This window comes from Salana multivorans, from assembly GCF_003751805.1.
GTDB classification, from domain to species: Bacteria; Actinomycetota; Actinomycetes; order Actinomycetales; family Beutenbergiaceae; genus Salana; species Salana multivorans.
This window is the reverse complement of sequence record NZ_RKHQ01000001.1, coordinates 800,915-1,030,930: the sequence shown is the minus strand read 5'-3', so window position 1 is coordinate 1,030,930 and position 230,016 is coordinate 800,915. Positions and strand designations below refer to the sequence as shown.

195 protein-coding genes, 5 tRNA genes and 1 other RNA gene (2 of these 201 only partly in view) are annotated in these 230,016 nt (G+C 73.2%); 115 read left to right on the top strand and 86 right to left on the bottom strand.

Translation table 11 applies throughout. The features are described from left to right. A protein-coding gene (locus EDD28_RS04685; protein ID WP_123738552.1) for an MFS transporter crosses the window boundary here: on the top strand, window positions 1–1,079 show its 3' portion. Its footprint begins 394 nt before the window's first position; the window shows 1,079 of its 1,473 coding nt (coding positions 395–1,473); its start codon lies beyond the left edge, outside the window; the stop codon is at window positions 1,077–1,079. Then, entirely contained in the window at window positions 1,076–2,623 is a 1,548-nt protein-coding gene (locus EDD28_RS04680; RefSeq protein WP_123738551.1) for a M20/M25/M40 family metallo-hydrolase, read from the top strand. The genes EDD28_RS04685 and EDD28_RS04680 overlap by 4 nt, the downstream gene beginning before the upstream one ends. A 34-nt stretch (window positions 2,624–2,657) precedes the next feature. On the opposite strand, the gene EDD28_RS04675 is transcribed toward EDD28_RS04680, so the two are convergent. The 5 genes from EDD28_RS04675 to EDD28_RS04655 all read right to left on the bottom strand — a co-directional run bounded on the left by EDD28_RS04675 (window position 2,658) and on the right by EDD28_RS04655 (window position 7,324). Continuing rightward, on the bottom strand, window positions 2,658–3,281 hold the full coding sequence (locus tag EDD28_RS04675; RefSeq protein ID WP_148059548.1) for a hypothetical protein: 624 nt from the start codon (window positions 3,279–3,281) through the stop codon (window positions 2,658–2,660). After that, entirely contained in the window at window positions 3,278–5,074 is a 1,797-nt protein-coding gene (locus EDD28_RS04670) for an alpha/beta hydrolase (protein ID WP_123738549.1), read from the bottom strand. Before EDD28_RS04670 ends, EDD28_RS04675 begins: the two co-directional genes overlap by 4 nt. After that, window positions 5,071–5,370 (bottom strand): hypothetical protein, encoded by a 300-nt coding sequence (locus EDD28_RS04665; RefSeq protein ID WP_123738548.1) that lies wholly within the window; start codon window positions 5,368–5,370, stop codon window positions 5,071–5,073. The genes EDD28_RS04670 and EDD28_RS04665 overlap by 4 nt, the downstream gene beginning before the upstream one ends. Continuing rightward, window positions 5,363–5,872 (bottom strand): hypothetical protein, encoded by a 510-nt coding sequence (locus EDD28_RS04660; RefSeq protein WP_123738547.1) that lies wholly within the window; start codon window positions 5,870–5,872, stop codon window positions 5,363–5,365. Before EDD28_RS04660 ends, EDD28_RS04665 begins: the two co-directional genes overlap by 8 nt. 114 nt (window positions 5,873–5,986) lie before the next feature. Then, on the bottom strand, window positions 5,987–7,324 hold the full coding sequence (locus EDD28_RS04655) for an MFS transporter (protein ID WP_123738546.1): 1,338 nt from the start codon (window positions 7,322–7,324) through the stop codon (window positions 5,987–5,989). Window positions 7,325–7,532: 208 nt separating this feature from the next. Here EDD28_RS04655 and EDD28_RS04650 point away from each other — a divergent pair, with 208 nt between their 5' ends. After that, window positions 7,533–9,104, top strand: coding sequence for a DUF7059 domain-containing protein (locus tag EDD28_RS04650; RefSeq protein WP_123738545.1), 1,572 nt, complete (start codon window positions 7,533–7,535; stop codon window positions 9,102–9,104). 203 nt (window positions 9,105–9,307) lie between these two features. On the opposite strand, the gene gcvP is transcribed toward EDD28_RS04650, so the two are convergent. Together gcvP and gcvT are read right to left on the bottom strand one after the other, a co-directional pair. Further along, window positions 9,308–12,253: an aminomethyl-transferring glycine dehydrogenase gene (gene gcvP, locus EDD28_RS04645; protein WP_123738544.1), complete on the bottom strand. Its 2,946-nt coding sequence runs from the start codon at window positions 12,251–12,253 to the stop codon at window positions 9,308–9,310. A 3-nt stretch (window positions 12,254–12,256) separates the two neighbouring features. Beyond that, the gene (gene gcvT / locus EDD28_RS04640) at window positions 12,257–13,471 is read right to left on the bottom strand and encodes a glycine cleavage system aminomethyltransferase GcvT (RefSeq protein WP_123738543.1); all 1,215 of its coding nucleotides are present in this window, start codon (window positions 13,469–13,471) and stop codon (window positions 12,257–12,259) included. A 255-nt stretch (window positions 13,472–13,726) separates the two neighbouring features. Here gcvT and EDD28_RS04635 point away from each other — a divergent pair, with 255 nt between their 5' ends. Further along, window positions 13,727–13,933, top strand: a complete 207-nt coding sequence (locus tag EDD28_RS04635; protein ID WP_123738542.1) for a hypothetical protein — start codon at window positions 13,727–13,729, stop codon at window positions 13,931–13,933. Between the two features lie 63 nt (window positions 13,934–13,996). Here the strand turns inward: EDD28_RS04635 and EDD28_RS04630 are convergent, their stop codons facing one another. Beyond that, entirely contained in the window at window positions 13,997–14,986 is a 990-nt protein-coding gene (locus EDD28_RS04630) for a LacI family DNA-binding transcriptional regulator (RefSeq protein WP_245967915.1), read from the bottom strand. 154 nt (window positions 14,987–15,140) lie between these two features. On the opposite strand from EDD28_RS04630, the gene EDD28_RS04625 reads away from it, so the two are divergent. The 4 genes from EDD28_RS04625 to EDD28_RS04610 all read left to right on the top strand — a co-directional run bounded on the left by EDD28_RS04625 (window position 15,141) and on the right by EDD28_RS04610 (window position 19,769). After that, window positions 15,141–16,436 (top strand): ABC transporter substrate-binding protein, encoded by a 1,296-nt coding sequence (locus tag EDD28_RS04625; protein ID WP_123739931.1) that lies wholly within the window; start codon window positions 15,141–15,143, stop codon window positions 16,434–16,436. A 110-nt stretch (window positions 16,437–16,546) separates the two neighbouring features. Beyond that, a complete protein-coding gene (locus tag EDD28_RS04620; RefSeq protein WP_123738540.1) occupies window positions 16,547–17,485 on the top strand; it encodes a carbohydrate ABC transporter permease in 939 nt (312 codons plus the stop codon). Continuing rightward, on the top strand, window positions 17,485–18,333 hold the full coding sequence (locus tag EDD28_RS04615) for a carbohydrate ABC transporter permease (protein WP_123738539.1): 849 nt from the start codon (window positions 17,485–17,487) through the stop codon (window positions 18,331–18,333). Before EDD28_RS04620 ends, EDD28_RS04615 begins: the two co-directional genes overlap by 1 nt. A 50-nt stretch (window positions 18,334–18,383) precedes the next feature. After that, window positions 18,384–19,769: a GH32 C-terminal domain-containing protein gene (locus EDD28_RS04610; protein ID WP_123739930.1), complete on the top strand. Its 1,386-nt coding sequence runs from the start codon at window positions 18,384–18,386 to the stop codon at window positions 19,767–19,769. Between the two features lie 18 nt (window positions 19,770–19,787). Here EDD28_RS04610 and EDD28_RS04605 read toward each other — a convergent pair whose 3' ends face one another. Further along, window positions 19,788–20,459 (bottom strand): TetR/AcrR family transcriptional regulator, encoded by a 672-nt coding sequence (locus EDD28_RS04605; protein ID WP_123738538.1) that lies wholly within the window; start codon window positions 20,457–20,459, stop codon window positions 19,788–19,790. Between the two features lie 92 nt (window positions 20,460–20,551). Between EDD28_RS04605 and EDD28_RS04600 the strand changes: the two genes are divergently transcribed. The 3 genes from EDD28_RS04600 (at window position 20,552) to EDD28_RS04590 (ending at window position 24,287) form a co-directional block, all read left to right on the top strand. Next, entirely contained in the window at window positions 20,552–22,195 is a 1,644-nt protein-coding gene (locus EDD28_RS04600; RefSeq protein ID WP_123738537.1) for an FAD-binding protein, read from the top strand. Window positions 22,196–22,248: 53 nt separating this feature from the next. After that, window positions 22,249–23,244: an SDR family NAD(P)-dependent oxidoreductase gene (locus EDD28_RS04595; RefSeq protein WP_123738536.1), complete on the top strand. Its 996-nt coding sequence runs from the start codon at window positions 22,249–22,251 to the stop codon at window positions 23,242–23,244. Between the two features lie 191 nt (window positions 23,245–23,435). Beyond that, complete coding sequence (locus tag EDD28_RS04590; RefSeq protein ID WP_123738535.1) at window positions 23,436–24,287, top strand: hypothetical protein; 852 nt, start codon at window positions 23,436–23,438, stop codon at window positions 24,285–24,287. 548 nt (window positions 24,288–24,835) lie between these two features. Here the strand turns inward: EDD28_RS04590 and EDD28_RS04580 are convergent. The 6 genes from EDD28_RS04580 to EDD28_RS04555 form a co-directional block, all read right to left on the bottom strand. Then, window positions 24,836–27,739, bottom strand: coding sequence for a rhamnogalacturonan lyase (locus EDD28_RS04580; RefSeq protein ID WP_211339113.1), 2,904 nt, complete (start codon window positions 27,737–27,739; stop codon window positions 24,836–24,838). Window positions 27,740–28,158: 419 nt separating this feature from the next. Then, complete coding sequence (locus tag EDD28_RS04575; protein ID WP_123738533.1) at window positions 28,159–32,169, bottom strand: SdrD B-like domain-containing protein; 4,011 nt, start codon at window positions 32,167–32,169, stop codon at window positions 28,159–28,161. A gap of 390 nt (window positions 32,170–32,559) precedes the next feature. Next, window positions 32,560–35,148: a helix-turn-helix transcriptional regulator gene (locus tag EDD28_RS04570; RefSeq protein ID WP_148059547.1), complete on the bottom strand. Its 2,589-nt coding sequence runs from the start codon at window positions 35,146–35,148 to the stop codon at window positions 32,560–32,562. A 290-nt stretch (window positions 35,149–35,438) separates the two neighbouring features. Continuing rightward, on the bottom strand, window positions 35,439–35,924 hold the full coding sequence (locus EDD28_RS04565; RefSeq protein ID WP_123738531.1) for a DUF4395 domain-containing protein: 486 nt from the start codon (window positions 35,922–35,924) through the stop codon (window positions 35,439–35,441). Window positions 35,925–35,964: 40 nt separating this feature from the next. After that, complete coding sequence (locus tag EDD28_RS04560) at window positions 35,965–36,393, bottom strand: thioredoxin family protein (protein WP_123738530.1); 429 nt, start codon at window positions 36,391–36,393, stop codon at window positions 35,965–35,967. 84 nt (window positions 36,394–36,477) lie between these two features. Then, entirely contained in the window at window positions 36,478–37,572 is a 1,095-nt protein-coding gene (locus EDD28_RS04555; RefSeq protein WP_123738529.1) for a uroporphyrinogen decarboxylase family protein, read from the bottom strand. 419 nt (window positions 37,573–37,991) lie between these two features. Between EDD28_RS04555 and EDD28_RS04550 the strand changes: the two genes are divergently transcribed. The 4 genes from EDD28_RS04550 (at window position 37,992) to EDD28_RS04535 (ending at window position 41,226) form a co-directional block, all read left to right on the top strand. Then, window positions 37,992–38,642 (top strand): hypothetical protein, encoded by a 651-nt coding sequence (locus EDD28_RS04550; protein ID WP_148059546.1) that lies wholly within the window; start codon window positions 37,992–37,994, stop codon window positions 38,640–38,642. 80 nt (window positions 38,643–38,722) lie between these two features. Further along, entirely contained in the window at window positions 38,723–39,319 is a 597-nt protein-coding gene (locus tag EDD28_RS04545) for a copper resistance CopC family protein (protein WP_123738527.1), read from the top strand. A 26-nt stretch (window positions 39,320–39,345) separates the two neighbouring features. Then, entirely contained in the window at window positions 39,346–39,954 is a 609-nt protein-coding gene (locus EDD28_RS04540; RefSeq protein WP_123738526.1) for a copper chaperone PCu(A)C, read from the top strand. 9 nt (window positions 39,955–39,963) lie between these two features. Then, the gene (locus tag EDD28_RS04535) at window positions 39,964–41,226 is read left to right on the top strand and encodes a Dyp-type peroxidase (protein WP_123738525.1); all 1,263 of its coding nucleotides are present in this window, start codon (window positions 39,964–39,966) and stop codon (window positions 41,224–41,226) included. 292 nt (window positions 41,227–41,518) lie between these two features. On the opposite strand, the gene EDD28_RS04530 is transcribed toward EDD28_RS04535, so the two are convergent. Continuing rightward, window positions 41,519–42,472 carry a sugar-binding transcriptional regulator gene (locus tag EDD28_RS04530; protein WP_170169356.1) on the bottom strand — a complete coding sequence of 318 codons (954 nt, stop codon included), beginning with the start codon at window positions 42,470–42,472 and terminating at the stop codon, window positions 41,519–41,521. 215 nt (window positions 42,473–42,687) lie between these two features. Here EDD28_RS04530 and EDD28_RS04525 point away from each other — a divergent pair, with 215 nt between their 5' ends. From EDD28_RS04525 to EDD28_RS04490, 8 genes are all read left to right on the top strand, one after another. After that, the gene (locus EDD28_RS04525) at window positions 42,688–44,037 is read left to right on the top strand and encodes an ABC transporter substrate-binding protein (protein WP_123738523.1); all 1,350 of its coding nucleotides are present in this window, start codon (window positions 42,688–42,690) and stop codon (window positions 44,035–44,037) included. A 70-nt stretch (window positions 44,038–44,107) separates the two neighbouring features. After that, window positions 44,108–45,001, top strand: a complete 894-nt coding sequence (locus EDD28_RS04520; protein WP_123738522.1) for a carbohydrate ABC transporter permease — start codon at window positions 44,108–44,110, stop codon at window positions 44,999–45,001. A gap of 14 nt (window positions 45,002–45,015) precedes the next feature. Continuing rightward, entirely contained in the window at window positions 45,016–45,831 is an 816-nt protein-coding gene (locus EDD28_RS04515; RefSeq protein WP_123738521.1) for a carbohydrate ABC transporter permease, read from the top strand. A gap of 52 nt (window positions 45,832–45,883) precedes the next feature. Further along, window positions 45,884–46,399, top strand: a complete 516-nt coding sequence (locus EDD28_RS04510; protein WP_123738520.1) for a VOC family protein — start codon at window positions 45,884–45,886, stop codon at window positions 46,397–46,399. 64 nt (window positions 46,400–46,463) lie between these two features. Further along, on the top strand, window positions 46,464–48,074 hold the full coding sequence (locus EDD28_RS04505) for an FGGY-family carbohydrate kinase (protein WP_123738519.1): 1,611 nt from the start codon (window positions 46,464–46,466) through the stop codon (window positions 48,072–48,074). Beyond that, the gene (gene hxlA, locus EDD28_RS04500) at window positions 48,071–48,703 is read left to right on the top strand and encodes a 3-hexulose-6-phosphate synthase (RefSeq protein ID WP_123738518.1); all 633 of its coding nucleotides are present in this window, start codon (window positions 48,071–48,073) and stop codon (window positions 48,701–48,703) included. Before EDD28_RS04505 ends, hxlA begins: the two co-directional genes overlap by 4 nt. Beyond that, entirely contained in the window at window positions 48,696–49,652 is a 957-nt protein-coding gene (locus tag EDD28_RS04495) for an L-ribulose-5-phosphate 3-epimerase (protein ID WP_245967914.1), read from the top strand. The genes hxlA and EDD28_RS04495 overlap by 8 nt, the downstream gene beginning before the upstream one ends. 19 nt (window positions 49,653–49,671) lie before the next feature. Next, window positions 49,672–50,349, top strand: a complete 678-nt coding sequence (locus EDD28_RS04490; protein ID WP_123738517.1) for an L-ribulose-5-phosphate 4-epimerase — start codon at window positions 49,672–49,674, stop codon at window positions 50,347–50,349. Here EDD28_RS04490 and EDD28_RS04485 read toward each other — a convergent pair. Then, complete coding sequence (locus EDD28_RS04485) at window positions 50,346–51,449, bottom strand: LacI family DNA-binding transcriptional regulator (protein WP_170169355.1); 1,104 nt, start codon at window positions 51,447–51,449, stop codon at window positions 50,346–50,348. The two genes, EDD28_RS04490 and EDD28_RS04485, sit on opposite strands and share 4 nt — an antisense overlap. 172 nt (window positions 51,450–51,621) lie before the next feature. Here EDD28_RS04485 and EDD28_RS04480 point away from each other — a divergent pair, with 172 nt between their 5' ends. From EDD28_RS04480 to EDD28_RS04450, 7 genes are all read left to right on the top strand, one after another. Next, window positions 51,622–52,911: an ABC transporter substrate-binding protein gene (locus tag EDD28_RS04480; protein ID WP_123738515.1), complete on the top strand. Its 1,290-nt coding sequence runs from the start codon at window positions 51,622–51,624 to the stop codon at window positions 52,909–52,911. Beyond that, complete coding sequence (locus tag EDD28_RS04475; RefSeq protein ID WP_211339112.1) at window positions 52,908–53,846, top strand: carbohydrate ABC transporter permease; 939 nt, start codon at window positions 52,908–52,910, stop codon at window positions 53,844–53,846. Before EDD28_RS04480 ends, EDD28_RS04475 begins: the two co-directional genes overlap by 4 nt. Further along, window positions 53,843–54,682 (top strand): carbohydrate ABC transporter permease, encoded by an 840-nt coding sequence (locus EDD28_RS04470; RefSeq protein WP_123738514.1) that lies wholly within the window; start codon window positions 53,843–53,845, stop codon window positions 54,680–54,682. The genes EDD28_RS04475 and EDD28_RS04470 overlap by 4 nt, the downstream gene beginning before the upstream one ends. 4 nt (window positions 54,683–54,686) lie before the next feature. After that, window positions 54,687–56,771, top strand: coding sequence for a beta-galactosidase (locus tag EDD28_RS04465; RefSeq protein WP_123738513.1), 2,085 nt, complete (start codon window positions 54,687–54,689; stop codon window positions 56,769–56,771). Further along, window positions 56,768–57,979: a glycoside hydrolase 5 family protein gene (locus tag EDD28_RS04460; protein ID WP_170169354.1), complete on the top strand. Its 1,212-nt coding sequence runs from the start codon at window positions 56,768–56,770 to the stop codon at window positions 57,977–57,979. The genes EDD28_RS04465 and EDD28_RS04460 overlap by 4 nt, the downstream gene beginning before the upstream one ends. Further along, window positions 57,979–58,902, top strand: coding sequence for an alpha/beta hydrolase (locus EDD28_RS04455; protein WP_170169353.1), 924 nt, complete (start codon window positions 57,979–57,981; stop codon window positions 58,900–58,902). The genes EDD28_RS04460 and EDD28_RS04455 overlap by 1 nt, the downstream gene beginning before the upstream one ends. A gap of 459 nt (window positions 58,903–59,361) precedes the next feature. Continuing rightward, a complete protein-coding gene (locus tag EDD28_RS04450) occupies window positions 59,362–61,536 on the top strand; it encodes a glycoside hydrolase family 16 protein (protein ID WP_148059544.1) in 2,175 nt (724 codons plus the stop codon). Window positions 61,537–61,664: 128 nt separating this feature from the next. Here EDD28_RS04450 and EDD28_RS04445 read toward each other — a convergent pair whose 3' ends face one another. The 6 genes from EDD28_RS04445 to EDD28_RS17860 form a co-directional block, all read right to left on the bottom strand. After that, a complete protein-coding gene (locus tag EDD28_RS04445; protein ID WP_123738510.1) occupies window positions 61,665–62,525 on the bottom strand; it encodes a hypothetical protein in 861 nt (286 codons plus the stop codon). Further along, window positions 62,518–63,285 carry a hypothetical protein gene (locus tag EDD28_RS04440; RefSeq protein ID WP_148059543.1) on the bottom strand — a complete coding sequence of 256 codons (768 nt, stop codon included), beginning with the start codon at window positions 63,283–63,285 and terminating at the stop codon, window positions 62,518–62,520. Before EDD28_RS04440 ends, EDD28_RS04445 begins: the two co-directional genes overlap by 8 nt. A gap of 50 nt (window positions 63,286–63,335) precedes the next feature. Then, window positions 63,336–64,271 (bottom strand): ABC transporter ATP-binding protein, encoded by a 936-nt coding sequence (locus tag EDD28_RS04435; protein ID WP_123738508.1) that lies wholly within the window; start codon window positions 64,269–64,271, stop codon window positions 63,336–63,338. Between the two features lie 141 nt (window positions 64,272–64,412). After that, complete coding sequence (locus EDD28_RS04430; protein WP_123738507.1) at window positions 64,413–65,090, bottom strand: response regulator; 678 nt, start codon at window positions 65,088–65,090, stop codon at window positions 64,413–64,415. Then, the gene (locus EDD28_RS04425; protein WP_211339111.1) at window positions 65,087–66,316 is read right to left on the bottom strand and encodes a sensor histidine kinase; all 1,230 of its coding nucleotides are present in this window, start codon (window positions 66,314–66,316) and stop codon (window positions 65,087–65,089) included. The genes EDD28_RS04430 and EDD28_RS04425 overlap by 4 nt, the downstream gene beginning before the upstream one ends. Before the next feature lie 447 nt (window positions 66,317–66,763). Then, window positions 66,764–68,623: a helix-turn-helix transcriptional regulator gene (locus EDD28_RS17860; RefSeq protein WP_170169352.1), complete on the bottom strand. Its 1,860-nt coding sequence runs from the start codon at window positions 68,621–68,623 to the stop codon at window positions 66,764–66,766. 416 nt (window positions 68,624–69,039) lie between these two features. Here EDD28_RS17860 and EDD28_RS04415 point away from each other — a divergent pair, with 416 nt between their 5' ends. Next, window positions 69,040–72,609 (top strand): DUF7507 domain-containing protein, encoded by a 3,570-nt coding sequence (locus EDD28_RS04415; RefSeq protein ID WP_123738504.1) that lies wholly within the window; start codon window positions 69,040–69,042, stop codon window positions 72,607–72,609. Window positions 72,610–72,963: 354 nt separating this feature from the next. On the opposite strand, the gene EDD28_RS17265 is transcribed toward EDD28_RS04415, so the two are convergent. The 4 genes from EDD28_RS17265 to EDD28_RS04395 all read right to left on the bottom strand — a co-directional run bounded on the left by EDD28_RS17265 (window position 72,964) and on the right by EDD28_RS04395 (window position 75,306). Further along, window positions 72,964–73,179, bottom strand: a complete 216-nt coding sequence (locus EDD28_RS17265; protein ID WP_123738503.1) for a three-helix bundle dimerization domain-containing protein — start codon at window positions 73,177–73,179, stop codon at window positions 72,964–72,966. 209 nt (window positions 73,180–73,388) lie between these two features. After that, window positions 73,389–74,369: a M56 family metallopeptidase gene (locus EDD28_RS04405; RefSeq protein WP_123738502.1), complete on the bottom strand. Its 981-nt coding sequence runs from the start codon at window positions 74,367–74,369 to the stop codon at window positions 73,389–73,391. Further along, window positions 74,366–74,755: a BlaI/MecI/CopY family transcriptional regulator gene (locus EDD28_RS04400; RefSeq protein WP_245967913.1), complete on the bottom strand. Its 390-nt coding sequence runs from the start codon at window positions 74,753–74,755 to the stop codon at window positions 74,366–74,368. Before EDD28_RS04400 ends, EDD28_RS04405 begins: the two co-directional genes overlap by 4 nt. Continuing rightward, window positions 74,752–75,306, bottom strand: coding sequence for a hypothetical protein (locus tag EDD28_RS04395; RefSeq protein WP_245967912.1), 555 nt, complete (start codon window positions 75,304–75,306; stop codon window positions 74,752–74,754). The genes EDD28_RS04400 and EDD28_RS04395 overlap by 4 nt, the downstream gene beginning before the upstream one ends. Before the next feature lie 179 nt (window positions 75,307–75,485). Here EDD28_RS04395 and EDD28_RS04390 point away from each other — a divergent pair, with 179 nt between their 5' ends. The 3 genes from EDD28_RS04390 to EDD28_RS04380 are packed head-to-tail and all read left to right on the top strand — an operon-like array spanning window position 75,486 to window position 78,267. Next, window positions 75,486–76,169, top strand: coding sequence for a DsbA family protein (locus EDD28_RS04390; protein WP_245967911.1), 684 nt, complete (start codon window positions 75,486–75,488; stop codon window positions 76,167–76,169). 5 nt (window positions 76,170–76,174) lie between these two features. Beyond that, on the top strand, window positions 76,175–77,065 hold the full coding sequence (locus tag EDD28_RS04385) for a cytochrome c biogenesis CcdA family protein (protein ID WP_123738501.1): 891 nt from the start codon (window positions 76,175–76,177) through the stop codon (window positions 77,063–77,065). Further along, the gene (locus tag EDD28_RS04380) at window positions 77,062–78,267 is read left to right on the top strand and encodes a hypothetical protein (protein ID WP_148059542.1); all 1,206 of its coding nucleotides are present in this window, start codon (window positions 77,062–77,064) and stop codon (window positions 78,265–78,267) included. Before EDD28_RS04385 ends, EDD28_RS04380 begins: the two co-directional genes overlap by 4 nt. 71 nt (window positions 78,268–78,338) lie before the next feature. Here EDD28_RS04380 and EDD28_RS04375 read toward each other — a convergent pair whose 3' ends face one another. Continuing rightward, window positions 78,339–78,620, bottom strand: coding sequence for a hypothetical protein (locus tag EDD28_RS04375; protein WP_123738499.1), 282 nt, complete (start codon window positions 78,618–78,620; stop codon window positions 78,339–78,341). Between the two features lie 289 nt (window positions 78,621–78,909). Here EDD28_RS04375 and EDD28_RS04370 point away from each other — a divergent pair, with 289 nt between their 5' ends. From EDD28_RS04370 to EDD28_RS04360, 3 genes are all read left to right on the top strand, one after another. Then, a complete protein-coding gene (locus tag EDD28_RS04370) occupies window positions 78,910–79,944 on the top strand; it encodes an alcohol dehydrogenase catalytic domain-containing protein (RefSeq protein ID WP_123738498.1) in 1,035 nt (344 codons plus the stop codon). Between the two features lie 100 nt (window positions 79,945–80,044). Next, entirely contained in the window at window positions 80,045–81,301 is a 1,257-nt protein-coding gene (locus EDD28_RS04365) for an MFS transporter (RefSeq protein ID WP_245967909.1), read from the top strand. Next, complete coding sequence (locus tag EDD28_RS04360) at window positions 81,298–82,380, top strand: flavin monoamine oxidase family protein (protein WP_211339110.1); 1,083 nt, start codon at window positions 81,298–81,300, stop codon at window positions 82,378–82,380. Before EDD28_RS04365 ends, EDD28_RS04360 begins: the two co-directional genes overlap by 4 nt. An 83-nt stretch (window positions 82,381–82,463) precedes the next feature. Here the strand turns inward: EDD28_RS04360 and EDD28_RS04355 are convergent, their stop codons facing one another. The 4 genes from EDD28_RS04355 to EDD28_RS04345 form a co-directional block, all read right to left on the bottom strand. Continuing rightward, window positions 82,464–84,107: a disulfide bond formation protein B gene (locus tag EDD28_RS04355; RefSeq protein WP_123738497.1), complete on the bottom strand. Its 1,644-nt coding sequence runs from the start codon at window positions 84,105–84,107 to the stop codon at window positions 82,464–82,466. Window positions 84,108–84,123: 16 nt separating this feature from the next. After that, window positions 84,124–84,291, bottom strand: a complete 168-nt coding sequence (locus tag EDD28_RS17260) for a hypothetical protein (protein ID WP_170169351.1) — start codon at window positions 84,289–84,291, stop codon at window positions 84,124–84,126. A 172-nt stretch (window positions 84,292–84,463) separates the two neighbouring features. Continuing rightward, entirely contained in the window at window positions 84,464–85,429 is a 966-nt protein-coding gene (locus tag EDD28_RS04350) for a LysR family transcriptional regulator (protein WP_123739921.1), read from the bottom strand. Between the two features lie 352 nt (window positions 85,430–85,781). Continuing rightward, a tRNA-Arg gene (locus EDD28_RS04345) sits at window positions 85,782–85,854 on the bottom strand. 405 nt (window positions 85,855–86,259) lie between these two features. Between EDD28_RS04345 and EDD28_RS04340 the strand changes: the two genes are divergently transcribed. Then, window positions 86,260–86,496 carry a helix-turn-helix domain-containing protein gene (locus EDD28_RS04340; RefSeq protein ID WP_123738496.1) on the top strand — a complete coding sequence of 79 codons (237 nt, stop codon included), beginning with the start codon at window positions 86,260–86,262 and terminating at the stop codon, window positions 86,494–86,496. 126 nt (window positions 86,497–86,622) lie between these two features. After that, window positions 86,623–88,809 (top strand): S9 family peptidase, encoded by a 2,187-nt coding sequence (locus EDD28_RS04335; RefSeq protein WP_123738495.1) that lies wholly within the window; start codon window positions 86,623–86,625, stop codon window positions 88,807–88,809. A 135-nt stretch (window positions 88,810–88,944) separates the two neighbouring features. On the opposite strand, the gene EDD28_RS04330 is transcribed toward EDD28_RS04335, so the two are convergent. Then, window positions 88,945–89,373, bottom strand: coding sequence for a hypothetical protein (locus EDD28_RS04330; RefSeq protein WP_148059541.1), 429 nt, complete (start codon window positions 89,371–89,373; stop codon window positions 88,945–88,947). A 589-nt stretch (window positions 89,374–89,962) separates the two neighbouring features. On the opposite strand from EDD28_RS04330, the gene EDD28_RS04325 reads away from it, so the two are divergent. Further along, complete coding sequence (locus EDD28_RS04325; protein WP_170169350.1) at window positions 89,963–91,033, top strand: lysylphosphatidylglycerol synthase transmembrane domain-containing protein; 1,071 nt, start codon at window positions 89,963–89,965, stop codon at window positions 91,031–91,033. On the opposite strand, the gene EDD28_RS04320 is transcribed toward EDD28_RS04325, so the two are convergent. The 3 genes from EDD28_RS04320 to EDD28_RS04310 form a co-directional block, all read right to left on the bottom strand. Further along, window positions 91,000–91,272 (bottom strand): DUF3349 domain-containing protein, encoded by a 273-nt coding sequence (locus tag EDD28_RS04320; protein WP_123738492.1) that lies wholly within the window; start codon window positions 91,270–91,272, stop codon window positions 91,000–91,002. The two genes, EDD28_RS04325 and EDD28_RS04320, sit on opposite strands and share 34 nt — an antisense overlap. Before the next feature lie 138 nt (window positions 91,273–91,410). After that, the gene (locus EDD28_RS04315; protein WP_245967908.1) at window positions 91,411–91,695 is read right to left on the bottom strand and encodes a hypothetical protein; all 285 of its coding nucleotides are present in this window, start codon (window positions 91,693–91,695) and stop codon (window positions 91,411–91,413) included. Window positions 91,696–91,721: 26 nt separating this feature from the next. Continuing rightward, window positions 91,722–93,071 carry an inorganic phosphate transporter gene (locus EDD28_RS04310; RefSeq protein ID WP_123738490.1) on the bottom strand — a complete coding sequence of 450 codons (1,350 nt, stop codon included), beginning with the start codon at window positions 93,069–93,071 and terminating at the stop codon, window positions 91,722–91,724. 327 nt (window positions 93,072–93,398) lie between these two features. On the opposite strand from EDD28_RS04310, the gene EDD28_RS04305 reads away from it, so the two are divergent. The 4 genes from EDD28_RS04305 to EDD28_RS04290 all read left to right on the top strand — a co-directional run bounded on the left by EDD28_RS04305 (window position 93,399) and on the right by EDD28_RS04290 (window position 97,665). Further along, entirely contained in the window at window positions 93,399–95,546 is a 2,148-nt protein-coding gene (locus EDD28_RS04305) for an elongation factor G (RefSeq protein ID WP_245967907.1), read from the top strand. A gap of 166 nt (window positions 95,547–95,712) precedes the next feature. Further along, a complete protein-coding gene (locus EDD28_RS04300; protein WP_148059540.1) occupies window positions 95,713–96,333 on the top strand; it encodes a hypothetical protein in 621 nt (206 codons plus the stop codon). Further along, window positions 96,333–97,019, top strand: a complete 687-nt coding sequence (locus EDD28_RS04295) for a hypothetical protein (RefSeq protein WP_123738488.1) — start codon at window positions 96,333–96,335, stop codon at window positions 97,017–97,019. The genes EDD28_RS04300 and EDD28_RS04295 overlap by 1 nt, the downstream gene beginning before the upstream one ends. Continuing rightward, on the top strand, window positions 97,012–97,665 hold the full coding sequence (locus EDD28_RS04290) for a hypothetical protein (RefSeq protein ID WP_123738487.1): 654 nt from the start codon (window positions 97,012–97,014) through the stop codon (window positions 97,663–97,665). The genes EDD28_RS04295 and EDD28_RS04290 overlap by 8 nt, the downstream gene beginning before the upstream one ends. Here EDD28_RS04290 and EDD28_RS04285 read toward each other — a convergent pair. Together EDD28_RS04285 and EDD28_RS04280 are read right to left on the bottom strand one after the other, a co-directional pair. Continuing rightward, window positions 97,638–99,077 (bottom strand): hypothetical protein, encoded by a 1,440-nt coding sequence (locus EDD28_RS04285; protein WP_123738486.1) that lies wholly within the window; start codon window positions 99,075–99,077, stop codon window positions 97,638–97,640. The genes EDD28_RS04290 and EDD28_RS04285 overlap by 28 nt on opposite strands. Continuing rightward, the gene (locus tag EDD28_RS04280) at window positions 99,067–100,110 is read right to left on the bottom strand and encodes an alpha/beta hydrolase (RefSeq protein WP_123738485.1); all 1,044 of its coding nucleotides are present in this window, start codon (window positions 100,108–100,110) and stop codon (window positions 99,067–99,069) included. Before EDD28_RS04280 ends, EDD28_RS04285 begins: the two co-directional genes overlap by 11 nt. 143 nt (window positions 100,111–100,253) lie before the next feature. On the opposite strand from EDD28_RS04280, the gene EDD28_RS04275 reads away from it, so the two are divergent. Together EDD28_RS04275 and EDD28_RS04270 are read left to right on the top strand one after the other, a co-directional pair. Next, window positions 100,254–104,222: a Pls/PosA family non-ribosomal peptide synthetase gene (locus EDD28_RS04275; protein WP_123738484.1), complete on the top strand. Its 3,969-nt coding sequence runs from the start codon at window positions 100,254–100,256 to the stop codon at window positions 104,220–104,222. Window positions 104,223–104,260: 38 nt separating this feature from the next. Further along, window positions 104,261–105,586 carry a M1 family metallopeptidase gene (locus EDD28_RS04270; RefSeq protein ID WP_123738483.1) on the top strand — a complete coding sequence of 442 codons (1,326 nt, stop codon included), beginning with the start codon at window positions 104,261–104,263 and terminating at the stop codon, window positions 105,584–105,586. Window positions 105,587–105,650: 64 nt separating this feature from the next. Here EDD28_RS04270 and EDD28_RS04265 read toward each other — a convergent pair whose 3' ends face one another. Beyond that, entirely contained in the window at window positions 105,651–106,226 is a 576-nt protein-coding gene (locus EDD28_RS04265; protein WP_123738482.1) for a 4'-phosphopantetheinyl transferase family protein, read from the bottom strand. A gap of 202 nt (window positions 106,227–106,428) precedes the next feature. Here EDD28_RS04265 and EDD28_RS04260 point away from each other — a divergent pair, with 202 nt between their 5' ends. The 4 genes from EDD28_RS04260 (at window position 106,429) to EDD28_RS04245 (ending at window position 109,843) form a co-directional block, all read left to right on the top strand. Then, entirely contained in the window at window positions 106,429–106,716 is a 288-nt protein-coding gene (locus tag EDD28_RS04260) for a DUF1540 domain-containing protein (protein ID WP_123738481.1), read from the top strand. Between the two features lie 347 nt (window positions 106,717–107,063). Further along, the gene (locus tag EDD28_RS04255) at window positions 107,064–107,597 is read left to right on the top strand and encodes a hypothetical protein (protein ID WP_123738480.1); all 534 of its coding nucleotides are present in this window, start codon (window positions 107,064–107,066) and stop codon (window positions 107,595–107,597) included. Window positions 107,598–107,646: 49 nt separating this feature from the next. After that, entirely contained in the window at window positions 107,647–108,660 is a 1,014-nt protein-coding gene (locus EDD28_RS04250; RefSeq protein ID WP_123738479.1) for a Gfo/Idh/MocA family protein, read from the top strand. Window positions 108,661–108,697: 37 nt separating this feature from the next. Further along, window positions 108,698–109,843 (top strand): ATP-dependent DNA ligase, encoded by a 1,146-nt coding sequence (locus tag EDD28_RS04245; RefSeq protein WP_123738478.1) that lies wholly within the window; start codon window positions 108,698–108,700, stop codon window positions 109,841–109,843. Window positions 109,844–110,085: 242 nt separating this feature from the next. On the opposite strand, the gene EDD28_RS04240 is transcribed toward EDD28_RS04245, so the two are convergent. The 4 genes from EDD28_RS04240 to ddaH all read right to left on the bottom strand — a co-directional run bounded on the left by EDD28_RS04240 (window position 110,086) and on the right by ddaH (window position 116,749). Continuing rightward, window positions 110,086–111,858, bottom strand: coding sequence for an ABC transporter ATP-binding protein (locus tag EDD28_RS04240; RefSeq protein WP_123738477.1), 1,773 nt, complete (start codon window positions 111,856–111,858; stop codon window positions 110,086–110,088). Continuing rightward, entirely contained in the window at window positions 111,855–114,584 is a 2,730-nt protein-coding gene (locus EDD28_RS04235; RefSeq protein ID WP_245967906.1) for an ABC transporter ATP-binding protein/permease, read from the bottom strand. Before EDD28_RS04235 ends, EDD28_RS04240 begins: the two co-directional genes overlap by 4 nt. A 105-nt stretch (window positions 114,585–114,689) precedes the next feature. Beyond that, complete coding sequence (gene rocD / locus EDD28_RS04230) at window positions 114,690–115,931, bottom strand: ornithine--oxo-acid transaminase (RefSeq protein ID WP_123739918.1); 1,242 nt, start codon at window positions 115,929–115,931, stop codon at window positions 114,690–114,692. 32 nt (window positions 115,932–115,963) lie between these two features. Continuing rightward, window positions 115,964–116,749 (bottom strand): dimethylargininase, encoded by a 786-nt coding sequence (gene ddaH / locus EDD28_RS04225; RefSeq protein WP_123738476.1) that lies wholly within the window; start codon window positions 116,747–116,749, stop codon window positions 115,964–115,966. A gap of 180 nt (window positions 116,750–116,929) precedes the next feature. Between ddaH and EDD28_RS04220 the strand changes: the two genes are divergently transcribed. After that, a complete protein-coding gene (locus EDD28_RS04220) occupies window positions 116,930–117,361 on the top strand; it encodes an AsnC family transcriptional regulator (RefSeq protein WP_211339109.1) in 432 nt (143 codons plus the stop codon). Between the two features lie 101 nt (window positions 117,362–117,462). On the opposite strand, the gene EDD28_RS04215 is transcribed toward EDD28_RS04220, so the two are convergent. The 5 genes from EDD28_RS04215 to EDD28_RS04195 form a co-directional block, all read right to left on the bottom strand. Then, window positions 117,463–117,852 (bottom strand): DUF4342 domain-containing protein, encoded by a 390-nt coding sequence (locus EDD28_RS04215; protein ID WP_123738475.1) that lies wholly within the window; start codon window positions 117,850–117,852, stop codon window positions 117,463–117,465. Between the two features lie 238 nt (window positions 117,853–118,090). Continuing rightward, window positions 118,091–119,176, bottom strand: a complete 1,086-nt coding sequence (locus EDD28_RS04210; protein WP_123738474.1) for a DNA polymerase domain-containing protein — start codon at window positions 119,174–119,176, stop codon at window positions 118,091–118,093. Between the two features lie 3 nt (window positions 119,177–119,179). Next, window positions 119,180–119,875, bottom strand: a complete 696-nt coding sequence (locus EDD28_RS04205) for an SIMPL domain-containing protein (RefSeq protein WP_170169349.1) — start codon at window positions 119,873–119,875, stop codon at window positions 119,180–119,182. A gap of 987 nt (window positions 119,876–120,862) precedes the next feature. Continuing rightward, complete coding sequence (gene lpdA, locus EDD28_RS04200; RefSeq protein ID WP_123738472.1) at window positions 120,863–122,263, bottom strand: dihydrolipoyl dehydrogenase; 1,401 nt, start codon at window positions 122,261–122,263, stop codon at window positions 120,863–120,865. A 113-nt stretch (window positions 122,264–122,376) separates the two neighbouring features. Next, a complete protein-coding gene (locus tag EDD28_RS04195; protein WP_148059539.1) occupies window positions 122,377–122,784 on the bottom strand; it encodes a hypothetical protein in 408 nt (135 codons plus the stop codon). 182 nt (window positions 122,785–122,966) lie between these two features. Here EDD28_RS04195 and EDD28_RS04190 point away from each other — a divergent pair, with 182 nt between their 5' ends. Next, window positions 122,967–123,476 carry a rhodanese-like domain-containing protein gene (locus EDD28_RS04190; protein ID WP_123738470.1) on the top strand — a complete coding sequence of 170 codons (510 nt, stop codon included), beginning with the start codon at window positions 122,967–122,969 and terminating at the stop codon, window positions 123,474–123,476. Further along, complete coding sequence (locus tag EDD28_RS04185; protein WP_123738469.1) at window positions 123,473–124,699, top strand: O-succinylhomoserine sulfhydrylase; 1,227 nt, start codon at window positions 123,473–123,475, stop codon at window positions 124,697–124,699. The genes EDD28_RS04190 and EDD28_RS04185 overlap by 4 nt, the downstream gene beginning before the upstream one ends. Before the next feature lie 76 nt (window positions 124,700–124,775). Here the strand turns inward: EDD28_RS04185 and EDD28_RS04180 are convergent, their stop codons facing one another. Together EDD28_RS04180 and EDD28_RS04175 are read right to left on the bottom strand one after the other, a co-directional pair. Then, the gene (locus EDD28_RS04180) at window positions 124,776–126,866 is read right to left on the bottom strand and encodes a beta-galactosidase (RefSeq protein WP_123738468.1); all 2,091 of its coding nucleotides are present in this window, start codon (window positions 126,864–126,866) and stop codon (window positions 124,776–124,778) included. 68 nt (window positions 126,867–126,934) lie between these two features. Then, window positions 126,935–127,339, bottom strand: coding sequence for a YccF domain-containing protein (locus EDD28_RS04175; protein ID WP_123738467.1), 405 nt, complete (start codon window positions 127,337–127,339; stop codon window positions 126,935–126,937). 57 nt (window positions 127,340–127,396) lie between these two features. Between EDD28_RS04175 and EDD28_RS04170 the strand changes: the two genes are divergently transcribed. Then, window positions 127,397–127,753 (top strand): hypothetical protein, encoded by a 357-nt coding sequence (locus tag EDD28_RS04170; RefSeq protein WP_211339108.1) that lies wholly within the window; start codon window positions 127,397–127,399, stop codon window positions 127,751–127,753. Window positions 127,754–127,902: 149 nt separating this feature from the next. On the opposite strand, the gene upp is transcribed toward EDD28_RS04170, so the two are convergent. Next, complete coding sequence (gene upp, locus EDD28_RS04165) at window positions 127,903–128,538, bottom strand: uracil phosphoribosyltransferase (RefSeq protein WP_123738466.1); 636 nt, start codon at window positions 128,536–128,538, stop codon at window positions 127,903–127,905. 105 nt (window positions 128,539–128,643) lie between these two features. On the opposite strand from upp, the gene tadA reads away from it, so the two are divergent. Further along, complete coding sequence (tadA, locus tag EDD28_RS04160) at window positions 128,644–129,078, top strand: tRNA adenosine(34) deaminase TadA (RefSeq protein ID WP_123739916.1); 435 nt, start codon at window positions 128,644–128,646, stop codon at window positions 129,076–129,078. Window positions 129,079–129,098: 20 nt separating this feature from the next. Here tadA and EDD28_RS04155 read toward each other — a convergent pair whose 3' ends face one another. Genes EDD28_RS04155 through EDD28_RS04145 form a run of 3 tightly spaced genes read right to left on the bottom strand, consistent with a single transcriptional unit; the run spans window position 129,099 to window position 130,911 of the window. Next, the gene (locus EDD28_RS04155; RefSeq protein ID WP_170169348.1) at window positions 129,099–129,485 is read right to left on the bottom strand and encodes a FluC/FEX family fluoride channel; all 387 of its coding nucleotides are present in this window, start codon (window positions 129,483–129,485) and stop codon (window positions 129,099–129,101) included. Beyond that, entirely contained in the window at window positions 129,482–129,919 is a 438-nt protein-coding gene (locus tag EDD28_RS04150; protein WP_123738464.1) for a fluoride efflux transporter FluC, read from the bottom strand. Before EDD28_RS04150 ends, EDD28_RS04155 begins: the two co-directional genes overlap by 4 nt. Continuing rightward, window positions 129,916–130,911, bottom strand: coding sequence for a Sir2 family NAD-dependent protein deacetylase (locus EDD28_RS04145; protein WP_123738463.1), 996 nt, complete (start codon window positions 130,909–130,911; stop codon window positions 129,916–129,918). Before EDD28_RS04145 ends, EDD28_RS04150 begins: the two co-directional genes overlap by 4 nt. Window positions 130,912–131,018: 107 nt before the next feature. On the opposite strand from EDD28_RS04145, the gene EDD28_RS04140 reads away from it, so the two are divergent. After that, window positions 131,019–131,105 (top strand) — tRNA-Ser (locus EDD28_RS04140). Window positions 131,106–131,188: 83 nt separating this feature from the next. Here EDD28_RS04140 and EDD28_RS04135 read toward each other — a convergent pair. The 3 genes from EDD28_RS04135 to EDD28_RS04125 all read right to left on the bottom strand — a co-directional run bounded on the left by EDD28_RS04135 (window position 131,189) and on the right by EDD28_RS04125 (window position 132,840). Further along, entirely contained in the window at window positions 131,189–131,701 is a 513-nt protein-coding gene (locus tag EDD28_RS04135) for a DUF4190 domain-containing protein (RefSeq protein WP_211339107.1), read from the bottom strand. A 143-nt stretch (window positions 131,702–131,844) separates the two neighbouring features. Then, window positions 131,845–132,480, bottom strand: a complete 636-nt coding sequence (locus EDD28_RS04130; protein ID WP_170169347.1) for a LytR C-terminal domain-containing protein — start codon at window positions 132,478–132,480, stop codon at window positions 131,845–131,847. A gap of 63 nt (window positions 132,481–132,543) precedes the next feature. Next, window positions 132,544–132,840 carry a type II toxin-antitoxin system VapB family antitoxin gene (locus EDD28_RS04125; RefSeq protein ID WP_123738461.1) on the bottom strand — a complete coding sequence of 99 codons (297 nt, stop codon included), beginning with the start codon at window positions 132,838–132,840 and terminating at the stop codon, window positions 132,544–132,546. A gap of 170 nt (window positions 132,841–133,010) precedes the next feature. On the opposite strand from EDD28_RS04125, the gene EDD28_RS04120 reads away from it, so the two are divergent. The 4 genes from EDD28_RS04120 to EDD28_RS04105 are packed head-to-tail and all read left to right on the top strand — an operon-like array spanning window position 133,011 to window position 136,708. Then, the gene (locus EDD28_RS04120) at window positions 133,011–133,970 is read left to right on the top strand and encodes a metal ABC transporter substrate-binding protein (protein ID WP_425469976.1); all 960 of its coding nucleotides are present in this window, start codon (window positions 133,011–133,013) and stop codon (window positions 133,968–133,970) included. Next, window positions 133,967–134,755, top strand: a complete 789-nt coding sequence (locus EDD28_RS04115) for a metal ABC transporter ATP-binding protein (RefSeq protein WP_123738459.1) — start codon at window positions 133,967–133,969, stop codon at window positions 134,753–134,755. The genes EDD28_RS04120 and EDD28_RS04115 overlap by 4 nt, the downstream gene beginning before the upstream one ends. After that, window positions 134,752–135,624 (top strand): metal ABC transporter permease, encoded by an 873-nt coding sequence (locus tag EDD28_RS04110; RefSeq protein WP_123738458.1) that lies wholly within the window; start codon window positions 134,752–134,754, stop codon window positions 135,622–135,624. The genes EDD28_RS04115 and EDD28_RS04110 overlap by 4 nt, the downstream gene beginning before the upstream one ends. A gap of 58 nt (window positions 135,625–135,682) precedes the next feature. Further along, a complete protein-coding gene (locus EDD28_RS04105; RefSeq protein WP_123738457.1) occupies window positions 135,683–136,708 on the top strand; it encodes an HNH endonuclease in 1,026 nt (341 codons plus the stop codon). 305 nt (window positions 136,709–137,013) lie between these two features. Here the strand turns inward: EDD28_RS04105 and EDD28_RS04100 are convergent, their stop codons facing one another. The 5 genes from EDD28_RS04100 to EDD28_RS04080 form a co-directional block, all read right to left on the bottom strand. Then, window positions 137,014–137,577 (bottom strand): macro domain-containing protein, encoded by a 564-nt coding sequence (locus tag EDD28_RS04100; protein ID WP_123739914.1) that lies wholly within the window; start codon window positions 137,575–137,577, stop codon window positions 137,014–137,016. 5 nt (window positions 137,578–137,582) lie between these two features. After that, on the bottom strand, window positions 137,583–137,987 hold the full coding sequence (locus tag EDD28_RS04095) for a hypothetical protein (protein ID WP_123738456.1): 405 nt from the start codon (window positions 137,985–137,987) through the stop codon (window positions 137,583–137,585). A 28-nt stretch (window positions 137,988–138,015) separates the two neighbouring features. Next, the gene (locus EDD28_RS04090; protein ID WP_123738455.1) at window positions 138,016–138,360 is read right to left on the bottom strand and encodes a HepT-like ribonuclease domain-containing protein; all 345 of its coding nucleotides are present in this window, start codon (window positions 138,358–138,360) and stop codon (window positions 138,016–138,018) included. Beyond that, window positions 138,350–138,679, bottom strand: coding sequence for a nucleotidyltransferase family protein (locus EDD28_RS04085; protein ID WP_123738454.1), 330 nt, complete (start codon window positions 138,677–138,679; stop codon window positions 138,350–138,352). The genes EDD28_RS04090 and EDD28_RS04085 overlap by 11 nt, the downstream gene beginning before the upstream one ends. Window positions 138,680–138,737: 58 nt before the next feature. Then, a tRNA-Ser gene (locus EDD28_RS04080) sits at window positions 138,738–138,822 on the bottom strand. A gap of 106 nt (window positions 138,823–138,928) precedes the next feature. Between EDD28_RS04080 and ffs the strand changes: the two genes are divergently transcribed. The 3 genes from ffs (at window position 138,929) to recR (ending at window position 142,732) form a co-directional block, all read left to right on the top strand. After that, an RNA gene (gene ffs, locus EDD28_RS04075) (signal recognition particle sRNA small type) lies at window positions 138,929–139,025 on the top strand. Between the two features lie 84 nt (window positions 139,026–139,109). Then, window positions 139,110–142,127, top strand: coding sequence for a DNA polymerase III subunit gamma and tau (locus tag EDD28_RS18045; protein WP_123738453.1), 3,018 nt, complete (start codon window positions 139,110–139,112; stop codon window positions 142,125–142,127). Continuing rightward, entirely contained in the window at window positions 142,124–142,732 is a 609-nt protein-coding gene (recR, locus tag EDD28_RS04065) for a recombination mediator RecR (RefSeq protein WP_123738452.1), read from the top strand. Before EDD28_RS18045 ends, recR begins: the two co-directional genes overlap by 4 nt. A gap of 173 nt (window positions 142,733–142,905) precedes the next feature. Here the strand turns inward: recR and EDD28_RS04060 are convergent, their stop codons facing one another. Together EDD28_RS04060 and EDD28_RS04055 are read right to left on the bottom strand one after the other, a co-directional pair. Beyond that, window positions 142,906–144,084 (bottom strand): ABC transporter permease, encoded by a 1,179-nt coding sequence (locus EDD28_RS04060; protein WP_123738451.1) that lies wholly within the window; start codon window positions 144,082–144,084, stop codon window positions 142,906–142,908. Next, window positions 144,081–145,013, bottom strand: coding sequence for an ABC transporter ATP-binding protein (locus EDD28_RS04055; protein WP_123738450.1), 933 nt, complete (start codon window positions 145,011–145,013; stop codon window positions 144,081–144,083). The genes EDD28_RS04060 and EDD28_RS04055 overlap by 4 nt, the downstream gene beginning before the upstream one ends. Window positions 145,014–145,079: 66 nt before the next feature. Between EDD28_RS04055 and tatA the strand changes: the two genes are divergently transcribed. The 6 genes from tatA to EDD28_RS04025 all read left to right on the top strand — a co-directional run bounded on the left by tatA (window position 145,080) and on the right by EDD28_RS04025 (window position 150,665). Continuing rightward, window positions 145,080–145,400 (top strand): twin-arginine translocase TatA/TatE family subunit, encoded by a 321-nt coding sequence (gene tatA / locus EDD28_RS04050; RefSeq protein WP_123738449.1) that lies wholly within the window; start codon window positions 145,080–145,082, stop codon window positions 145,398–145,400. 189 nt (window positions 145,401–145,589) lie between these two features. Continuing rightward, window positions 145,590–146,324 (top strand): twin-arginine translocase subunit TatC, encoded by a 735-nt coding sequence (gene tatC / locus EDD28_RS04045; RefSeq protein WP_123739913.1) that lies wholly within the window; start codon window positions 145,590–145,592, stop codon window positions 146,322–146,324. Then, entirely contained in the window at window positions 146,311–147,093 is a 783-nt protein-coding gene (locus EDD28_RS04040) for a sulfite exporter TauE/SafE family protein (RefSeq protein ID WP_123738448.1), read from the top strand. The genes tatC and EDD28_RS04040 overlap by 14 nt, the downstream gene beginning before the upstream one ends. Beyond that, window positions 147,090–148,148 (top strand): Gfo/Idh/MocA family protein, encoded by a 1,059-nt coding sequence (locus tag EDD28_RS04035; protein ID WP_123738447.1) that lies wholly within the window; start codon window positions 147,090–147,092, stop codon window positions 148,146–148,148. The genes EDD28_RS04040 and EDD28_RS04035 overlap by 4 nt, the downstream gene beginning before the upstream one ends. A gap of 154 nt (window positions 148,149–148,302) precedes the next feature. Beyond that, on the top strand, window positions 148,303–149,580 hold the full coding sequence (locus EDD28_RS04030; RefSeq protein ID WP_123738446.1) for an aspartate kinase: 1,278 nt from the start codon (window positions 148,303–148,305) through the stop codon (window positions 149,578–149,580). Further along, the gene (locus tag EDD28_RS04025) at window positions 149,577–150,665 is read left to right on the top strand and encodes an aspartate-semialdehyde dehydrogenase (protein ID WP_123738445.1); all 1,089 of its coding nucleotides are present in this window, start codon (window positions 149,577–149,579) and stop codon (window positions 150,663–150,665) included. The genes EDD28_RS04030 and EDD28_RS04025 overlap by 4 nt, the downstream gene beginning before the upstream one ends. Window positions 150,666–150,692: 27 nt before the next feature. Here EDD28_RS04025 and EDD28_RS04020 read toward each other — a convergent pair whose 3' ends face one another. After that, a complete protein-coding gene (locus EDD28_RS04020) occupies window positions 150,693–152,390 on the bottom strand; it encodes an amylo-alpha-1,6-glucosidase (protein ID WP_123738444.1) in 1,698 nt (565 codons plus the stop codon). Then, entirely contained in the window at window positions 152,387–154,138 is a 1,752-nt protein-coding gene (locus EDD28_RS04015; RefSeq protein WP_123738443.1) for a glucosidase family protein, read from the bottom strand. Before EDD28_RS04015 ends, EDD28_RS04020 begins: the two co-directional genes overlap by 4 nt. A 134-nt stretch (window positions 154,139–154,272) precedes the next feature. Here EDD28_RS04015 and EDD28_RS04010 point away from each other — a divergent pair, with 134 nt between their 5' ends. Beyond that, a complete protein-coding gene (locus EDD28_RS04010) occupies window positions 154,273–155,385 on the top strand; it encodes a LacI family DNA-binding transcriptional regulator (RefSeq protein ID WP_123738442.1) in 1,113 nt (370 codons plus the stop codon). Between the two features lie 77 nt (window positions 155,386–155,462). Here EDD28_RS04010 and EDD28_RS04005 read toward each other — a convergent pair whose 3' ends face one another. Next, the gene (locus EDD28_RS04005) at window positions 155,463–156,737 is read right to left on the bottom strand and encodes a MalY/PatB family protein (RefSeq protein WP_245967905.1); all 1,275 of its coding nucleotides are present in this window, start codon (window positions 156,735–156,737) and stop codon (window positions 155,463–155,465) included. 81 nt (window positions 156,738–156,818) lie between these two features. Between EDD28_RS04005 and EDD28_RS04000 the strand changes: the two genes are divergently transcribed. Beyond that, a complete protein-coding gene (locus tag EDD28_RS04000; RefSeq protein WP_123738441.1) occupies window positions 156,819–157,772 on the top strand; it encodes an acetamidase/formamidase family protein in 954 nt (317 codons plus the stop codon). Between the two features lie 58 nt (window positions 157,773–157,830). Here EDD28_RS04000 and EDD28_RS03995 read toward each other — a convergent pair whose 3' ends face one another. After that, window positions 157,831–159,159 carry an MFS transporter gene (locus EDD28_RS03995; protein WP_123739911.1) on the bottom strand — a complete coding sequence of 443 codons (1,329 nt, stop codon included), beginning with the start codon at window positions 159,157–159,159 and terminating at the stop codon, window positions 157,831–157,833. Window positions 159,160–159,360: 201 nt separating this feature from the next. After that, the gene (locus tag EDD28_RS17255) at window positions 159,361–159,537 is read right to left on the bottom strand and encodes a hypothetical protein (protein WP_170169346.1); all 177 of its coding nucleotides are present in this window, start codon (window positions 159,535–159,537) and stop codon (window positions 159,361–159,363) included. 129 nt (window positions 159,538–159,666) lie between these two features. Here EDD28_RS17255 and EDD28_RS03990 point away from each other — a divergent pair, with 129 nt between their 5' ends. From EDD28_RS03990 to EDD28_RS03895, 20 genes are all read left to right on the top strand, one after another. Beyond that, window positions 159,667–160,425: an SDR family oxidoreductase gene (locus EDD28_RS03990; protein ID WP_123738440.1), complete on the top strand. Its 759-nt coding sequence runs from the start codon at window positions 159,667–159,669 to the stop codon at window positions 160,423–160,425. Then, window positions 160,422–162,056, top strand: coding sequence for a sugar ABC transporter ATP-binding protein (locus tag EDD28_RS03985; protein ID WP_123738439.1), 1,635 nt, complete (start codon window positions 160,422–160,424; stop codon window positions 162,054–162,056). The genes EDD28_RS03990 and EDD28_RS03985 overlap by 4 nt, the downstream gene beginning before the upstream one ends. 3 nt (window positions 162,057–162,059) lie before the next feature. Beyond that, complete coding sequence (locus EDD28_RS03980) at window positions 162,060–163,028, top strand: ABC transporter permease (protein ID WP_123738438.1); 969 nt, start codon at window positions 162,060–162,062, stop codon at window positions 163,026–163,028. A 64-nt stretch (window positions 163,029–163,092) separates the two neighbouring features. Further along, a complete protein-coding gene (locus tag EDD28_RS03975) occupies window positions 163,093–164,097 on the top strand; it encodes a substrate-binding domain-containing protein (RefSeq protein WP_170169345.1) in 1,005 nt (334 codons plus the stop codon). A gap of 91 nt (window positions 164,098–164,188) precedes the next feature. Beyond that, the gene (locus EDD28_RS03970) at window positions 164,189–164,890 is read left to right on the top strand and encodes a cyclase family protein (RefSeq protein ID WP_123738436.1); all 702 of its coding nucleotides are present in this window, start codon (window positions 164,189–164,191) and stop codon (window positions 164,888–164,890) included. Window positions 164,891–164,926: 36 nt separating this feature from the next. After that, window positions 164,927–165,964 carry a LacI family DNA-binding transcriptional regulator gene (locus tag EDD28_RS03965; protein ID WP_123738435.1) on the top strand — a complete coding sequence of 346 codons (1,038 nt, stop codon included), beginning with the start codon at window positions 164,927–164,929 and terminating at the stop codon, window positions 165,962–165,964. A 183-nt stretch (window positions 165,965–166,147) separates the two neighbouring features. Beyond that, window positions 166,148–167,068: an NAD(P)-dependent oxidoreductase gene (locus EDD28_RS03960; RefSeq protein WP_123738434.1), complete on the top strand. Its 921-nt coding sequence runs from the start codon at window positions 166,148–166,150 to the stop codon at window positions 167,066–167,068. After that, window positions 167,068–168,441: an amidase gene (locus tag EDD28_RS03955; RefSeq protein WP_123738433.1), complete on the top strand. Its 1,374-nt coding sequence runs from the start codon at window positions 167,068–167,070 to the stop codon at window positions 168,439–168,441. Before EDD28_RS03960 ends, EDD28_RS03955 begins: the two co-directional genes overlap by 1 nt. Continuing rightward, complete coding sequence (locus EDD28_RS03950) at window positions 168,438–169,406, top strand: NAD-dependent epimerase/dehydratase family protein (RefSeq protein WP_123738432.1); 969 nt, start codon at window positions 168,438–168,440, stop codon at window positions 169,404–169,406. The genes EDD28_RS03955 and EDD28_RS03950 overlap by 4 nt, the downstream gene beginning before the upstream one ends. A gap of 101 nt (window positions 169,407–169,507) precedes the next feature. Further along, window positions 169,508–170,356, top strand: a complete 849-nt coding sequence (locus EDD28_RS03945; RefSeq protein ID WP_123738431.1) for a formate/nitrite transporter family protein — start codon at window positions 169,508–169,510, stop codon at window positions 170,354–170,356. Window positions 170,357–170,456: 100 nt separating this feature from the next. After that, window positions 170,457–171,356, top strand: coding sequence for a hypothetical protein (locus tag EDD28_RS03940; protein WP_123738430.1), 900 nt, complete (start codon window positions 170,457–170,459; stop codon window positions 171,354–171,356). A 107-nt stretch (window positions 171,357–171,463) separates the two neighbouring features. Next, window positions 171,464–172,309 (top strand): hypothetical protein, encoded by an 846-nt coding sequence (locus EDD28_RS03935; protein WP_123738429.1) that lies wholly within the window; start codon window positions 171,464–171,466, stop codon window positions 172,307–172,309. A gap of 133 nt (window positions 172,310–172,442) precedes the next feature. Continuing rightward, window positions 172,443–172,727 (top strand): WXG100 family type VII secretion target, encoded by a 285-nt coding sequence (locus EDD28_RS03930; protein WP_123738428.1) that lies wholly within the window; start codon window positions 172,443–172,445, stop codon window positions 172,725–172,727. Between the two features lie 178 nt (window positions 172,728–172,905). Beyond that, on the top strand, window positions 172,906–174,048 hold the full coding sequence (locus EDD28_RS03925) for a hypothetical protein (RefSeq protein ID WP_148059538.1): 1,143 nt from the start codon (window positions 172,906–172,908) through the stop codon (window positions 174,046–174,048). 111 nt (window positions 174,049–174,159) lie between these two features. Then, window positions 174,160–174,429 (top strand): hypothetical protein, encoded by a 270-nt coding sequence (locus EDD28_RS03920; protein WP_123738426.1) that lies wholly within the window; start codon window positions 174,160–174,162, stop codon window positions 174,427–174,429. A gap of 302 nt (window positions 174,430–174,731) precedes the next feature. After that, window positions 174,732–179,147, top strand: coding sequence for a type VII secretion EssC family protein (locus EDD28_RS03915; protein ID WP_123738425.1), 4,416 nt, complete (start codon window positions 174,732–174,734; stop codon window positions 179,145–179,147). Further along, the gene (locus EDD28_RS03910) at window positions 179,144–182,551 is read left to right on the top strand and encodes a fibronectin type III domain-containing protein (protein WP_123738424.1); all 3,408 of its coding nucleotides are present in this window, start codon (window positions 179,144–179,146) and stop codon (window positions 182,549–182,551) included. The genes EDD28_RS03915 and EDD28_RS03910 overlap by 4 nt, the downstream gene beginning before the upstream one ends. Further along, window positions 182,548–183,519, top strand: a complete 972-nt coding sequence (locus EDD28_RS03905) for an AAA family ATPase (RefSeq protein ID WP_123738423.1) — start codon at window positions 182,548–182,550, stop codon at window positions 183,517–183,519. The genes EDD28_RS03910 and EDD28_RS03905 overlap by 4 nt, the downstream gene beginning before the upstream one ends. A gap of 86 nt (window positions 183,520–183,605) precedes the next feature. Then, window positions 183,606–184,760, top strand: a complete 1,155-nt coding sequence (locus EDD28_RS03900; protein WP_170169344.1) for a DUF58 domain-containing protein — start codon at window positions 183,606–183,608, stop codon at window positions 184,758–184,760. Beyond that, window positions 184,736–187,111: a transglutaminase-like domain-containing protein gene (locus EDD28_RS03895; RefSeq protein ID WP_123738421.1), complete on the top strand. Its 2,376-nt coding sequence runs from the start codon at window positions 184,736–184,738 to the stop codon at window positions 187,109–187,111. The genes EDD28_RS03900 and EDD28_RS03895 overlap by 25 nt, the downstream gene beginning before the upstream one ends. 69 nt (window positions 187,112–187,180) lie before the next feature. Here EDD28_RS03895 and EDD28_RS18040 read toward each other — a convergent pair whose 3' ends face one another. After that, on the bottom strand, window positions 187,181–188,983 hold the full coding sequence (locus EDD28_RS18040) for a serine/threonine-protein kinase (RefSeq protein ID WP_170169343.1): 1,803 nt from the start codon (window positions 188,981–188,983) through the stop codon (window positions 187,181–187,183). 158 nt (window positions 188,984–189,141) lie between these two features. Next, window positions 189,142–189,215 (bottom strand) — tRNA-Pro (locus EDD28_RS03885). Between the two features lie 292 nt (window positions 189,216–189,507). Here EDD28_RS03885 and EDD28_RS03880 point away from each other — a divergent pair. After that, the gene (locus EDD28_RS03880) at window positions 189,508–189,957 is read left to right on the top strand and encodes a methylglyoxal synthase (RefSeq protein WP_123738419.1); all 450 of its coding nucleotides are present in this window, start codon (window positions 189,508–189,510) and stop codon (window positions 189,955–189,957) included. Window positions 189,958–190,043: 86 nt separating this feature from the next. On the opposite strand, the gene EDD28_RS03875 is transcribed toward EDD28_RS03880, so the two are convergent. Continuing rightward, window positions 190,044–190,931, bottom strand: coding sequence for a metallophosphoesterase (locus EDD28_RS03875; protein ID WP_425469963.1), 888 nt, complete (start codon window positions 190,929–190,931; stop codon window positions 190,044–190,046). A 104-nt stretch (window positions 190,932–191,035) separates the two neighbouring features. After that, window positions 191,036–193,582 carry a transglycosylase domain-containing protein gene (locus EDD28_RS03870; RefSeq protein WP_170169342.1) on the bottom strand — a complete coding sequence of 849 codons (2,547 nt, stop codon included), beginning with the start codon at window positions 193,580–193,582 and terminating at the stop codon, window positions 191,036–191,038. 163 nt (window positions 193,583–193,745) lie between these two features. On the opposite strand from EDD28_RS03870, the gene EDD28_RS03865 reads away from it, so the two are divergent. From EDD28_RS03865 to EDD28_RS03855, 3 genes are read left to right on the top strand one after another with little or no spacing between them, the layout of a single operon-like run. Then, on the top strand, window positions 193,746–194,159 hold the full coding sequence (locus tag EDD28_RS03865; protein ID WP_123738417.1) for a WhiB family transcriptional regulator: 414 nt from the start codon (window positions 193,746–193,748) through the stop codon (window positions 194,157–194,159). A gap of 9 nt (window positions 194,160–194,168) precedes the next feature. Next, window positions 194,169–194,327: a Sp36 family protein gene (sp36, locus tag EDD28_RS03860; protein WP_123738416.1), complete on the top strand. Its 159-nt coding sequence runs from the start codon at window positions 194,169–194,171 to the stop codon at window positions 194,325–194,327. Then, on the top strand, window positions 194,327–194,785 hold the full coding sequence (locus tag EDD28_RS03855) for a RidA family protein (protein WP_123738415.1): 459 nt from the start codon (window positions 194,327–194,329) through the stop codon (window positions 194,783–194,785). The genes sp36 and EDD28_RS03855 overlap by 1 nt, the downstream gene beginning before the upstream one ends. 124 nt (window positions 194,786–194,909) lie before the next feature. Here the strand turns inward: EDD28_RS03855 and EDD28_RS03850 are convergent, their stop codons facing one another. Further along, window positions 194,910–195,587 carry a Crp/Fnr family transcriptional regulator gene (locus EDD28_RS03850; protein ID WP_245967903.1) on the bottom strand — a complete coding sequence of 226 codons (678 nt, stop codon included), beginning with the start codon at window positions 195,585–195,587 and terminating at the stop codon, window positions 194,910–194,912. Between the two features lie 84 nt (window positions 195,588–195,671). Between EDD28_RS03850 and nth the strand changes: the two genes are divergently transcribed. Then, window positions 195,672–196,331 carry an endonuclease III gene (gene nth / locus EDD28_RS03845; protein ID WP_123738414.1) on the top strand — a complete coding sequence of 220 codons (660 nt, stop codon included), beginning with the start codon at window positions 195,672–195,674 and terminating at the stop codon, window positions 196,329–196,331. A 45-nt stretch (window positions 196,332–196,376) separates the two neighbouring features. On the opposite strand, the gene EDD28_RS03840 is transcribed toward nth, so the two are convergent. Both EDD28_RS03840 and EDD28_RS03835 read right to left on the bottom strand, forming a co-directional pair. After that, on the bottom strand, window positions 196,377–197,288 hold the full coding sequence (locus EDD28_RS03840; protein WP_123738413.1) for an alpha/beta fold hydrolase: 912 nt from the start codon (window positions 197,286–197,288) through the stop codon (window positions 196,377–196,379). Window positions 197,289–197,298: 10 nt separating this feature from the next. Further along, complete coding sequence (locus EDD28_RS03835; RefSeq protein ID WP_123738412.1) at window positions 197,299–198,450, bottom strand: alpha/beta hydrolase; 1,152 nt, start codon at window positions 198,448–198,450, stop codon at window positions 197,299–197,301. Window positions 198,451–198,609: 159 nt separating this feature from the next. On the opposite strand from EDD28_RS03835, the gene EDD28_RS03830 reads away from it, so the two are divergent. Both EDD28_RS03830 and EDD28_RS03825 read left to right on the top strand, forming a co-directional pair. Further along, window positions 198,610–200,340, top strand: coding sequence for a bifunctional lysylphosphatidylglycerol flippase/synthetase MprF (locus EDD28_RS03830; RefSeq protein ID WP_148059537.1), 1,731 nt, complete (start codon window positions 198,610–198,612; stop codon window positions 200,338–200,340). A 7-nt stretch (window positions 200,341–200,347) separates the two neighbouring features. Beyond that, window positions 200,348–201,148 (top strand): hypothetical protein, encoded by an 801-nt coding sequence (locus EDD28_RS03825; protein WP_123738410.1) that lies wholly within the window; start codon window positions 200,348–200,350, stop codon window positions 201,146–201,148. A 196-nt stretch (window positions 201,149–201,344) separates the two neighbouring features. Here the strand turns inward: EDD28_RS03825 and acs are convergent, their stop codons facing one another. The 3 genes from acs to EDD28_RS03810 all read right to left on the bottom strand — a co-directional run bounded on the left by acs (window position 201,345) and on the right by EDD28_RS03810 (window position 205,678). After that, on the bottom strand, window positions 201,345–203,327 hold the full coding sequence (gene acs / locus EDD28_RS03820; protein WP_123738409.1) for an acetate--CoA ligase: 1,983 nt from the start codon (window positions 203,325–203,327) through the stop codon (window positions 201,345–201,347). 113 nt (window positions 203,328–203,440) lie between these two features. After that, window positions 203,441–204,493 carry a hypothetical protein gene (locus EDD28_RS03815; protein WP_123738408.1) on the bottom strand — a complete coding sequence of 351 codons (1,053 nt, stop codon included), beginning with the start codon at window positions 204,491–204,493 and terminating at the stop codon, window positions 203,441–203,443. Between the two features lie 165 nt (window positions 204,494–204,658). Next, window positions 204,659–205,678: a hypothetical protein gene (locus EDD28_RS03810; RefSeq protein ID WP_123738407.1), complete on the bottom strand. Its 1,020-nt coding sequence runs from the start codon at window positions 205,676–205,678 to the stop codon at window positions 204,659–204,661. 283 nt (window positions 205,679–205,961) lie between these two features. Here EDD28_RS03810 and EDD28_RS03805 point away from each other — a divergent pair, with 283 nt between their 5' ends. The 8 genes from EDD28_RS03805 to EDD28_RS03770 all read left to right on the top strand — a co-directional run bounded on the left by EDD28_RS03805 (window position 205,962) and on the right by EDD28_RS03770 (window position 212,815). Beyond that, complete coding sequence (locus EDD28_RS03805; RefSeq protein ID WP_123738406.1) at window positions 205,962–206,933, top strand: CpaE-like family protein; 972 nt, start codon at window positions 205,962–205,964, stop codon at window positions 206,931–206,933. 137 nt (window positions 206,934–207,070) lie between these two features. Next, window positions 207,071–208,273 carry a TadA family conjugal transfer-associated ATPase gene (locus tag EDD28_RS03800; protein WP_245967902.1) on the top strand — a complete coding sequence of 401 codons (1,203 nt, stop codon included), beginning with the start codon at window positions 207,071–207,073 and terminating at the stop codon, window positions 208,271–208,273. Window positions 208,274–208,464: 191 nt separating this feature from the next. Beyond that, the gene (locus tag EDD28_RS03795; RefSeq protein WP_123738405.1) at window positions 208,465–209,136 is read left to right on the top strand and encodes a hypothetical protein; all 672 of its coding nucleotides are present in this window, start codon (window positions 208,465–208,467) and stop codon (window positions 209,134–209,136) included. A gap of 133 nt (window positions 209,137–209,269) precedes the next feature. Then, window positions 209,270–209,698, top strand: a complete 429-nt coding sequence (locus EDD28_RS03790; RefSeq protein WP_170169341.1) for a type II secretion system F family protein — start codon at window positions 209,270–209,272, stop codon at window positions 209,696–209,698. A gap of 259 nt (window positions 209,699–209,957) precedes the next feature. Further along, on the top strand, window positions 209,958–210,173 hold the full coding sequence (locus EDD28_RS03785) for a DUF4244 domain-containing protein (protein WP_245967901.1): 216 nt from the start codon (window positions 209,958–209,960) through the stop codon (window positions 210,171–210,173). A gap of 290 nt (window positions 210,174–210,463) precedes the next feature. Then, window positions 210,464–210,766, top strand: coding sequence for a TadE family type IV pilus minor pilin (locus EDD28_RS03780; protein WP_211339105.1), 303 nt, complete (start codon window positions 210,464–210,466; stop codon window positions 210,764–210,766). Continuing rightward, window positions 210,661–211,341 carry an Rv3654c family TadE-like protein gene (locus EDD28_RS18195; protein ID WP_123738402.1) on the top strand — a complete coding sequence of 227 codons (681 nt, stop codon included), beginning with the start codon at window positions 210,661–210,663 and terminating at the stop codon, window positions 211,339–211,341. The genes EDD28_RS03780 and EDD28_RS18195 overlap by 106 nt, the downstream gene beginning before the upstream one ends. An 805-nt stretch (window positions 211,342–212,146) precedes the next feature. Then, a complete protein-coding gene (locus EDD28_RS03770) occupies window positions 212,147–212,815 on the top strand; it encodes an SDR family oxidoreductase (protein ID WP_123738401.1) in 669 nt (222 codons plus the stop codon). A gap of 44 nt (window positions 212,816–212,859) precedes the next feature. Here the strand turns inward: EDD28_RS03770 and EDD28_RS03765 are convergent, their stop codons facing one another. The 4 genes from EDD28_RS03765 to EDD28_RS03750 all read right to left on the bottom strand — a co-directional run bounded on the left by EDD28_RS03765 (window position 212,860) and on the right by EDD28_RS03750 (window position 215,905). Beyond that, complete coding sequence (locus EDD28_RS03765) at window positions 212,860–213,420, bottom strand: GNAT family N-acetyltransferase (protein ID WP_123738400.1); 561 nt, start codon at window positions 213,418–213,420, stop codon at window positions 212,860–212,862. A 316-nt stretch (window positions 213,421–213,736) separates the two neighbouring features. After that, the gene (locus EDD28_RS03760) at window positions 213,737–214,528 is read right to left on the bottom strand and encodes a hypothetical protein (protein WP_123738399.1); all 792 of its coding nucleotides are present in this window, start codon (window positions 214,526–214,528) and stop codon (window positions 213,737–213,739) included. Window positions 214,529–214,847: 319 nt separating this feature from the next. Then, window positions 214,848–214,923, bottom strand: a tRNA-Thr gene (locus tag EDD28_RS03755). Window positions 214,924–215,104: 181 nt separating this feature from the next. Then, entirely contained in the window at window positions 215,105–215,905 is an 801-nt protein-coding gene (locus EDD28_RS03750; RefSeq protein WP_123738398.1) for a glutamine amidotransferase, read from the bottom strand. Window positions 215,906–216,055: 150 nt separating this feature from the next. Between EDD28_RS03750 and EDD28_RS03745 the strand changes: the two genes are divergently transcribed. From EDD28_RS03745 to EDD28_RS03715, 7 genes are all read left to right on the top strand, one after another. Next, complete coding sequence (locus tag EDD28_RS03745) at window positions 216,056–216,562, top strand: RNA polymerase sigma factor (protein WP_123738397.1); 507 nt, start codon at window positions 216,056–216,058, stop codon at window positions 216,560–216,562. A gap of 141 nt (window positions 216,563–216,703) precedes the next feature. Continuing rightward, a complete protein-coding gene (locus EDD28_RS03740) occupies window positions 216,704–218,266 on the top strand; it encodes a hypothetical protein (protein ID WP_123738396.1) in 1,563 nt (520 codons plus the stop codon). A 149-nt stretch (window positions 218,267–218,415) separates the two neighbouring features. Continuing rightward, on the top strand, window positions 218,416–219,021 hold the full coding sequence (locus EDD28_RS03735) for a hypothetical protein (protein WP_123738395.1): 606 nt from the start codon (window positions 218,416–218,418) through the stop codon (window positions 219,019–219,021). 109 nt (window positions 219,022–219,130) lie between these two features. After that, the gene (locus EDD28_RS03730; protein ID WP_123738394.1) at window positions 219,131–222,049 is read left to right on the top strand and encodes an FAD-binding and (Fe-S)-binding domain-containing protein; all 2,919 of its coding nucleotides are present in this window, start codon (window positions 219,131–219,133) and stop codon (window positions 222,047–222,049) included. 42 nt (window positions 222,050–222,091) lie between these two features. Continuing rightward, window positions 222,092–223,060 carry a hypothetical protein gene (locus tag EDD28_RS03725; protein WP_123738393.1) on the top strand — a complete coding sequence of 323 codons (969 nt, stop codon included), beginning with the start codon at window positions 222,092–222,094 and terminating at the stop codon, window positions 223,058–223,060. Between the two features lie 62 nt (window positions 223,061–223,122). Further along, the gene (locus EDD28_RS03720; RefSeq protein ID WP_123738392.1) at window positions 223,123–223,533 is read left to right on the top strand and encodes a hypothetical protein; all 411 of its coding nucleotides are present in this window, start codon (window positions 223,123–223,125) and stop codon (window positions 223,531–223,533) included. A 70-nt stretch (window positions 223,534–223,603) separates the two neighbouring features. Then, the gene (locus tag EDD28_RS03715; RefSeq protein ID WP_245967900.1) at window positions 223,604–224,737 is read left to right on the top strand and encodes an alpha/beta hydrolase; all 1,134 of its coding nucleotides are present in this window, start codon (window positions 223,604–223,606) and stop codon (window positions 224,735–224,737) included. Window positions 224,738–224,774: 37 nt separating this feature from the next. Here the strand turns inward: EDD28_RS03715 and EDD28_RS03710 are convergent, their stop codons facing one another. Next, window positions 224,775–225,716 carry a PfkB family carbohydrate kinase gene (locus tag EDD28_RS03710; RefSeq protein ID WP_211339104.1) on the bottom strand — a complete coding sequence of 314 codons (942 nt, stop codon included), beginning with the start codon at window positions 225,714–225,716 and terminating at the stop codon, window positions 224,775–224,777. 93 nt (window positions 225,717–225,809) lie between these two features. Here EDD28_RS03710 and EDD28_RS03705 point away from each other — a divergent pair, with 93 nt between their 5' ends. Continuing rightward, on the top strand, window positions 225,810–226,241 hold the full coding sequence (locus EDD28_RS03705) for a DUF3995 domain-containing protein (protein WP_123738390.1): 432 nt from the start codon (window positions 225,810–225,812) through the stop codon (window positions 226,239–226,241). A 139-nt stretch (window positions 226,242–226,380) separates the two neighbouring features. Next, window positions 226,381–228,342 (top strand): alpha-amylase family protein, encoded by a 1,962-nt coding sequence (locus EDD28_RS03700; RefSeq protein WP_123738389.1) that lies wholly within the window; start codon window positions 226,381–226,383, stop codon window positions 228,340–228,342. 48 nt (window positions 228,343–228,390) lie between these two features. Here EDD28_RS03700 and EDD28_RS03695 read toward each other — a convergent pair whose 3' ends face one another. Continuing rightward, a complete protein-coding gene (locus EDD28_RS03695; protein WP_123738388.1) occupies window positions 228,391–229,173 on the bottom strand; it encodes a maleylpyruvate isomerase family mycothiol-dependent enzyme in 783 nt (260 codons plus the stop codon). An 81-nt stretch (window positions 229,174–229,254) separates the two neighbouring features. Beyond that, a protein-coding gene (gene metX / locus EDD28_RS03690) for a homoserine O-acetyltransferase MetX (protein ID WP_425469961.1) crosses the window boundary here: on the bottom strand, window positions 229,255–230,016 show its 3' portion. 477 nt of this gene lie beyond the right edge of the window; only the last 762 of its 1,239 coding nucleotides appear in the window; the start codon falls outside the window, past its right edge; the stop codon is at window positions 229,255–229,257.

The window sequence follows — 230,016 nt, the reverse complement described above, 5'->3', positions numbered from 1 at the left end:
TCTTCTCCCGCGCCCGGCGCCTGCCGGACACCGCGGCGCTCACCCGCCGCGCGTCCGGGGTGATCGTCGTCGCGCTCCAGAGCGGGGCCATCGCGGGGGCGCTCCTGGCGGGTCAGCTCGGTCACCTGGTGCCCAACCTCACGGTCGTGCTGGCCGTCCCGGCGCTCGTCGTCACCATCGCGCTCGTCGTCGTGTGGCGCCTCGTCCCGGACAACCCGGAGCGCGCCGGCGGGCGTCTCGACACCCGCGGCGCCGTCCTGCTCTCGCTCGCGCTCCTCGCGGTGACCGGCGGCCTCGGCATGGTCCGGCTCAACGGCATCACGGCGTGGGTGGTGCTCCTCGTGCTCGTCGGCGTCGCGATCGGCTGGGTGTTCGTCCGGGTCGAGCTGAGGACCGAGAACCCGCTCGTCGACATGCGCCTCGTGGCACGGCCCGCGCTGTGGCCGGTCTTCCTCACGGCCGGCCTGTTCGGGGTCAGCGTGCTCGGCGCCCAGGGGCCGCTGTCGACCTTCATGCGGACCGATCCCGACGTGTACGGCTACGGCCTCGGTCTCACGTCGGCCGCGTCGTCGTACATCATCGGGGGCTACGTGCTGTCGGTCCTCGTCGGGGCCGGCGTCTTCGCCCGGGTCTCGGCCCTCCTCACGCCGCGTCTCGTGCTGGTCGGCGCGGCCGCGCTCGTGGCGGTCGGCTACCTCGCGCTCGTCCCGTTCCACCACGGCGTCGCCCAGGTGCTCGGCGGCATGGTGGTCGCCGGCCTCGGCTCCGGGGCGCTCGTCGCCGCCCTCCCGGCGGCCGCGGCGGCGGCAACGCCGCCGACGCAGACCGCGATGGCGACCGGCTTCACCAACACGGCCAAGACCGTCGGCGGGTCGTTCGCCAGCTCGGCGTTCGCCCTCGCCCTCGCCTCCGGGGTCGTCATCGCCGCCGACGGGGGTCCCGCGACGGCCGGCTCCCTGTCCGGCTACCTCATCACGTGGCTGATCTGCGGCGGGACGGCGCTCGTCGCCGTCGTCGCGCTGCTGTTCGTGCCGCGGGTCGCGTTCACCTCCGTCCCGGTCGAGGCGGCCGCCGGATGAGTCGCGTCGGCCGGGGTGTGGACGGGGGCGCGGGCGCGCCGCCCGCGGACGGAGTGCGCCCCGCGGCCGAGCTGGCCGAGCTGCTCGCCGCGATGGTGCGCGAGGAGACGGTGGCGCCCGAGGTCGGGACCGACGGCGACGTGGTCGACGACGCGGCGGCGGACGCGGCCGACGCGCCCTTCCGGCGGCTGCACGCCCTCCTGCGCCGGCACTACCCCGCGGTCTTTGCGACGGCCGACGTCGACGCCGTGGGACGGAACGGGCTGCTCCTGCGGCTGCCGGGCGATCCCGGCCGGGCCGAGGACGAGAACGGTGCCGAGAACGCGGCCCGGGCGGCGGCCGGCGGCGTGACGGTGCTCGGTCCCTGCGTGCTCATGGCCCACCAGGACGTCGTCCCGGCGCCCGGAGCGGACGAGGACTGGGCCGGGGCCGGCTGGACCCACCCGCCGTTCGCCGGCGTCGTCGCCCCGGGGCCCGACGGCGAGCTCACGGTCCACGGGCGCGGCACGCTCGACGACAAGGGCGCGCTCCTCGTCCTCCTCGAGGTGGTCGAGTCGCTGCTCGTCTCGGGCTGGCGTCCGGTGAACGACCTCCACCTGCTCCTCGGCGCCGACGAGGAGCGCACCGGGACCTGCGCGCAGGCCGCGGCGCACCTGCTGCGCGAGCGCGGCGTCAGCCCCGCGTTCGTCCTGGACGAGGGCGGCGCCGTCGCGGTCGACGCGTTCCCCGGGGTCCGCGAGCCGCTGGCCGTCGTCGGCGTCGCGGAGAAGGGGCTCACGACGCTGGAGGTGAGCGTCGAGGCCGACCCGCGCCGCGCTGGCCACGCGTCGACCCCGCCGAGGCGCAGCGCGACCGCCGCGCTCGGCCGCGCGGTCGCGGCGCTCGAGCGCCACCCGCACCCCGCCGTGGTCGACGACGTCACCGTCTCGCTCCTGGAGTCGCTCGCGCCGCACCTGAGCGGCCCGCTCGCCGCGGTCGCGGGTCGCGCGGGATCGCTGCGCGGGGTGCTCGCCCGCCTCCTGCCCCGCCTCGGTGGCGAGATGGCGGCGCTCGTGCGCACCACGACCACCGCGACGCAGCTCGTCGGCTCCGCCGCGCCCAACGTCATCGCGGCCCGGGCCGTCGCCGTCGTCAACATGCGGGTGGCGACCAGCTCGACCGTCGCGCGGGCGACCGCCCACGTCGACCGCGTGGTCCAGTTGGCCGTCCACGGACGGCGCCGCCGCGCCGGGGACGGGCTCACGGCGCGCGTGCGCGTCGTGGCGGCGAGCGAGCCGAGCCCACCGGCGCCGATGGACGCGGGCTGGGACCGGATCGTCCGGGCGGTCGAGAGCTCCTACCCCGACGCGGTCGCCGTCCCCTACACGATGCTGGCCGCGAGCGACTCCCGGTTCCTCGTCCCGATCTCCGAGCGCGTCTACCGGTTCGCCCCGCTGCGGATGACGGCGCGCCAGCGCGCCGGGATCCACGGGGTCGACGAGAACGTCGGCGCCGAGGCGCTGGTCCGCGGCGTGCGGTTCTACCGCGCGCTGCTCGCCCCCTGACGCTCGGGCGTCCTCCGGCGGTCCGGCGCGGCGCTCAGTCGACGAGGCCGGGCTCGCGGTCCCGGTCGCGGAACTCCTCGTCGTACGCCGCGAGGTCGTCCTTCGTCACCCGGATCTCCTCCGCGCCGAGGTAGCCCAGCTCGAGGCGGTGCGGCACCTCGACGCTCTCGCCGCTCGTGCTCACGGCGTCGGTCGCCGCGAAGTACCGCAGGGTCAGCGTGTGGGTGCCGTCGGCGGAGATCCGCTGCGCGAGCGCCGGGTAGAGGTCGGAGTGCTGCTGGCCGGCGTCGGGCGCCGGTGAGGCGGAGGGCTGGTAGCCGAGACCGGCGAGGATCGCGTCGAGCTCGTCGTCCGTGGGCGCCGGCCGCTCCTGCGGCAGCGCGATCTGCACCTCGAGCTCGTACCGCGCGAGGATCGGGTTCCAGCCCGCCGTGCTGGTCCGCATCGTGCCGACGGCCGACGACGCGGTGCCGCCGATCGCCGACTCGATCCTGGGCAGCTCCGCCTCGGCGGCCCCGATGATCGCCGCGCGCTGGGTCGCGAGCTCGCCCGCTCCCGCCGTCCCGGTCGGGCCGCCGTCGCCTCCGCCGCCGCTCGTGCACGCGGTCGCGGTGAGCAGCGCGGCGACGAGCACCGCGGTCAGTCGGGCGCGCCTCACCTGTCCGGCCCCCGGTTCGGGTCGATCGGCGTCGGCGTCCGGCCCCACTCGGGATCCTGCGGACCCGCGTACCAGGGGTCGTGGACGTAGCCGGCGCGAAGCACCTCGTCGTCGTCGTCCACGATGATCTGCCCGAGGTTGAACAGCGACTCCGACCCCGGGGTCCAGTACCGCGAGTGGTCGGCCGCACCCGTGGCCAGCCCGCTGATGAGGATGTCGCCCTGCGACGGCTGGTCCTCGAGGTCGCCGAGGTTCCGGTCGGGGTGCTCGGCCTGGAACCGGATCGCCCCGAACGTGTCCTCGCCGACGTCGCGGCCCTGGCTCAGCCCGCCCGCGTTGATCCAGCCGTTGTTCGCCGTCATGACGACCGGGTCGCGGCTGGCGTTGCCGGCCCACACCGTCGCGGAGCCGAGGTCGGAGGCCGACCCGGCGCTCCCGGCGCCGGGGCTGCCGATGTAGACGAGGTCGTCGACCATGTCGCCGAGCCCGTGGTCGGTCGCGGCGTAGGACATGGTGACCGAGCCGTAGCTGTGACCGATGACGGTCATGTGCGGCTGGTCGTCGCCCCGCGTCGCCTGGAGCCCGGAGACGTACTGCGCGAGCCGCTCGCCCCCGGCCTCGGCGTTCCCGCTGCCGTAGGTGTGGACGTCGCCCGGCCCGGACGGGTGGTCGTACCCGATCCACATGAGGACGGCGGTGGTCGAGCCCGGGTCGGACAGGCGGGCCGAGTCGTAGAGGTTGCCGGCGGCCTCGGTGTAGGTGCCGGCGCTCGTGCCGTCGGTCCCGATGCCGGGGACCAGCGTCGAGACGTTGTCGGCCGTGTCCGGGTTGCCGACCGCGATGGCGATGGTGCCGTCGCCGCCGAAGGCCGTCGGGTCGTACAGGTGGAGCAGCCCGCCCGGCTTCTCGTTCGTGATCGGGTCGGTCCAGGCGTCGGCGTCCTCGAGCGCCGCCTGCGCGGCGCGGGCGTTGTCCAGCCGCCGCTGCTGGTCCGGGTGCAGGTAGGTGCCCTCGGCCTCGAGCCCCTCGAGGGCCTCCAGGTCGTTGTCGAGCAGGATCCGGTTGGCCTGGTCGCGCACGTCGGCCGGCAGCCCGTCGGCCGAGCCGATGAGCTCCGGGTTGGCGGCGATCACGGCGAGCCGCTCGTCCTCGCTGAGCCCGTCCCACCAGGCGGCGACCTGCTCCGGCGTCGCCCCCGACCCGGGTGCGCCGGGCCTGGTCATCGCGGCATCGGCCGGGTCGCCGCCGCTCGTCTCCTGCCGGGCGAGCTCCAGCGTCGCGTAGCGGGCAAGGGCGTCGAGCATGTCGGTGTCGTTCGCCTCGACGTCCCGCTGCCAGGCCGCGATGTCGCTCGCGACGGCGGCCTCCGTCCGGGCGAGGGTCTCGGCTCGGGCGCGGAGCTCGGGCACGTCGTCCTCCGTGCCGGCCGCGATGTCGGCGAGCAGGGTCGAGCGGCGGGAGGCGTAGTCCTGGGCGTCCGTCTCGAGGAGGTTGCGCACGGCCTCCAGGCGCAGCAGCTCGTCCCCGTAGCCCTGCGCCGCGCGGGCGACCGCGCGCAGTGTGAGCGACATGGTGCCGGCGTCGGTGGCGACGCTGCGCACGTGCCGGGCGTAGCCGTCGGACGCGTCGCCGGACCAGCCGTCGATGGTCGACGTCGTGGTGGCCGTGGTGTCGAGGTCGTCCAGCGTGGTCGAGGCGCGCAGCAGCTCGTCGGCGAAGGTCTCGACGGACGCGGCGTCCCCCGGCAGCTCGGGGATCTCCGGCAGGGCGGGTGGGACCTCGATGGTGCTCACGGCGTCTCCACCAGCCAGCGCTGGAACGTCCCCTGGGCCATGACGTCCACCATGATGTAGGCCCGCCGGCCGGCGTCCAGGTTCTCCGCCACGGTCTGCGCGCGCTCGGCGGCGCCGGTCACGTGTTCCGACCAGGTCGTGAGGAAGGTGCGTGCAGCTGACGCGACGTCCGGGCTGAAGCCGCTCGTCGCGACGCCGGAGAGGTTGCCGCTCGCCTCGGTGAGGCGCTGCTCGGTCTCGCCCCACTGGACCGAGACGTCCTCGAGCGTGCGGGGGTCGACGGTGACGTCACCCACGGCCGGCCTCCGTCCGCAGCGACGTGCGCAGCTCCGGTGCCACGCGCACCGCCGGCCCAGTCACGACGACGCCGAGCGCCTTGGGGGAAACGGTGAGGCGCAGGGTCTCCTCGCCGCGGCCGGCGTCGATCCAGACGAGCGCGTCGCTCGGGTTGAGCCGCGCGGTCCAGCCGAGGTCGGCGACGCGCCGGGCGAGCTCCGCGCCGTCGCCGACGCCCCATCGGCCGGGGGCGAGGTAGGCCTTGGCGGTCGGGCGGAGCGTGTCGGGGCCGGTCGGGGCCCAGCGCAGCGTCGGCTCGGCGCCCCAGCAGGACAGCGCGTCGGTCGCCTGGTAGACGTCGGCGACGACCGCATCCGCGATCCGGTGCGCCGTGGCCTCGTCGACCGCGGCGACCGGCTCGCCCGTCGGCTCGGTGGCGTCGGACTCGCCGGCGGGCGCGGCCGACTCGGGCAGGAGGACGAGGGTCACCTCGGGGTGCAGCTCGCGGAAGCGACGCCACATCGGGTCGCCTGGCTCTGGATGAGGCGGTTCCAACGGGTCCGGCGTCGGATGTTCCATGGATCGCACCCTACTCGGTCGGCCTGGACGGAGCCGGAGGCGTCGGGTGGGCGGTCGCTAGGAGGTGACCGCCCGCGCGTCCCCGCCCCTGGCCGCGTGGGCCGGCACGCGCAGCGGCAGGAACGCGATGAGGCCGATGGCGAGCACGACGACGATCCCGAGGATGCCCCAGAGCTGCGCGCCGCCGATGCGGATCGCGACGGTGAAGGCGAACGGCGAGAGGAACGCCACCGCGCGCCCCGTCGTCGCGTAGAGCCCGAAGTTCTCGTTCTCCAGCCCGAGCGGGGTGAGGCGGGCGAGCAGCGCGCGCGACGCCGACTGGACCGGACCGACGCAGGCCGAGATCACCATGGCGCAGACCCAGAACGCCGCCGTGCCGTCGAGCAGGAGGATGCCGACGCCGGCCGCGATGATGACGCCGAGCCCGCCGACGATGAGCACGCGGGAGCCGGCCCGGTCGTCGAACCGGCCGAACAGCCAGGTGGAGACACCGGCCACGAGGTTCGCCGCGATGCCGAGGTAGATGACCTCCTCCTGGGAGAACCCGAACGAGCCTGCCGCGATCACCCCGGCGAAGGCGAAGACGCCAGCGAGGCCGTCGCGGAAGACGGCGGACGCGAGGAAGAAGTGGAGCAGGTAGCGCTGCTCGCGCCACATCGTCGCGATGCGGCGGACGATGTCCCGGTAGGCGCCGAGGAAGGAGAACCGCGGGGCGTCCCGGTCGGCGGGCGGGGTGTCCGGTCCGATCAGCAGGAGCGGGAGGCAGAAGACGGCCGTCCAGATCCCGGAGAACAGCGCGACGTACCGGATGGTCTCCGGCTCCTTGCCGAGCACGAAGAGGAAGAGGCTGGCGACGAGGGCGACGAGACCGCCGAGGTAGCCGAGCCCCCAGCCCATGCCGGAGATGCGGCCGAACGTGGACGGCGTCGCGATCTGCAGCAGCATCCCGTTGTAGAAGACGCCGGCGATCTCCGACACCACGCTCGCGAAGGCGAGCATCCACACGGCGTAGCCGAGCCAGCCCGGGTCGGGCATGACGACGACCATCGCCGCCATGCTCGCGGCGAGGGCGATCGTGGAGATGCCGAGGAGCTGGCGGCGTCGCCCGATCCGGTCCGCGAAGGTGCCCATGACGGGGCAGAGCAGCGCGATCGCCACGCCGGCCCAGGCCTGCGCGTTGCCGAGCGCCGCGGAGCCGACCGTCTCGTTCTCGGCCACCGCCGAGGTGATGTAGACGGAGAACACGAAGGTGAGCACCACCGTGTTGAACGTCTGCTGCCCCCAGTCCCACAGGCCCCAGGCCGCGACGACGCGGCGGGGCGCGGGTCTGCCGGCCAGACCGGGCTCCCGCTCGGGGGGGACAGGGGCCGGAACGAGGACGCCGTCGTGATCCACACGCCGACCCTAGCGTGGCCACCGGTTCCTGGCCCGGGTGCCGCGACCGGCCGCCCCGACCGGGTGTCCGCTCCCCGCGGGTCGGCGCCGCGCCCCGTGGCCCGCGATCGGTGCGTCAGCGCTGTGACCTGCGTCGATGCCGTGGCCCGAGCCGTGGGCGGCGCCCCGATCCGCGGAGGGCGGACGGCCTCCGGCCTAGGCTGACCCGGTGACCGAGCGTGTCCCCGACCTCGATGCCCTGCGGGAGCTGCGCGTCGACCTGCGTTCCGACCTGGCGCCCGTGACGGTCGACGCCGTCCGCGCGCTGCTCGGACCGGTCGCGTCGCGCGCCCTCGACCGCGAGCAGACCGTCCCGGCGCGCCGCGCGCTGGAGCGTCCGTCCGGCGCCGGGATCGCCACGTTCGTCCGGCTGTTCCAGCTCGGCGAGACCGTGACCGCTGACGACGTCGACGCCGCCTTCCCGCGGGTCGGGTCGGCCGGGCTGGCGCGGCTCGGGCTGGTCCGGGTGGGCGACGGCGCGCGGGGCGGCGGCGTGCAGGCCGTGGTCGAGCTGTCGCCGTACAGCGCCGAGGACGCGCGGGGGCAGCTCGACTGGTGGATCGCGTCCGACCTGTCTGAGGTGGCGCGCGGCGGCGCGGTGCTGCCGGCGGGTCACGTGCTCGGCATCGGCGGCGCCTCCCGCACGCTGGCGCAGCTCACGACCCGGCGACCGGTGGACCGGGTGCTCGATCTCGGGACCGGGTGCGGCATCCAGGCGCTGCACGCCGCGCGGCACGCGCGGATCGTCGTGGCGACCGACGTGGACGAGCGGGCGCTGGCCCTCACCCGGTTCAACGCGCTGCTCAACCTCGGTCCAGACGACGGGCAGGTCAGCACCCGGCTCGGGTCGATGCTCGAGCCGGTCGCGGGGGAGACGTTCGACCTCGTCGTGAGCAACCCGCCGTTCGTCATCACGCCGCGGGTGCCCGACGTGGTCGAGTACACCTACCGCGACGGCGGCGCGGCCGGTGACGACCTGGTCCGCGACCTCGTGCGCTCGCTCGGCACGGTGCTGGCGCCGGGCGGGGTGGCCCAGCTCCTCGCGAACTGGGAGCACCGGGCGGGCGAGCCGTGGCCGGACCGGGTCGGGGCCTGGGTGTCCGGCCTCGGGCTGGACGCGTGGGTGGTCGAGCGCGAGGTGCAGGACCCGGCGGAGTACGCGGAGCTGTGGCTGCGCGACGGGGGCCAGACGCCCGAGCGCGACCGGGACGGGTACGAGATCGCCTACCGGGCGTGGCTGGACGACCTCGCCTCGCGCGCCGTCGAGGGCGTCGGGTTCGGGTTCGTCACGCTGCGGCGGCGCGCCGCCGACGGCACCGACGCGGCGCAGCCGTGGCTCCGGCTCGAGGAGGTGACGGGGACCGTGGCGCAGCCGCTCGGTGCGACCGTCGCTGACGTCCTCGACGCGGTGCAGCGGTGGGCGGACGCCGACGCGGCCGAGCTGCTCGCGCAGCGGTGGGTCGTGGCCGGCGACGTCACGGAGGAGCGGTTCCACTCCCCGGGCGAGCCCTCGCCGTCGGTCATCCTGCTGCGCGCCGGCGGCGGGTTCGGCCGGACGGTCCGCTGCGACACGGGGCTGGCGGCCTTCGTCGGCGCGTGCGACGGGGACCTCGCGGGATCGCAGATCGTCGCGGCGCTCGCCGCCCTGCTCGACGTCGACGCCGTGGCGCTCGCGGCCGAGCTCGTCCCGCAGGTCCGCGGTCTCGCGATCGACGGCCTGCTCCGGCCGTGCGCCGACTGACGTAGCGCGAGCGCCGACCCGTCAGGGCCGGTGCTCGGGCAGGAGGTGGCCGTCGCCTCGTCCGTCGCGAGGGAGCTGACCGCCGGGGTCGCTCCGTCCACGTGTCCGCCCTGTCCGCCGTGTCCACCGCCGAGCCGGGTCGTCGCCGCCACCCGGTCCCGACGTGGCCACGGAGCGCGCGACGGCCGCCGGGCGTCGAGGCGTCAGGCGAACGCCTCCGGCGGCGGGCAGCTGCAGACCAGGTTCCGGTCGCCGAACGCCTGGTCGATCCGGCGCACCGGCGGCCAGTACTTGCGACTCGTCCCGCGCAGCGACGCCACCGGGTAGGCGGCGGTCTCGCGCGAGTAGGGGTGCGCCCACTCGGTCGCCACGACGCTGGCCGCGGTGTGCGGGGCGCCGACGAGCGGGTTGTCCTCGCGCGGCCACTCGCCCGCGCCGACCCGCGCGGCCTCGTCGTGGATCGCGAGCATCGCCTCGACGAAGCGGTCCAGCTCGGCCAGGTCCTCCGACTCGGTCGGCTCGACCATGAGGGTGCCCGGAACGGGGAACGACATCGTCGGGGCGTGGAAGCCGTAGTCGACGAGCCGCTTGGCGACGTCGTCGACGCTCACCCCGGTCGCGGCCTTGAGCTGCCGCAGGTCGAGGATGCACTCGTGCGCGACCAGCCCGCCGCTGCCCGTGTAGAGCACCGGGTACGCCTCGCGCAGCCGCGCCGCGACGTAGTTCGCCGCGAGGACGGCCGCCGCCGTCGCGTCCCGCAGCCCGTCCGCCCCCATGAGCCGCAGGTAGGCCCACGTGATCGGCAGGATCGACGCCGACCCGTACGGGGCCGCCGCGACCGGGTTGGCCAGCGGGTCGCGGTCGCGCGGCCCGAACCCCGGCAGGAACGGGGCCAGGTGCGCCTTCGCCGCGACCGGGCCGACGCCGGGACCGCCGCCGCCGTGCGGGATGCAGAACGTCTTGTGCAGGTTGAGGTGCGAGACGTCGCCGCCGATCTCGCCGAACCGGCCCCACTCGACCAGCGCGTTGAGGTTCGCGCCGTCGATGTAGACCTGGCCGCCGGCGTCGTGCACCGCGTCGGCGATCTCCCGCACCGACGCCTCGTAGACGCCGTGCGTCGACGGGTAGGTGATCATGAGCGCCGCGAGCGCGTCGGCGTGCTCGGCGACCTTCGCCCGGAGGTCGCCGACGTCGACGTTGCCCGCCTCGTCGCAGGCCACGACGACGACCCGCATGCCCGCGAGCACCGCCGACGCGGCGTTGGTGCCGTGCGCCGAGGACGGGATGAGGCACACGATGCGGCCGTGCTCGCCCCGGGAGCGGTGGTACTCCCGGATGGCGAGCAGCCCGGCCAGCTCTCCCTGCGAGCCCGCGTTCGGCTGGAGCGACACCGCGTCGTACCCGGTGAGCGCGGCGAGCCACCGCTCGAGGTCGGCGACGATCGAGAGCGTCCCCGCCGCGTCCTCACGCGGCGCGAACGGGTGCAGCCGGCTGATCTCAGGCCAGGTCACGGCCGCCATCTCGGTCGCGGCGTTGAGCTTCATCGTGCAGGAGCCGAGCGGGATCATCCCGCGGTCCAGCGCGTAGTCCGCGTCCGCGAGCCGCTTGAGGTAGCGCATCATCGCGGTCTCGGAGCGGTGGGCGTGGAACGTCGGGTGGGTGAGGTAGTCGCTCTCGCGGGCCAGCGACGCCGGCAGGTCCGCCGGGTGGCCGTCGGCCGCCCGGCCGTGGTCCGTCCAGCCGAACCCCTCCGCCTCCTCGCCGGCGGCGTGCGCCGCGAGCACGGCGGCGAGGTGGAACGGCACGTCCGGACCGGTCGTCTCGTCGAACGCGACCTGCAGCGCGTCGTCGCCGGCCACCCAGGCCGTGAACCCGTGGGCGCGCAGCGCCGCCCACGCTCCGGGCGCGTCGATCCCCGTCACGCGCACCGTGTCGAAGAGCGCGTCGTGCGCGATCGCCATCCCCCGCTCGCGCGCCAGTCCCGCGAACGTCGCCGCCCTGGCGTGCACCCGCAGCGCGATCGCGCGCAGTCCCTCGGGCCCGTGGTAGACCGCGTACATCGCGGCCATGACCGCGAGCAGCACCTGCGCGGTGCAGATGTTCGACGTCGCCTTCTCCCGCCGGATGTGCTGCTCCCGGGTCTGCAGGGCGAGCCGGTAGGCGGGCGCGCCGTCCGCGTCCCTCGACACCCCGACGAGGCGCCCCGGGAGCTGACGCTCGAGGCCCGCGCGCACCGCGAGGTACCCGGCGTGCGGGCCGCCGAAGCCCATCGGCACGCCGAACCGCTGCGTCGTGCCGACCGCGACGTCGGCGCCCAGCTCGCCGGGCGGGCGCAGGATCGTCGTCGCGAGGAGGTCGGCGGCGACCACGGCGATCCCGCCCGTGGACCGAGCGGCCGCCAGGACGGGCGACGGGTCCCACACGCGGCCAGAGGCGCCCGGGTACTGGACGAGCACACCGAAGAACCCCTCGCCGTCGGCCGTCGGCGGCAGCGTCACCGGCGCGCCGTCCGCGGCGGCGAGGCCGGCCAGGTCGGCGTAGACGAGCTCGATCCCCACCGCCTCGGCGCGGTGGTCGAGCAGCCGTCGGGTCTGCGGGAGCACGTCGTCGTCGACCAGGAACGTCCGGGACTTCGACCGCGCGGCGCGGCGCGCGAGCAGCATCGCCTCGACCGCCGCGGTCGACTCGTCGAGCATCGAGGAGTTCGCGATGTCGAGCCCCGTGAGGTCCTCGACCATGGTCTGGAAGACGAGCAGCGCCTCGAGCCGGCCCTGGCTGATCTCCGGCTGGTACGGCGTGTAGGCCGTGTACCACGAGGGGTTCTCGAGCACCGTGCGCTGGATGACGCTCGGCGTGTGGGTGCCGTAGTAGCCGAGCCCGACGAGCGGGGTGGTGAGCCGGTTGCGGGCCGCGAGCGCGCGCAGCTCGGCCAGCACCTCGGCCTCGCTCGCGGGCTCGGCGAGGCCGGGCTCCCGGAGCCCCTCGTCCTCCTCGCCGGGCGAGAGCACCGATGCCGGAACCGCCGCGCGCACGAGGTCGGCGAGCGTGTCGTGGCCGACGACGTCGAGCATCGCGCGCTGCTGCCCGGCGGAGGTCCCGACGTGCCGCTCGACGAAGGCGTGCTCGTGGGCGGGACGCTGGTGCGACATGACTCAGGACTCCTTGGCGCGGCGGTAGAACGGCAGGTCGACGACGACGGCGGGCAGTGAGCTCCCGCGGACGTCGACCGCCAGTCTCGTCCCGACCTCCGACATCGACGGCGGCACGTAGGCCATCGCGATCGGGTGGCCGAGCGTGGGGGACAGGACGCCGGACGTGACCGTGCCGACCGGCGCGCCGGCGTCGTCCAGCACGGGGTAGCCGGCCCGGGCCGCCCGGCGGCCCTCGAGCGCCAGACCGATGAGCACCGGCGCGGGGTGCGCGTCGTCCTCCGCCTCGGCGAGGAGGTAGGCGTCCCGGCCGACGAAGTCCGGCTTCGAGGTCGCGACGACCCGGCCGAGACCGGTCTGGAACGGGTAGGTGGACGTCGTCAACTCATGGCCGTAGAGCGGCATCCCCGCCTCGAGGCGCAGCGTGTCGCGCGCCGCGAGGCCCGCCCGGACCAGGCCGCGCGGCTCGCCGGCCCGGAGCAGTGCGTCCCACAGCTCGCCGGCGGAGGCGGGGTCGACCGCGAGCTCGAACCCGTCCTCGCCCGTGTACCCGGTCCGCGAGATGACGACGTCACCCCCCGCGAACCACCCGGGAACGGTCCGGTAGTAGCGCAGGTCACCGAGGCCGACCCCGGCGGCCGGGTCGAGCCTGAGGGTGCCGTCGTCGACGAGGTCCGCCAGGATCGCGGCCGCGGCCGGTCCCTGGACGGCGAGCAGCGCGCGCCCCGTCTCGGTCACCTCGACGTCGTAGCGGTCGGCCGGGTCCTCGCACCGGACGAGCTGCTCGGTGAGCGCGCGCACGACGGCCGTCCGGTTGGCCGCGTTCGCGACGACGAGGAAGCGGGTCGGGGTCGGCGCGGTGTCGTCGGGTGCGAGCGTCCCCTCGCCGGGCAGGTTCGTGTTCGTGACGATGAGGTCGTCGACGATGCCGGCGCCCGGCGTCAGCATCATCGTGTAGCGCGACTGCAGCGGTGCCAGCGTGCCGAGCCGGCCCGCGAGGGCGTGGTCGAGGAAGGCGGCTGCGTCGGGCCCGCTCACGACGATCTGCCCCATGTGGGAGATGTCGAACAGTCCGGCGGCGGTGCGCACCGCGTGGTGCTCGGCGACGTCGGAGGTGTACTTCACCGGCATCGACCAGCCGGCGAACGGGACCATCGTGGCCCCGGCGGCGACGTGGCGGTCGTGCAGCGGCGTGCGAGCGAGGTCGGGGACGGTCATGCGGATCCTCTCGGGACTCCTCCGTGCGGCTGGTGCGGCAGCGCGCGGGCCTCCCCGCGTCGTCCCCGCCGTCCTCCGGACCCGGTCGACGGCGCGGCGCGCGGCCTCCCCAGGGTAGCGCCGGGCGGCCCGGCTCCGGGCCGGGGGGGGAGACAAACGGTGAGGTCGCCGGGTACGTTCGTGATGGAGGCGAGGTCTCCGCGGGGGCAGGTGACGACCCCGCCTCGTGCCAGCGTTGCCACGAGAGGAGATGTCATGTCGTACGACCGCAGCATGCCGCCCGCCGTCCCGATCGAGGTCGAGGAAGCGGCCGGGGTTCTCGGCGAGGAGAAGGTCGACGGGGCCGAGGAGCTCACCGAGGCCGAGCGGGAGGCCGAGATCCAGCGCGGCTCGGCCGCCGTCGCGGCCATCTCCGACCCCGAGAACGCCGACGCCATCGAGCGCCTCAAGGGCGGCTCCTGAGCTGAGTCGATCGGTCGGCCGACCGGGTGACCGCCCGGGCCCTCGGCCGACCGATCGCTCGCGCTAGGACCGCACGCGCAGCTGCGTCGGCACCCGGACCTCGCGCGGCGGCCCGTCGTCGCCCTGGATCCGGTCGAGCAGGATCTCGGTGGCGAGCAGCCCGATCCGCTCGGGGTCCTGCGCCACGACGTCGAGCGGTCGGCGGAACAGGTCCTGCAGCTCGATCTCGTCGAACGCCACGTGCGCGAGGTCGAGCGCCTGGAAGGTCGGGCTGCGCAGCGTCGCGATCGTGTGGAGGCTGTTGCCGGTGACGAGCGCCGTCGGCGGCGCGGCGAGGTCCATGAGCTCGCGCAGCACGGCCTCCGACACCTCCCGGCCCGGGTCCGCCGTCGCGACGAGCCGTGGATCGAACACGATCCCGGCGGCGTCCAGCGCGTCGCGGTAGCCGAGCAGGCGCTCCTGCCCGGCGAAGATCGCCTCGCGGTCGCCGAGGTAGGCGATCCGGCGGTGACCGCGGGAGACCAGGTACTCCGTCCCCGCGCGCGTGCCCCCGCGGTTGTCGGACGCCACCAGGTCGGCGACGATCCCGCCGGGGCGACGGTCGACGAAGACGACCGGCAGCCCCGACTCGAACTCGGGCGTGAGGAAGGAGTGGTCCTGCGGGACCGGCAGCACCAGCAGGCCGTCGACCCGTCGGGAGATGAGCTCCCGCACCATCGACCGCTCGCGCTCGGGGTCGTGCGCCGAGGTCGTGGTGAACAGGAGCACCGACCGCTCCGCGAGCGCGTGCTCGACCGCCTGGACGAGCGCGCCCTGGAACGGCTCGGCGATGTCCTCGACGATGAGCCCGATCGTGCGGCTCTGACCGTGGCGCAGGCTCGCGGCCGAGGCGTTGCGCTGGAACCGGAGCTGGCGGATGGCGCGCTCCACGGCGTCGCGAGTCTCCTCCGAGACGTACGGCTCGCCGTTGACCACCCGCGAGACGGTCTTGACCCCGACGCCGGCGAGACGGGCGACGTCCTTCATCGTTGCGCGACCGCTCGGTGACGCCACGTCCGACCCCCTGGTCCGTGGTGCCCCGGCCGGTCGCCTCGTTCTGACAACGTGGTCGAGCGGGCGGTGCACCGGCTAGCTCATTCCTTGACAACCTAGCAGAGCGGCTGTCATAGTCTGACCTGACATCGTTGTCAGACAAGGAGAGTTAATGATGCGTATCGCACGAAGGCATGCGGGGATCGTCCTGGCGGGGGCCGTCGCCCTGACGCTCGCGGCATGCGGCTCGGGCTCGACGGGTGGCGGCGGCGGCACCGCCGGCTCCGACGGCGGCTCGACCGACGGCGCGGGCGGCTCGGCGGGCGGGGGTGAGAAGGTCACGCTGCGCTGGGCGATGTCGGCCGACTCCCAGGCCGAGGTCGACGTGTGGAACCACCTCGCCGACATGGTGACCGAGGCGTACCCCGAGATCGAGGTGACGTTCGAGTCGACGCCCTACCGCGAGTACTACAACAAGCTCACCGCGCAGGCGGCGAGCAACGACCTCGCCTGCATCGCGGGCCTCCAGGCGCAGCGGGTGTCCGACGTCGGCTCGCTCTTCGTCGACCTCGCGCCCTACTTCGAGCAGACCGGGTTCGACATCGCCGACTACTCGGAGTCGATCGTCGAGGGGCTCACCTCCGACGGCGCGCAGCTCGCGGTGCCGTACGACTTCGGGCCGTTCGTCGTCTACGTCAACAAGGACCTGTTCGATGCGGCCGGCCTCGAGCAGCCGCAGCCGGGCTGGACCTTCGAGGAGTTCATCGCCGCGGCCGAGGCGCTCACGAAGGACGGCACCTACGGCTGGGCGGTCAACGGGTCGCCGGACGCGTGGCTCGGCTGGGCGCTCAGCGTCGGCGGGGTCTACATGGCGGACGGCGAGCCGACGCTCACCGATCCGGGGGTCGTCGACGGCTTCGGCCGCGAGGTCTCGCTGGTCACCGAGTACGGCGTCGCCCAGGCGCCCGACGCCAGCGGACAGGCCGGCGGCGCGAGCGACCTGTGGCGCAACGGCCGGGCCGCGATGTACATCGACGGTCCGTGGCAGCTCATCAACGCGCGCACGACCGTCGACTTCGAGGTGGGTCTCACGACGCTGCCGTCGGTCGACGGGACGTCGATCACGACGATGTCGGGGACGGGCTTCGGCATCACGTCGTCGTGCAAGAACCCCGACGAGGCGTGGAAGGCCATCTCGGTCATCATCGGTCCGGAGGCGCAGCAGTACATCGCCGACGCCGGCCGCGGGTTCCCGGCCTACACGGCGGCCCAGGAGTCCTGGTACGAGACGGCCGGCGTCGACGGCGCCCGCGAGGCCATCGAGACGGCGCTCGAGACGGTCGACCCCTACCCGACGCCCGCCGGGTGGCAGCAGGTCTCGGCGCTCCTCGTGCAGTACTCGACCGAGGCGTTCAGCGGCGCGAGGACGCCGGCGCAGGTGCTCGAGCTCGTCCAGCAGCAGGCCGGCTGACCGGCACGTCGCCCGCGCGACCGACGTGAGGTGGGACCGCTCGAACCGGTCCCACCTCACGTCCCCCATCTCACCCGTCCCGTCCCCCACGTCCACGAGAGGCGCACCTGATGTCTGCCCCCACCGTTGACCCGGTCGAGCGGCCGCCGACGGCCCTGCGGCGCGACACGCGGCCCGCGATGCGCCGAGAGCGCCGGGCCGCCCTCGGCTTCCTCGCCCCGAACCTCCTCGGCTTCACCGTCTTCACGATCGTTCCGATCGGCGCCTCGCTCGTGCTCGCGTTCTACGAGTGGCCCCTCCTCGGGGAGCGGGTCTTCGTCGGGCTCGACAACGTCGTCCGGATGCTCACGACGGACCCGGTGTTCTGGCAGATCGTCGGGAACACCTTCTACTTCGTCGTCGGCTACGTCGCGCTCAACCTCCTCGTCTCGTTCTCCCTCGCGCTGTGGCTCCAGTCGCGGGTGCGGTTCAAGGGGTTCTACCGGTTCGTGTTCTTCCTGCCCGTGGTGAGCCCGATGGTCGCGAACGCGATGGTCTGGCGCATGCTCTACCAGCGCGACGACGGCCTGATCGCCCAGCTCTTCCAGGCGCTCACGGGAACCTCGGGACCCAACTGGCTCGGCGACGCGCGCTGGGCCATGCCCGCCGTCATCCTCATGTCGCTGTGGGCCGGGTTCGGCTACAACATGATCATCCTCGTCGCCGGGCTGCAGGCCATCCCGGCGACGATGACGGAGGCCGCCCAGATCGACGGCGCCGGCTGGTGGAGCCGGCTGGCGCACGTGACGCTCCCGCTCGTCACCCCGAGCCTGTTCTTCGCGACGGTGATGACCGTCATCTCCTCGCTCCAGGTGTTCGCGCAGCCGTTCATCCTCACCGGCGGCGGCCCCGGCATCGCCACCTCGACGCTCGTCTTCTACCTCTACCAGTGGGGCTTCCAGTCCTACGAGATGGGCTACGCCTCGGCCATCGCCTGGTTCCTCTTCATGCTCATCATGACGATCACGTTCATCCAGTTCCGCGGGCAGAAGAAGTGGGTGCACTACTGATGACGACGACCACCGCCGCCCGTGCCCGCTCCCGCCTCGTCCAGGTCGTCTCCCAGGTCCTGCTGACACTGGCCGCCGCCCTCGTCCTGCTGCCGTTCGTCTGGATGGTCGCCTCGGCGCTCAAGCCGGCGAGCGAGGTGTTCGCGTCGCCGCCCTCGCTCGTCGGGTCGTCGCTCCGGTGGGAGAACTTCACGAACGCGTGGACCTACCTCCCGTTCGGGCGGTTCATGGTCAACGGGATCGTCGTCTCCGCGATCGGCACCGTCATGGTGGTCGCCTCGTCCGCGATGGCCGCGTACGCGTTCTCGCGCATCCGGTGGCGGGGCCGCGACGGGGTGTTCCTGCTCTACCTCGGGACGCTCATGATCCCGCAGGAGGTGCTCGTCGTCCCGATGTTCATCCTCATGCGCAACCTCGGCTGGACCAACTCCTACCTCGGGCTCATCGTGCCCTGGGCCTTCACGGCCTTCGGCACCTTCCTGCTCCGCCAGTTCTTCCTCACCGTCCCCGAGGAGCTGGAGGACGCGGCCCGCATCGACGGGGCGAGCCGGTGGCGCATGTTCGTCCGGATCGTGCTGCCCATGGCGACGCCGGCGATGGGGACGCTCGCCGTGTTCACCTTCATCGGCTACTGGAACAGCTTCCTGTGGCCCCTGCTCATCGTGAGCGACGTGCGGATGGCCACCGTCCCGCTCGGGCTCAACATGTTCCTCGGCCAGACCGGGAACCAGTGGAACCTCCTCATGGCGGCGGCCACCATCTCGATCGTCCCGAGCGCCCTCATCGTGCTCGGGCTCCAGCGCTACCTCGTCTCCGGCATCGCCCTGAGCGGCATGGGCGGGCGCTGAGCGCCGCCGCGCCCGCCTCCTGACCTCCACCCAACCGAAAGGACATGTCCGTGCACCGGATCTTCTACCAGCCCGCCGAACGATGGTTCGGGGACTGCATGCCGTTCTTCCACGACGGCGTCTACTACCTGTTCCACCAGCGCGACACCCGCCGGCCCGGGCCGTTCGGGGAGCCCTTCGGCTGGGCGCTCGTCACGACGACGGACTTCGTGACCTACGAGGACCACGGCGAGGTGCTGCCCGGCGGCGGCGACGACGCGCAGGACCAGTTCATCTTCGCCGGCTCGGTCTTCCGGGCCGGGGACGAGTTCTTCGCGTTCTACACGGGGTACAACCGGGACTACCGGGCGCAGGGCCGACCCTCGCAGGTGCTCCAGGTGGCCCGCAGCACGGACCTGATCCACTGGGAGAAGACCGACCGGCTCCACGTGGCCCCGCAGCCCGGGTACGACCCGGACGACTGGCGCGACCCCGTCGTGCTGTGGGACGAGGAGAAGCAGCACTACCTGATGATCCTCGGCGGGCGCCGCGAGGGACCGAAGACGCGGACGACGGGCAGCACCGTCGCGTTCACCTCGACCGACCTCGTCGAGTGGACCTTCGACGGCGACTTCTGGGCTCCCGGCCGGTTCACCATGCAGGAGATGCCGGACCTGTTCCGCGCCGGTGGACGCTGGTACCACCTCATCACCGAGTACAGCAGCGAGTCCAAGACGGTCTACCGGGTCTCGGACTCCCTCGAGGGCCCGTGGACGGCGCCGTTCGACGACGCCTTCGACGGCCGCGCCTACTACGCGGCGCGCAGCGCGGGGGAGGGCGACCAGCAGTTCCTCTTCGGCTGGGTCGCGACGAAGGAGGACGAGGACGACGCGCGCGGCTGGGAGTGGGGCGGAACGCTCGTCGTGCACGAGGTGGTCCTGCGCCCGGACGGGTCGCTCGGCGTCAAGGCGCCCGACGGCGTGGCCGCCGCCTTCGGCGAGGTCGCCGGGCGGCTGCCGCAGCCCGTGACGCTGTCCTCGGCCGGTGACGTCGTGCGGCTCCCGCTCGGGAGCGTCGACGCCGAGACCTACCGCGTCCTCGTGCGGCTGCGCCTGGCCGGCGACGCGACGTTCGGGCTGCGGTTCGCGGAGGACGAGGAGTCCGGCGTCTCCTACCGCTACGGCGTCTCGACCGCGCGACGCTCGCTCGTCTTCGACCGCCACCCGAGCTACCCGTGGCCGCGGTACGACAACCGCGGCATCGCGCGTCCGGTCGTCCTGGAGCCGGGCGAGCACGTCCTCGACCTGCAGGTCGACGGCTCGATCGCGGTGCTCTACCTCGACGACGTCGCGCTCTCGACGCGGGTCTACGACCGGGTCGGGTCCGAGATCGCGCTCGACGTCGAGGTCGGGACGGTCGAGGTGCTCTCCGTCGAGGTGCAGGAGCACGCCGGCTGAGGTGGTGGGAGGCTCCGGCTACGGGGCCATCCCGAGCAGGCGCGCCGCGGCGAGGTCCGCGCGCGCCTGCTCGGGCGTCGGTGCCGTCGTCACGATCCCGAACGCCATCCGCCAGGCGAGCAGCACGTCGTCGGTCGTGAGGTCGGCGTCCAGCTCGCCGGCCGCCCTGGATCGGGCCAGCGCGACCCCGACGAGGTCGGCGAGCCGCCGCGCCCCGTCGTGCGGGACGTCGTGCGGGACGGCGTGCGAGCCGTCGCGCGACCGGTCGTGCGGGACCGCCGCGTGCCGCGTCTGGAGCACCAGCTCGACGAAGGCGGACGCCGTCACCGTGTGCTCCAGCAGCTCGCGCCACAGCGCGGCGAACACCCCCGGCCCCGCGCTCGCCGCGGTCTCCTCCAGCGCCACGAGGTTGTCCTCGAACACGGCGTCCGCCAGGTCCGTCCGCCCGCGGAAGTGCCGGTACAGCACGCCCTGGCCGACACCGGCCTCGCGCGCGATCGCGCTGAGCGGCACGAGGAACCCCTCGCTGGCGAACAGGCGCTGGGCGGCCGCGAGGATCGCCGCGCGGTTCGCCGCGGCCGCCGCGGGTCCACGGTTCGCGGTGGGGCCGTCCGACGGACGGCCGCGGGACGTGGGCTCGCCCGAGGCCGGGACCTTCGGCCCTGACCGGGGCGCGGCGTCGCGAGGCATGCTGGAAGCCTAGAACCGGACAGGGTTGTCCGGTTTGGTTCTAGGGTGACCATTCCGGCAGGTGATCCCTGCGGCGCGGGAGGAGACCCGGCATGTCCGAACGGCAGGAGTACGACGTCGTCGTCATCGGCAGCGGCGGTGCCGCCTTCGCGACGGCCATGGGTGCCGTCGACGAGGGCCTGTCCGTCCTCATGGTCGAGTCGACGGACCGGTGGGGTGGCAGCACCGCCATGTCCGGCGGCGGGATGTGGCTGCCCGACAACCCGCTCATGCGCCGCGACGGCGTCGGCGACTCCCGCGAGGAGGCCCTCGCCTACCTGGAGGCGACCGTCGGCGACGTCGGGCGAGCGGCGAGCCGCGAGCGCAGGGAGGCGTTCGTCGACGGCGTCGAGGACTTCGTCACGACGGCCGAGCGGTTCGGCGTGCGGTTCGCGCGCGCGACCGACTACCCGGACTACTACCCCGAGCTCCCCGGCGGGAAGATCGGCCGCGCCATCGAGGTCGCCCCGCTCGACTCGAAGATCCTCGGTGAGTGGTGGGAGACCCTGCGCGGCGCCCTGCCGCTGCCGGCGATGACGAACGACGTGTGGCTGCTCGGCCGCGCGTGGTCCACCCCGAGCGGCATGGTCCGCGGCGCGCGGGTGGTCGGCCGGATCCTCGGTGGCGTCGTCACCGGCAAGCGCCTCGTCGGCATCGGCAACGCGTGGGCGACGGCGTTCTGCAAGGCGGTCGTCGTCGACCGCGGGGTCGAGCTGTGGCTCGGGTCGCCGCTGACGTCGCTCGTGACCGACGACGACGGCCGCGTCACCGGCGTCCGCGTGACGCGCGACGGGGTGGAGGTCGAGGTGGCGGCGCGCCGCGGCGTCATGCTCGCGGGCGGCGGCTTCGAGGCGAACCGCGAGTGGCGTCGGCGGTACCAGGGCGTCGACGGGGAGCCGTCCGGCAACCCCGGCAACCTCGGGCACCCGATCGAGGCGGCGCGGGAGGTCGGCGCCGCGCTCGAGCTGATGGACGACGCGTGGTGGGGCGCCTCGCTCGCGCCGCCGCCGGGCGGCCACCCCGCGTTCATCGTCGGCGAGCGGTCCATGCCGTACTCGCTCATGGTCGACGCGCGGGGCCGGCGGTTCGCCAACGAGTCCGAGTCCTACGTCGACCTCGGCCACCACATGCTCGAGCTCGACGGCGGCGCCGGCCCCTACTGGCTCCTCACCGACGCCCGGTTCAGCCGGCGGTACCTGCGCACGTTCGCCATGGACCCGCGGGCGATGAAGGCGATGCGCGCGGCCGGGATCGTCGTCGAGGCGCGGACGCTCACCGAGCTGGCCCGTCGGATCGACGTCGACGCGACGACGCTGCGGGAGAGCGTCGAGCGGTTCAACGGCTTCGCGCGCTCCGGCGTCGACGGCGACCTCGGCCGCGGCAACTCCGCGTACGACCGGTACTACGGCGACCCGACCGTGCACCCCAACCCCAACCTCGGCCCGGTGGAGCGCGGGCCGTTCACCGCCTACCGCGTCGTGCTCGGCGACCTCGGGACGAAGGGCGGCGTCGTCACCGACGCGGACGCCCGCGCCCTGCGCGAGGACGGCGGGGTCATCGATGGTCTCTACGCCGCCGGCAACACGTCGGCCTCGGTCATGGGTCGCACGTACCCGGGGCCGGGCTCGACCATCGCGCCGGCTGCGGTGTTCGGGCTCCGGGGCGCGCGACACATGGCGCGCGCCGCCCGGCCGTAGCGGTCAGTGTCAACCAGCCGACATCGACGTCGGCGTCACGAGAGGAGAGGGCGATGGCGCTCACGGCCGGCAGCACGATCAAGGAGTGGCTCGACGACCCGACGGGTGGTGAGCTCCTGCGCGGGCTCCTCGCCGCCGGGGGCGCCGACGCGGAGAGCCTCGCCCCGGTGCACGGGCTCCCGCTGCAGCAGCTCGTCGTCATGAGCCAGGGGAGGATGCCGCAGGAGGCGGTCGACGATCTCGTCCGCCGGGCGAACGGCGGCGTGATCCCCGAGGACGAGGAGCCGACCGGCTGGGTCGAGGTCATCACCCCGGGCCGGTTCGCGGGGCGGACGGTGGTCGTCACGGGCGCCGCGAGCGGCATCGGCCGGGCGACCACGTCGCGGCTCGTGCGTGAGGGCGCCCGCGTCGTCGCCGTCGACATCTCGGCCGAGCGGCTCGACGCGCTGGTCGCCGACCTCGGCGAGGCGATCGTGCCCGTCGCGGCCGACGTCACGAGCGACGACGGCATCGCCGCGATCGTCGCCGCCGCCGGCGAGCGGGTGCACGGGCTCGGCAACGTCGCCGGCATCATGGACGACTTCGCGCCGGTGGCCGAGGTGAGCGACGCGATGTGGGAGCGGGTCATGGCCGTCAACGTGACCGGGCCGTTCCGGCTCATGCGCGCGCTCATCCCCGGGATGGTGGCGGCCGGCGGCGGGACCGTCGTCAACGTGACGTCGGAGGCGGGGCTGCGCGGCGCGGCGGCCGGGACCGCGTACACGACGTCCAAGCACGCGCTCGTCGGGCTCACCCGCAGCGCCGCGACGATGTACGGGCCGGCGGGGCTGCGGGTCAACGCCGTGGCGCCCGGCGGGGTAGCGACGGGCATGGCGATCCCCGGGACGAACGAGGCCGGGATGGCGCGGCTGCGGCCGTTCCACGGGACCGCGCCGGCTCCGGCGCTGCCCGAGGCGCTGGCCGCGTCGATCTGCTTCCTCCTGAGCGAGGACTCCGTCAACGTCAACGGCGCGATCCTGCCGTCGGACGGCGGGTGGTCGGCCGCCTGATCGGCTGGGCGGACCTTGGTCCCAGAGAAAACCGGTTGCTCGCCTCGTAACGTTCTCCCGTATACGAGCCACAGGGAGGCCGCACGATGAAGTCCCGACCATGTACTGCATTACTTCTCGCGACGGCGTTGGTCGGCGTAGCGGTCGCGCCCGCGGCTGCGGATTCCGAGCAGCGCGATAGCGTGGACCGCGTGGTAGAGATCACCCAGGACGCCTTGCCTGTCGACTCGACGGAGGCAGTCGCGATGGGGTCGGAGGATCTCTCGACCATGGCATCCTCCGTCGCGATCATCGCGCCTTCGTCCTCGGGCGGGAGCATTCAGCTGAACCACAGCAGGGCGAGCGAGAGTGCGATACAGGTATCTCTGCCAGCGGAGGCGCAGGTGAAGGACGCAGTGGTGTCGGAGAGTGGTTCGGTGGTCTATCTCGCTGACTCACCCACCAGTCCTGATGTCGTGGTAGAGCCTCTGGCCGACGGTGCGGTTCGTGTTCAAACAGTCATCGGCTCGCCCGGGGCCGTGCACCGTTTCACGTACGAGTTCGGCGGTGACGTCAAGGCTGTTGACGGGGAGCGAGGCATCGCACTCGTACGAACCAGCGGAGGAGTCGACGAGGTGGTCGGTGAGGTTGCCGCTCCCTGGGCCGTGGCCGCCGACGGGCAGACGGTCGAGACCTTCTACGTCGTGGATGGCGGCAACCTTGTTCAGGTCGTCGTCCCGTCGCCGGACACGGTCTATCCGGTCGTGGCGGATCCGACGGTCTCGCTTGGCTGGGGCGTCTATGTGACGTTCACCAAGTCGGAGTCGAAGACGATCGCGAACTCCTGGTTCGCCGATAAGGCCAAGTATTCGTCGATCATCTGTGCGGCCATTCCGCACGCAGTGGCCGCCGCGGCCTGTGCTGTCATCTCGTACGACAGTGCTGTCAGCGTGCACAACGCCTTCAAGCAGGCCCGCGACAAGAAGCAGTGCACCGAGCTGCGGTACATCCCGCTCCCGCCGAGCAACCTGCAGCTGGTTGGATGGAAGCCGGTGTCATGCTGAAGCGTGTGGTCCGGAGTGCCCTGACCGGCGCAGTTGCTGCCGCGGTGATCCTCGGGGTCTGGGCGCTCTTGTCGAGAGGGATCGACGGCAGCCGGATTGCGTTCGCGCTCACGTTCGGCGTAGTGACCGCAATCGTGACCTACCTCCGGGACCGGTCCAGAGCCTCGTCCGCCGGGGGGCGCTCCGTCTCGCGATGAGACGACGCTCCTGGCCGGCGCCGGCGGCGCGCCTTTCGAGGCCCTCCGGGGGCTGAGTCGCTGCTCTCTCGTGCCGCAGCGATCTCCTCGGCGAACCAGGAGCAGAGGGCCAGCCGTGTGATAGCCATCCGGTCAGGGACGCCCAGGAGACGCCGTTGGTCGGTCGCCGCGGAGGCTCCGGGAGTCGGTCGACGCTGCGGCCTACGTCGGGGCGGACCTCTCGGCGCTGGTCTCTGGCCGGGTGGCGGTGCCCGGCCCCGCAACGCGGGAGCCCCTCCCCGGCGAACCGGGGAGGGGCTCCTGCGCCGCTCGATGCGGGTCCCGCGTCGAGCGACGCGGGACCGCGGCGGGTCAGCCCGCCGTGCGCCGGCGCCAGGCGAGGCCGGCGGCGCCGGCTCCGAGGAGCGCGAGTGCCGCGAGCGCCGTCCGCAGGACGTCGGCACCCGTGTCGGAGAGCGACCCGTCGGAGGTGGACGACGACGAGGGCGAGGGTGCGGGCGTCGTCACCGTCTCGCTCGGGCCGGGCGAGACCGGCTCGCTCGGCGTGGGCGTCGGCGTGGGCGAGGCGGTCTCGGCCGGTGCGACGGCGAGGACGATGCTCGCTCGCGCGGAGTCCGCGGCCGCGACGCCGACCGGCGCCGCCGCCCACCCGGAGACGGTGATCTCGATGCTGCCGGCGGCGACGTCCTCGTCCGTGACGACACGGCTCAGCACGGTGCAGGTGGCGGCATCCCCCGGGTCGATCTCGGTGGCGTCGCAGGCCGGGACCGCGTCGTCATCGATGACGTCGACGACGGGGTCGGTGAGCGGGACGGAGCCGACGTTGCGGACGGTGGCGAGGATCTCCACCGTCTCGCCCCGGCGGACGACCTCGGGCTCGCCCACCGCGGAGAGCTCGACCTCGAGGGCGGCCTGGTCCGTGGAGCTGGGCACCGGCACCTGGGTGAAGTCCGTGTCGGAGGCCAGGTAGAAGCCCGGGTAGGCGGGCTGGTTGTACGTCGTCTGCTGACGCGCCGTCTCCACGCGGTACTGCGGGTCGTGCATGAGCGTGTACATGGTGCGCTCCGTCGGCTCGGTCGAGGTGAAGATCCGCAGCGCGGTCGAGTCGAGCGTGCGGACCAGGACCTCCTCGCGCCAGTCGCCGATCACGTCGGCGACCAGGCCGGGGTTGCCCTTGGTCCCGTTGTTCGTCGCGGTGCCCGAGAGGGTCCGGAGCGTGCCGCGGGTCCAGTCGTCGATCGTCGGGGTCACGGGGTTGCCGGACGAGTCGATCGCCCCGTTGACGATCTGGGTCGTGCCGTCGCCGGACCAGCGGACCGACATGTTGGTCCCCGGCGAGGTGGCGGCGAGCCGGGTGCCGTCGACGCCGAGGATCCCGCTGGCGTCCGACCCGGCGGGCATCGACGCCCACATCTCCATCCCGCGGACGCCCGGCAGGACGTCACCGATCATGCCGCGACCGGTGTCCCGGCCGGAGTACTCGCCGTGGATGACCTCGCCGGTCGCGGCGTCGCGCAGCGCGTAGCCGTAGGGCGCCCACGTGCCGCCCTCGTGCACGGTGAAGATCTCCAGCCCGGGACGGTCGGGGTCGATGTCGGTCACGTGCATCGCGTCCCCGTGCCCGAGCCGGGTGAGGGTGCCCGGGTCCGCGCTCTCCTCGGGCATGACGTCGAACGAGGAGTAGAGGAGCGACCCGTCGTCGTCGAGCGTCGCGGAGCCGTAGACCACCTCGTGGCGGCCGTCGCCGTCGACGTCGGCGAACGAGAGCGAGTGGAAGCCCTGGGTGGTGATCGTCCCGTAGACCGGGTCGGTCCCGTCGCGGCCGTGCGGGCCGTCGTTGAACGGGTTGGTCAGCGGGGCGTGCCCGGAGTCGACGTACCAGCGCTCGACGAGCTGCTCCCCGTCCCAGTCGTAGGCAACGAGCGTCGTCCTGGTGTAGTAGCCGCGGGCGAAGACGGCTGAGGGGTGCTCGCCGTCGAGGTAGGCGGCCCCGGCCAGGAAGCGGTCGACGCGGTTGCCCGGCTCGATCCTCGCCATGGCGTAGTCGCCCCACAGCAGGCCGTCGTCGCCGCGCTCCGGCTTGTAGTGGATCGTCTGGAGCTCGCGGCCGTCGCCCGAGACGACGGTGAGGTACTCCGGGCCGTCGACGATGAAGCCCTCGAACGCTCGCAGCGCGTTGCGGGAGCTGCGGGCCGGCGCGTAGACGTCCATGAAGTGGTCGACGAGCTCGCGGGCGTCGGCGTCCGACAGCGGGTAGGAGTGGGTCGGCTCGATCCCGAAGGCCTCCTCGAGCGTCGCGGGCCACTGTCCCGAGACGACCTCGTCGCGCTCGGACCAGCCGCGGAACACCGTCACGAGGTGCTCGTAGTAGTCCCCGGCGGAGAGCCGGTAGTCGTCGTCGTGGGAGTAGCCGGCGGCGACGTCCTGCGCCGGCATCGTGATCGTCGAGGACGACACGACCGCTCCGGTCTCGTCGTACCGGGTGATGGAGGTTCCCGGTGCCGTCTTGACCATGAGCTCGGCGGTTCCGTCCCCGTCGAAGTCCATGACCGGGAACTGCGTGTAGTGCGCCCCCGAGCGGATGTTGACGCCGAGGTCGATCCGCCAGAGCTGCCGCCCCTCGAGCGTGTAGGCGTCCAGGTACGTGCTGCCGGTGTAGCCGACCTGGGACACGTCCTTGGAGTTGGACGGGTCCCACTTGACGACGTACTCGTAGCTGCCGTCCCCGTCGAGGTCGGCGACGCTGACGTCGTTGGCGCTGTAGGTGTACGCCTCTCCCGCCGGTGTCACGCCGCCGGCCGGCTTGTTGAGCGGGATGTCGAGGTGGTCCTGCGCCCACGGCACGACCGTGCTCGCGCCGACCTCGCGTCCGTCCACCACCGTCCGCACCACGTAGGTGGACTCGGGCGTGCCGCCGGGGTCGGCGGCGTTGGTCGCGGTCGTCCGCGCGATCTCGACGCCGTCGCGCTCGACGACGAAGAGCGGCCCGGTCAGCGACGTCGTCGAGGCCTCCGTGACCTCGTCCGCCAGCAGGCGCCAGGTGAGGGTCACCCCCTCGGCTCCCGCCACGGCGACGACGCCGCGGTCGAGTCGCTCGAGCTGGATCGGGGTCTGGGAGCCGTCGTCGGTGGTCGGGGCCGCGGTCGCCGGGGCGGCGAACCCCGGGGCTGCGAGAGCTGCCACGGCCAGCGCCGCGCTCGCGGCGAGCACCCCGCCCCCCGCTGCTGCTCGGCGTCGGACTGGTCGATGCGTCATTGCGTCATGTCTCCTTCTGCGGTGTCGTCAGGAGGACGGGAGGCGTCCCCGGCAGAGAGCTCCGATCGGGCGACTCGACGTCACCCATGACGCGCCACGCCCCCGCAGTGGAACGATTCAATCAACCGGGTGGGTGGGCTGTCAAACGATTCAATCGCGCGAGGTCGACGTCCGCCGGGCGAGATGTGGCCGCCCGGGGGTGGGGTCGGGCGTCACGACGTCCTCCCGGTGCGACCCCGCCGCGGCCGCTCGCAGAGACGGAGAACCGGTGGGGGCCGGGACTCGTGACGGCAGGAGTCCCGGCCCCCACCGGCAGAGGGGCCCGACCCGCCGGGAGGCATCCCGGCGGGTCGGACCGTGCGTCGACGACTGGCGTCGACGCACACCGGCCCGGTGGGGGACGTGGCCGGTGGACCGGGTCAGGTCGTGCGGAACCGGCGCACGACGAGACCAGCGCCGAGCAGCAGCGCGAGCGCAGCGACCACGATCGCCCCGAGCACCGGGGCGCCCGTGCTGGACAGGTCGTCGCCCTGTCCCGGTGTGCCCGACGCGCTCGGCGTCGGCTCACCGCTGGGCGTCGGCTCGCCGCTGGGCGTCGGCTCACCGCTCGGGTTCGGCGTCGGAGCTGGGTCCAGAAGGATCACCCCGGCGTCCCACGTCGGGTCGATCCCGCGCGAGGCCCTGACCTCACGGTCGTAGTCGGTGGTGAGCGACGTGTTCGTGTCGTCCAGCACGATCTCGCGCGTCAGGCCGGAGATCGGGTCGGCGTCCGAGTTCCGGCCGTGACCGTCCGCGTCCGGCGAGGTGAAGCCGTAGAGCTTCGCCTGCTGGTCCGTGAGGACGAACTCGACCTGGTAGACGCCGGCCGACAGCTCGTCGAACAGGTACCGGCCGGCGGCATCGGTCGCGGTGCTCGTGACCCTGGTCCGCGTGCCGTCCTGCGAGACCGCGAACAGGGTGACCGTCACGCCGGCCAGGGGCTGCTCGGAGGGGCCCTGGAGGCCGTCGCGGTCCGCGTCGATCCACACGTAGTCGCCGATCGCGTAGGTCGCGGGCGGCACGGGCCGCAGGACGAACCCGAAGTCGAGGGTGTCGTCGCGCTCGCCGTCGTTCGTCAGGCCGTCGGACGACGCCTCCCAGGTGGAGGAGTCCCGGCCCCGCTCGCCATCCGTCTCGACGGTGGGGACGTAGGGCTCCAGCGCCGTCACGGTCGAGGGATGGTCCCGCACGATCCGGACGGTGTAGGACTGTCCCTCCTCCAGCACGGGGAGGTCGTCGAAGGTGTAGCCACCGTCGCCGTCCGTGGTGGTCGGCTCGACCGGCGAGCCGTCGACGTGCCGCACCGGCTCGCCGTCCGGCCCGACGAGCTCGAGGACGACGCCGGGGATCCCGGGCTCGCCGGGAGTCTGGAGGCCGTCGCCGTCCTCGTCGAACCAGACCAGGTCGCCGACGGAGACGCTCGGGTCCGGCTGCGGGCTCTCGCCCTTGCGGTTGACGATCTCGAGCGCTGCGACACCACCGCCGTCGACGACCGTGATGTCGAACGTGTCGATCTCACCCTTGACGTAGCCGGCCGGGGCCCTGACCTCCACCACCTGGTAGGTGCCCGGCTCCGTCACGGTCGGCACGCGGCCGTCCTGGGTGAGAAGCCGGCCCTCGACGACGTGGAGGTCGGCATGGAGGACCTCCGTTCCCGACCGGACCTCGAAGACACCGCCCGAGAGCGACGCCTGCGGGTCGTCCGCATCGACCTTCGACACGGCCAGCGGGTAGTCGTTGCCCGGGATGATCGTCGCGTGCGAGCCGCCGATGACGTTGTCGACGGCGACGTTCTCGTCGAACTCGGTCAGCGTCACCTGGAAGAACAGCTCGACCGGCTGCCCGTTGCTGAACGTGCCCGCGGGGATCGTGACCGTTCCGTCGTCGTAGGTAGCGGTGAAGCCGGCGGCACCCGGGATGCGGTACGAGTCGCCCGCGACGACCTCGCCGGAGCCGAGCGTCGACGGGTCGACGAAGCCGTCGAAGGAGACCTCGTCCGGAAGGACGTCGACCACGTCGAAGAACATCGAGCTGAAGGTGCCGTGCGGGATGAGCTCGACCCGGTAGACGAACCTGTCGTTCACCAGCGTCGTCGTGCCGTCCTCGTCCGTGGCGACCTCGACGCGGAGGTTGGCGTCGAACGCCTCGCGCGCATCGGCGTCGGCGGGGGCGACGGTCTTGCGGACCTCCATCTCGTCGCCGAACGTGCTCGCGCTGGCGACCGTCTCGCTCGTGTAGACGACCTCCCGGTCCTCGCCGGCGTAGATCGCCGAGTTGACGACGTCGAAGCTCTTCTTCCCTGCCACCGGCTTGGTCGGGATGTCGACCGTGAAGACGAAGCGCTGCGTCAGCTCGCCGGTCGGCGCCGGGTTCCACTCGTCCCGGTCCTTCGGGAAGGAACCGGCGATCGGGGTGAAGACGAGGTCGTCGCCCTCCAGGGTCACCTCGATGCCGTCCCCGTCGATCGGATAGGTCCAGGCGTAGGTCCCCTCGATGGAGTCCTTGATCGCGGCGAGCGTCTCCTCGGTCACGTCGAAGACCGAGTGGTCGATGGTGTCGACGATCCGCGACTTGAGCGCGTCACCGACGCCGTCGCCGACCTCGAACGTGAAGGGAACCAGGAGCACCTCGCCGGGCTTGGCGACGATCGTGCCCTCGCCCGTCGACTTGTCGAACTTCGTCCGGTCGTCGATGCCCTCGCTCGGGTCCTTGAGCGTCACCAGCGTGTGCCCGGTCGAGGGCCGAGGCGTCGTGACGGCGCCGTTCGTCTGGACGAAGCGGAGCGTCGCGGTGTTGGTGGGGCCGTTCCACCTCGTGGCCTCGGTCGGCGCGAGCTGTGAGGCGGGGGTGGTCGGCACGCCCTCGACCGAGACGATCTCGGCTGCGGCCTGGACGAGGAGGTTCTGGGTGACGTCCCGTCCGACGTTCACGAGGAGCCGGTTGCCGACGACGGCGTAGCTGCCGACGTACTGGTCGTCGGCGAACTCCTCGGCCGTGACGTCGTCCGCGACCTCGACCCGGGTGAGCTCGATGGTGCGCGCGGGCTCGGCCGCCTCGTCGGCGAGCGAGATGAAGCCGTCCGACTCGGGGAGCCAACGCGTCGTGGCGGGCAGGACGTCGTCGATGACGACGTTCTGCGCGAGCCCGTACTTCGGGTGGTCGACGTAGTCGCCGAAGGTCGTGAGGTTCGCGCGGATCCGGTAGGTCACCGGCACCGGCTCGGCGAGCGTGACGCCGTCGTCGGCCAGCACGATCTCCTGGGGGTTCCCGACGCCGGTCGAGCTCTTGCTGGCGGCGCCCCCGACGTTCGGGCGCGGTTCGGCGGCGATGCTGCCGCTGAACGTGACGTCGGCCCGGGCCGTCGTGCCGTCGATGACGGCGCCGTTGGTGAGCCGGTACGTGTAGTCGACCTTGTTGCCGGTCTCGGCCGCCTGCGCGGCGGCCTCACGGTGCTTCTCGAGGATCGCGGACGCGATGGTGTCGAGAGCTGTCTGGTCGGCGATCCTCGCCTTGTAGGCGAAGGTGTACTCGGAGTTCGCCTCGGCGTCGAACGAGTAGGCGAAGGAGGAGCCGGAGAGCTCCGCCAGTGCGCCGAGATCGCTCGTCGTCGCGTTCAGCCCCGCGGCGTCGCGCACCGTCTTGCTCCCGGTCAGGTCGCCGGTGAGGACCATGCCATCGGGGAGGGCGTCGGTGACGTCGACGGTGCGCGCCTCGGAGCTGTTGACCGTCAGGGTGTAGCCGAACGTCCGGGTCAGGACGTCCGAGGGGAAGACCACCGCGCCGTCGACGACCGACACGCCCAGCCACGCGCCGCCCGACTTGCCCTCGTGCTTCGTGACGTTCTTCGGCTGGTCGCCCTCGGTGATCACGATGACCGTCATCGGGACGGAGTTCGGCCCGGCGACCCAGGTGATCTCGCGCTCCTGGGAGCTCACGACGTTCTCGAACGCGAACTTGAGCTGCAACCCGCCCTGGTTGGTGTCGGCGGGGAAGGGGTCGTTGAAGGTGATGACGACGTTGCCCGCCTCGTCGAGGTCGAGGCTCGCGACGGCCGTGTTGCCCGGCGGCACGACCAGTGAGGCGGGATCGACGACCACGCCGTCCGGCACCTCGACGACGGCGACCGCGCCGTCGTCCATCGACCCGTAGCCGACCTCCAGGACGTACGGCCTGCCCGCCTCGAACACGGGCTTGCCGTCGTGGCTCGACCCCGCGGTCGGAGGCTTCACCGTCACCTGGCCCCCCGCGGCGGCTGCCGGCATCGCGAGGCCGGCGATGGTCGCCAGGCTCAGCAGTGCGGCGAGGACGCCCGCGACGCCGCGCCGGAGGAGCCCGGCCGTCCCGCGCGCGCGTCCGGCGCGCTCCCTCGTACGGATGCGTTCGTATGACACTCTGTCTCCCCTCATCGGCGCACCCCCCTGGCGCGCCCCCGTGCCGTTCGCGGGCACGACCGGAGGGCTACGAAGCCCCCCGACGCCGCGCAACGGTCCGCCAGCGACGCTAGGCCGAGCTTCGGCGCGTCCGACCGGGCGGCGCGGAAACCTACCCGGCCACCCCACCCGGGGTGGATCGGTGGTGGCGCCGTCTCCTCGGTCGCCCGGACCGTGCCTCCACGACGACGGGATGAGATCGTTCACATCGATCTGGGACGGCTCGGCATGTCGGCGAGGCCGCGCAGGCGCGCGGGAGCGTCGCGCGCGGGTCACGAGGACGGGGAGGAACCGTGACGAGCATCACGTCACGGACGGAGACGGGGGGTGACGAGCAGAGACGGGCGGACGCTACAGACCGAACCGCAGCGCCGCCGCGAGCACGTCGCTCCGGTTCCTCGCTCCGAGCTTGCGATAGAGGTTCGTGCGGTGGAACTTCACCGTGTTGACGCTCACGAAGAGCTCCCGCGCGATGTCGGCGTTGCTGCGGTCGTCGCGAATCAGTGCGAGCAGCTCGTGCTCACGCTCCGAGAGCTCGAGGCTCGGCCACCGGTCCGGCGAGACGCCGACGTAGGCGCGCGAGAGCTTCAGCCGCGCCACCTCGCTCGGGGGCATGACCTCCGCCGCCAGCCGGATCACCTCCTCGCGCTCGGCCGGCGTGCCGGCCGCGAGGGCAAGGGGAGCGACGCCGCTGGGCTCGAGCCCCAGCGTCCGCAGCGCCACGCGGGCCAGACCGTCCTCCCCCGACTTGACCGCGCGGAGAGCCTCGAGCAGGAGCGCGGCGTCCCGGACGCGGACGTTCCCGCGACCGACCCAGTCCAGCCGCGCGACGCTGATGCTCTCGCCGCGCAGCGTCGCGACCAGCGACACGAGGAACTGACCGAACGGGCTCTCGGTGTCGTCCGACAGCAGCCGCGCCGAGCGCACGGCCGCCTCCAGGTCGGGCGAGATCTCCCGGCCGGCGACGTAGTCCAGGAGCACCCGGACGAGAGTGGCGATCGGGCGCACGCGCCTTCCGGGGCTCTCGTGCCGCCGACGCCACTCCTCTCCCAGGTACCGCCCCTCCAGGTGCTCCAGCTCGGCGCGCTCGCCCCGCATGAGCAGCACGAGCACGTGGACGAGCAGCAGCACCGGCCACCGCACGGGGTCGCTCACCTGGGAGAGCGCGCCGGCGGAGAGACGGCGAGCCTGGTCGAGGTCTCCGGCGTCCAGCGCCTCGAGCACCCGTGAGGTCGCGCGCACGACGATGTCGAACGAGCGCCGGCTCGTGGGAAGGACGAGATCGATCGGATCGGAACCCGACGGCCGGTACGGCGAGCCGTCGAGCCAGGCCAGCAGCGCGCGCGCCTTCGCCAGCTCCGCCTGGCGGCCGCCCGACGGGTCGCAGTCGCCGCGCCCGTCGGCCGCCAGGATCGCGCGCGCCAGCCGGTGCGCGGCATGGGCCTCGGTGTACCGGTCTAGCTGGATGAGCACCTGGAGCGCGATGAGCGCGGCGGAGACGACCTCGGCGTCGGGATGGGCGAGGAGGTGCTCACCGATGTCGTCCGCGATCTCCAGCCACCGGGTGAGCAGCTCGTCGGCCAGGTCGAGCGCGCCCGAGCTGCTGGCCTGATGGGCGAGCGGCGCCAGTCGTGCCAGCCGCGCCCGGGGCTCCAGCGAGGAGATCTCCCGGCGCCAGCGCAGCAGCACCGGCGGAACGAGCGCGTCGTCGCGGGAGGAGAGCGGAACGCCCCGGCGCCCCATGACCAGCTCCAGCAGGCGCAGGGTCGGCGAGGAGGCGAGCTGGTCGCGCCGCAGCAGTCGCAGCGCGGGCGCGAGATCGAGGTCGTCGCATGTCAGCAGCTCCCACAGCCGCTGCACGGCGAGGGTCTCCGCCTCCTCGCCGCGGCGCAGCTCCAGCAGGGCGAGGAGGGCGAGGGGCCAGTCATGGGTGGCGCGCGCAACCTCGAGCATGCGCTCGAGGCGGGCCTCGACCTGGCGTCCGGTCAGCGTGTCGCGCGCCTGCTCGTCCAGCAGCCGCCGCAGCCCGCCGTGCCAGGTGAAGAGGTCGCTGCCGCAGTCCCAGCGGGCCTCGCGCGTGATGAAGGAGCTCCGCTCCATGCGCTCCAGGACCTGATCGACCTGGGGCGTCCCGACGATCTCGCGGGCCTGACGGACGGTGAACCGGGGGAGGGCGCACAGCCGCGCGACCGCGCGCTCGAACGAGGAACCGGCAGCCGGGCGACGCCGCGCGATGCGCCACGAGCGCCACATCGGCACGAGGTCGGCGGGCTCGACGTCGCCGGCGGCCACCCGCTCCGGCATCTCGCGGACCGCCGCGACGACCAGCTGGCCGAACCCGGCGGACGCCTGCCACAGCCGCGCCGCCGCCTCGTCCGACGTCCCGGGGATCGCCGTCCGCACGTACTCGCGCGTCTCCTCCGCGGTGAGCCGGACGTCCTCGTCGCGCAGCAGCGACACGGGGATGCCGCGGCGACGGGCCGCCGCCATGTGCTCGGTGCCGTCGACCGTCGCGAGGACGAGTCTGAGCGATGGATGCTCCCGACGCACCCGGTCGAAGATCTCGACGACGAGTCCCGGCCGGATCTCGGTGAGCTCGTCGAAGGCGACGACCCGCAGCCAGGGGAGGAGGTGCAGCATGCCGGTGAGGACGTCGACCAGCTCCGTCACGTCGGCGGGGGCCGCCGGCTCCCGCAGCGCGGAGGGGAAGGGGAGGCCGTCACGCTCCGCGGCCCGCTGGATCGCCCAGACGGTGTGGGCGAGGAGCTCGGCCGGTGTGCGGACGGCCTGGACGCCCGTGGCGAACACCCGTCCCTGGCCCTGCCGCGCCCACTGGGTCAGCAGCGTTCGCTTGCCGGCTCCCGGGACGGCCTCGACGACGACGAGGCCGAACGGAGCGTCGATGCGCTCCACCAGGTCGGCACGACGGACAGGCGTCACGACGTCACCTACTCGACGGACGGGGATCACCACACCCTACTCTCGGCGGACCGACCTCACCGGGAACGCGACCACCCGGATGAGCGCGGCAGCCTGCTGCCACGCAGGCGCCTGCGCCGTTCCCCCGTCAATCAAGATCCCTCGCGGACTAGCGAACCACAGCCGGTCGGTGGCGACCCGTCCCGCCCGCCACACCTACCCGGTCCACCTACCCCCGTGTCCCCCACCGGGCCGACGCGGGACACCCGGGACGCGGTCCGTCGGGCTCCGGCGCCCGTCGCGGTCGGCGCTCAGCCGGCCGGCCGGGTCCTGCCCCGGAGCCTGACGAGGACCGTGTAGAGCTCGCAGCCGAGGCAGAGGCCGAACGCGGCGTTGAGGAACGCGGCGACGAAGGCGAGCGCTGCGGCGACGAGCACCGCGTAGGGGACACCCACCACCCCGAGCAGCAGGCCGGCGGCGGTGATGACGAGACCCACGAGCTGCGCGAACGTCGGGGGGCGAGGATCCTCCAGCTCGCGCGGCGGGGAGAGCCTCGGCGCGACGAGCGACCGGTAGACCGCGCTCTGCCAGGTGCGGCCGACGCCGCCGGCCGCACCCAGGGCGAATCCGGCGACGACCACGGCCAGCACGATCAGCGCGACCGGCCTGCGATCCGTCGCGAGTCCCTGGACGACGAGGACGACCGCGAGCAGCACCGCCGTGAGCGCGGCACCGACGCGTGGTCCGCGCGGGTCGAGGCCCGCGACGGGGCGGGTCTCCTGGGATGACTGGGACACGGGTTCCTCCTGGGTGGGTGACGTGCGGGGCGGGGGACGGTCAGCCGGGGGCGGCGCTGGACAGCGCCTCGCGCGCCTGCTGTCGCGTCGGGACACCGTCGATCCGGGCGACGAGCGAGCCGTCCGGCGCGAAGACGAACGAGGTCGGCGTCCTCCAGACGTGGAGCCGGGCGACGATCGCGAGGTTCTCCTCGACGTCGAGCTCGACGTGCTGACCGGCTGCGGCGACGCTCTCCCAGACGCGCGCCGTCGCTCGGCAGGGAGCGCACACCGCCGCGGACAGCTGCACGACGACCGGGTCGGCGCCGAGCTCGTGCCCTGGGACGAGCTCGCCCAGCCCCGGCGCGTCCGCCCCGGTGCCGACCGCGCGTCGGCGTCCGTCGCGACGCCGGAGCAGCAGCCCGACGACGGTCGCGAGCGCGAGGAGCGATGCGAGCGTCGCGACTCCCAGCACGGTCTCGGTGTCCACGTCGTGACGGTAGGTCCGCCGACCCCCACGGCGCCGGGGTCCGGCCCGCGTCTCACGGGTTGGACCACGGCGGCGGGACGTCGTTTACCCGGCGGTGCCGCTCAGGGCGGCGACCGCCTCGTAGACCCCGGCGGGCACCGTGGGCGGGACGGAGCACGACGGCGCGAGCAGGAAGGGCGCCGGGCTCGTCAGCGCGTCGCGCACCTGGGCGGTCACGACGTCGAGATCCCCCCGTCCGGCAGCCTCGTGCGAGTACCCGCCGACGATCGCGGCACGCAGGAAGATCTCACCGGGGTGGGGGTTGCCGTCGGCCGTGGCGTCCCAGTGGATCGCGTCGACGCCGGCGCGGTCGAACCGTGCCGGGTCGGCGTGGGCGCCGCACGTGTGCAGCACGCGCCACCCGCTGACGGAGCCGAGCACGGCGTCGTCGTACGGCGTCGAGAGCTCGGCGAACAGCTCGGGTGTCGTGATCGCGGGGTTCGCGGTGCCCGTGACGGCGTAGAAGACGCCGTCGGCGCCCGCGAGCGTGGTCGCGGCGAGGTAGTCGACGAGCGTGTCAGCGATCGCTTGCAGCGCGGCGTGCACGGCCTCGGAGTCGTCGGCGACCCATTGCGCAAGAAGGTCGACCGGCAGCCGTGTCGCGGTGCCGTCCGAGACTCCCGGCTCGTCGGTGGGCAGGGCAGTGGCGTACGACGGCACGCCGGCGAGCGCCAGCAGCACCGAGAGCGGCGAGAAGACGGTCGGCAGCAGCGGGTGGGCCGGGAGGCGTTCGCGCAGGAGCTCGATGAGCCGCACGTGCTCGGTGAGCGAGTGCGCCGTCGTCGTGGCCCGGACGAGGTGGAGGTCGGCGACCGAGTGCAGGAGCACGCGGGAGGCCCGCGGGAGGACGCCGTCGTAGTCGGAGAGGTCGTAGACGTTGCCGAACGCCTCGGGCAGGTAGGTGGCGCGCGGGTTGACCTTGACCCAGTCCCAGCCGTACCGGGTGACCTCGGCGGCGATGGCGTCGGCGAGCGCCACCACGTCGGACTCGGCGGGGATGTGGTGCTGCCAGGCGGTCACCGGGATGCGGTCGGGTGTGCGACCGGCGAGCACGTCGCCGAAGCGCGTGCGGCGGGCGGACGCGGCGTCGGCGCGGGGGGTCGTCGCGGTCGTCGTGCTGACGTGAGTCGTGCTGGACATGGGGGCTCCGTTCGTCGGGAACTCCAGCGGACCGCCTTGGGCGGCCGGGCGGGGCGCGTGCCGTGGATCAACCGCGGAGTGAGACGGATTCGTGGGACCTTGGTCCCGGAGCCTCCGCGCTGACGAGGAGACGCAAGCCTGCGTGGACTGCCTGGGCCCGCAGGCGCAGAACACTGCGTGGGTGAGGATCTCGGCCATGCCGCGGTCGCCTCTCGCCCGCTCGACGTTGGGTCCCTGCATGAGGTTGTCGTACACGTCGGAGGTCATGAGTGCCGTGGTGTGAGGGCGCTCCCGTCGGAGGGGTAGGGAGGCGCCGCGGACGAGCCCCTTCTCGCGATCTCCGGCTGAGGTGCGAGCTTCCGCCCTCGTCGGTGAACGTCCCCGGGTGTCCAGATACGGCGCTCTGACGGTGTGTCAGGATGTCGGTTGTGGATGGCCGGGTGCGGGTGCTGCGCGGGGTGGGTGCCGCGACCGCGTCGACCGCGTTGGCGCTCGGTTTCCACCTGGCTGGAGGTGGAGCGGCTCCCGGCCCGCTCGGGCTGCTCGTGCCGTTGATCCTGTCCTGCGTCGGTGCCAGCGCGATGATGTCGCGCAGTCCCCGGTTGCTGACGACGATGGCGGCGGCCTGTCTGGCGCAGGTCGTGTTCCACGTCTCCTTCTCTCTCGGTGCGGTGGCTACGGGATCGGCCGCCGTGATCTCGGCCATCCCGGGCGGACATCACCACGGCGGCGCCGAGGGTGCCGCGGAGATCGCGGCGGTGGTCGACCGCGCCTCGCACGGTGGTGGAGTCGAGCACTCGATGCTGCACGGTGACGTGCGGATGTGGTCGATGCACCTGGTGGCCGCGATCGTCACGGCCCTCGTGCTGCATCGCGGTGAGGTGCTCGTGCGGTGGCTGGTGGCGTTCGGCCGGGCCGCCGTCGCCGCGGTCTTGCCCGCCACGCCGTTGCTCGTCGAACCAGGCGAGGGCCCGCGTGTGGTCGTGTGCGCGCCGGTCGATGTCCTCCGACTGCTGCTCCTGACCCGGGTGGTCCCGGGCCGCGCACCCCCGCTGGGGCTGGCTGCCTGACCGATCATCCGTGCCGGGACACCGGTGCGGCTCTCTTCCACCCCTGCGGGCGTTCTCGCCCGCGCTCCGAGGATGCCCTGATGCCCACGCGTCGCTGGGTGGCGGCCGGGATGCTCGCGCTTGCGCTCGTGCTGGTCGCCCCCGTTGCCCATGGCCATGACGAGCTCGTCTCCTCCGTTCCTCTGGCAGGAGAGGTGCTCGACGAACCGCCGACCCAGGTGGTGCTGACGATGTCCGCCGAGCCGCTGGAGATCGGCACCACGGTCATGGTGACCGATCTCGACGGCGTCGATCACGCGACCGGGTTGTCCCTCTCGGGCAACGATGCCGTCGTCGACCTCGCGGATCTCACCGAGGGGTTCTACGACGTCCGGTGGCGTGTCGTGTCCTCCGACGGTCACCCGATCTCCGGCCTGATCCCGTTCACGGTCGGGGACGTCGGTCCCCGTCCGGGTGCCGACGGCTCTCCGCCGGCCTCGGCGGCGCAACCCTCGACGGACTCGGCCCCGTCGGCGCCACCGGCGCCGTCGCCCGGGGCCGAGGACCGTGTCGCCGGGCAGGGCGTCGGGCGCGTGCTGGGGATCGCGGCCGCGGGAGCGGTCGGAGCGCTGGTGCTGTGGTGGATGGTCGGTCGGCTCGCGTCGCTGCGCCGCGATCGGCGCTCTCACCCGAACTGAACCTTCTTGACACTGGAGAACCACCCATGACGACCTTCACGCTGAACCGCGTGGCCGCGGTGCTCGGCACCGGACTCCTCGCGCTGACCCTCGCGGCCTGCGCGTCCGGCTCGGACACCGGCACCGCCCAGGCGGCGACGTCGACGGCCTCGCCGGTCGACACCGACACCACCGGCGGGGAGTCCGCCGAGTCCACCCAGCTCGCTGGCCTCACCCTGGTGGACGGCTGGGTCAAGGCGGCCGACTCGGGGATGAGCGCCGCCTTCGGTGTTCTGGAGAACCCCACCGACTCCGACCTCGCGGTGGTCGGCGTCTCCTCCCCGGTCTCCTCGCAGATGCAGCTGCACGAGACCGTCGTGGTGGACGGTGCCATGAAGATGCAACAGGTCGACTCGTTCACCGTGCCGGCCGGGGGCACGTTCGTTCTCGAGCCCGGCGGCAACCACCTCATGTTCATGGACCTGACGACTCCGGTCGCTCCCGGTGACGACGTCGACCTGACCCTCGATCTGGCCGATGGGTCCACCTACTCGGTGACCGTCCAGGCACGTGAGTTCGCGGGCGCCGACGAGGAGTACGTCGGCGGAGAGATGGACGGCATGGACATGCACGAAGACGACCACGCCGAGCACTGACGGCTCCCGATGACACGCGCACCCAGGAGTTCCGCACGGAACGGCTCGGGTGACGCGGCAGGACCCAGTCGGCGACAGCTCCTCATCGGAGGAGCCGTCGCCGGCTGGGGCGCCGCGCTCGCCCTCGGTCTCGACAACGCCGCCCGCCCCCCGTCGTCTTCGGACACCTCGTCGGCCCCGCCCGCGCAGGACATCACCGGTCTGCGCGGTAGCGCCGTCGTGCCCTGCCACGGCGAGCACCAGGCCGGGGTGACGGTCGCACCACAGGCCCGTTCGACCTTCACCTCCCTCGACCTGCGCGACGAGGTCGATGCGGACGCGCTCCGGCGCCTGCTGCGCATCCTCAGCTCGGACATCGAACGGCTCACCTCGGGTCGGGCCGCCCTGGCCGACATGGAGCCGGAGCTCGCGCTGACGCCGTCGAGACTCACCGTCACGCTCGGGTTCGGGCCGCGGCTGGTGCAGCGCGCCGGTGCCCCCGTGCCGGGGTGGCTGGCGCCGCTCCCGGCCTTCGGCGTCGACCGGCTGCTGCCGCAGTGGTCCGACGGCGACCTCCTGCTGGAGGTCGCCTCGGACGATCCCGTCACGGTGACCCACGCGACCCGGATGCTCCTGAAGAACGCACGGGCGTTCGCCACCATCCGGTGGCAGCAGCACGGCTTCCGCCACGCCTACGGTGCCCGCCCCGACGGGGCGACGATGCGCAACCTGTTCGGCCAGGTCGACGGCACCGTGAACCCCGCGCCGTCGACGGCCGACTTCGACGACCTTGTCTGGATCCGTGAGGGCTGGTTGACCGGCGGGACGAGCCTGGTGATCCGGCGGATCGCGATGGACCTCGAGCGCTGGGACCTGCTCGGTCGGGACGGGCGGGAGCAGGCCGTCGGTCGCCGGCTCGCCGACGGTGCGCCCCTGACCGGGGACGGCGAGCACGACGAACCGGACTTCGCCGCGCGCGATGGCATCGGCTTCCCGGTGATCCCGATGGAGGCGCACATCCGCCGTGCCCGATCGGCCGATACCGGCCAGCGCTTCTACCGCCGCGCGTACAACTACGACGATCCCCCCGGCCCCGGCGAGACATCCCGCTCGGGACTGATCTTCACGGCCTTCCAGGCAGACCCGCTGGCCCAGTTCGCCCCGGTCCAGCGACGCCTTGACGAGCTCGACCTGCTCAACGAGTGGACCACGCCGATCGGATCAGCCGTCTTCGCCATCCCTCCCGGGTTCACCGCCGACGGCTTTGTCGGCCAGACCCTCCTAGGGCGCTGAACCGGATCGTGGGACTCGGAGACCTCGCTGGAGACGGGCAGCCTCGTCCGTGGAGGGCGGGGAACGACGACCAGAGAGCAGACGAGAGCGGAGCAACCGGAGTCAGCGCGCACGCCAGCCCACGAGCTCAGGGATGCGTCCGACGGGAGCTCGGCGTGGCGACGAGTCGATTCGGTGCGGCGACCCTGCGCCCACGTGCACTGGTCTCGAGTCCGGTCGCCGCGAGGCGCGGCCCGAACGGACTCTGAGGTGGTGCGTGGCCGGAGACGCGAGCGGCGGTCCGCGCTGGGGCCTAGGTGAGGAGGTGGCGTGCGGCTGCCTGGTCGGTGACGAGGGCGTTGATGTAGCCGCCCTTGAGGGCGGCGCGGATCGAGCACGCCTTTGAGGCGCCCCCGGCTACGGCGATGACCGTGGGGACCTGGGCAAGTTCCTCTGCGGAGATGCTCATGATCTGGTCGGAGAGAGAGGTCTGGATCTCCTGGCCCTCGGCGTCGAGGAAGACGCCGCCGATCTCCGACTGCAGACCGGCGGCGGTGAGGATCTCGCGTGTCGCGGGGGAGACGACCGTGTGGAGCTGGGAGTTCGGGGGATTCCAGCTGCCGATGGCCACGATCGCGACGGAGACCTCGCGGAAGAGAGCGAAGGTCTCGGCGATCCCGTCGGACTCGCGGAGGCTGGCGGCGGTGGCGGCGTTGGGGCTGAGCAGGGGCGCATACAGCGGGTATGCATCGCCGCCCGTGAGGGTGGAGAACCGGCGCACCAGCTCCATCGAGTTGCTGTTGGGGTGTCCCGTGATCCCCGAGAGCTGGACGACCTTGCACCGCGGAAGGGTCCCGGACATGTCGGCGACCGCCTCGACGGCCCTACCCCAGCCGACGCCGAGGACGTCGCCGTCAGCCAGCAGGCTCTGCAGGAGTGTGGCGCCCGCTCGGCCGAGCGCACTGCGCTGTTGCGCCTCGGTGAGGTGTCCGCCGCTCACCACGACGGCGTGGCGAAGCCCGTACCGCGCCCTGAGGTGGGCGGCCGCGTCGTTCTTCACTTCGGTCGGGCGGTGCAGCGTGATCCTGACCGCCCCTCGCCGCTCGGCCTCCTCCAGTAGTCGTGCGACTCGGAAGCGTGAGATCCCGAGCTCGTCAGCGATTGCCACCATGCTGTTTTGAGCGAAGTAGTAGCGCTGGGCGACGGCCAGAAGGGTGTCGTCGTGGGAGCGGGCAGGTGCCGCATCCCGTCGAGGAGGGGTGCTCATATGTGAAGCATAGACTTGCCGTAGTCGATGGGCCACTGCTTCACTCGTGAACGAGGCGCGGTAGTAGTTGACGGATGCTCGCGAATCCCAGAACCGCAGCCTGCTCATAAGAGCGTACCGCATGGACGCATGAGCGCACTGTCCACGAATCGACACATGATCACTGCACGCGCTCACTTGAGCGTGTGCAGGTCCAGATGCAAAGGAGCAGAGGAATGAACCGACGTCACACCTGGGTCGCAGCAGGGGCCGTGGTGGCGGCTGCGAGCCTGGTCGCCGGCTGCGCCGGGACGGCTCGGCCGGCCGCGACCGACGCCACCGGATCCCAGGCCGGCGGGTCCGGCGGCGCGACCACGGTCACCTTCAGGAGCTGGGCACCGATCGACCCCGCCCTCGGCGGAATGATCGACGCCTTCGAGGCGGGCCACGAGGGCGTCACCGTGGACGCGACGACCATGGGAGGGCCCGACTACTGGGTCGATCTGGCGGCGCGGGTGACCTCCAGCACGATGTCCGACGTCGTGGGGCTCATGCCCGGGGCCCAGACGCAGCAGTACCGCGACCACCTCCTCCCGCTGAACGACTGTGCCGTCAGGGTCTGGGGTGAGGACTGGGAGGACAAGTTCCACCCGATCGCACTCGATCAGGCGCGACTCGGCAACCCCGAGGGCGACGACAACTACTACGGGCTCCCGGTGCTCTCCCAGATCATGAACATCTGGGCCAACTCGGAGATCATGGAGCAGGAGGGTGCGACCATCCCGGCAACGTGGGCCGAGCTCGAGGCAGTCACGCCGACCTATGCGGGCAAGGGCTTCACGCCGTTCCTCCTCGGCGCCAAGGAGTACTGGCTCAACACCTCGATCTACCTCGAGCTGGCGAACAACATCTCTCCCGGAACCGTCTACCAGGCCGAGGACGGCGAGGTGCCGTGGACCGACCCGGCGCTGGTCCAGGCCTTCGAGTACTGGCAGAAGCTCTTCACCGACGGGATCGCTCAGCCCGGCGCCAACGCGCTGGCGCCCTACCCCGACGCCGTCGGCATGTTCGAGGCCGGAGACGCGCTCTTCCTCCCGCTCGGATCACAGTGGATCCAGCAGTCCGACCCGACGGCCGACCAGGACACCATCGCGCCCCTGTCGCGAGGGATGGAGGGATACGAGCCGTTCCTCTTCCCCACCATTCCCGGAGGCGCTGACGAGCCCCAGTTCGTCGGAGGCGCCGAGTTCCTGTTCGGCATCGCGAAGAGCTCGACGAACCAGGAGCAGGCGTGCGACCTGATCACTGACTGGATCGCGGGTGATGGTGGCCAGGTGCTGATCAACACGCTCTTCGACCTCCCCGCCGTCAAGGGCATGGAGCCCGAGGCGTTCACGTCGGACAAGCAGCGCGACATCTACCGCCTGATGGCAGACGAGTGGCTGCCCGAGGTCAAGTACTCCCGGTACTTCAAGGAGCCCAAGATCGAGACCGCTGTCGCGGATGCCCTCGCCGCCGTCGCCGCCGGATCGATGACGCCCGCGGAAGCGGCCGAGTCCGTCCAGAAGGTCTACGACACGCTGTGACACCGGCCCGCCGGACGGGCGGACGAAACACCCCCGTCCGGCGGTTGTCGACACCAGTGAGGAGCTCTCCATGACACGTGTCACCCTGCGTGACCGACTAGCCTCGTTCGCCTTCGTCCTCCCGGCGCTGATCCTCTTCGCCGTCTTCGTCGCGTACCCCATCTTCTACAACCTCCAGGCCAGCACCCTCCAGTGGAACGGCGCCTCCGACGGAACGTTCGTCGGGTTGGGCAACTATGGCGAGCTGCTGCGAGACCCGGTCTTCCGAAAGACGCTCGTCAACTCAGCGCTGTGGATCCCGCTGACGATCGTCCCGCAGGCCCTCATCGGACTGGCCTTCGCCCTCATGCTCGACCAGCCGCTGCGCTTCCGCAACGTGTACCGAGCACTGCTGTTCATCCCTGCGGTTCTCTCGCCCGTGGTCGTCGGCATCGTGTGGTCGCAGATCCTTGACCCGAACCACGGCACCTTCGCCACCGTCGCGCGGGCGCTCGGCTTCGACTCTCTCCAGCTGAACTTCCTAGGTGATCCGGACACCGCCCTGTTCGCTGTCATGGCGGTCAACATCTGGATGTTCACGGGCATGTCGATGCTCTTCTACCTCGCCGGCCTCCAGCTAATTGATCACTCCTTGTTCGAAGCGGCCAAGATCGATGGCGCCTCCTTCTTGCAGCGCACCACTCGCATCACCTTCCCGTTGCTCAGGACGACACACCTGACTCTTCTGCTGCTTGGGATCATCGGATCGCTCAAGACGTTCGAGCTGATCTACGTCATGACCAGCGGCGGGCCGTTCCATGCGACCGAGATGCTGCCGACCTACGCGTTCAAGCAGGGGTTCCAGGTCCACGAGGTCGGTTATGCCTCAGCCATCTCCGTCGCACTCCTCGTGATCGCGGTCGGTGCGGCACTTCTCATGACCAGAGTGTTCGGGGCCGGCTTCCTGACAGGAGAAAAGAAGTGAGAGCACGACGACGCATGTCAGCCCGCGTCAATCTTCTCCACCTGGCGCTCGTGCCGATCACGATCGTGTGGATGATTCCGCTGGTTCTCGTCCTTGGGCTCGCCCTCAAGCCGACGAACGATCCATCCACCTTCTTCTTCGGCATCCTTCCGGTGAACCCGTCGCTGTCGAACTTTGAGCTCGTGTTCGAGCAGAACCCCATCTTTCGATACCTCCTGAACAGCGCGCTCATCGCCGTCCCCTCGGTCCTCCTCGTCGTGTTCCTCGGCGCTATGGCGGCTTACGCGCTGGCGCTGCTCGACGTCCCGCTCAAGGCCTTGATCTTCGGGGTCCTGACGCTCGCGCTCGTCCTGCCCATGTCAAGTATCGTCGTCGCAACCTTCCAGGTTCTCCAGCTCCTTGGTCTCTACGACACGACACTAGGGGTCTCGCTCGTCTACACGGCGATCGGGCTGCCGTTCGGAATCATCGTGATCCGCACGTCGTTCCTCGCCGTCCCGAGCGAGACGCGCGATGCGGCGGTGATGGACGGGGCGAACAAGTGGCAGATGTTCTGGCGCGTATACCTCCCGCTCGCACGACCCTCCATCGCTGTCGTCGTCATCTGGCAGCTGATGTTGTCCTGGAACGACTTCCTTCTTCCGCTGGTCGCGCTGGTCGACAAGAACATCAAGCCCCTCACCCTGATTCCGCTGGTCTACCGCGGAGAGCACTTCACGCAGGTGGGTGCGCTGTTCGCAATCCTCATCGTGGTGTCGATCCCGATCATCATCACGTTCTTGTTCGCGCAGAAGTACCTCGTCAACGGCCTCGCCGGCGCCGTCAAGTGACGCGACCGGCCCGCGCCCATCCCTACGCCTGACAGTACGACAGGAGCGACGCATGTCCGCCCGCCTGATTCACCACATCGGAATTCTCGTCCCCGACCTCGAAGGTGCGATCGAGCTGTGGTCCGCCATCACCGGCTACACGTTCGGCCCTATTCATCGCTACCGCAGCACGCACTACGTCGACGACAGCGACCCTACGCCGCACTTTCACGACGCCCGCTTGTCGTTCTCCGTCGAGGGGGCCCCGCACATCGAGCTGCTCGAGGCGACCGGGGAGGGCACCCACTCGCTTGCCCAGGCCGGGGTCCATCATCTCGCCTTCACGGAGATCCTGGAGCTTGACGATGAGATCGAGCGCTTGGCGCAGCTCGGTGTCACCGTGAACGGGGTGGATCGCAATCCCCAGGGCGAGCCCCTTCTCTTCTTCACCGAACCGCGGACCACGAGTCGAGTGCGCGTCGAGTTCGTCGCCCCTCTCGACCACCCCAACGTCATGGACGACGGGAGCCCGCTGTGGCGAGACCCGGCTACTGGCCGCCTCGACCCCTGGGGGCCGCGGGACTCGTGAACCACCTCCACACCGCACGGATCCGTCCGATCTCGGCCATCGCCGATCCATACCGGAAAGACAGGTGACCTCAACCTTGGCTCACTACATCGTCTCCGTCGACAGCGGCGGGACCTACATCAAGGCCGGCGTCTTCACCCCGTCAGGCGAGCGACTCTCTCTCGCGCGACTGCCGAGCGTCACGGTCGCGCGGCCAGGCGGCCACGTCGAGCTGGACCTGGATGCGCTGTGGGGGGCGTGCGCGACGGCTGTGCGACTGGCGGTGGAACAGGCGGGAGTCGCGCCCGAGGAGATCGACGTCATCGGGTTCGCCGGCCAGGGAAAGGGACTGTACGCGGTCGACGCCGCCGGACAGCCCGTCGGCCCGGCCATCACCTCCGCCGACTCCCGCGCGGACGCCATCGCGTCCCGATGGCGGAGGGAGGGCGTGACCGCCCGTGTGCGTGCCATCACCGGCCAGGGTGTCTTCGGTTCACAACCGACAGCGCTGCTCGCCTGGCTGAAGTCCGCCGACCCGGCTGCCTACTCCTCGATCCGCTGGCTGCTCACGATGAAGGACTACCTGGTGCTGCGCGCCACGGGCCGCGCCGTCAGTGACGCCAGCAACATGTCCGGAAATGGCCTGCTGCGGCTCGACACCCTGTCCTACGACCCCCGGATCCTCGCCGAGCTGGGCATCGAGGAAGCCCAGGCGTGGCTGCCACCGATGCTCACCGGAACCGACCTCGTCGGAACACTCACTCAGGAGGCTGCTGCCGCGCTGGGCTGTTCCACGAGCACGCGTGTGGCTTCAGGGCTCTTCGACGTCAACGCCGCCGCTCTGGCCGCGGGCTGCACGGACGAGTCGACGCTCTGCGTGATCACGGGCACGGCCGGGGTCGGCGTGTACGCCTCGGCGGAGCTGCCACCCCCGGGAAGCGTCGCGCTGACCTCCGCGTACTGCCTGCCAGGCCTCTACCTCGTCGAGGAGGGATCGAACTCGTCGGTCGGTGTCCTGGAGTGGGTGCGCTCGACGCTGTTCCCTGAGGGCCTGGAGTACACCGTGGAGTTCCGCTCGCTCCCGCTCGATGTGCGAACAAGGTGCACGAACGAGTACGAGAGACTCGAAGCGCTCGCTCAGAGCTCGCACGAGTCCGAGGTGGTCTTCCTTCCCTACCTCGCGGGTGACGGCGGCACGGGCAGGGCCGCCGGGTGCTGGATCGGCCTCACCACCACGGACGGCCGAGCAGAGCTTGCCAGAGCCGCCTACGAGGGCGTGGCCTTCGCCCATCGTCGCCTGGTCGACCGCCTGCTCTCCGCCCGTCGAACACCGCCCGACCGCATCCGACTGGCGGGCGGAGGAGCACGGTCTCCGCTGTGGTCACAGATGCTCGCCGACTGCCTTGCCAGCCCGGTCGAGGTTTCCGCGGAAGAAGAACTAGGCCTCGCGGGGACCGCGCTCGCCGCAGCGACGGCCGCCGACCTCACGACCCTCGACGGGTGGGACCGCCCGACCCTCTCGCATGGTGACACCGATGTCGGTCGGACGGTCTCGCCGAGCCCCGAGCGGATCACGCACATGGCTCTCGGCTACCGCCGGTTCTGCCGCGCGGTAGCTGCCCTGGAGTCGTGGGACTCCGTGGAAGACGACGGCGCCACAGCGCCGGTGACCCCAGAGAAGAGTGAGATTCGATGAGACTCCAGATCGCCCTCGACACCTTCGACCTCGACGCCGCCCTCGAGGTCTTGGCCTGCGTGCGCCCCCACGTCGACATCGCGGAGATCGGCACGGGACTCGGGATCAGCGCCGGCGTCCGCGCGATCGCCGCCGTCAAGTCCGCCGCACCGGAGATCAGCGTCCTGTCCGACATCAAGATCATGGACGGCGGTTCCAGCATGGCCAGCCACGTCCTGGACGCGGGAGCCGATCTCGTCTCCGTGCTCGGCGTGGCCGACGACGCCACCGTCGCAGCCGCGGTCGGCGCCGCCCACGAACGGGGAAAGCACGTGGTGGCCGACCTCATCGGCGTGCGCGACATCGCCGAACGAGCCGCCGAGCTCGACCTCCTGGGGGTTGACGTCCTCTGCGTCCACACTCCCTACGACCTGCGTGAGAGCGTCCTGCCGCCGACCGAAGCGCTCAGCATCGTCCGTTCGGTGGCAACCAGAGCGGAGTCGGCGGTCACGGGCGGAATCACGCTCGACGCCATCGACCGGATCGTCTCCTACGGACCCGACGTCGTCGTCGTCGGAGGCGCGCTGATGAACGCGCCGGACCCCGCCGCCACCGCCGCTCGCTTCGCCCGGGCCGTCCGTCGTGGCTGACGAGCTGGACCGGGCCGAACCCTCTGCTCGGCGCCCGAGTGCCGGCGTCGCGCTGGGGGTCTATGAGAAGGCCATGCCGAGGACGAACGACTGGGACGCTCTGTTCGGCAATGCCCGCGAAGCCGGCTACACGTTCGTCGACCTGTCGGTCGATGAGTCCCCGGAACGAATCGACCGACTCGCTTGGGAACCGGCCGAACGCAGGCGGGTGGTCGAGGCGGCCCACCGGCAGGAGATGGCGCTCGGCGCGCTGTGCCTGTCCGCTCACCGGGCGATCGGTCCTGGTTCTGCTCACCGTCACGTTCGACGTCGAGCCCTTGCGATCCTGCTCGAGGCGATCGATCTGTGCGCGGATCTGGGGGTGTCGCTCCTCCAGGTCGCGGGCTACTACGCCTACTACGAGCCTGCCGATCCCGGGGCGAGGCAGCGATACGTCGACGTCCTGCGAGCGGGGGCCGACCACGCCGCCCGCCGTGGAGTGCTCCTCGGCATCGAGAACGTCGACGGCACCGACATCACCTCCATCGGCGCCGCCAGCCGGGTGTGTGACGATGTCGGCTCTGCCTACCTCGGGCTCTACCCGGACGTCGGTAACCTTGCCGAACAGGGGCTTGACGTCGTCGAACAGCTGCGTGCCGGTCACGGTCGCATGTTCGCGCTTCACGTCAAGGACACGCTGCCCGGTCATCCACGGTTCGTCCCGATGGGGAACGGAATCGTTCCCTGGGAGGCCGCTTTCGCGGAGCTGGCGCGTCAGGAGTGGTCCGGGCGCGTGCTGGTGGAGATGTGGAACGACTCCGAACCCGACGCGCTGGAGATCAGCTCCCGCGCCCGCGAGTTCATCGTCTCCCGGCTGACGGACGCCGGGATCCCACTCATCTCCCCCTGGGACGTCGACGAGACGCTGCGTTTCCCCGCTCAGCTCATCGCGCTCGGCGACCGCGAGTAGATTCCGACAGGAGAGACCGATGCTTGATGAGCTACGCCGAGACGTGCTCAAGGCGAATCTCGCGCTTCCCCGCCTCGACCTCGTGACATGGACCAGCGGCAACGTCTCCGCTCGCGACCCCGAGACTGGTCTGGTCGTCATCAAACCATCCGGCCTGCAGTACGACGAGATGGGAGTAGACGACCTCGTCGTGGTCGACCTCGACGGGGCTGTCGTCCACGGCTACCGCGGACCATCCTCGGACACCCTCTCCCACCTCGGGGTCTATCGCCACCGTGCGGACGTCGGCGCCGTCGTCCACACGCACTCGCCCTACGCCACCGCGTGGGCAGCGATCGGGGAGCCCATCCCGTGCTGCCTCACGGCCATGGCCGACGAGTTCGGCGGAGACGTACCGCTCGGCGGCTACGCCAGGATCGGCACCGCCGAGATCGGGGAGGAGATCGTCCGATCCATCGGCATCTCGCCCGCGATCATCATGAGACAGCACGGCGTGTTCACCATCGGCTCCTCGCTCGACAAGGCGCTCCAGGCCGCCGTCATGGTCGAAGACGTCGCCCGGACCGTGGCCATCGCGCGCGGACTAGGAACCCTCGCAAGGCTCTCGGAGGAGGAGATCGCCGCGAACCACTCGCGATACACGACCCGGTACGGCACGGCAACGGCGAGCGCAGGAGTGACGCCCGCCGGCCTCTAGGCGGCTGAGCTCGAGGTCTCCCGTGGTGAGCTGGGCCCCGGCTCGATCTCGTATGACGCGCGTGCGATGAACGCGCCGTCGAGCTCGAGTCGCTTACCCGCCCGCGCGGACCTCCCCCTGGGGTGGCTCCGCGAGACCTCCTCGAGGAGGATCGCGGCAGCCTCGGCACCCAGTTCGCGGTAGTCGCAGGCGATGGTCGCGAGCGGTGGGGACAGGTACGGGGCGAGGGGGACGTCGTCGAAGCCAGCGATCGCGATGTCGACACCGACGCGAACCTCCAGCTCGGCGAGGGTTCGCATGCCAGCGGCGGCCATGACGTCGCTGCCGTAGAAGATCGCCGTCGGCGGGTTCTCTGCCGCGATGAGCTTCCGCGTTGCCTGATCGGCGCCGGCCTCGGTAAACCCGCCCTCGGCGATGAGATCGGTTCGGAGGCCACGTGCGGCCATGGCGGCCGCCCAGACGTCGCGACGCCGCCGCGCGTGCAGGAGTGCGGGATCGCCCATCACGTGAGCGATCCTGCTGTGCCCACGGTCGGCCCATCCGTCGACCATCTCGCGAATGCACCCGTCGGTCGTGTGGAAGACGGCCGACGAGGGCGTCGACCTCCCGGGATCACCGGCAACGACCGCTGGAACGTTGAGCTCGGCGAGCAGATCCAGGCGATAGTCGTCATCGCGGAGGTCGGTCAGGACGAACCCGTCGACGCGGCCCTCCGCCACCCAGTCGCGGTAGCAGTTCTTCTCCTCCTCGGCCGTGGAGACGAACCTGATCATGAGCGCGTAGGCGTCGGCTGACAGCCCTGGCTCCAGGCCCGCGAGGAAGAGCGGGAAGAAGGGGTCCGACCCCAGCAGGTCCGGTGCTCGCAGCAGGATGAACCCGAACGTGTGGGCAGCCGCTCGCTTCATCGCGCGGGCTGTCGCGTTGGGCCTCCAGCCCAGCTGCGCGGCAGCGTCGTGGATCCGCTTGACAGTGCTGGGGGGGAGACGCTCAGCCCCGTTGAACGAGCGCGAGACGGCAGCCGTCGAGACTCCGGCGAGCTCCGCGACATCACTGATCGTCACACGACGAGGCCCGGTGGGTCGACGCGCGCCAGTGGACATAGGGGCATCGTACCCGCGCGTCCCACCCTCGTGACCGAGGATTTCCGTTGACAGCACTAGGTACATCGGTTAACCTACCGATGCCGCGGCGCCGAAGGTGACGCCATGGCGGACGAACCCAGACCGGAAGTGACGGTCACACGCCTCGGCGTGACGACACGATGGAGTGCACATGACTATTCGCATCAAGCGAGCTGCGACCGCGACCGCGGCAGTCGCGGCCGCTGTTCTGCTCGCCTCCTGCAGCACCGGGACCGACGAGTCCCCGGTCGACGAAGGGCCGGTGACGATCGCGTGGTGGTCCGGCCTGGCCGGCAGCGACGACATCGCCGCGCAATGGAACGCGGAGCATCCCGACATCCAGGTCGAGCACTCGGATGCTCCCGGAAGCTGGCAGGACCAGGCGGCGAAGCTGACCGCGGCGCTCAAGGCCGGTGAGGCGCCGTGCGTGGCGATGATGGAGAACCCCTTCATCCCGTCGCTCGCCGTCGCGGGCGCTCTCCTGGACGTCACGGACGAGGTTGCGGAGTTCCAGGGGGACTACATCGAGCGCACCTGGGACGCCGTCACCTTCGGCGGGCAAGCGTTCGGCGTGCCCCAGGGAACGGGTCCCATGGCGATGTTCTACCGGGCCGACCGGCTCGAGGAGCTCGGCATCGATGTGCCGACGACCTGGGACGAGTTCTACGAGGCATCCAAGACCGTCGCGGAGAAGGCCCCGGGGACCTACCTGACCGGGATGGGGGCCGACGACGGTGGCGGGTTCGTGTCGCTCGCCGCTCAGCACTCGGACCCCTGGTTCGGGATCGACGGCGACTCGTGGGTGGTGGACATCGACAACGAGGCGACGCGGGACGTCGCTGACTACTGGCAGAAGCTGCGTGACGAGGGCCTGCTGAACCTCACGAACAGGTGGGACCCGACCTTCTACAACGACCTCAGCGAGGGGCGTCAGCTCGCCGTCATCGGTGGCTCGTGGCAGGCGGACCTCATCGCCGACAACGTCACCGGCGGCGCCGGAAGCTGGGCTGTCGCGCCCATGCCGAGCTGGGACGGTGGCCAGCAGGTCTCGGCCCCCAACGGTGGCAGCTCGGTCATCGCGATCGCCGGGTGCGAGCACCCGGCCCAGGCGATGGAGTTCGCCCACTTCATCACGTCCGACGCTGACACCACCATCGCGCTCGGTGGCTTCCCGGCCGCCACGCTGGACAGCATCCCCGAGCGGGACGCGACCGTCGACTTCTTCGGCGGGCAGCAGGTGAACCAGGAGATCGCACGCATCGCAGAGACGGTCGCGCCGTGGACGTGGTCGCCGACGTGGAACGAGACCAAGCCGGTGTTCGACGACGGCATGGGTGGCTTCAAGGACCAGAACGGCACGCTCCGCGAGCTGCTGACGAAGCTCCAGAAGCAGCAGGTCGACTCGATGACGGCTGCTGGGGTGTCGGTGACCGAGAAGTGACGACGCTCACCCGGGGGGCGGGGCGGGTCACCCGCTCTGCCCCCCGCCCCCGCTCGGCGCCTCGACCGGCGCTGCTGATCCTCGCCGGTCCGTTCGCGATCCTCTTCCTGGCCGTCTACGTGGTCCCGCTCGTCTACGCGATGCAGCGAAGCCTCTTCCAGGTCCGTTCCTCGGGCCTGGGGTTCGGGCCGTCCGAGGACGTCTTCGTAGGGTTCGCGAACTATGCGTCGGTCCTCGCGGATGCCGCGTTCTGGGCCGCCGTCGGACGGGTGTTCCTCTACGGCGTGATCCAGATACCCGTGATGCTCGTCCTGGCGATGCTCATCGCCCTCCTGATCGACTCCCGAGCTGTCTGGCGTCCGACGGTGTTCCGGCTCACGACGTTTCTGCCCTACGCCGTCCCCGGTATCGTCGCGACGCTCCTGTGGACCTATCTCTACGTTCCGCAGCTCAGTCCGATCGTGAAGGGCCTGCACGCGATCGGATGGCAGGTCGACCTGCTCGGCCAGCAGACCGTCCTGCTCTCGGTCGCCAACATTGCCATCTGGTCCTGGACCGGCTACAACGTGGTGATCTACACGGCCGCGCTCCAGGCGATTCCCCAGGACCTCGTCGAGGCCGCGCGCATCGACGGTGCCAGCGAGGCCGGTATCGCCGTGCGCATCAAGGTGCCGCTCATCCGCGGCTCCGTCGGACTGACGGCGCTGCTGTCCATGATCGGAACGGTGCAGCTCTTCAACGAGCCCTACATCCTCAAGACCGTGACGACCGCGGTCAGCTCGGACTGGACGCCGATGATGATGGCGCTGAACACGACGTTCGGCGCCAACGACTTCGAGCGCGGCAGCGCGATCTCGATCGTCATCGCCCTGATCGCGGGCGTCCTCGCCGTCATCTACCAGCTCGCCTCGACGCGATCGGAGCGGTCCGCATGAGAACCCCGATGCTCGGCAGCCGCCTCGTGGTGAACGGCGCCCTGATCCTCACCTCGATCTACTTCCTCTTCCCTGTCTGGTGGCTGATCGTCTCGGCGACCAAGAGCAACGCGGACCTGTTCGCGACGAACGGCCTCTGGTTCGCCGAGCCCCATCTCGCCGACAACGTCCAGGCGGTGCTCTCTCGCGGTGCTGGGCTCTTCCCGCGGTGGCTGCTGAACTCGGTCGGCTACTCGCTCGCGGCGGCGCTCGGGGCGACGGTCACGTCAGCGGCGTGCGGCTACGCCCTCGCAAAGTTCCGGTTCCTCGGCGACCGAGTGCTCTTCGGTGCGGTGATCGCCGGACTGCTCATCCCCGGCGCGCTGCTGACGGTGCCGCTCTACCTCGTCGCCGCCTCCGTGGGGCTGACCAACACGATCTGGTCGGTCATCATCCCGTCGATCGTCAGTCCCTTCGGGGTGTTTCTCGCCCGGGTCTACATCGAAGGGTCCGTGCCGGACGAAGTGATCGAGTCCGCCCGCATGGACGGAGCGAGCGAGCTGCGCATCTTCGGGCAGATCGCCGTTCCGATGCTGACCCCGGCGTTGGCCACGATCGCTCTGTTCAGCTTCGTCGGAACGTGGAACAGCTTCATGCTCCCGCTCATCATGCTCTCCAACCAGAAGCTCTACCCGGTGACGCTCGGCCTCTATGCCTGGCAGTCCTACAAGGGAGAGTCGACCTACAACCTCGTGCTCGCGGGATCGCTGCTGATGGTCATCCCGCTGATCATCGGGTTCCTCCTCCTCCAGAAGTACCTGCGCAAGGGACTGACTCTCGGCGCGGTGAAGGGCTGATGACATGATCGACGATCACCCGGGCAGACCTCCTGTCTGGTACGGAGCCGACTACTACCCCGAGCAGTGGGACGAGCGAACGATCGCTCAGGACATCGGCCTCATGGGCGAGGCAGGCGTCACGCTCGTCACCCTCGGCGTCTTCTCCTGGGCCGAGCTCCAGCCGATGCCCGACACCTGGGATCTGGACTGGCTCGACGGGATCATCACGCGGCTCGGCGACGCGGGGATCGCGGTCGACCTCGCGACCCCGACCGCCTCCGTCCCGGCGTGGCTGGCCGACCTCGATCCCGAGCTCGCGTCCGTCGACGCCAGCGGACTGCGTCGAACCGGCGGAACCAGGGGCTACCACTGCCCGAGCTCGCCGACCTACAAGGCGGCCGTCCGCGTGATCGTCGAACGGCTCGCGGCTCGTTTCGGGGGGCGGGCCGAGGTCGTCATGTGGCACGTCGGGAACGAGTTCGGGCCGACCGAGTGCTTCTGCACCCGCTGTGCCGAGGCGTTCCGGGAATGGTTGCGCAGGCGCTACCGCGACATCGACGCCCTCAACGAGGCCTGGGGGACGACCTTCTGGTCGCTGCGGATGAGCGACTGGAGGCAGGTGATGCCTCCGCGCGTGACCACGGACTTCCACATGCCCGGCCGACTGGTGGACTGGAGCCGCTTCCACTCCGATCTGCTGCTGGAACAGTTCATGACCGAGCGGGACCTCCTCCGGTCCGGTGACCCGTCCACACCCATCTTCACCAACTTCATGGGCCTCTACCCCAAGCTCGACTACTGGGCGTGGGCCGACCAGGCCGACGCCGTCGGCAACGACTGCTACCCGGATCCCGCCGATCCCCGAGCGGCCCGGATCGGAGCGTTCGACAGCGACCTCATGCGCTCGCTCGCTCGAGGCAAGCCGTTCTTGCAGACCGAGCAGGCGGTGAGCGCGGTGCAGTGGCGAGCCGTCAACACGCCGAAGCGTCCCCGGCAGTTCCAGCTGTGGAGCATGCAGACGGTGGCCCGCGGCGCGAGCGGCGTCCTGCAGTTCCAGTGGCGAGCCTCCGTCGCGGGAGCCGAGACGTTCCACTCGGCGATGGTTCCGCACGCCGGACCGGGCGGGGAACGGTGGGCAGAAGTCGTGGAGCTCGGTTCACGGATCGCCGGCCTCGACCTCGCGGCCGACGCCCCGGTCGATGCGCACGTCGCCATCGTCCTGGACTGGAGCTCGCTGTGGGCCAGGCGGAGCACCCACGGACCGGATGACCGCGAGCCCGACGCCGAGACGAGACGCTGGCACGCGGGTCTGTTCGAGAACGGCGTGGCGGTCGACTTCATCGCGCCATGGCACGACCTGTCCCGGTACCGGCTCGTGGTGCTGCCGAGCCTCTTCCTGGTCACCCCCGACTTCGCCGCAGCGCTCGACCGCTACGTCGCAGACGGGGGCCACGTGGTGGCGACCTACCTCACCGGCGTCGTCGACGAGCGGGTTCACGCCCACCCCGGTGCGCCGGGTCCGCTGACGGAGATGCTCGGCGTCAGGGTGCAGGAGCACTGGCCTCTACCGGACCGCGCGGTCGAGCCCCCGCCGGCCTCGGCGCGCGTCAGCGCATCCATCGTCGTGCCTGCACCGGGCGGTACGCTCGCCGGCTCCTGGTCCGAGCGGGATCCGGGCCGACCCGTGGTCACCTACTCGGGCTTCGCCGAGTCGATCACGGTGACCGATGCGAGCGTCGTCATGACGTTCGCCGGTGGAGACCTCGCGGGCAAGCCGGCGATCACCCGACGAGGGCACGGGCTCGGGCGCGCGACGTACGTCGCCGCGAGGATCGACGAGGCATCCCTCATCGAGCTGGTCGGACGCCTCGTGGATGACGCCGGCGTGCAGCCGACGGTCCCGGACCTCCCGCCAGGCGTCGAAGCGGTACGCCGAGGCGGTCTCCTCTTCCTGCTGAACCACTCCGACGCGCCAGCCAGCGTGTCCGTCGGCTCGGGTTGGCGTGGCCCGGACGACCTCGAGGGGAGCGTCGACGTGCCGGGGAGGTCGACCCTGGTCCTTCACACAGAACAAGCGCCCGAGGGAAGAGAACGGAAGACCACGTGACCGACGATGTCCGATTCGGCGTCAACTACATCCCGGCGCGTGACTGGCTCTACAGCTGGCTGGACTGGAACCCCGACGACATCGCCGCCGACCTCGCCGCGATCCGTGCCCTCGGATGCGACCACATCCGCGCTCACTGCCTCTGGCCGATCTTCCAGCCCAACCCGAACCTGATCAGCCGATCGGCGCTCGCCCGGCTCGCGGAGCTCGTCGACATCGCGACCGATCTCGACCTCGACGTCCACCTGAGCGTGCTCAACGGTTGGATGTCGGGGACCTACTTCCGGCCGTTCTGGCAGGAGCCGTCGATGGGGGTCTACTCCGACCCTGACGTCATCGGCGCCCAGGTCCGGCTGATCGAGGCGATCGCCGAGATCGGGTACGGCCGCACGAGGCTGGTCGGCATCGACATAGGGAACGAACCGAACGCGCTGGCGAGCTTTCCAGGCAACGGCGCCACCAGGCAGCAGGGGGACGCATGGCTGACGCGTCTCCTCGCCGCCTGCGACGATGCGCTTCCGGGTCGCTTCCACGTCGTCGGGGTCGATCACGTGCCCTGGCTCGAAGACACGTCGGTCTTCAGTCGCGACGTGCTCGGCCGCGTCGGTTCTGCATCGATCGTGCACTCCTGGGTGTACTTCACCGGCGCGCTCGAGCGATACGGCGTCGAAGGCCTGGGGACGCACCACCTCGCCCGCTACCTCGTCGAGCTCGCGCGCGCCTTCGGTGAGACGCGGGAGCGCCCCGTGTGGCTGCAGGAGATCGGGGTCTCGCCGGGATGGCTGCGTGGGGCCGACGTGGCGGAGTTCGCCGGCTCGATCGTCACCGAGGCGCTCAAGGCCAACCCCTGGGCGATGACCTGGTGGGGCTCGCACGACATCGATCGTCGCCTCGCCGGGTTCGACGAGCTCGAGTACGACCTCGGTCTGCTGACGGTGGAGAACGAGGTCAAGCCAGTCGGGCTCGCCGTCGCCGACGCGATCGCGCGCGAGCGCAACCGGGACGGCAAGCCCCAGCCGGGCGCGGTCGGGGAGCGCGTCGAGCTCACCCTCCCCGACGATCGTGTCCCAGACCTCAGCTTTGCCGACGAGTTCTTCGCGCTCGTCGCCAGAGGCGCCCACCCCGTCATCGTGCGCGAGTCACGCGCGGAGGACCTGATCGATCGGGTCCGGCTGGCGGACTCGGCAGCGCAGGGCGGAGGCCGGTGATGCGGACGGAGCGCTACATCGAGCCCCGCGACGTGCCGCTCGACCAGTTTCCTGCCTCCCGTGTCGGGGCCGCTCGGATGCAGGACCTGGCGTCGGCGCCGAGCGCCTCCCACCCCCGGGTCCACCTCGGGGTGGAGTATGCGCGAGTCGCGGGCAGTCCGCTCCACCTGCAGGTGATCGTCCCGCCTGGCGACGGGGAGGACGACCGGCTGCCTCTCGTGCTCTACGTCCCCGGGTCAGGGTGGGGGCCGCAGGACCTGGGCCAGCACCTTGCGGCCCTCATCGCGTTCGCGCGACGCGGGTTCGTGGTGGCGGTCGTCGAGTACCGACCCTCGGACCTGGCGCCGTTCCCGGCGCAGGTCCAGGACGCGGTGAGCGCGCTGGCCTTCATGCGGGCGAACGCAGGTCGCTTCGGGGTTGATCCCGATCGAGTGGTGGCCTGGGGAGACTCCTCCGGCGCTCACACGTCCCTCCTGCTCGCGTACGGGCTCGAGGACCCCTACTTCTCCGGACAAGACTGCGGGTCGTCGAGCGTGCGATGCGTCGTCGACTACTTCGGTCCGACCGATCTCGCCACGATGAACGATGAGCCGTCGATCTGCGACCACCTCGGTGCGGAGAGCCCGGAGGGGGTGCTGATGGGAGGCGTCGACGTCCTGTCGGCGGGTGAGCGCCTGGAGCGCTCCAGGGTGCTGGGCCAGCGAGCCAGGTCGCGCGCGCGGCCGCGCGTCCTGATCCTCCACGGAGACCGGGACCGCGTGGTCGGCTTCGGCCAGAGCGCGACGTTCGCCGACGCGGTGGCCGAGGACGGTGACGAGGTCGAGCTCTACCGCGTCATCGGTGCCGATCACGGCGGCTCGGTGTTCTGGGCGGACGGGACGCTGGACCTGGTGGAGAGCTTCGTCCGAGCCGCGCTGGACTGACCTCCGGCTCGCGCGGGGGAGGCACGGGGACGTGTGCGCAATGGCGTGGGACGTCCCTCGCGTCGTCGCGCCGTCACCCCGGTCCGCGGCGCTCCATCTCGCTGAGATGTGCCGACAAACCCTTGCCGCATCTAGGTAAATCGATGTACCGTTCGAGGCGCGCAGGCTGATCTGCGCCGGGCGCTGCGACGAGGGAGCGTACCTAGCCTTGTCGGCCCGGACCCCGGTGGTCCGGGTCCATGCCTCGAGACAACTGACGCCCAGAGAGCTCTGGGCCGGGAGAAAGGCACTGCATTGAGAACACTCAAGGGATCCTCGCGATCCCGTCGTCTGTGGGTGGGGGCGGTCGCGGGCGCGGTCGTCGCCGCGGGAAGCGTCGGGTTCGTCGCGTCCGCGACAGCCGTACCCGTCGCCCTCGATGGTCCGCTACCGAACGTTCCGGCTGAGGTGTCCGAACGGATGACCGCGGTCCTGCTCGACGACGGCTTCGATGGCGACGCGCTCGACGCCGCGGTGTGGACACGGGGGTGGTTCGGCGACGACTGGACGGTGACGCCCCCCGTCAACAGCGGTGAGCCGCAGTGCTACGACCCCGCCAACGCAGTGGTCGCGGACGGCGCGCTCACGCTCGACATCGAGGAGAAGGCGTCCATCTGCGGCGGCGTCGATCGCGCCTACGCCAGCGGGATGGTCAACGGATACTCCAAGTTCACGATTCGTCCCGGGAACTACATCGAGGCGCGAGTCTTCGTGGCGGGTGATGAAGGAGAGGTCGCGAACCAGCCGACCTTCTGGATGCAGGGCCAGAGCCTGAACTGGCCCTCCAACGGGTCCATCGTCGTGATGAAGGGACAGGCCGACGGGATCTGCGGCGAGGCGACCGACGGTGACGGCAGCAAGAGCGGCGGCTGCGCCGACCTCGCCATGAACGCGTGGCACACCGTCGGCGTCTTCTGGACGACCGATGGCACGGCGGAGATCTACTACGACGGCGACCTGCAGTGGAGCTTCCCGCTCGGGACCACCGACCCGATGTATCCCATCCTCAACCTCGGCGCGTGGGGCGATGTGACGGCGCCGAGCCAGCTCGTGGTCGACTACGTGCGCGCGTGGGACACGCTGCCCCAGGTCGTGCCGATCGCGCCGACCCTGGTCGCTGCCGAGTGCGACGTGGAGCCGACGCTTGCGATCCCCGAGGTCGACGGTGTCGTCTACACCGAGCGGCGGGTCGGCTACCAGGCCAGTGTCACCGCTGCGGCAGCGGAGGGGTACGCAATCGCCAAGGGCGCGCAGACGACCTGGACCTTCGACCTGACGCCGGAGCCTTGCGGGCCGGGCGGCTCCGTCGATCCTCTTCCCGAGGCGCCGCGACAGGTGACGCAGCAGATGAGAGAGGTTCTCCTCGACGACGGCTTCGACGGCGACGGTCTCGACCTCGGCGTCTGGAACCGAGGATGGGTGGACGGTCAGGACGGCCAGATGACCACCGGCGCCAACCCGGCGATCGAGTGGATGTGCTACGGCCCGGACAACGTCACCGTCCAGGACGGCGAGCTGCACCTCGACTTCGTCCGACAGGACTCCAGCTGCACGGTGCGCGGCGACACGTACGACTACCAGTACACGAGTGGGATGATCCAGTCCTGGAAGAAGTTCACGGTCGCGCCGGGCTCCTTCGTCGAGTCGCGCATCCACACCTCCGGCGCCGGCACCGTGATCGAGAACTGGCCGGCGTTCTGGACCAACGGCGAGAGCCACGACTGGCCGGAGACGGGCGAGATCGACGTGCTCGAGTCGCTGGATGGAGGCCGGGCCTGCGCGAGCGTCCACACGACCCCCGGCAGCGCAAAGCAGTGCGTCGACATCGAAGCTGACGCCTGGCACACCTACGGCGCCCACTGGCGCCTCGATGGCGTGGTCGACTTCTACTACGACGGCCAGCTCCTCGCCAGTCACCCCTTCAACGCGACGGACCGGCAGTACCTCATCCTCAACCTCTCGGCGTGGAACGGTGTCCCGGCGGTGGCTCCCAGTCGCCTCTCGGTCGACTACGTCAGAGCCTGGAGCACCGTCGACACCGAAGCCCCGACCGTCACGATCAGCTCGGACTTGGTGGACCCCGGAGACACGATCACCGCCCACGCCGCCAACCTGGTCGACTACGAGGTGACGTTCGCGCTCGCCCCAGCCGAGGGCGTGGCCGGTGCGCCGGCCATTCCCCTGTCGACGTCCCCACCGGTCAGGGTCTCCCAGGGAACGGCCGACGCGGAGCTCTCGATCCCGACCGACATCGAGCCGGGGGACTACGAGATCCGCGTGCTCGCGAGGAGCGGCGCGCTTCGCGCGGCCACGACGCTCGCCGTTGCTGGCGAGCCGACTCCCGAACCGAGCACGCCCGGCGGGACGCCCAGCGGCGGAAGCACGACGCCCACCGGCGGAGAGGAACCGACTGGTGGCGCCTCCGGTGGTGTCACGCCCGGTGGTGGCGGATCGCCAGCAGGTGGCAGGACCGCCGCCTCAGCGGCCCTCGCGCACTCCGGTGCCGGTCCCATCCTGCCGCTAGCGTTCAGCGGCGTGGTCCTCGCGGCACTCGGCATGGCGATGCGCCTGCGTCGACGCAGTCAGCTCGACTGAGGCTGGTGATGCCGGGTGTCGGCGGCTCTCCCGCATCCTCCCGACACCCGGTGCAGCCCGGAGGTGGGCGCCGTGCCCGCGCCCGCCTCCGGGCCTGCCGGTCGTACCGCCGGCAACCCGCAGGAGGCCTACAGCGGGGTGCGGTTCAGCCTGACGAGGGCGGTGAGGAGCGCTGCAAGCGTCCACGTCGCGAGGACGCCGTATCCCTGCCACGGAGCGAGCGCCACGCCGATCTGGTCGACGGCTGCCGCGGCCGCGACGTCGGACTTGGCCACGAGGGCGCCGGCCCATCCTGGGAGGACAGCGATCAGTCGCGGGCTGCCCAGGAGCTCGATGGCTTGGGGGAGGAGGAACACGATCCCCAGGGCAGACACGAGGCCGGTGGTGGTGCTGCGGCTGAGGCTGCCCAGCGATGCGCCGAGGACCGCGGCGGTCAGGGCGTAGAGGACGAACCCACCGAGCATCCGGCTGGTCTCCGGCGCGAGGGGATCGAAGCCAGGTGCGAGGTCGTGCTTGAAGACCTGGAGGGCGAGGAGAGTGAGGCAGAGGGTCGTCGCCGCGGTGAGTGCCGCGGCGATGCCGGAGGTGAGGGCCTGGGCAGCCAGCACGAGGCCTCGTCGAGGGGCTGCGAGGAAGGTCGAGCGCACTCCGCCGGAGGAGTACTCGGTCGCGGTGATCATCACGCCGATCGTGATGATCGGGAGCTGCGATGCGACCAGTCCCAGCGTGAGGAGGTCCGATGTCCGCGGAGCCGGCGCCTGCGTGGCGTAACGAGCGTTGTAAGCCATGTACAGGGCGACGGCGCCGTTGGCGAGGATGGCGGCCAGGACTCCCCAGCGCGTTGACGTCAGGGTCCACGCCTTGCACCACTCCGCCTGGAGGACCCGCGGGAACGTGACGCCGCGGTTGCGGGGGAGACCGGTTGCTGTGGCGAGGGCTGACCGCGTCGGCCGAGGGTGTTGCGCCGACGGGCGAGCGGGCTCAGACATCGCGCCTCCGGGTCCGGATGATTCCTGCCAGGACGGCAGCGCCTGCCCAGCCGATCGTGATCGCCACGTTGGCCCAAGGGTCGAGAGGGGCGGCGTCCATCGAGCGGAGCACGTCGAGGAACTCCTCGCTGGAGGTGACCGCGCTTGCGGCGTGGCCGGGAAGGAAGGCGGTGATGGAGGTGAGAGCCCCGGGTGCGCCGATGGTGGCGAGGTCGAGGATGAAGATGGCGAAGGTCGCCAGGACCGCGAGGACCGTGCGGCCTACGAGCAGACCGAGGCCGAAGCAGAACGTGGTCGCAGCGACGAGGTAGAGCGACGTGCCCAGCCACATCCGGGTCGTCTCCGGCGTCAGCTCGGTCGACAGCTCACGCCCGAGACCGGTGGTAAGCGTCACCGCGGCCGCCAGCCCGAGTGAGAGCAGGGCTGCGGCGGTGCTCGTGGTGATGGTCACGACGGTCCTCGCGAGCAGCGCGGGGGTCCTGGTCGGGACCGCGACGAAGGTGCTCGCAGCGCTCCGGTTCGCCGTCTCCCCGCTTCCCAGCAGGACCCCGAGGAGCAGCAGCGGGAACTGCGTGAGGATCGTCAGGCTCACCACCCAGTAGGCGAGCGTCCCGTAGCCGTCGGCAGGGACGTTCGGGTCGCTCGCTCCGATGAGGGCGAGGGCCGGCGTCAGGAGGACGGAGACGGCGAAGACCACGCGGGTGGAGCGCAAGCCCCAGACCTTGAACCACTCCGACGCCACGGCGCGTGCGAAGGTCACGCCGACCCTCGAGGGCATCCCCACCGGTGGCGCTCCGGCCGCATGCGTGCTCATCGCGTGGCCCCTCGTCCTGCGTCGTCGCGGTTGGAGGCATACTGCGCGGCCTGAGCTGTCAGGCTCAGGTAGGCGTCCTCGAGAGTCCCCGACGCGGTGGACAGCTCGAGCAGGTTGACGCCAAGGCGCGCAGCGAGGGCCCCGACCGCTGCCGCGTCCGTGCCCGAGATCTCCAGTGTGCCGGCCTCGTCGGTGGTGACGCGGGCACCGAGCTCCCGGGCGGCGGTCGCGAGCGTCGACTGATCATCTGCCCGGACGCGGACCAGACCCGCGCGCTCGGACGTGGCCAGCAGGTTCTCGAGGTCGTCGTCGGCGAGAAGGCGTCCCTGGCCGATGACGATGATGCGGGTCGCTGTCTCGGCCAGCTCGCTCATGAGGTGGGAGGACAGGAACACGGTCCGCCCCTCGGCGGCCAGCGCTCGAAGGAGACCGCGGACCCACAGGACGCCGTCGGGATCGAGTCCGTTGACCGGCTCGTCGAGGATGAGGGTCGCGGGGTCGCCCAGCAGGGCGGCGGCGATGCCGAGGCGCTGCCCCATGCCGAGGGAGAAGGTTCCCACTCGACGTCGGGCGACCGACTCCAGGCCGGTCAGTGCGATGACCTGGTCGACGCGGGACCGGCCGATCCCGTGCGTGCGAGCCAGGCCCATGAGATGGCCGACGGCGGTGCGGCCGGGGTGTGCGCCGCGTCCGTCGAGCATGGTGCCGACCTCCTGAAGCGGCGCGCGGAGGTCGGCGTAGCGTCGTCCGTCCACGGTGGCGCTACCCGATGTGGGCCGCTCGAGCCCGACGATCGCGCGGATGGTGGTGGACTTCCCGGCTCCGTTCGGGCCGAGGAAGCCGGTCACGACACCGGGCCGCGCGACGAAGGAGAGGTCGTTCACCGCCGCGACGGAGCCGTAGTGCTTCGACAGGTGAGATACCTCGATCATGCGTCCGCTCCACTCTCGCCGGCGTGGTGCCGGCGACAGCAACCACGCTAGGAAGTGGCCACCGCGTCGGGGACGTCCGTGGTGAGGAGATCGCGCACCCGATGCCCTCCTCCGAAGGGAGGAGCGCGGCGGACCAGGGGGCTAGAGACCCGGGCTCCGATCGAGACCGGCTTCGTGGGCCACGATGACGGCCTGGACCCGATCACGAACGCGGAGCTTCGCAAGCAGCCTTCCCACGTGGCTCTTCACCGTCGTCTCCGAGAGCACGAGGTAGTCGGCGATCTCTGCGTTCGACATTCCTCGAGCGATGCATCGCAGGACATCGGTCTCACGGGGCGTCAGGGATCCCAGCCGCGGGTCCAGCGCATGTGGTTCGGCTCGCTCGGTCGCCGTCGGCAGGTGCGGAGCGAACAGGTCGAGCATCCGGCGCACCACGCGCGGGGCCACGACCGAGCCGCCAGCGGCCACCGAGCGGATGGCCTCCACGAGCTCCGCCGGACGAGCGTTCTTCAGCAGGAACCCGCTGGCCCCCGCGCGCAGCGCCGAGAAGGCGTACTCGTCCAGGTCGAACGTCGTCAGCACCAGCACCCGGGATGAGGGGTGCTGAGCGACGATGCGCGCCGTGGCCTCGATCCCGTCCACACCGGGCATGCGGATGTCCATGAGCACGACGTCCGGAGACAGGGCCGCGACCTGGGTGAGCGCGACCGCGCCGTCGGATGCCTCGCCAACGACCTCGAGGTCGGGCTCGGACTCGATGACCAGGCGGAAGCCCATGCGCAGGAGCTGCTGGTCGTCCACGAGCAGGACGGTGGTCATGTGTCGATCCCCGATCCGTCGCGCGAGACCGGGAGCAGGAGGCGGACATACCATCCGCCCTCGGGCCGCGGTCCCGCCGTGAGGCTTCCACCGATCAGGTCGGCGCGCTCGCGCATGCCGATCAGCCCGCGGCCGGTCCCGCCGCCCAGGCTGGGGAGTCGTCCGCCGTCGTCTCGCACCTCGACCTCGAGCGCATCGTCGAGCTGCCGGATGATCACGTCGACCGCCACGGCGCCGGGGGCGTGTCTCAGGACGTTGGTCAGCGCCTCCGTCACGATCCGCACCACCGCGAGACCGGTCGCGGTCTCCAGCGCGGCGACGAGCTCAACACCACTCTCCGCCACCGACATCCCGACGGCGCGGAACCGATCGAGCACGACGCGCAGATCGGCGTCGACGGGGTCGGCCAGCCGGCCGGCCGCCGCGGCCTCACCCCCACGGGGGTCGAGCGCCTGAAGGACGTCCTGCATGCCCAACAGCGCCGAGCGGCCCGTGGCCGACAGCTCACGCAGTGCCTCGCGAGACCGGTCAGGAGCACGGTCCATCGCCGCTCCGGCCCCGTCGGAGAGGGCGACCATGACGGACAGGCTGTGGGCCACCACGTCGTGCATCTCTCGCGCGATGCGTGCACGTTCCGCGGCGCGGGCGAGAGCCGCGCTGCTGTCCCGTTCCCGGACCACCGCGCGATAGCGCTCGAGGAGTCCCGCCGCGTGCAGACGCCGCGCCCGGGCCACCGAGCCGGTTGCCATCCCCAGGCCCAGGAGGACGAGAAGCACGAGCAGCGACACCGAACGGCGACCGCCCGAGAACGGAGGAGCAGCCAAGAACGCGGCCGGAACGTAGTCCTCCTCTGCCGTGGCCGGTTCCATCCACAACAGCATCTCGGCCACTCCGATGCGCTCCCACCACCAGCACGCCGCACCCAGGACGAGAAAGGACGCGACCGCCGCGGCCCACGCGGTCCGAGAGGTGCGCTGTGACGCGACCGAGTAGAGCGCACAGGCGAGACCGAGACCGACAACGCCCAGCACGCCGGCGAACCCGAGCGACACGACACCCGCCATGGTCAGTGCGCCGGCCACGAGCAGCGGTCGCGAGCGGCGAACGAGAAGAAGCGAGGATGTGACGACCGAGCCGGCCAGCCAGGCCACCGTCATCGTGTGGAGCGGCGAGGAGCTCGGGTCGAACAGACCGAGAGCGGTCGAGCCCCGCACCGTGGAACGCATCGCGAGCGTGCCGAGACCGCCGACGAGAAGGACGACCACGCTCCACAAGACGTCGGACGCCCAGGGTCGCGCGGCCAGGGCCCGCCCCACCGGCCCTCGCCGTCTCACGTCGGACTCCTGCAACCCGGTCGGGCCCCCGAGCCCCGACTCCTGCCCAGGCCGCGTGCTCATGTCGGCTGCACTCATCGTCCTCACCTGTCACCCGACCCCCTGGCCAGCGAAGAGGGTGGGACACGCACGCTACCGACGAACTGCCAGCGTCACGACCCACCTTCGGGATGAGGAGCCCGACGTGTTCTCCTCCCATGTGATGAAGGCTCGAGCCCCGCTGCGGGTCCGGCGAGCAGCCCGGACCTCTCTCGCGGGTGCCGAGCAGGGGCAACGACGCTGTGGACGGGTGGCGCCGCGGGGCGACACCGGGACGTGCGTCGGTCAGGACGAGATGTCCTAGAGGAATCCCTCGCGTGCGGCGGCATCGACCGCCTGCCTTCGTGTCGATGCACCCAGCTTCCGGTAGAGGCTGGATGCCTGCGTCTTGATCGTGTTGACCGAGAGTCCGAGATCGCGAGCGATGTCGCTCAGAGGGTGACCCTCGGCGAGGTGCCGGAGCACGACGAGCTCTCGAGGGGTGAGGGCGGGACGCTGGACGGCAGGCGGAAAGAGACGTCCGGTCGCCTCCATGTGCCTGAGGGCGGCGTCCAGGACGCCATTCGGGCCGCGGCCGAGAGTGCTCAGGAGATCCTCTGAGACGGTTGCGTACAGTCGCGTCAGGCCCAGGTGGTCGATCGCCTCGTTGAGGTGGCCGAGCGGGACGTGGGTCGCCGAGCTCCTGGCCGACCGCTCGATGTCGGCGAGGAGAAGACGGGCCTCGATGACGTCGATGAGCGGATGGGGGCTTTTGGACCGCGCGATCTTCGCGGCGATCCGCCGTGCTCGTCTCGAGTCCCCTGACAGGTGCAGGGCTCGCGCGTAAGGAAGAGAAGCGCCGGGCGTGTCCTCGGGTTGCGCCTGGTGTCTGGCAAAGAATGCCTCGGCGGATCTCGTGGCGTCGTGGGGGTCGCCGATGCTGACGAGTGCTTCGACCTCGGGTCCTATGAGCAGGCGTTCGTTCTCGAAGCGCTCGTGGTTGGGGCTGTTCGATCGCCACCGGTAGAGATCCAGGAGGGCCCCGGTCGCATTCCCGTTGTAGATCTTTCGCCTGGCGAGGGTTCGGGCTACGAAGGGCCACATCTCGGTGCCGCGGAGTGAGTCGCTCTCGGCTGCGAGCGTGGTCGGTGACGGCTGGAGTCTCTCGACGCTGACCATCTCTCGTGCGATCCGTGCCGGGAGCCTTACGAGCGGGTCGAACCAGGGGTGGCACTGGTGCTGCTCGGCTCGATCCGCCCAGGCCTCGGCGTCGTTGAGCTCGCCACTGAGCGCGTGAATGACAGCGAGCTGGCTTGCGGCGTTGACCACGATGTACTCCGCGTCGATCCCGCCGCTCAGCGCGGCTGTGTAGGCGCGTCGGGTGGTGGTCCTCGACAGAGAGGTGTCGCCCTGAAGTAGCTGGGTCATGCCGACCTGGAACTCGCACCACGCGAGGAGCCCGTGGTCGGTGAGAGTTCCTCGCTCTGTCTGCTTCTCGATCTCGGCTGCGACGCGAGCCCCCAGCTGAGCCGCCTTCTTGAGCGACCCGTTGATGCGCTCATCGATGATCTGGCCAACGAGCAGATGGAGAGTTACTGCACCGCTGCGGTTGGACCAGAGGGCGTGGATAGCGGTGGAGGCGCGTCGTGCGACCGTCTGGATGGTGGCACGACGGTCCGGGGCGTCGAACTCAGCGAGCGTGCGATCGAATATCGCCGTAGCGAGGCTGAGGAAAGGAAACTTCTTGGTGGCCTCGCTCGGAAGATCGGTAAAGGCCCATGTGGCTATTTCGGCGGACCGGGTCACCAGCCCCAGTCCGTGTCGTACCCATAGTGCATGCATGGTGTCCCAGTCCTCGCCGTAGCGTGCATGTCGCAGCGCGAGGCCGACCTCGGGGTCGGATATCTCCTGGGAGAGCGCTCTCGCGAACGCGCGGTGGATGTCCCGAGTCTCCCGTTCGGTAAAGGGTGATCCGGTTCTTTCGATCGATCGCCGAAGGTCCGGTGGTAGCTCGTAGGTTGTCCTCGCGGTGCCGTCTCCGTCGACGGCGACAGGCGTCAACGAGTCGACGAGATCGCTGTCCACGAGCTCCAGATGGGTGCGCGTCACCACCGGAGTCAGCGAGATCGCCTGGAGTGGGTGCTCTCGGGCGCGGCCCACCGCGGCCAGGATTCTTCGCATGTGTTCATCCTGACCCATCTCCCTGCTCTGTGGTGACGCATGCGGGAGCGTGTCGCGTTTGAGCACGAGTTGCAACGGTCTGCAATCTGTAGATGAGACGACACCCGCTGAACGGGTGAAGTGACGGGTGATCTTCCTGGAGGCGGGAGGACAGCAGCTCGGGGGCCCGCCAACCATCGAACCCGGGGGCTCACACGGGGTGAGACGCCCATGCCTGTTCGCATCGCTTAGGAGTCTCGATCGTGACGTCACAACCACGCAGAAGCAGTCCGCCATCAGCATCGCCGGGTTCGACTCGAGGACGGCGCCTTCGACGCGCCGTCGGCGTTGCGCTCGCCAGCACGGTTGCTCTCGCGGGGGGCATCGCCAGCGCACAGGCTGTGGAGGCAACCGTCCCGGTCGCCTCCAACCCTGCGATGCCCGATCGATGCGATCTTGATCTGGCCATCAGCCTTGACCTGTCCAACTCGGTGGCGGACGCTCAGCTGGAGCAGGCCAAGGCCGCTCTCACGGCGCTGGCCGAGGACCTTCAGGGCTACCCGGTCCGGCTCGCTCTGCACAACTTCGCCTCCGACGCCCCCGCGACGGCAGACGCGTCCAACCAGGCCCTGCCGCTGACCGCCCTCGATGCCGAGGGGATCTCGCTCATCTCCTCGCACGTGGCGGACCTTCAGCGTCCGGCGTCGGGGGCGGGCGGGACCAACTGGGACCGCGCCTTCGCCGCCGTCACGTCTGCGCCTGAGACGTACGACGCGCTGCTCCTGGTGACCGATGGCAACCCCACGCAGTACGGGAGCCCCGCTCAGGGGCCCGGCAGCTCGACCGATGTCGCCACGATCAACGCGGCGGTCACCAGCGCGAACGCTCTGAAGGCGGCCGGCACGCGCGTCATCCCGATCGGCGTGAACGACAACGTCACGGGTGCTGGCCTGGTCGAGTTCCGCGAGAACATCAGCCAGGTCTCAGGAACGGTCGAGGGCAGCGACTACTACGTCGGCGGGTTCGACGCGCTCCGGCAGACGCTGGTGCAGATCGTCAACCAGAACTGCGCTGAGATCGACCTGCAGAAGTCGGCGCAGCTCGCGGCCGGTGCCTACGGCTACGCCGGAGACACGGTGGAGTACTCCTTCGCCGTGACGAACACCGGTGCGGTCACCCTCGGCTCGGTCACCCTCGTCGATCAGCTCCCCGGCCTCTCGGAGATCACCTTCGGCCAGTGGCCCGCCGCCGCAGGAGTGCTGGCGCCGGGGGAGAGCGTGAGCGCCACCGCGACCTACGTCCTGACATCGGAGGACATCGCGCGTGGGTATGTCGAGAACACGGCCAGCGTGACCGGCACCCCGCCCGCCGGGGACCCCGTGGCGGACGACGATGACGAGACCGTCCCGGTCAACCCCAGCTCCAGCATCTCTCTGACGAAGACCGGCGCGCTCAGCGAGGGAGCGACAGGCGCGGCGGGCGACCTGGTGAGCTACCAGTTCACCGTCACCAACACCGGCGCGGTTCCGCTCACCTCCGTCTCCCTCACCGACGAGATGCCCGGCCTGTCCGAGATCGAGTTCGGGTCATGGCCCTCTCAGCCCGGAACCCTCGCGCCGGGGGAGTCGGTCAACGCAACGGCCACCTACGTCCTGACTGCGACTGACGTGGACGCGGGGCTTGTCGACAACATCGCCAGCGTGACGGGTAACCCGCCCAGCGGCCCTCCGGTCGAGGACGAGGACGAGGACGAGCAGCCTCTTCCCCAGACGCCGAGCATCGAGCTGGTGAAGACGGCGGCCCTCGCAGCAGACGCCACCGGACGCGTCGGTGACGTCGTCACGTACTCGTTCCTGGTCACGAACGCCGGCAACGTCACGCTGCGTGATGTCACCGTCACGGACCAGCTTCCGGGTCTGTCGGCGATCGTCTTCGGTCCGTGGCCCGCTCAGCAGGGGGTCCTCGCCGCGGGCGAGTCGGTGACTGCCACCGCGACCTACTCCCTCACGCAGGCAGATGTCGACGCCGGGAGGGTGGACAACACCGCGACCACGACGGGAACTCCTCCGCAGGGCCCTTCGGTGAGCGACGAGGACGACGAGACCGTCACCATCAGCCCCACGCCCGCGATCGAGCTCGTCAAGACCGGGAACCTGGCGGCTGGCGCCGCGGGCGTCGCAGGTGATCGGATCGAGTACGCGTTCACCGTGACCAACGTCGGCAACACCACGCTGACCGGTGTCACCATCGCTGACGAGCTGCCCGGTCTGTCGGAGATCGTCTTCTCTCAGTGGCCGGCGCAGGCGGGAGTCCTTGCTCCCGGCGAGTCGGTCGAGGCGCGCGCGACCTACGCGCTGACGCAGGCTGACGTCGACGCCGGGGTGGTGAACAACCACGCGACCAGCACCGGCACGCCGCCCAGCGGTCCGCCGGTGCAGGACGAGGACGAGGACGAGCAGCCGCTCCCGCAGCTGCCTCAGCTCACGCTGGTGAAGAGCGGCAGCCTGGCGGAGGAGTCGACTGGGGTCGCGGGCGACCTGGTCGAGTACACGTTCGAGATCACGAACGTCGGAAACGTGACGCTCACCGCAGTCGACCTGACCGACGAGCTTCCGGGTCTCTCGGCCATCACCTTCGGCGAGTGGCCTTCCCTCGAGCGTGTTCTCGCGCCGGAGGAGTCGGTTGTCGCGACCGCGACGTACACCCTGACGCAGGCCGACGTCGATGCTGGACAGGTGGACAACACGGCTTCGGCCACGGGTACCCCGCCCAGCGGCCCGCCCGTCAACGATGAGGACGACGAGACCGTTCCTGTTCCCCAGGGACCTCGGATCGACCTGATCAAGACCGGCGCCCTCGAGCAGGGAGCTGCTTCAGGTGTGGGTGACCAGATCCGGTACTCCTTCACGATCACCAATGCTGGAAACGTCACCTTGAGCGGTGTGGAGCTCCATGACAGCCTGCCGGGTCTCTCGCAGATCGTGTTCGACGCCTGGCCGGCCGAAGCGGGCGTCCTCGCGCCCGCCGAGTCGGTGACCGCTTCGGCCACCTACACCCTGACGCAGGCCGACGTCGACGCCGGACAGGTCCACAACACCGCGACCACCACGGGGAATCCCCCCAGCGGTCCGCCCGTGGACGACGAGGACGAGCACGAGCAGCCCGTCCCCCACGTCCCCGCGATCGACCTGGTCAAGACCGGTGCGCTCGAAGCCGGCGCCACGGGGACGGCAGGTGACCTCGTCATCTACACCTTCCTCGTGACGAACACGGGAAACGTCACGCTCGACGGCATCGTTCTGACCGACGAGCTTCCGGGTCTCAGCGCCATCACGTTCGGTGAGTGGCCGGGCGCCGCGGGCAGCCTGGCCTCGGGGGAGTCCGTGTCGGCGACGGCGACCTATCCGCTGACCCAGGCTGATGTCGACGCCGCTCGGGTCGACAACACCGCCACCGTGACGGGCCTCCCGCCGCAGGGGGATCCAGTGAGCGATGTCGACGACGAGACCGTCCCCGTCGAAGCGGTCTCGGCGATCCAGATCGTCAAGACCGGCGGCCTGGGCAGCGACGCGACCGGCAAGGTGGGAGATCTCGTCACCTTCACCTTCACCGTCACCAACACCGGGAGCACGACTCTCCGCGACGTCGTGATCACCGACGAGCTGCCGGGACTCACTGCCATCACGTACGGGCAGTGGCCCCTCAGCCCGGGAACCCTTGCGCCGGGCGAGAGCGTCGTGGCCACGGCCACGTACGCCCTCACCAAGGAGGACATCAACGCCGGAGAGGTCAACAACACCGCGACTGTCACCGCGGTCCCGCCCCAGGGCCCCAACGTCACCGATGACGACACGACCCGTGTCGAGATCACCCCGACGCCCAGCCCGAAGGCGACCGAGCCTCTGCCGTCCACCGGTGCCGCCAACACCGTGGGGCTAGCCCTCGTCGCGCTCACGGCGCTCGCGCTGGGCGGTACCGCCCTGCGTCTTCGCAAGGCGCGCGCCTAAGGCCCGGCGCGTGCGGCTCCCCCCTCCGCACGCGCCGACCTAGATGAAGGGTGCGGCTCCTTCTCAGGAGCCGCACCCTTCATCGCCTCCGGATGATGGAAGAGCCTCCGCCTGCGCGGCCTGACCGAGGTGTCCGGTGTGCTGGGTGACCTCGCTGGGTGCGTGGGCCTCTTGAGAACGATCGGTTGCGCTCTTCCGAGAGCCGCAGAGACCTCGGCGGGCCCGGTCGGCGCGCGTGGCTGAAACCACGCGCCCTGCTCGGGGTAGGAGACTCACCCGGATGACGCGTCGTCTAGCCAGGTGCCGAGTGGCGGTCGATCGCGACCGCCGCCGGGAACCCGGCCATCCGTCTGCCTAGTTAGTTGGCGGGAGGTGGAGGTCGTTGCGGACGGAGCGCTCAGCCAGGACGTCGATGAAGTCCGTGATCGGGGCGTCCGAGAGAGTGAGGACCCTCTCTTCGACTCGAGTCTTGAGCGCGGCCTTGTCGAGCTCTGGATGGAGCGTGTGGATCCGCTCGACGACCGTGCTCACCGTCCGGTTGCGGTCGAAATCGCGCGTTGCGCGGACCATCGTGATGCCACTCCCTCGGGAAGCTGCCACTGAGTTGACGGCGTAGTCAGACTAGATCCGCAGGTGAGCCAGCGCAATCGTGTTGAGCCCTTGGGCGCCGGCGGAGGGTGCCGCCGCGCCGAGTGATCTCGTCCTTTCCTTCCATGCCCGGTCTGCCCTGAGTGTCGGTCTTGTTGACCGGCACCCCTAGCCCTGGCGTGGTCCGCGCGTCAGCAGCCGGTCAGGGCTGCCACGAGGTAGGGCGCGTGCGCCGCCGCGCCGATGACCGCGAGGGCGGCGACGTAGAGGCCTGCTAGGACAGTCGGGATCGTGCCGGTGGGTCCGACCGCGGGCTGAACGAGCTGGCGGACCCGGCTGGGACCGGCAGCAGCATGGAGAGCCTCGGCGGGGGCGTGCGGGGGAACGCTGTGTCCGGATGGGTTGCTGAGCTTGACCAGGGCGCTGACGAGCGCCGACGTGCTGGTGCGGCGACGTGCCTGGTCGTCAGCTGCGATCTCGAGGTAGTGCGGCAGAGCGTCGGCCGCGGCCCGGATCAGCGGGACCCACCGAAGGAGTGCGGCAAGGCTGGTGACGAGCATGTTGATGGCGTGATGGTGCTGGCGCAGGTGTGCCTGTTCGTGGGCCAGGACGGCGTCCAGCTCGACCGCGTCGAGCGTAGCGAGGGCTCCGGTGGACAGTAGGACTCCACCGTGTCGGCGTGGGAGCGCGAGAGCGAACGGGTGGTCCGAGTCGATGACGGAGACCGTGTGCCCGCGGATGATCCGTCGTCGCGCGGCCAGGAGCAGGCCTTCGGCGGCGTGGCGGGATCGCCGCTCCCGATGGAGCACGTGGGAGGCCAGGCTGGTGGCTAGCGTGAGCCCGAACGCAGCGGGCAGCGCCAGGAGCAGCGCGGCCGGGACCGCGGTGCTGGAAGCGTCGAGCCCGAATGGGGTGGCTGCGGCCAGACACCTACGGCAGACGGCGGCCGCAGGCTCTGGAAGCAGTGCGGGCCCGGAGCCGGCCCAGGCAAGCACCGGGCCGACCGCGAGCAGCGACCCTAGCCATGCGACGACGCCGGTGCTGGTCAGGGCGATCGCCAGCCGTGGGATGCGGACCAGTGTCGGCGCGGCCTGTCGGAGCAGCCACGGGCCGGCGATGGCGAGGGTGATCAGTCCGCCGGCGAGGAGGGCCGTCAGCGCGAGTGCGGTCACGGCTCCTTCCCCCGGTCGTGGTCGTCGAGGTAGCTGCGCAGGAGGTCGAGGTCGTCCTGCGGCATCGAGTTGATGAACTCGAGGATCGACGCCCTGCGGTCGCGGCTCGCTCGAAGGACCTGCTCGATCTGCTCGGCCGCGTGCTGTTCCCGGCTGGTCCGGGTCGCGTACCGGGTCGAGCGGTTCTGCCGGGTGATCGTCAGCAGACGCTTGCGATCCAGGTTGGTCAGCACCGTCGCGATCGTGGTGTAGGCGGGGTGGGAGGCGAGGTGGTCGATCACTTCGCGGATAGTCGACGGCCCGTTGTCCCACAGCACGTCCATCACCTGCGCCTCGAGCGCCCCCAGCCCGAACCGGCTCGGGGCCGCGCCAGACTCGTCGCTCACCGCGCGTCCTCGAGTCGGCCGGGGCTCACCGGGCAGGCGATCTGGCCCCGAAGTCGCCGCTCCAACGCCGCGCCCGTCAGAAGCATCGCACCGACCGCGAGGAACGGCTGGACGGGGGCGAACCACGTGAGCGCCCCCGAGTAGCCGAGGGCCAGGAGTGCGAGCTTGTTGCAGACGGGGCAACCCACAGCGAACCACGCTAGGAACCCGCCGGCCACGCCCATGCGACTCGCTCGTCGACCCTCGTCGTCGAGGGCGGTCGAGAGGGTGGCCGGGTCCTCAGAGGCGGGACGGACGTACGTGGCGACGAGCATGCCTGACAGGGCCGAGGTGAGGAGCCACACCGGGTAGTTCCACCACACCGGCGGAACGTCCCGACCGAAGGCCGGGTTGGGGATCAGGACCGTCGCCAGTCCGATGACGAGGGTGACCGCGAGGCCCGCCGTAACCGCGACCCACAGCTCACGCGCGGTCCAGGCCCGCAGAGCGTGAAGAGTCAGCGCGAGGCCCCGCTGAGTGGCGCGGCTGCGTGACTCCGAGAGGGGAAGCATCCATCCCATTGTGCCACGAGTCGACTATCCGCCTTAGTCGACTATCTGCGATAGTAGAGCGTGGCGTCCTCATCGGGACGCACTGTCGTGATGTGGGGAGAGTGCCCGTGCCTGTCCAGCCGAGCCGTGCGTCTGGGAGGCGTCGTTCTTCGAACCCTTCCTGGCTGGTACCCGTCGCAGTGCTTGCCGTCGCCGCCGTCATCGTCGCACTGGTGCTCGCGATGAGCCGGAACCGTGACTCCGGCGCGGAGCCGGCAGCCACAGCGCCCGTTCCCGGGGGTCCAACCGAGGTGCAGGGACCCGAGCAGCTCGACCTCAGGTCGGCCGAGCGTCGGGAGGCGGACGATCTGCTCGCGGTGGGACCAGTGGATGCGCCCGTCGCACTCGTGGTCTTCTCCGACTACCAGTGTCCATTCTGCGCGCGGTGGAGTGCCGAGACGCTGCCGCTGCTGATGGATCACGTCGATGCTGGCGAGCTGCGGATCGAGTGGCGCGACGTCAACGTCTTCGGGCCTGCATCGGAGCGCGCGGCTCGCGCCTCGTACGCCGCAGCAAAGCAGGGCGTGTTCTGGGAGTACCACGACCGTCTGTTCGAGGGCGGTGCCACCCGTACCGAGAACGAGCTAGGCGACGAGGCGCTGATCGCGCTTGCCGAGGAGCTCGGTCTGGACGTCGAGCGCTTCACCGCCGATCTGGCCTCGGCGGAGACGGTCGCGCAGATCACCGAGAACGCCCAGCTCGGCATCGACCTGGGCGCTTACTCCACCCCCGCCTTCATCCTCGGCGGGCAGCCGATCGTCGGCGCGCAGCCGTCGGCGGTGTTCCTCGACGCGTTCGCGGCCGCTCTCGCCGCAGCGAGGTGACCGGGATGGACATCGGGCTCCTTGCCGCCTTCCTCGGCGGCGCGCTCGCGCTGCTGAGCCCGTGCGGAGCGCTGCTCCTACCCGCGTTCTTCGCCTCGACGGTCGGGACGGGACCTCGGCTGCTTCTGCACGGGGCCGTGTTCTACCTCGGGCTCCTCGCGGTGCTGGTGCCGCTCGGCGTCGGCGCCGGCACAGTCGGCGCGCTCTTCGTGACCCATCGCCAGGCGGTCGTGCTCGTGGCCTCGCTGGTGATGATCGTTCTCGGTGCGGCCCAGGCGCTCGGCTTCGGGTTCGACCCGGCCCGGCTGCTGCCCGGCCCCGACTTGCACTCGCGTGCCGCGGCCAGCACGGGTATCGCCAAGACACTCCTGCTCGGGTCGGCCAGCGGAGTCGCGGGCTTCTGCGCGGGGCCCATCCTCGGCGCGGTTCTGACGCTGGCGGCGGCCCGGGGCGACACCCTCGCCGCAGCGCTGCTGCTCGCCGTCTACGGTGCCGGCATGGTCGTGCCACTCCTTCTCGTCGCCCTGCTGTGGCGGCGGCTGGGCGCCCGCGGCCAGCGGGTCCTCCGGGGCCGCTCGTTCACGCTGCTCGGCCGGCGGCTGCACACGACCTCCGTGGTCAGCGGCCTGCTCATCATGGTCGTCGGCGTCGTGTTCTGGACGACGAACGGCCTCGTTGGGACGCCGGAGCTCGTCCCGATCGCGGCACAGGCGTGGCTGCAGGAACGGGTGGCCCAGCTGAGCGGTCCGGTCCTTGATGTCCTCGTCGTCGTCATGGTGGCGGGCGCGATCCTCCTGGTCTGGGTCTGGCGACTACGGCGGGACCGGGGCTCTGGAGGCCTGATCTCGGGCGGTCCGGAGGCCCCGATCGTCGAGCAGGGTGGGAACGAGCAATGAGTCGTCGACCCCGGCCCCGCACCGTCACCGCTCTCGTCGTCGCCTCAACGCTCCTACTGGTCGGGTGCGGCTCGCCCTCACCCGAGGTGGAACGCGAGCCCCGCGTCGTCGGAGAGCTGTTGCCGGCCGTCGACATCAGCGAGATGCGACTCCCGATCCCGGACGAGGAGCTGCGGGTGGTCGAACCCGGATGGGTGACCGAGCCGCAGTATGCCGATGGCATCTATCTCGGCGGCGCCGAGCGCGACGGGGTCCTGGAGTTCACGGCGCTGGCGGACACCGGCGAGGTGCTGTGGTCGGCGCAGCGGCCGGCGAGCTGTGCCGGGTTCGTCGTCACGACCGACGGAGCAGGCCGGGCTCTGGCTGTGCTCACCGACACCGAGACCACCGGCGAGGCGCTAGCCGCGGTCACCGCGACGGCCTATGAGCTGGCGACGGGGAGAAGGGTGTGGGGTCCGGTCGAGGTGTCCGGGCCGCACCAGGGCCCCGGCCTGGTCTTCGCTGCTCCGCCCGCTGGGATGATGGGTGAGACCGGGCCGCGGACGGCGCTGGATCCCGGTACCGGTCGGGTTGCCGTAGCCGAGACGGCCTCCGGGGAGGTCCGCCTCGTTGGTGAGTACGGCGGCGTCGTGCTCACCGTCGAGTCCGATGCCTTGGTCGCGCGGGCGACGGCCGATGACTCCGAGCTCTGGCGTGTCGAGCTCGCCGACCATGGGTGGGGCTCGAGCGCCGTCTCAGCCTCGCCGGAGGCTCCGCCGGCACCGGGGCTGGTGATCCTCACCGTGTCCGACCCGGCGGATGCGCGCGGCGTACTGATCGACCTGGGCTCCGGTGCAGTCCTGAGCGAGAGCGTCACCGAGGTGGCCGTCGATGCCACGAGCGGTGCTCTCGTCACGCTCGACGGGGCGACGCTGCAGGCGTTCGACCGCGACCGCGAAGCACTGTGGTCACAGACGGTGGCGCCCGGAACGACGATCGCGGCGCTGGGCGGCGTTCTCCTCTACCTGCGCGAGGGTGACGTGCTGCGGGTGCACAACGTCATCACCGGAGCGGTGGCGGAGGCGTACGACCCGGGGAGGGAGGGCGCCATCGTCGTTCCCTGGCAGATCGCTCCCAACGGAGCCAGCGTGCTCGTGCACGACCGCGGCTACCTCGTGGCGACCGTCTACGAGCCGGAGGGTGCGGGCGACGCCGGGCTGTGAGCCTTGGTCATCGGTGAGCCCGAGCCGGCCGACGGCAGGTCGGCGCGGCCCGGGCGATCGTGTCGGCGCGGTCAGACGTTCTCGTAGATACGGATCTCGGGCTCGGCCTTCAGCAGCGGGGCGAGGCCGGCGACGACATCCGTGGTGAACAGATCGCTCGACAGATAGGCCTGCGCGTCAGCGACGGTCTCGAAGCCGTGCAACACCTGGACGTCCTCCTCGCGCACGAGCAGCTGCTTGCTCACCGCTCCGCGCACCGTGTCGAGGAACGGCTGTCGGTAGCGCGTGTAGACGTCGGCGGCCGCGGGTCGATCGGCCTCCTCGACGGTCAGGGTGATCTCCAGATAAGCCATGGTTCTCCTTCGTGTGCGGCCTCGGCGGCGGCCGGGGACGTGGCGCGGGACGGCCACGCCTCAGGCTAGGAATGGCCTCTCCGTGCCGGTAGGGGAGCGCTGCGAATGCGGTCATAGCGCTCACGTATGACCTTGTCCCCTCTCCTGCTGGCGTGCTCCCGCCTCCGGCCATACAAGTGGGTTATCGCTGGATTCGTTCGCTCGGGCTACCGGCTGCGCCGTCCCCGCCGTAGCGTCGGTCGGCGGATGGGCGCGGGGCCCGTCCGGCGAGCCCGGGAGGCGTCCAGCCATGGCGGCATCCGCAGTCACGATGCGAGTCCGAGCCCCCGGGGCGCCCCTGACGGCCGAGCTCGTCGAGGTTGAGCCGCCGATGCCGGGGTGGGTCCGGGTGGCTGTGGTCGCGAGCGGGATGTGCCGTGCTGACCTGGCGACGGCGGCCGCTGGCGCGGGTTCGCTCCCCGTGACCCCAGGGCACGAGATCGCCGGAACTGTCGCCGAGGTTGGCGCCGGCGTGGCGGGTTGGGACGAGGGTGACCGTGTGGCCGTCGGGTGGTTCGGCGGCAGCTGTGGGCACTGCGACGCGTGCCGTCGAGGCGATGTCGTGCACTGCCCGGAGCGGATGGTCCCCGGTGTGAGCTATCCGGGCGGCTGGTCTCAGTCCGTCACCGTCCCGGCCGCTGCCCTGGCGCGCGTACCCGAGGGGCTTGACCTCCGCGACGCGGCACCGATGGGGTGCGCCGGCGTCACGACGTTCAACGCCCTGCGGCGCTCGGGGACACCTTCTGGCGGGCGGGTCGCAGTCGTTGGGCTGGGCGGCCTCGGGCATCTGGCGGTCCAGTTTGCGGCGCGACTGGGCTACGAGGTCATCGTGGTCGCCCGCGGGGCGGAGCGCGAGGGACCGGCACGGGAGCTTGGCGCGCACCACTACGTCGATTCGACCGTCCTCGCGCCGGGGGCGGCCCTGGCCGAGCTCGGCGGCGTCGATGCCATCGTCGGCACGGCGCACCGGACGGCTGCGTTGGCGGAGCTGTCGACCGGTCTGCGCGCCCATGGGCGGCTAGTCCTCGTCGGTGTCGACGGCGAGCAGCTTGCGATCCCGGTGGGGCAGCTGGTGTCGAAGGCGCAGACCGTGACGGGCCAGCTCACAGGCAGCCCGCTCGACACCGAGGAGGCCATGAGGTTCGCCGTCCTCACCGGGGTGCGGCCCGTGATCGAACGAGCGCCCCTGGGCGCCGCCCAGGCAGCGCTCGAGCGCCTGCGCGCAGGCGAGGCCCGGTTCAGGATCGTGCTGGACGCGACGACCGGTGGGGTCGTCGATGGCTGAGGCACCCGCGCGGGACTCGGCGGCCGAGCCGTCCGCCGTCGATGCGCCGTCGCGGCCCGATCCGGAACGGCCCGCTCTGGACCAGGTGCAGCGTCGGACCATGATCGTCCTGATCGTCGCCCAGGTCGTCGGGACGGTCGGGGTCGGAGTCGCCCCGTCGATCGGCGTCCTCATGGCGGGAGAGGTCACCCAGAACGAGGCGTGGGCAGGGCTTGCGCGCACGGCGAGCACGCTCGGTGCCGCGCTGCTCGGTCTACCGCTCGGCAACCTCGCCGCACGGTTCGGACGCCGTGCCGCGCTCACGACCGGGTGGTGGATCGCGGCGGCGGGCAGCGCGGTTCTCGTCGTCGCCGCGCAGCGGAGCCAGGCGGTGCCCATGTTCGTCGGCCTGCTGTTGATCGGCGCGGGGTCGGCCGTCAGCCTGCAGTCCCGGTTCGCCGCCACCGACCTGGCGGAACCCCGACACAAGGCGCGTTCGCTCGCGCTCATCGTGTGGGTCGGGACGGTCGGGTCTGTGCTCGGCCCGAACCTGGGGGTCCCGGGGCAGGTCGTCGGTGACCGTGTCGGGTTGAACGTCTACGCCGGCGCCTTCCTCATCGCCGCGGTGTTCCTGGCGCTGGCCGGACTGGTGGTCGTGGCCTGGCTGCGTCCGGACCCGCTCCTCGTCCTGCGAGGGGAGGCGGCGACCGCTCAGGTTCCAGTCAGTCAGGCTCACGCGCCCGACGGGGCAAGACGCCCCGGTCGGATCCGGGTCGTGCTTGCCGAGCTTCGCGTGAACCCAGGTGCCCGCCTCGCGCTCGTCGCGATCCTCACCGCCCAGGTCGTCATGGTCTCGATCATGACCATGACGCCGGTCCACATGGTGCACCAGGGCGGCTCCATCGCCGTCGTGGGTCTCACGATCAGCCTCCACGTCCTGGGGATGTATGCACTGTCGCCCGTGGTCGGCCATCTCGTCGACCGACCTGGGGCTCGGGCCGCGGTCCTGGTCGGCGTCGCGGTCCTCCTCGTCTCGCTCGTCATCGGTGCGGTCCGGGCGCACGACACCGGCTGGATCGTCGTGTCGCTCGTCCTGCTCGGTGTCGGCTGGTCCTTCGTCAACGTTGCGGGATCCGCGCTCTTCGCTGCGGTGGTCTCGGACAGGACCAGAGCGTCCTCGCAGGGCGGGGTCGACGCGTTGGCGAACCTCTGTGGCGCCACCGCCGCGTTCGCCGCCGGCCCGCTGCTTGCGCTCGCGGGCTTCTCGATGCTGTCGCTGTGCGCGATCGCCGTGCTCGTCCCGCTCACGGTGCTTGCGCTGCGTTCGGCCTCCTCGTTCGTGTCCGGCCCTGGTCGGCGCGAAGGGAGCGGATCGTGAACCGGCAACCCACGATGGATGTCGATGTGGTCGTGGTGGGCGCCGGTATCGCGGGCCTGACTGCGGCTCACGCCGTGCTCGACGCCGGGCGAACGGTCCGGGTGCTCGAGGCGCGAGACCGGGTCGGAGGACGAGCTCTGTCCCTCGACGTTCCCGGTGGGGCCGTCGACCTAGGAGCGACCTGGTACTGGTCGAACGAGCCGCGCGTGCGGGAGCTGGTCAGCCGGTTCGGTCTGCGGACGTTCGCGCAGCACCGGGAGGGAGACGCTCTTGTCGACATGCCGCCACAGGCGGTTCAGCGGCTGGCTGGCAACCCGATCGACTCACCCGCGACCCGCATGGTCGACGGTGTGCAGGCACTTGCGCTGGCCCTGGCGGCGGCGCTGCCGGCCGGCACGGTGTTCCTGGGCACACCGGCGACGGGCGTGAGCATCGACGCTGCCCGTGTCCGGATCGACACCCCTCGCGGCCGCATTCTCGGTGATCAGGCGATCCTCGCTGTCCCTCCGGCGCTGGCCGTGGAACGGCTGACCTTCGCGCCGGCCCTGCCGACAGCGCTGCGGACGACGGCCGAGGCCACGCCGGTGTGGATGGGCGGCACGGTCAAGGCCGTCGCGGTCTACCCGGAGGCGTTCTGGCGCTCGGAGGACCTGGCAGGAGCAGCGGTCAGCTACGCCGGCCCCTTCCGGGAGTTCCACGACCACAGCGGCCCGTACGGGACTTCGGCGGCGATCTTCGGGTTCGCGCAGGCCAAGGAGCTGTCGGCGACAGCGTCCGATGCCCAGATCGGCGAGGAGCTGGTCGTCCAGCTGCGGCGTATGTTCGGGGAACGGGCCGGCCGGCCCGTTCAGGTGCACGTGGTGAACTGGAGCAGGGAGCGCTTCACCTCGCCACACGGACCCGTGATCCGTTCCGGCCCGATGTCGACGCAGACCTTCGGGGCTCCCGTCTACCAGCGGCCGGTCCTTGGTCGACTGCACTGGGCGTCGACGGAGACGGCCACCGCGTACGCGGGTCACGTCGAAGGAGCCATCGTCGCCGGTCGGCGGGCGGCCGACCGCGCCGTTCGCGCGCTGTAGTCGGGCGCCTGCCCCTCCCCACCTGTCGGGGAGCGCCGTGGTGTCCCGAACGTGCGCTCTCGCCCGGGACACCACGGCGCGGATCAGCTCCCCGTGGGCGGAACGAGTCGCGCCACGATGTCGTCGCCGCCGTCGTCAGCGAGGACGAAGAACGACCCGTCGGCCGCGGCGATCCCGTGGTAGTCCCCGATCTCGGGCAGCTCCCAGGTTGCGGTGACCCGGAGCGTGTCCATGTCGACGACGAGGAGCGACTGGTAGGTCTTCGACAGGAGGAACATGGTCCCGTCGAGGATCGTCGCCCCGACCGGGTAGTAACCGGACAGGTCGACCTCGCTCTCCCCCGCGGTCAGGACTCCTTCGCGCGCCAGCTTGTGGTCGGGGCCGAACTCGCTGACGACGATGAAGTCTCCGGTCTGCGGAGAAGGGACGCTGACGACCGCGTAGCGTCCGGTGTCCTGGTCCATCGCGATGCTCAGCGCAAAGGCCGACTTGGCCCGGATCGTCTGGAGCATCTGACGCGACTTCACCCCCCAGAGCGGTTCCAGGTCGCCCGTGCTGCTGCGGTACTCCTTCCAGGACTCCCAGTCGTCAGCCTCGTCGGCGCCGACCCGCTGCGCGCCGTAGAGCGTCTTGTTCCAGGCGAGCCCGACGAGCTGGTTCGGGCCGAGGAACATGGCGTCGGTCGTCTCCCGCACGTTGTTCCCGTTCACAGTGTCGAGGACCGCGCTCGACACGACGGTGGAGAAGTCGTTCTCGACGTAGTACAGGCCGCCACCGGTCGACACGATCCCGAACAGCCCAGTCGCCTCGTCGTAGGCGATCCCGCCGGCGCGGCCACCGAACGGTCCGACGGCCTCGAAGCCGAGCGGCGTCGTGTCGAGCAGCTCAAGGGTGCCCGAGACCGGCACAGGAGCATCGGCTGCCGAACCCGTGTGCGCCATCTCGACATCGTGCACGCCAGGGATGTGAACCATCGGCGGGCTGTAGCTGTGGACGGTGAGAGTGCCAACTCGCTCCCACAGATGCAGGCTCCAGTTCGGAGCGGTCTTGGTGATGTCGAGCGTCATTCGCGGCGGCTGACCCGTCCCGGTGAACGGGGGTGGCCCATCGATGATGAGGAACTGCACGCAGTTCAGGAGGATCATGGCGAACGTCACTGCGCCCGCCACTGTCGAGTACCTCGAGTAGCGCTTGACTCTGATCTCGCGGCCACCGAACTCGGCGAGAAGCCGCTCATCGCGGGAGACCCACAGGAGGCCGACCGCGGCAAACGCAATGATCACCCAGAATACGAACGTTCCCCAGGTATAGGTGTGGACGCCGAAGACGTCCTCCGCAAATCCCTGCCCCACGTCCCTCGGTGCGTAGCGCATCCACTGGATCACCGTGGCGTAGAGGAAGAACACGGCGGTCAGGATCAGGGTGAACAGGTACTTCCGCCGCGGTCCGTACCGAAGGATGAAGAGCGCCAGGATGGCGACGACCACCATCCCGAAACGCTCGAACCCACACAGCGTGCAGGGGGACTCCCCATGGACGAAACCCAGATAGATGGTGGCGATCCCGACAGGGAGCGCCATCACCAGGAGGGCGGCGCTGGCGACGGCAATGTTGAAGACCCGCTCGGAGAACACGCTCACGACCCACGCCGTCGGCGTGGGGGAGCTGGCAGCTGTGTCGCCGCCGTCGGCAACGTGGGTGGTCGTAGGTGAGGGCTTGGTCGTCACGTCTTCGTCCCCGGGCTCAGAGGTTGACCTGGGGAACGATCGACGTGCTCACGGCGATCATGAACATGACGACAGCGATGGCCAGGGCAGCGACCAGGAGCCGGAATGCCAGCCGCTCCCGTTTTGGTCGGAACAGAACGAAGAACACTGAAGCGGCGCCAAGGCTATAGGTCAGGAACTCCACAATCCACTCATCTCGCGTGTGTCTACCAGGGACCCTTGCGAGGCAGCCGCTATATGCGCCGGAGAACGTCAGCCTGTCGGGGTGGCGAGATCTCTCCTCGCCGCCGACTCACGTTAGTGAGAGAGGTCACGCTCGGGTAGGCGGGCGCCGACGATAGCGGTATACGAGCAATCTATGACGCGGCGTCATCTCGCGTGGGCTGGCCGACCCGTTCGAGGCACCCGAGTCGATCGGGGCGAGCTGCGAGCTGGTCGGCCAGCGCGCAGAGGTCGGGGGCGAGGCCCGACCCGGGATCCCAGACGGCCTCGTAAAAGATCTCCACCTCGACCCCGCCGTCCAGAAGGGGGCGGTGCGGCGCATCGGGTGAGCTGAGCTTCGACAGCGGCAGGAGTGCGGCGCCGAACCCCAGACCCGCCCACTGCTCCAGCACGCGGTAGCTCGAGGCCGCACCCGGATACGGAGTCAACGGTAGGTCGTGCGCTGCGAAGAGCTGCGAGGTGAATGTCGTGAGACCGCACGCGTCCGGCACGAGGATGAACGGGTCACCGGCGACGTCGGTGAGCTCCACGGGCTCGTGGCGGACGGCGCCCTCCGCGGACGAGGCGTCAGCAGCCTGGGCGGTCACCACGACCATGGGCTCCGCGTCGATGATCCGATGCTCGAACCGGGGCAGCGGGGAGACGGACGGCGCGAGGACCGGGTCCAGGTCGCCGGCCACCAGACCGTCCTGGAGCATCGCCAGATCCGCCTCTCGAAGGACGAGATCGCGGGGCCGATCGAGCTCCCGCACCGCTCGGTAGGCCCGGGTCACCAACCCGGGATCCACGAGTGGTGACACCCCGACCCGGATACTGCGTGGCCCTGGATCGGTGAGGCGCCGAGCCTCCGCCGTCAGAGCATCGACATCGCCAAGAGTCCGTTCGATCAACGGAAGGATCTGGGCGCCGAACGCAGTCATCCGCACCCCCCGTGTCGAGCGCTCGAACAGACGAGCCCCCAGGCGCTCCTCGAGCCGAGCAACTCCGCTGGACAGAGCCGGCTGGCTCACGCCGAAGGCGCGCGCGGCTGCGCTGAAGCTGCCGGTCTCCGCCACCGCCTTGGCGTACCGGAGCCCTTCGAGACTCACCCGCTCCGTCACACCCCCACTATCCCAGCAGTGGAGGTAGCTCTCGACGTCCACTGGATAGACGGCATGTGCGCGGGACCGTGATGGCTGGCGATGTCGATCCCCGTGTCGCAGAGTCCGTTCCGCCCGGCCCCGGTCGAGTGGGCCGAGAAGCACTCAGAGGGACCGGCCCGCACCGGTAGAGGTTTGCCTCCGGCCGGGTGCGCCCAGCTCCCTGGTGCCGGAGTGAAGCAGACCGAACGGCCACCCTCGACCGTCCGACGGTCTCCGCGGCCTCGCTGCACCCTTGGTGCGCGCCCGCGGGAACGCAGAAGCCCCTCCCCGGCGAACCGGGGAGGGGCTTCAGCGTCGCTGTCTCAACGAGCGCGCCCGGAGGGACTCGAACCCCCAACCTTCTGATCCGTAGTCAGATGCTCTATCCATTGAGCTACGGGCGCGTGGCCCTTGGGCCGCAGACGATCATACCCGACCCTCGGCCGACGGGCGAATCGCGGCGCGTCCGGGGCTCGGCCGTCGACCCCGGTCCGAGGGCCCCGCCGCCTCGACCCGGCCGCGACGGCGCCGTCAGCAGCACATGACGCGCTTACGCTCCTTTTAGGTCGCAGGTGCGCCAGCGTCGCCGTGCTCCTGCCCAAACTCGTCAGCCGACGCGCCCCGCCCCATGTCGTTCACCATCAGCGTGTCATATACCCTGGTTACCTGCCCGCGGCCGACAACCCCCTGCCCGCGCGGCGGGATCGTACCGAGTGAGTATCAGCGGCGACCCCCCGTCGCCAACGATGCGTAATCCAGCCTCGCGTACGATATTTGTATGTAGGGGCTGAGATGAGGGATGCAGCACCATGACCGATGAAGAGACGCGCCGCGCGCGGATCCTCAATCTTGCCGACGTGGCAGAGATGCTCGGCATTACCGTTCCGACCGCCCGCACGCTCGTGCAGCAGGGCGAGATCATCGGCTTCCAGATCGGAGGCCGTGGGATGTGGCGTGTCGAGAGCGTCGAGCTCGACAACTACATCCAGCGCAAGAAGGACGAAGCCGTCCAGCGCCGCAAGGAGGAGCAGGCCGAGGCGAACTGAGGCCGTTCGGACGGGCCCGCGTGAGCATCGCTCGCGTGGGCCCGTCCGCGTCTCGGGGCACGTCGGCGTCACCCGCGGGCCGGCGTTGCCCGCGTCGATGTCGTCGACGCGTGATAGACCGGTTCCGTGACCGAATCGACCGCACCGGCTGACCCCGCCGTTCCCGACCCCGTCTCCGACGCCGCCCCGGCCGCGCCGACCCCGTTCCACTCGCTGGAGGAGTACGTCGCGCTGCCGCGGCTCGGCACGCTCGCGCTCTCGCCCGACGGGCGTCGGCTCGTCGTCACCCAGCAGGGCCTCGACGCCAAGCGCACCGCCTACGTCACCTCGCTCTGGGAGGTCGACCCGACCGGGGTGGCCCCCGCGCGTCGCCTGACCCGCGGCGCCAAGGGCGAGGGTGGCCCCGTCTTCACCAGCGCCGGGGACCTGCTCTTCGTCGCCCGGCGCGCCGAGCCCGGCACCGCCGAGAGCGACGCGAAGGCCTGCGTCTGGCGTCTGCCCGCCGCCGGTGGCGAGGCTCACGTCCTCGCGCGTCGCCCGGCCGGGGTGTCGTCCGTGCTCGCCGCGGAGGACGCCGACACCGTCCTCGTCGTCGCCGACACCCTGCGCGGCGCGCGGGACGAGGCCGACGAGCGTCGCCTGCGGGACCTGCGAGAGGACCGCAAGGTCGCCGCGATCCTGCACAGCGCCTCGCCGGTCCGCTACTGGGACGCCGACCTCGGTCCCGCGTTCCCCCGCCTGTTCGCGGTCGAGGGCGCCCCGCTGCCGACGGCCGCGGCGAAGGACGGCGACGACGCCGCGCCGGCGCCCGTCGTCGCCGACCCGGGCGACCCGGACGCCGAGCGCGGCACCCGTGACCTCACCCCGGACGGATTGCCCGGGTTCGAGGGCGCGGCGCTCGCCCCGGACGGCTCGTTCGCCGTCGTGGTCCAGTCCGTCCCGCAGGAGCGCGCCGGTCTGCGGGACCGGCTCGAGCGGATCGACGTCGCCAGCGGCGAGCGTCGCGTGCTCGTCGACCCCGGCGCCGGCGAGGGCCACGCGTCGAACCCCGTCGTGAGTCCCGACGGCCGGTGGGTCTGCTACGTCCTGGAGACGGAGCCGACCCCGACGACGGCCGTCGACCAGCAGCTCTGGGTCGTCGGCGCGGACGGCACGGGCGCGCGACGCCTCGTCGCCGACTGGGACCGGTGGCCGGTCTCGGCCGCCTGGCTGCCGGACGGGGCGGCGCTCCTGGTCGTGGCCGACGACACCGGCGACGCGCCGGTGTTCCGGGTCCCCGCCACCCCCGACGCCACCGCTGCCGACGTCGAGCGGCTCACGGAGGACGGGGCGTACTCCAGCGTCGTCGTCTCCCCCGACGGCAGCTGCGCCTACGCACTCCGCGCCTCCTACGTCGCGCCGAACGAGCCCGTGCGGATCGATCTCGCCACGTCGGAGGTGACGCAGCTGCGCTCGCCGGCTCCGAGCCCGGAGCTCCCGGGCTGGCTCACCGAGGTCGAGACGACCGTGACGGATCCCGACGGCACCGCCGTCCGCGTCCGCGGCTACCTGGCGCTCCCGGACGGCGCGGACGAGGCCAACCCCGCCCCGCTGCTCCTGTGGATCCACGGCGGACCGCTCAGCTCGTGGAACGCGTGGAGCTGGCGGTGGAACCCGTGGCTGCTCGTCGCCAAGGGCTACGCGGTGCTGCTGCCCGACCCCGCGCTCTCGACCGGCTACGGCCGCGACTTCGTCCAGCGTGGCTGGGGCGCCTGGGGCGCGGCGCCGTACACCGACCTCATGGCGCTGACCGACGCCGTCGAGCGGCGGGCGGACGTCGACGAGACCCGGACCGCCGCGATGGGCGGCAGCTTCGGCGGGTACATGGCGAACTGGGTGGCCGGCCACACCGACCGCTTCCGCGCGATCGTGACGCACGCCAGCCTGTGGGCGCTCGACCAGTTCGGCCCGACCACCGACGTGCCGTCCTACTGGCGGGCCGAGGTGTCGCCGGAGATGGCGCGCGAGCACTCGCCGCACCGGTTCGTCGGGGACATCGTGACGCCGATGCTCGTGGTGCACGGGGACAAGGACTATCGCGTGCCGATCGGCGAGGGGCTGCGGCTCTGGTACGAGCTGCTCGCGTCCTCGGGTCTGCCGGCGGACGACGAGGGACGCTCGCCGCACCGGTTCCTCTACTTCCCCGACGAGAATCACTGGGTGCTCACGCCGGAGCACGCCAAGGTCTGGTACGGGGTGGTGTCGGCGTTCCTGGCCGAGCACGTCCTCGGGCAGGAGGAGCAGCTGCCGGAGGTGCTGGCGCTGGGCGGCTAGCCGGTCGCAGCCCGCTGGCCGCGGGTGACGGCCGCGGCTCTCGGGTGGTGTGCGCGGCCGGACGGGTCGCGGGGGCCGGCTGCACCCGGTGGATGGTCTGAACGCCGTGACCGCGACCGTCGCCCTCGCGGCCGGTCAGCGCTCAAGCGGGACCCCGGCGATGCGGCGCGGCTTCGGCTGGATCGTGTCGACGGGAATCTCGACGTCGGTCGGTCGCGGTCCAGGGCCGACCCAGACGTGCCAGACGCCGTCGCGGACGAACGCCTCCGCCTCGTGACCGAGCCGTTCGCGCGGGCGAAGCAGCGAGAGCTGGGCGCGGATCGCCTCCGCGTGCGACGCCGGGACGAACCCGACGTTGCGGTTCCTGCTCACGGCCACGACGGCCTCCGGCGCGTCGACGAACGTGACGTCCAGGTGCACGGGCGCGGAGCGACCGGCGAGGGCCGCGAGCGGATCCTGGTGTGCGGCGGCCTCGGCGAGGACGAACCCGTCGCCGACGTCGGCCACGCGCGGGGGCCGGGCCCAGGGGAGGGCACGACGCCGTGACGGCGAGGGCGAGTCCATCGCACGATCCTCCCACCCGCGCGGTAGCGACCGACCCGGGGTGGCCACCGTCCGTGGTGGCCACTGGAGCGCCGGATCGCCTCGGGGAGGCGGCCCCAGGGTGGCCACGGCGAGCGCCGTGGCCTCGGGGGCGCCGGGTCACACTGGACAAGCGGTCCCGGGGTGGCCACGGCGGCTGTGGCGGCGATGGACTTCGTGGTGGCCACGGGAAGGGCCGGATCACCTCGGGGTGGCGGTCCCAGGGTGGCCACGGCGAGCGCAGTGGCCACCGGAGCGCCGGGTCACACCGGACAAGCGGTCCCGGGGTGGCCACGGGGGGTGTGGCGGCGATGGACTTCGCGGTGGCCACCGGAAGGCAGCTCCGGGTGGCTACGGGAGGGCCGGATCACCTGGGGGAGGCGGCCCCAGGGTGGCCACGGCGAACGTGGTGGCCACCGGAGGGCCGGGTCACACTAGACAAGCGGTGCCACGGTGGCCACGGCGGGTGTGGCGGCGATGGACGTCGCGGTGGCCACCGGAGAACCGGATCGCCACGGCGGACGCGCGGCTCCCGACTGCGGCTCACCCGCCGTTCTGGTACAACTCGGGGGTGTCCCGCGCCGCCGAGGTCCCCCAGGTCGCCGACCAGTCGACCCCCGTCCCGCACGCGCTGCGTCGCCGGCTGACCCGCATCGCGATCTGGGTCGTCGTCGGCGTCTTCGCCTGGTTCGCGCTCACCCGGATCATCGGCGCGGTCGACTGGGGCGCGGTCGCGGCGGCGTTCGGGTTGCTCGACCCCCTCGCGACGGTCCTGCCGATGTTCCTGCTGCTCCTCCTGCGGCAGGTGCTCAACGCCGTCCCGCTCATGTACTACGTCCCGGGGCTGGGTTGGTTCCGCTCCGTCGAGAACGACCTGGCGGCGAACGTCGTGGCGACCTTCGCGCCGCCGCCGGGCGACATCGTGCTGCGCGTCGCGATGTTCCGCTCCTGGGGCCTGGACCCGGTCCGCGGCATGACGGGCGTGACGCTCAACTCGTTCAAGTTCTACGCGGTCCGCTTCCTCGCCCCCGTCATCGGACTCGTGCTGCTCGCGGGCTTCGAGGTGCAGCGTCGCCAGTGGGTGGTCGCCGTGCTCTGCCTCGCCGTGTCCGCCGCGATCCTCGCCGCGCTCGTGCTGCTCCTGCGTTCCGACGCGCTCGCCGAGCTGATCGGCCGCATCGCCGGCCGGCTCGTCCGCCTCGTCAAGCGCTCGGCCGACGTGAGCGGCTACCCCGCGCGGATGGTGCGGCTGCGCCACGAGGCGTCGGACAGCCTGCGCCGCGGCCTTCTCCCGTCGATGATCGCCCTCGTCGGGATGGTGCTCGCCGACGCGTCGATCCTGGCGGTCGCGCTGCGCGGGGTCGGGCTCGACGCCGGCTCGCTCCCGCTGCTGGAGATCCTCGGCTGGGTGCTCCTGTGCTACCCGCTCACGACGCTGCCGCTGTTCGGGCTCGGTGTGCTCGAGGCGATCGTCGTCGGGGCGTGGACCCTGACCGCCGGCGTCGAGCACGAGGCGAGCATCGTCGCGGCGACGATCGTGTGGCGGGCCGTCACCATCCTCGGGACGCTCGCGCTGGGCGGCGTCGTCCTCGCGGCCTGGCGGCTGCGCTACGGACGCGCGGAGACCAGCGCGAGCACCTGAGCGACGTCCTCCGGGTGGGGCAGGGCGTCCAGCACCCGCGTGATCTCGACGCCGACGTCGAGCGCGGTCACCGGGTCGAACCGGCGGACCAGGTCGGCGACGTGGCCGGTCTCGTCCTCGGAGAGCCGGGTGCGCTCGAGGACGAGCAGCGGGCACGAGGCGTCGAGCGCGTCAGGTGCGTCCGTCGGGGTGGTCCGAAGCCACGCGAGCATCGAGCGCGTCGAGTCCGTCAGGGTCATCGTGGGCGCCTCCGTCCCGGGTGCGTCGTCCTGAGGCGGCTGGCTTCACCACCTCGGTGTCAACGGAACGTTGTCTCGTCGACACCGTCAAGGATACACGTCCCCCCGGGGCAAGCGTCAACGGGACGTTGCCGCGTGTCAGCCCATGCCGAACAGCGAGATCCCCAGGTAGTGGTAGAGGCTCTTGCGCGTGATCCACAGGACGCCGACGACCACCATGGCGACGGTGACCAGGAGCGCGGCGGCGGCGCCAGCGAGCGCGGCGCGGTTCCCGCGACGGACCGACCCGTCGGGGAGGACCTCGTCGTGCCCCTTCGCCCACATGCGGATGCCCGCGGCGAACACGGCGGGCACGCCGGCGCCGAAGAGGAGACCGGCGAGCAGCACCCGCACGATCGCCAGGCCCATCGATTCGAAGTCCACGGTTCGGCTCCCTGTCGTTGCGGCGGTCAGCCGGCGGTGGTGGTGGACGAGGACGACGCGGGGCTCCCCGCCGACCCGGCTGCGGCGGACTCGCGCGTCAGCAGCTCGGCGGCGAGCAGCTCGGCTGCCTCCCGGTCGAGCGGCTCGTCGACGCCGTCGACCCGGGCCGAGCCGAGCCCGGCCCCGGCGGACGTCTCGACGGCTGCCGCCGTCCCGGCGTCCCACTCGTCGTTGACGTTCGCGGCATTGACGGCCTGGCGACGCGAGCGCAGCCAGACGGCGAGGCAGCCTGCGACGAGGATCGCGAAGATGGTGAGCGCGCCGGCCAGCGGCGGCAGCGCGTTCGCGATGAAGAAGGACACGGCGCCGACGAGGGCGGCGGCCGGCAGCGTGATGAGCCAGGCGACGGCCATCCGTCCAGCGACGCTCCACCGGACCTGCGCCTTGCGGCCGAGGCCGGAGCCGAGGATCGAGCCGGTGGCGACGTGCGTCGTCGACAGTGCCATGCCGAACGTGGCGGAGGTGAGGATGATCGCGGCCGACGACGCCTCGGCGGCCATGCCCTGCGGGGCCTCGACCTCGACCAGGCCCTTGCCCAGCGTGCGGATGATGCGCCAGCCGCCGAGGTAGGTGCCGAGCGCGATGGCGCACGCGCAGACGACGATGATCCACGGGGGAAGGCCGCCCTCCTCGATCCCGTCGACCGACAGCGAGCCGTGCGCGATGAGCGCGAGGGCGATGACGCCCATCGTCTTCTGCGCGTCGCCGGTGCCGTGGGCGAGGGAGATGAGGCCCGAGGTCCCGACCTGGCCCCAGCGGAAGCCCTGGTTGCGGCGCTCGGTGTCGGTGATCGACCGCGTGAGCCGGTAGACGAGCCACGTGCCGCAGAACGCGACGGCGATCGCGATGGGCGGCGCGAGGAGCGCCGGCAGGATGATCTTGGCCAGGACGCCGCCCCAGTTGACCCCGAGCAGCCCCATCGCCGCGAGGCCGGAGCCGATGAGGCCGCCGAACAGGGCGTGGGACGAGCTCGACGGGAGGCCGAGCAGCCACGTCAGCACGTTCCACAGGACGCCGCCGATGAGGCCGGCGAAGATGATGATGATCGCGGTCGCCGGGCTGAGGCCCTCGACGAGGGCTCCGCTCTCCGTCTGGATGTTGAGGACGTTGCGGGTCACGGTGAGCGCGACCTCGACGGAGAGGAACGCGCCGACCAGGTTGAGGATCGCCGAGTAGGCGACGGCCGTCTTGGGCTTCAGGGCACCGGTCGCGATCGACGTCGCCATCGCGTTCCCGGTGTCGTGAAAGCCGTTGGTGAAGTCGAAGGCGAGTGCCGTGACGACCACCAGGCCGAGGATGATGAGCTCGACGTCCATGGTCCGAGTGTGACAGGCGATCCGGGCGGTTGACTACCGGGGGAACACTTCGTGAACAGTTTCACTCTCGGCGCAAAGTCCCTGCTCAGCGCCGGTACAGCCGCGTCGTCAACGGCTCGTGGACGCCGCCGTGAGCGGTCCGTCAACCCACGGTGGACGCGGCCGTCCTCGCCGTCGCCTGACCCGCGTCAACCGTCCGTGGACGCCGGCTGAGCCGGTCGGCGCGAACCCGGGCCCAAGGTCCCCTCCCGCTCCGGTCGCCGCGCTCCTACGGTGAGAGGCACCAGCCTCGGGTGCCGAGCCCGGGACCGACCAACGGAGGTCGTCATGAACGGTGCACGGGACGGCGCGTCGATGCCCGTCAGAAATCTCGACCCGGCCTCGATCCGCAACGTCGCGGTCGCGGGACACAGCGGTAGCGGAGGCACCACCCTCGTCGAGGCCATGCTCGTGGCGGCGGGGACGCGCACGCGCGCCGGCCGCGTCGAGGACGGCACGACGGTGTGCGACCACGACCCCGAGGAGATCGCGCGCGGCGTCACGCTGACGCTCGCGGTCGCGGACCTCGAGTGGACCCCGCCGGGCGGCGAGCAGACCCACCTCACGCTGCTGGACACCCCCGGCAGCCCCGACTTCGCCGGCTCCCTCGACGCCGCGCTCGCGGTCGCCGACGTGCTGCTCCTCACGGTGAGCGCCGTCGACGGCGTCCAGCCCGGCACGATCGCGACGTGGCGACGCGCGGCCGAGCTCGACCTGCCCGTCGTCGCGGTGGTGACGAAGGAGCACAAGCACCGCGCGAGCTTCCACCGGTGCGTCGAGGAGCTGCGCTCGCTCGCCGGCGACGGTGTCGCCGTGCTGCCGCTCGAGCTCCCGCTCGGCGAGGAGGAGGCGTTCCACGGCGTCGCCGACGTCCTCGCCAACACCGCCTGGGTGTACGACGCCGACGGCCCGCACACCGAGCCGATGCCCGCCGACGTCGCGGACGAGGAGGCGAGCGCGCACGAGGAGCTGGCCGAGGAGATCGTCAGCCACGACGACGCGCAGCTCGAGCGCTACCTCGACGGCGACGAGCCGACGACGGCCGAGCTGCGGACCACGCTGCGCGCCGAGATCCTCGCGCGCCGCGCCGTCCCCGTCCTCATCGCCTCCGGCGTCACCGGCGTCGGCGTCGAGGAGGTGCTCGACTTCCTCTGCGAGCTCGGGCCGAGTCCCGCGACGCGACCGGCCCGCGTCGTCGTCGGGTCGGGTGACGTCGACGAGGGCGGCGCCGTGGTCGAGACCGTCGAGGCCGACCCGGACGGCGACGTCGTCCTCCAGGTGTTCCGCACGCTGACCGACCCGTACGTCGGGCAGATCTCCTACCTCAAGGTGCTCTCCGGCCGGCTCGACGGTGCCGTCCAGCTCGTCAACGCCACGACGGGGTCCGCCGAGCGCGTCCACCTGCCGTTCCGGCTGCTCGGCGCCGAGCACCTGCCGGCGGAGGGTGCCGTCGCGGGGCAGGTCGTCGGCGTCGCGAAGCTCTCGGGCTCGCCGACCGGATCGCTCCTCCTGCCCGCAACGTCGCCGCTGGCCCGCGCGCACGTCCGCCCCCTGCTGCCGCGGCCGCGGACGCCCGGCTACGGCGTCGCGCTCGTGGCCGAGCGCAGCTCCGACGAGGAGAAGCTGCCGGGCGCGCTCGCGCGGCTCGTCCTGGCCGACCCGTCGCTCGTGGTCGAGCAGGTGGGCTCGCAGACCGTCCTGCGCGGGCTGGGCGACCAGCACGTCGCCGTCGCGGTCGAGCGCATGGCGCGGCTGCTCGGCGTCGTCGTGACCACCGAGCCCGTCGCCGTCGCGTACGGCGAGACGATCGCGCGGGCGACGACGGCGGAGGGCCGGCTGAAGAAGCAGTCCGGCGGGCACGGGCAGTTCGCCCTCGTCCAGCTCACGGTCTCCCCGCTCCCGCGCGGCAGCGGCCTCGAGTTCGTCGACTCGGTCGTCGGCGGCGCCGTGCCGCGGCAGTTCATCCCCGCCGTCGAGCGCGGCGTCCGGGACGCGATGGGGCACGGCGGCCCGCGCGGGCACCGGGTGGTCGACTTGCGCGTCGAGCTGACGGACGGCAAGGCGCACGCCGTCGACTCCTCGGAGATGGCGTTCCGCACGGCCGGGTCGCTCGGGGTCCGCGCGGCGCTGGAGGCGGCGGGGACGGTGCTGCTCGAGCCGATGGTCGCACTCACCGTCCGCGTCCCGATGGACGCGCAGGGCGACGTGCTCGGCGACCTTGCGACGCGGCGCGGGCAGGTGACCGGGACCTCGATGAGCGAGGACTCGACGGAGGCGATCGTGACGGCTCGGGTGCCGGCCGGCGAGGTCGAGCGGTACCTGATGGACCTGCGGGCGCTGACGCACGGCCTGGGCTCGATGGAGCACGTGCCGGACGGCTACGAGGAGGTGCGCGCTGAGCGCTCGGGCCCTCGCGCGGCGCGCGTCGGGGCATGAAAAGGCTGGCCCGTCGGCAGGGGGCGGTCGACGGGCCAGCTAGGAAAGACTCTAGCACCGCGCGAGCGTGCCTAGTCGCCTCCGTGCGCCGCTCGCCGCCCCGGTTCCGCGATGGCCGAGACGCTGCCGAGCCGCGGCCCGCGGGCGCGGCAACTACGCTGACGTCGTGCTCCGGAGCTCCCGATACGTGTGGCCGCTGGCCGCGGTCGTCGGCGTGCTCCTCGCGGTGATCGTCGCGATCGGCCTGGCCGGCGGCTGGGCCGAGGCGGAGGGCGCTCGCGAGCGCGACCTGCCCGAGGTGGCGGCCGGCGAGGGCATCGACCTCGGGCCGGTCCGGCTCAGCCTGCACTCGTGGGGCGTCGTCCCGCTCGAGGACTACCGGGGCGAGGAGCCGCGCGTCGTGGCGACCCTCGCGATCCGCGCGACCGTCACGACGACGGCGACCGAGTCGATGAACCTCCCGACGCACCTGGTGCACCTGGCCGACGTGGCCGAGGACGGCTGGCTCAGCGCCGTCCGGGTCGAGGGCCTCTCCCGGTTCTCCTCGCTCACGCCGGGGGTGACCGAGGAGGTCATCCTCACGCTGCCCGTCGCCGATCCGGCGGAGCTGGAGGCGCTCGGCGACGACGACCTGGAGCTCCTGCCGACCGCCTACGAGCACGCGGCCCACTCGCTCTCGGGCGAGCTGGGGTGGTGGGAGCGCGACCCGATCGCCGTCGTCGCCGTTCCGCGCGACCAGTCGGCGTTCGCCGCCTACGTGGCGGCGCTGGCCGAGAGGAACGCGTGATGACGGACGCTTCTCTCGCGGGCACCCCGTCCCCGACGGCCGCCGCCGCCGACGCCGCCGACGCCGCCGCGGCCGCCGAGGCCCCCGACGTCGACGTCCCGGAGGCGCCGCGGCGCGCCGGCCTCGCCACCCGGCTGACCGTCGTGCTCCTGCTGCTCCTGACGACCGGGCTGGGCTGGCTGCTCGACCAGCGTCCGGCCGACCACGGAACCAGGCCCGTCCACGGCGGCATCGGGGACGTCCTCGAGGTCGGCGGCGTGCTCGTCGCGGTCGACTCCGTCCGGCAGGTCGACGCCGTCGTCGAGCCGAGCCGCTGGGGCGACCCCACGACCTACGACACGGCGGGCTCCTGGCTCGTCGTGCGGCTCGCCTACCAGGGGGCGACCGGGCCGGCGCGGTTCGGGACGATCCAGTGGCGCGACGACCAGGGCCGCACGTTCGCCGTCGACACCCGGATCGGCGCGGGTGACGACGAGGCGCAGCCCGGCCAGTGGCTGGTGAGCGACGTCGTCATCGAGGTCGCCCCCGGCACCATGGGGGCGGGTGAGGTGCTCGTCTCGCCGCGCTCCCCCGTGCAGGGGGTGCCCTACCGGACCGGCGTCATCGACGTCCGAGCCGACGAGGTGCAGCACCTCGACGCCCCGCTCGAGCTCATGCACTCGGTCTGGGTCGAGAACGATGCCTGAGCCGCGCGACGAGCCCCGTCGGGAGGAGGGCCGGGTCCGTCCTCGTCGCGGCCGCGCCGTCGCGGTGGGGGCCGCATCCGTCCTCGCGGTGCTCGCGCTCGCCGTGAGCGTCGGCTGGGAGACGGGCCGCGACTGGTGGTGGGACGCGGAGCCGCGGATCGCGGCGACGCCGGACGCCGACGGCGCCGTGACCATCGGCGCGTACACCATCTCGCTCGTCCGGATCGAGCCGAGCCAGCAGCTCGTCCTCGCCTACGAGACCGTCGACGCCCCGCCGGGCTGGCAGCTCTGGCTCGCGGACCTCGACGTGACCGTCGCGGCCGCCGCTCAGGACGACGGCACCGACGCCGACAGCACCGACGGCACCGACGATGCCGACGACGGAGCGAGCGACCTCACCGACCGGTACGGCGGCCTGACCTCGCCGTGGCTCTCCTTCTCCGTCGTGGCGTCCGACGGGAAGACCTACTCCCGGCCCTCGGCGTTCACGAGCGGCTCCCCGCCGGACGGGTGGCTCGACTCCGTGCCGGACGAGACGGGTCGGTACCAGAACATGGTGCTGCTGCCCGACGGCGTGGAGCCGGTGCGCGTGCGCCTCGTGCCCTCGCCGAAGACGCCCTACTGGTCGTTCCCCGTCGACGGCTGAGCCGCGCCGACGGCACTCGTCGCGCCGATGCCGGGCGCGTCGGCACCGGTCGGGTCGAGTGACCCCCCTGCCGCGCCCCCCGTCGCCGTCGTCCCCGCCCCGTCCGTGCCGTGGCTGATGCCCCGACGCAGCGGCGAGGAGAGGCCGGCGTTCCGCAGCGCGAGGTCGGCGCCGGCCGCCGCCGTCGCAACGGCCAGGACCATGGGCAGCAGCGTCGCGAGCGCCCCGGCGGTCGGCACGATGAGCGCCCACTCGCTCATCGGCCGGTTCGCGAAGGCGAGGCCGACCAGCTCCCAGAGCAGGAGGTCGACCTGGGACAGCGCGAGGAAGACGACGCAGTAGACGAGCACGGCCACCGGCCCCCGCGCGAGCACGAGACCGAGCGCCCCGCCGAGCGCGTCCCAGCGTCCCTCGGGCTCGGTGAGCCGGCGCCAGGACCGTTCGAGCGCCGCCGGGTCGACGGCGACGTCGCGGCGCAGCACCCGGCGCCCGACGCCGCCCAGCCGGTTCCCGGCGCTCGCGGTGAGGCGAGCCAGGTAGGTCGGGACGGCCGTGACGTCGCCGAACCGGACCCCGTAGAGCAGCGAGGCGAGCACGAGCCACACGAGCGGCACGAGGACGCCCCGGGTCAGCGCGGCGACGAGCGTCCCGACGACGCTCGCGATGCTCCCGACGAGCGCCGGGAGGTCGGGCAGGGCGAGGCCGGCCCACCACTGCGTCACCGCGTGGACGACGACGCGGCTGTCCCACCACGTGGCGAGGTTGTCCCACGCGTTGAACAGGGACAGGACGGCGAGCACGATCCACACGATCTCGGCGTAGCCGACGAGCAGGCGCAGGAGGGTGACGAGCCCGCGGCTCGTGCCGGGCCGCTCCTCGAGCCGCTGGACGAGGCGCGAGCCGAGCATCCGCAGGCCGAAGGCCACGGCGACGACGGTGAGCGTCGGGACGGACAGCAGGTCGGGGATGCGGCTCGTCGCGTCGGTGTCGCCCGACCAGATCGCCTCGTAGACCGTCTCCCAGAGGTAGCTGCGCCGCTCCTCGCGGAGCTGCCCGGACTGCTCGTAGATGAGCAGGTAGACCAGCAGGGCGCTGCCCAGCACGGCGATCCGGCCGCGGGTGTGGTCGAGCGACGGGGCGGGCCGGCCGAGGTGGAGCATCATCCACGCGACCGTGCCGAAGCTGATCGCCGGGACGAGCGCGAAGACGAGCAGCCCGAGCAGCGCGTCGGCGCGGGAGACGACCACTGCGAGCTGCTGCATCCAGAACGAGGCCGTGAGCCCGAGCGCGCCGATCCCGAGCAGCGGCAGTCCGTGGCGCAGCAGGATCCGGCCGAGCAGGACGACGAGGGCCCGCAGCTCGGCCGCGACCGCCCGCCACGGCGCCGACGAGCCGGGTGGGCTATCGGGCACGACGCTCCTCGGGGTCGTCGGCCGGGCCGTCGTCGTCCTCGATGCCGAACCGCTGCTCGACCCAGTCGACGACGGCGTGGAGGTAGTCGTCGCGGGCCGGCCCGGCCGACAGCGCGAGGTCGTGGCGTCCGCCCGGGACGGTCCGCAGCACGACGTCGCGCCCGAGGGTCGGCACGGCGCGCCACATGTGCCGGACGTCGAGCACCGTGTCGCTGGCGTCGTGGTCGCCGGGCCGCGGCGCGCGCCCGTTCGTGCCCCCGCTGCGGCTGGACGTGCACATGAGGATCGGCAGGCCGAGGTGCAGCCCGCGGGCGAGCTGGTGCTGGCCGCGACGGATCGCGGCGAGCCAGCCCGCGCGCACGGGGAACCCCTCGAACGGCTTCCAGGCCAGGTCGAAGTCGAACTCCCCGCCGCGGCTCGCGTGGATCGTCTCGGTGTAGCCCGGGCCGAGCTCGCTCACGATCCGTCGCGGGTCGCGCAGCGCGTGGGCGCGGGCGAGCGGACCGGACACCAGGCGCATGAGACCGGAGTCGTTGATGTCGAACCACGGGGAGTTGAGGACGAGACCGTCGACCGCCCGGCGGTGCCGGGAGAGGAACAGCGGCGCGATGAGGCCGCCGGTGGAGTGGGCGACGAGGAGGACCTGGTCGTGGCCGTCGGCGCGCACGAGGTCGATCGCGGCGAGCAGCTCCTCGTCGTACTCGGCCAGGTCGCGCACGTCGCCGGCGAGCTGGTCGGGGCCGAGCGAGCGCCCGTAGCGGCGCAGGTCGATCGCGTAGAAGTCGCCGCGCGTCCGCTCGCCCAGCCTCCTCGCCCAGTCGGTCTGGAAGAAGTAGTCCGAGAACCCGTGGAGGTAGAGGTACGCCCGGCGATGGCGCGGCGGGGCCATCCGGACGAGCGTCGCGGTCAACGGCGCGGCGCCCGGGCTCTCCGCCGCCGCGCGGTCCGGGGTGAGGGGGATCGAGCGCGCGGCGACCTCGCCGCCGAGCACGTCGGGGTGCCAGTCGGCCGTGGCGCGCTGCGCATCCGTCATGCCCGGGAGCGTACCGCCGCGCGGGCTCCCGACGCCTCGTTCAGGTCCCGTTCACCTCGCTCGGGCAGAATGCGGAGCGAGGATCACCGGGCGCTCGTCGCCCGCGTCGGGCCGCTGGACCGACCGAGGAGAGAGGGGCACCCGTGCCTGGTCGCGCACCCGGTGTCCTCGACGCGACCGCCGGAGCCGCCGCGCCGCGCACCCTGCTCGACGTGCTGCGCGCGAGCGTGGCACGTCACCCGGACGCACCGGCGCTCGATGCGCCGTCGCTCGCGGGGAGGCCGGACCTCGCGGCGGATGGCGACGACGAGTCACCCGTGCTCACCTACGCCGAGCTGCTCGCGGCCGTCGAGCGCGAGGCGGCGTCGCTCGCCGCGGCCGGCGTCCGCCGCGGCGACCGCGTCGGGGTCCGCGTCCCCTCGGGCGCGCGGGAGCTGTACCTCGGGATCCTCGCGGTGCTCGCCGCGGGAGCTGCCTACGTTCCGGTCGATGCCGACGACCCCGAGGAGCGCGCAGCCCTCGTCCTCGGCGAGGCGCGGGTCGTCGGCGTCGTCGGCCCGGACGGCTACGCCCCGGTCGCCGACGCGATCGGTGCCGCCGACGACACGTCAACGAACGAGCCGCGGCCGCAGGACGACGCGTGGATCATCTTCACGTCGGGCTCGACGGGCACGCCCAAGGGCGTCGCGGTCTCCCACCGCAGCGCCGCGGCGTTCGTCGACGCCGAGGCCGACCTGTTCCTCGCCGACGACCCGCTGGGGCCCGGCGACCGCGTGCTGGCCGGCCTGTCGGTGGCCTTCGACGCGAGCTGCGAGGAGATGTGGCTCGCGTGGCGCTCGGGCGCCTGCCTGGTGCCGGCGCCCCGCGCGCTCGTCCGGTCGGGGGAGGACCTCGGTCCGTGGCTGCAGCGCCGCGCGATCAGCGTCGTCTCGACCGTTCCGACGCTCGCGGCGCTGTGGCCGCCGGAGTCGATCGAGAACGTGCGTCTCCTCATCTTCGGCGGCGAGGCCTGCCCACCCGAGCTGGCCGCCCGGCTGGTCGCCGACGGCCGCGAGGTCTGGAACACCTACGGGCCGACCGAGGCGACGGTCGTCGCGTGCGCCGCGCCGCTCGACGGGGTCGGTCCCGTGCGGATCGGGCTGCCGCTGCAGGGATGGGCGCTCGCCGTCGTCGACGCGTCCGGCGAGCCGGTCGCCGAGGGCGAGGTCGGCGAGCTGGTCATCGGCGGCGTCGGCCTGGCGCGCTACCTCGACCCCGTCAAGGACGCCGAGAAGTACGCGGAGCTCCCGAGCCTCGGCTGGGCCCGCGCCTACCGCTCCGGCGACCTCGTCCGGTTCGAGGAGGCCGGTCTGCTGTTCGTCGGGCGCGCCGACGACCAGGTGAAGATCGGCGGCCGGCGGATCGAGCTGGGCGAGGTCGAGAACGCGCTCCAGCTCCTGCCCGGCGTGACCGGCGCCGCGGCCGCCGTCCGTCGCAACGCCGCCGGGACGCCGCTGCTCGTCGGCTACCTCACCGTGGCGGGCGAGCTCGACCGGCAGGCCGCGCGGGCCCGGCTCGCGCAGGAGCTGCCGGCGGCGCTGGTGCCGCTGCTCGCCGTCGTCGACGACCTCCCCACCCGCACGTCGGGGAAGGTCGACCGCGACGCGCTGCCGTGGCCGCTCCCGGGCGCCGAGGCCGACGGGCCGGGCGTCGCACCGGAGCAGGAGTGGCTGGCCGAGCAGTGGGAGGCCGTGCTCGGCGTGTCCGTCGCGTCGCCCGACGCCGACTTCTTCGACCTCGGCGGCGGGTCCCTCGCGGCAGCGCAGCTCGTCTCGCGGCTGCGGGCGAGGCGCCCGGAGACGACGGTCGCCGAGCTGTACGACCGACCGCGGTTCGGTGCCCAGGCCGAGATGCTCGGCGCCGCGCTCACCCGGGACGCCCCCGCCACCTTCACCCGGCCGGCCCCGACGCCGCGCCGTGCCCAGGTGCTCCAGACGCTCGTGCACGTGCCGCTCTACGTGCTCCAGGGCGCGCGCTGGCTGCTGTGGGTGCTGCTCGCGTCCAACGTCGTCGTCACGTTCGCCGGCGCGAGCGGCCCCGGTCCCGTCGGTCTCCTGCCGGTCACGTCGTGGTGGGTGCTCGGCGTCGCGGTGCTCGTCCTCGGCACGCCGTGGGGGCGGATGGCCGTCGCGGCGCTCGCGGCCCGGCTGCTGCTGCGCGGCGTCGAGCCCGGCGACCACCCGCGCGGCGGCTCCGTGCACCTGCGACTGTGGCTCGCCGAGCAGATCGGCCAGCAGATCGACGCGGTCAGCCTCGCGGGCGCGCCCTGGGTGACCTGGTACGCGCGGACACTCGGCGCGCGGATCGGCCGGCACGTCGTGCTGCACACCCTGCCGCCGGTCACCGGCATGCTCACGGTCGGCGACGGCGCATCGATCGAGCCGGAGGTCGACCTCGCCGGCTACTGGGTCGACGGCGAGGTCGTCCGCATCGGCCACGTCGAGATCCAGGACGACGCGACGGTCGGCGCCCGCTCGACGCTCGCTCCCGGCACCCGGATCGGCCGCGGCGCGCACGTCGCCCCGGGCTCGGCCGTGTTCGGCAAGGTCAAGGCGTTCTCCTCGTGGGCGGGGTCGCCCGCCGTCCGGGTGCACGAGACGGGACCGGGCGGGGACGGCGACTGGCCGGCCGAGGCCCCGCCGCGTCGCCCCGTCTGGCGGCTGGCCTACGCGGTGAGCGCCGTCGTGCTCGCGATCCTGCCGCTCGGGTCGTTCGCGGCCGGGCTGGCGGTGATCGGCCACGGCGCCCGCGGTGCGCAGACGTGGGGCGAGCTCGCGCTCGCGGCCGTGCGCTGGCTCGTGCCTGGGGTGCTGGTGTCCGGCGTCGTGTTCGCCGCCCTAGTCGTCGGCCTCACCCGCCTGGCCTCGATCCGGCTCACGGCCGGCGACCACCCGGTCCAGGGCCGCGTCGCGTGGCAGGCCTGGACCATCGAGCGGCTCCTCGACTCCGCCCGAACCCTGCTCTTCCCGCTCTACTCCAGCCTGGCGACGCCGGCGTGGCTGCGGCTGCTCGGCGCGCGGGTCGGGCCGGGGGTCGAGGCGTCGACCGTGCTCCTCATCCCGTCGATGACGACGATCGCCGACGGTGCCTTCCTCGCTGACGACACGATGGTCGCCTCCTACGAGCTGCGCGGTGGCTGGCTCCGGCTCGCGCCGGCCAGCATCGGCAAGCGCGCCTTCCTCGGCAACTCCGGCATGGCGGGGGCCGGCCACCGGGTCCCGCGCGACGGCCTCGTCGCCGTCCTGTCCCTCGCGCCGGCGAAGGCCAAGGCCGGCTCGTCCTGGCTCGGCTCGCCGCCGGTGCGCCTGCGGCGCGTGCCGAACGACGGCGACGAGTCGCTCACGTATGCGCCGCCGCTGCGACTGCGCGTCGCCCGCGCCCTGTGGGAGGCGACCCGGATCGTGCCCGTCGTCCTCACGTGCGCCCTCGGCGTGACCGTCATGCTGACGCTCGCGTGGGCGGCCGCGACGTGGGGCGTGTGGTGGGCGGCTCTCGCGTCCGGCGTCGTGCTCGCGGTGGCCGCGGTCGTCGCGGCGCTGACCACGACGGCGGCGAAGTGGCTCATCGTCGGGCCGATCCGCGCGGGCGAGCACCCGCTGTGGTCGAGCTTCGTCTGGCGCACCGAGGTGGCGGACACGTTCACCGAGATGATGGCCGCGCCGTGGTTCGCGAACGCGGCCGGGGGCTCGCCGGTGCTCGCCCTGTGGCTGCGCACGCTCGGCGTCCGGATCGGCCGCGGCGTGTGGTGCGAGTCGTACTGGTTCCCCGAGCCGGACCTGGTCGAGCTCGGCGACGGGGCCACCGTCAACCGCGGCTGCGTCGTGCAGACGCACCTGTTCCACGACCGGATCATGAGCATCGACACGGTCCGGATCGAGGAGGGGGCGACGCTCGGGCCGCACTCCGTCATCCTCCCGGCGGCCTCGATCGACGCCTACGCGACCGTCGGGCCGGCGTCGCTCGTCATGCGCGGGGAGACGGTCCCGATGGGCAGCCGGTGGAGCGGCAACCCGATCGGGCCGTGGCGCTCGGTCCGCGTCCGGCAGTACTCGGGCCGGGGATCGGCCGACTAGGCTCCCCAGGTCCCCTCGTCGCCCCCGAAGGTCGTGCCATGTCCGTCGACGTCCCCATCGACCGGTACCCGCCGGCGGTCGACCCCTACACGCCCGACTCCGGGAACGACGGCTACCACGTCGAGTCCTACGACCTCGACCTGCACTACCAGGTGCGGACCAACCGGCTCCAGGGCACGGCCGTGCTCTCGGTCCTCGTACTGGCGCCCCTGACGCGGCTGCAGCTCGACCTCGTCGGGCTGAGCGTCGGCGAGACGCGGGTCGACGGGCGGCGGGCGAAGCACGCGCAGAGCGCGACCAAGCTGACGGTCCGGCTGCCGGCGGCGGTCCCCGCCGGGACGCGCCTGAGCGTCGAGGTCGACTACGCGGGCAAGCCGCGACCGCGGCGGACCCGGTGGGGGACGATCGGCTGGGAGGAGCTCGAGGACGGCTCGCTGGTCGCGTCGCAGCCGGTCGGGTCGGCGACCTGGTTCCCGTGCAACGACACCCCCGCGCGCAAGTCGCGCTACCGGATCCAGGTGCGCGCCGAGAAGGGCTACCGGGTGCGGACCAACGGGGTGCCGGGGAGCCACGGCACCGTCGGGGGCGACCGGGTCTGGCGGTTCCACCAGGACGTTCCGGCGGCGCCATACCTCGCGACCGTCCAGGTCGGCCGCTACGTCGAGGACGAGATCGACCTCGGCGGCGTGCCCGGCTCGGTGCTCTACCCCTCGCGGCTGCGCCAGCGGGTGCGGGCGGACGTCCACGCGCGCGTGCCGGCCATGATGGCGACGTTCGTCGAGGCGTTCGGGCCCTACCCGCTGCCCGGGTACGCGGTCGTCGTGACCGACGACGAGCTGGAGATCCCGACCGAGGCGCAGGGCATGGCGACGTTCGGCTCCAACCACGTGCTGGGCGACCAGGGCTCGGACCGCCTGATCGCGCACGAGCTGGCGCACCAGTGGTTCGGGAACTCCGTCGGCGTGCGGCAGTGGCGCCACATCTGGCTCAACGAGGGGTTCGCCTGCTACTCGGAGTGGATCTGGTCGCAGGCCTCGGGCGGGCCGAGCGCCGCGGAGCTCGCGGCGCGCTTCCACGCGCGGCTCGCCGGCCAGCCGCAGGATCTCGTCCTGGCCGATCCCGGCCCGGCCGACATGTTCGACGACCGGGTCTACGAGCGCGGCGCCCTCACGCTGCACGCGCTGCGGACCGAGCTGGGCGACGAGGCGTTCTTCGACGTCGTGCGGTCCTGGACCCACGACCGGCGGCACTCGGTCGTCTCGACCGAGGACTTCGAGGCCCACGTGCGCGAGCGAACGGGGCGGGACCTCGCGGGACTGTTCGACGCGTGGCTGCGCCGGCCGGGGCTGCCCGCGCTGCCGTAGCCGTCGTTCGTCGTCACCGTCCGTCGGGGCGGGCCGTGGTCCGGGGCAGCGGCGCGCGCCGCGGTCAGCGCAGGGCGAGCGTCGTGAGGTGGCCGGGGGTCGCGAGCCGCTCGAGCCGCCAGCCGTCGGGGCGAGCGGCGTCGTCGGGGCGACCGGCCGCGGGGTCGAGGGCGACGTGCTCGACGATCCCGACGCCAAGGGCCTTGCCGATCGCCTCGCGCTCGGTCCACCGCAGCAGCTCGGCCTCGCCGAGGCCCTGCGCGCCGACCGGCTCGGTGTCGATCCCGACCGCGGACCAGGCGTCCCGCCGCGCGACGGCCGCGACGACGAGCCCGCCCGCGTGCGCGATGCTGCCGAGCAGCCCCAGACCGGGGAGCGTGGGGCGGCCGTGCTCGCGGCCGCAGGCGGGGCAGGTCGCCTCGACGACGACGTCCTGCGGCTCGGCGCCCGGGACGGCCTCGGCCGCGAGTGAGCGCAGGAGCCAGCGACCGAGCAGCACCTCGTCCGCCGCGGCGTCCGACAGGGTCGCGAGCCGGGCGCGCTCGACCTCGCTGAGGGCGGCGTAGGCGCGCGGCCGGACCGCGTCGAGCCGGCTCAGCCGCGCCGTCTCCGCCCGGGCCCCCGGTCCTCGCCACCGCACGTGCCCACCGTAGACGCCCGTCCCGCGGGCCGTTCGGAAAGGCGAGTGTTGCGTAAATATATCTGCGCCGGAGACGTTTCCTAATTGCATGAGAATGGCGTGGTTCCAAGGGAAGGGGAGCCTAAACTTCGTTGTGTAATTGGTTCGACCGGCCTACTCTGACGGTAATTCCGCAACAGCGGACCGCAGCGAGGAGGAAATCATGGCCGCTCTCATCGAGATGCCCCACGTCGTCGAGTGCTCGGTGGCTGGGTGCTCCTACAACCACGACGGCTGCACCGCCTTCGCCGTGACGATCGACGGCGAGGCCGACTGCGCCACGTTCATCGACATCTCGGCGCGCGGCGGGCTCGACCGCGTCGTCGCCCAGGTCGGCGCGTGCCAGCGCACCGACTGCGTGTTCAACTCCGAGCTCGAGTGCTCGGCCGAGGCCGTCCGCGTCGGCCCCGGCGGCGGCACCGCGAACTGCCTCACCTACACGCCGCGCTGATCCCGGACGCCGCGCCGAGCGATCGGCGCGGTGCGTCCAGCCCGCGACTCACGACGCGCCCGGAGCCGAACGGCCCGGGCGCGTCGTGCTGCCCGCGCACCGTGCCGGCGTCGACCCGGCGCGCCGGGGCTCAGCTCCCGAGCGCCCGACGGCTGCGTCTCAGGATCCGGGACGTTTCCGCCGTCCCTCCGTCGGGCTGGGTGCAGCCCCTAGCGTCGTCCGCATGACGAGGCCAGACCCCACCCGCGAGCTCCGCGTCGCGCGTCCGGACTGTATGCCGGAGCCCGGCCACCGCTGAGGTGCGCCGGGCAACCCCGGCCACCGTCCCGACTCCCAGCGGAGCCCCCATGTCCCTCGCCCCGTCCCGCCGCCGCACCTCCCGTCGCGCCGCCACCCGTCCCGCCTCCCGCGCGGCGCGACCCGCCCCCTCGGTCGCGCCGGTCGCCATCGAGCTCGACGCCGCGGTGCCCTTCCACGTCCTCGTCGCCGACGTCCAGCGCTGGCTCGCCCGCGGCCGCCGCGACCTCGTGGTCGCCGGCCCGGGCGCGGCCGCCGTCGCGTCGCGGCTCCTGCGCCTGCTCGGCGGGGCGGTCGACGTCGTCGTCCGTCTCGACCGGGTGCACACCGACGACGACGCGGCGCGCGTCGCCCGGGACGCGGTCGCCCTGGCCGGCATCGCAGGCGGGCGGGCAGCGGTCGAGGTGCGCGACCCGCGCGACCTCGCCCTCGTCCTCGACGCCGTGCGCGAGGCGCTCCGGACGCCGCCCGCGATCCCGACCCGGTTCGGCGGCGACGCGTTCACGGCGACGATCCGGCTGCCGTGGCCGGTCGAGGTCGACGTCCGCGTCCCGAGCGCCGCCCGCCTGCCCTCCGCCGCCTGACGAGGCCCGGCCCTCGCCAGATGTCCGACCCCCTCGGCATGATGGGGGCATGACCACACGCTGGGGAATCCTCGGGCCGGGCCGCATCGCCGCCAAGGTGGCGGACGACTTCGCCCACGTGACGGACGGTGTCGTCACGGCGGTCGGCAGCCGCAGCCGCGAGCGTGCCGAGCGGTTCGTCGCCGACCACGCCCCGGGCGCCCGCGCGTACGTCGGCTACCGGGACCTGCTCGCCGACCCCGAGATCGACGCCGTCTACCTCGCGACGCCGCACACGCAGCACGCTGCCCAGGCCGTCGCGGCGATCCGGGAGGGCAAGGCCGTCCTGGTGGAGAAGACCTTCGCCGCCACGCTCGCGGGCGCGCAGCGCGTCGTGGGGGAGGCGACGATGCGCGAGGTCTTCGTCATGGAGGCGATGTGGACGCGGTTCCTGCCCGCCGTGGCAGAGGCCCGGCGCCTCGTCGCCGACGGCGCGATCGGCGAGGTCCGCGCGGTCGCCGCCGATCTCGGCATCAACCGCCCGTTCGACCCGGAGGACCGCCTGTTCAACCTCGAGCTCGGCGGCGGGACGCTGCTCGACCTCGGGGTCTACGTCGTGAGCATGGCCCAGATGGTCCTCGGCGACGCCGTGAGCGTCACCGCGCGGGGCTCGCTCCTGCCCTCGGGCGCCGACGCCGAGGCCGGCCTGCTCGTCGACTTCGGCTCGGGCCGCACGGCGACCCTCCAGACCTCGTTCCGCTCGCCGATGCCCGGCGACGCCCGGATCTACGGCACCGAGGGCTGGATCGACCTGCCCCCGCGGTTCCACCACCCCGACCGCGTCGTGCTCCACCGCGAGGGCGCGGATCCGGAGGAGCGGCACGTGCCGCCCGACGGCGCCGGCTACTCCTACGAGTTCGTCGAGGTCCAGCGCTGCCTGGCCGCGGGTCTCACCCAGTCGCCCGTCATGCCGCTGCACGACACGCTCGTCGTCCAGCGCATCCTCCAGGACGCGGCCGACCAGATCGGCGTGCGGCTCACCGAGGCCGATGCCACCGCCTCCGGCGTCGGGGCGTCGGTCTAGCCGCGCGGCCGGACGGCGGAGCGACAGGAGCGACGAGATGACCATCGCCGAGCAGTACCCCGACCTCGTCGGGCTCGCCCCGATGCTCGCGTCCTCGGCGCCGGGCATCCCCGGTCCCGACGCCACGAACGGCCCCTTCGCCTACGAGCCCAAGTGGGACGGCTTCCGCGCGATCGTCCTGCTCGCCGACGGCGAGGTGGAGATCTACTCACGCAACGGCAAGCCGATGACGCGCTACTTCCCGGACGTCGTCGCCGCCGTGCGCGAGGAGCTGCCGGACCCGTGCGCCGTCGACGGCGAGATCGTCCTGGTCCACGGCGCGCGTCTCGACTTCGACCTTCTCGGCCAGCGCATCCACCCCGCGGACTCGCGCGTCCGGATGCTGGCGGAGCGCGCGCCGGCGACGCTCGTCGTCTTCGACCTCCTCGCGCTCGGCGACGACGTGCTGCTGGAACGTCCCCTGAGCGAGCGGATCGAGGTGCTCGACGGCCTCGGCCCGCTGGGTCCGCGCGTCCAGGCGACGCCGCGGACGCTCGACCCCGAGGTGGCGGCCGCCTGGTTCGACAGCTTCGAGGGGGCCGGGCTGGACGGCGTCGTCGCCAAGCCGCTCGCCGGTCCCTACGCGCCGAACAAGCGCGCCATGACGAAGGTGAAGCACGCGCGCACGGCCGACGTCGTCCTCGCCGGATATCGGCCGCACAAGGACTCGACGCCGGAGCGACCGCTCGTCGGCTCGCTCCTGCTCGGGCTGTACGCCGGGTCCCGGCTGCAGTTCGTCGGCGTCTCCGCCTCGTTCCCCATGGCCCGGCGGGCCGAGCTGGTCGAGGAGCTGGCGGACCTCCGGGTCGACCTCGACGACGACGCCGCGACGGCCGCCCACCCCTGGGGCGACTGGGCCGACCCCGCCGCGCACGCCGGCGGTCGCAAGCCGGGCGCGGTGTCGCGGTGGAGCGGGGGGAAGGACCTCTCGTTCGTCCCGCTGCGTCCCGAGCGGGTGCTCGAGGTCGGGTACGACCACATGGAGGGCGACCGGTTCCGGCACACGACGCAGTTCAAGCGGTGGCGCCCGGACCGCGATCCGAGCTCGTGCACCTACGACCAGCTCGACGAGGTGGCCGGGTACGACCTCGACGAGATCCTTCCCGGGGCGCCGGCCGCGGACCCGGACTTCCACGGCCAGTAGCCGGGAGCGGCCCGGACGAGCGGCGCGCAGAGCGCCCGGACGCGTCGGTCGGCGGAGTCGGTCGGCCGAGTCGGTCGATGGCTTCGGTCGGCGGGGACCACGGGTGCGAGTGCGTCCGGTGATCCGGTCGACCGGTGGCCCTCGCTCCGCCGATGTCCACCGTGGGCCCGGGTAGGTCCGGCGATCCGGTTCCCGGGGGGACACCGCGCGCGGCTGCTCCGGCGAGGACGGCCTCCGACCGGTCAGCCGGCGGACTCCGCGAGCCGCCAACCGGACGCCGCGTCCTGCTGGCGCCAGAACTCCGCGAACCGGCCGCCGGCCGCGAGCAGCTCCTCGACCGTCCCGTCCTCCGTGACGCGTCCGTCCTCGAGGAGGACGACGCGGTCGGCCGCCCGGATGCTGCTGAGCCGGTGGGCGACGATGACGCGCGTGCGCGGCGTCGGGTCGTCGGTCAGCGCGGCTGTCACGGCCGCGTCGTTCTCGGTGTCGAGCGCGCTCGTCGCCTCGTCGAGCAGGAGGACGGGCGCCGGCTTGAGGAGCGCCCGGGCGATGGAGACGCGCTGGCGCTCGCCGCCCGACAGCGACGAGCCGGCCTCGCCGACGCGGGTGTCCCAGCCGTCGGGCAGCCGCTCCAGCAGCGTGTCGACCCGGGCGAGCCGCGCGGCGCCGGCGAGCGCCGCGTCGTCGGCCGCCGGGTCGCCGACCAGCACGTTCTCCCGGACGCTGCCGTCGAACAGGTAGGGCTGCTGGAACACGACGCTCGCGAGGGCACGGCGGGCGTCCGCCGTCAGCTCCGCGGCGTCGACGCCGTCGACGAGGACCTGCCCCGCCGTCGGCCGGTGCAGGCCGCCGAGCAGCGCGAGCACCGTGCTCTTCCCGGAGCCGGAGGGCCCGACGAGCGCCGTCGTCGTCCCGGGCTCGAGCACGAGGTCGAGCCCGTCGAGCACCAGCGGCGTCCCGGCGCCACCGGTGTCGGCGGCGTCGTCGTTCGTCTCGTATCGGAAGCCGACCCCGCGCAGCTCGATCCGCGGCGGCCGCGGCGGGGTGACGTTGCGCGTCCCGGTGGGGTCGACGGGGGCGCCGAGCACCTCGCGGATGCGACGCAGGGCGGCCGTGGTCGCCTCGACGCCGGGCGACAGCTCGGCGAGCATCGTGAACGGCTCGAGGTAGCGCACCACGACGACGATGAGCGCGATCGTCTCGGGGCCGGTCAGGTCGCCTCGGACCGCCAGCACCACCGTCGTGCCGGCCAGCAGCAGGAGGGCGAGCTGGCTGGCGAGACCGAAGACGATCTGTCCGGGCACCTGCATCGCGAGGAGCCGCAGCGTCGCGCCGTGCTGGGCCGCGAGCGCCGCGCCCGCGTGGCTGCGGGCGGGCTCGACCCGGCGCGACGCGCGCAGGGCCTGCTGGGTCCTAGCGAACTCGATGATCCGCTCGGTCAGGGCCCCGTTCGTCTCGGCCGCTGCGCGGTCGGCGCTCCGGCTGAGCCGGCCGGACAGCACGAACGCGCCGAGCAGGACGGGGACGCCGGCGAGCGCCGCGAGGCCCAGCTGCGGCGACACGGGCAGCAGCGCGACGGCGATCGCCGCCGGCAGCAGGACGGCCCCGACGAGGGGCGTCACGAGGTAGACGACGAGTCCGACCAGGTCGGGGCCGGTGGCCGCGACGGCCTGTCGCGTCGTCGACGTGGTGGCGGAGTCGAACCAGGTCAGGCGCGTCCGGGTGATGTGGTCGGCGACGGTGCGCTGCCCGCTGTCCAGGAGCCCGAAGCCGAGGCCGAACCCGATCCGGGCGACGAGGGAGTCGACGAGCCAGCCGGCGGCCGTCACCAGAGCGAGGACGCCGACCCACGGCCAGGCCGTCCCGGGGTCGTCGCCGAACAGGGCACCGATCAGCGGCACGAGCAGGACGGCGCCGGCGGCCCGCAGGGCGACGCTCACCAGCGTGAGGCCGAGGTGGGCGAGGACGGCGCGGCGGCTGCCGTCGGGCAGCAGCGCGAGCAGGGTGCGGATCATCGGGCCACCTCGCTGTCGAGCGGGCTCGCGCCCGCGGTGAGGACGGGCTCGGGCTCGGTCGTGCGCGCGTGCTCGCCGGCGAGCCAGAGCTCCCGGTAGCGGCCGTCACGGGCCAGCAGCTCGGCGTGCGTCCCGGTCTGCGCGACGCGGCCGTGGTCGAGCACCACGATCCGGTCGACCCCCGTGACGGTGTGCAGCCGGTGCGCGATGACGACGACGGTCCGCCCGACCGTGAGCCGGTCGAGCGCGCGCTGGACCAGGTACTCGGACTCGGGGTCGGCGAACGCCGTCGCCTCGTCCAGGACGAGCACGGGGGTGTCGGCGAGCAGCGCCCTGGCGATCGTGAGCCGCTGGCGCTCGCCCCCCGAGAGCGCGGCGTCCGGGCCGAGCACGGTGTCGTAGCCGCGCGGCAGGCGCAGGATGCGCTCGTGCAGCTGCGCGGCCCGCGCGGCGGCCTCGACCGCCTCGTCGTGGGCGTCGGGCACCGCGAGCGCGATGTTCTCCCGGACCGTGCCGTGGACGAGCTGGGTCTGCTGGAACACGAAGCCGACGCGTGTGTAGAGCTCGTCGGCCGTGAGCTCGCGCAGGTCGCGCCCGCCGATGCGGATCGCGCCCGTCCCGACGTCGTGGAACCGCGCCAGCAGGGCGGCGAGCGTCGACTTGCCGGAGCCGGACGGGCCGACGAGCGCGGTCACGGTGCCGGGCTCGAGCGTGAGCGAGACGTCGTGCAGGACGGGGACGCCCGGCCGGTAGGAGAAGCCGACGCCGTCGAGCTCGACGCGGCCGGGTGGCGCGGCGGCGGGGGTGCCCGGTGCTGCCTCGTCGTCGGTCTCGAGCTCCGGCTCGTCGAGCGTCACCTGGATCCGGCGAGCCGCCAGCAGGCCGGTGCGCAGGCCCGAGAGCCCGTACCCGACACCGAGCAGCCGCGGCCCGAAGGTCGTGCCGAGCAGCAGGAACGGCAGGAGCGTCACGGGGTCCATCCGCCCCGTCGTGATGAGCAGCGTGCCGAGCGAGCAGATGAGCAGGAGGAAGGTGGCGGGCCGGGTGACGAGGTCGATGAACGCCTTCTGGCTCGTGAGCGGACGTTGCCAGTCGTCGAGGAAGGTGACGTACTGCTGCAGCCGCGCGCGGAACCGCGAGGCGGCCGCGCCGCCGAACACGCGGACGACGGGCTGCCCCTCCAGGTAGGCGCCGGCCTCGACGTTCATCCGCTCGGCCCAGCGCAGGGCCTCGGCGGTCCGCGCACCCGACTGGACGACCATGATCGCCATGACGACGAGATAGGCGAGGACGGGCAGCAGGAGCAGGAGCGCGATCCGCCAGTCGACCACGACGAGGTACACGAGCACCGCGACCGGCGCCACGACGGCGGCGACGGCATCGCCGACGGCGTGCGTCACGAGGTAGTGCAGCGCGAGGGTGTCGTCCTGGACGAGCTGCTTGACCTGTCCGGAGCCGCGGGCGTCGAACCAGCCGAGCGGCAGGCGCGCCAGCTTGCCGAGGAGACGCTGGCGCAGGTCGCGGGCGAACCGGGCGTCGACGCGGTGCAGCCACAGGAGCAGCGCCGACGAGCCGACGACCCCGGCCGTCATGAGCCCGACCGCCCAGAGCCCGACCGTCCACAGCGATGGCGCGTCCGCGCCGGACAGCAGGAGGCGCGACAGCTCGACGAGCAGGACGAAGGGCGCGAGCTGCACGAGCGTCACGAGCGCCTGGGCGACGCCGGCGACGACGAGCGTGCCGCGCAGCGGGGCGAGCAGCCGGCCGCCGGCCTGGGCGCGCCAGCGACCGCGCGGACTGGTGGTCGTCCCGGCCTCGGAGGTGTCCGCGGCGCTCGCGGCGGCGTCGCTCGCCACCGCGTCGGCGGGAGGGTCGGCTCGGACGTCGGTGGACGGCGAGGCGGCGGACGGCGAGGCGGCGGCCCCGGCGTCCGGCCCGACCTCGGCGCTCGGCACCGGCTCGGGCGCAGCCTTCGACCGGTTCGACCCGAACGCGCGCCCGTAGTACCAGTAGGCCTGCGCGTGGACCTCGGACCTGGGGAAGCCGAACTCGTCGCGCAGCCGCGTCCGCAGGTGCTTGAGCGACCCCGACTCCGGGGCCATCCAGGCGTACCAGTCGGACCAGTCCCGGGCCTCGATCGCGGCGGCCAGCGACGTCTCGCCGCGGCGCGGCACCCAGTGCACGGTGGCGCGCGGGTGCGCGGCGAGGGGGATGAGGCGGTCGTCGGCGTCGTGCTCCTCGAGGTAGAGCTCGACGGGGACCTCCGCCGGCAGCTCGCCGAGGATGGCGTTGATCGCCGGGATCGAGGCGGCGTCGCCGACGAGCAGGTAGCCGGCCGGCAGCTCCTCGGGCAGGTCGAAGCGCGTCGAGCCGAGCGCCGTCACCTGGATGGCGGTCCCGATCTCCGCCCGCTGCGCCCAGGCGGAGGCCGGACCCGCCGGTTCGTGCAGGACGACGTCGACGGCGAAGTCGCCCGTCGCCGCGTCCGCCTCCGAGAGCGTGTAGCCCCGCTGGTGCTCGACGTCGCGGCCCTCGTGGTCGGGGAACCAGAACCGCAGGTAGGCGGTGGGGGCCACGACCGTGTTGCCGTCCTGGAGCAGCGTGTCCGAGTGGAACCGCAGGCGCACGAAGTGCGGCGCGAGCCGTTCGATCCCGGTGACGGTCGCCACGTGGTCGCGCGCGCCGTAGCCGCGCATCATGGCTCCGGTGAAGCCGCGCTTCGCCATTGGTCTCCCTCTCCAGCGGCGCGCTCGGCATGGCGGCCAGTTGGTTAGGTTAGCCTAACCCACTCGGCGCGGGGCTCGGGAGGGGGTGGGGCGCGACCCCCGGCGTCAGACCGCCGCGAGGCAGTCGCGGAGACGGTCGAGCAGCCAGTCGATCTCCTCGGCCGTGATGACGAGCGGCGGCGCGAGGCGCAGCGTCGTCGTGTGCGTGTCCTTGGCGAGGATGCCGCGCGCGAGCAGGCGCTCGGCGACGTCGCGGGCCGTGCCGACCTCGGGCGCGACGTCGATGCCAGCCCACAGCCCGCGGCCGCGCACGGAGCTCAGCCCGTGCCCGACCAGCTCGGACAGCCCGTCGTGCAGCCGGGCGCCCAGGGTGCGCGAGCGCTCCTGCCACGTCCCGTCGGCCAGCATCGCGACCACCTCGGCAGCGACGGCGGCGGCGAGCGGGTTGCCGCCGAACGTCGACCCGTGGGTGCCGGGCGTCAGGACGCCGAGCACCTCCGAGGAGCCGACGACGGCCGAGACCGGCACGATGCCGCCGCCGAGCGCCTTGCCGAGCGTCACGAGGTCGGGACGGACGCCGTCGTGGGAGATCGCGAGCGTCGACCCGGCGCGCGCGAGGCCGGACTGGATCTCGTCGGCGACGAGCAGGACGCCGCGCTCGGCGGTCGCCTCGCGCACCCGCGCGAGGTAGCCGGGCGGCGGCGTCACGACGCCGGCCTCGCCCTGGATCGGCTCGAGCAGGACGGCCGCCGTGCGTTCCGTGAGCGCCGCGGCCAGCGCGTCGGCGTCGCCGTAGGGGACGGAGACGAAGCCCGGCGTGTAGGGGCCGAACCCGTCGCGCGCGTCCGGGTCGCCGGAGAAGGAGACGATCGTCGTCGTGCGCCCGTGGAAGTTGCCGTCGGCCACGACGATCTCGGGCTCGGCGATCCCGCGGACGTCGTGCGCGTGCTTGCGGACCACCTTGATCGCCGACTCCACGGCCTCGGCGCCCGTGTTCATCGGCAGCACCATCGCCTCGCCGGTGCCGCCGGGTCCCTCGGCGACGACGAGCGGGCCGACGAGGTCGGCGAGCCCCGTGACGAAGGCGGCCATCCGGTCGTGGTGGAAGGCGCGCGAGACGAGCGTGAGCCGGTCGAGCTGCTCGTGCGCGACCGCGACGAGCCGGGGGTGGGCGTGGCCGAGGTTGAGCGCCGAGTAGGCGGCGAGACAGTCGAGGTAGCGGCGTCCGTCGACGTCCGTGACCCACGCCCCGTCGCCCGAGGCGATGACCACGGGGAGCGGGTGGTAGTTGTGCGCGGCGTGGCGCTCGACGGCCTCGATGTGCCGGTGGGACTCGCTCGTCGTCATCGTCACCCTCCTCCTCGTCCCGGCGTCCCCCGCTACCGGGACGGGGCGGGGCGCAGCTCCAGCGTGCAGCACTTGATGCCGCCGCCGCCCTTGAGCAGCTCGGACAGGTCGACGGGGACCGGCTCGTACCCGGCCGCGCGAAGCTGCTCGATGAAGCCGGTGGCCTGGCTCGCGACGACGACGCGGTGCCCGTCGCTCACGGCGTTGAGGCCGAACACGGCCGCGTCCTGCGGCGAGACGTGGATGGCCCGGGGGTAGAGCTCGGCGAGGATCGCCCGGCTCGCCTCGCTGAACGCCTGCGGCAGGTAGGCGATGTCGTCGTCGCCGAGCACGGTGAGCGCGGTGTCGAGGTGGTAGTAGCTCGGGTCGACGAGCTCGAGCCCGACGACCTCGCGGCCCGTGAGGGCGGCCAGCTCGGCGTGCGAGGCCGTGTCCGAGCGGAACCCGCTGCCCGCGAGGATGCGCGGCCCGACCGTGAGGAAGTCGCCCTCGCCCTCGTTGACCGCGACGGCCTCGGTCACCTCGAAGCCGTGCGCGCGGAGCCAGTCGTTGTACAGCGCGGCCTCGGCACGACGCTGCGGGTAGTGGAACGACGCCCCGAGCGCCCGGCCGTCCACCACCGTGGCGCCGTTGGCGGCGTAGACCATGTCGGGCAGGCCCGGTGCGCCCTCGATTACGTCGACCCGGAAGCCGAGGTCCTCGTAGGTCGCGCGCAGGGTCTCCCACTGCGACATGACGAGGTCGTGGTCGACGGGCACGTTCGCGTGCATCCACGGGTTGATCTCGTAGACGACGTCGAAGTAGGTGGGGCGACACATCAGATAGTGGCGTGACACGGGGCGGCCTCCTGGGCGTAGCTGCTCGGTCAACCGTCGCACCCGCGGGGTCGGCCGGGCAACGACCGCGCGTTGCGTGTGGTCGCAATGGATCGCCGTCGAAGGCCGACGAGGCGTGGATCCGTTGCATCGGCGTGGCGGCCGACACCTATGATCGCCAGCATGGACGGGATCGACCGCCAGATCCTGGCGGAGCTGCAGCTCGACGGACGCGCGACGTACGCGGAGGTCGGCGGCGTCGTCGGTCTCTCGGCGCCCGCCGTGAAGCGGCGCGTCGACCGGCTGCTCGACGACGGCGTGCTGCTCGGGTTCACCGCGACCGTCGCGCCGGGCGCCCTCGGCTGGGGGATCGAGGCGCTCGTGCTCGTCTACTGCGCCGGCGCGGTGGCGCCGAGCGCGCTCGCGGAGGCGTGGACGCCGATCCCCGAGATCGTGTCGGCGTGGACCGTCGCGGGTCAGGCCGACGCGATCGTGCGGGTGCGGGCGCGCGACATCGCGCACCTGGAGGAGACGCTCGAGCGGATCCGCTCGTCGGCGAGCATCGAGCGCACGGAGTCGACCGTCATGCTGAGCCGGCTGGTCGAGCGCGGCTGAGGTCGCCGGCCCGAGACCGGCGTCCCGGGTGAGCCGAGCCGGCCCGGAGACGAGAACGAGCCGTGGTCGCAGCGCGACCACGGCTCGTCCTGGGATGAGGGTCAGCCCTGGTGGACGTCCTCGACGGGGACGTCGGTCTTCGGGGCGCGGACCACCGTGATGCTCACGGAGGTGACGAGCGCGGCGATCGCGCCGACGGCCACGAGGACGGGGGCGAACACCGCGGCGGCCGCGACGCCGGCGAGACCGGCGTTGAGCGGGATCTCCAGCAGCGTGTTGCCGGCCTCGTTGCGCAGGATGATCTTGCGCACGTTGCCCTCGTTGATGAGCTCCTTCACCTTGCCGAGCAGCTTGTTCGCGGAGACCGTGAACTCCTCGGTCTGGCCATCGCTGTCCGGACCGGCGTGCTTGGGCGCCTCGGCCTCGGGCGTCGGCACCTCGGTGTAGGCGTCGGTGTGCTCGGGGTTCGGGTTCGTGTGGTCCTCGGTCATGGTCTCTCCTTCGTCGAGCTGGTCCCGTGGCGGGCTGCGGTGGGTTCCACCGCGTTGAAACCATCGTCACGCGTCCCGGTCCCAAGGACCATCCGACCTCGGGCGGAACCTAGAAGCATAACCTCCGGGACCTCCCGGAGGCCACGGGTCCGGCATCGCCCGAGGGACGGGCGGTCGGGTCGTCGCCCGGACGGGACGGACGGTCGGGCTCGACGGTCGGGTGGCCGGTCGCCGGCGATCAGTCGTCGTGCCGCGCGCGGCTGGGCTGCACCCGGGGCGGCTCGCCCGGCATCTTCGGGTGGTCGGGCGGGTAGGGCGCCTCGCCGAGGTCGTGGTCGCGCTCGTCGCGCTCGACCCACTCGAGCAGGGTCTCGAGGCCCGCCGGCTCGCAGCCGCCCGCCGCCCCGTTCGCGCCGGCGAACAGGTCGCCGACCTCGCGGAAGCGGGCGGGCATCGTCCGGATCGTGAAGTCGTCGGGCGAGACGAGCCCCGGCGTCTCGATCTCGGACCAGTGCAGGGGGGCCGAGACCGTCGCGCGTCCGTTGGCCCGCGGCGAGTACGCCGAGGCGATCGTGCGGTCGCGCGCCATCTGGTTGTAGTCGATGAAGACGCGCGTGCCGCGCTCCTCCTTCCACCACGCGGTCGTGACATGGGCCGGGTCGCGACGTTCGATCTCCCGGGCGAGCGCGAGCGTCGCCCGGCGCGCCGTCGGGAAGTCCCACTCGGGTCTGATCGGGGCGAACAGGTGGAGCCCGCGCCCGCCGGAGGTCTTCGGGAACAGCGTGAGGCCCGCCTCCTCGGCCACCGCGCGCACGAGCGGTGCGAGCCGCGCCGCGTCGTCGAAGTCGGTGCCCGGCTGCGGGTCGAGGTCGATCCGGAGCTGGTCGGGGTGCTCGACGTCGCCGCTGCGGACCGGCCACGGGTGGAACGTGAGCGTGCCCATCTGGACCGCCCACACGACCGCCGCGAGCTCCCGCGGGCACAGCTCGTCGGCCGTCCGACCGCTCGGGAAGGTGATCCGCGCGGTCGTGAGCCAGTCGGGCGCCCCCTTCGGCAGGCGCTTGGAGTAGAAGCCGTCGCCCTGCTGGCCGTCCCGGGTGGTCAGCTTCATCCCCTCGCGGTACCCGTCGGGCCAGCGTTCCAGCGCGGTCGGCCGGTCGCGCAGCGCGCCCAGCAGTCCCGGGCCGACGGCGAGCGCGTACTCGGCCACCTCGAGCTTCGTGATCGGCTCGGGGCTCGTCTCGAAGATGACCCGACCGGGGGAGGAGACCCGGACCTCGCGCCCGTCGACGTCGAGGACGACCGCGTCGCTCGCCCGCGCCACGCCTCAGCCCGCCGCGATCGGGGCGGGGGTGGAGGAGCCGGTGGTGAAGTCGGCGGTGACGGTCGCGGTCAGCTCGATCTCCTGCGGGTGCAGGTCGAGCCCGGAGCCGCCGCCGGCATCGGCCGACATCGCGCGCGCGAACATCGGCGTCGGGTGCGGGCCGCCGTCGCCGAGTCCCGGGCGCAGCCCCGACTCGTACAGGGCGCTCAGGCGGGGGGTGCCAAGGCCGGCCGCGTCCGCGAGGTCGACGGCGCGGGTGACCGCGTCCGTCACGGCTGCGGCGCGCAGGAGGCTGAGCGCGGTGGTGCGCGTGGCGTCGGTGAGGTCCCAGCCGACGCTGCGGACCTCGACGTCCTCGCGCTGGGCGACGTCGAGCAGCCAGGTCTGGAGCTCGCCGATCTCGCGGAACGTCACGGTGACCTCGGCGTCCGCGCGGAAGCGACGCACCTGCTCGTTGGTTCCCTCGACGGTCCGCCACTCCCACGTGATACCCGTCGTCAGGCCGTTGGTGTGCCAGCTCTCGGCGGCGCCGGCCGCCTCGAACGCCGCGGCCTCGGAGCCGAGGCGGTCGTGCTGGGTCGCGACGCGGGTGACGACGTCGGCCCGGTCGTCCCCGGTCGCGGTCGCGACGACGGTGACGGTGGCTCGCTCGGGTGCGAGCCGGCGGCTGGCGACGCCGTGGACGGCGATGGTGACCATGGTGACTCCCGGGTGACGTGTGCTGGTGTCCAGCCAGTGTGCGCGTCGGGAGCGTGGTTGACCAGCCGCACGGCCGCTGGCGGGCCGGACGCGCATCGTGGGGCCCCGACGTGCGACGGCTGGCCCTCGACCACAATGTGAGACATCAAAGCCCGATCGGTGGTGCCGTGGTGGATATCACAGGTGGTGGTTGTGTACGGCGAGACCGCGCTGGGCATTTTAGAAGTGCCTCACAACGCAAGCGCTCGGTTGTACCTCGATCAAGTTGCTTCTTTGCACGCTGTGAACGACTCGCTATGTTCGTTCCAGACACGAGCCCGGCGGGGGGTCGGGCTCGAGTCATGTGGCTTCGCCACCGGGGTAGGTGAGACGTCCGGGTGCCCTCACCCCGTGGACGTCCCGTCCCGGAATGCGGAGCCGCACGGGCGGGGCTTCGGCCCCGCCCACCACACGACCCCTCGGTGCAGTCATGGCGCCTTGCCCTCACAAGGCTGCTGGCACCGAGGTGCTCCTGAGTCCGCACCATGCCCCCTGCGGCTCAGGAGAGCCGGTCACTGAGCGTGTGCCGTACGCGCCGGACCGGGGCCGGGTGGGGCCGGGTCTGACCCGGCCCCACCCGTGCACGTTATTGCGGCCGAGGCGCTGGCCGGCGGCCCGGGGTCCGATCGGCGCCCCGCTGGTCGCCGTGGCCGGTCACCTCGGCTCGTCCCGACGCCGGGGTGAGTCCGCCGGGGCCAGACCGTGTAGATCACCTGACGACGGGGCGGCGCCGGGCTCGGTCGGCCCCGTCCAGGCTGTCGCGCCGCCGAGCCGTCGCGCCGCCGCGTCGCCTCATCGCCACCGCGCCGCTGGGTCGCGCCGCGCCGCTGGGTCGCCGCGCCGCCACGTCCCGGCCGCCCCGCGACACGCGAACGGCGCCGCCCCCGGGAGGGGAGCGGCGCCGTGGGCGCGCGGTCGGTCGGGCCGGCCGCGGGTGAGGCCGGAGCCTCAGAAGTTGATCATGTGGCCCGAGATGCCGTGCAGGGCCTCCTTGACGGCCTCGCCGAGCGTCGGGTGGGCGAAGATCACGCGGGAGACCTCGTCCGCCGTGAGGTCCCACGTCTGCGCGACGTTGAGGGCCGGCAGCAGCTCCGTGACGTCCGGGCCGATCATGTGCGCGCCGAGGATCTCGTTGCGCTCGGCGTCGGCGACGATCTTGACGAAGCCGACCGGCTCGCCGAGCCCCTGGGCCTTGCCGTTGGCGCTGAACGGGAACGTCGCGGTCTTGACATCGTGGCCGGCGTCGCGGGCCTGCTGCTCCGTGAGCCCCATCGAGCCGATCTGCGGGTGGCAGTACGTCGCACGCGGCACGAACCGGTAGTCGATCGACATGGTCTCGGCCCCGGCCAGCGTCTCGGCCGCCACGATCCCCTGCGCCTCGGCGACGTGCGCCAGCATCATCTTCGCCGTCACGTCGCCGATCGCGTAGATGTTCGGCACGTTGGTGCGCATGTACTCGTCGATCGCGATGGCGCCGCGGTCGGTGAGCGCGACGCCGGTGCTCTCGAGCCCGTAGCCGTCGGTCCGCGGGGCGAAGCCGATCGCGGACAGGAGGCGGTCGGCCTCGAGCACCCGCTGCTCGCCGCCGGCCGCCGGCGACACCGTGACGCGGACGCCCGAGCCCGTGTCCTCGACGGCCTCGACCTTGGTCGAGAGCAGGACGTCGATGCCGAGCTTCTTGTACTGCTTGGCGAGCTCCTTGGAGACCTCGGCGTCCTCCGTCGGGACCATCCGGTCGAGGAACTCGACGATCGTGACGTCGACGCCGAAGTTCTTCAGCACGTACGCGAACTCGACGCCGATCGCGCCCGAGCCGGCGATGATGATCGAGCCGGGCAGGTTCGGGTCGAGGATCTGCTCCTCGTAGGTCACGACGTTGGCGCTCACCTGGACGCCCGGGAGCATCCGCGTCACGGCGCCCGTCGCGAGGATGAGGTTGTCGAACGTGAGCTGCTCCGTGCCCCCGGTGCCGAGCGCCACGTCCATCGAGTTCGGGCTGGTGAGCGTTCCCCAGCCGTCGACCTCGGTGATCTTGTTCTTCTTCATGAGGAAGTGGACGCCCTTGACGATCCCCTCCGACACGGCACGGCTGCGCGCGTGCGTCGGGCCGTAGGACATGGTGGCGTCACCCTCGATGCCGTACTTGGCCTTCTCGTGGGTGAGCGTGTGGGCGAGCTCCGCGTTCTTCAGGAGTGCCTTCGACGGGATGCAACCGACGTTGAGGCAGACACCGCCCCAGTACCTCTTCTCGACGACGGCGACGGACTTGCCGAGCTGCGCTGCACGGATGGCGGCGACGTAGCCACCGGGGCCCGCACCGAGGACGACGACATCAAAGTGGGAAGCCATGGGTTCAGCCTAGTTGCGCCGCACCCGGCGCGGGATCCGGCGGGACGTCCGCTTCCTCACACCCTCGGGAGACGTCCGTCACGCGGGGACGGTCGGTGGGTTCCCGCAGGCGATCACGAGGAACTCCTCGACTCGGTCGTTGCGCGGGTCCTGTACAGGTTGTTGCTCATCCGGACGAGCGTCCCTCTGTCCCAGCCGGTGACGACGTAGACGGCCTCGGGCTCGAGGTCGATGTCGACCTCGACGACGACGGGCAGGTCCGGAGTCGGACGAAGGTCCTTGACGCGGACGATGCGCTCCCGGGTCGGCTCACCGGTCGAGTCGACGCCGATCTTGTCGACGGCCAGCCCCGCCACCGCCGAGCCCGGTGCGCCGTTCCCGCACGAGGCCGCGACGAGCAGGACCTCGCCGTCGGGTCCGACGGCGAACCCTGCCTTTCCGGCCAAGGCCGGTGTGCACGCGGAGAGCAGTCCCGCGCCAGCACCGCCGTCAGCACCCGCGCCCGTCCGTCCATGGCTCACGCTCCCACGCTCTCACCCGCGCCGACAGCCCGATCGCGTCGTCGTGACCGAACCGGCACCGAGGACGTGCTCGGACCGGCCCGACGGCGTCCACCACGTGGGCCGGACCGGGTCGGCGGCGAGGCGCCGGGCGGACCGGGAATACGATCGTTGGCGCGCGGACGACCGAACCGGAGGACCACATGGCCGACTACGAGGGCGACCTCACGCCGCTGGAGGCGTGGGAGCTGCTCGAGAACCACGAGGACGCGGTGCTCGTGGACGTGCGAACCCCGCAGGAGTGGGCCGAGACCGGGATCCCGGACGCCTCGCAGCTGCGTCGACCGGTGGTCCTCGACCCGCTGCTGCCAGACCCCGAGGCCGCGCGGGAGCTGCTCGCCGGCCTCGTCGCGGCCGGGCTCACCCCGGGCGGTGACCGTCCGGTCCTGTTCGTCTGTCGTGGTGGCAGCCGCTCGGCGCGCGCGGCGGCGATCGCCACCGCGGTCGGGCTGACGCCCGCGTACAACGTGGCCGGCGGGATCGAGGGTCCGGGCGGCTGGCGTGAGTCGGGGCTCCCGCTCGCCGAGTGGGACGGCGCCAGCATCGGGACGATCGCGCCGGCGTCGTCGCCGTCGGGCTGGACCGGCGCGACGAACGACGACCCCGACCAGGGCAGCCAGGAGCGCCCGGACGCCGACGAGGCCGGGGCATGACCGACCCGCAGCCCCGCAGCAGCCTGCCCGAGGGCCTGCGCCCGACCACGCTCGCGATCCGCGGCGGCCAGGAGCGCACCGGCTTCATGGAGACGGCCGAGCCGCTGTTCCTCACCCAGGGCTACGTCTACCCGCGCGCGGCCGACGCCGAGGCGACCTTCCTCGCCCAGCTCGACCGCTTCTCCTACACGCGCTACGCCAACCCGACGACCTCGGCGTTCGAGGAGCGGCTGCGGCTCATCGAGGGCGCGGAGGCGTGCTTCGCGACGGCCACCGGGATGGCAGCGGTCTTCGCGTCGATGGCCTGTCTGGTGCGGCAAGGCTCGCGGATCGTGGCCGGGCGCGCCATGTTCGGCTCGACGCTGCTCGTCCTGGACGAGCTGTTCAAGGGCTGGGGCATCGAGACCGTCTACGTCGACGCGCACGACAACGACCAGTGGGCGGCGGCACTCGCGACGCCCGCCGACGTGGTGTTCTTCGAGACGCCGACCAACCCCATGCAGGACATCGTCGACATCGTCACGGTGTCCGAGCTGGCGCACCGGGCTGGCGCCCTCGTCGTCGTCGACAACGTCTTCGCCACCCCCGTGCTGCAGAAGCCGCTGGCGCTCGGCGCCGACGTCGTCGTCTACTCCACGACGAAGCACATCGACGGGCAGGGGCGCGTCCTCGGCGGCGCCGTGCTCGGCCCGCGCGAGTACGTCCTCGGCCCGCTGCAGACCTTCCTGCGCAACACCGGACCGACGATGAGCCCGTTCAACGCGTGGGTGCTGCTCAAGAGCCTGGAGACGATGGACCTGCGGGTGCGGCGGCAGTCCGAGAACTCCCTCGAGATCGCCCGCTGGCTCGAGGCGCAGCCCGGCGTCGTCGACGTGCGCTACCCCTACCTGCCCTCGCACCCGCAGCACGAGCTGGCCGTGGCGCAGCAGGAGGCCGGCGGGACGGTCGTCTCGTTCACGCTGGACGGCCCGACCGATCCCGACGGCGGCAAGGCCCGGGCGTTCGCGTTCCTCGACGCGCTGCGGCTCATCGACATCTCGAACAACCTCGGCGACGTGAAGTCGCTCGTCACGCACCCCGCGACGACCACCCACATGAAGTCGGGCTTCGAGGGGCGGCAGCGGGTCGGGATCGGGGAGTCGACGATCCGGCTGTCCGTCGGGCTCGAGGACCCGGCCGACCTCGTCGACGACCTCGCGCGAGGCCTCGCCGCGCCGTTCTGAGTGCCGTTCTGAGCCGCGCCGCCGCCGGGCGTGCGCCTGGCGGTCCGGCGGGTCGAGCCGCGCGCCGAGCTCGACCCTAGGCGCGCGTCTCGCGGACGACGGCCACCGCGCCGGCGGCCACCGTCAGCTCGCCGGCCGCGTCGACGCCGGTGACGAGCTCGCGGCCCGTCGCCGGCACGCGCACCTCGACGTCCGAGTGGTTGAGCACGAAGAGCCAGGAGCGTCCGTCGTCGGCCGTGCGGCGGGTCACCTCGACGCCGTCGGGCGCCTCGGCCACGACGGGCTCGACGCCGCTCGCCTCGACGAGCCGGTCGACCAGGGACTGGAGGGCGTCGTCGTCCACCCGCGTCGCGAGGTACCAGGCGGACCCGCCCGCCGACCCGACCGCGCGGCGGGTCAGCGCCGGGACGCCGTCCAGGTCGCCGCCGACGTAGGTCGCGAGCACCTCGATGCCCGGCTCGGCGCGGAGGTTCTCCGACCAGGTGGTCGCGGTCGCGCCGTCGCTGAGGGTGAGCGTCTCGCCGGGCTGCAGCGTCCAGAACTCCTCGGTGCGCACGCCGAGCAGGTCCCGGAACGCGCCCGGGTAGCCGCCGAGGTAGACGTGGTCGGACGCGTCGACGATCCCGGAGAAGTACGAGACGAGCACGGTCGCGCCGCGCTCGGCCGCCGCGGCGACGTTGGCGGCCGCCTCCGGCGTCGTGAGGTACAGCTCGGGGACGAGGACGAGGTCATAGCCGGACAGGTCGTCGCTCGCGCGCACGACGTCGGCCATGACGCCGCGCCGCGCGAGCGCGTGGTGCAGGCGCTGCGCGAGCAGGCGCGGGTCGACGTCGTCCGTCGGGTGGGAGTCCAGCCGCGCGGCCCACGAGGACGGCCAGTCGAACAGGACCGCAGCGCGGGCGTGGACCCGCGAGCCGCGGACCTCGCCGACGGCCCGCAGGATCTCGCCGAGCCGGACGGTCCCGCGCCAGACGTCCGAGTCGGTCCCCGCGTGCGGGTACATCGACGAGTGGTACTTCTCGGCGCCCGCGCGCGACTGGCGCCACTGGAAGAACAGGAGCGCGTCGGCGCCGTGCGCGAGGTGGGAGAGCGAGTTGCGGTGCGACTCGGCCGTCGTGCGTGTCCGGTTGTGGTGCTGCCAGTTCACGGCCGACGTCGAGTGCTCCATGAGCATCCACGGCGCCCCGCCGGCGATCGAGCGGACGAGGTCGGCGGAGAAGGCCAGCTCGCGCTCGGGGTGCGGGTCGGACGCCTGGATGTAGTGGTCGTTCGAGACCACGTCGACGCTCGCGTCCGGCCACTCGCGGGACAGGTCCATCCAGCCGGGGTAGTCCATCTGGTTGGTCGGGCTCATCACCATGAAGTTGGTGGTGCACGGGACGTCCGGCGTCACCTCGGCGAGCACGCCGCGGATGTCGGCGTAGTAGGAGAACAGCTCGTCGGAGGAGTAGCGCTGGAAGTCGAGCTGCTGCGTCGGGTTGGGGAAGGTCGGCGCGGTGCGCGGGGGGAGGATCTCCTCGAACGCGTCGTAGCGCTGGGACCAGAACGCGGTCCCCCACGCGGCGTTGAGCGCCTCGATCGTCCCGTAGCGGCGCTCCAGCCAGCGGCGGAACGCGTGGGCGGCGTCGTCGGAGTAGTCGAGCGGGACGTGGCAGCCGATCTCGTTGTCGATGTGCCACATCGCGAGCGCCGGGTGCGACCCGTACCGCTCGGCGATCGCCCGCGTCATCCGCAGCGCGTAGTCGCGGTAGACGGGCGAGGAGATTCGGTAGTGCTGGCGGCCCCCGGGGTGCAGGACGGTGCCGTCGGCGAGCTGGGGAAGGATCTCGGGGTGCTTGCGGGTGAGCCACGGGGGCGGGCTCGCCGTCGCCGTCGCGAGGTCGACCCGGATGCCGGCCGCGTGGAGGCGGTCCATCGTGACGTCGAGCCACTCCCAGTCGTGCTCCTTCTCCCGCGGCTCCAGCCGGGCCCAGGAGAAGATCGCGAGGCTGACGATCGTGACGCCGGCCTCCCGCATGAGCTCGATGTCCTCCAGGCGGGTGGCGTCGTCCCACTGCTCGGGGTTGTAGTCGCCGCCGTAGCCGAGGGCGTCGAGCCCGATCGGCCAGGCGTCGGCCGCGCGGCGGGTGGCGGGGTCGGAGGTGTGAACGTGAACACCGATGCTCATACGGTCAACCCTATGTGCGGTCGGCTCGTCGGGAGGAACCGGCGGTCCCGCGGCGGTCGGGCGCGCCGTCACCAGGTGGCGAAGGGGCGGTCGGTCGGCACGATCTCCCGGCCGAGCGGCGTCAGCGTGATGGGAATGATCTTGAGCTCGGCGACCGCGAGCGGGATGCCGACGATGGTGATCGCCAGCGCGAGCGCCGACACCGCGTGGCCGATCGCGAGCCAGATGCCGGCGACCACCACCCAGACGACGTTGCCCAGCGTGGAGCCGATGCCGGCGCTCTGCCTGCGCACGACGGTCCGGCCGAACGGCCACAGGACGTAGTTCGCGATCCGGAACGACGCGATGCCCCACGGGATCGTCACGATCAGGATGCAGCAGATGAGGCCGGCGAGCGCGTAGCCGAGCGCCATCGGGATCCCGGCCAGCACGAGCCAGACGATGTTGAGGACGACGGTGAGGAAGCGCTTCACCCGATCATTCTCGATCGTGACCGGTCGGTCCGCACGCCGCGCGCCTACGGTGGAGCCATGCTTCACCGGATCCTCACCGCCGTCGTCGCCGCACTCGCCCTCGTCGTCGGATTCGGGACCGCCGAGCTGACCGGCCTGCGCTGGGTCGGCGGCGTGGTCGTCGTCGCCGGGGCCGCGTGGTGCCTCGTCCGCTCCCGGCGGACGACGACGTGGTGGCGGCTCGTGGCGGTGGTGCTCCTGGGCGCCGCGTGCTTCGTCGGCAGCCACGTCCTCGCCGGGACGCTAGGGCCGTGGGGCAGCGTGGCGCTGGTCAGCGCGGTGCTGGCGCTCGGGGTCGTGCTCCTGGTCGACGACCGGACCGGTCTGAGCGGTCCGGCGGGTCAGGCCGGTCGGTCGGGTCGGGCGGCTCGCTGAGCGCCGTCCGCTCTCCGCGGATCAGTCGCCGGACCACCGACCCGCGGCGCGGGGTTCGTGCAGGTCAGCGGGGTGAGACCTGGTCTCGGCGCGGGTCGCGGGTTGCCGGATCCGCGCAGAGCGGACGCCTCGCGGCCCGGGTCGACCCGTCAGACGACGCCGTAGAGGCGGTCGCCGGCGTCGCCGAGGCCGGGGACGATGTAGCCGCGCTCGTTGAGCCGCTCGTCGATGGACGCGGTGACGATCGTGACGTCGGCGCGGTCGCCGACGGCCTTCTCGACCGTGTCCAGCCCCTCGGGCGCGCACAGGAGCGTGATGCACGTGACGTTCCGGGCGCCGCGCTCGAACAGGTAGTCGATGGCGGCGACGAGCGTCCCGCCGGTCGCGAGCATCGGGTCGAGCAGGTAGCACTGGCGGCCGGAGAGGTCGTCTGGGAGGCGGTTCGCGTAGGTGACGGCCTCCAGCGTCTCCTCGTTGCGGACCAGGCCGAGGAAGCCGACCTCAGCCGTGGGGAGCAGCCGCGTCATGCCCTCGAGCATGCCGAGCCCCGCGCGCAGGATCGGCACGACCATGGGCCGCGGGGTCGTGAGGTGCGTGCCGGTCGTGGGCGCGACGGGCGTGACGATGTCGACCTCCTCGACCGAGATGCCCCGCGTCGCCTCGTACGCGAGCAGTGTCACGAGTTCCTCGGTGAGCTGGCGGAACACCGGCGACGGCGTGCTCGCCTGCCGCAGGACGGTGAGCTTGTGGGCGACGAGAGGGTGGTCGGCGACGTGGACGCGCATGCGCCAAGGCTAGTGGGCGAGGATGGGGCGGTGGAGACGGAACCGGGGCCGGCGTCGGCGTGGGCAGCCGAGGGGCCGGGCGAGCCGGCGCGGCTGGACGCGCTCATGGGGCTGGCGCTCGTCGAGGCCCGCGCGGCGCTCGCGACGCAGGACGTGCCGGTCGGCGCGGTCGTCGTCGACGCGGCGGGCCGCGTCATCGGGCGCGGACGCAACCGGCGGGAGGCCGACGGCGACCCGACGGCGCACGCCGAGTTGCTGGCCGTGCGCGAGGCGGCCGCGGCGCTCGGGCAGTGGCGGCTGGAGGGGTGCACGCTCGTCGTCACGCTCGAGCCGTGCACGATGTGCGCCGGCGCGCTGGTGCTGGCGCGGCTGCCGCGGCTCGTGTTCGGGGCGTTCGACCCCAAGGCGGGGGCGTGCGGATCGGTGTCCGACGTCGTGCGCGACCCGCGGCTCAACCACCGCGTCGAGGTGGTCGGTGGCGTGCGGGCCGACGAGTGCGGCGAGGAGCTGCGGGCGTTCTTCCGGGCCCGTCGCCGCTGACGAGGTGCCGGCCGGCCTCGTCAGAGGCCCCCGGCCAGCCAGACCCCGAGCGCGCAGGCGGCGACGGCCGCGACCGGCACGACCAGCGCGCGCAGCACCGCCGCGTCCCGCCCGGACCGCTCCTCCATCTCCACGACGTCGAGGCTCGCGGCGGAGAACGTCGTGAACCCGCCGAGGAAGCCGGTGGCGAGGATCGTCTGCGACTCGCCCCCCAGGGACCCCGCCGTCGCGAGCCCGGCCAGCACGCCGATGAGCAGCGACCCCGTCACGTTGATCCCCGCGAGCACCCATCCCGGCCGTCCGGCGCGGGTGGCGAGGGCCCCGAGCGTGACGTCGAGCGTGTAGCGCCCGCCCGCGCCGAGGCCGCCGGCCAGGGCCACGAGCAGCGCGAGCGCCGCGCCCGTCACCGGGTCCCCGTCCGCAGGCCGATCCGCAGCCCGGTCCACGCGACGAGCACCCCGAGGACCACGCTCACGACCGGGTACCAGGCGGCGAGGAACCACGCGCCGTCGGCCGCCACCGTGACGACCTGCAGGGCGAACGTCGAGTACGTCGTGAACCCGCCGAGCACGCCCGTCCCGAGGAACAGGCGCCACCGCGCGGCGGTTAGCGTCAGGACCGCGCGGACGCGCCCGACGAGCAGCCCCAGCAGGAACGACCCGACCACGTTGATGACGAAGATCGTCAGCACCTGGAGTCCCGCGGGGTGGGGGGTGGCGAGCAGGAGCAGGTACCGGGCGAGCGAGCCGAGCGCACCGCCGGCGATCACCAGGGCCAGCCCGGTGAGGTAGTGCGGCGTCGCGACGGAACCGGGTGGTCGGGGGAGGGTCTCGTCGGTCACGGGTCGAGTCTGGCGGATGCCGCGGCTCGCGTCGCCGTCGTCCGCGGCGGGACCGACGACGTCAGCTCGTCCGCGAGGAACGGGAGTGCCCGGGAGGTGCCGGCGTTCAGCCGGAGCGTCGCCAGGTCGTCGCCGCGGGTGAGGCCGCGGTTGACGACGACCACCGGCTTGCCGGCGCGCGCGGCCCGCTTCACCAGGCGCAGACCCGACTGGACCGCGAGGCTGGTGCCGGCGACGAGCAGGGCGGTGGCGTCGTCGACCATGGCGTAGCTGCGCGCGACCCGCGCCGGTGGGACGTTCTCGCCGAAGTAGACGATGTGCGGCTTGAGCGTGCCGCCGCAGACCTCGCACGTCGCGACGCGGAAGCCGTCCGTGTCGGCGACGACCGCGTCGGCGTCCGGCGCGATCTCGGGGGACGCGGCCAGCGCGGCCTCGCGGAAGCCCGGGTTGAGGTCGGCGAGACGCTCGTCGAGCTCGGTGCGCGGGATGACCCGGCCGCAGTCGAGGCACACGACCTCGGCGTAGCTGCCGTGCAGGTCGAGGACGTGCCGGGAGCCGGCGGCCTGGTGCAGACGGTCGACGTTCTGCGTGATGACGCCGGTGAGGACGCCGGCGCGCTCGAGGTCGGCCAGCGCGCGGTGGCCGGCGTTGGGCTGGGTGCGCCCGACGTGCAGCCAGCCGATGTGGTTGCGGGCCCAGTACTGGCGGCGGAACGCGGGGTCGGCCACGAACTGCTGGTACGTCATGGGGCTGCGCGGGCGGGCCTGCGGGCCGCGGTAGTCGGGGATGCCCGAGTCGGTGGAGAGGCCGGCGCCCGTGAGCGCGAGGACGCGGTGGCCGGCGAGCAGGTCGGCGGCCTCGGTCAGCTCGGCGTCGGTGGCGTCGGGGCGGTGGTCGGCGTACGACGGCGCCCACGTGGAGTGGAGGACGCGCGGCGAGACCGTGCTCGTGGTGGGGCTGCTCGCGGCGGGGCTGGGGGTGTTGGTGGCCATGACGTCTGCGGCAACGTCGCGCGCGGGCGGGGCATTCCGCTCGGCCGTGTGGCCGAGGCGACACCGGTTTGGGCGGACCGTCCGGGGAGGCTACACTTTCCGGGCTGGGTAGCGTGTCCGAGCGGCCGAAGGTGCAGCACTCGAAATGCTGTGTGGTGTCAAAGCCACCGTGGGTTCAAATCCCACCGCTACCGCGCGAAACGCTGAGGGCCCCGTCCGCTTGTCGGACGGGGCCCTCAGTGCTTCCGGGGCCGCGGTGACGGCGGTCCGACCGATCTCAGTACTGGTTCGGGATCGTGGAGAGCTGGGTGATGACCCAGATGAACCACGCGGCGGCAGCGAGGCCGAGGACCGTGATGACCCAGCCGCTCACGATCGCCGCGACGGCGGTCCCGTAGCCCTGCTGACCCGGGTTGCGTCGGATCTGCCCGAGCGCGATGTGACCACAGATCGCACCGGCCGGGGCCGTGAGGAACGTGGCGAGACCGGCGAGCGAGAGGATGAGCGCGACGATCGCGAGCTGGTTCGTCGGGCGGTACGGCATGGCGTCGTACGGGTAGGCCGACTGGTAGGGCGAGCCGGCCGGCGGCCCGGCGACGGGCGCGTCCTGGGTACCGGGGCCGTAGGGGGTCGCGCCGTAGGGCTGGGACCCGTACGACGGCGCCCCGTAGGGCGACCCGGACGGGCTCGGCATGCCCGGGACCGAGGCGCCGGGCGGCGTCGTGCCCGGGGTCGTCACGCCCGGGGGCGTGTCCGAGGGCTGCGGTCCGTAGGGGTTCGGCGTCGTCATGGGTTCTCCTCGGGAGCTGCGGCCGAGGTGTCGCGGTGCGGTCGGCCGTGGGACGAGTCTGCCAGGGGTTGCGGCGGTGCGCGTCGGGAGCGGGGTGCCCGGCCCGGGCCGGGCCGTCGGTCCGGCGCGGCGTCGTTCGAGCGCTACTGCGCGGCGTCGGGTTCGGTCGTGACCGTCGGGAGCTTGCTGATCGGCGTGCACCCCTCGGGCCCGACGAGCGGGGTCTCCGGGTCGAGCGGCGTCGCGTCCGCCGACATCGCCTCGAACTTCGAGCCGACGACCACGTCGATCACCTCGTCCGACTTGGTCCCGTCGTAGAGGATCTCGTGCTCCGGGAACAGCGGGGCGATCGAGTAGGCGCTCGAGATGCCCTCGATGCCGGTGGTGATGAGCACCGTCCCGTCGTAGCTTCCGCCGGTGTAGTTCCCCTCGGTCGCCGTCGCGACGCCGGTGTCCCGCAGCGCCTGCGCCGTCGTCGCCGCCAGGCCGCCGCGGGTCGTGCCGTTGTAGACGTTGGCGGTGATGGCGGCCCAGTCGACGGGGATCGCGCCGTCCGCCGGGCAGGGGACGATCGGGCCGGTCTCGGTCTCGGCCTCCGTGTTCGTGAAGTCCGGGTCGAACGGCGCGGGGAGGATGTTGAGGAAGACGCCGAGGGCCGCCAGCACGAGCGCCCCGAGGATGACGATGAGGCTGCCGAAGATGATCGTCTGGCGCTGGAGCAGGTGCCTGCGTCGCAGGGCCTTGCGGCGCGCGGCCTCGTCGTACGTCGGGGTCGTCACGGGTGACACGGTACCTTTCGGCGTTCGGCCGGCACGTCCTGCCGGGGGAGGAGTCTCGCTCGGTCAGCCGAGCTCGAGGACGCGGGCGTGGATGATCGTCCGCTGCTGGAGCGCTGCCCGCAGCGCTCGCTGGAGGCCGTCCTCCAGGTACAGCTCGCCCCGCCAGGCCACGACGTGCGCGAACAGGTCGCCGTAGAACGTCGAGTCGTCGGTGAGCAGCCCGCGCAGGTCGAGCGTCGTGCGCACGGTGGTGAGCTGGTCGAGGCGGATCTGTCGCGGGGGCAGGTGGGCCCAGTCGCGGGTGGTCACGAGGCCGTGGTCGGGATACGGCTTTCCCTCGCCGACGGCCTTGAAGATCACGATTCGAAGCCTACCGATCGCACCTTGTCGAGCCATGGGTGCTCCGGGGCCGGGACGTGGAGATCGTGCGAAGACGCGCCGGGGCGCCCGCTTGTTTTCGGCTCGGCAATGTCTAGAGTTAGGCCACCCGATACTTGTGATGGAGAGGTGGTCGTGACGTGAGGACCAGGATCGTGACGGGAGCTGTCGGCGTCGTCGTCGGCCTTGCGCTGGCGTCGTGTGCCGGGCCGACCGGGGACGAGGCGAGCGGCGGCTCGGGTGCGTCCGGCGCGTCCGCCGCGTCCGGCGGCGACGAGCGCCCCGTCGTCCTGACGACCTTCACGGTGCTCGCCGACATCGCGGAGAACGTGGCCGGCGAGCACCTGCGCGTGGAGTCGATCACGAAGCCCGGTGCGGAGATCCACCACTACGAGCCGACGCCGTCCGACATCCGCCGGGCGGCCGAGGCCGATCTCATCCTCGACAACGGCCTCAACCTCGAGCTGTGGTTCGAGCGGTTCGTCGCCGACCTCGACGTGCCGCACGTCGTGGTCAGCGACGGCGTCGAGGTCATGAGCATCGCCGAGGACGCGTACGCCGGCCTGCCCAACCCGCACGCCTGGATGAGCCCGCTCAACGTCCGTCTCTACGCCGACACCATGGCCGAGGCGTTCGGCGAGCTCGACCCCGAGCACGCCGACGACTACGCGGCCAACGCCGAGTCGTACGGAGCGCAGCTCCAGGAGGTGCACGACGAGCTGGTGTCGGAGCTCGCCGTGCTGCCGGAGCGGCAGCGGGCGCTCGTCACCTGCGAGGGCGCGTTCTCCTACCTCGCCCGCGACGCCGGGCTGACGGAGCAGTACATCTGGGCGGTCAACGCCGAGCAGCAGGCGACGCCGCAGCAGATCGCCGCGACCATCGAGTTCGTCCGCGCCAACGACGTGCCCGCCGTGTTCTGCGAGTCGACGGTGAGCGACAAGCCGATGCAGCAGGTCGTCGAGGCCACCGACGCCGAGTTCGGCGGCGTGCTCTACGTCGACTCGCTCTCGGAGCCCGGCGGGCCCGTGCCGACCTACCTCGACCTGATCCGGCACGACGTCGACGTCATCGTCGCCGCGCTCACCGGGGACCGTGCGGGGGCCGGGTCGTGAGTGCGCCGGACCGGTCCGCGGGCGGGCTCCCGGGCGAGCCCGTCGTCCGCGTCGAGGGCGTGACGGTCAGCTACGGCGACGTCCTCGCCCTGGACCGCGCGGACCTCGTGCTCGCGGCCGGGGTCGTCTGCGGGCTCGTCGGGATGAACGGCTCGGGGAAGTCGACGCTGCTCAAGACCATCGTCGGGACGATCCGGCCGGACTCGGGCACGGTGCGGATCGGCGACGAGGACCCGGCCCGGGCTCGCCGGTCGGGCCGGGTCGCCTACGTCCCGCAGAGCGAGGCGGTCGACTGGGCGTTCCCGCTGTCGGTGCGTGACGTCGTCATGACCGGCCGGTACGGACGCCTTGGTCCGACCCGCCGGCCCCGGGCCGCCGACCGCGCCGTCGTCGAGGCCGCGCTCGACCGGGTCGGGCTGCGCGAGCTCGCGGACCGGCAGATCGGGCGGCTCTCGGGCGGGCAGCGCAAGCGGACGTTCGTCGCGCGCGGGATCGCCCAGGAGGCGTCGGTGATGCTGCTGGACGAGCCGTTCGCCGGGGTCGACAAGGTGTCCGAGGCGACGATCACCGGCCTCCTGCGGGAGCTGGCGGGGGACGGTCGCACGATCCTCGTCGCCACGCACGACCTGCACGCGCTGCCCGACCTCGCCGACGAGGCCGTCCTCCTCATGCGGCGCGTCCTCGCGCACGGCCGACCGGCCGACGTGCTCACGCCGGAGCGGCTGGCGGAGGCGTTCGGGCTCGACCCGATGGCGCGACGCGAGGGCGCGGGGGAGGCGCGATGAACGTCGTCGACCTCCTGCTGGAGCCGCTCGCGTACGAGTTCATGAGCCGCGCGCTCCTCACGGCGCTCGTCGCGTCCGTGGTGTGCGCGCTGCTGTCGTGCTGGCTCGTCCTCATCGGCTGGTCGCTCATGGGCGACGCGGTGTCGCACGCCGTGCTGCCCGGCGTCGTCATCGCCTACGCGTTCGGTCTGCCGTTCGCGCTGGGGGCGGTGGTGTTCGGGTTCCTCGCCGTCGCGCTGATCGGCGTCGTCCGCGACACGAGCAGGGTCAAGGAGGACGCGGCGATCGGGATCGTCTTCACGACGCTGTTCGCCCTCGGGCTCGTGCTGATCTCGGTGATCCCGTCGCAGACGGACCTGGCGCACATCATCTTCGGGAACCTGCTCGGCGTCTCGCGCGCGGACCTCGTCCAGGTCGTGGCGCTCGGCGCGGTCGTGCTCGTCGTCGTCCTGGTCAAGCGCCGGGACCTCACGCTGTACGCGTTCGACCCGACGCACGCGCACACGATCGGGCTCAACCCGCGGCTGCTCGGCGCGACGCTGCTGGGACTGCTGGCGCTCACGTCGGTGGTCGCGCTCCAGGCGGTCGGGGTGGTGCTCGTCGTCGCGATGCTCATCATCCCGGGCGCGACCGCGTACCTGCTCACCGACCGGTTCGGGCGGATGCTCGTCATCGCGCCGGTCGTGGCCGCAGGGTGTGCCGTCGTGGGGCTGTACGCGAGCTACTACCTCGACACGGCGTCGGGGGCCACCATCGTGCTCGCGCAGGGGGTGGTGTTCGCGCTCGTCTACCTGGTCGGCCCGCGGCGCGGCGTGCTGACGCGGTGGGTGCTCGCGCGTGCGCGGTCGTCGCGGGTCCGGCGGGCGTAGGCGGGTGATCGCCGCGGCTCGGTCGCCGAATCACGGTCGCATGTGGTGAGCTCTATCCATGGCTCCGCGAGCGACCGACCCCGGCTCCGGTCGCCGGTCGTTCTGGAGCTGCTTCACGCGTGAGTTCAGCAACCCGCTTGGGAATCTCTACGGGGACGTCGTCGGCGAGCACTACGACTACGACTCGCGGGTTCCCAACTCGCGGCAGGTGGCCGAGGGGGACGTCCTCGTGCTGAGGGACGAACGCGCCGTCTACGGGTGGGGCGTCGTGGAGCGTGTGGAGTCGTGGGCCGAGAAGAAGAACGCCGGAGCGTGCCCGCGATGCGAACTTACCTCCCGATGGACGGAGCGGCTGACGCGGCTCCCGCGCTACCGCTGTTCCAACTGCGGCGAGGAGTTTGACGAGCCGGTCCCGGTGACCGTGCCGGTCACCATGTTCGAGGCGCACTACGGATCGAGCTGGACGACGTTTGCGGCGCAGGCGCCGGTCCGTGGCTTGAAGGACGTCTATGCCTCCGCCGATCAGCAGAACGCGATCCGACGGCTCGATCCAGTTTCGGCGGTGCCCTACATCGACCTGCACCAGGGCGTGGCGACGGGGATTGCCGTTGAGATCGGCGAGCCCGGGGAGTGGAGCAGGCACGGCGGGTTCGCCGAGACGCGCACACGGGTCCGTCGGTTCCAGGACCAGTTCCGCGACAGACTGCTGACCCGGTACGGCGAGGTGTGCGCTGTCACGGGAGTGCAGCCGCGGGAGGCGCTCGACGCCGCGCACCTCTACTCTTACGCGACGCGGCCCGTGCATGAGGCGAACGGTGGCCTGCTCTTGCGTAAGGACGTGCACGGGCTGTTCGACGCCATGCTCCTGACGATCGATCCGGACTCGCTGCAGAGCCAGGTCGCACCACCGTTGGTCGAGAGGTACCCGGGCCTGGGCTGGCTGGACGGGCGAGCGCTTACCGTTCCGCGCGACCGACTGCCGCGGCTCGAACTGCTCGATGCCCACGCGGACGCCTCGCGCGAACGCTGGGCGTCCAAGGCGCTACGGGACGACCTGGCCGGTCGATCGCTGGTCGTGCGGTAGGCGCGGACGGGGACGACCGCGAGGACCCCGCGGGTCGGTCGCGTCCGTCGATCGCCGCCGCGTGGCGGTCCAGAGGCGTCGGGATGCCGGTGCGACGCCACCACGTCGGGTCCCGCGGACATCCCGTGCCCGGGGTCGAACTCGGGGAGGTGGACGGGACCGTCCGCGTCAGCGAGGGAGACGCCGAGCACGTCCTCGGCGGTGCCCGTCAGTAGGGCACTCAGGTCGTCCGCGTCGGTCGGCAACGGGGTGTGCGCGAGGCGACCGCGCAGCTTGTGCCAGAGGTAGGGGCCGCCGCGTAGTCCTCACGGGGTCGGCGGGTCGTCGAGCAGGGCACCGACCGATCCGGCCTCCGTCGACGGTGGGCAGCGGCGGAGGATCTGAGCGTGGACGCGGCGGTGCGTGGCGTCGTCGATCGTCACGATCATCACGTGGTCGACGGTGGCCGGCGTGGCCGCGATGGTGTCGACGGCGATCTCGATCGCGTCGGCGAGCGGCCAGGCGAAGATCCCGGAGCTGATGAGCGGGAAGGCGACGGTGGTGGCCCCGAGCGAGTCGGCCACGGCGAGCGAGCGGCGATAGCAGGACCGCAGGAGGGAGGGGTCCCGTTGTCCGGCCGCGTAGTTCGGGCCGACGGTGTGGACGACCCAGCGTGCGGGGAGATTGCCGGCGGTGGTCCAGCCCGCGTCACCCGTCGCGATGCCGTCCGGGAACCGGGCGATGCAGTCGCGCAGGATGGCGGGGCCGCCGGCTCGGTGGATCGCGCCGTCGACGCCGCCACCTCCCCGCATGCGGTTGCTCGCGGCGTTGACGACGACGTCGACCCTCTGATGCGTGAGGTCTCCGAGGACCGCGGTGAGTCGAGTCATGGCGGTCACAGGTCGTCGAGCTGGAGCCACGCGAGGTAGAGCAGCGGCAGCGCGAAGGACGTCGCGGCGATGCGAAGGCCGAGATCGGCCTCGTGGCCGATCCAGGTGTACACGAGGCCCGGGAAGCCGAAGCCCAGAATGACCGCAACGGCCGCAAGCACCCAGGCGATCGCGGACCACACGGGTGCCGCGTTGCGGCGTCGGAGGCGGTGTCGCGTGAGGACGAGCTGGCGGTAGGCGGCCTCGGTCAGCTCGGTTGATCCGGGCCAGTCGGCCGGCACCTCCTTGGCGAGACGCAGCAAACGCTCCGTGTACTCCAGCTGACGGTTGGTGTCGGTCCGAGCGATCAGGAAGGCGGCGACGGCGCCGATGCTCGACCCGGCGAACGCGGCGACGAGTGCCCAGTTCATGGGAAGACCGTACTGAGGTGCCCCGGGGCTACTCGGTCGCGTCGGCGAGGAGCTCGTCCAGCACCGCGATGAGTGCTGGGAGGTCGTTCCGCAGCAGCGCGAGGACACGCACGTGGTCGACGACGTCGTACTGGTGGGCGATCACGTTCCTGGTGCCGACGATCGGCCGCGCGTCGGGGACGCGGCGAAACGTTGCTGGATCGTCGCGCCGAACCCGGACGAGGGCCTCCTCGATGATCTCCAGCTGCCGTTCGGCCGCCGACTGCTTGACCCAGTCGTCGAGGTAGTCCTGGTCGGTGCCGTTGCCGAGCGCCTGTGCCTTCCGGGCGGCTTCGCGTGCGTCCCAGAGGTGAGCGGGGGTCTCAGGCCGCATACAGGTCTCGCGCGCTGCTGGTGATCGACTTGATCAGGTAGGGGTTGCGGAGATTACGGGCCTGGACGAGGTCGACGGGGCGGCCAACGATCTGCTCGAGCTCATCCTGCAGCGCGAAGAGTGCGTGGAACGTGCGCTCCGCGTTCGGTGCGAACTCGACGAGGAGGTCGACGTCGCTCCGGTCCGGGTCGAACCGGTCGGTGAGCACCGAGCCGAACAGGCTCAGACGGGCGACGTGGTGGCGCTCGCAGGCTCGTGCGATCGCGGCGAGGTCGAGGTGGATGGCGGCAGGAAACGGGGCGTGGACGTCGTTGCTCATGAGCCACCTGCCTCGCGGCGAGGTCACCCGAAGGGTCGAGCTGACCCGAGGGGCTGGGCGGAGGATGGGGGATTCGAACCCCCGAGGGCTTGCACCCAACACGCTTTCCAAGCGTGCGCCATAGGCCACTAGGCGAATCCTCCCGGCCGCACGAGGATACCCGAACCTCGCTCGATCCCCGAATCGGCGGGCGCTCGGTGGCGGTGGCGCCCGCGTGCACACCGCCGCGCGGGCCGGGTAGACTCGTTGACCGACCCCCCGTGCGGCGTCATCTCGCTGAACTCCCCCAGGACCGGAAGGTAGCAAGGGCAGGCGAGCTCTGATGGGTGTGCGGGGGGTCCTCGTCTACCCGGCGGTCCGCGGTGCCGTCCGTCCACAGCCTCGTGAGCGCCCGGCCAAAACGTCGGTGCCCCCGTCTACCCTGGGACGCGTGACCACAGCCCTGTACCGCCGGTACCGTCCGGACTCCTTCGCCGACGTCATCGGCCAGGAGCACGTGACCGATCCGCTGCGGGCTGCGCTCCGCTCCGATCGCGCCACGCACGCCTATCTCTTCTCCGGCCCCCGCGGTTGCGGCAAGACGACCTCGGCCCGCATCCTCGCCCGCTGCCTCAACTGCGCCCAGGGTCCGACCGACACCCCCTGCGGCGTCTGCGAGAGCTGCGTCGAGCTCGCGACGGGCGGCCCGGGCAGCCTCGACGTCGTCGAGATCGACGCGGCGAGCCACGGCGGCGTCGACGACGCGCGCGACCTGCGCGAGCGCGCCGTGTTCGCGCCCGCGCGCGACCGGTACAAGGTCTTCATCATCGACGAGGCCCACATGGTCACGCCGCAGGGTTTCAACGCCCTGCTCAAGCTCGTCGAGGAGCCGCCGGCCCACGTGAAGTTCGTCTTCGCGACCACCGAGCCGGACAAGGTGATCGGCACCATCCGCTCGCGCACGCACCACTACCCCTTCCGCCTCGTCCCGCCGGCCACCCTCACCGACTACCTCGCCGGTCTGTGCACGCAGGAGGGCATCGAGGTCGACGCGGGGGTGCTGCCGCTCGTCGTGCGCGCCGGGGGAGGGTCGGTCCGCGACTCCCTGTCCGTGCTCGACCAGCTCCTCGCCGGTGCCGAGGACGGACGCGTCCCCTACGCCCTCGCCGCGGCGCTGCTCGGATTCACGCCGTCCTCGCTGCTCGACGACGTCGTCTCGGCCCTCGCGGCGGGTGACGGCGCCGGGGTCTTCCGCGTGGTCGAGAACGTGGTCGAGTCGGGGCAGGACCCGCGCCGGTTCGTCGAGGACCTGCTCGACCGGCTGCGCGATCTCATCGTCATCGCCGCCAGCGGCGAGGCCGCCGACGCCGTGCTCCGCGCCCTGCCGGCGGACGAGCTGGAGCGCATGCGTCCGCAGGCCCGCGCCCTCGGGCCGCAGCGGCTGTCCGCGCTCGCCGACCTCGTCAACACCGGTCTCACCGAGATGGTCGGCGCGACCTCGCCGCGCCTCCAGCTCGAGCTGGTCCTGACGCGCGGTCTCGTCACGCTCGGGGCCTTCGGCGCCCCGGCGCCCGCCGTGTCCGTGCCGAGCGCGTCCGTGCCGAGCGCGTCTGTGCCGAGCGCGCCGGCGCCGGTCGCGTCGCCGGCTTCCGATCATGACGACGACGCGGGGCGCGCGGGCGGTGCCGGTCCCCGCCGGCCGGCGCAGGAGGGCCGGCGGCCGGAGCCCGGTCGCCCCGGTGCGCCCGCTGCCGAGGAGCCGTCGAGCGCGGCGGCATCCGGAGACCGGCGCGACGCCGGTCGCGCGGAGCCGCCCGCGTCGGAGCGACCCGGGGCACCGGCTCCCTCGCGGCAAGGTGCCGGCCGGCCGGACGACGACGGATCCCGTGGCCGGTCCACGCGGAGCGCGCCGGCCCCCGGCGCACCCGCGCCAGCCACGGACGACCCGGCCGTCGCGTCGACTCCGGCCGCTCCCGCCCCGTCCGCCCCGACGCAGGGGGCGGCCTCGGCTGCCTCGACCCAGGATCCGGCGCCGGCCACGCCGCCCGCGGCGGCGACCCCGACGGCCGACCCCGCGGCCGGTCTCGACGGCACCGAGCTGCGACGTCGCTGGCCCGAGGTCCTCGACCTCGTCGGCACGTTCAGCCGCGTCGCCTGGATGACGGTGCGGGACAACGCCCAGGTGGCCGGCATCTCGGGGGACACCCTCACGCTGCGGTTCGACCACCCCGGTCCGGCGAACGCCTTCACGGGCAGCGGCGGTCCCGACCATGTCGCCCGTGCCGTCTACGAGACGGTCGGTGCGCGGCTCGCGGTCGTCGTCGACGTCGGTGGCCCGGGTGGCGGACCAGGCGGTGGCCCGGGTGGCGGGCCAGACGCCGGCGGGCCGAGCGGCTCCGCCGGGGCCGGCGCGACCGGTGGAGGTCGGGGGCCGGGAGGCGGCTCGGCCGCGACCCGTCCCGCCGCGCGACCCGCCGATCGCGACGGCGACCCCCGGGCCGAGGCGACCGCGACCGCGGGGGAGGACGAACCGGCCTCCGCGCGGCCTGCCTCCGTGGCGTCCCCGGCCGCGTCCGACGACCTCGATCGTTCCCCGACGGTTGCGGCGGTCGCGGCGGTGGAGGAGACCGCGCCCGCGGCGCCGCGCGTCGAGCCCCGCTCGGAGGCGGTGGCGCGCGCGCTCGCCGACTGGGAGGGCACGCCGCTGCCGCCGCGGGCAGAGCCCGAGGCCGACCAGGCGAGCGGAGCGCGGAGCGACGCACCGACCCGCGGGGCCGCGGCTGGAGCCGGGCCGTCCCGAGCCGCCCGTCCCCAGCCCCGCGACGACGATCGCGGTGACGCTCATTCGACGGCTCAGCGCCGGGACGAGGACGACATCCCGCTCCCGCCGGAGCCGTCGTTCGACCACGAGCCCCCCGCGCCCTGGGAGGAATCCGACCCGTTCGAGCCCACGACGGGTGCCGCGCGCGGTGGGTCTGCCGCGAGCGGCGCCGGGGCCGGCGTCCCCGCGGCCGCCCGCGGCGGGCAGGATGCGACGGCGGCCGGTACGCCGGGTCGTCCGGCTGGTCCCGGCGGACCGGGGGCTGGCGCCGGTCGCGTCGGCGCCCAGCGGTCCGCGACCGCTCCCGCGGCGGGAGGTGCCGCCGGCGATCAGGTGGGTGCAGGCTCCGCTGCGTCCACCGGTGGTGCGGGCGGTCAGCTTCCGCCCGTCATCGACCTCGCGGCCCGGCAGCGGGCCCGCGTCGACCACGCCACCGACCACCGGACGTCGGAGCGCACCGGTGGCACCCCCTCGGCCGGGCCGGAGCCGTGGGAGGACGACGACGCGCTGGACGCCGAGATCGCGGGCTCCGTCGACGTCGCGGCCGGAGGCGCCATGATGGGCGTCGCGCTCGTCGCGAAGATGCTCGGCGGCGTCGTGATCGACGAGATCGTCGACAACCCCGCCGACGGGAGGATGGGCACGTGAGCGCTGGATACGGTGGCGTCGTCGCCGACCTCATCGCCGAGCTGGGTCGGCTGCCGGGCGTCGGCCCCAAGAGCGCCCAGCGGATCGCCTTCTACATCCTCAACTCCGACCCCGCGGACGTCTCCCGCCTCGCGAACGCGCTCCTCGAGGTCAAGGCCAAGGTGCGCTTCTGCGAGATCTGCGGGAACGTCGCCGAGGGCGAGCGATGCCGGATCTGTGAGGACCCGCGGCGCAACGAGACCCAGCTCTGCGTGGTCGAGGAGCCGAAGGACGTTGTCGCCATCGAGCGGACCCGGGAGTTCCGCGGGCGCTACCACGTGCTCGGCGGCGCCATCAACCCGATCGACGGCATCGGCCCCGACGACCTGCGGATCAGGGAGCTCATGTCGCGGCTGGCCTCCGGCGTCGTGACGGAGGTCATCCTCGCGACCGACCCGAACGTCGAGGGCGAGGCGACCGCCGCCTACCTGTCCCGGCTGCTCACCTCGATGGACGTGGCGGTGACGCGTCTGGCCTCGGGGCTGCCGGTCGGGGGCGACCTCGAGTACGCCGACGAGGTCACGCTCGGCCGCGCGTTCGAGGGTCGCGTCCGGCTCAACGCCTGAGTCGGCGTCCGCCCGCGCGGCCCGGTGCCGGCGTCGCCGGTCGCGCGCGGCCGCCGGTCGGGGCCTGGTCGCGGGTCGGCCGCCGGTTGGCCACCGGCCCGACCCGTCGGCCACCCGACCGCGCTGCTCGGCCTGAGCCGCGCTGCTCGGCCTGGACCGCGCCGAGCCCCGGCTCAGGCGATACGGGTGCCCTTGGGGAGCGTGCGCGCCGGGATCGCGAGGCGCCGCGCCGCGAACCACGTCGCCCCCGCCCCCATGAGCACGTAGACCCCGACGCCCCATGGCCAGTACGGCACCGGGTGGGCGTCCCGCGTCCACGGCATGTCGTCGCTCCAGCACTCGTTGACGTCCCCGACGCCGCCCGCGAGCGTCATCCGGACGGCGTAGCTGATCACCGACATCGGGTCGTCGCCCATCGACGAGCCGGAGCTCGGCATCCCGAGCACACCGGCGTCGGCGACGATCGTGAACGGGTTCGGCACGAGCATCCACGCCGTGTGCTCGGTGTGCGTCACCCAGCGGGACTCCTCGTGCCAGGTGCACACGTCGTCGCCGGGGTTCGCGTAGCCGTAGACCCGCACGTCCTCGTACCCGGACGACACGAACGACGACGTCAGCCCGAACGCGATCGGCGTCCCGATCGAGAGCAGCGCGACCGTGAGGTAGGTGAGGACCGCCGACCCGGACGTGCGCGCCACCAGCGCCGACATCGCCAGCGCGATCGCGCACACCACGAGCAGCACGAACGCCACCATGATCACGCCGAGCAACGCGCCGGCGATCGGTGTCCCGCCGAGGGCGAACGCCCAGAGCAGGAACGGCGTCGAGACCGCGAGGAACGCCAGCGCCGACACCCATGCCGCCGCCAGCTTGCCGAGCACGATGTCCCAGGCGGACAGCGTCGTGGCCTGGAGCACGGCGAGCGTTCCCGTCGTGCGGTCGCCGTTGATCGACGTGGCCGACAGCGTCGGCGCCACCAGCAGGCCCAGCATGAGGACGAACAGCAGCACGAGCCCGAACGAGATCCGGCCGGCCGTCTCGTCGGCGCCGCCCATCTCGCCGATCGTCATGACGATCCCGAGCGTCACGACGCCGACGATCGCCGCCCAGACGCCGAGCGCGACCTTCCACCGCGTCGAGCGCAGCCGCTGCCGCGCCTCGAGCACCGCCACCGTCCGGATGCCCCACCACGTCGGGCGCCCGCTGCGCGGGACGGGTGGCGGGACGGACGACGACGCGGGCTGCCCGGCCAGCGTCGTCGTCGGCGCGCCGACGTCCGCGGGCGGTCCGGCGGGTGGTCCGGCGGGTGACGGCTCGGGAGCCGACGGCGGGAGGGGAGGGAGCTGGGTCATCGTCGGTCCGCCTCCATCGCGAGGTATGCCTGTTCCAGCCGCCCGGCCGCCGGCGCGAGCTGGGAGATGGCGACGCCGGCCGTGATCGCGTCGCGCAGGAGGGCGGCCGCCTGGACCTCGCTCGGCAGGTCGGCGACGAAGCTGCGCCCGGTCGCGCTCGCCGCGGCCTCCGGGTCGGGGATGACGGGCAGCCCCACCGACGTCGCCCAGGCGACGAACGGCTCGGGGTCGAGCACGCGCAGCCGCCAGCGCATGACGGGTGAGGGCGGTGGCGCCGTCGAGGTGACGCCGCGCTGGATGAAGACCGCGCCGTCGACCATCTCCTCCAGCTCCGAGAGCACGTGCGAGGAGATGAGGAGCGCGGCGCCCTCGGCGGCGAGGTGACGGACGATGCCGCGCAGCTCGAGCCGCGAGCGCGGGTCGAGACCGGACGCGGGCTCGTCCAGGAGCAGGACGCGCGGCGCGTTGACCAGCGCGCGGGCCAGGCCGAGCCGCTGCTTCTGCCCCCGGGACAGCACGCGCGCCGGCGCCGCCGCGTACTCGGACAGGTGGACGAGCGCGAGCAGCTCGGCCGCCCGCGCCCGCGCGACGTCGGGGGCGACGCGGTACGCGGCGGCGAAGGTCGTGAGGATCTCCGTGCAGGTCAGGGTGTCCCACTGGCCGAACACGTCCGGCATCCAGCCGATCGCCGCGCGGGCGCGCGCTCCCTCGGTCGCCAGGGACAGGCCCTCGACGTGGATCTCGCCGGCGTCGGGGCCGAGCAGCCCGGCCAGCATGAGCATGAGGGTCGTCTTCCCGGAGCCGTTCGGCCCGACGAGGGCCGTGACCGTCCCCGGCTCGAGCGCGAAGCTCGCATCGACCACCGCCTGGACCGGGCCGAACGAGCGGCGCACGTGGCGCACCTCGATCGCCGGCGTCGCTGCTTCCATGCGCCGACCCTACGGGGACGCCGTGGTCGAAAGGTAGACTCGTTGCAACTGTTCGGAGGAAGACCGATGCGATTGACGTGGCCCCACCTTCTCCTTCTCCTGCTCGTCGTGCTGCTCCTGTTCGGCGCGACTCGGCTGCCCGACGTCGCGCGCAACCTCGGCAAGTCGATGAAGATCATGAAGAACGAGATCCGCGAGCTGCGGGACGAGCCGGTGGACGCCCCCGTCGACGCGTCGGCCACCACCCCGGTGGACGTCCCGGTCCGTCCCGAGGCCGCCGCCCCGCCCGCACCGACCGCGCCGACGCCACCGGCGTCGACGGTCGCGGGGGACGCCGACTCGACGTTCACCCCGGGGGGCAAGCCCCCGAACCTGCCCCGCTCCTGAGCGGTGGCCGACCCCCGTCCGCTCGACGCCGTCGGCGCTGACGCCGCCGCCCCGACCGCGTCGGTGACCGCCGCCGCGTCACTCCGGGCCCCGGCGACATCACCCGCGCCGGAGACCGAGGACCCGGCGGCCCCGCGCCGACGCTCACCCCGCCCCCGCCTGCGGCGTCGCAGCAACCCCGAGGGCCGGATGAGCCTCGGCGACCACCTGCGCGAGCTGCGCAACCGCGTCGTCCTGGCGGTGGTCGGCATCCTGGTCGGCGCCGCCGTCGGCTGGTTCGTCTACCCGCACGTCATCGACCTGCTGCGTCAGCCGATCGACGCGATGCAGGCCGCGGGCATCCCGGCCCGGCTCAACTTCCAGGACGTCCTCGCCGCCTTCGACACCAAGGTCCGCGTCTCCGTCTTCCTCGGCATCCTCATGACGAGCCCGTGGTGGCTCTACCAGGTCTGGGCCTTCCTCGCCCCCGGCCTCACCGGGCGGGAGAAGCGCTACGGCCTCGCCTTCGTCGGGTTCGGGGCTCCGCTGTTCCTCGCGGGCGCGTACGTCGCGTGGACCGTGCTGCCCACCGCGACGCGGATCCTCGGCGGCGCGATCCCGGACGAGGTGGAGAACCTCATCAACATGGCGAACTACGTCACGTTCGTCACGCAGTTCCTCGTCATCTTCGGGCTCGCGTTCCTCCTCCCGCTGCTCATGGTGATGCTCACGGCGGTCGGCGCCGTCCGCGCCCGGGTCTGGCTCGCGAGCTGGCGCTGGTCGGTCGTCGGGATCTTCACGTTCTCCGCGTTCGCGACCCCCTCGCCCGACGCCGTCTCCATGCTCCTCATGGCGCTCCCGCTCCTCGCGCTCTACGGGGGTGCCCTCGGCCTCTCGGTGCTGCTCGACCGTCGCCGGGCGAAGCGTCGCGATGCCGGAGCTTGAGCTCACCACGATCCTGCTGCTCGCCCTCGCGGGCCTGACGGCGGGATGGGTCGACGCGGTCGTCGGTGGCGGGGGTCTCATCCAGCTCCCCGCGCTGCTCCTGACGCCCGGCATCACCCCGCTCCAGGCCCTCGCGACGAACAAGGTCGCCTCGATCATCGGCACCAGCGTCAGCGCCACGACGTACTACCGCCGGCTCCAGCCCGACCTGACGACCGCGCTCCCCGCCGCGTTCGCCGCGCTGGTCGGCGCGTTCGGCGGGGCGGCGCTCGCGTCGCAGATCCCGGCGGCGGCGTTCCGGCCGATCATCGTCGTCGTCCTCGTCGGGGTCCTCGCGCTCGTCCTCGCCCGACCCCGGCTCGGCCGCGTCACCGAGCTGCGCTGGGAGGGCAACCGGCATCGCTGGACGGCGGCGGGCATCGGCCTGGTCATCGGCGGCTACGACGGTCTGCTCGGGCCCGGCACCGGCACGTTCCTCGTCCTCGCGCTGGTCGGCCTGCTCGGCTACGCGTTCCTCCCGGCCTCGGCGATCGCGAAGATCGTCAACCTCGCGACCAACGCCGGAGCCCTGATCTTCTTCATCCCGCACGGCGCCGTGCTCTGGCAGCTCGGCCTCGTCGTCGGCGCCGCCAACCTCGTCGGCGCCTATATCGGCGCGCGGATGGCCATCCGCAACGGGAGCGCCTTCGTCCGGGTCGTCCTCGTCGTGGTGGTCGCCGGCCTGCTGATTCGACTTGGCTACGACGTGGTTGCAGGCTGGACGTCATGACCACACCGACCCCACCGACGCGTCCCGAGCCGACCCGCCTGCGCTGGGCGGTGCTCGGGCCCGGCGTCATCGCGCGCGACTTCCTCGTCGGCCTGCGCGCGAGCAGCCGCGGGACGCTGCACGCGGTCGGCAGCCGCTCGCCGGAGCGGGCGGCGGCGTTCGCCGCCGAGAACGGTGCGCCCGTGAGCGGGACGTACGAGGAGGTGGTCGTGCACGACGACGTCGACGCCGTCTACGTCGCCACCGTGAACTCGACCCACCTCCGGCTCGTCGAGGCGTCCCTCGCGGCCGGCAAGGCCGTGCTCTGCGAGAAGCCGCTGACGCCGAGCCTGGCCGACAGCTCCGCCATGCTCGAGGCCGTCGCGAGGTCCGGCGTCCCCTTCCTCGAGGCGTTCAAGTACCGGTTCGGCCCGCTCGCCGACCGGCTGCGCGAGCTGCTGGCCGACGGCGCGATCGGGGAGGTGCACCTGGTCGACGCCGCGTTCGGCGGTCGGGACACCCGCGGCGTCGGGCGGCTCTACGACCCCGCGCTCGGTGGTGGCGCGATCCTCGACGTCGGCGCGTACCCCGCGTCGTTCGCGGTCGGCGTCGCGACGGCGTCCGGTGCCGTCGCGGCCGACCTGTCCGGGGTCGACGGCCTCGCGGCGGCGGACGCGGTGGACGTCGCCGTCCTGTCCCGGGCCGGGATCGTCGGCGAGACCGGTGTCGACCTGCACGCGAGCGTCGCGCTCGGGATCGGGTCGTTGACGGCCACGCTGCGCACCTCCGTGCGGTCCGACCTCGACGGCGCCGTGGCGATCCACGGCAGCCACGGCAGCATCGAGGTCCCGGACGTCTGGGGCAGCCGGACGGGGAGCGGCGACCGGCTCGTGCTGCGCCGCGTCGGGCGCGACGTCGAGGAGGTTCGCGTCCCCGTCGTCCAGCCGATGGCGGCGGAGGCCGACGCGGTCGCGGTCGCGCTCGCGACGGGTGCGGTCGAGGCGCCCGAGATGACGTGGGGCGAGTCGCTGTTCACGGCGCGGGTGCTCGAGGCCTGGCGCCGCGCCCTCGACTGACGCGGCGCGCCGCCGAGGACGTCGCGGCCGGTCCGGTGTCCGGCGACTGGGCGGATCGGGTCCACGTGGTGGGAAGGGCTCTAGAATCGCGGGCAGGTCGCCGCTCGAACCGTCCTCTCCTCTCTCGCTCGTCGCTCACGTCTTGGACTGCCCCGTGTCGCTCATCGTCGCCAAGTTCGGCGGATCGTCCGTCTCGGACGCCGCCAGCATCCGCCGCGTCGCCGGCCGCATCGCCCAGATGCACGCCGACGGCAACGACGTCGTCGTCGTCGTCTCGGCGATGGGGGACACGACGGACGAGCTGATCGACCTGTCCGAGGACGTGTGCGCCGGCGTCGAGCCGCCGCGGCGCGAGATGGACATCCTCCTCACGGCCGGCGAGCGCATCTCGATGGCGCTGCTGGCGATGGCGATCAACGCGCACGGGGTCAGGGCGCAGTCGTTCACCGGTCAGCAGGCCGGCGTCCTGACCGACTCCTCGCACGGTGACGCCCGGATCATCGACGTCACGCCCGGCCGGATCGCCAGGTGCCTCGGCAAGGGGAACGTGGCGATCGTCGCCGGCTTCCAGGGCGTCAACGTCGACGAGAACGACGTGACGACGCTCGGCCGCGGCGGCTCCGACACGACCGCCGTCGCCCTGGCCGCGGCGCTCGACGCCGACGTCTGCGAGATCTACACCGACGTCGACGGCGTGTTCACGGCCGACCCGCGCATCGTCCCGACCGCGCGCCGGATCCGCCAGGTCACCAGCGAGGAGATGCTGGAGCTCGCCGCGAACGGGGCCAAGATTCTCCACCTGCGCGCGGTCGAGTACGCGCGCCGCTACGGCGTCACGCTCCACGTGCGCTCGTCGTTCTCGATGAACACCGGCACCCTCGTCGTCCCCCCGTCCGAACAGGAAGAGCCCATGGAAGCCCCGATCATCTCCGGCGTCGCCCACGACCGCAGCCAGGCGAAGGTCACGTGCGTCGGGGTGCCCGACGTGCCGGGGGCGGCGGCGCGCCTGTTCGAGTCGGTCGCGGCCGCGGGCGTCAACATCGACATGATCGTGCAGAACGTGTCGGTCGCCGGCAGCGGCGAGACGGACATCTCCTTCACGCTCCCGGCCACCGACATCTCGACGGTCCGCCCGGTGCTCGACGAGCTGGCGCGCGAGCTGGGCTACACCGAGGTGCTCTACAAGGAGAACGTCGGCAAGCTCTCGCTCGTCGGCGCGGGCATGCGGTCGCACCCGGGCGTCTCCGCCAAGCTGTTCGGCGCGCTGCGCGACGCCGGCGTCAACATCGAGATGATCTCGACGTCGGAGATCCGCATCTCCGTCGTGACGGAGTCCGACGACCTGGACACCGCGGTCCGCGCGGTGCACACCGCGTTCGGGCTCGACGCGACCGAGGTCGAGGCCGTGGTCTACGGAGGGACCGGACGATGAGCGAGCACGTGAGTGACGACGCGGTGGCGGGGCTGACCGTCGCGGTCGTCGGGGCGACGGGGCAGGTCGGGCGCGTCGTGCGCACCCTGCTCGAGCAGCGCGACTTCCCGCTGGCGCGGGTCCGGTTCTTCTCGTCAGCGCGCTCCGCCGGCACGACGCTGCCGTGGAAGGGCGAGGACGTCGTGGTCGAGGACGCCGGCGCCGCGAGCGTCGAGGACCTGCGCGGCATCGACATCGCGATCTTCTCCGCGGGCGGCGCGACCTCGAAGGCCATCGCCCCCCTCTTCGCGGAGGCGGGCGCCGTCGTCGTCGACAACTCCTCCGCGTGGCGCAAGGACCCCGACGTTCCCCTCGTGGTCTCGGAGGTCAACCCGCACGCGCTGGCGGTGCGGCCCAGGGGCATCATCGCGAACCCGAACTGCACGACCATGGCGATCATGCCGGTGCTCAAGCCGCTGGCGGACGAGGCCGGCCTCGTCCGGCTCGTGGCCACGACCTACCAGGCGGTCTCGGGCTCGGGCGTCGCCGGTGTCGAGGAGCTCGCGGGCCAGGTGGAGGCCGCGCTCGACGCGCAGGCGCCGATCCGCGGCCTCGCGCTCGACGGGCGCGCCGTCGGGCTGCCCGAGCCGCGGACCTACGTCGCGCCGATCGCGTTCAACGTGGTGCCGGTGGCCGGCTCGATCGTCGACGACGGCTCCGCCGAGACCGACGAGGAGCAGAAGCTGCGCAACGAGTCGCGCAAGATCCTCGAGCTGCCCGACCTGCGCGTCGCCGGGACGTGCGTGCGTGTCCCGGTGTTCTCCGGGCACTCGATCGCGGTGCACGCCGAGTTCGAGCGGGAGATCAGTCCCGAGCGGGCGCGCGAGCTGCTGTCGGCCGCGCCGGGCGTCGAGGTCGTCGACGTGCCGACGCCGCTGGGCGCCGCCGGGAACGACCCGTCCTACGTCGGGCGCATCCGGGCCGACCAGTCGGCGCCGGAGGGGCGCGGGCTCGTGCTGTTCGTGTCGAACGACAACCTGCGCAAGGGCGCCGCGCTCAACGCCGTCCAGATCGCCGAGCTGGTCGCGGCCGAGCTCCTGGGCTGACCCCGGGGCGCGGGCGCGCGCCTGCGCTCAGGACGACGGCTCGGCGTCGCCCGCTGGCTCGGCGTCGCCCGTGGCGAGGAGCAGGAGGAACACGGACGCGGTCCACGTCATGCTGAGGTCCCGGAGCCCCTCGCCGGTGATCGCGTCGAAGTTCTCCGCCATCCCGCCCGCGGTGCACGTGGCGACGAACCGGCGCGCGACGTCGTCCGCGATGTCGCCGCGCCCGCCCCGGCGCAGGCCGTCGACGAGCAGCATCGTCGTCGGCGCCCAGATCGGCCCGCGCCAGTAGCCGTCCGGCACGTAGTGCCGGCTCGTGATCGGCTCCGTCGCGAGCCCGTGCTCCGTGAGGAAGCCGCCGTCCAGCAGCCGCTCGACGCACCGGTCGAACACGTCGGCCGGCAGCGCGTCGCCGAGCGCGAGCGGCATGAGCGTCAGCAGGCTGGCGGAGTCGATCGCGCGCTGCGACGGCGTGTCACGCGCGACGAACCGGCCCCCGACCCAGAAGTGCCGCAGCAGCAGGTCGACCGTCGCGCGCTCGCGGACGCGCCAGCCGTCGGCGTCCCCGGGACGGCCCACGCGGTCGGCGATGCGCGCGAGGGTCGACATCTGCAGCGCGAGGAACGCGAGCAGGTCGGGGCTCTGCACCGGGACCCCGCCGGCGAAGACGGTCGAGTTGTCCCACCCGGAGTCGTTGCCGTGGTTGTAGGACGGCACGCCGTCCGCGCCGTACACGCGGTGCGCGAACCACCAGTCCGTCCACCGGGCGAGCGGCTCGTACAGTCCGGCGACGGCCTCGTCCGTGAGCCCGCCGCGGTCCATCAGGAACCCGACCGACCAGCCGTGGATCGGTGGCTTGACGAAGTTCGGCTCGATGCCAGCGTCGTTCACGTAGTCCGGGAGACCGCCCTCGGCGTCCTGGTGGTCGAACAGGGTGAGGAGCTGGTCGGCCGCGGCGTCGGGGTCGCGCCAGAGCGCCATCGCGTTGAAGCAGTGGTCCCACGCCCACACGTTCGTCATCCGGTTCTTCGACATCAGCATCGACTCCCGCCGCAGCGCTCCGCCGGGCGGGACCAGGGCGGCCCACGTGACGAACGCGGCCAGCCGGGCCGCCGAGCGCACCGCCGGGTCCCCGTCGCGGTGACCGTGCCGCGCGGACCAGGCCGCGTACTCGGCGTCCGCCTCGGCCGCGACCGCATCGATCGACGCCGGCTCGAACGGCGCGGCGCTGATGCCGAACTCGTCGATCGTCACGACGACCGGCCGGGACGTCGCGTCCAGGACGAGCCGGGCCGAGGCGTCCTTGACCCCGTCCCACCCCGTCTCGAGCCGCGCGGACCCGGTGACGGCGAGCCGATAGTTGCGGTTCGCTCCGCTCGCGACGAAGCGCCACACGTCCGCGCGCTCCCGCAGCACGACGTCGTACTGCGAGCCCACCTGCAGGTCGAGCACGGCCGAGCCGCCGGTGACGCGGACGAGCGCGCGGCCGCTGCCGGCCAGCGCGAGCTCCACCTCGGTCCCACCGCTGCGCAGCGACAGCAGCCCCGGCCGCGCCACGGCGGCCGGCGCCGCGTCCCCGTCGACGAGGATCCGGACGAGGTCGCGCTCGCGCACGTTGCCGCGCACGGTCCGCAGGAACACGCCGTCGGCCAGCCGGGACACCGCCAGGTAGGACCCGCGACGGCTGAACGGGGTGGACGCGAGGTCGAGGTCGAGCCGCGTGGTCACGAGGCGGCCCCGTCGAGGACGACGGCCCCGCCGGCCGCGATCTCGACGACGCGCTCGGGCGCACCCGGATGCAGGGCGCTCAGGTCGACGCGGAAGGTCCGGGGCGAGCCGGCGAGGTTCTCGAGCGTGAAGCCGTCGGCCGCGTGGGTGTACCGCACCCCGAACGCGCCCAGCTCCACCGTCCCGACCTCGGTCAGCCGCGGGGCGATCACGAGGTCGACGTCCAGCGCGGGGCGGATGCCGAGGTAGTCGTGCACGAGCACCCACGAGTACACGCACGGGTACTCGTAGTAGTGCGCCGCGCCGTGCCAGGGGGAGCCGTCGACGTAGTACACGTGGTCCATGTCGTACCGCTCGCCCATGACGTAGCCGTCGGCGGCCCCCTGCGCCGCCACCCGGTCGAGCTGGTCCCGCAGCATCCGTCCGTCGCGCCGGTGCCACCAGTAGGCCGCGTCCCAGCACCAGTACCGCCCGGCCGCGCACAGGTCGTACGGGCCGCCGTCGCCGATCTCGCTGTCGGTGTAGTCCGCGATCCGCGCCGAGAGGAACGTCGGGAACCGCTGGAACTCGGCCAGCTCCCGCTGCACGAGCGCCTCGACGGCGCGCTCCTGCTCGGCGTCGGCGGCGCCCGCGAGCACCGGCAGCACGTTGGCGAGCAGGTGGATGTGGTCGTGCACCCGCCCCGAGCGATCGACCCAGTCGACGAAGCGCAGCTCGTCGGCGTCCCACCACCCCGACGGGAGGGGGTCGCGCAGGGACGCGGCCAGGCGATCCCGGAGGGCTCGGTAGGCGACGGCCCGGTCGTCGCGGTGGAGCAGGTCCTCGAGCTCGGCGAGCAGTCCGTAGGAGCGGACCGCGAGGGCCTGCGCCATGGTCTCGCGGCCGTCCTTGATGACCTGGTCCTCGTAGTAGACGTCGCCCCACAGCCGTCCGCCGGCATCGATGTACTCCTCGATCCCGGACGCCGCGCCCTCGACGTCGTGGATCCGCGCGGCCAGCCACGCGACGTCCTTCGTGCGCGCGACGTACAGCCAGATCGACTCGAGCACCTCGATGTTGCCCGTGACGAGGAACATCACGGCGTTCTCGCGCCCGTCCATGCTGTTGCGGCGCACGTGGTACTCGCGGGTGCCGTCGGGCTGCACGGCGCAGGGGTCGCGCCACAGCCCCGTCGGGTCCTCGCGCATCATCCGGAGCTGCAGCTCGATCATGCGCCGCACGACGTCCAGGTCGAGCCGGCTGCCCCAGGCGAGCCGGCCCTTGATCTGGAACTCGTGGTCGACGTCCGGGTAGGTGCCGAGGTAGGTGCTCGCGAGCGTGGAGGCGACGTAGCCGTCGGCGTCCGGGTAGTCCTTCGCCGCGGTGCGCTCGATGACGCTCGGCAGCATCGTGCCCCAGTAGAAGCCGGCGAAGGCGTCGGCGAGCAGCTCCCCGCCGGGGAGGTCGAGGAGGAACGGTGCCCCCGTGACGTCCGCGTGCGGGCGCGGACGGTGCGCGGTCCGCGTCGGCGGGCCATCGGTCTCCACGCGCCAGCCCGTCCCGGTGCGGCGGGCGACGATCGCGCCGTCGGCCTCGACGAGCCAGGCCGGCTCGCTCGACGTCGGCGACTCCGGCAGGAACCAGCATCGCCCGCGCCCGACGAGCTCGCCGTGGTCGGCGTCCGACGGCAGGACGAACAGCTCCTCGTCCCCGTCGAGCATGAACGCGGGGCCGGGCGGCAGGTCGAGGGTGGATCGTGTGTCAGGCATCGGCGGGGTCACTTCCTCGTAACGTCGTGCGACGGTCGTCCCGGGGTCCATTATGCAAACTTGCAACGTTCTCTTGCAAGAAGGAGGAGGTGGTCGCGCGGTAGCCTCCTGACCGGACGATGGGAGAGGGAGAGATGTCGCGAACGGAACCCGAGGGCGGGGCCCGGCGCCGGACCCGGGCGCCCCAGGGGTCGGCCAGCCTCGCCGAGATCGCCGAGATCGCGGATGTCAGCGAGGCGACGGTGAGCCGGGTGCTGAACCGCCGGTACGGCGTGTCCTCGGCCACCCGGCAGGCGGTCGAGGACGCGCTGCGCACGGTCGGCTACGAGCGACCGATGGCCGACGAGCTCGTGCTGCTCCTCACCCCGAGCCTCACCAACCCGATCTTCGCCCGCCAGGCCGAGCGGATCGAGAACGCGCTCAGCCCGTACGGCCTGAAGACGGTGATCTGCCAGGTGTACCCGGGCACCGTGCAGGAGCGCGACTACGTCGCCGCCCTCCTCGGCTCGGGCGTCGCGGCGATCGTGTTCCTGTCGTCGAGCAACACGATCCGGCACGCCGACCACCGCGTCGTCCGGCTCGTCGAGTCGCGCGGCATCCCGTACCTCAGCATCAACGGCGGGTTCCCGGAGTCGGACGCACCCGTCGTCTCGACGGACGACTGGCGCGCCGCCGAGATCGCCGTCGCCTACCTGCACGACCTCGGCCACCGCCGGATCGGCCTGCTGGCCGGCCCCGTCGGCAACACCCCCGCCGACCGTCGCGTCGAGGGGTTCCTCCAGGCGATGCGCAGCCGCGGGGTCGACGCGGAGGACCTCGTCGTGCGGGCGCACTTCAACGCCGAGGGCGGGACGCAGGCGGCGTCGGCCCTGCTGGCGCGGCAGGTCACCGCGCTCGTGGCGTCGAGCGACGAGATGGCGCTCGGCGCCTACCGGGCGATCGCCCGGGCCGGTCTCAGCGTGCCGCGCGACGTCTCCGTCATCGGCTACGACGACTCACCCCTCCTCGACTACACCGACCCCCCGCTCACGACGGTGCGCCAGCCCATCGAGCGCATCGCCGAGCACGTCGGCCACCTCGCGACCGAGCTCATCGCGGGACGCGAGGTGCCCGAGACCGAGGTGCTCGTCGAGCCCGAGATCCGGCTGCGTGGCTCGACGGGTCCGCTCCGGGTCGAGCGGACGGCTCGGTCCGCGGTGGGGCAGCGCGGCGAGGACGAGCCCGGCGAGGAGCCCGGGCGACCGTGACGGAGGCGGCCGGCCGGGCGTGACCTGCCGGCTCGTGTCTCCGGGCTGGGCCCGCGACGCCGGGGCGGCCCGGCGGGTCAGGCGAACGCGCCGGCGATCGCCTCCGCGATGCGCGCGAGGACCGGCCGCGGCGTCGCGAGGTTGACCCGGATGAACCCGGGCAGGCCGCAGCTCGCCCCGTCGTTGATCGCGACGCCGACCCGCTCGCGCAGGTAGGCGGCCAGGTCGGCCGGCGGTCGCTCGCCCTCCGGCGTGCGCGCCTCGCGCAGGTCGACCCAGGCGAGGTAGGTGCCCTCGGGCTGGCGGTGCCGCGCGCCCGCGATGCCGGCGACGGCGCGCGCGAACGTCTCGCGGTTGTCGGCGAGGTAGGCGAGGACGGCGGCGCGCCAGGGCTCGCCGCGCTCGAACGCGACCGCGTTCGCGAGCACGCCGACCGTCGCCGGCTCCAGCCCGGCGAGCGTCGTGGGGCGGCGCAGGACCTGGGCCAGCTCGGGGTCGGTCGCGAGGAGCTGCGCGCACTTGAGGCCCGCGAGGTTCCACGTCTTCGACGCCGACACCGCCGTCACGGTGTGTGCGGCCGTCCGCGCGTCGATGCTCGCGTACGGGACGTGCGGGAGGCCGTCGAAGCGCAGCGGGGCGTGGATCTCGTCGCTGAACACGAGGGCGCCGTGCCGCTCGACCACGTCGGCGATCTCAAGCTGCTCCTCGCGGGTGAGGACGCGACCGACCGGGTTCCAGGGATTGCACAGGATCAGCAGCGGGCGGGCGCCGGCCTCGCGGGAGCGCCGGCCCGCCTCGGCGAGGGCGGCGTCGAGCGTGGCGAGGTCGTGGCGCCACACGCCCCCGTCGTCGACCCGGGCCGGTGCGAGCACGACGTCGTGGCCGACCGCCTGCGGCCGGGTGAGGAACGGCATGTAGGCCGGTGTGGTGACGACGGCGACGGACCCGGCACCCGCGACGTGGTCGAGGGCGACGCGCAGCGCCTGGAGCACGTCGGGGACGAGATGGACGTCCTCGGGGGCGACCGCCCAGCCGCACTCGCGCCGGTACCAGTCGCTGGTGGCCGCGCGGGTGCGCGCCGCGAGCGAGGGGGCGATGTAGCCGTAGGCACCGCGCTCGACGGCGGAGGTGAGCGCGGTGCGGACCGGGGCGGCGGGCAGGAAGTCCATCTCGGCGACCCAGGCCCCGAGGCAGTCGGGGAACGCGGTCCACTTGAGGCTGCCGCGCGCGACGAGCTCGTCGACCGTCGTGGCGTCGGCGAGCGCCGGGTCGAAGCCGCCGGTGTCGGGGCCGTCGATGCCGGTGGAGGGGCCCTGGCCGACGGATGAGCTGGAGACGTCGAGATCGGTCACCCCGACAGCCTAGGTCGGATGCCCGCGCCGCGGGGCGCCCTGCGCCGGGGTCCCGCGCGCTGGCCTGAGAGACTCGGGCCCATGCGGAACCACCACCTCGAGCCCGGGCCGGAGACCTGTCACGGCTCGTTCTCCCGCGATCTCGCACCCGTCCTGACGATCGATCCCGGCGACACGATCTCCTTCGGGACGCTCGACGGCGACTGGCTGGTCGAGTCGCTCCCCGGTCCGCCCCCGCGGCACGGCGCGGCGGTGGCGTGGCGACGCCCCGGTCTCGACGACGGTCATGCGCTCATCGGTCCTGTCGCGGTCGCCGGCGCGCGTCCCGGGTCGACGGTCCGCGTGCGGTTCCTGGAGATCGTCCCAGCGTCGTGGGGATGGAGCAGGGTGGGTGGCCGCCCCGTCGAGCACGACCGACGGCTCGGGATCGACGGGGGAGAGGCGCACTACCTGCGCTGGGATCTCGACCCCGTCACCGGGCTCGCGACGAGCAACGAGGGCCACCGCGTCAGGATGCGTCCGTTCCTCGGCGTGGTCGGGGTGGCGCCGGAGGAGTCGGGTCGGCTCTCGACCCACCCGCCTCGGCGCACGGGAGGGAACATCGACTTCAAGGACCTCGTCGTCGGGACCGACCTCTACCTCCCGGTGGCCGTCGACGACGCCCTCGTCTCCTTCGGGGACGGACACGCGGTCCAGGGGGACGGCGAGTCGGGCGCGACGGCCGTCGAGTGCCCGATGGAGCGCGTGCGCGTCCAGGTCGACCTGATCGCGGGGCTCGCGCTCGACGGTCCGCGGGCGAGGACGCACGAGGGATGGGTGACGTTCGGGTTCGCCCCGTCGCTGGACGATGCGGCGTTCGACGCGCTCAGCGAGATGGGGGACCTGCTGGCCGAGCGGCTGGGCTGTGGGCGCAAGGAGGCGATGAACCTGGCCGGTCAGGTGGTGGACCTGCGGGTCACGCAGATCGTCAACGGCGTCAAGGGCGTCCACGCCGTCGTCTCGCACGACGCGCTCGCGATGCTCGCCGGCAGGTGAGCGGGCCGAGTCGCCGGGCGACCCCGCGAACCCCGGCAACCCCGGCGGCGCGCGGCTCCTACCGGCCCGGGGCTGGTTCGGGACTCGCCCCGTAGGCCAGCGCGCTGTCCCTCACGCGCGACTGCGCGAGCGCCCAGCGTCCGGTCGGGGTGAGGAGCGCGAGCGCGAGGGCGACGAACGTGAGGCCACCCGCGATGACGAGCACGACCTGGACCGACCAGACGTCGGCGAGCGGCCCGAACACCCCGACCCCGAGCGGCATCGAGACCGCCCCCACGATGCCGAGGAAGCCGAACACCCGGCCCTGCCGCTCCATCGGGACGACCTCCTGGATGATCGTCGTCGACGGGGTGGAGAACGCCGGAACGGCCAACCCGAACAGGAACATGAAGACGAGGAACACCCACAGCACGGGTGACAGGCCGAGGCCGAGGGTGCACACGGCGAACGCGACCGAGCCGATGAGGATGAGCTGGATCCGTCCGGTCCTGGCACCCCACCAGCCGATCGTGGCCCCCGCGATCATCATGCCGATCGAGAACGCGAGCTCGAGGGCCGTGAGCTTCCACATCTCCTCGCCGAAGGTGCGCGCCACCATGAGCGGGGTGAGGAACGACGGCGCTCCGCCCAGCAGCATGACGACGAAGAACAGCCCGAGGAGCCAGCGCACGAGCCGGTGCCCGCTGATGTACCGGACGCCCCCGACGAGGTCGGCGAAGTATGCCGGTCGCTCCTGCCCGGCCGTCCGGCGCAGGGTCGGGACCGGGACGAGGGCGAGGAAGCCGATGCCGATGACGGCGGTGGCGACGTCGATGAAGAGGATCGAGCCGATCTCGAGGTTCGCGTAGAGGATGGCCGCGATCGCCGGGGCCAGCAGCATCATCCCCGCCTGGATCGACTGGTTGAGTCCGTTGATCCGCAGGAGCTGGCTCGCCGGAACGATCTGCGGCACGAGGGCTCCGACCGCCGGGGTCTGGATGCCGGCCCCGGCCGAGCGCACGGCCATGACGGCGTAGATCAGCCACAGGTCGCCCGATCCGCGCAGCATGAGGACGGCGAGCGCCAGGGTGGCCACGGCGATCGCGGCGTCCGCGCCCATCACCAGGTACTTGCGGTTGTGCCGGTCCGCCCACACCCCGCCGAAGATCGAGATGACCGCCTGCGGCACGAACCCGAAGATCGTGGCGAGCGCGAGGACCGTGCCCTCCTTCGTCGTGAGCGTGAGGTACCACATGACGGCGTACTGCACGAGCATCGAGCCGAACAGGGAGACCGTCTGGCCCCCGAGGAAGAGCACGACGTTGCGCACCCAGTTCTCCGGGACGGGGGCGGCGTCGACCTCGGCCGCGTCGGCCGCCTCGGTCGCGGGGATGTCGGGTTCGAGCATGGGGTCCATGGTGGAGTAGACCACCGACGGGCGGAAAACTCATTTGTCGGGAGCCCGATCGTCGGATCCGTCTGCCGGGGGCGCCTCGCGAGGGTCAGCGCGCCGGGCCGGCTCGGCCGCGCGTCGCTCGCCGGACGCGCCGCCCGTCGTCGTCCGGGCGCGCGCCGGACGACCACGCGCTCGACGACCCGGACGCGCCCGTCACTCCCGAAGGCGCGAGGAGCGGCGCAGCCGCAGGAGGAGCGCGACGACAGCGCCGACGATCGCGACCGCGACGAGCGCGGCGACCCAGCCCGGCAGGTCGGCGGGCGTCGGGGGTCCCGACGGGCTCGGGGTGGCGGTGCCGTCGGCGAGCAGGAGAGCGAGCGACAGGGGCATCGGGTGGTCCTTCCACGCGTCGCTCCATCGTAGGAGCAGCCGCGCGCGAACTCGGGTGTTGCGCTGGACACATGGGCTGGCTATAGTTCAGGAATCGATCTACGGAATCGATTCCTCATGGAGGTAGCAATGAAGCTAGCAGGGCGGAACGTCGCCATCACCGGCGTCGGTCCCGAGACGGGTCTCGGGCGCGGGTTCGCCGAGGCCTTCGCCGCCGAGGGAGCCAACCTGTCGATCAACCACCTCGGTCCGGTCGACGACGCGATGGCCGAGCTGGTCGCGCGGCTGGAGTCCACGGGGGTGCGCGTCGCGCTCACGCGGGGCGACATCTCCACCGAGGAGGTGGCGCGCGAGCTCGTGGAGCGCACCGTCGCCGAGCTCGGGTCGATCGACGTGCTCCTGAACAACGCGTACGTCACCGACCAGCACCTCGTGCAGGACATCACGCCGGAGACGTGGGACCGGGTGCTGGCCGTCAACCTGCGCAGCGTCTACCTCACCTGCCACTTCGCCGTGCCGCACATGATCGCCGCCGGCTTCGGGCGGATCATCAACATGGCCTCGCAGATCGGCCAGAAGGGTGGGGTCGAGCACAGCCACTACGCGGCGTCGAAGGCCGGCATCATCGGGTTCACCAAGTCGATCGCGCTCGAGCTCGGCCAGCACGGCATCACGGCCAACTGCATCGCGCCGGGCCCGATCCAGACCGCCGTGATGGCCACCGTGAACCCGGCGTGGCGCGAGCGCAAGCTCGCCGAGCTCGCCCTCCCGAGGTTCGGGCAGGTCGACGAGGTCACGCCCACCGCGATCCTGCTCGCCTCCGAGCCCGACGGGAACATCTACACGGGTCAGACCCTCGGCCCCAACTCAGGGGACGTGATGCCGTGAGCGCGCCGTGGGGCTCTCCCGATCCGGGCGACGGTCACGCGCGCGAGACGGCCGGCCCCCGCGACACGGGAGCGACTCACCCCGTCGACGTCGACAGGGGTGACCTCGGCAGGGACGGCGTCGATCCCGGCGACGGCGCCGTCCTCCTCACGGCCGTCGGCGTCACGAAGGCCTACGGCGGCGTCCCCGCGCTCACGGACGGGCGCATCACGCTCCGCCGTGGGGAGGTCCACGCGATCATGGGCGAGAACGGCGCCGGCAAGTCGACGCTCATGAAGATCCTGACGGGGTCGGAGACGGCCGACTCCGGCGAGATCGTCTACCGGGGGCAGCCGTTCACGTACACCAGGCCGCACGAGATCCAGGCGGCCGGCATCTCGATCGTCTACCAGGAGTTCAACCTCCTGCCGGATCTCACGGTCGCGCAGAACGTCTACCTCGGTCGCGAGCCCGGGTCCGGCCTGCCGGGCTTCATCTCGGACCGCGCGCTGCGCCGCAGGGTCGAGGAGCTGTTCGCCCGGATCGGCGTCCCGGTCGATCCCGGTCGTCTCGTGCGGGACCTGAGCGTGGCGGAGCAGCAGATGGTCGAGATCGCCAAGGCGCTCTCCCACGACTGCGACGTGCTGATCCTCGACGAGCCGACGGCAGCTCTCACGGACTCCGAGATCGACGCGCTCTTCGCGGTCATCCGCGACCTGCGCTCGAACGGAGTCGCCATCGCCTACATCTCCCACCGGATGAGCGAGCTCGCACGCATCGTCGACCGCGTCACCGTCATGCGGGACGGCGCCTTCGTCGCGGAGCACCGGTTCGCCGACCTGCACATGGACGACCTCATCCGCGAGATGGTCGGGCGGGAGATCACCAACCAGTACCCAGCGCGCCTCGCGCTGGACGTGGGCGAGCCGACGCTCGAGGTGCGCGGCCTGTCGACGTCGCTGCTCCGGGACATCTCCTTCACCGCTTATCGGGGGCAGGTGCTCGGCATCGCCGGGCTGGTCGGCGCCGGGCGCACCGAGCTGGCCCGCGCCGTCTTCGGGGCCGACCCGCGCGCGTCCGGAACCGTTCTCCTGCACGGCCGACCCGTGACCATCCGTGCCCCGCACCAGGCCATCGCCCACGGCATCGGATACGTGACGGAGGACCGGAAGAACGACGGCCTCATGCTCGAGCTGGGCATCGAGCAGAACATCCTGCTGGCGAGCTACCCGAGGTTCACGCGCGGCGGGTTCGTCGCCGAGCGGGCCGCCCGCGAGGCGGCGGGCGAGCTCGTGTCGCGCCTGCGGATCAAGGTCGCCGGCCTCGGCCAGGAGGCGGGCACGCTGAGCGGCGGCAACCAGCAGAAGGTCGTCCTGGCGAAGTGGCTGTGCACGCGCGCCGAGGTCCTGATCTTCGACGAGCCGACCCGAGGGATCGACGTCGGGGCCAAGTACGAGATCTACGAGCTGATCCTCGCGCTCGTTCGCGAGGGCATGACGGTGATCGTCATCTCCTCCGAGCTGCCCGAGGTGCTCGGCATCACCGACCGGATCCTCGTGATGGCCGAGGGCCGGATCACCGCGGACCTGCTGACCGCCGAGACCTCCCAGCAGGAAATCACCCAGTACGCCATGAACCACCTTGGGAGCTGACCCGTGACCACCGAGCCAACCGCCCGTCCGAGGCAGACCCGTCGCGGCCTCCAGCTCCAGCGTCTCGGCGCCGTTGCCGGCCTGGTCGTCCTGATCATCGGGTTCGCCGTGAGCTCGCCCCCGTTCCTGCAGGTCAACAACCTGCTCAACATCGCGACGCAGACGTCCGTCATCGCCATCATCGCGATCGGCCAGACGTACGTCATCATCACCGGCGGCATCGACCTCTCGGTCGGCGCGATCGCCGCGCTCGCCGGCGTGCTGACCGCCGACCTGCTCAGGGCCGAGGTGCCGATCCCCCTCGCGATCCTCGTCGGGCTCCTCGGCGGGACGTTCGTCGGAGCGCTCAACGGCGTCCTCATCGCCTACGGGAAGATCCCACCGTTCATCGCGACGCTCGGCATGCTGGGGATCGCCCGCGGTGCCGTCCTGGTCATGACCAACGGCTCGCCCGTGTCCGGCCTGCCACGGGCCTTCTCCTGGCTCGGCAACGGGTCGGTCCTCGGGATCCCGTTCCCGGCCGTTCTCATGCTCGTGCTGTGCGCCGTCGTCGGATGGGTCCTGCTCAAGAGCCGGTTCGGTCGCGGGGTCTTCGCCATCGGCAGCAACGAGAAGACCGCGTTCCTGTCCGGCCTCCACGTGCCGAGGATCAAGATCGGCGTCTACGCGGTCAGCGGCCTGCTCTCAGCGATCGCCGGCGTGATCCTCACCTCGCGCCTCGTCTCGGCCGCTCCCACCGCAGGCGAGGGCTACGAGCTCGACTCGATCGCCGCGACCGTCATCGGCGGAGCCAGCCTCTCCGGTGGCGTCGGCGGCATCGGGGGGACCCTCATCGGCGCCCTCGTCATGGGCGTCCTGCGCAACGGTCTCAACCTCCTCGGCGTCTCCTACTACTGGCAGCAGATCGCCATCGGCGTCGTCATCATCGCGGCCGTCTGGCTCGATGCCCTGCGCCGCCGGCGCACCCGCTGACGAGAGGCGCGACGCCCGTCGCCGTCACGTCGGTCCGAGCAGTACCCACGAAAGGAAGTCCACCATGAAGAAGCTCCTGTCGCTGGCCACCGTCGGCGCCTGTGCGCTGTTGCTCGCTGCCTGTGGTGGTGGGACCACCGGGGGCGGCACCGACGCCACCACCGATGGCCAGACCAGCACGGACGCCCCAGCCGAGGGCGGCGTCATCGGCGTCATCCCGAAGTCGACGCTCTACGACTACTGGACCTCGGTCCAGATCGGCGCGGAGAACGCCGCCAAGGAGAACGGGTACACGATCGCGTTCCAGGGCACGGCGACCGACACGGACTCCGAGGGCCAGGTGAAGATCGTCGAGGACTTCATCACCCGCGGCGTCGAGGCCATCGTCATCTCCCCGGTCGACCCGGACGCGCTCGTGCCCGCGCTGGAGCGGGCCGACGCCGCCGGCATCCCGGTCGTCATCATCGACGGCCAGCTCAACTCCGACGTCCCGCGCTCGACCGTCTCGACCGACAACGTCGCCGCGGGCGCCCTCGCGGCGCAGAACATGGCCGAGCTCATCGGTGAGCCCGGCGAGGTCGCCGTCGTCAACGAGGTCGCCGGCTCGGTCCAGGGCATGGCCCGCGAGGAGGGCTTCACGTCCCAGATCGAGAAGGACGGCTACTCGCTGCTCAACACCTTCTTCAGCGAGGGCGACCGGAACAAGGCCCTCAACATCACGCAGGACATCTTCTCCTCCCACCCGGGGATCAAGGGGATCTTCGCCACCAACGAGGGCACGACCGTCGGTGTCTCGCTCGGCGTGAGCGGTGCCGACAAGGCGGGTGAGGTGGTCGTGGTCGGCTTCGACAGCTCGGACGACATCCTCCAGGCGATCCGCGACGGAGTCGTCAGCGGCACGGTGACCCAGGACCCGGCCGGCATCGGGTTCGCGGGCGTGACGAATGCCATCAAGGCCATCCGGGGGGAGAGCGTCGACGCCGTCGTCGACGTCCCCGCCGCGTTCGTCGACGCGACGAACATCGACGACAAGGACGTCCAGCAGGTCCTCAAGCCCGCCCGCACGTAGGCGGAGCGAGCGGGGGCGGGGCGGCATCACCCGCCCCGCCCCCGCCGCAGCCCCGTCTCCCCACCGCCCCGTCTCGGAAGGACACAGAAGAATGGCCCAGAGGATCGTCGACCTCACTCTCACCATCAGCGACAACATGCCGGTGCAGGCCGCGTTCCAGCGCCCGGTGTACGTCACGCTGCAGACCCACGAGTCCAGCCTGGCGATGGGGTCGGGAACCCCCGATGACCCCCACACCTCGTCGTGGAAGTACCTCGGGATGGTGGAGCACACGGGGACCCACGTCGACGCCTTCTTCCACATGAACCCGAACGGTCTGACGATCGATCGGATGCCGCTGGAGATGTTCTTCGGGAAGGCGGTCTGCTTCGACATGACCCACGTGCCGGACCTGGGGGAGATCACCGTCGAGGACCTCGAGGAGGCGCAGCGCCGGACGGGCATCACGGTCGACGGGCACATCGTCCTGCTCAACACGGGCTTCCACCGCCGGCACTACCCGGACCCCCACCTGTTCGACGTGAACCCCGGTCTCTCGGTCGAGGCGACGCACTGGCTGGCCGACCACGGCTCGGTCATCCACGGCGTGGAGGGTCCGTCGACCGACATCATGTCCACGAACCTCTTCCCCAGCCACCGTGTGTGCCGCGACCGCGGGATCACCCACTACGAGTGGCTGGTCAACCTCGAGGAGCTCGTCGGAAAGGGCGAGTTCGTCTTCTACGGCGTGCCGCTGCGTCTCGACGCGGGCACCGGTTCGCCGGTGCGTGCTTTTGCCATCGTCGAGGAGTAGAAGGGGAGTGGTGAAGGTGAGCGGAGGGGAGTTCTGATGGCGAAGGGCGATGCCCAACGGGTCGCGACGATTCTGGACGTCGCAGCGGCCGCCGGGGTCTCCCGCACGACCGTGTCGCGCTACCTCAGCCAGCAGTTCGGCTCGATGTCGCCCGCGACGAAGGCCCGCATCGACGCGGCCGTGGCCGAGCTCAGCTACCGGCCGAGCCGGCTGGCCCGCGGCCTGCGGCAGGACAAGAGCTTCACGATCGGCTTCGTCGTCCCGGACATCACGAATCCCTTCGCGATCAGCGTCCTGCGCGGAGCCGAGTCCGTCGCGGAGAAGCGCGGGTACATGCTCATGGTCTGCAACAGCGACCGCGACCCGGTCAAGGAGCGCCGCTACCTCGACGTGCTGCGCTCGTACGGCATCGACGGGCTGCTCATCTTCACCACGGGCCACAACGACGAGGTCGTGCGCGAGCTCGCCGCGGGCCCGGTGCCGATCGTGCTGGTGGACCAGGACATCCAGGACGCGGAGCTGGACCTGGTCGGGAGCGACAACGTCCGAGCCGTCGAGGACGCCGTCGAGCACCTGGTCGAGGCCGGCTACGACGACGTCGCCTACTTCACCGACGTCATCGGCTCGACGACCTCGCGGGCCGAGCGGGCCGACGTCTTCCGCACGCGGTTCGCGCCGCACGCGACCGTCTCGGCCCGGGTCTACGAGGCGGACGTGCGCGACGACGCCCAGCTCGACGCCCAGCTCGAGGCGTTCCTCGCCGACCCTCGTGGCCGCAGGAGGTGCCTGTTCGCGGGGCACGGCGTCATGATGCTCCGCCTCTACAGCCGGCTGAAGGAGCGCGGGCTGCGGATCCCGGACGAGATCTCGCTGCTGGGGTTCGACGACGACGAGTGGGCTCGCTCGGCCGAGCCGCCGCTCACCACCATCTCCCAGTCGACCCGCGACATCGGGGCACGCGCCACCGAGCTGCTCCTTGACCACATCGACGGTTCGGTCGAGTCGCGCACGGTGACCCGGCTGCCGGCCAGGCTCGTCGTGCGCCGCTCGACGCTGCCGTCCGGAGCGCACTAGGCGGGCGCCGAGCGGCGCGACCGCCTCGCACGAGCGGCGCGACCGCCTCGTGTCCACCGGCCGGCCCCGCCGGCCGACCCATCCGCCGGCGCGTCCGGTTCGACGCGCGCCTCGCACGAGCCGAACGCGTGCCTCGCGCGAGCCGAACGCGCACCGGCGACCACCCGACGAGGAGAACGACCGATGACACCACCCGTCCCGGTGCACCTGGCACCGACCGACGTCCCCGAGTACCGCCGAGCGATCGCGGCCGGCGGCGGCGAGGTCGTCGACGCCCCGCACGCCCGCGTGCTGGTGTGGTCGATCCACCGTGAGCCGGAGGCGCTCGCCCGCACCCTCGAGCGCTGCCCCCGGGTCGAGTGGGTGATGCTCCCGTCCGCCGGGGTGGACAGGTTCCTCGCCGCCGGCGTGCTCGACCCGTCGTTGACGTGGGTCTCGGCGAAGGGGGTCTACGCGCGGCCGGTCGCGGAGCACGCTCTGACGCTCACCCTCGCCCTGCTGCGCTCGATCCGGGAGCGCGCCCGCGCGGAGTCCTGGGGCGTCAAGCGGGGGCGGACGCTGTTCGGCTCGCGCGTGCTCGTCATCGGGGGCGGCGGCATCGCGCGGGAGCTCGCCGCGCTGCTCGTCCCGTTCGGCGTCCATCTCACCGTCTGCCGCCGCACCCCGGACCCGGTCGCGTTCGCGCACGCGACGATCGCACCGGACCGCGTCGCCGAGCACGTCGGCGACGCGGACGTCGTCGTCGTGGCCGTCCCGCTGTCGGACGCGACCCGCGGGATGGTCGACGCCGATCTGCTCGCCCGGATGAAGGAGAGCTCCGTCCTGGTGAACGTCGGCCGCGGGGCCGTGGTCGTGACGGACGACCTCGTCGACGCCCTCGCCGCCGGCACGATCGCGGGCGCGGGGCTCGACGTCACGGACCCGGAACCGCTGCCCGACGGGCACCCCCTCTGGTCGCAGGAGCTGGCGCTCATCACCCCGCACACGGCGAACACGCACGAGATGAACGTGCCGCTCTTCGCCGACCGGATCGTGGAGAACCTCGAGCGGTACGCGGCGGGACGCCGACCACGGGGGCTGGTCGACGTGGCGGCGGGCTACTGATGGCGACGCACCAGGACGGCGGAGCCGTTGCCGCCGTGCTCACGGCGCTGCGGCTCGCATCCGCACGCCGGGACGTGAACGCGTTCGCTGGGCTCCTGCCCGAGCCGGCGCTCGCCGCCGCCGAGCGCTCGGACGCCCGGCGGGCGAGCGGGAGCCGACTCGGCCGGCTCGACGGGGTGCCGTACGCCGTCAAGGACAACGTCTTCGTCGCCGGTGCGCCCGTCACGTGGGGGAGCAGGTGCTGGGCCGGACACCGTGCCGAGCGCTCGGACGTCTGCGTGGAGCGGATGGACGCGGCGGGTGCGGTGCTCGTGGGGACGACGACGATGCCCGAGCTGGCGGTCGGTCAGACGACGTCGAGCGCTGCCTACGGGACGACCCGCAACCCCGTCGACCCGCGCCTGACGCCGGGAGGCTCGTCCGGTGGCTCCGCCGCGGCCGTCGCCGCCGGGATCGTCCCCGTCGCGCTCGGGACGGACGCGGGCGGCTCGACGCGGGCGCCGGCGAGCCTCACGGGCCTGTACGGGCTCAGGACCGCGGCGGGCGTCGTGCCCCGGGTCAACGGGTTCCCCCAGCTCGTCCCCGGGTTCCAGACGATCGGGATCCTCTCCGCCGACCTCGACCTGGTGGTCGCCGCGCTCTCGGCGATGCGCGGGCCCGATCCCCGCGACCCCGGTTCGCTCCTGACCCGCCGGGTGGCGCCGTGGCCGGGTCGGCTGCGCGTCGCCGTCATCACCTCGGTCGAGCGGGTGCGCGTCGATCCGGTCGTGCTGGCCCGCGTCGCCGCCGTCGCCGAGCGGCTGCGGACGCTCGGCGCGGTCGTGCGCGAGGTGCCGGCTCCCTACTCCTGGTCCGGGTTGCGCGAGGCGTGGGACACCATGGCCGCCGTCGGGATCGCCGCCGCGCTGGCCGACGCCCCCGGCCCCGGCCCGGCGCACGACGGGCTGCTCGCGGCCGCGGCGCGGGCGGCCGACGTCGACGGAGCCGACTACCTGCGTGCGCTGACCTCCGTCGCGCACCTGCGGGCGGAGGCCGAGGAGAGGCTGTGGGACCACGACCTCGTGCTGTGCCCGACCACCCTCACGGCGGCGTGGCCGGCGGACGGGGGCGACCCGGTGCTGAGCGACGGCACCTCGCCGGACCCGGGTGACCTCGGCGCGTTCACCCACTGGGTCAACGCCGTCGGGTGGGCGGCGCTGTCGGTACCGGTCGAGCCGTTCGACGACGGACGGCCGATCGGCGTCCAGCTCGTGGCGGCCCGGGGTGGGGAGGACCTGCTGCTGGAGGTCGCGGGCATGCTCGCGAGCGCGTCGGCCACCGGGGACATCGAGACGTCGGGGCCAGGGTCCCGGCGGGAGGGAGCGCGCGGATGAGGGTCATGGTCACGGGAGGGACGGGAACGGTCGGGCTGGCCGTCGTCGACCTGCTCGCGGCGCGGGGGTTCGACGTGGTCGTCTACGCCGCGTCGCCGTCGGCCCCGGTGGCCCGGGCCATCGGGGGCATGGCGCGTCCGGTCGAGATCGTCGAGGGCGACGTGCGCGACGGGAGGCGCCTGCGGGAGGTCATGACGAGCCGGAGGATCCACTCGGTCGTGCACGGCGCCGCGATCACGCCGGGGCCCGAGCGCGAGCGCGACGACCCGTCGACGGCGCTCGCGGTCAACGTCGTCGGTCCGTCGACCGTGCTCACGGCCTTCGACGACACCTGCCAGGGCAGGTTCGTGCACCTCGGGTCCATCGCGGCCTACGGGAGCGCGTCGGTGCGCGAGGACCTGCTCGTGGAGGAGACCGGTCAGGAACGCCCGGAGAGCCTCTACGAGATCACGAAGCTGGCCGGGGAGAGCGCCGTGCTGCGCGTCGCTGACCTGCGCGGTCGCGAGGCGGTCAGCCTCCGGCTCGGTGACGTGTTCGGCGCCTGGGAGCATCGGACCGCGGTTCGAGACGCGACCAGCGCCCCGTTCCAGGCGCTCGCCGCCGCGCTGGCCGGCCGGGAGATCGTTCTGCCGAGGGCAGGGCGCAAGGCCTGGGTCTACACGCTCGACGTCGCGGAGTCGGTGGTGGCGGCGCTCACGGCGCCGCGGCTCGACCACGCGATCGTCAACGTGAGCTCGCCCTTCGTCTGGTCGGTCCTCGAGTGGTCGCTGGCGCTCTCGGAGCACCTGCCGGGCGCGCGGGTGCGGGTCGACGAGGCGGACGCGAACGTGCGGATGTTCGCCGACAACGCGCCGATGTCGCTGGAGCGGGGGGTGGCTCTCGGGTATCGCGCCGCCTACGGGATGCCGCGGGCGCTGGAGCACTACCTCGCCTGGGCGCGTGACCACCCCGACTTCATGGCGTGACGACGCCGGCCCCGAGGGCAGCCGGCCGCCCTCGGCGCGTCGACGGCTCGGGCCCAGCGGACGGCGGCGCCGACGCGGCCGGACGTGAGAGTCTGTGGGCCATGCCGAGCAGCCCCAGCGACCTCTTCCCCGGGAAGCACTTCATCTCGACGGTGCTGGAGGCGCTCGAGACCAAGACAGCGATGAGCGGCGACCTCGCCCGCCGCTACCTCATGCGCGCGGCGATGGCGGGCCTCGTCATCGGCCTCATGTACGGCACGTACTTCGCGGTCCTCGCGGCGTTCACGGACCTCGACGGGGACCGGGCGCTCCTGCTCGGCAAGATCGTCGGCGCGCTGTTCTTCGGCTGGGCCCTCGTCTTCATCTACTACAGCAAGTCCGAGCTGCTGACGTCGAACATGATGATCGTGACGATCGGGCTCTACCACCGGCGCACGACGATCCCCAAGGTGCTGCGCATCCTCGGCCTGTGCTTCCTCGGCAACTTTCTCGGCGGGCTCGTGTTCGCCGTGCTGCTGCGGTTCACGACGATCCCGTCGGGCGACGTCGGCGCGCAGATGACGGACGCGGTCGCGCACAAGCTCGCCTACGTCTCCGATGGCCTGAGCGGCTGGGGGAACCTGTTCGTCCGGGCGGTCCTGTGCAACTTCATGATCAACCTCGCGATGCTGCTCGTCTACAACGGGATCATCAAGGACGACCTGACGAAGTCGATCGTCATGGTGATGAGCGTGTTCGTGTTCGCGTTCCTCGGGTTCGAGCACTCGGTCGCGAACACCGTGCTGTTCACGATGGTCGGCCTGAGGGAGGGGATCGACGTCGGGCTCGCCGCCGGGAACGTCGCGATCGCGCTGCTGGGCAACTACGTCGGCGGCGGGCTGCTCATCGGCTGGTACTACGCCTACGTCAACGACGACAGCGGCTACGGCCGGGGTCCGGTCCGTCGCTGAGGCGCCGCCGAGCCGCGGAACGTTCCGGGGGCCGGAGGCTGGCGGCGCCCGCGCGGGAGCGTCACGCTGTCGGGGACACCCGGACCCCGAGGAGCCGACCATGACCATCAGCCACGGCGCCGACGTCGAGGCGCTGCGCCTCCTCGCCGACGAGATGCTCACGCACTCGGAGGTCTGCCTCCGCGTCGCGCTGCGCACGACCGCCGCGCTCGCCGACCTCTCCTGGCGCGGCCCCGACGCCGACCGCGCGCGAGCCGCGTGGGCGAGCACGCACGAACCCCACCTGCGCGAGACCTCGCGGCTGGTCGCCGGGGCGGCGCGACACGTCATCGACCAGGCCCGGGAGCAGGAGGACGCCAGCTCCGTCGGTGCGGGTGGCCCGCCGCCGGCAGGCCCGTCGCCCACGGGCCCGGCGCCCGCTGGCTCGGCGCCCGCGGGTGGCGCGACCGGCCGCGGGACGGGCTGGCGGGGGATGCTCGACCGCGCCATGGCGCTGGCGGGGACGACGGCGACGTCGCACGACCTCGCGCGCACCATCGGCATCCTCGTCGAGGAGGGGATCGACCTCGGCGCCGGCGGCTTCGCATCGGCCGAGGCGGCGCTCGACGCGGCGTCCCCAGCCCTGCGTCAGGTCGGCCGGCTCGCGTCGGCGCTCGGCGTCGCGGCGGACGCGCACGGCCTGCTGCGTGGGATCGAGCAGGGTGACTACTCGCAGATCGTCGGCTCGGGCGGCGGCCTCGCGATCGCCGGGGCGGGGGCGCTCGGCATGGGCGCCGCGGGGCCGGTCGGCGTCGCCTGGGGGCTCGGTCACGAGGCGGGGACCGCGATCTACGACGGCATGCAGGGCACGACGTACGGCGACATCGTCCGGGACATGAGCGACGAGGCGTTCCGGGAGAACGGCGCCTGGGGGATGGTCCAGGTCCCGGGCATCCTCGGCTTCGCCGCCTGGGAGCGGTGGGTCTCCGGCCGGCACGGCGACGCCGGTGGGGGCCGCTGACGCCCGTCCGCCCGGCGCGCCGCGCGCGGCGCGCCCCCCTGCCCCCGGCGGTCGTTGGGTAGCCTGCCTGAAGACCTGCGAGAGGGCCGAGGTGTCGAGGTGAGAACGTGCTGAGGGTGATGCTGCGAGGGCGCGGCATCCCGACGGTCGTGCTCGGCACGGGTGACACGCTGCTCTTCGGTCGCGCCCCCGACTCGGCGCTCCCGGACTCCGACCTGGAGGCATCCCTCCGCACGACGGCGCTGACGCTGCCCCGCTCGGCCCCGCACGTCTCCCGCGTGGTCGGCGAGCTGACGGTGGGCGAGGAGGTCGCCCGGCTGCGCTGGCACGGGTCGACCGGGGCGCAGCTCTCCAGCCTGTTCGACGCCCCGGGCGGCGCCCGGCGCGTGGCGCTCGCGCCCGGCATGGCCGCGCTGCTCGACGAGGGCGAGAACCACCTGCTGCTGCTCCACGGTCGCGAGGAGGGCGACGGCTTCGGCGACCTCGTCCTCGTGCTGGACGTCCAGGAGGTCCGGGAGTCGGCCGCGCCCAGCCAGGTCACCCCGCCGACGCCGGACAGCGACGGCGCGCCGACCGCGGACGCGCCCCGGCTGGAGCGCTGGTCGCGCGAGTGGTACGTCGCCCTCGCGCTGGCCGAGCCCTGGCTGACCGGCTCCGACGACTACCCGCGTCCCCCCTCGAACCGGGAGATCTACGAGAGCGTCCTCACCTGGCGCGGGCACGCCTGGAACCTCGTCCGCGCGCAGCGTGTCGACGACGCGATCCGGTCGATCGCCCGGCTCGCCTTCGGGCCGGCCGACGACCCGTTCGTCGTCACCGAGGGACGCGTCCAGAACGTGCGGTTCGCCGTCGGACGCCGGGTCGCGGAGACCCGCCTCGTCACGACCGACGACCTCGAGGCCGTGCTCGCGGCCCAGGCCGCCGGGACGGGGCTCAACCCCGAGCAGGTCTGACCGACCCGCCGGGTCGCTCCCGGCGCCCGGAGGGGCCGCACCCGGCGGAACCTTCCACCCCCTCGGCCCTGGCCCCGCGTGCCGCGCCCGACCTAGCGTCGCCGCCATCAGGTCAACACCGAAGGAGATGGCGATGAGTCAGAGCTACGACCGCAGCACGTTCTACGGGATCGACACCCAGGCGACCCGCGACGGCGCCACCAGCATGCAGGGCAACGCCGACGACCTCGGCTCCATGGTCCAGGACATCAGCTCCCTCCTGGGCGAGGTGCTGTGGATCGGTCCGGCCGCCCAGCGGTTCAAGGGCGAGTGGGACGGCTCGATGCGTCCGCAGATGCAGCAGGCCGCCGACAGCCTGCAGGCGAACGCCGCCGAGATGCGCCGCCGCGCGGACGCCCAGGACGCCGCCTCCGCCTAGCCGGGGCCGTCGCGGCGGCGGAACCTTCCACCCCCGCGACGCTGGTGCTCCCGACGCGGGCCGACCTAGCGTCGAAGGCGTCGAGGGGGCCCGAGCCACGGTCGGCCCCGGCCCTCGACCACCAGCCACCACACACCAGTCAACGACTCTCACCGGAGAACGAAAGGAGGTGGAGACGATGTCCTTCCAGGGAGCAGACGTCAGCGGTCTCGACCGCCTCACCCAGCGGTGCCAGCAGGGCGCCCAGTTCGCCCGCGGGCTGGCCACCGCGCTCGAGGTGCTCGCCGCGGCGCTCGAGGCCATGTCCTGGACCGGCTGGGCCGCGGCCTTCGCCCGGTACCTGCGCTCGGTCGTCATCCCGTGGGTCAAGTACATCGGGACGTGCCTCGAGCGGTTCGGCACGGTCCTCCAGCTCGCGTCGACCGCGCAGAAGAACGCCTCGCAGGACGCGCCGCAGATCTCGATCCCGGTCTCCGCCCTGCAGCTTCCCCCGGCTCCGACGACGCCGCGGATCGCCCCGCCGATCCTCGTCGCCCCGACGCCCGTGGTCGCCGTGACGGACCCGGCCCTCGCCCCGACGGGCGGTGGGACGTCCGTCGCGCCGGCACCGGTCATCGGGGGAGGGCGGGAGCCCGGCGCCCGCGTCGGCGACGGCAGCGGAACGGCCACCACCCCGATCACGACGATCACGGGGTACGACGGGAACGGGCGGCCCGTCACGATCACGACGGCCGGCCCGGCCGCGGGGACGCTGGCGGGGCTCGCGCTCCGCGCGCTCGGCGGGTCCGGCGGCTCGACCGGCTCGGGCGGGTCGCCCGGCGCGAGCGCCGGGGTCGGCTCGCCGGCCGTCGCGACCGACCGCCTCGCCTCCGGGGGGTCGCTCGGGTCGAGCGGCTCCACCGGGGCTCTCCCCACCGGTAGCCCGGGCGGGTCGTCCGGCGGCGGCTCAGCCGGCGGCGGCCCGGCGGGCTCGGGACTCGGCTCGGCCGGCGGCACCGGCGGCGGCTCGGGCTCGGCCGGCGGAACCACCGGCGGCCCGGGCTCGACGGAGGGCCCGGCGGGCTCGACGTCCGGCCCCGGCGCGGGCGACGGCCACGCGGTGCGCATGAGCACCCTCGGCTCGGTCGGCACGCCGACGTCTGGCGGCCACGCCAGCGCACCCGTCGAGATCGCGGCGATGACGTCCGGCGACGGCCCCGGTGCGGCCGGCCTGGTGGCGGCCCCCCTCGGCCTCGCCGGGGTCGGCACCGCCGCGCTCGCGGCGCTCCGGGCGAAGGGCGCCGCACCCGGCGCCGACGGGGAGGCCGATGACGAGCCCTAGCCCTGACCGGAGCACCACCCGCACGACCACCACCCGCACCGCAACCTTCCGCACCACAACCTTCTGCACCACAACCCTCCGCAGCAGCGGACCCACCGAAAGGACACCCTCATGAGCGCCAACGTCTACGGAATGGACATCCAGGCCGGCCGCGACCTCGCCCGCCAGATGGACGCCGACGCCACGGAGATCGAGCAGCTGACCTCCCGCCTCACCAACCTGCTCGAGGCCACCCCCTGGTACGGCCCCGACGCCACCCGGTTCAAGGGCGACTGGTCCGGCCAGTACGTCCCGGCCCTCACGCAGGTCGTCTCGGCGCTGCGCGAGAACAGCCAGCAGATCAACAACCAGGCCCAGCAGCAGGAGGACGCCTCGAGCTGACGCCCCGCGCCAGCCCGCCGACGGAGCGGGTCGCCCGGTCCAGGACCGCGCGGCCCGCTCCGTCGCGTCGCGTGCCGGGGTTCGCCGCCGGGGCGGCCGCCGGCCGGGCGGCCGTCGTCGTGCGGCCGCCGTCCGTCTCCCCACCCCCGCCGCCGACCGGGCGGCGCCGATCCCTCCCCAACGGGCGCACCCCGTCCCGAACCCCCTGGGAGGCGGAACCTTCCACCCCGCCGTGCCTGGCGTTCCCCCACCCGATTACGTACCTTTTCGAGCACACGAACCCCCGACCGAGAGGAAGAGCCATGTGGCGCCTCAGCGTCCTCCCGTCCCCGGAGAGCAAGCTCGCCCCGGTGGACGTGGTGGTCGAGGCCGCCGAGGGCTCGACCGTCGCCGACCTGGCCGCGGGGCTGGGAGACCACCTCGGGGGCCGCGGGCTCCTCCTCGCGCCGACGACGCAGGGGCGCGCCTGGCCGGCCGACACCCCGCTGGTCGACGCCGGCCTGCGCGACGGCGACGTCCTCGAGGTCAGCTCGGTCCCCGCCGACTGGCGCCACCGCCCCGGCCCCCGCCGCACACCCCGCGCCACCGTGCGGGTGGTGGCCGGCCCCGACGCCGGGCGGCACGCCGACATCACCGGCGACACCCTGACGATCGGGCGCGCGCCCTCCAGCGGCCTGCGCCTGTCCGACCCGCTGGTCAGCCGCACCCACGCCCGCATCCTGCTGAGCGAGACGCCGGTCGTCCTCGACGTCGGCTCGGCGCACGGCACCGTCGTCGGCGGGCGCACGATCACCCGCTCGACGCCGGTCGCGTTCGGCGAGCGGATCACGCTCGGCAGCACCGTCGTCGTGATCCACGACGGTGCGGGCGAGGCCGGCCGCGAGCGCGGCGTCCTGCGCTCCCCGCGCTTCGGCGACCGCGTCGTCGCGGCCGAGCTGGACACCCCGACGCCTCCGGGGTCTCCGCGTCCGACGCCGCTGTCCTGGCCGATGATGCTCATGCCGATCCTCATGGGCGCTGCCATGTTCGGGATGACGCGCAGCCCCGTCTCGCTCGTCTTCATGGCCGGCTTCCCGGCGATGATGTTCGCCACCTGGCTCATGCAGCGCGGCCGGGCGCGCCGGGAGTTCGAGGAGGAGACCGCCCTGTGGCGCGAGGACCTGCGCGCCGTGCTCGCCACGATCGAGACCGCGGCCGCCACGCAGCGCGTGAACGCCGTCGACGACGAGCCCGACCTCGGGGTGGTCCTCGCCCGCGCGATCGCCCGCGACCACCGCCTCTGGGTGCGGCGCGACGACAGCGACGACTTCCTCGCCGTCCGCGCCGGCCTCGGCCCGCGCGCGGCGCTCGTCACCGGCAAGGCGGTCACCACCGGCGACCGCGGGCTGCGCGCCGAGGTGACCCGCCTCCTTGGCGAGCGGGCGACGCTCGCCGACCTGCCCGTCCCGCTCGAGCTGGCCGAGATCCCGCTCGCGTCCGTCACCGGGGAGACCGACGACGTCGACGCCTGGGTCCGGGCGAGCGTGCTGCGTCTCGCCGTCACCCACTCCCCGACCGACCTGCAGCTCGCGGCCGTGCTCGGCCCGGGGCGCGCGCACGTCGAGTCCTGGCTGCGCTGGCTCCCGCACGCGGCTCCGCGCGGCGGCGGTACGGCGTGCGTCGGGATCGGGGCCGGCGAGGGGCAGGCGCTGCTGGAGGAGCTGGCGAGCGCCGACGGCGGCACGGCCCACACCCTCTGCCTCGTCGACGAGCAGGCCGGCATCCCGCGGCGGCTGGTCGAGGCGGTCGCGGCGGCCGCCCCCGACCGCCGGCTCCACCTGCTGTGGCTGGGGTCGTCGATCGAGACGGTCCCGGCCGGCACGGGCACCGCGGTCGACCTCGGCGCCCAGCCGTCCGCCGCGGGCCGGCTGCTGCACCGCGACCGCGGCGGGATCGAGGAGCTCACGAGCGTCGAGTCGCTCGGCCTGCACGACGTGTGGCGGGCGGCCCGCGCGCTGTCCGGGTACCGCGACGAGGCCGCCGTGCTCGCCGCCGAGTCGATGCTGCCCGGCCAGGTCCGCCTGCCCGGCCTCTCGGGCGACCTCGCCGACCCCGACGACGTCGATCGTCTCCTCGAGCGCTGGGCGACCTCGACGGGGCTGCGCGCCCAGCTCGGGATGGGCGGCGAGGGCGTCGTCACGATCGACCTGCGCGAGGACGGCCCGCACGGCCTGGTCGCGGGCACCACCGGCGCCGGCAAGAGCGAGCTGCTGCAGTCCCTGCTGTGCTCGCTCGCGACGAACAACCCGCCGTCGCGGATCACCTTCCTGCTCGTCGACTACAAGGGCGGGGCGGCGTTCCGCGAGGTCGCGGAGCTGCCCCACTCGGTCGGCTACATCACCGACCTCACGCCGGCCCTCGTCCAGCGCTGCCTCACCTCGCTGCACGCCGAGCTGACGTCGCGCGAGCACCTGCTGGCGCAGTACGGCGCCAAGGACCTGCTTGCGATGGAGCGCGACCACCCCGAGGCGGCGCCGCCGGCGATGCTCATCTGCGTCGACGAGTTCGCCGCCCTGCTCGCCGAGGTGCCCGAGTTCGTCGAGGGCATGGTCTCGATCGCGCAGCGCGGCCGCTCGCTCGGCATGCACATGATCCTCGCGACGCAGCGGCCGGCCGGTGTGGTCACGCCGCAGATCAAGGCCAACACGGACCTGCGGATCGCGCTGCGCGTCGCCGCCCCGGACGACTCGGTCGACGTCATCGACGCGCCGGACGCCGCGCACCTGTCCCGCCGCACGCCCGGCCGGGCGTGGCTGCGGCGCACCGGTCACGGCACGCGCGAGCTGGTCCAGGTCGCCTGGGTCGGGGCGCGCGAGGAGCTGCACGCCGACGGCGGCCGCGTCCGGATCGGGCCGTTCACCGCGCGCGAGCTCGCCGGCGGCCGGCACGCGGGGACGACGACGCTCCACCCGCGCAGCGACCTCGAGCGGATCGTGACGACGACCGGCTCCGCCTTCGCCCGCAGCGGCCGCCCGGCCCCCAAGAAGCCGTGGCTGCCGCCGCTCGCCGCCGAGGTCCCGCTCGCCTGCGCGGCGCCCGGGACCGTCGTCCTCGGGACCGGCGCGCTGGACGACGTGCTCGTCGACGGCGCCGGCGCCGAGGCGCGCCGCGTCGACCAGCTCCCCGGCCAGCTCGTCCTCGGGCTCCTCGACCGTCCCGCCGAGCAGAGCCAGACCCCGTGGGTCGTCGACTACGCGCGCGGCGGGCACCTGCTGGTCTACGGCGCGTCCGGCAGCGGCAAGTCCGAGCTGCTGCGCACGGTGGCCGCCGCGGCGACCGCCGGCAGCTCGGGTCGGCTGGCCGTTCCCGACTGCGTCTACGCGATCGACGCGGGCGGCGGCGCCCTCTCGGTGCTGGAGCGGATGCCGTCGGTCGGCTCGGTCGTCCTCGAGCAGCAGACCGAGCGGATGATGCGCCTCATCCGGATGCTCGCCCGCACGATCGCCGAGCGGAACGCGCTGCTGGCCGCGCGCGGCGCCTCCGACGTCGACGCGCTGGCCGCGCTCGGCACACCGCTGCAGCGGATCCACCTGCTCGTCGACAACCTCCCGGCCGTGCTCGACGCGTTCGACGGCGGCGGCCCGGTGCGGCGCGAGCACGCCGAGCACGTCACGACCATCCTGCAGGAGGGCCGGCGGTGCGGCGTCCACGTCACGGCCACCACCCCGCAGCGCACGGGGCTGACCTCGCCGGTCCAGGCCGCCTTCGGTCAGCGGCTCGTCCTGCGCATGACGGTCCCGGACGACTACGTCATGCTCGGGGTCCCCGGCGTCGTGCTCGACGGGGACAGCCCCGCCGGACGTGGCCTCGTCGGCCGGGACGAGGTGCAGGTGGCCACCGTCGGCGGCGCCGGGACGCCCGTCCAGGCCGAGCGGCTCGACGTGCTGTGCGCCGCGGTGGGGGAGCGCTACACCGACGGCGCGGCGCTGCCCGTGCCGGCCATGCCGACGCTCGTCCCCCAGCACCTCGTGCCGGCGCCCGAGGACGACGCGGTCTGCGTCGGCGTCGAGGCCGAGTACGTCGGGGCCGTGACGCTCGCGCTGCGCGAGGCGCCGCTGCTCGTGCTCGGCCGCGCCCGCTCGGGGCGCACCTCGACGCTGCTCGGCCTCGCCCAGGCCGCGCGCCGGTCGAGCCGCCCGCCCGCGCGGATCACGCTGATCGGCCCCCGCGCCGCGACGCAGCTCGTCGTCGCCGACGGGGTGCTGGAGCCGGCGGAGGTCGTCGACGAGGTCGTCGCAGGGGCCGAGCAGGCCGGCGCATGGGCCGAGGCCCTGCCGGCCACGGACGGCGACGACTGGCACCTCGTCCTGGTTGACGACGTCCACCTGTGGGAGCGGGAGTGGGAGCGCTCAGGGCCGGAGCGGGCCGCCGTCGAGGCTCTCACGGTCGCGCTCGCCGGCCGCCGGGGGCTGGCCGTCGTCGCCGCGTCCGACCCCGACGACGCGCGCTCGCGCCAGCACATCCCCGGCCTCACCCAGGCCCTGCGCCGCGCGCGCCGCGTCGCCGTCGTCGCGCCGGAGATGTCGGACGGCTCGCTCGCCGCGACCACCATCCCGATGCACACCAGCGAGCCGCTGACCGGCCCCGGTCGCGCACTGCTGGTGTCCGGCGGATCCACCCACGTCGTCCAGCTCATCGCCGCCAGCGCGCGGACCAGCGTGAACGGGAGCCTCTCGTGACCACCTCGAAGGACAGCCGACGCGGCGGCGCGGGTCGCCGCGGCGCCACCCGCCCGGCTCGCGGCGCCACCACCCGCCCCACGCGCTGGTGGTCGCGCCTGACGCGTCGCGGCGGCGGCGGTCGCGAGCGCGGCATGGTCGAGGCCGGGACGGCCGCGGCCGGCGGCCTGCTCGTCATGGGCGCCGTGCTCGGCAACGGCATCGCGTCCACCGTCATGGACATGTCGGACGGGCAGACGTGGCTCAACGGCGGTGAGGGCTCCGTCGTCCAGGTGAACGCCGCCAACGGCCAGGCGGAGTACCGCCTCGTCATCGGCGAGAACGGCGAGCGGCTGGCCATCGTGCAGCACGACGGCTACGTCGTCGTCACCAACCTCGACACGGGCGTCATCACGACGATCGACCTCAGCACGCTCCTGGTCAGCGGCAGCCGCGCCTCCGACGGTCGCACCGAGACGCTCATCGGCGGCGGGCTCATGGTGCTGGCCTCGCTGGAGTCCGGCACGGTCGTCGTCGTCGACCCCCTGACGCTCGAGCCGCTGTCCTACCCCTACCGGGCGCAGGAGCGGCTGGCGGACGCGGCGATCGACCGCGAGGGCTCCGTCTGGATCGTCACGGAGGCGGGCGAGCTGCGACGGCTCGAGTACGGCGAGCGGGTCCGCGAGTTCTCCGTCTCGCTCGAGCGGCCCGTCGCCGCCGCCGGTCCGGCGACGGCCCTCGTGCCGCACGACCGCGGCGTCACGGTGTTCGCCCCCGACGGGGGCGCGGTGCTCCAGGTGGGCGCCGGGTCCGACCTGGCCGCCTCCGTCCCCGACCTCCAGGGACGGGTGGCTGCCGCCGACGTCTCCCCGGCCAACCTCGTCCCCGCCTCGGTCACCGAGCGCGGCCTCGTGTTCCTCGTGAGCGACCGCGACCTCGTCCAGGTCGACGTCGCCTCGCAGGGGTGCGAGCGTCCGCTCCAGCCCGCGGTGTTCAGCGAGCGGGTCTACGTCCCGTGCGGTGGGCTCGGTCGCGTCATCGTCCTCGACGCGCGCGGCCGACCGGCCGCGGCCGACATCGTGGTGCCGGGCGGTGGCGACCCGGAGCTCGTCGTCGACGATGGCCACCTCATCGTCCACGACCCCGACGACGACCGCATCGTCCTGGTCCAGCCCGACGGAAGCACCCGGGTGACCGATGGGAACGGTGTCGACGTGCCGACGGTGACGCCGGACCAGCCCGAGCCGCAGCCCGCGATCGCACCGACGACGCGACCCGTGACGACCCCCCGGCCGCCGGCCGTCACGCCGCCGGCCCTCGTGCCGCCGGCCGACCCCCGCACCCCCGACCCGTCCGACGGCGGGACCGACCCGACCGACCCGCCGGACCCCCTCGACCCGACGGACCCCGGTGACGGGACCGGGCCGACGGTCCCCGGGGACGACCCGACGGCGGGCGACCCCCGGCGCGTCCCGTCCGGCGTGCGCGCGTCCGTCGACGGCGAGGGCGTCGTCGAGGTCACCTGGACCGCGCCGGACGTGACGCCCGCGAGCTACCTGGTGCGCTCCTCCGACGGCCTCGCCCAGGAGCGCGTCCCCGCGTCGGCCACGACGGCGACCCTCACCGGCCTGGTGTGCGGCTCCGACGTCGGGATCACCGTCATCGCCGAGCACGCCGACGACACGTTCGCCTCCGCCGGCACCACCGTGCGGACGCCGGCCTGCGTGAGCCCGCCGCCCGCGAGCGAGCTGACCCCGTCGGCGGTCGTCGCCGAGCGCGCGGGCGACGACGTCGTCGTCGGGTGGACCGCCCCCGCCGTCGCGCCGACCCAGTACACGGTCACCGGCGGGGGACGGACCGTGACCGTCCCCGGCGGCGAGACGAGCCTCGTGCTCGCCGACGTCGCGTGCGGTGGCACGATCCGCGCGACGGTCACGGCCGTGCACGCGAGCGCCGGGACGTACGCCGCCTCCTCCGCTGGACGCGCCGACCCCTGCCCGGTGGACCCGGCGGACCTGCGACCCAGGTCCGTCACGGCGACCCGGGTCGGCACGACCGACCAGTTCACGGTCACCTGGCAGGCGCCCGTCGTCGCGCCGCAGGGGTACCGGATCTCGGGCAACGGGATCGACCAGGCCGTCGCGGCCGGGGCGACCACCGCCAGCGTCACGGTCGCGTGCGGTGCGCCGGTCGTGCTGACGGTCACGGCCGAGCACGCCGACGGCGGGTCGGGGGCGGCGCAGGCGCCGTCGGTGCCGCACGAGTGCGCGCCGACGCAGCCCCCGCTGACCGCGCCCGGCTCCGTCCAGGCGGTCCAGCAGGGCGCCGACGGCGTCCTGGTGACGTGGAGCCCGTCGAACCCGGCCGCCGAGGAGTACGTGGTGCGGCCGAGCTCGGGCGGCACCGTCTCGGCGGGGACCTCGACGCAGGCCGTGGTCGCGGGGCTGGCCCCCGGGACGTACTCGTTCACGGTCGAGGCGCGCCGGGGCGGCGAGAGCGCGACCTCGGCGGCGAGCAACGCGGTCACCATCACGCCGCCGGCGACCGTCCCGGGCGCCGTCGGCCCGTCCGCGTCGGCCTCGCACGGGTCGGCGGACCGGGTCGACGTCACGGTCTCCTGGTCGGCCCCCGCGGACGGTGGCTCGCCGATCACCGGGTACGAGGTGAACGCGAACGGCGGCGGCTGGCAGAGCGTCGGCGGCACGTCGTACGACTTCTCGGTCTCCTGCGGCGGCCAGGCGCTGTGCGTGAGCGGCGGCAGCGTTCCCGTCGAGGTGCGCGCGGTCAACGCCGTGGGCGCCGGACCCGCCGGCAGCACGTCGGCCTCGGTCGGCTCGAACCCGTACCTGCCCAGGGACGGGGACCCCGTCCTCGTCGACGGCAGCAGCGTCGACACCGACGACGGTCAGGTCACCGTCTGGATCGACTACGTCCCGACGGCGGCGTGGGCGAGCTTCGGCGGGACGTGCACCGTGACCGTCTCGGGCAGCTCGACGACGATCCCGTGCGGCAGCTCCGCGCGGGTCGCGAGCCGCAACGGCCAGATCACGGCCGGCGCCGACGTCAGCGCGACGATCACGGCCAGCGGCAACGGCGTCAACGCCTCGAGCTCGGGGTGGTCCTTCGTCGGCGGCCAGGGCTGGTGCAACCCCCGCACCGGCATCTGCTACGACCCGGTCAGCTCGCCCGGCGACCACGTCACGATCGTCCCCGCCCCGTGGGCCCCGCCGGTCGTGCCGAACCCGCCGGTCCTGGTCGCCGGGGTCGGGCTGATCCTCGGCGCCGGGGCGCTCCGCACGCACCGTCACCTCACGGCGGCCGGGGCGCCGGCGGAGCCGGTTCCCGCGCCGGCCGATCCCTTCCCCACCCCCGAACCGAACACCGACCACGACTCCGACCACGACACGACGAAGGACCCCGCATGAGCACCCTGAGCCAGGAGCAGGTGGCCGCGTTCCGGCTGCTGCACACCGACGTCGTCGATGCCGTGAGCGCGGCCGTCCAGGGCAAGAGGAGCGTGGTCGAGCTGACCGTCACGTGCCTGTTCGCCGGCGGGCACGTGCTGCTCGAGGACGTGCCGGGGACCGGCAAGACGACGCTCGCCCGATCGATCGCCGCCGCGCTCGGCGGCACCTCGCGCCGCATCCAGTTCACGCCCGACCTGCTGCCGGCCGACATCACCGGGACGGCGGTCTTCGAGCCGGGGACGGGCGAGATCACCTTCCGTCCCGGTCCGGTCTTCACCCACGTCCTGCTCGCCGACGAGATCAACCGCGCCGCGGCCAAGACCCAGTCGGCGCTGCTCGAGGTGATGGCCGAGCGGACCGTGACGGTGGACGGGATCGGTCACCGGGTTCCCGACCCGTTCCTCGTCATCGCGACCCAGAACCCGATCGACCTGGACGGGACCTACCGGCTTCCCGAGGCGCAGCTCGACCGGTTCCTCGCCCGGGTCAGCCTCGGCTACCCCGACGCGGAGCACGAGATCGAGGTGCTGCGCCCGGGCAGCGAGGCGGGCGTCGTCGAGCACGTCCGGGAGGTCACGACGCCGGCCCGCGTGGCGGAGCTGACCGTCGCCCTGCGCGGCGTCCACGTCGCCGACCCCCTGCTCGCGTACGTGCGCGCGATCGGCGCGGCGACCCGCCAGGAGGAGCGGCTCCGGCTCGGCGCGAGCACCCGCGCGCTGCGCGGCCTCATCGCGGCCGCCCAGACGTTCGCCGCGTCGCAGGGACGCCACTACGTCGTCCCCAGCGACGTCCAGCGTCTTGCCGAGCCGGTTCTCGCGCACCGGCTCATCCCGACGCGGGACGCGGTCCTCGCCGGGGAGGACACCGCGGCGATCGTCGCCGAGGTGGTGCAGGGCGTGGAGGCGCCGCGGCCGGTGCCGGCATGAGCGCGACCGGTCCCGGGTCGCCGCCGGGTGGCGACGCGACCGCTGGGCTCGGTGCGAGCGGGGCCTCGCGCGGAGGGTTCGCCGGGGTGCGCCGACTCCGCCTCGGCCCGCGCGGGCTGGCCGCCCTCGCGTGCGGCGCGCTGCTGCTCGCCCTCGGCGCGTGGGCGTCCTACCCCGGTCTGGTCGGGCTGGGCGTCGCCCTGCTCCTGGCCGTGGCGGTCGGCGTCGTCGGCGTCGTCGTCCCGATCCCCGTGGAGCTGCGCCGCTCCGTGCGTCCCGTCCGCGTGCCGCGGCTGTCGGACTGCGTGGCCACGCTGAGCGTGCGCAACACCTCCGGCTGGCTGCCGGTCGCGGCCTCGGGGTACGACCTCGTCGCGGGGCGGAGGCTGCGGTTCGACCTGCCGCGGCTGGCGCCGGGGGCCAGCGAGCGCACGGAGCTGCCGATCCCGACGCACCGGCGCGGGGAGATCGAGTTCGGGCCGCTGACGCTGCACCGCTCGGCCCTGGCCGACCTCGCCGAGGTGAGCCAGGTCTACGGCGAGCGCACCACCGTCGTCGTCGAGCCGCGGATCCTCGACGCGGCCGGGCTGCCGGCCGGCACCCGTCGCGGCCACGCGGGCGCTGACGAGCGGATCGCGCACGGCGGCACCGACCTGGTCGCGCTGCGCGAGTACCTGCCGGGCGACGACCTGCGCCGGCTCCACTGGGCGACCAGCGCGCGCCGCGGCGCCCTCATGGTGCGCGAGGACGCCGACCCGTCCGCTCCGCACCTCACCGTCCTGCTGGACGACCGAGCCGGGTCGTACGCCGGCGAGGGGTTCGAGGAGGCGGTCGACGTGGCCGCGTCGCTGCTCGCGGCGGCCGCCGCCGAGGCGAGCCCGAGCCGCGTGGTCACCCGCAGCGGGGGGCTCGACGTCGCCACGACCGCGCCGCCGGCCGGCACCCCGACCGGGATCGACCCGGAGCTGCTGGGCCGGCTCGCGCTGCTCGGGACGGTCGAGGGCGACGGCACCGGCCCGCGGCCGTTCGCCGGGTCGCCGGACATCCTCGTGATCGTGACGGGAGCCGGGGCGGGTCTCGCCGAGCTGCTCGCCGAGGCCGGGGCGGCCCCCGTCGGCGTCATCGCGGTCGTCGACGACGACCCGGACCGCCTGGTCGGCGCGACGCAGGGGGTCACGGTGCTGCGGGGGCCGCGCGCCGAGGAGATCGTGCACGCGTGGCGCGCGGCGGTGGCCAGGTGAGCGGGCGGGCGGCGAGGACGTCGCAGGCCGCGGCCGCGAGCGGGACGGCGGCGACGAGCGGGACGGCGGCGAGGACGTCGCAGGCCGCAGCCGCGAGCGGGACGGCGGCGGCGCGCGGGACCGCCCGACGCGTCGTCATCCCGCTGTGGTCGCTGGCCGTCCTGCTGACCTCGCTGTCGCCGCTGGCCGCCGGCTACGCGTCGCCGATGTCGTTCGCGGTCCTCGCGGCCTGCGTCGTGCTCCCGTTCGGGATCGTGGCGCTCGGGACGGCCTGCCGGGTGCCGCGGTGGGCCGTCGCGACCGTCACGATCATGCTCGGCGCGCTCGTCGCGCTGGTGTTCGCCGCGCGGGTCGACGGCGACGCGGCGATGCTGCCAGCCTGGCGCGCCAGTCCAGCGTTCGAGGCGCTCGGCCCGCTCATCGATGCCGTTCCCCGCCTGCTGACCGCCCCGCGCCCCGCGCCGCCCGACCCGAGCCTCCTCGTCCCGGCCGGCCTGCTCGTCTGGATCGTCGCGACGGCGGTCGCCGCGGCCGCGACGGTGGCCCGGCGCGCCGGCGTCGCCCCGCTGCTCGGGGTGGTCACGCTGCACGTGGCCGGCGCCCTGCTCACGGCGGGGCGCGGCGACGCCATGGGGGTGTCGGCGCTCGCGACCGCCGTCGTCCTGCTGCTCGGCTGGGTCGTCCTGCCGGACCGGGCCGGCGCGCCGCGCGAGGACCGGGGCTCGTCTTCCTCCTCGTCGGCTGCGCCGGCGACGGCCGCTGCGTCGGTCCCGACCGCTGCGACCCGGGCGCGGCCCCGCCCCGGGGTCCTGCTGCCGGGCATCGTCGCCCTGGTCGTCGCGACGTTCGCGCTCACGGCCAGCGTCGTCCCCGGGACGGACCCGTTCGAGCCCCGCACGCTGGTCGCGCCGCCGCGGCTGCCGGCCGGCGCCGCCAACCCCGTGCCCGAGATGGCCGTGTGGAGCCAGCGCGGCGACGACGTCGTGTTCACCGTCACCGCCGTCGAGGGTGTGCTCCCGGAGCGGCTCGCGCTCGCCACGCTGCCCGACTTCGACGGCGCCGCGTGGCGCGTGGACGCGGAGCTGCGCGCCATGGGCGTCGTCGCCGAGCCGGACACGCCGCCGGCCGTCGCGACGCGCACGGCGACGTACGAGCTGACGCCCGGCGACCTGGCCGGTCCGTGGGTGCCCTCGGCCGGGCGGGCGACCGAGGCGACGGGCGCGAGCGTCCTCGTGGACCTCGACACCGGGACCCTCGTCGCGCCCGGCGGGTGGACCGAGCAGCTCATCGTCACGACGACGCTCGACGCCCCCGCCGCCGCGGCGATCGGGCGGGCGAGCGTGCCGGAGGCGGCCGGGTTCGAGCGCTACCTCGAGCTCCCGCGTGCGCCGGGCTGGTTCGGCGACGCGTCGGCCATCGCGACGACCGACGTGTCCAGCCGGTGGGAGCAGGTCCTCCGCATCGCGGACGCGGTTCGCTACGACACGGTCCGCCTCGACGCGAGCGGGCAGGAGCGGACGCTCGACGACGGTGCCCGGTCGGGGTCGTCCTACGCCCGGCTGACCCAGTTCCTCACGGCGGCGCCCGAGGACGGCGGCCAGGTCGGGACCAGCGAGCAGTTCGCGACGTCGTTCGCCGTCCTGGCACGCACGCTCGGCATCCCGTCGCGCGTCGTGGCCGGGTTCGAGGTGCCGGGGGCCGGCGAGGCGACGACGGTCCAGGTGACCGGTGCCGATGCGCGCGTCTGGGCGGAGGTCTACCTCTCCCGCGTCGGCTGGGTGGCGGTCGACCCGGGACCGGAGTCGTCCGTCAGCACCGAGCTGCCGCCGCCCGAGGCCGAGGACGGGACGGGCGACGACCCCGGCCCGCAGCCGGAGGAGGAGCAGACGGAGCCGACCACCACGGCGCAGGACGACCTCCTTCCGCCGGGCGGTGGCGGCGCCGTCGTGTGGGGCCTCGCCGGTGGTGCCGCGGCGCTCGCGGCGGCGGGAGTCGTCGGGCTCGGGCTGGCTCGCGTCGGGCGACGGTCGCGGTGGCGCGGGGCGGGCGCCCGCGGGGCGTGGGCCCGGGTGGAGGACTCGATGAGGCTGGCCGGGCTGCCGGTCCCGGCGGGGGCGACGGCACCCGAGCTGGTCGCCGCGCTGCCGGTCGAGGCCGCCGAGGCCGGGCGCGCGGTCGCCGACGCGGCCGAGGCGAGCGCGTTCGGGCCGGCCGGGGGTGGGGTGGACTCCGACGGATCGGCGCTCGACGCGTGGGGGCGCGCCGGGGACGTGGAGCGGGAGCTCAGGGCCGGCGCGAGCCCGGCCCGCCGGCTGCTCTGGAACCTCTCACCGCGGGTCTGGCGTCGCTGACCACCGGCCCGTCGGGTGCGCGTGGTCGCGCCCGGGTGGCCCCGCTGCCGCGCGGGACGTCGTCCTGGGCTACGGGGTGCGGCAGACCTCGCCGGAGACACCGCGGTCGGTCATGTCGGCATTCAGGCCGACGACCGCGAAGCACGCCCGGCCGTCGGGGTCGAGCCCCTCGATCGTCACCTTCGTCAGCACGGGCGACAGGATGTCCGAGACGGCCTTCGGGCTGCTGCCCTCGTCGAGCTGGAGGACGAGGTAGTAGTCCGCGTCCTGCTGCGGGGCCGTCCAGCTCAGCTCGACGGAGGTCCCGTTGTCCACGAGGACCGGGTCGATCGGGGCGAGCGCGGGGTTGCTCACCTCGACGTCGATCGGGGCGTTCGTCTCGATCGGGCCCGTGGCGGACGGAATGACGCTGGGCTGGGTGCTGGCGTCGTCCTCGGGCGGAGCCGACAGGCGCTCGACGACCAGCGCACCGGCTCCGATGGCGATCCCGACCAGCAGGGCCCCGCCGAGGAAGGCGAGGGCGCGCCGTGCGGGTGAGGCGGAGCGTCGCTCGGCCGGGGCCGCGTCGTCCGCCGCCGTGACGTCGTCGCCCGGGGGAGCGGGGGACAGGAGCCCGGTGTGGCTGGCCTCCTCGACGACGGGGAGCTGGCGCTGTCGTGCCACGTGGGCCAGGACCGATGGCGCCACCTCGGGTGCGACCCTGGCGTCGGCGTCGGCGTCGGCGTCGGCGTCGGCGTCGGCGTTTGCGGGCGCGGGGGAAGGGGCTCGGACGGCCGGCGGTGCGGACGACGTCGCCGGAGAGCCGGGCGTCTCGGTGATCGCCGATGCGGCGGCTGGAGCCCAGCCGGTCTCCGTCGTCGACGGTGGCTCGACCTCGACCGTCGGAGTCCGGTGGCCCGCGCGGGCCGCGTCTCCGTCGTCCGCAGCGTCGAGCCCGCCCGCCCGCGCGGTGGTCCCGTCCGGCTGCCACGAGCGATCCTCGGTGCGGATGCCGCGCAGGGTGCGCAGCACCTCGGTCGCGGACGCCGGGCGAGCGTCGCGATCGGCCCGCAGGCAGGCGGCGATGAGGTCGGCGAGCTCCCTCGGCACGTCGTCGCGGTCGAGCGTGCGGCGCTCGCCCAGCCGGACGCGCCGCAGGTAGGACAGGGCCGTGTCGTCGTCCGGGTCGGGCGAGGCGAACGGCGAGCGCCCGTCGAGGAGCGTGAACAGCGTCGAGCCGAGCGACCACAGGTCGTCCGCCTCGGTCGGCGCGAGCCCGTCGAGCACCTGGGGGCTGGCGTGGCGATAGCTGAACCGCTCGAGCGTCGCGGTGTGACCGGCGTCGGCCATCCGCGCGATGCCGAAGTCGGACAGCACGTAGGAGGTGGGCAGGACCAGGACGTTCTGGGGCTTGACGTCGCGGTGCAGCACGCCGTTCGCGTGCGCGAAGGCGAGCGCGTCGGCCACCGCGGTGCCGGCCGTGACCACGTCGGAGACCGGGAGCGGTCCCGTGGCCCGCAGCCGGTCGTGCAGGGAGCCGAGGTCGTGGAACTCCATGACGAGGCAGGGCTGCCCCGTCGTCGTCGTGGTGGTGTCGATGACGGTGACGATGTGCGGGTGCTGGCGGCCGAGCCGGACGGTGATCCGCAGCTCGCGCTCGAACCGCGCGGCGTCGGCCTCGCCCTGCGTCTGCACGACCTTGATGGCGACGGCGCGGTCCACGCTGAGCTGACGCGCGCGGAACACGATCGAGTCACCGCCGCGGGCGACCTCCACGAGGTCGGCGTAGCCGGGGACCTGGACCTGCGGGGCGCCCGAGGTCGCTGACTCCTCGGGCCGCACCACCTGCGCCAGCGGGCTCGGTGCGGCTGGCGCCCAGTCGTCATCCGCCACCGATGACCTCCCTCGGTTCTCGTTCCTGACGAGGATAGGCCCACCCCGCGTGGCGCCCGAGGGGCCGCGCGGTGCCTCGTCCCGACGCGGAGACGACGAATGGCTCGGACCCCACGTGTGGGTCCGAGCCATTCCGATGTCGAGCGACACCGTCTGCGTCGGGGTGACAGGATTTGAACCTGCGACCTCTTCGTCCCGAACGAAGCGCGCTACCAAGCTGCGCCACACCCCGATGTCGGACGATCGGCCCGCACGAGGGGGGCCGCAGACAAGGATAGCCTCCGATCGCCGAAGTTCCGAATCGAGGCGTCCGGCCGGGTCGCGAGGGCCGTGCCTCGGCCGTCCATGACCCGCGCGAGCCTTGCTCTTGACGGGGATGACGAGGTCGTGGCGGAGGTCACCGCCGCTCTCACCCCGCCGTCACCGAGGCGTCATGGTCCCGACACATTGCGGGCGCACGCTGGAGGGGTCGGTCCATCGGGACCGACCCGCACCTAGTGCGCCACCCGACACAAGGAGGGGACATGACCGACGTCGTCCACTCGATCGCGATGGTCGCCCACGACAACAAGAAGGTCGACCTGCTGCGCTGGGCCGAGTTCAACCGCGGCACGCTCGCCCGGCACCGGCTCTACGCCACCGGCACGACCGGCACCATGCTCGAGTACGAGCTCGGCCTGCCCGTGACCCGGCTGCTGTCCGGCCCGGTCGGCGGGGACCAGCAGATCGGCGCGCTGATCGCCGAGGGTCTCGTCGACATGCTCGTGTTCTTCTGGGACCCGCTCGAGCCCCAGCCGCACGACCCCGACGTCAAGGCGCTCCTGCGCCTGGCCGCCGTCTGGAACGTGCCCGTCGCCTGCAACGTCGCCACCGCCGACATGCTCATCTCCTCGCCCCTGCTTGCGCAGGAGTGGGGCACCCGCCCCGAGATCGGGGACCGGGCCTGGGACGGCGGTGCTCCCGTCTCGCGCTGAGCGACCGGGGAACGACGACGGCGGGCGGTCACCCTCGAGGTGGCCGCCCGCCGTCGTCCGCGTCGTGGGAGGGGTCGACGTCGACGTCAGCCGTCGGCGGCGACCAGCTCGAGCAGCGTCGCCTCGGGACGACAGGCGAAGCGCACGGGCGCGAACGGAGAGGTCCCGAGGCCCGCGCTCACGTGCAGCCAGATCGAGTCCTCGCCGCCCGGTGCGTCCGGCCGGGGCCCGGGCCAGCCGTGCAGCCCCTTGGCGCGCGACCGGTCGAGGTCGCAGTTCGTGACGAGCGCCCCGTAGAACGGCAGGGCGAGCTGGCCGCCGTGGGTGTGACCGGCCAGGACGAGCGAGGCGCCGTCGTCGCGCATCCGCTCCAGCACGCGCAGGTAGGGGGCGTGGGCGACCCCGACCCGGAGGGCCCCGCGGGGCAGCGGCGCACGCGCGGGGAACTCGTCGCGGTCGAGGTGGGGGTCGTCGACGCCCACGAGGTCGAGGTGCACCCCGTCGGTGACGATGGCGTCGCGCCGGTTCGTCAGGTCCTTCCAGCCGGCCTCGCGCATGAGACGCGCGAGCTCGTCGGCCGGGAGGCGCTCCGTCGTCCGGCCCGTCGCTCCGTCGATCGCGCGGGCGAGGGCGGTGCCGTCCGCCGTCCGCGGATCGCGACGCAGGTAGCGCGACCACGCCTTGGCCTTCGGTGCGAAGTAGTCGTTCGAGCCCATGACGAAGGCGCCCGGCCGCGCGAGCAGCGGCTCCAGGGCGTCGACGAGCGGGGCGAGCGCGTCGCGGTGCGCCATGTTGTCGCCGGTGTCGACGACCACGTCGGGCTCGAGCGTGGCCAGGTCGCGGACGAAGGCGATCTTGTCGGCCTGCGTCGGGACGAGGTGGAGGTCGGAGACGTGCAGGACGCGCGTCGGCGCGGAGCCCGCGGGCAGGACCGGGACGCGGGCGTGCCGGACCGTGAACGCGTGTGCCTCCACCAGCGCCCAGCCGACGCCGAGCGCGCCGACGGCTGCGACGCCGAGCGCGCCGAGGCCGACCAGCCGCCCCGCGCGCCCCCCGGAACCCGACGAACCGTGGCGGCTCAGCGGTCGCCTCCGGGGACGCCGGGCAGGACGGTCTGCCCGTTTCCGAGGCCTCCCTGACCGGTGCCCTGGTTGCCGCCCTGGTCGCCCTCGGCGGGCGGCGGCGTCTCGACCGGCGCGGGGCCGGAGCTCGGGTAGATGACGATCGCCTGGCTCTTGAAGACCATGGCGCCGCCGCCGGGCGACTGGGCGCCGATCCGGCCCTCGGCGATGTTGGAGCTCCGCGCCTCGCCGATCTGGACGGACCAGCCCTCGGCCTCGAGGATCGCCTTCGCGTCGGTGGCCGACTTGCCGATCACGGACGGGACCTGGGCCTTCTCGCCGTGGATCTGGCGCTCCTGGGCCTCGGCGAAGCCGATGACCTCCTGCCCCTCCATGGCCTTGCTCATGTAGTCGCCCCACATCGGCGCAGGCACCTTGCCGCCGTAGAGCTGGCTGTAGTACCGGCCGTTGAGCGTCGTGTACATCATCGGGATGTCACCCTCGCTGTGGCCGACCCACACGGCCGTGGAGAGCTGCGGGGTGTAGCCGACGAACCACGCGTGGACGTCGCTGTTCGCGGTTCCGGTCTTGCCGGCGACCGGTCGGCCGATCCGAGCATCCTTGCCGGTCCCGTTCTGGACGACGTTCTCCAGCGCATAGGTCACACCCGCGGCGATGGCCGGGTCGAGCGCCTGGCTGCACGTGGGAGCCGGCACCTCGATGGCGTTGCCGTCGCGGTCGGTGATCGCCGTGACCGAGCGCGGCTCGCAGTACACCCCGTTGGCGGCGTAGGTCGCGAAGGCGGCGGCCATGGTGAGCGGCGCGATCGTGTTGGAGCCGAGCACCATTGACGGCGTCGCCAGGATGTCGGCGCCCTTCTGCGCCTCGAAGAGCGCGCGGGAGGGGCTGTTCTCGGTCAGGTACTTCGGGTCGATCGTGCCGGTGCCGACGTGCACGCCCATCCGCGACGTGGTGTCGCGCAGCGCGCACAGGTCCATCTTCGTGCCCATGTACGCGAACGCGGTGTTCACGGACTGCTCGGTCACCTTGAGGACGGGGGCGTTGCCGCTCACGCCCGTCTCGAGGTTCTTCGGTGGCCATTCGTCAGGGATCGACTCGGGCGAGCAGGAGATCGTCCAGTCCTTCCGCGTGAAGACCTGGCCGGGATTGGCGTTGACCGTGTCGGCGAGCGATCCGCCGTCGATCAGCCACTGCGTCACGACGAACGCCTTGAACGTCGAGCCCGTCTGGAACCCGTCGCCGCCGCCGTAGGCCCGGTCGACGTTGAAGTTGACCTTGGTGGCGCGGGGGAACTCGTCGGACTTGTCGCCGTAGCTCGTGTTCTGGACCATCGCCTCGATGTCCCCGGTGCCGGGCACGACGCTGCTGATCGCCGAGGAGATGCCGGCCTCGCCCTTCTTCGAGCGGTACGTCGGGTCGTTCTCCGGCGTCCAGGAGGCCAGCGTGTCGTAGGCCTGCTGCTGGCGCGTCGGGTTGATCGTCGTCGTGATCGTGAGGCCGCCGCGGCGCAGGACCTCGCGCGACTCGTCGGCGGTGTCGGCGAGGTAGCCGTCGTAGATCAGCACCTTGGTGACGTACTCGCAGAAGTAGGCGCTGATGCCGGCGGACGCGCAGCCGACCGGCGTCGGGGTGAGGTGGAGCATCTCGGCCACGGGCTGGGCGACGGCCTCGTCGTACTCCGCCTGTGTGATGTAGCCCTGGTCGAACATCTGCCACAGCACGGTGTCGCGGCGGTTCGTCGCCGTCTCGAACGTCGCCCCGTTGTCGAAGCCGTCCTTGGCGAGCGACGGGTCGTACATGCCGGGGCTCTTCGTGATGCCGGCGATCAGCGCGGCCTCGCCCGCCGTCATCTCGGCGGCGCCGTGCCCGAAGAAGTACTGCGACGCGGCCTCTACGCCGTAGATGTTCCGGCCGCCGAACTGCGCGATGTTGAGGTAGCCCTCGAGGATCTGGTCCTTGGTGTAGACCTTCTCGAGCGAGATCGCGAGCTTCATCTCGCGCAGCTTCCGGTTGATGCCCTCGGCGCCGTCCGCCTCCTTGGCCGCCTCGATCGCCTCCTCGTCGCCCGAGGAGACACCGGCCTCGATGAGCACGTTCTTGACGTACTGCTGCGTCAGCGTGGACGCGCCCTGCTGCGCCGCGCCCTGAAGGTTGCGCAGGGCCGCGCGCATGAGGCCCTCGGGGTCGATGCCCTTGTGCTCCCAGAACCGCTTGTCCTCCGTCGCGATGACCGCGTTCGCCATGATCGGCGCGATCTGGTCGAGCGGGACGACGACGCGGTTCTCGGCGTAGAACGTCGCCAGTGGCGAGCCGTCCGACGCGAGGATGCGGGACGCCTCCGACGGCGGCTGGATCTCCAGCTCGGTCGGAAGGTCGTCGAAGACCTGCTGTGCCGCGGCCGACGTCGTTCCGATCGCGGCGACGGCGGGCATGAGCAGCCCGGCCGAGAGCACGCCGCCGAGCACGGCGAGCAGCAGGAACGCCATGAGGAGCGCGATCGCCTGGAAGACGTTGACGCGGTGGCGAGGGGCACGAGACGTCATGACCTCCAGGGTAGACGGCACCCCTGACAGCGGTGTGTGCCGGTGGCAGCGGCAATGTGGTGATCCTGTGTGAACGCGCCGGCCCGGGTGCGGCTGCGGCAACGGACGTTGGTCCCAGGAAACCGCGCCCGTCCCGGGAGAGGCTGGCCGCAGGAGGTGCCGCATGTCAGTGACGACAGGGGCCGAGCACGGCCCCACCGCCGGGGAGAGCTGGACGGGTCTGGCCGCGTGCGCCGGCGCTCGGTCGGGTCGGGGGAGCGACCCCGACGCGATGTTCGTCCAGGGAGCCGCGCAGCGCGAGGCCAGGCTCGTGTGCTTCGCGTGCGAGGTCCGGATGGAGTGCCTCGTCGAGGCGTTCGAGACCGGCATGGAGTTCGGCGTCTGGGGCGGGCTCACCGAGCGGGAGCGGCGCGCGATGGTGCGCCAGGCCGCCGGATCGACGGTGCCGTGGCGCCAGCGGCTCCTCTACGACTCCGAGCTGCGCACCCGGTTCGAGCAGGAGCGGCTGCGCGCCGCCGACGGGACGGCCCGGTTCCCGGAGAAGCGCCTCGGTGCCGCGCGCCGGGTCCTGCCCTAGCCTGAGGACATGACCACCTGGGAGTACGCCACCGTCCCGCTCATCATCCACGCGACCAAGCAGATCCTCGACCAGTGGGGGGCTGACGGCTGGGAGCTCGTCCAGGTCGTGCCCGGCCCGAACAACGGCCTCGTCGCCTACCTCAAGCGCCCCACCGGGGAGAAGTGATGACCACGCCCTCCGCGCGCCTCGCCGCGCTCGGCCTCGAGCTGCCGCCCGTCGCGGCGCCGGTGGCCGCCTACGTCCCCGCCGTGCGTCACGGCGACCTCGTCCACACCTCCGGCCAGCTCCCCTTCATCGGGACCGCGATGGCGGTCACCGGGAAGGTCGGCCCCGGCGGGGTGAGCCTCGACGACGCCGCGATGCTTGCGCGGACGGCAGCCCTCAACGCGCTCGCGGCCGTCGCCGACGCCGCCGGAGGCCTCGACAACGTCGAGCGCATCCTCAAGGTGACCGTGTTCGTGGCGTCCGAGCCGAGCTTCGTTGGCCAGCCCGCCGTCGCCAACGGGGCGAGCACGCTCCTCGGGGAGATCTTCGACGGTGGGCACGTGCGCTCCGCCGTCGGCGTCGCCGCGCTGCCGCTCGACGCGGCCGTCGAGATCGAGGTCGTCGCCGTCGTGCGGTGATCCGTCGGGTCGCCCGGACGTGCGTTCGGGCGACCCAGTGGCGGGCACGCGCCCGGCGGCCACGCCGAGCACGTCCGCGCCGACGACGGTCGACAGAAGCGCGGCGTCCCCGCGGGTCAGCGGGTCAGCGGGCGCGCTTCTCCAGGCGCTGCAGGTCGAGCAGGATGACGGCGCGGCCGTCGAGCTGGATCCAGCCGCGGCTGGAGAACTCGGCGAGCGACTTGTTGACCGTCTCGCGGGAGGCGCCGACGAGCTGGGCCAGCTCCTCCTGCGTGAGGTCGTGCGGCACGCGGATGCCCTGCGCGACGGGACGACCGAACCGCGCCGCGAGGTCGAGCAGCGCCTTGGCCACGCGGCCGGGAACGTCCGAGAAGACGAGGTCGGCGAGCGCGGCGTTCGTGCGCCGCAGCCGCTGGGCGAGCGAGCGCAGGAGCTGGCGCGCGAGGCTCGGGTGCTCGGCGAGGAGCTCGAGGAACCGCGAGCGGTCGAGCTCGAGCATCGCGGACGGCGCGAGCACCGTCGCCGTCGCCGTGCGCGGGCCCGGGTCGTAGACCGAGAGCTCGCCGACGATCTCACCGGCACCGAGCACCGCGATGAGGCTCTCGCGGCCGTCGGGTGCGGTGTGCCCGAGCTTCACCTTGCCGGAGACGATGACCCAGAAGCGATCGCCCTCCTCACCCTCGCGGAAGAGGATCTCGCCGCGGCGGACGTTCGTGGGCGTCATCGCGCCACGGATCGCCGCGTAGCTCTCCTCGTCGAGGTCGTTGAAGAACGCGGTGCTGCGTACGACGTCGTCCGTCACGTTCACTCCTGGCGGCTGCACGGTCGGTCGACCGGTCGGGCTGGCTTGGGGGTCAGTCTGCCACCCACGCCGTAGCGTGGCACCATGCACCGCCCAGAACCCGAGATTCGGTGCGCGCCGCCCGAGGTCGTCAACGAGCTCCTGGCCCTCGCCCACCCGGACGCGCGGTGCGAGCTGAACCACCGCGACGCCTACGAGCTGCTCGTCGCGACCGTGCTGTCCGCCCAGACGACCGACGTCCGCGTCAACGAGGTGACCCCGGAGCTGTTCGCCCGCTACCCGGATGCCGCGACGCTCGCGACGGCCGACCTCGGCGAGCTGGAGGACGTCCTGCGCCCGCTCGGCTTCTTCCGACGCAAGGCGGCCGCGCTCGTCTCGCTGGCGGGCTCCCTCGTCGCGGACCACGGCGGACGGGTGCCAGCCGACCTGGACGCGCTGGTCGCCCTCGCCGGGGTCGGGCGCAAGACGGCCAACGTCGTGCTCGGCAACGCGTTCGGCATCCCGGGCATCACCGTCGACACCCACGTCGGGCGCCTGTCCCGGCGGCTGGGCTGGACGCGGAGCACGGACCCGGTGGTGGTCGAGTCCGAGCTGGCCGAGCTGTTCCCGCCGCAGGAGTGGGTCATGCTCTCCCACCGGCTCATCTTCCACGGGCGCCGGGTGTGCCACGCGCGCAAGCCGCTGTGCTCGGAGTGCTGCCTCGCGGGCGTGTGCCCGCGGATCGGGGTCGGCCTCTCGGCCTAGGACCGCTCGGCCCCGGGTCTCTCGGGCGTGCCGCTTCGCGACCCGTCAGTCCTCGTCGGTCGGGAGCGAGGCGAGGAACGCGAGGATCGCCTCCGTCACGGCCTCGGACGCCTCCTCGGGGAGCCAGTGGCCGGCCCCCGGGATCACGCTGGCGGTCAAGCTCTCGGCGACGTAGTCGGCGTCACCGTCGCGGGTGCTCGGCGGCAGGCAGCGGTCGGCCTCCCCGTGCAGCGAGAGCACGGGGACGGGAACCGGGTCGCCGAGCGCCGAGACGACCGCCTGGCCGGAGGGGCGGCGGGTCGAGCGGACCTGCCAGCGCGCCTGCTCGAGCACGTGGTGGGCCGCGGCGGGCTGTCGCATCGCGTTCACGTAGAGGTCGAGGGCCCTCGGGTCCGGCGTCCAGCCGGGGGCGGCCCAGCCGCGCACGAGCTGACGCACCCACTCCCGGCGCAGCCGGCGCTCGGGGGCGGACGGGAGCTGGGCGTAGGCGAGCGAGCGCAGCGTGTGCCACGGGACGGTCCCCGGCCGGCGCAGCGCGCGCGGGTGCGGCGCGGACACGACGCCGATCGCCCGCGTCACCGTCGGCGCGAACGCCGGCATCGCCCAGGCGACCTGGCCCCCGTAGCCGTGGCCGATGACGACGGCGTTCGAGGCGCCGAGCGAGCGGATGACGCCCGAGACGTCAGCGACGAGCGAGCGCGTGTCGTGCCCGCGCGGCGGCTTGTCCGAGCTGCCGAAGCCGCGCAGGTCCATGGCGGCCACGCGCCGGCCCGCCGCGGCGAGCGCCGGGATCTGCTCCCGCCACGCGTACCAGGTCTGCGGGAAGGAGTGGAGGAGCAGGACGAGGTCGGCGTCGTCGTCGCCGGCGGTCGCCACGTGGAACCGGGACCCGTTCGCCGAGACGAACTGGTGCTCCCACGGGCCTGCGACGAGCAGGCTTGCCGGATCGACCTTCACGCCCGCCAGGCTACCGGGCGAGCCCCAGCTCCCGGGCGACGTAGACGAGGGTCTGCGGGAAGGCGCCGCGCGCGCCCGTCCACGTGTGACCGCCGGAGAAGGCGTGCAGCAGCACCGGTCGGCCCGTGGCGCGGAGCTCGTGGGCGACGTCGGTGATCGCCCGTACCTCGTCCTGGCTCTCGTCGAGCAGGGCGATCGCGACGGGCTGGTGCGCCGGCGCGACCGTCGCGGCGTACCGGGCGATGTCGTGCTGCTGGGCCTGCGCCGCGGTCGCGAGCATCGTCGTCGCGGCCTCGCCGGGGTCGAGGTACGGCGCGATCGCGACGATCCCCGCGTACAGGTCCGGGTGGCGCAGCCCCTGGTCGAGCGCGCAGTAGGCGCCGGCCGAGAAGCCGGCGATCACGCGCGTCCCGGTGGTGGCGTAGTGCGCGTCGACGTAGGGCACCACGACCTGGTCGAGGTAGGACTCGACCTGCGAGCCGCCCGTGGTCGAGTCGAGGCACTCCGTGTCGTCGGCGCCGGGGCCCGTGCCGTTGAGGTCGAACGCGACCGCGACGACCGGGTCGATGACGTGCTCGTCGATGAGGACGTCCAGCACGTGTGCGACGTCGCCGGCCGAGAACCAGTCCGCCGACGTCCCGGGGCTGCCGTGGGCGAGCACGAGCACGGGGTAGCGGGAGCGCTGCCCGTCCGACGCGGTCGCGTCGTAGCCGGGGGGTGTGTAGATCCACGTGGTCGAGGCGGGCATCGCCATCGCCGCGGGCGCGGGCACGTCGACGCCGGCCACCGTGCCCGCACCGTCCCCGTCGACCGCCGCGAGGTGCTGACCGGCGTCGAGCGTGAGGTTGGCCGCCGACCAGTCCCGCAGCGCGCCGAGCGACGGGAAGTAGCCGACGACGGCGTTGACCGCGAGCGCCAGCGTGAGCGCGCCGCCCGCGACCGCCGTCGTCGCCGCTGGCCACCGGCGGTGGTGTCGTCGGCCCGGGCCGGGGGAGCCGTGGGAACGGCGTCGGCGGCCGAGCGCCAGCAGGAGCAGCACCAGGGCGAGCACGAGGGCCGCCGCGACCGCGACGGTCCACCAGCTCGTGAGCCAGCCCTCGTCCGCGCCGAGGGCGAGACGCGCCGTCGGCGGAAGGGTCGGCAGGTCGGAGACCGGTGACACGCCGTCAGGATAGGCCCGGGGGGCCGGGTGTTCCTGGGCGTTCGATGCGCGTCGTCTGGACGCCGGCTGGACGTCGCCCGCCGTCACCCGGCCACTCGGCGGACACCAGGGGGCCGGTCGTCCCGCCGCCTCGCGTCACCGCGAACCTAGACTCGCGCTGTGAGCACACCGCCCTCTCGCTCCTCGGTGCTGCTGCCCCCGGCCACCACCGCCGTGACCGACCAGCGCCGCCGTCGGCTGCGGGTGCGCCTGACGGCCTCCCGGGTCGCGGTCGTCCTCGCCGTCGTCACCGTCGTCTCGGCGATGCAGCGACACCTGTGGGGCCACCTCGGGTTCATGCACGAGCTGCTCCCGTGGCTCGTCGTCGGCTCGACGCGGCTCTCCTTCCTGCTCGTCGGCATCGTGCTGCTGGGTGCCGCGCGCGGGCTGCGCAACGGGCACGTGCTGGCGCTGTGGCTCGCGGTGGTGGTCCTGGTCCTCTCGGCGGTGCTGCACGTCTCACCGCACGCGTCGGCCCTCGTGGGGCTGGTCCCGCTGGCCGGAGCCGCCTGGCTCGTGCACGAGCGCCGCGCCTTCACCGTCCACGCGTCGCGCGCGACGATCCGGCGGGCGCTGGTGGTCACGGCGATCGCGGCTGTGACGCTGGTCGCTGTCGCCGCGGTGGTGGCGCTCCTCGCGCGGGACGTCGGGCACACCCGGGTCGACGAGCGGGTCGTCGCCGTCGTCCGGGCGGTCGAGGCGGTCCTCGTCGTCGGCTTCCTCGGCGCGCTCGGCTGGACGCTGCTCGCGCCGCGCCACCCGGCGCGCCTCGGCCGCGCCGACCACGTGCGCGAGCGGGAGCGCGCCCGTGGCGTCGTCGCGGCGTACGGCGGGGGGACGCTGGACTACTTCGCGCTCCGGGACGACAAGGACTTCTTCTTCGCGGGCTCGTCCGTCGTGAGCTACTCGGTCCGCGGCGGCGTGTGCCTCGTCTCGCCGGACCCGATCGGGCCCGAGGACGAGCGCGCCGAGGTGTGGGCGGAGTTCGTGGGGTACACCCAGCAGTTCGGGTGGTCGCTCGCCGTGGTCGCGGCGTCGCAGGAGTGGCGGCCGCTGTACGAGGCGTCCGGGCTGCGCTCGGTCTACCTCGGTGACGAGGCGGTCGTCGACTGCTCGCGGTTCACGCTCTCCGGTGGTGCGAGGCGCTCGCTGCGGCACGCGGTCTCCCGCGTCTCGCGCGCCGGCTACACCACGACGTTCCACGACCCCGCGCACCTCGAGCCCGAGCTGCGGGACGCCGTGCTCGCGATCAGCGAGGAGTCGCGTCGCGGCGAGAGCGAGCGCGGGTTCTCCATGACGCTGTCCCGGCTGCTCGACCCGGCGGACACGGGTCTGTGGATGTCGATCACGCGCAACGCCGAGGGTCGCGTCGACGCGTTCGTGCAGTGGGTGCCGGCCCGGAGCTGGAACGGCTGGTCGCTCGACGTGATGCGCCGCCGCCTCGACGTCGAGGGTCTGCCCAACGGCCTCGTCGACTTCACCATCGCGGAGACGATCGCGGCGGTCGGTGACGGCAAGGCGCCCGGTGTCGAGCCGGGCGAGGGCGTGCGCGGGCTCGGTCTCAACTTCGCCGTCATGCGGGAGGTGCTCGAGGGGGAGTCCGAGAGCCGGCTCGACGCCCTGGTGCGGCCGCTGCTGCAGCGGCTGTCGAAGGGGACGCAGATGGAGACCCTCGCGACGTTCAACGAGAAGTACGGACCCATCTGGGTGTCCCGGTGGGTCATGCTCGACGCGCCCGAGTTCGTCGCCTCCCAGCTCCTCGCGGTGGCCGACGCGGAGGGCGTCACCGAGATCCCCGTGATCGGGCGGTTCTTCGACCACGCCGGTCAGTACGCGCGGTCCGGGGACTGAGGCCGCCGTGGTCCTCGGGCTGCTGCTCGCGCTGCTCGCCTGCGGGCTCTACGGCGTCGCCACCCTGCTGCAGGCCGTCGGCAGCCGCCGGGCGGAGGGGATGGGAGCGCTGGTGCAGCCGCTGGTCGTGGCCGGGCTCGTCCTCGACGGCGTCGCCTTCCTCGTCTCGCTCGTCGCCTACGCGCGCGCCCCCCTCTTCCTGGTCCAGACGATCATCGCGGCGGCCGTCGTCGTCTCGGTGCTGGGAGCCCCGCGGGTGCTCCCGGGGGTCCGGCTGCGGCGCGCCGACGTGGTCGGGGCGGGCGTCGTGCTCGTCGGGCTCACCGTGCTGGCCTGCGCGGCGGGACCTGAGGACCCGCGCCGGCCCGCCGCCTCGTTCGTCACGACCCTCGTCGTGCTGGCCGCCGTGCTCGCGGTCGCGACGGCGCTGTGCTACCGACGCGCGCCGGCCTGGGTGGTCGCCGCCCTCGCCGGTCTCGGCTTCTCGCTCGTGGCGATCGGGACGCGGGCGGCCGAGACCGACGGCACGCTCCTGGGGGCCCTCACCCACCCCGTCGCGCTCGTGGTGGTGCTCGGCGGCGCCGTCGGGGTGGTGGGCAACATCCGGGCGCTCGAGCGCGGCAGCGTCGCCGTCGCGGCGGCGACCGTGTCCGTCGTCGAGGTGGTGGTGCCGTCGGTCGTGGGGCTGGCCGTGCTGGGCGACGACGTCCGGGCCGGCTGGGCGGTGCCGCTCGTGCTCGCCGTCGTCGTCGCGCTCGGCGGCTGCGCGATGCTCGCTGCGAGCCCGGCGGGGCGCGCGACGGCGTAGGGCGCGGGAGACTCGGGCGCGGGGCGCCCGACACGCGACACTCGGCGCGGCGCGGGGCGCCCGACACGCGACACCCGGCGCGGCGCGGGATGCCGCGGGCGTGGGACGCCCGGGACACCGCGCGGCCGGCCGAGGAGCGCCGGCGGGGGATGGGTCCCGCCGGGAACGCCTCGGCCGCACCCGGCGGCGCGAGCCGTCAGCCCTTGGCCAGCCCCTGCTGGATGAGGTCCATGACCCCGCCGTCGGCCAGCGTCGTGACGTCGCCGACCGCGCGGTTCTCCGCGACATCGCGGAGCAGGCGTCGCATGATCTTGCCCGAGCGCGTCTTGGGCAGCTCCGTCACCACGAGGATCGACCGGGGCTTCGCGATCGGTCCGATGACCTGCCCGACGTGCCCGCGCAGCGTCTGGACGATCGCCTCGCCCCCGTCCTCGCCCGTCGGCAGGTCGGTGATCTCGTCGCCGCCGCGAAGGATGACGAAGGCGACGACCGCCTGGCCCGTCGTCTCGTCGCTCGCCCCGACGACCGCCGCCTCCGCCACCCACGGGTGCGCGACGAGCGCCGACTCGATCTCCGTCGTCGAGAGCCGATGACCCGAGACGTTCATGACGTCGTCGACGCGGCCGAGCAGCCAGATGTCGCCGTCGTCGTCGTACTTGGCGCCGTCGCCCGCGAAGTAGCGGCCGGGGAAGCGCGACCAGTAGGTCTCGGCGTAGCGTCGCTCGTCGCCCCAGATGCCGCGCAGCATCGCCGGCCACGGCTCGGTGATCGCGAGGTACCCGCCCTGGCCGTCGCCGACCGGCTCGCCGGCGTCGTCGAGGATCCTGGCCGAGATGCCGGGCAGCGGAACCTGGGCCGAGCCCGGCTTCGTCGCCGTGACGCCGGGCAGCGGGCTGATCATGATGGCGCCGGTCTCCGTCTGCCACCACGTGTCGACGACGGGGCAGCGATCGCCCCCGATGACGCGCCGGTACCACATCCACGCCTCGGGGTTGATGGGCTCGCCGACGGAGCCGAGGACGCGCAGGCTCGACAGGTCGAAGCCGCCGGGGATCTCCTCGCCCCACTTCATGCACGTGCGGATGGCGGTCGGCGCCGTGTAGAAGATCGTGACGCCGTACTTCTGGATGATCTCCCACCAGCGACCCTTGTGCGGGGAGTCGGGCGTGCCCTCGTAGACCACCTGCGTCGCGCCGTTGACGAGCGGACCGTAGGCGACGTAGCTGTGGCCGGTGACCCAGCCGATGTCGGCCGTGCACCAGTAGACGTCGGTCTCCGGCTTGAGGTCGAAGACGGCCGAGTGCGTGTAGGCGCACTGGGTGAGGTAGCCGCCCGTGGTGTGGAAGATGCCCTTCGGCTTCCCCGTCGTGCCCGAGGTGTAGAGGATGAAGAGCGGGTGCTCCGCCTCGACCCACACGGGCTCGTGCTCGGCCGGTGCGTGCGGGACGACGTCGTCCCACCAGACGTCGCGCCCCTCGGTCCAGGCGACGTCACCGCCCGTGCGCCGGACGACGAGGACGTGCTCGACGTCCGTCCCGCCCTTGGCGAGCGCGTCGTCGACGGCCGGCTTGAGCGGGCTGGCCGCGCCCCGGCGGAAGCCCCCGTCGGCCGTGATGACGAGGCGCGCCTGCGCGTCGAGGATCCGCGAGTGCAGTGCGTCGGCCGAGAACCCGCCGAACACGACCGAGTGCGGGGCGCCGATCCGGGCGCACGCCAGCATCGCGACGATGGCCTCGGGGATCATCGGCAGGTAGATCGCCACTCGGTCGCCCGTCTGGATGCCGAGCCCGGCGATGGCGTTCGCGGCGCGCGCCACCTCCGCGGCCAGCTCGGCGTAGGTGATCCGCCGCTCCGAGCCGTCCTCGCCCTCCCAGAGGATCGCGACGCGGTCGCCGTTGCCGGCCTCGACGTGGCGGTCGACCGCGTTGTAGGCGGCGTTGAGACGCCCGTCCGTGAACCAGTCGTAGCGAGGGGCGCGGGAGTCGTCGAGCACGGTCGTGAACGGCGTCTGCCAGGTCAGCAGGCCGCGGGCCCGGTCGGCCCAGAAGCCGAGGCGGTCGGCGACCGCCTCGTCGTACTCGTCCGCCGTGACGTTCGCCTGGGCGGCGAACTCGGGCGACGGCGGGAATGCCCTCGTCTCGGTGAGGAGGTTCTCGAGGGCGGGAGAGGCGTCGTTCATCTCAGCTCCGGCAGCAGCGGCGGTTCGTGACGCAGGTCACTCTACGCACACCCTCCGACACCGACCCGCCGGGAGATCCCGCCGGGTCGGCGCGATGCCGGGTCGCCGCGGAGCTACAGGCCGGCCGCCTCGCGCTCCGCCTTGACCCGACCCTCGGTCCGACCGCTGCGCCGCGCCGTGTGCGAGACGAGCGCCAGCAGCAGGACGACGATGCCGAGGACGAGCAGCAGCCCCGAGCGGCCCGTGTCGATGAGGTAGTCGTGCAGGTTCTGGCCGAACCCCTCGTGGATCGCCTTGAGCGACGGCGTGATGTCCTCGACCCACCCGGCCGCCCGGCCCGGGATGACGAGCACGACGAGGCCGGCCGCCGCGAGGACGCCGCCCCAGATCCACGCGCCGAGGCTCGAGGCGCGGGCGACCAGGGCGATGACGACGAGCGCGATGATCCCGCCGACCAGGCTGAGCACGCCGGCCGGGTTCACGGTCGACTCGGTCGTCTCGAGGCTCCACCAGGTGCGCAGCGCGCCGTCGGTCAGCAGGAACCACGCGACCGGGAGGACCAGCAGGGTGATGACGACGCCCCAGATGTGCGCCGCCGTACGCCGCGTGGAGACGGGGACCCAGCCCTCGTCCTGCGGGGCCTCACGCTCGACCGTCGTCTTCTCGGACCTGGCCTTCTCGGTCTTGAGGGAGCCGCCGGTCGAGCCGGCGAGGGCCTCCGGCGTCGCGAGGGGGACGGTGCTGCCCGGGGGCACGACGCGGGTGGTGGTCGTCGAACCCGGCTCCAGGGGCAGCGGGGCGGTCGCCGTGACCGGCGTCTCCGGCGGGAGCGGGGCCGTCGGGACGGTGCGGCCCGGGCTGGTCGACGCGCCGGACGCGTCGTCGGCCCCGGTCTCGGCGCCCTTCGCGCCGAACGCGCTCACGCGTGCGGGACCGGCCGCCGGATCCTGCATCGTCGGCTCGCCGGCGACCGGCGTCGGCGACGACGGGGGCAGCGGCGGGACGGGCCGTCCGCCCAGGTCGATGGCGGGTCGGGGGGCCGAGTGGGCGGCGCCGGCTGCCGAGGTCTCCTCGGACGTGACGCTCTCCGTCGTCTCGGTCGGCTCGACGGTCTCAGCCTCGCCGGTGACGTCGCCGTGGGTCTCGGGGGTGTCCGGAGTGGTCATGGGGTCCTCCTGGGGCTCGCCGCCAGGCTAGGGCGCGACGCAGCTCTGGCCGCGTCACCACGCCGTTGGGCGCCAAGGTGTGTCCGCGGGGCGGCGGTGGGTCGCGGGGGCCCGCGGAGGGTCGGACGGCGCCGCGGCGGGTCGGTCAGGCCGGCAGCGGGTCGGTCAGGCGGCGAGCTCGCGCTGGCGCGCGAGGCGGTACTCGCGGCGCTCGTGTGCGCGGCCGTCGCGTCGTGCGTAGTGGATCCCGACCGCGGCGCCGACGAGGACCGAGCCGACCGCGAGCGAGAGCCCCGCGGCGTGGACCGCCCAGGTCGTGACGTCCGGGCTGAGGGGGGCGAGCAGGCTGCCAACGCCGCCGCCCGGGGCCCACCAGCCGATGTCGATGGCGTCGACGAGGTAGTCCAGCGCGGCGCTCAGCCACAGGAGGGCGGCGGCGGCCGGACCGAGCGAGGACCAGGCGCCGAGCATCGGGGGGCCCAGCGTCGTCGCGGCGAGCACGAGGACCGTGACGATCCACGGCACGGGGTCGGCCAGGAGGCCGTCCGTCGGCGCGATCGACCACAGCGCGGCGGTCTCGGTGCCGCTGAGGATCTGCAGGCCGAGCAGCGCGAGTGCGAGCGAGAGGATCGGAGCGACGATGTGCGCCGCGAGGCGCGAGCGCGGCGGCCGGGTGACGTCTCCGGAGGAGATCGCGGCCTGCTCGGTGCGCTCGGTGGAGCGGCCGCGGCGTCGCGCGATGGTGGCGGCGATGGCCGCGGCGCCGAGCGTGCTCCCGATGGCGAGCGCACCGCCGCCGCGCAGGAGCAGGTCGGCGCCGGCGCGCGGTGCAGAACCGAGGGCCTGCTCGGGGACGAGATCGACGAGCAGCTCGGCCTGGCCGGGCATGAGGAGGCCGACGACGCCGGCGAGGAACCATGCTCCGCCCGCCACCGCGGCACCGACGGAGGAGCGCATGACGGCCAGCGCGGTGATCGCGAGGCCGAGGCAGGCGAGGGCGACCGGCAGGAGGTCGAGACCGGGGACGTCACCGAACGAGGCGGGCACCTCGACCGCGAGGGCGAGCGCGCCGAACGTGATGGGCCCGCCGACGACGGCGAGCGCGAGCCCGAGGAGGTGTGCCCTCGACCGGGAGCGCGGGGGGACCGGCCCCTGGAGATCCGTGCTGGGTCCCTCGTGCGTCACGTCGTGTCACTCCTCCTGTGTCGACCCGGCGGGCCGCGCTGGCTCGCGGGTTCGGCCGCCGGTGGGCTGCGTCGACCCCGATCGATCCGATGGCAGGTGCCGACCCACCCGGGCGGTGTGGAGAGTATCGCGCAGGACGCCGGGGTGTTCGAACGAGCGCTGTCCACAGGCGACCGAGATGTGGGGCGATGTGAGGCCGTCCCCACCGGGGGAGCGCGGTTGGGCCTCGACCGGCAACGCTGACGGAGAGGTCGCGCGGGCCTCGGGACGGACGGAGGACGAGATGGCGGAGCCGGTGGTGGTGGCGCTGCGCACGGCGGACGGGCGGCTCGCCGAGCAGGTGGGCCAGGTGGTCGCGTGGTGGGAGGGACGCCTGGTGGTGCGTCCGCCGGGCTCGCCGCCGCCTCCGGCGGACGTCCACGTCGACTCGCCGCTGGAGCGCGAGCGCGGCGACCCGCCGTGGGCCCGTGAGCGTGGGATCGACGTCGTCGGGGGCGGCGGCGCAGGTGATGGCCCGCCGGGCGCGATCGCCCTGCCCGACGGAGCCGATCGGCTCGCCGACGCCATCGCGTCGCAGCTCGCCGCGGTCGGCAGCCGGACGATCGGCGTGGTCGCGGCGCGGGGCGGCGCTGGCGCGTCCGTCACGGCGGCGCTGCTCGCCCGAGCGCTGGTGGACGACGGTCGCGGCGCCGTGCTCGTCGACCTCGTCGGCGGACTCGACCACCTGCTCGGGCTGGAGGAGGAGCCGGGGCCGCGCTGGGCCGACCTCGACGCGGCGGCGGCTCCGTTCGTCGGCCGCCAGCTCGTCGACGTCCTGCCGCGCTGGGGCAGGGTGCCCGTCCTCGCCGCCGATGCCCGGGCGCGGGTCGACGCCGTTCCCGCGGTGCTGACCGCCCTGCGCGAGGGCTGCGCGGACGCCGTGCTCGACGTGGGACGCGCGCGTCCGCCCGTCGGGTGCGAGTCGGTGCTCGTGGTGACGACGCCGGAGCCGTCGGCCGTCCTCGACGCGCGCCGGCTCGTGGCGCAGGCGCTCGCATCGGGAGCGACGACCGTCCGGCTGCTCCTGCGTTCCCTGCCCGGCGTGGCGGTCGACCCGGGTGAGGTGGCCGAGGTGTGCGGCGTCCCGTCGGTCGACCTCCTCCCGTACGCGCGGCTGATGACCGCGGACCTCGCCCGAGGGGTCACCCCGGGTGATCGGCGCCGCTCGCGCCTCGTCCGGGTGGTGCGCCGGCTTGCCCGGGAGATCGTCCCGTGACGGCCCGCGCGGGGAGCCGGGCCCGGGCGACCACGGCGGTGCTGCCGGAACGCGCGCGCCCGGATGAGGACGTGGACGGGCTGCCGGTCCGTCCGGGGAGTCGGGACCGGGCGGCGGCGGTGGTGCCCCCCGCGGGGGTGCGACCTGATGGTGACGCCGGTGCACTGCCGGTCCGCGTCCGTCGTCTGCTCGCGGCGTCCGGGCCGCCGGGGCCGCGCGAGGTCCAGCGCGCCACCCGGCTCGGCCTGGACGCCGCGGCGAGGCCGCTGGGTGTTCGCGAGGCGACCGAGCAGGTGGCGGACGCGCTCGCCGACATCGGGGGATCGGGCGCACGGCTGCGCCGGCTCTGGTCGGATCCCGCCATCACCGACGTCCTCGTCAACGGACCCGAGGAGGTGTGGGTCGACCGCGGCGCGGGCCTCGAACGGGTCGCGATGGATGTTGGCGACGTGCGGCTCCTCGCCGTCCGGCTGGCCGCCGCGGCCGGGGCTCGGCTCGACGATGCCGCGCCGATCGTCGACGGACGGCTGCCCGACGGAACGCGGCTGCACGCGGTCCTTGCGCCGATCGCCGCGCGCGGTGCCTGCCTCTCGCTGCGTCGGCACGCACCCCGCGCGCTCACCCTCGCGGACTGGCGCGCCGGCGGGGGCATCGGCGCCGTGGGCGACCAGGTGCTCGCTGCCCTCGTCAACGCGCGCGCCAACGTCCTGGTGAGCGGCGGCACCGGGAGCGGCAAGACGACGATGCTCGCGTCGCTGCTGGCGCGGGCCGGTCCGCACGAACGGATCGTCTGCATCGAGGAGGCGCGGGAGCTGGCCCCGGACCATCCGCACGTGCTGCACCTGCAGGCGCGGGCGCCGAACGTGCAGGGTGCCGGTGCGGTGACGCTGAGCGAGCTGGTGCGAGCGGCGCTGAGGATGCGGCCGGATCGGCTCGTGCTCGGGGAGTGCCGAGGGCCGGAGGTGCGCGACGTCCTGCTCGCACTCAACACCGGCCACGAGGGCGGGCTCACGACCGTGCACGCGAACACGGCGTCCGACGTGCCCGCGCGGCTGGCGGCCCTCGGGTCGCTCGCCGGGCTGACGCCGGAGGCGGTGGCCGTCCAGGCCGTGAGCGCCCTCGACGCGATCGTCCACGTCGTGCGCGAGGGCGGGGGCCGCCGCGTTGCCGAGATCGCGGTCCTCACCCTGGCGGACGGTCGGCTGGCGGCCCCGGTCGCGATGAGAGGAGCTCCGCAGCGCGACGGTGGCTGGGACCTCGCGCCCGGGCCGGCCTGGTCGGCCCTCGCGCGGGTGCTCGACGCCGGCAGTGGGTCCACGACCCAGGGGGCGGCGGCGTGAGCGTCGTGTCGGTGGCGCTCGCGGCCGGCGTGCTCGTCGGGGTGCTGGTGCATCCGACGGCGGGGTGGACCAGGGTGTCCCGTCGTGGGGCCGTCGCGTGCTCGGCACCGCGGTCCGATCGGTCGGCGCGAGAGCCTGGCGGGAGCGCGGGTGAAGGGGACCCTCGAAGTCTGCGCGGACTGCGAAGTCTGGTGCGGTGGGTCCTGCGCCGACGCGGCGCCGTCGGCCCCGAGCTCGGGATCGTCTGCGCGTCGGTGGCGGCCCGGGTGCGTTCGGGGCAGGAGCCGGGTGCCGCGTGGGCGAGCGAGCTGGGCGTCTCGCCGGAGAGCGGAGGGCGACGCCGGGTGGCCGTCGAGCCGGTGCGGGTCCGCTCCGCCGACCCCGGCGTGGACGGTGTCGCACCCGTCAGTTCGGAGCGCGCCGGTGCGTGGCGCGTCCGCACGACGGTCCCAGCGGAGGGGCTGCCGCCCGAGCTGCTCGCGCTCGTCGGCCGGTCCCCGGGCGCCGACGCCGCCTACGTCGCCACTCGCGTGGCACTCCGCTCCGGCGCCCCGCTGGCGGACGTGCTCGACGCCGTCGCGGTGGCCGTCGCCGAGGCCGAGGCGGCCGAGGCCGACCGTCGTCGCGCGCGGGCCGGACCCGCGAGCACGGCGCGCCTGCTCGGCTGGCTGCCGCTCGGGGCGCTGCTGCTGGGAACCGGGTTCGGCGCCGACCCGGTCGCGGTCGTCCTCGCGGGTGGTCCGGGGCTGCTCGCGATGGTGGCGGGCGGCCTGCTCATGGTGGCGGGGCGGTGGTGGTCGGCCCGTCTCGTCCGGGCCGCGACGGTGGACGACGGCGGGCCCGCCACCCGTGCGCGGGGTTGACCCCGTGTCGATGGAGGCACCGGTGCTCGTGTCCCTCCTGGCGGCGATGCTCTCGGCCGCTCTGGTCGGCGCGGGCCGGTGGAGCCCGCGACGCAGGTCGTCGACCGGTGCCGCTGGGCCGGTCGGATGCGGGGTGGTCCGACTCGATCGCGCCATCGCGTGCGAGCTCGTCGGGGTGCTGCTCGCGGCCGGGGCGTCGGTACCGGACGCGCTGGCGACGCTCGGTGAGGCGACCGGGGAGGAGGAGCTCGTCGTGGCGGCGCGGCTGCTGCGGTGGGGTGCGCCGTGGGACGAGGCGGTCGAGCGGTTGCCCGCGCGTCTCGTCGGCGTGGTCGAGCCACTGCGATCGGCCTGGGTGAGCGGAGTCGATCCTGGTCCGGCTCTCCGGACGACTGCCGCGACGTGGCGAGCGAGGCGGGCGGCTAGGGCGCGTGAGGACGCGGAGCGGCTCGCCGTGCGCCTCGTGCTGCCGCTCGGGCTGTGCCTGCTGCCGGCATTCGTGCTGCTCGGCCTCGTACCGGTGGCGCTCGCCGCCGCATCGTCGCTGTTCGGGGCGGGCTGAGTCGTGTCGCCGGCCCGCCGCGAGCTGTCCACAGAGGGCCGAGGCGGGGGCGTTCGACGGCTTGTCCCGACCCCCGTGGCGGCGGGGCGCGAGGCCGCGCAGGCTCGGAACGAGGCCGAGGGTCGGCCGAGCGAGGAGAGCTGAGATGACATCGACACAGGAGAGGACGCCCGAGGGGTCGACGACGCGAGAGCGGGGGAGTCAGGGGCGCGGGTCGGGTGTGCCCGAGCCGCGGACCACGCCGCTGACGTGGTTCGCCGTGAGCCTGCTCGTTCTCGCGTCGAGCGTCGGCGCGGGCGTCCGGCGGCGCTGGGACCGCGCGGTGTCGGCCGGAGAGGCCGGGATGGCGACCGCCGAGTACGCGATCGTGACGCTGGCCGCGGTGGCGTTCGCGGGCCTGCTGCTGGCGATCCTGCGCGGCGGCGAGGTGCGCGAGATGCTGCTCGGCCTGATCCGGGAGGCGCTCTCGCGATGAGTCCCGGAACGAGTCCTGTGATCCGAGGCCTCGACCGGCGGGTGCGGCGAGGATCGCGGGACCGGCGGGATGGGAGGAGCCGATGGGCGCAGCGGGCGCGGGGCGCGCGAGACCTCGGCCCGTCCGAGCAGAGCGAGTGCCTGAGCCCGCGTGGCCCGTTCGGTCGATGTCGACGGCGCGCAGGAGGCGACCGACGCCACTGGTACGCCTGGCGCCGGTGGCGTCCGCCGGGTGAGCGACCCGATCGGTTCGGGCGAGCGGAGCGAGGCAGTGTCACGGCCGAGCTGGCCGTGACACTGCCCGGCGTGATGGTCCTGCTCGTGGCGGTGCTGCTCGCGGGCGTCGTGGGAAGCGCGCAGGTCGCGGTCCAGGACGCGGCGCGGGTGGTGGCGAGAGCACTGGCGATCGGGGACGAGTCGGGGACGCGAGACGGTGGGCTGATGCCCGCTGCCGGGGTCGATGCGGTGGGCGTCACGAGGGAGGGAGAGTGGGTGCACGTCGTGGTGACGCGCGAGATCGGTGTCCTCGGCGTGGCGATCACGGTGACCGGGCGAGCCAGCGTCCTGGCCGAGCCGACGGGTCGATCACCGTGACGCGCGATGGCACTGGGAGGTGCGGGAGCGGGGGAGGTTCGGGAGGTCGCGGGCCGGTGCGGGAGCTTGGTCACGCCTCGGTCCCGCTCTGGCTCCGGCTCCCGCTCTGGCTCCGGCGCGGACGGTCGAGCGGGCCGTCGGTCTGGCGAGCCGGCGCGGCGTCGGCTCCACGCCCGGACGGCGCGGCCGGTGAGCGTGACGGCGCTTGTGGCGAGCGGGGGTCCGGGACCGTGCTGGCGCTGGGGCTCATCGGCGTCGCCGCGGTCCTGCTCATCGCCGTCGTCGCGACATTCGCAGCCGCGGGCGCGCGGTCACGGGCACAGACCGGCGCGGACCTCGGGGCGCTCTCCGCGGCGTTCGAGGTCCAGCGCGGCGGTGCTGATCCCTGTGCTGCGGCCGCTCGCGCGGCTGCCGGGGCCGGCGCGGTGCTCCGCGGGTGCCGGGTGGAAGGGAAGGAGGTCGTGGCCGAGACGACTGCATCGGTCGGTGGTGGTCTTGTCGGACGGCTCGCACTCACGGCGACCGGAGGGGAGGCGAGTGGGGCGGCGCGAGCTGGGCCGGTCCGCGATCCCTGAACGGGGACCGGACGCCGGGACTGACTCGCTGCCGGTGATCCGCGCTTGCCGAGAGGGACCGGACGCCGGGACTGACTCGCTGCCGGTGATCCGCGCTTGCCGAGAGGGGCCGGACGCCTGGACTGGCCCGCTGCCGGTGATCCGCGCTTGCCGAGTGGGACCGGACGCCTGGACTGACTCGCAGCCGGTGATCCGTGCTTGCCGAGAGGGGCTGGGCAGTGGGACTGACTCGCGGCCGGTGATCCGCGCTTGCCGAGAGTGGGCGGGCGGCGGCGCGGAGCCGGTTAGCCCGGGCCGGCGACCGTTGCGGGGGCCGTGGGGCCCTTCGGTGATCGGCGCGCGAACGCTGGGACCTCGACAGACGGCTGTCGTCGTCTCTCGGTGAGCCAGCGGGCCAGGTGACCTCTCGGTGGCCCGCGCCCTGGTGGCGGGCGTCCCCGACCGTCCGCGCTCCTGATGGCGTCGACGGCCGGCCGAGACAGCGGCGGCGGGCCGACCCCCCTGCGGGTTCCCGCCGCCGCCATCGGTCGATCGCCAGTCCCCTGAGTGGCGAACGTTTCGCTGGTCGGCGAACGCTGCGGACCGGATCCGGCCGGCTTCCCCTGTGGCGCCGGCCGGACTCGAGCCGGCATGTGGTCCTGCACCCCCCTGCGGTGCCGGACCAGGTTGCGAGTCCTGCACCCCCCTGCGGCGCTGGACCCTGACACCTACCTCGACGGGCGAGCAGCCTGAATCTGACGCCGGCCTCGATGTGATCTACGTCACATGCGAGGATGGAGGTCGACGAGAGCGCGAGGAGGACGTCATGAGGCAGCTCGACAGGGTGGCCATCGTCGGGGGCGCGGGGAAGGTGGGGCGCCTGCTCCTGCCCCACCTGCTCGAACGCGGCCGCACCGTCGTCCCGCTCGTGCGGCGTGCGGACCAGGCGGAGGAGCTGGAGGGAGCGGGCGCGACGCCGCGCCTGCTGGACATCGAGCGTGCCGGCGTCACGGACTACCTCGACGTGCTCGACGGCGTCGATGCTGTCGTGTTCTCTGCCGGCGGGGGTCCCGACGGCAACGTCGAGCGCAAGCGGGTGGTCGACCTCGGCGGAGCGCTCGCGACGATCGCCGCCTGCGAGGAGCTCGGTATCCGGCGGTACGTCCAGGTCTCCGCCATCGGCGTCGACGAGCCGCCCGAACCGGGCGCGCCGGAAGCGTGGCGGGCGTATGTCTCGGCGAAGCGGGTCTCCGACCGGGCGGTCCGGGACAGTGACCTCGACTGGACCATCCTCCGTCCGGCGCGCCTTCTCGACGACCCGGCCGTCGGGCTCGTCCAGCTCGGGGTCGACCTTCCGCCGACGCCCGTGACGCGTGGTGACGTCGCCGCGGTCATTGCGGCGGTGCTCGACCAGCCCGCGGCGGTCTATCGGCAGTGGGACCTCGTCGGAGGTGTCCTTCCGATCCCGGAGGCGCTGGCCCGCGCCGCGTCCTGAGGTGTGCCGGGGCCGCCCAGAGGGGCCTGAGGACGAGTCCGCGCTCAGCCGAGAGGCTTCGTCCGCCGGCGCTCGAACAGCTCGTGGCCGGGGGTGAGGCTCTCGTCGCGCTGGGTCACGCCGTCCTCGACCCAGCCCCACCGGTCGTAGAACCGGGCGGCGCGCTCGTTGCCCTCCAGCACCCAGAGGACGGCGGAGGTGAAGCCACCCGCGCGCAGGGCGTCCTCGGCTGCCGCGAGGAGCGCGCTCCCGACACCGCGTCGCCAGGCCTCGGGCGCCGCATTGATCGCGTAGAGCTGGCCGCGCTCGGGAGCGGTCTCGACGGCCCGGGGCCGTTCGTCGTCGACCGGCCGTTCGGGCCCGACGACCGCCGCGGCCACGACGGTTCCGTCCAGCTCGGCGACGAGCTCGACGACGCGCGGGTCCCTGCTCCGACCCCAGAGCTCGCGACGGCGCTGTCCCTCGGCGACGGCATCCATCCGGTCGAGCACGTCGTCGGGGATCAGGCCGCGGTACGCGGTCTGCCACGCGGCCACCCGGACCTCGGCGATGCGTTCGGCGTCGCCGAGCGCGGCCGGACGAACGACGACTGCCTGCTCACCCATGGCGCGACGATACCCACGAGCCGCGCCTCAGAGCCGATGGGAGGCCGAGGGGCGATGGATCCCCCGGGCGTGCTCGATCGAGGTTGGCCGGGGCTGGCCCTGACGAGCGCGCGGCCTGGCCCTCGGAAAGAGACGATCTGGTCGCAGCGGGATCGAGACGGGTGCGGACGAGTGTCCGCTCGTGGATGGCTCGAGATGCGCGGGTCGGAGGTTCGGGCCGGGCGAGCCGACAGGTCAGGCCCGTCGAACCGGCGGATCGGACTCGACCAGCGGGCGGATCGGCCCAGCAGCGACGGGTATCCCCGTCGCCCGTCCGTCAGCTCGCCTGAGCCGGCCGGAAGGGTGTGCGGCCGCCATGAGCATCGGCCCCGGCCTCCGAGAGCCCGTCCCGAGCGAGCAGCTCCTCGACGTCCTGCGGCGTCCACCTGCCGACCAGGGTGCCGGCCCGGGCGAACCCGTAGGTGCGCAGGTAGTTCGCGAGCCAGAACGTGCTCCGATCCGGGCCCGCGAGCTCCCGCACGACCTCGCGCGCCCCGACCAGGCCCCGCCGCGCGTCGTCGTCGCTCTCGCCGAGCTGGTCGAGGGCCGCGAGGAAGCGTTCCTCGCCGAGCAGCGCGTCACGCGCCCCGAGGAGGGCCGGGTCGGTGAGCGTCACCTCGACGCACCGGGTCTGCGGACGCCGCAGTCGCGCACCCGCCCCGCGCGGACCGATCGTGGCGACGGGCAGCGTCCGGCGCCGAGGCTGGAGATCGCCGGCCTCCGCGTGGACGAGGCTGGCGAGCGTGACCACGGAGCGCAGGCGAGGTGAGAGGCCGCCCCAGTCCGGCACGACGAGCCCGGCGATCGGGTTTCCGTGGTGCTCGCCCGTGTGCGAGAGCAGGTCGGTGAGGAACCCGACGAGCGAGGCCTCGAGCTTCTCGCCGACCAGGTCGCCTCGCGGCAGGACGACCCGCGGACCGAGGTAGTAGCGCGAGCGGCGCACGGCCTTCTCGGTGTCGCTCCACCCGTCGACCTGCTCGGGACCGCGGGCACCGACGAGCACGAGCGGCAGACGGGACCCCGGCGCGTGTTCGCGGACGATCCGGCGCGCCGGGTAGGGGACGGACATGCAGTCGTTCTACCCCATCGCCACCCCGGCGCACCCAGGGACTTTGGTCCCGGGTTCGCCGTTGCGCGCTCCGAGTGGTCGAGCGAACGGGTGTCGATGGGGTTCCCGATCAGGGTTGGCAGGCGTCCGCTCTCCGCGGATGGACCGGGATCCCAGTCCGGGAAGTCGCCGTCCGTGCGGCATCGCCGCAGGTCACGGCCATGCGGCGGCTCGGATCGCGAGGTGACCTGCCCGCGGATCCGCAGAGAGCGGACGGGGGCTGGGGGCGCGTCCCGTGGTACGACGAAGGCCCGGAACCGTGGTGGTTCCGGGCCTCCGGTGGAGCCGCCTAAGGGAATCGAACCCTTGACCTATTCATTACGAGTGAATCGCTCTGCCGACTGAGCTAAGGCGGCGACGCTGTCCGAGGATCGCCCGGGCAGCGGCGACCACTGTACCCGAGCCTGCGGTGTGACCCAAACCGGCCGGGCGACCGGCCCGCAGCCCGCCCGCGACTCGGTGGGAGTCCCAGCAGCCATCCGGAGCGACCACCAACCAGCGACCGCCGGCCCCCCAGCCGGCCCACCCTGCGCCCACTCACCCGTACACGAGCGCGAAGTTCCGCAGCACCTTCCACGCCTCGCGCACGTCGGCGCCGCGCACGCGGGCCACGACGTCGTCCACCTCGGCCGGGTCGTAGTACCCCTCGTGCCGGTAGGCGAGGAGCCGCTGGACGATCCCCTCGGTGTCCAGCTCGGGGTGGAACTGCGTCGCGTACACGTTCCGGCCGACCCGCATCATCTGCACGGGTGCCGTCGCCGTCGTGCCGAGCAGCACCGCGCCCGGCGGGATCGCGCGCAGTGCCTCCTTGTGCCCGACGTACGCGTCGAACACCGGCGGCAGCCCGGCGAGCACGGGGTCGGCGAGCCCCTCCGGCGTCAGCGCGACCGGCACGGCCCCCACCGGCTCGCCGTACGTCGTGTCGACGACGCCGCCGAGGAACCCGCCGAGCGTCCCGACGCCGTAGCACGCGCCGAAGAACGGCAGGTCGATCGCGACGACCTCGGCGAGCAGCTCCGCCATCTCGTTCTCGACCCGGAGCTGGACGTCCGACTTGCTCTCGATCGGGTCGCTGGAGGTGAACGGGCTCCCGCCGACGACGATGCCGGCGATCGAGCCGAGATCGAGCCGCGGCATCGGCGCCGACTCCAGCCGCACGCGTCGCAGCCGCTCGGCCGGCACGCCCATGAACCGGCGGACGGCCTCGTACTCCGCGTCGGCGACCGCGTCGTCGGCCCGCGTCGCCAGCAGGAGGAACTCCCCGGACCGGTTCCCGGCGACCTCAGCGCGCCCGTTCCCGGCGCGCTCGTGATCGCCGTGCCCCGTCCCCGCGTCCATGGTCACAAGTGAATCACCCTGTGCGCGTGCGGCGGACACGGGGCGGATCGATGGGCCAGACTGTGACCTCCGGCCGATCCCCGCGCCGGACACCGCACGCCTCGACGGACCACCGGCCCGACGAAGCACAACCCCCGCGAGGAGGTCGGCATGGCGCAGGAGTCGCGCGACGCGTCGTGGTTCGAGGACCTCGTCCGCAGCCACTCCCGCGCGATCGTGCGGTACTTCGCGCGTCGCGCTCCGGTCGACGACGCCGAGGACCTCGCGGCCGAGGTGCTCCTGGTGGCCTGGCGCCGCCGCGACGACGTGCCGGAGGAGGCGGAGCTGCCCTGGCTGTACCGGACGGCCGGGTTCGTCCTCGCCAACTACCGCCGCAAGCGCACCGAGCTGCCGGTCGAGGACCTGCCGGACCGGCCGACCCGCGCCCGCGTCGGCACCGACCCCGAGGTCTCGGCCCTGTTCGACGCGGAGCTGCGCGGCGCCCTCGCGCTCGTGAGCGACCGTGACCGCGAGATCATCCTGCTCCACGCCTGGGACGGCCTCGACGGCGTGCAGCTCGCCGAGGTCCTCGGCATCAGCCGCTCGGGTGCGGACGCTGCGCTGTCCCGGGCGCGCAAGCGGCTGCGCGAGGCCTGGGGCCAGCGCCTGGAGCTGTAGCCAGCGTCGGGCTCCGGCCCCGCGAGCCGGGCCGCGCAGCGCGCGAGGTCAGGGCGGCGACGCTGCAAGGTCGGCGTCCGAGACGACACAGACTGGACAGACCACCGTGAGGGCGGTGACACGGCAAGGAAGGACGGGGCCATGACGGACCGCGAGGAGCAGACCTCCCCGGCGCAGGACGCGCTCGAGCGTGAGGTGCTGGAGCGCCTGCGCTCCGCCGACCCGGCGCGCGACATCGAGCCGTCGGCGGGCTTCGTCGCGTCCGTCCTCGCCCGGATGGATGACGACGACGCGGGTGCGCTCGCCTCCGAGCTCCCGCTCGCGGCCGCGGCGCACGCCGGGTCGGCGAGCGCCGACCCGGGAGTCGCGACCGCCGAGATGTCCGAGCCCGGTCCGATCGACCTGGCGGCGGCGAGGGCGGCGCGGGAGTCCGCCCAGCCCGCCCGCAAGCGCCGCTGGCAGCCCTGGCTCGCCGGTGCGGCCGCGGCGGCTGTCGTCGGCGTCGTCGGCTTCGGGGCCGGCTCGATCGCCGCTGGCGGCGGGTTCGGCGGCGGCGACTCGGGTGGCGCGTACGACGCCACCTCGGCCCGCGACTCCGCTCCCGAGCTCGCCTCGGGACAGCCCGAGTCGGCCTACCCCGGTCCGATCACCCTCGGCGACTCCTCGGGTGGCGCGGACGGCGCGAGCAGCGCCGGCGGCGCCCCGACGGCCGAGATGGACGCGGCCCGCGGGGCGTCGGGCTACGGCTGGGGCTTCGGTCACCGGGAGTTCGTCGGGTCCGGCTTCAGCACCTCGGCCGGCACGGCCACCCTGTACGGCCTCGACCCGCAGCGCGCGAGCGAGGAGACGGCCGCCCACCTCGCCGAGACCCTCGGCGTCACCGGCGCTCCCCGGCTGGACTGGGGATCCTGGTACGTCGGTCCCGAGGACGGCGAGGGCCCGACGCTCAGCGTCTCGCTCGACGGCTCGGCCGCGTTCTCCTACCAGAACTGGTCGATCGAGCCGATGCAGGAGTGCTGGTCCGTCGCTGGCCCGACGAGCGAGGACTACGACGACGACGCCTGGCGCGCCTACGAGGAGGAGATGCAGGCGTGCACCGAGCGGGTGGACGCCGCGGCTCCCGCGCCCGACGCGGCCCGCGCCGAGCTCGAGCGGCTCCTCACCGACGTCGGCCTCGACCCGGCGAGCTTCGAGCTGACCGCCGAGCACGCCGTCGGGTCGGGCACGGCGCAGGCGAGCGCCGCGCGGATCGTCGACGGTCAGCGCACGGATCTCGCCTTCTCCCTGTCCTACGGACCCGCTGGCGTCGTGTCGGTGTGGGGGAGCCTCGCGGACGTCGTCGCGCTGCGCGACGTCGCCATCGTGAGCGAGGCCGACGCGCTCGCCCGCCTGTCCGACCCCCGGTTCGGCGCGCAGAACATGGTGATGCCCTACGCGGTCGACGCGTACGCCACGGACGGCGGGGCCACCGAGGAGTACACGCCGCCCACGCAGGCGCCCGCGGCGCCCGGCGCCGACGCGACCGTCGAGTGGCCCGTCTGGACCGTCGACCTCACCTCGGTCCGCCTCGGCCTCGGCCAGCAGTACCAGTCGGACGGCTCGGTCCTGCTCGTCCCCGCGTACGAGTTCACGGACTCCGACGGCGGCACGTGGTCGGTCATCGCCGTCGCGGACGCCGACCTCTCGTTCGACCAGCTCGGCTGAGCCCCCGGCCGGCCCGACTGGCCCGACTGGCCCGGGCCAGCCGGCCGGCCACGAACCGCCCCAGCCCGGCGGAGCCCCGCATCGCGTGTGCTCCCAGCTCCGCGACGTGCCGCGAGGTACGTTGACGAGCGACGCCTAAGGAGACCCCCATGTCCTCATCGACCTCCCGCCTCCTCCTGCTCGGCGGCGCGGCCCTGACGGCCCTCGCGCTCTCGGCCTGCACGCCGCCGTACGGCGACCGCGACATCACCGGGACGCAGAGCCCCGAGCCGGAGATCTCGGTCTCGCCGGACAAGCCGGACTCCTCCGGCGGCGCCACGCGTCCGACCGACTCCCCGAACCTCAACGGCGGCGGCGAGGCGACGGACGACGGCGCGCTGGGCGAGACGACGATCGGGATGCCCGCCGGCGTCGACGCCAGCGCGGAGGCGGACGCGAGCGTCGGCCTCGGCTGGAGCAGCGACGGCGCGACGCTCTACGTCACGACGTTCGGCTCGAGCTCCTGCCCGCGCGTCCCGTCCGACCTCACGGCTGCGGCCGGGGAGATGACGATCGACCTCACGGCGGCCGGCGGGGCCGTCTGCACCGCCGACTACGTGGCCTCGACGACCGCGATCCCGACCCCGGCCGCCGTCCCGTCGGACGTGGCGTACACCGTCACCGTGTCCGACGCCGGGACCGACCTGGGCACGGCCGAGCTGGCCCCCGCCGCCGACCCCATCGCCTTCGCCTGGATCGCCGCGCCCGCAGGCTGACCGGCCGGTCGGCCCGACCGCTGGCCAGCTCCGGACGGGTCGCGCGCGTCGTCCCGCGCCGCTCACCGGTCGGGAGCGTGCCGGAACACGGCCCGACGGCGGCGCGGGGATGGAAGACTTGGGGACCGTGACGACCGTTCTGACCGCCTCCCAGCAGCACGACGCCACACGCGCGCTCGTCGCCGACCTCGAGCGGGTGACCGAGGCGGACGCCTCGCGGCGGCGTCGCGCCGAGTACTCCTCCGATGCGTCGAACTACCGCGTCGTCCCCGAGGTCGTCACCTTCCCGCGCTCGACGGACGAGGTCGAGGCGATCCTCAGCGTCGCGCGCGAGCACGGCGCGCCCATCACCTCGCGGGGCGCCGGCACGTCGTGCGCCGGCAACGCGGTCGGCCCCGGCGTCGTCATCGACTTCTCCCGGCACCTCGACGCGATCGGTGCGATCGACCCCGAGGCCCGCACGGCGGTGGTGCAGCCCGGCGTCGTCATGTCGTCGCTGCAGGTGGCGGCGCAGCCGTTCGGCCTGTGGTTCGGCCCGGACCCGAGCACGAAGAACCGCGCGACGCTCGGCGGGATGATCGGCAACAACGCCTGCGGCCCGCACGCGCTCGCCTACGGGCGGACGGCCGACAACGTGCGCGAGCTCGACGTCGTCGACGGGGCGGGACGCCGGTTCACCGCGGGGTCGGGCCGGGGCTCGCTCGACCCGGTCCCGGGCCTCGACCGGCTCGTCAGCGCGAACCTCGCGACCATCCGGACCGAGCTCGGCCGGTTCACCCGTCAGGTCTCCGGCTACTCGCTCGAGCACCTGCTGCCCGAGAAGGGCACGAACCTCGCCCGGATGCTCGTCGGGACCGAGGGCACGCTCGTCACGGTGCTCGGCGCGACCGTCGACCTCGTCCCGCTGCCCAGCACACCCGTCCTCGTCGTCCTCGGCTACGCCGACATGCCGGCGGCGGCGGACGCCGTCGTCCCGCTGACCGCGCTCGGCGGCGGTCGTCCGGGTGGCGCGGGTCGGCCGCTCGCCGTCGAGGGCATGGACGCGCGCCTGGTCGACGTCGTGCGTCGCCACGTCGGCAGCGTGCCGGACCTGCCGCGCGGAGCCGGCTGGCTGTTCTGCGAGGTCAGCGGGGTCGACCAGGCCGAGGCGCTCGCGAACGCGGCGGCGCTCGTCGCCGTCTCCGACTGCCTCGACTCGATGATCGTGACCGACCCGGCCCAGTCGGCCGCCCTCTGGCGCATCCGGGCCGACGGGGTCGGCCTCGCGGGGCGGACGCCGAGCGGTGCGCCCGCGTGGCCGGGCTGGGAGGACGCGGCGGTCCCGCCCGAGAACCTCGGCGCCTACCTGCGGGACTTCGACGCGCTGCTGGACTCCTACGGCGTCGAGGGGCTGCCGTACGGCCACTTCGGCGACGGCTGCATCCACGTGCGGATCGGGCTGCCGCTCGACCGGCCAGCCGATGCCGGCGTGTTCGAGCGGTTCATGGTGGACGCGGCGCGGCTCGTCGGCTCCTACGGCGGCTCGCTCTCGGGTGAGCACGGCGACGGCCGCGCGCGCAGCGGCCTGCTGGACCGGATGTACTCCGCCGAGGCGCGCGAGCTGTTCGCGCAGGTCAAGGGGCTGTTCGACCCCGAGGACACGCTCAACCCCGGGGTCATCGTCGACCCGGCGCCGATCACGGCGGACCTGCGTCGCCCCGCCGCGATCCCGCTCGGCCACCGCGGGTTCGCGTTCCGGCACGACGACGGCGACCTGACGAAGGCGGTCCACCGGTGCGTCGGCGTCGGGAAGTGCCGCGCGGACAACGGCGCGGCCGGCGGGTTCATGTGCCCGAGCTACCAGGCCACCGGCGACGAGCGGAACGTGACGCGCGGTCGCGCGCGGGTGCTGCAGGAGCTGGCCAACGGCACCCTCGTCCGCGGGTTCGACGACCCGGCCGTCGCGGAGTCGCTCGACCTGTGCCTGTCCTGCAAGGCGTGCGGCCGGGACTGCCCCGCCGGCGTCGACATGGCCGCCTACAAGGCGGAGGTCACCTACCGCCGGTACAAGGGCCGGCTGCGCCCGGTCAACCACTACGTCCTCGGCTGGCTGCCCCGCTGGGCCAAGCTCGCCACCGCCCTGCCGCCGCTCGCCGCGGTCGCCAACGTGGTGCTCGGCTGGGCGCCCCTGCGCCGCGCCCTGTTCCCGCTCCTCGGGATGGACGCGCGCCGGGAGATGACGTCGTTCGCGACGACGCGGTTCTCCCGCTGGTTCGCCCGGCGGTCCGGGACGTCGCCGGCCCGTTCGGTGCGCCCCTCCCGCACCCCCGTGCGCGACGTCGTCCTGTGGGCCGACTCGTTCAGCGAGAACCTCGACCCGTCGGCCGCGCAGGCGATGGTCGAGCTGCTGCAGGACGCCGGCTACACCGTGCGGGTCCCGCAGCAGGACGCGTGCTGCGGCCTCACCTGGATCTCGACCGGCCAGCTCGACGGCGCCAAGAAGAGGCTCTCGCGTCTCCTCGACGTCCTCGGGCCGGCCGCGGCGAAGGGCGTGCCGATCATCGGGATCGAGCCGTCGTGCACGGCCGTGCTGCGCAGCGACCTGCTCGAGCTGCTGCCCGACGACCCGCGCTCGGCGCAGGTCGCCGGAGCCGTCCGGACGCTCGCCGAGCTGCTCACCGACCCGGAGCTCGGGCCGGGCGAGGACTGGCGTCCGCCGGCCGACCTCACCGGGACCACCGTGATCGCGCAGCCGCACTGCCACCAGCACTCCGTCATGGGGTACGAGGCGGACGCGGCGCTCCTGCGCCGGGCGGGAGCCGACCTGCGCCAGCTCGCCGGCTGCTGCGGGCTGGCGGGGAACTTCGGCATGGAGAAGGGGCACTACGACGTCTCGGTCGCGGTCGCGGGGAACGCCCTGCTGCCGGCGCTGGCCGAGGCGCCGGAGGGGGCGCTCTACCTCGCCGACGGCTACTCGTGCCGGACCCAGGCGGAGCAGCTCGCGGGGGTCCGAGGCAGGAGCCTGGCCCAGGTGCTCATGGCACAATAGGGCCTATTCCCGTCGTTCTGCCGATCCTTCTGGTGCGTGCCCATGCGAGTCCTGCCTCTCGAACCGTTCGGTGGTGACGACCCCTGGCGTGACGGCGACGCCGTGACCTGGGACGACGCGACCGCGACGTCGGTTCGCGAGGCCGCCGTCGGGCTGCTGCCGTTCGCGCTGGAGGACGTCGCCTGGCGTGAGGACCCCGAGCTCGGCCCGGTCGCCGTCGGCCGCACCCGGCGCGGTGAGCTCCGGCTCGTCGCCGCCGTCGAGGTGCTCGACGCGACCCGGTTCGTCGTCGGCCTCGAGCGCGTGGCTCGCGCGCTGCAGGACGAGCACGTCGACCGCGCCGGTCTCGTCGTGCTGACCACCCGCGTCATGCCCGACGTCCGCGGCGCCGTCGCCCTCGTCGGCCCGGGGATCGCGCGGGTGTTCCTGGTCGAGCTCGACGAGGCCGCCCCGCGCACCCCGGCACTCGCCTCCGTCGCGTCGTTCGCCGACGTGGCGGGAGTGGCGGGGGAGCCCGCCGGCGACGGCCGGTCGGCTGCGTCGCGGGGGGCAACCGGCCCCGCCGGTTCTGCCGGATCCACGGGTTCCGGCGACCCGGACGACGCGCGCGAGCCCGAGGATCTCGCCGACCCGGTCGAGACCCCGGCCGGCGGCAGCCACCTCACCTCGGCGCGCGGCCGTCGGCGCGGTCGCCCGGCCGTACCGGCGCTCGACCCGCGTGAGCAGCTCGGCGTCGTGGCGGCGCTGGTCGGCGAGACGGAGCTGAGCCTCGACGGCACCGACGGCCGGATTCGCGGCGTGCTGAGCCCGGAGGGCCTCATCGTGGTCGCCGGCGAGACGTTCGACGACCCGCTCGAGGCCGCCGTCGCGCAGGGCCGCGAGGTCTCCGACGGCTGGGCCGCGTGGCGCTTCGGCATCGAGGGCCCCTACCTGGGCGAGGCGCTCGAGGAGGCCCTCAACCCGCAGTCGCGGACCAAGCGCCCCCAGCGCCGACGCGCCGTGCGGCGCTGACCCGCCACCCCGCGTCTCCCGCGTCCCCGGCCGCGCGCACCGCGGGCGCCTAGGCTGGCCGGATGCTCTCCGCCGACTGGTACCCGCACGCCCGCGACGACGGCGAGGTGATCGGCTGGATCACCGCCGACGGCGAGGACTGGGCCGCGATCGACGTGCTCGGCCGCCGGGTCGCCGGTCCCGTCGACTGGATCGCCGCGGAGACGGCGCTCGAGGAGGTCGGGCTGCGCTTCCTCGCGGACCCGTGGATGCTCGAGCCCGACCTCGACGACGACGCGAGCGCCCCCGTGCTGCGCGTCCAGATCGTCGAGGTGACGCCGTCCCACGAGCCCGGGCAGGGACGGATCGTGGTCAAGGTCGACGACTTCGGCGACATGCGGCGCCCGCCGACCGACCGGCACGTGCTGGCCTGGCCGATCCCGGGTCGGCTGCGCCCGGTCCGCCCCGGCGACCCCGACGGGCGCACGCTCTGACGGGTCGAGGGTGGCGACGCGCCCGGTCCGACGGCTGGCGTCGTCGTCGCTCTCGGCCCACGATGGGGGTGTGAGCCCGTCCCGCGACCCGCACCGGACCCCGGCGCCGACCGCGCCCCCGAACCGCGGACGGTTCCCGATCTCGCGCGCGATCGTCGAGGCGCAGGCCGCGTCGGCTGACCTCACGATCACCGAGGCGGACCTCCCCGTCCCGCCGCCGGTCGGGCGGTGGGCCGGCGACGTCCTCGGCCGCGGGCACCAGGCGCGCACCCTGCCGCTGGCCGACGACGACGAGGGGCCCGTCGTCACGACGATCGTCCGCTACCGGCCCGAGCTCGACGTGACCTCGCCGCCGCGGATCGCGCCGCCGACGGCGCCGCGGTTCGCCGTCCTGTACCTCCACGGCTGGAGCGACTACTTCCTCAACCCCGAGATCGGGCCGTTCTGGGCGCGCGTCGGTGGTGCCTTCTACGGGCTCGACCTGCGCAAGTACGGGCGCAGCCTGCGCGTGCACCAGACCCCCGGCTACATCGCGGACCTCGCCACCTACGACGAGGACCTCGCGGCCGCGCTCGCCGTGATCGAGGAGGAGCATCCCGGCCTGCCGCTCGTCATCATGGCGCACTCGACGGGCGGCCTCACGGCGTCGCTCTGGGCGAACCGCCACCCCGGCCGGGCGAGCGGGCTCGTGCTCGTCGCGCCGTGGCTGGAGATGCAGGGCTCGACGATCGCGCGCAGCCTGTCGATGCCGATCATCGTGGAGATCGCGAAGGCGTTCCCGAAGCGCCGGACGCCCAACCCCGACCTCGGCTTCTATGCCCGGACCACCTCGGCCGCGCTCGGCGGGGAGTGGAACCTCGTGCCGGCCTGGCGACCCGAGCACGGGTTCCCCGCGACCTACGGCTGGGCCGCCGCCGTCCTCGCCGGTCACACGCAGGTCGCGGCCGGCCTCGACGTCGCGTGCCCCGTCCTCGTCGTCCGGTCCGCGCGCACGCTCATCTCGCCGGTGTGGGACGACGCGATGGCCGAGTGCGACACCGTCCTGGACGTGGACGTCATCGCGCAGCGCGCGCTGCGGATCGGCAGGGACGTCACCGTCTCGACGGTCGAGGGCGCGCTGCACGACGTGCTGCTGTCCCGGCGCCCCGTCCGCGAGGACGCCTACCGCCGGATCGAGCGCTGGGCCGCGGCGTACCTGCCGTGACGGGGCGCCCGACGCCGGGGCGGCGACCCCCGGCCGGTCAGGGCAGCTGGTCGTCGAGCCCCGGGTAGGACGCCTGAGCTCCCTCGTGCGCCACCGCGTACGCCGCGACCGCGACGGCCTCCCGCGCCGCCTCGGCCATCCCGGCCCCGCGGGCCAGCCCCGCGGCGAGCGCCCCGACGAACGCGTCGCCGGCGCCGACGGTGTCGACCGCCACCACCGGTCGCGCCGCGAGGTGCCAGGCGCCGTCGGGACCCGCGACGACGACGCCGGCTCCGCCCAGCGTGACGACGACGGACCGCGCGCCCGCGTCGCGCAGCCGGCGCGCGAGGACGGTCGCCTCCTCGGGCGTCGCCGGGGGGTCGACGGCGTCGTCCCCCAGCGCACCGGCGAGGACGATGGCCGCCTCGTGCTCGTTCACGACCAGCGGGTCGGCGAGGCGGAGCAGCTCCTCCGGCACGGCCGCGGCGGGTGCCGCGTTGAGCACGATGCGGCGTCCGGCCGCGTCGGCGATCCGGGCCGCCGCGAGGCTCGCCCCGAGCGGGACCTCGCCCTGGAGCACGAGCACGGCGGCCGCGGCGACCGGGTCGGCCGCGGACTCGACCAGCGCCGCGTCGACCGCGTCGTTCGCCCCCGGGACGACGACGATCGTGTTCTCTCCGGTCTCGCTCAGCGTCACGACCGCGAGCCCCGTCGGCCCGGGGACTCGGGCGACCCGGGTCAGGTCGACGCCGGCCGCGTCGAGGAGCGAGAGCCCGACGGCGGCTGCGGCGTCGTCGCCGACCGCGCCGACCATCGCGGTCCTGGCCCCGCGCAGCGCCGCCGCGACGGCCTGGTTCGCGCCCTTGCCGCCGGGCGTGGAGTGCCCGCCGCCGCCGAGCAGCGTCTCGCCGGGGGCGGGGTGGCGCGCGACCGTGAGGACGAGGTCGACGTTGATCGACCCGACGACGACCACCTCGGGCTCGGACTGCTGACGTGACACGGAGACCTCCCGCGCCCGAGCCTAGGGGTCCGGCGCGCGGGGGCCGGGCGCGTGAGGCGTCTTCGCCACGTCCGGCATCGTTAGAGTGGGCGAATGACGACGACGAAGGCGCTGGCTCGGGTCCTTGCCACGGCGGGGCTGAGCGGGGCGGCGGCGCTCCACGCCGCGTGGGCCGCGGGGTCGAGCTGGCCGGCGGCGGACGACCGCGAGCTCGCCGAGCTCGTCACCGGGTCCGGCGACATCGGGATGCCGCCGCGGACCGCGTCGCTAGCCGTCGCGGTCCTGCTCGGTGGTGCGGCCCTCGCGTCCTCCGGTCCGTTCGACGGCGGTCGCGCGGGACGCGCGATCCGGGTCGTCCGGGTCGCGGCGGCTGCCGGCCTGCTGGGCCGCGCCGCCGCCGGCGGGGTGGTGGCGTGCCGGCTGCTGCGCCTCCCGGAGCCGGCCGAGCGGTTCCGCGAGCTCGACCGGCGCTGGTACCGGCCGGTGTGCGCCGTCCTCGGGCTGTCCCTCCTGCTCGGCGGCTGACCCGCCCCCGATCGGCTCCGACACCGGGGTGGACCGCGTCGTGAATCGCGACCGGGTCCACCCCGATGTCGGAGTGCAGGGCGCGGCGGATACGATCGGCGCGACTCCTCCGCCCGGAGCCCCCACCGGAAGGCCGCCCATGCCCGAGCCCTCATCGCGCGGCGTCGCCGTCCCGCGCCGGCAGCTCTCGCGCTCCGTCCTCGTGGACGCCGACGTCATCCGGGCCGCCGTGCCCGAGCTCCGGCCGGGGGACGAGCGGTACGACGCCGAGCTGGGCGCCCGGTTCGCCGAGCACTTCCCGCGCCTGCACGGCCTGTTCCGCGAGCTGTACGGCGAGCGGGCCGACTCGCTGGCGTCGCTGGCCGCCGTCGTCGACCTCGCGGTGACGACGTGGCGCGAGCGTCCCGAGGCGCTCAAGGCCCTGGACCGCGCGCGGACCGCCCAGCCCGCCTGGTTCCAGAGCAACCGGATGCTCGCGGGGGTCTGCTACGTCGACCGGTACGCCGGCTCGCTCGACGGCATCCGGCGCCGGATCCCGTACTTCCGCGAGCTCGGCCTCACCGTCCTGCACCTCATGCCGCTGTTCGCCTCGCCCGAGGGGAACGACGACGGCGGCTACGCCGTGTCGTCCTACCGGGACGTCGACCCGGCGCTCGGGACCATGCCGGAGCTGGCGTCGCTGGCCCGCGAGCTGCGCGACGCCGGCATCTCGCTCGAGCTGGACTTCATCTTCAACCACACGAGCAACGAGCACGAGTGGGCCCGGCGCGCGGTCGCGGGCGAGGTGGTCGACGGCGTCGCCTACGAGGACTTCTACCTCATCTTCCCCGACCGCACGATGCCGGACGCGTACGAGCGCACGACGCGCGAGATCTTCCCCGACGACCACCCGGGCTCGTTCGTCCAGCTCCCGGACGGCCGGTGGATCTGGGCGACGTTCTACCACTTCCAGTGGGACCTCAACTACGCCAACCCCGAGGTCTTCCGCGCCATGGCGGGGGAGATGACGTTCCTCGCGAACCAGGGCGTCGAGATCCTCCGGATGGACGCGGTCGCGTTCATCTGGAAGCAGCTCGGCACGCCGTGCGAGTCCCTGCCGCAGGTCCACCTCCTGCTCCAGGCGTTCAACGCGCTGCTGGCCATCGCGACGCCCGGCGTCGTGCTCAAGTCCGAGGCGATCGTCCACCCCGACGAGGTGGTCAGCTACGTCTCGGTCGACGAGTGCCAGCTCTCCTACAACCCGCTCCAGATGGCGCTCACCTGGGAGGCCCTCGCGACCCGGGACGCGTCGCTGCTCAACCAGGCCCTCGAGCGGCGGCACGGGCTGCCGGAGGGGACGGCGTGGGTCAACTACGTCCGCTCGCACGACGACATCGGCTGGACGTTCGCCGACGAGGACGCGGCGGAGCTCGGCATCGACGGGTTCGAGCACCGTCGCTTCCTCAACCGGTTCTTCGTGGGCCGCGAGCCCGGCTCGTTCGCGCGCGGTGTCCCGTTCCAGGACAACCCGCGCACCGGCGACTGCCGGATCACCGGCACGACGGCGGCGCTGACCGGGATCGAGGCCGGCGATCCCGGCGGCGTCGACCGGGCCGTGCTCGCGTACTCCCTCGCGCTCTCCACGGGTGGCGTCCCGCTGCTCTACCTCGGGGACGAGGTGGCGCAGCCCAACGACCCGACCTACGTGTCCCGGCCCGAGGAGGCGGACGACTCCCGCTGGGTGCACCGGCCGTTCTACCCGGAGCAGTCCTACGCGGCGCGCGAGGACACGGCGACGCCGTCGGGCGCGGTGTTCGCCGCGCTGACCCGGCTCCTCACCGTGCGGCGGCGGACGCCCGAGCTCGGCGGCGGCCGGCTGTGGCCGTTCCACACGGGGCTGCGCAGCGTCGTCGCGTTCCAGCGGCCGGGGTGGACGGACGACCTGCCCCGGGTCGTCGTGCTCGCGAACGTCGGCGACGACGCCGTGCACGTCCCGGCCGAGCGGTTCGCCGGGTTCGACCGCGTGGCGCACGAGCTCGTCGGCGGCGTCGACCTCGATCTGCGCGGTGGCGTGAGCCTCCCGGCGCACGGCATCGTCTGGCTCCACGCGACGCCACGCTGACCCGCGTGCGCGACGCGGGAACCGGCGTGCGTCGCGGGCGGGTGGCGACTACCGGACGAGGGGGAGCGCCTGGCTGAGGTCCGGCAGACCCTCGGCGAGGGTGCCCGGCCGCAGGGCGCGACCCCGCCCGCTCCACGGCAGGCGTCCGGTGGCGAGCCGGAGCCAGGTGACCTCGTCGCCGACCTGGAGGTCGTAGCCGGTCCGGGACCGCAGCACCGACAGCAGCGCCGTGGCGACGATCGTCCGGGCCGTCGGGTCGACGGGCGAGGGGATGGCCGCCGACCGGGCCAGGTCGTCGGCGTGCACGACCAGCTCGACCAGCCGGGTGAGCACGAGCGTGTCGAGCGCCACGACGCCGCGGTGGACCCGGACGAGTCGGACGCCCTCGTCGCGCAGCTCGCGCAGCGTGAGCAGCGCGGCCTGGCCGGAGCTCTCGGCCGAGCCGATCGGGTCGCGGTGCTCGGCGAGCTCGATGGCGCGCTCGCGGATGTCGGACGACGTGCCGGCGTAGCTCGCGAGGTAGTCGGCGAAGGTGAGAGTGCGGGGGACGTCGCCGGCCGCGCTCGGTGCGCCCGACTCGCCCGACTCGCCGTGCTCACCCGACTCGCCAGAGACATCGGGATCGGCGGCCTCGGCCCGGGCGAGCACGCGCATGACGAGCGCCAGGTGGGCCACGAGGTCGCGGACCGACCAGCGGGGCAGCGGCGTCGGCGCGGCCAGGGCGTCGTCGTCGAGGGAGCGGAGCCAGTCGATGAGCGCGTCCCACTGCTCGTGCAGGTCCAGGTCGAGGCGTGCTGCGGTCACGGTGGAGGTCACGTCGGCGTCAACCATGTGCCGAGCCTAGGTGCACCGGACGCCGGGACGTGTCGCCGAGGCGTCCGCTGGCCGGGGCTGGCCGGGGGCGGCCGGACGTCAGGAGCCGGGCTGCCGCACGACGGGCGCGACCTCGCCGAGGAACGCCGCGACGATCGGCCCGAGCGTGTCGAACTCGATGAGGAAGCCGTCGTGCCCGTGGTCGGAGTGCATGACGTGCAGGTCGGCGTTCGGGATGCCGCGGGCGATCCGGGCCGAGTGCGCGGGCAGGAACAGCCGGTCGGAGTCGACGGCGACGACGAGCGCTCGCGCCGTCACGCCCGCGAGTGCCGCCTCGACGCCGCCGCGGTCGCGGCCGAGGTCGTGCGTGATCATCGACTGCGTCAGCACGACGTAGGAGCCCGCGTCGAACCGCCGGGCCAGCTTCGCGCCGTGGTGGTCGAGGTAGGACTGGACGGCGAACCGCCCGGACCCGTCGAGCGGGTTCTCCGCGCGCTGCGGGATGCGGCCGAACCGGGTGTCGAGCTCGCGCGCGCTGCGGTAGGTGGTGTGCGCGATCTGCCGGGCCAGCGCGAGGCCGGCGGTCGGACCGCAGCCGTCAGCCGCGTCGTAGTAGTCGCCGCCGTTGTAGAGCGGGTCGGACCGGATCGCGCCGAGCTGGGCGTGCGCCCAGGCGATCTGGTCGCCGGTGGTCTGCGCCGCGGTCGCGATCGCCGCGATCGCGCGGACGCGCTCGGGGTAGGACGCGGCCCACTCGAGCACGCGGTGCCCGCCCATCGACGCGCCGATGACGAGCGCCCACTCCTGGACGCCGAGCGCGTCGGCCAGCCGCAGCTCGGCCGCGACCATGTCACGCACGGT

Excerpts from the sequence above, each read along its gene's own strand:
- EDD28_RS04280 (WP_123738485.1), bottom strand. The coding sequence starts at position 100,110 with ATGACGGATGCGCAGCGCGCCACGGCCGACTGGCACCCCGACGTGCTC.
- EDD28_RS04535 (WP_123738525.1), top strand. The coding sequence starts at position 39,964 with ATGACACGCGCACCCAGGAGTTCCGCACGGAACGGCTCGGGTGACGCG.
- EDD28_RS04515 (WP_123738521.1), top strand. The coding sequence starts at position 45,016 with ATGTCAGCCCGCGTCAATCTTCTCCACCTGGCGCTCGTGCCGATCACG.
- EDD28_RS04550 (WP_148059546.1), top strand. The coding sequence starts at position 37,992 with ATGTCGGTTGTGGATGGCCGGGTGCGGGTGCTGCGCGGGGTGGGTGCC.
- EDD28_RS04040 (WP_123738448.1), top strand. The coding sequence starts at position 146,311 with ATGCCGGAGCTTGAGCTCACCACGATCCTGCTGCTCGCCCTCGCGGGC.
- EDD28_RS04385 (WP_123738501.1), top strand. The coding sequence starts at position 76,175 with ATGGACATCGGGCTCCTTGCCGCCTTCCTCGGCGGCGCGCTCGCGCTG.
- EDD28_RS03955 (WP_123738433.1), top strand. The coding sequence starts at position 167,068 with ATGGCGACGCACCAGGACGGCGGAGCCGTTGCCGCCGTGCTCACGGCG.
- EDD28_RS04025 (WP_123738445.1), top strand. The coding sequence starts at position 149,577 with ATGAGCGAGCACGTGAGTGACGACGCGGTGGCGGGGCTGACCGTCGCG.
- EDD28_RS03920 (WP_123738426.1), top strand. The coding sequence starts at position 174,160 with ATGAGCGCCAACGTCTACGGAATGGACATCCAGGCCGGCCGCGACCTC.
- EDD28_RS04395 (WP_245967912.1), bottom strand. The coding sequence starts at position 75,306 with ATGCTTCCCCTCTCGGAGTCACGCAGCCGCGCCACTCAGCGGGGCCTC.
- EDD28_RS04105 (WP_123738457.1), top strand. The coding sequence starts at position 135,683 with ATGGCTCCGCGAGCGACCGACCCCGGCTCCGGTCGCCGGTCGTTCTGG.
- EDD28_RS04415 (WP_123738504.1), top strand. The coding sequence starts at position 69,040 with ATGCCCGATCGATGCGATCTTGATCTGGCCATCAGCCTTGACCTGTCC.
- rocD (WP_123739918.1), bottom strand. The coding sequence starts at position 115,931 with ATGACGACGAGCGAGTCCCACCGGCACATCGAGGCCGTCGAGCGCCAC.
- EDD28_RS04190 (WP_123738470.1), top strand. The coding sequence starts at position 122,967 with ATGGCCGACTACGAGGGCGACCTCACGCCGCTGGAGGCGTGGGAGCTG.
- EDD28_RS03990 (WP_123738440.1), top strand. The coding sequence starts at position 159,667 with ATGAAGCTAGCAGGGCGGAACGTCGCCATCACCGGCGTCGGTCCCGAG.
- EDD28_RS03700 (WP_123738389.1), top strand. The coding sequence starts at position 226,381 with ATGCCCGAGCCCTCATCGCGCGGCGTCGCCGTCCCGCGCCGGCAGCTC.
- EDD28_RS04305 (WP_245967907.1), top strand. The coding sequence starts at position 93,399 with ATGAACGGTGCACGGGACGGCGCGTCGATGCCCGTCAGAAATCTCGAC.
- EDD28_RS04595 (WP_123738536.1), top strand. The coding sequence starts at position 22,249 with ATGGCGCTCACGGCCGGCAGCACGATCAAGGAGTGGCTCGACGACCCG.
- EDD28_RS04035 (WP_123738447.1), top strand. The coding sequence starts at position 147,090 with ATGACCACACCGACCCCACCGACGCGTCCCGAGCCGACCCGCCTGCGC.
- EDD28_RS04435 (WP_123738508.1), bottom strand. The coding sequence starts at position 64,271 with ATGATCGAGGTATCTCACCTGTCGAAGCACTACGGCTCCGTCGCGGCG.
- EDD28_RS04660 (WP_123738547.1), bottom strand. The coding sequence starts at position 5,872 with ATGTGGCGTCGCTTCCGCGAGCTGCACCCCGAGGTGACCCTCGTCCTC.
- EDD28_RS04430 (WP_123738507.1), bottom strand. The coding sequence starts at position 65,090 with ATGACCACCGTCCTGCTCGTGGACGACCAGCAGCTCCTGCGCATGGGC.
- EDD28_RS04485 (WP_170169355.1), bottom strand. The coding sequence starts at position 51,449 with ATGTCCACTGGCGCGCGTCGACCCACCGGGCCTCGTCGTGTGACGATC.
- EDD28_RS04605 (WP_123738538.1), bottom strand. The coding sequence starts at position 20,459 with ATGCCTCGCGACGCCGCGCCCCGGTCAGGGCCGAAGGTCCCGGCCTCG.
- EDD28_RS04540 (WP_123738526.1), top strand. The coding sequence starts at position 39,346 with ATGACGACCTTCACGCTGAACCGCGTGGCCGCGGTGCTCGGCACCGGA.
- EDD28_RS03695 (WP_123738388.1), bottom strand. The coding sequence starts at position 229,173 with ATGGTTGACGCCGACGTGACCTCCACCGTGACCGCAGCACGCCTCGAC.
- EDD28_RS03870 (WP_170169342.1), bottom strand. The coding sequence starts at position 193,582 with ATGACGTCTCGTGCCCCTCGCCACCGCGTCAACGTCTTCCAGGCGATC.
- hxlA (WP_123738518.1), top strand. The coding sequence starts at position 48,071 with ATGAGACTCCAGATCGCCCTCGACACCTTCGACCTCGACGCCGCCCTC.
- tadA (WP_123739916.1), top strand. The coding sequence starts at position 128,644 with ATGGGGCTGGCGCTCGTCGAGGCCCGCGCGGCGCTCGCGACGCAGGAC.
- EDD28_RS04100 (WP_123739914.1), bottom strand. The coding sequence starts at position 137,577 with ATGACTCGACTCACCGCGGTCCTCGGAGACCTCACGCATCAGAGGGTC.
- EDD28_RS04450 (WP_148059544.1), top strand. The coding sequence starts at position 59,362 with ATGACCGCGGTCCTGCTCGACGACGGCTTCGATGGCGACGCGCTCGAC.
- gcvT (WP_123738543.1), bottom strand. The coding sequence starts at position 13,471 with ATGACCGTCCCCGACCTCGCTCGCACGCCGCTGCACGACCGCCACGTC.
- EDD28_RS03745 (WP_123738397.1), top strand. The coding sequence starts at position 216,056 with ATGGCGCAGGAGTCGCGCGACGCGTCGTGGTTCGAGGACCTCGTCCGC.
- tatA (WP_123738449.1), top strand. The coding sequence starts at position 145,080 with ATGCGATTGACGTGGCCCCACCTTCTCCTTCTCCTGCTCGTCGTGCTG.
- EDD28_RS04255 (WP_123738480.1), top strand. The coding sequence starts at position 107,064 with ATGTCCCTCGCCCCGTCCCGCCGCCGCACCTCCCGTCGCGCCGCCACC.
- EDD28_RS04545 (WP_123738527.1), top strand. The coding sequence starts at position 38,723 with ATGCCCACGCGTCGCTGGGTGGCGGCCGGGATGCTCGCGCTTGCGCTC.
- upp (WP_123738466.1), bottom strand. The coding sequence starts at position 128,538 with ATGCGCGTCCACGTCGCCGACCACCCTCTCGTCGCCCACAAGCTCACC.
- EDD28_RS04180 (WP_123738468.1), bottom strand. The coding sequence starts at position 126,866 with ATGAGCATCGGTGTTCACGTTCACACCTCCGACCCCGCCACCCGCCGC.
- EDD28_RS04365 (WP_245967909.1), top strand. The coding sequence starts at position 80,045 with ATGATCGTCCTGATCGTCGCCCAGGTCGTCGGGACGGTCGGGGTCGGA.
- EDD28_RS04170 (WP_211339108.1), top strand. The coding sequence starts at position 127,397 with ATGCTTCACCGGATCCTCACCGCCGTCGTCGCCGCACTCGCCCTCGTC.
- EDD28_RS04015 (WP_123738443.1), bottom strand. The coding sequence starts at position 154,138 with ATGCCTGACACACGATCCACCCTCGACCTGCCGCCCGGCCCCGCGTTC.
- EDD28_RS17860 (WP_170169352.1), bottom strand. The coding sequence starts at position 68,623 with ATGCGAAGAATCCTGGCCGCGGTGGGCCGCGCCCGAGAGCACCCACTC.
- EDD28_RS03925 (WP_148059538.1), top strand. The coding sequence starts at position 172,906 with ATGTCCTTCCAGGGAGCAGACGTCAGCGGTCTCGACCGCCTCACCCAG.
- EDD28_RS04245 (WP_123738478.1), top strand. The coding sequence starts at position 108,698 with ATGACCATCGCCGAGCAGTACCCCGACCTCGTCGGGCTCGCCCCGATG.
- EDD28_RS03945 (WP_123738431.1), top strand. The coding sequence starts at position 169,508 with ATGCCGAGCAGCCCCAGCGACCTCTTCCCCGGGAAGCACTTCATCTCG.
- EDD28_RS03970 (WP_123738436.1), top strand. The coding sequence starts at position 164,189 with ATGGCCCAGAGGATCGTCGACCTCACTCTCACCATCAGCGACAACATG.
- EDD28_RS03805 (WP_123738406.1), top strand. The coding sequence starts at position 205,962 with ATGGCGGAGCCGGTGGTGGTGGCGCTGCGCACGGCGGACGGGCGGCTC.
- EDD28_RS03815 (WP_123738408.1), bottom strand. The coding sequence starts at position 204,493 with ATGACCACTCCGGACACCCCCGAGACCCACGGCGACGTCACCGGCGAG.
- EDD28_RS04340 (WP_123738496.1), top strand. The coding sequence starts at position 86,260 with ATGACCGATGAAGAGACGCGCCGCGCGCGGATCCTCAATCTTGCCGAC.
- EDD28_RS04135 (WP_211339107.1), bottom strand. The coding sequence starts at position 131,701 with ATGACGACGCCGAACCCCTACGGACCGCAGCCCTCGGACACGCCCCCG.
- EDD28_RS03905 (WP_123738423.1), top strand. The coding sequence starts at position 182,548 with ATGAGCACCCTGAGCCAGGAGCAGGTGGCCGCGTTCCGGCTGCTGCAC.
- EDD28_RS03725 (WP_123738393.1), top strand. The coding sequence starts at position 222,092 with ATGCGAGTCCTGCCTCTCGAACCGTTCGGTGGTGACGACCCCTGGCGT.
- EDD28_RS04060 (WP_123738451.1), bottom strand. The coding sequence starts at position 144,084 with ATGACCCAGCTCCCTCCCCTCCCGCCGTCGGCTCCCGAGCCGTCACCC.
- nth (WP_123738414.1), top strand. The coding sequence starts at position 195,672 with ATGCACCGCCCAGAACCCGAGATTCGGTGCGCGCCGCCCGAGGTCGTC.
- EDD28_RS03930 (WP_123738428.1), top strand. The coding sequence starts at position 172,443 with ATGAGTCAGAGCTACGACCGCAGCACGTTCTACGGGATCGACACCCAG.
- EDD28_RS03730 (WP_123738394.1), top strand. The coding sequence starts at position 219,131 with ATGGAAGACTTGGGGACCGTGACGACCGTTCTGACCGCCTCCCAGCAG.
- EDD28_RS04055 (WP_123738450.1), bottom strand. The coding sequence starts at position 145,013 with ATGGAAGCAGCGACGCCGGCGATCGAGGTGCGCCACGTGCGCCGCTCG.
- acs (WP_123738409.1), bottom strand. The coding sequence starts at position 203,327 with ATGAACGACGCCTCTCCCGCCCTCGAGAACCTCCTCACCGAGACGAGG.
- EDD28_RS03740 (WP_123738396.1), top strand. The coding sequence starts at position 216,704 with ATGACGGACCGCGAGGAGCAGACCTCCCCGGCGCAGGACGCGCTCGAG.
- EDD28_RS03735 (WP_123738395.1), top strand. The coding sequence starts at position 218,416 with ATGTCCTCATCGACCTCCCGCCTCCTCCTGCTCGGCGGCGCGGCCCTG.
- EDD28_RS03705 (WP_123738390.1), top strand. The coding sequence starts at position 225,810 with ATGACGACGACGAAGGCGCTGGCTCGGGTCCTTGCCACGGCGGGGCTG.
- EDD28_RS04490 (WP_123738517.1), top strand. The coding sequence starts at position 49,672 with ATGCTTGATGAGCTACGCCGAGACGTGCTCAAGGCGAATCTCGCGCTT.
- EDD28_RS04320 (WP_123738492.1), bottom strand. The coding sequence starts at position 91,272 with ATGACCCTGACGGACTCGACGCGCTCGATGCTCGCGTGGCTTCGGACC.
- EDD28_RS04425 (WP_211339111.1), bottom strand. The coding sequence starts at position 66,316 with ATGCGTTCCACGGTGCGGGGCTCGACCGCTCTCGGTCTGTTCGACCCG.
- EDD28_RS03880 (WP_123738419.1), top strand. The coding sequence starts at position 189,508 with ATGACCGACGTCGTCCACTCGATCGCGATGGTCGCCCACGACAACAAG.
- EDD28_RS04270 (WP_123738483.1), top strand. The coding sequence starts at position 104,261 with ATGTCCGTCGACGTCCCCATCGACCGGTACCCGCCGGCGGTCGACCCC.
- gcvP (WP_123738544.1), bottom strand. The coding sequence starts at position 12,253 with ATGTCGCACCAGCGTCCCGCCCACGAGCACGCCTTCGTCGAGCGGCAC.
- EDD28_RS04635 (WP_123738542.1), top strand. The coding sequence starts at position 13,727 with ATGTCGTACGACCGCAGCATGCCGCCCGCCGTCCCGATCGAGGTCGAG.
- EDD28_RS04000 (WP_123738441.1), top strand. The coding sequence starts at position 156,819 with ATGCGGAACCACCACCTCGAGCCCGGGCCGGAGACCTGTCACGGCTCG.
- EDD28_RS04530 (WP_170169356.1), bottom strand. The coding sequence starts at position 42,472 with ATGAGCACCCCTCCTCGACGGGATGCGGCACCTGCCCGCTCCCACGAC.
- lpdA (WP_123738472.1), bottom strand. The coding sequence starts at position 122,263 with ATGGCTTCCCACTTTGATGTCGTCGTCCTCGGTGCGGGCCCCGGTGGC.
- EDD28_RS03720 (WP_123738392.1), top strand. The coding sequence starts at position 223,123 with ATGCTCTCCGCCGACTGGTACCCGCACGCCCGCGACGACGGCGAGGTG.
- EDD28_RS04260 (WP_123738481.1), top strand. The coding sequence starts at position 106,429 with ATGGCCGCTCTCATCGAGATGCCCCACGTCGTCGAGTGCTCGGTGGCT.
- EDD28_RS03995 (WP_123739911.1), bottom strand. The coding sequence starts at position 159,159 with ATGCTCGAACCCGACATCCCCGCGACCGAGGCGGCCGACGCGGCCGAG.
- EDD28_RS03965 (WP_123738435.1), top strand. The coding sequence starts at position 164,927 with ATGGCGAAGGGCGATGCCCAACGGGTCGCGACGATTCTGGACGTCGCA.
- EDD28_RS04310 (WP_123738490.1), bottom strand. The coding sequence starts at position 93,071 with ATGGACGTCGAGCTCATCATCCTCGGCCTGGTGGTCGTCACGGCACTC.
- EDD28_RS04185 (WP_123738469.1), top strand. The coding sequence starts at position 123,473 with ATGACCGACCCGCAGCCCCGCAGCAGCCTGCCCGAGGGCCTGCGCCCG.
- EDD28_RS04220 (WP_211339109.1), top strand. The coding sequence starts at position 116,930 with ATGGACGGGATCGACCGCCAGATCCTGGCGGAGCTGCAGCTCGACGGA.
- EDD28_RS04680 (WP_123738551.1), top strand. The coding sequence starts at position 1,076 with ATGAGTCGCGTCGGCCGGGGTGTGGACGGGGGCGCGGGCGCGCCGCCC.
- EDD28_RS04295 (WP_123738488.1), top strand. The coding sequence starts at position 96,333 with ATGACGGACGCTTCTCTCGCGGGCACCCCGTCCCCGACGGCCGCCGCC.
- EDD28_RS04290 (WP_123738487.1), top strand. The coding sequence starts at position 97,012 with ATGCCTGAGCCGCGCGACGAGCCCCGTCGGGAGGAGGGCCGGGTCCGT.
- EDD28_RS04615 (WP_123738539.1), top strand. The coding sequence starts at position 17,485 with ATGACGACGACCACCGCCGCCCGTGCCCGCTCCCGCCTCGTCCAGGTC.
- EDD28_RS04250 (WP_123738479.1), top strand. The coding sequence starts at position 107,647 with ATGACCACACGCTGGGGAATCCTCGGGCCGGGCCGCATCGCCGCCAAG.
- EDD28_RS04205 (WP_170169349.1), bottom strand. The coding sequence starts at position 119,875 with ATGGTCACCATCGCCGTCCACGGCGTCGCCAGCCGCCGGCTCGCACCC.
- EDD28_RS04600 (WP_123738537.1), top strand. The coding sequence starts at position 20,552 with ATGTCCGAACGGCAGGAGTACGACGTCGTCGTCATCGGCAGCGGCGGT.
- EDD28_RS04625 (WP_123739931.1), top strand. The coding sequence starts at position 15,141 with ATGCGTATCGCACGAAGGCATGCGGGGATCGTCCTGGCGGGGGCCGTC.
- EDD28_RS04110 (WP_123738458.1), top strand. The coding sequence starts at position 134,752 with ATGAACGTCGTCGACCTCCTGCTGGAGCCGCTCGCGTACGAGTTCATG.
- EDD28_RS04470 (WP_123738514.1), top strand. The coding sequence starts at position 53,843 with ATGAGAACCCCGATGCTCGGCAGCCGCCTCGTGGTGAACGGCGCCCTG.
- EDD28_RS17255 (WP_170169346.1), bottom strand. The coding sequence starts at position 159,537 with ATGCCCCTGTCGCTCGCTCTCCTGCTCGCCGACGGCACCGCCACCCCG.
- ddaH (WP_123738476.1), bottom strand. The coding sequence starts at position 116,749 with ATGTGTCGCCCCACCTACTTCGACGTCGTCTACGAGATCAACCCGTGG.
- EDD28_RS03770 (WP_123738401.1), top strand. The coding sequence starts at position 212,147 with ATGAGGCAGCTCGACAGGGTGGCCATCGTCGGGGGCGCGGGGAAGGTG.
- EDD28_RS04095 (WP_123738456.1), bottom strand. The coding sequence starts at position 137,987 with ATGAACTGGGCACTCGTCGCCGCGTTCGCCGGGTCGAGCATCGGCGCC.
- EDD28_RS04330 (WP_148059541.1), bottom strand. The coding sequence starts at position 89,373 with ATGGACTCGCCCTCGCCGTCACGGCGTCGTGCCCTCCCCTGGGCCCGG.
- EDD28_RS03765 (WP_123738400.1), bottom strand. The coding sequence starts at position 213,420 with ATGGGTGAGCAGGCAGTCGTCGTTCGTCCGGCCGCGCTCGGCGACGCC.
- EDD28_RS04620 (WP_123738540.1), top strand. The coding sequence starts at position 16,547 with ATGTCTGCCCCCACCGTTGACCCGGTCGAGCGGCCGCCGACGGCCCTG.
- EDD28_RS04380 (WP_148059542.1), top strand. The coding sequence starts at position 77,062 with ATGAGTCGTCGACCCCGGCCCCGCACCGTCACCGCTCTCGTCGTCGCC.
- EDD28_RS04445 (WP_123738510.1), bottom strand. The coding sequence starts at position 62,525 with ATGTCTGAGCCCGCTCGCCCGTCGGCGCAACACCCTCGGCCGACGCGG.
- tatC (WP_123739913.1), top strand. The coding sequence starts at position 145,590 with ATGAGCCTCGGCGACCACCTGCGCGAGCTGCGCAACCGCGTCGTCCTG.
- EDD28_RS04465 (WP_123738513.1), top strand. The coding sequence starts at position 54,687 with ATGATCGACGATCACCCGGGCAGACCTCCTGTCTGGTACGGAGCCGAC.
- EDD28_RS04520 (WP_123738522.1), top strand. The coding sequence starts at position 44,108 with ATGACACGTGTCACCCTGCGTGACCGACTAGCCTCGTTCGCCTTCGTC.
- EDD28_RS04240 (WP_123738477.1), bottom strand. The coding sequence starts at position 111,858 with ATGATCCGCACCCTGCTCGCGCTGCTGCCCGACGGCAGCCGCCGCGCC.
- EDD28_RS03865 (WP_123738417.1), top strand. The coding sequence starts at position 193,746 with ATGTCAGTGACGACAGGGGCCGAGCACGGCCCCACCGCCGGGGAGAGC.
- EDD28_RS04375 (WP_123738499.1), bottom strand. The coding sequence starts at position 78,620 with ATGGCTTATCTGGAGATCACCCTGACCGTCGAGGAGGCCGATCGACCC.
- sp36 (WP_123738416.1), top strand. The coding sequence starts at position 194,169 with ATGACCACCTGGGAGTACGCCACCGTCCCGCTCATCATCCACGCGACC.
- EDD28_RS04580 (WP_211339113.1), bottom strand. The coding sequence starts at position 27,739 with ATGACGCATCGACCAGTCCGACGCCGAGCAGCAGCGGGGGGCGGGGTG.
- EDD28_RS04215 (WP_123738475.1), bottom strand. The coding sequence starts at position 117,852 with ATGACCGAGGACCACACGAACCCGAACCCCGAGCACACCGACGCCTAC.
- EDD28_RS04010 (WP_123738442.1), top strand. The coding sequence starts at position 154,273 with ATGTCGCGAACGGAACCCGAGGGCGGGGCCCGGCGCCGGACCCGGGCG.
- EDD28_RS04235 (WP_245967906.1), bottom strand. The coding sequence starts at position 114,584 with ATGGCGAAGCGCGGCTTCACCGGAGCCATGATGCGCGGCTACGGCGCG.
- EDD28_RS03760 (WP_123738399.1), bottom strand. The coding sequence starts at position 214,528 with ATGTCCGTCCCCTACCCGGCGCGCCGGATCGTCCGCGAACACGCGCCG.
- EDD28_RS04525 (WP_123738523.1), top strand. The coding sequence starts at position 42,688 with ATGAACCGACGTCACACCTGGGTCGCAGCAGGGGCCGTGGTGGCGGCT.
- EDD28_RS04370 (WP_123738498.1), top strand. The coding sequence starts at position 78,910 with ATGGCGGCATCCGCAGTCACGATGCGAGTCCGAGCCCCCGGGGCGCCC.
- EDD28_RS04085 (WP_123738454.1), bottom strand. The coding sequence starts at position 138,679 with ATGAGCAACGACGTCCACGCCCCGTTTCCTGCCGCCATCCACCTCGAC.
- EDD28_RS03940 (WP_123738430.1), top strand. The coding sequence starts at position 170,457 with ATGACCATCAGCCACGGCGCCGACGTCGAGGCGCTGCGCCTCCTCGCC.
- EDD28_RS03915 (WP_123738425.1), top strand. The coding sequence starts at position 174,732 with ATGTGGCGCCTCAGCGTCCTCCCGTCCCCGGAGAGCAAGCTCGCCCCG.
- EDD28_RS03975 (WP_170169345.1), top strand. The coding sequence starts at position 163,093 with ATGAAGAAGCTCCTGTCGCTGGCCACCGTCGGCGCCTGTGCGCTGTTG.
- EDD28_RS17265 (WP_123738503.1), bottom strand. The coding sequence starts at position 73,179 with ATGGTCCGCGCAACGCGCGATTTCGACCGCAACCGGACGGTGAGCACG.
- EDD28_RS03855 (WP_123738415.1), top strand. The coding sequence starts at position 194,327 with ATGACCACGCCCTCCGCGCGCCTCGCCGCGCTCGGCCTCGAGCTGCCG.
- EDD28_RS04145 (WP_123738463.1), bottom strand. The coding sequence starts at position 130,911 with ATGGCCACCAACACCCCCAGCCCCGCCGCGAGCAGCCCCACCACGAGC.
- EDD28_RS04455 (WP_170169353.1), top strand. The coding sequence starts at position 57,979 with ATGCGGACGGAGCGCTACATCGAGCCCCGCGACGTGCCGCTCGACCAG.
- EDD28_RS03950 (WP_123738432.1), top strand. The coding sequence starts at position 168,438 with ATGAGGGTCATGGTCACGGGAGGGACGGGAACGGTCGGGCTGGCCGTC.
- EDD28_RS04555 (WP_123738529.1), bottom strand. The coding sequence starts at position 37,572 with ATGTCCAGCACGACTCACGTCAGCACGACGACCGCGACGACCCCCCGC.
- EDD28_RS04480 (WP_123738515.1), top strand. The coding sequence starts at position 51,622 with ATGACTATTCGCATCAAGCGAGCTGCGACCGCGACCGCGGCAGTCGCG.
- EDD28_RS03960 (WP_123738434.1), top strand. The coding sequence starts at position 166,148 with ATGACACCACCCGTCCCGGTGCACCTGGCACCGACCGACGTCCCCGAG.
- EDD28_RS03750 (WP_123738398.1), bottom strand. The coding sequence starts at position 215,905 with ATGGACGCGGGGACGGGGCACGGCGATCACGAGCGCGCCGGGAACGGG.
- EDD28_RS04510 (WP_123738520.1), top strand. The coding sequence starts at position 45,884 with ATGTCCGCCCGCCTGATTCACCACATCGGAATTCTCGTCCCCGACCTC.
- EDD28_RS04090 (WP_123738455.1), bottom strand. The coding sequence starts at position 138,360 with ATGCGGCCTGAGACCCCCGCTCACCTCTGGGACGCACGCGAAGCCGCC.